The organism is Kitasatospora sp. NPDC002040 (assembly GCF_040296785.1).
Taxonomy (GTDB): Bacteria; Actinomycetota; Actinomycetes; order Streptomycetales; family Streptomycetaceae; genus Kitasatospora.
Genome location: NZ_JBEOXV010000004.1, coordinates 56,462 through 284,370 on the forward strand (window position 1 = coordinate 56,462; position 227,909 = coordinate 284,370).

Here is a 227,909-nt window from a genome sequence, read left to right on the forward strand (position 1 = left end):
CGAACGGGTCGCGGCCGAGGCCGGGCTGGCCTTCGCCGGGGTGCGGGACATCACGGCCTCCGGCGCCCGCACCCGGGTGGAGCGCTCGGTCGGCGCGGCCGTGCTGGACCAGGCCGCGGCGGTGCGCGCGCTCGGCCGGGCGGCCGCGCTGCGCACCCTGACGGTCGCCCTGGGCGGAAGGCTGCCGCTGCTGCTGGTGGTCGCGGCCGCCCCCTGGCTGGTCGCCCACGGCCGGTTGACCACCGGCCAACTGCTGGGCGTCGCCGCCTATCTGGTGCAGCAGCTCGAACCGGCCGTCCGCAGCCTGGCGGGCATGGTCGGCAGCTGGCTGCTGGAGCTCGCGGTGGTGCTGGACCGGCTGGCCGGCCTGCCCGGACCCGAAGCCGCAGCGCCGGCGGCCCGGGCGGCAACGTCCCCGACCCCGAAGCCCGAGGTGCGCGTCCAGGGCCTGCACCACACCCACGGCGCGGCCGCCGAGCCGCTGCTCACCGGCCTCGACCTGGTACTGGCCCCGGGCGAGCACCTCGCCGTGGTCGGCCCGAGCGGCGCGGGCAAGTCGACCCTCGCCGCCCTGCTGGCCGGGCTGCTGCCGCCCCAGCAGGGCACCGTGACGGTCGGCGGCACCGCCCCGCACACCCTGCCGGGCCCGGCCCGGGCGGAGCTGGTCGCCCTGCTGCCGCAGGAGGCGTACCTGTTCGCCGGGACGGTCGGGGAGAACCTGCGCTGGCTGCGCCCGGACGCCTCGGACGGGCAACTCGCCGACACCGCCGCCCTGCTGGGCGCCGGTGGACTGCTGGAGCGTCTCGGCGGCCCGGCCGCCGAGCTGCCCGACCCGGCCGCGCTCTCCGCCGGGGAGCGCCAACTGCTCGCCCTGGTCCGGACCTACCTCTCGCCCGCGCCCGTGGTGGTGCTGGACGAGGCGACCTGCCATCTGGACGCCGCGGCCGAGGCGGTGGCCGAGGCCGCGTTCGCCGAGCGTCCCGGCAGCCTGGTGGTGGTCGCGCACCGGATCGGTTCGGCGCTGCGGGCCGACCGGGTGCTGCTGCTGGAGGGGGGCCGGGGGCTGACCGCCCGTCACGGTGACCTGCAGGTGCTCTCGCCGCTCTACCGCGAGCTGGTCGGCCACTGGCTGGGCTCCGCCCTGCCGCACCCTGATGAGCCGGTAATCGTGCCCGGGCCGTGATCGTGCCGGAGGGTAGCTGTCCGATTCGGTGGATATGGTGACCCCCGTACCCCTTGTACCGCCGAAGTACCGACGAACCGCACCCTCGCACGGAGAAGAACGACATGTCCGAGACCCGTACCGAAACCACCCAGCACGACGGCACCGGGCCCGCCTCCGACACGGACCGGTCCGACAGCGCCGTGCACGGCCGGCACCGGGGCGACACCGCCCCCGACGACCGCCCCGACGCGGACCCGCACGGCCGCCACCGCCGCTAGAGCGGTACCGGCTGACGGTCCGCCGCCCACGGGCAGGGGTGGCGGACCGTCAGTGGGGCGGGCGTCAGCCCAGGGTGATGACCGTGCGCAGGGCCTCTCCGCTGCGCATCTGGGCGATCGCCTCGTTCACCTCGGCCAGGCCGACCCGGTGGGTGATCATGCCCGCCAGGTCCAGCCGCCCGGCCCGCCAGAGCTCGACCGCCCGGGCGGCCGTCCGCCGGACGTCGCCGCCGCCGTACATCGAGGGCAGCAGCCGCTTCTCGTTGAAGAACAGCTCGCCCATGCTGAACTGCACCAGGTCGTCCTGCGCGCCCGCGCCGATCACCACCACCGCGCCGCCGCGCCGGGCCGCGTCGTACGCCGCCCGCACGGTGGCCGCGCGGCCGACGGCCTCGAAGACGTAGTCGTAGCCACCCGCCTCCAGGCCCTTCGCCGCGCCCTTCAGGCCCTCGGGCGCGACGGCGTCGGTGGCGCCGAAGCCGAGTGCGCGCTCCCGGCGGGACTCGACCGGGTCGACCACGGTGATCCGGGCCGCGCCGCAGATCCGGGCGCCCTGGACGGCCGCGATGCCGACCCCGCCCGCACCGATCACGGCGACCGAACTGCCGGGCTCCACCCGGGCGGTGTTCACCGCCGCACCGAGGCCGGTGGTCACCCCGCAGCCGATCAGGGCGGCCAGCTCGTACGGCATGTCGGCGGGCACGGTGATCACGCTGTCGGCGGCCACCACCACCTCCTCGGCGAAGGTGCCGGTGCTGTAGAAGCCGAACACCTCGGTGTCCCCCTGCCGGAAACCGGCCGAGCCGAGCCGCCGCAGGCTGGTGACGCAGAGGTGGCCCTGTCCCCGGCGGCAGTGCGGGCAGGCGCCGCAGGGCGGCATCCAGCAGAGCACCACCCGGTCGCCGACCGCGACCCCGGTGACGCCCTCGCCGACCTCCACCACGTCGCCGGCACCCTCGTGGCCGGGGACGAACGGCGCGGGCTGCGGCAGCACACCGCTCATCGCGGACAGGTCGGAGTGGCAGAGGCTGGTGGCCCGCAGCCGGACCCGGACCTTCCCCGGGCCGAAGCCCACCGCCTCGACGTCGTCGCGGACCTCCAGCTCGTCCTGGCCGATCTGGTGCAGGATCGCTGCGCGCATGTGGCTTGCTCCCGGGTTTCGCCAGTGGTGGGGAGCAGCGTACAAAAGCCGCTCCGCGGACCGTCTTCTAGAACTGGTTCTAGAAACCTGACCAGATATACACCGTTCCCCGCCCGGCCGGAACCCCTCCTACCGTCCAGTAGGGTCCAGGAACCGACCCGCCCGCGCGACCCAGGAGCAGCATGATGACCGACGCCCGCCCGGCCCCCGGGGTGATCGAGGCCTTCGAGTCGGCGACCGGCTTCATGCCGGTGGACGAGGGCCTGGCGCTGTACGCCGCCGCGGCCTCGGCCGCCGCCGCCACCGGCCTGCCGCTGCTGGAGATCGGCACCTACTGCGGGCGCTCGGCGATCCTGCTGGCCGACGCGGCCCGGGCCGCCGGGACGGTCGCCCTGACGGTGGACCACCACCGCGGCTCGGAGGAGCAGCAGCCCGGCTGGGAGTACCACGACCCGGGGCTGGTCGACCCCGAGGTCGGGGTGATGGACACCCTGCCGACCTTCCGCCGCACCCTGTTCCGGGCCGGTCTGGAGGAGCACGTGGTCGCCCTGGTCGGCCGCTCGCCGCAGGTCGCCGCGGTCTGGGGCGGGAAGCTCGCGCTGGTCTTCATCGACGGCGGCCACACCGACGAGCACGCCACGGGTGACTACGAGGGCTGGGTCCCGCACCTGGCCGAGCAGGGCCTGCTGGTGATCCACGACGTCTTCCCCGATCCCGCCGACGGCGGCCAGGCCCCGTACCGGGTGTACCTGCGGGCCCTCGCCGAGGGCTTCGAGGAGCTCTCGGTCACCGGTTCGCTGCGGGTGCTGCGCCGCCGCTGACGCCACCGGCCGCCGGGCCGGCCCCGCCGACACCCGAAGATCACCATGGTCCTGCGGGCACCTTCCGCGATGCTCTAACGTCATGCCACATGTCGGTCCTACCGGGTGCCCACCGTTGGTGCGCCCGGAAACGGCCGGTACGGTGTCGCCGGACGACCGGACGACGCGAACCCAGGGCGCACCACAGACAGCGGGGGCGAGGCCAGGCATGACCGAGCAGGACAACACCGCGCCAGCGGTGTGGGACCCGACGGCGCGCAACGGCGCCGGCGGCTGGGTCCGCCCGGCGCCCGCCCAACAACCCCCGACTGCCCAGCAACCCCCCACCGCACTGGCTCCCTCCCCGCGGACCCCGCTCCCGCAGTCGGCCCGCGACGGGCAGCGGACCGAGGTGTTCCCGCTGGCCCCGCCGCAGGCGCCGCCCGCGCAGCAGTACCAGGCGCCGCCGCCCGGTGCGGTCGGCGACCACGGCCCGCCGCTCGGGGCCCGCCCGTACCTGCCGCCGCCAGGCGCCGCCGCCCCGCCCGCACCGCCGTTCGGCGGACCGCCCGCGCCCTCCTCCGGGTACGGCTACCCGCCGCCCCCGCCCGCCGGCTTCCCCGGCCCGCAGCAGGGCCCGTACCCGGGCCAGCAGCAGCCCCAGCCGCACCAGGGCCAGCAGCCGTACCAGGCCCAGCAGGGCCAGCAGCCGTACCAGGCCCAGCAGGGCCAGCAGGGCCAGCAGCAGCCGAGCCCGTTCCCCGCTGCCGCGCAGCCCGCCCCGGCGGAGCCGTTCCCGGTCTACCGGCAGCAGCCCCCGCAGCAGCCGTACCCCGAGTACGAGGAGCTCCCGCAGCAGGAGTCCCGCCGCCGGGCCCCGCTGCTGGTCGCGATCGGCGTGGTGCTGGTGGTGGTGGTCGGCGTCGGCGTGGCCTGGGCCGTCCGCAACAGCAACGAGCCGGCCGACCGGGCCGCGCCCAATCCGGCCGCCTCCTCCGGCGGCAGCGCCGCCCCGCAGCCCGCTCCGGCGGCGAGCGCCCCGGCCGCGACCCCGTCGGGCGCCTCGCCCTCGCCGTCCGCCGGTACCGAGAACGGCCCGAAGGCGGCCGCCCAGGCCAAGGCGCTGGACGAGCTGCTGACCCGGGGCGAGGGCGCCAAGGCGCCGATCGGCAACGCGGTGGCGAAGGTGAACAGCTGCCCCGGCAAGCCCGAGATCGCCAACGCGGTCGAGGTCTTCGACACCGGGGCGAGCCAGCGCGACCAGCTGGTGGCCGACCTCGCCAAGCTGGACTTCACCGACCTGCCCGCCGGCACCGAGGCGGTCGCGCTGCTGAAGACCGCGTGGCAGACCTCCGGCGACATCGACCGCGCGTACGCGGCCTGGGCCCGCACCGTCGGCACCCAGGGCTGCAGCAACGGCAGCGCCCCCGGCGGCGCCGACCTGAAGCGGGCCAACGAGCTCAACCCGCAGGCGACCCAGGCGAAGAAGGACTTCGTGGCGAAGTGGAACACGCTCGCCAACACCTTCGGCCTGACGCCCCGTACCTGGGACAGGATCTGAACCACCCGTGACCGGCACCACCGCTCAGCACCCCGCCCCGCGCCGCCCCGCCCTGCTCCGGCTGTCCGCCCTCGCCTGCGCCGTCCTGCCGCTCGGCGCGGCGGCCTGCGCGGGCCCGGCCTCCCCCGCCGGGGACACCGCGTACGCCGCGGCCAGCGCCCCGGCCGACGAGCTCCCGGTCATCCCCTCGTTCTGGCCGAGCGCCCCCGCCTCCCCGACCGCCTCCGCCCCGGCCCCGGCTGCGGGCTCCGCCCCGGCGTCGGCTCCGGCCGCCGGCTCCCTGACGGGCCGTACGGTGCTGCTGGACGCCGGGCACAACCCCGGCAACTCCAAGCACACCACCGAGATCAACCGCCAGGTGGACATCGGCAACAGCCGCAAGGAGTGCGACACCACCGGCACCGCGACCAACGCGAGCTACAGCGAGGCCGAGTACTCGCTCGACGTCTCCCGCCGGGCCCGGACCCTGCTCGAGGCGCGCGGCGCCAAGGTGGTGTTCACCCAGGACGGCAACCGCCCGTGGGGGCCCTGCATCGACGAGCGGGCCGGGATCGGGAACGAGAGCCGGGTGGACGCCGCGGTCTCCGTGCACGCGGACGGGGCGGCGGCCTCGGCCAGCGGCTTCCACGTGATCATGCCCGCCGCGGTGAAGGCCGGGAAGGCGGACACCGCCGCGATCGTCGCCCCGTCCCGCCGCCTCGGCCTGCTGCTGCGCGAGCAGTTCAAGGCCGCCACCGGCGAACCGTACGCCGACTACATCGGCGAACAGGGCCTGGACACCCGCAGCGACCTCGGCGGTCTCAACCTCTCCAAGGTGCCGAAGGTGTTCATCGAGTGCGGCAACATGCGAAACTCGGGCGATGCCAAGCGGATGACGGACCCTCAGTGGCGCCAGCTGGCCGCACAGGGGATCGCCGACGCGCTGACCGCCTACCTCACCACACCCGCCAACTGAAGCGGGGCCTTTCCCGGGTGTTTTGCCACGACACTCCCCGTTTCGGGAGCCCGCCGTGCACTCGGGAACGGCTTGGCCCTAGGCTTTTGCACCGTCCGAACCACACCGCCGTCCACGACACACACCGACGAGGGGAACGTTAGTGAATCTGCGCGCTCTCACCAGGGGAGACGCCGCCGTCGCAGGTGCGGCCGTCCTGCTGTTCATCTCTTCTTTCCTGCCGTACGTCTCGTTCGAGTACTGCAGCGGCCTCAAGGGCGTCTCCTGCGTCTCCAGCTCGCAGAGCGCCTGGTCCACGGCACTCTTCCCGGTGCTGCCCTCGGTCTACCTGCTGGGCATCATCGCCGCGGCCCTGATCCTGGTGCAGCGCTTCCAGGGCGAGGCCGCCTCCGGGCGCCAGGTGCTCGGCCTGCGGCTCGACCAGTGGGGCACCGCGCTCGCCGCGGCCGCGCTCTGGTCCGGCCTCTGGTCGCTGGCCGGCGGCGTCGACGCCAGTGGCTACGGCCACAGCTTCGGCGCCTACCTCGGCGTGCTGGCCCTGCTGGTGCTGACCGGTGCGGCCGCGGCCGGTCCGCTGGTGCCCGCGCTCCAGGCGCCGCTGCTGACCGACAAGCCCCCGGTCACCCAGGCCCCGTACTCCGGCGCCCCGATCGGCGGCTTCCAGCCCGCCGCCGGCCAGCCGGGCCAGCAGTACGGCTACCCGGCCGACCAGGGCCAGGGCCAGCCCCAGCCCGGCCAGGGCGGTCTGCCCGGCTACGCCACCCCGCCGGAGCAGCAGCACGGCTACGGCTACCCGACCCCGGGTCAGGTCGCCCAGCCCGCCCCGGTCCACCAGGAGCCGACCCAGGTGCAGCCCGCCGTCGCGGTGCCCGCCCCGGCCGCCCCGGCCGCGGACTTCGCGCCGTTCTGGTTCGCCGTCCCGGCGCCCCGTCAGCTCGCCCCGAAGGACAACCCGGTCGGCCCGCCGGTCGGCGAACTCGTGCCCGGCACCTGGTACCTGGCGGTGGAGCAGCGCGGCAACTCGCTGGTCGCCCAGCTCCAGGACGGCTCGCACGGCCTGCTGAACGACGCCTCCGGCATCCAGCGCGGCTGACCTCCAGTCAGGAGGGGGTGGCCCACCGCACGGTGCGGGTCACCCCGAGGGGCGCGGGGACCCGCGCGACCATCCGGTCGTGCGGGTCCCCGCGCCCCTCTGCGTTGTCCGACGCCGACGCCGAAACTGACGCCGACGCCGCCCCCGGCAGCGTCAGCAGCAGTCGCCGACGACCAGGCCGGCCGGGAGCTGGTCCCCGCCGAAGACCGAGACGGTCGCGTGGTCGCCGCCGAGCGCCGCCACCGCGAGCAGCAGTGCCCCGGCCGTCCAGGTGGTGCGCTCCTCCGGCCAGATCGCGTCGTCCTCGAAGACGTACCCGGTCCAGTAGGACCCGTCCTGGTGCCGCAGGTGCTGGATCCAGCGCAGGATCTCCACCGCGCGGTCCGACTGGCCCACCGCCCAGAGCGCGAGCGCCAGTTCGGCGCTCTCTCCGCCGGTCACCCAGGGCCGGTCACTGACGCAGCGCACGCCCAGGCCGGGCACCACGAAGCGGTCCCAGTCCTGCTCGATCCGGGCCACCGCCTCGGGGCCGCGCAGCGCGGTGCCGAGCACGGGGTAGTACCAGTCCATCGAGTAGCGGTCCTTGTCGAGGAACCGCTCGGGGTGGTGGGTGATCGCGTGCCGGAGCTTTCCGGCCGCCAACTCCCAGTCCGGCTGCGGTTCTTCGAGGTAGTCCGCGATGGCGAGCCCGCACCGGAGCGCGTGCAGGATGCTGGAGGAGCCGGTGAGCAGCGCCTCCTGCGGCGCGGTGCCGTCCTCGTCCTGCCGCCAGGCGATCGGCCCGCCGGGCAGCCGCAGCCCGACCGTGAAGTCCAGCGCGCGCCGGACGGCGGGCCAGATCCACTCCAGGAAGGCGTCGTCGCCGGCCGAGAGGTGGTGGTGCCAGACCCCGACCGCCAGGTAGGCGCAGAAGTTGGTCTCCTTGGCGCGGTTGGTCACCTCCCCGTCCACGTAGGCCGCGTACCAGGAGCCGTCGGCGTTCTGACGGCCCGCCAGCCAGCGGTACGCCGCCTCGGCGGCCGCGTGCTCGCCCGCCGTGTCCAGGGCCATCGCGGCCTCGGTGTGGTCCCACGGGTCCAGGTGGCCGCCGCCGAACCACGGGATGGCGCCGTCAGCCTGCTGGTCGGCCAGGATGGAGCGGACCGTGTCGGCGGCCTGACGGGCGTCGAGCACGCCGTCCAGCAGCAGCGCCTCGGGGATGGCGGCGGTCATGCGCCCGCCCGCCGGGGCTTGCTGGCGTACACCACGAAGCTCTTGCCGAGCACCGGGTTGAGCGCCTTCTCGGCCGCCTTGGTGATCTTCGAGATCACCGGGGTGCCGACGATGTCCCAGACCAGCAGCTGGTGGTAGGCCCGGACCGGCAGCGCCTTGTCGTTGTTGACGCCGACCGCGCACTTGATCCACCAGTACGGCGAGTGCAGCGCGTGCGCGTGGTGCTCGCCGTACGGCTCCAGGCCGGCCTCGCGGACCCGCTCGACCAGCTCGTCGCCCTTGTAGATCCGGATGTGGCCGCCCTCGACCTCGTGGTACTCGTCGGAGAGCGCCCAGCAGATCTTCTCCGGCAGGTAGCGCGGCACCGTGACGGCCAGCAGGCCGCCCGGCTTGAGCACCCGGACCATCTCGGCCAGCACGCCCTTGTCGTCGGGGATGTGCTCCATCACCTCGGAGATGATGATCTTGTCGAAGGTGTCGTCGTCGAACGGCAGGTTGAGCGCGTCGCCCTCCATCGCCACCGCCGAGGCGCCGGCCGGGGCCTCACCGGCCTGCTCCATGGCCGCGAACCACCTGCGCACCTCGGCGATCTCGTCGCCGTTCTGATCGAGGGCGACCACGTTCGCGCCGCGCCGGTAGGCCTCGAAAGCGTGCCTGCCCCCGCCGCAGCCCAGGTCGAGCACCCGGTCGCCGGGGGCGAGCGGGAAGCGGGAGAAATCGACGGTCAGCACTACGGGGCTCCCATTCGTTGGTACTCGGCGAAACAGTTGAACAGCCGTCAGGCGACGTAGCGCCAGCCGGCCCCGGCCCGGGCCCGCTGCCCGACACCGGTGGCGATCGCCGCCCGGTAGCGGTCGGCGGTGAGTTCGGCGGCCCGCTGCCAGGTGAAGTCGGCCAGCACCCGCTCGCGTCCGGCGGCGCCCAGCTCGGCCCGCAGCTCCGGGTCGTCCAGCAGCCGGCCGAGTGCCTCGGCCAGCGCCCCGGCGTCGCCCGGCGGCACCGCCAGGCAGGTCTCGCCGTCCGGCCCGGCCACCTCGGGGATCGCTCCGCCGGTGGTGGCCACCAGGGGCGTGGCGGTGGCCATCGCCTCGGCGGCGGGCAGCGAGAAGCCCTCGTAGAGCGAGGGGACGCAGGCCACCTCGGCGGAGCGGTACAGGTCGACCAGCTCCTGGTCGGTCAGCCCGGTGCGGAACTCGATCCACCGCTCCAGGCCGAACCGGCGGACCGCCTCGGCCACCGGGCCCTCCCCGCGCTGCGGCTTGCCGACCACCACCAGGTGGGCGTCGCGCTCGGTGCGCAGCTTGGCCAGCGCCTCGACCAGGAAGACCAGGCCCTTGAGCGGGACGTCCGCGCTGGAGGTGGTGACGATCCGTCCGGGCACCTGGGCGATCTCGGCGGACGGGGACCAGAGCCGGGTGTCGGCGCCGATCGGGACCACCGCGATGTTGCCGGACGGGGTGCCGAGCTGCTCGGCGATCTCGGTCTTCGAGCTGCCGGAGACGGTGATCACGTGGTCCAGCCGGGCGGCCACCCGGCGCTGCATCCGGGTGAAGGCGTACCAGCGGCGCTTGCCGAGCCGCTGCAGCCGGGTGCCGGCCGCCTCCAGCTCCAGCCGCCGGTCCACGGTGATCGGGTGGTGCACGGTGGTGACCAGCGGGAAGCCGTGCCTGGCCAGGCCGAGCAGGCCGTAGCCGAGGGTCTGGTTGTCGTGCACGACGTCGTAGCGGCCCTTGTGCGCGGCCAGGTACTGCCGGGCCCGGAGCGAGAAGGTGAGCGGCTCGGGGAAGCCGCCGGTGCGCATCCCGGCCACCTCCAGCAGGTCGACCAGGCCGCGGTACTCGCTCAGCGCCGGGGTGCGGAACGGGTCGTCGGCGCGGTACAGGTCGAGGCTGGGCAGCTCCACCAGCCGGACGCTGCCGGGGCCCTCGACCGGGTCGAGCACCGGGAAGGGCTGGGCCCCGACCACGTCCACGTGGTGCCCGAGCCTGGCCAGCTCGCGGGAGAGGTGGCGGACGTAGACGCCCTGACCCCCGCAGTACGGGTCGCCCCGGTAGGACAGCAGGGCGATCCGCAGCGGTCGCGGCGGCAGCGCGGTCATCCGGGGGCTCCTGTCCCCTACTCCCCGGGCCGCTCGGCGGCGGGAAAGTAGATCACGTTTCATGATGGTGGAGCTCGTCATTGGGCTGGTTGAACAATGAGAGACCTTGAAGATTACCGGCCTGCGACCGGGGGCGGCGGATCGGCCCCCTTGGCCTGCTACTGACGAGTACGTCAGTACCGGAGGCCTCCATTCTGACCCGTCGCCACGGCCCGTCCACCCGGCGTGCGCTGTGACATAGCTCTCGGACCGCACCGCTGCTGACGTGTCCTCACTCGGCCCCCCGTGGTTGAATCACCTGTCATCCGGTTACCACGCGCTCGCCCCGGGAGCCCCACTTGACCACCACCGCCGCCCCCGGGACCGGGCTCACCCCCCGGCAGGCCGAGCGCCGCCGCCGGATCCTGCGGGCCGCCACCGCGCTGGCCGCCCGGGGCGGCTACGAGGCGGTCCAGATGCGCGAGGTGGCGGAGACCGCCGAGGTGGCGCTCGGCACCCTGTACCGCTACTTCCCGTCCAAGGTGCACCTGCTGGTCGCGGTGATGCAGGAGCAGCTCCAGCAGCTGCACGAGCAGGTCCGCCGGCACCCGCCGGTGGGCGAGGACCCGGCCGGCCGGGTGGCCGAGACGCTGACCCAGGCCTTCCACGCGCTCCAGCGCGAACCGCGCCTCGCCGAGGCCATGGTCCGCGCGCTCTCCTTCGCCGACCGCTCGGTCGGCGCCGAGGTGGACGCCGTCTCCGCGGTCACCTCGGCGATCGTGCTGGACGCCGCTCAACTCGGCCCCACCCCCTCGCCCACCCAACAGGCTGCCCTCCGGGTGATCGGCCACACCTGGCACGCCACCCTGCTCGCCTGGCTCGGCGGCCGCGCCTCCCTCTCCGAGGTCCGCGCCGACCTCCACACCGCCGCCCGCCTGCTCACCCTCTGACCCCGGGTCAGCTCCGGCGCCCCACGTCAGGCCCGGTACCCCCTGGGCAGGACCACGGTCTTGGACTCCAGGTACTCGGCCAGGCCCTCGGGGCCGAACTCGCGGCCGATGCCGGACTGCTTGTAGCCGCCGAACGGACCGAGGAAGTCCAGGTTGAAGGTGTTCACCGCGTAGGTGCCGGTGCGGACCGCGCGGGCCACCTCGATACCGGCCTCGACGTCGCCGGTCCAGACGCTGCCGGAGAGGCCGAAGTCGGAGTCGTTGGCCAGCCGGACCGCCTCGTCCCGGTCCTGGTACGGGGTCAGGCAGACCACCGGGCCGAAGACCTCCTCGCGGGCGATCCGCATCCCGTTGTCCACAGCGCCGAACAGCGTCGGCTGCACGTACCAGCCGCGCTCCGGAGCGGCGGGCACGCCGCCGCCGGTGAGCAGCTCCGCGCCCTCGCCTGCGGCGATCGCGATGTAGTCCAGGCTGCGCTGCCGCTGACGGGCGGTCACCAGCGGGCCGACGGCGGTGGCGGGGTCGAGCGGGTCGCCGACCCGCAGCGCGCCGATCGCGGCGGTGAGGCGCTCGGCGATCTCGGCGTAGTGCGAGCGCGGGGCGAGGATCCGGGTCTGCGCGACGCAGGCCTGGCCGTTGTTCATGAAGGCGGCGGCCAGCAGGCCCCGGACGGTGCGGTCCAGGTCGGCGTCGGGGAGCACGATCGCGGCGGACTTGCCGCCCAGCTCCAGCGTGACCCGCTTGAGCGTGCGGGCCGCGCTCGCCATCACCTGGCGGCCCGCGTCGACCGACCCGGTGAAGGAGACCTTGTCCACGCCGGGGTGGCCGACCAGGTACGCACCGGTCTCCCGGCCGGCGGGCAGGATGCTGAGCACGCCCTCGGGCAGCCCGGCCTCGCGGACCACCTCGGCCAGCAGGTAGGCGTCCAGCGGGGTCTCCGGCGAGGGCTTGAGCACCACGGCGCAGCCGGACAGCAGGGCGGGCGCGAGCTTGGCGGCGGCGGCGAACTGCGGCACGTTCCACGGCACCACGGCCGCCACCACCCCGACGGGTTCGCGGCGGACCAGGATCGGGCCGAAGGCGCCGGCCCGCTGCTCCTCGAAGACGTACTCGGCGGCGGTCTTCAGGTACGCGTCCCAGATCGCCACCGGGCCGTGGGCCTGGGCGGCCAGGCTCCACGCGTACGGCGAGCCGTTCTGCGAGCTGATCAGCCGGGCGAGCCGTTCGGCCCGGGCGGCCAGGCCGTCCCTGATCCGGGTCACCACCGCGATCCGCTCGGCCAGCGGCAGCCGGGGCCAGGGGCCCTGGTCGAAGGCCCGGCGGGCGGCGGCCACCGCGCGGTCCACGTCCGCCTCGCCGGCGTGCGGCACCCGGCCGATGACCTGCTCGGTGTGCGGCGAGACCACCTCGATCACGGCCGGCCCGGCCGGGGCGGTCCAGGCACCCCCGATGAAGAGCTCGCCGTACTCCAGCACCTCGGTCATCACTGGCTCCTTCTGCCGCCACCGGAAAACTGGTACCAGTTCTAGTCCGTCGCGTCCCCCCGCGTCCACACCCGCGCCTGACGGGGAGCGGCCACGCCGCCGGTTAGAGTCGGACGGTCAAGCTCGTCCGGGGAACGCCCGTGCGACCCCGGTCACCGAAAGGCCTGCCGACCCTCATGCCCACCACCGCCCGCACGGGTGCCGCCGCGCTGGCCGCCGCCGCCCTGCTGATCGGCGCCGCCGGCCCCGCCCTCGCTGACACCACCCCTTCGCCCGCAGCCGCGCCCGCCGCGCTGTACGGCAAGGGCGACCCGACCTACGACGGCGTCTGGCGGCAGTCGCTGGCGCTGACCGCGCTCGGCTCCGCCAAGGTCGTCCCGGCCGCCTCGGCCGTGGCCTGGCTGACCGGGCAGCAGTGCGCCGACGGCGGCTGGCCCTCGTACCGGGCGGACGCCGCGACGGCCTGCGACCCCAAGACCGAGGACAGCAACGCCACCGCGATGGCGATCCAGGCGCTCACCCTGCTGGGCGGGCACCAGGACGCGGTCACCCGCGGCACCGCCTGGCTGAGGACCGTTCAGAACGCCGACGGCAGCTGGGCCTTCAACCCCGGCAACCCCGGTGACGCCAACTCCACCGGGCTGGCCGTGAACGCCCTGCTCGCCACCGGCACCGACCCGGTCGGCGTGGCCAAGGGCGGGAAGACGGCGTACGACGGCCTGGCACTGTTCCAGATCGGCTGCCTCGCCCCGGCCGCCGAGCGCGGCGCCTTCGCCTACCAGCCCGCCCCGGACGGCTCGCTCAAGGCCAACGACCTGGCCAGTGCGCAGGCCCTGCTGGCAGCGGCGGGCGGCAAGCTGCCGGTCACCAACACCAACCGGGTGGACGCCGCGCCCAAGCCGCTGGACTGCACCGTCAACACGCCCACCGTCGCGCGCGCCAACTCGGCCGAGGCGGCGGGCTCGTACCTCTACACCCAGCTGAGCGGCAACGGGCAGCACCTGCTCCAGACCACGCCCGGCGCGGCCGCCACCCCGGACTACACCGGTACCGCCTGGGCCGTGCTCGGCCTGGTCCAGTCCGGTCACCCGGTCCAGGCCGCCCCGGCCGCCGACTGGCTGGCCGACCACGGCTACGACTGGGCCGCCAAGGGCAAGAACGGCACCGACCCCGCCGCCGCCGCGCTGCTGCTGCTGACCGCCGAGGCCGCCCAGCTGGACCCGTACGACTTCGGCGGCACCAACGTGGTCCAGCTGCTGATCGACGCGGGCCCGGCCCCCGAGTCCGTCCCGGCCGCCGCGGCCTCGGCCTCCTCCCCCGCCCCGCACAACAGCGCGGCCGACGACGACAGCGGCTTCTCGCCGGTCTGGCTGGTCGGCATCGGCCTGCTGATCGGCATCGGCGGCGGCCTGCTGCTCAGCCTCCGCCGCAAGCGCGCCGCCGCGCAGCACCCCGGCTCCCCGTCCAGCGGTGGCACGGACAAGAGCGGCGGCACGGACAAGTCCGAGGGCGACGGGCAGAAGTGAGCTCCCCCCGTTCCCGGACGGCGGCGGCCCTGACACCGGTCGCCGCCGTCCTGGCGCTGCTGCTGCCGCTCCTGCTCGCCACCCCCGCCCAGGCCACCGGCTACCGCTACTGGTCGTTCTGGAAGTGGTCCGGCAGCGCCTGGGCGTACCAGCAGCAGGGCCCGGCGGTGTACGTCCCGCCGGACGGCGCCGTGGACGGCTGGCGGTTCGCGGTCAGCCCCGACGGCGGCCAGGACGCCGCCCGGCCCACCGCCGGCGGCGACTTCGCCGCGCTCTGCGCCGCCACCCCGGCCGAGCCCGGCCGGAAGCGGGTCGCCGTGGTGCTCGACTTCGGCACCCCCGCCGACGCCCCCGGCGGCGAGACCCCGCCCGCCGCCCGGACGGCCTGCGCGGCCGTGCCGACCGGGGCCAGCTCGGCCGAGGTGCTGGCCGCCGTCGCCCCGCCGCTGCGCTACGACACCAACGGCATCCTCTGCGCCATCGCGGGCTACCCCCGGACCGGCTGCGGCGACACCCTGGCCGCGGACAACTCCGGTGACGGGAAGGGCGGTTCGGGCCCGGCCATCGGCCTGCTGGCCGGCGGCGCGCTGATCGCCGTCCTCGCCGCCGCCGCGGTCCGGCAGGCCCGGCGCTGCCGCGACTCCTGAGGTGTCATCCGTGCCCACGCCCGTCCGCACCAGGCGGCCCCGCCCCGTCCGCTCGACCCGCTCGCCGATCGGCCCGCGCCACCTGCACCCCGGCGCGTGGTGGCTCTGGGCGATCGGGCTCGGCGCGGGCGCCTCCCGCACCACCAACCCGCTGCTGCTGCTCCTGATCGTGGCCGTCTCCGGCTACGTGGTCGCCGCCCGGCGCAGCACCGAGCCCTGGGCCCGCTCCTACACCGCCTTCCTCAAGCTGGCGCTGGCGGTGCTCGGCATCCGGCTGGTCTTCACGGTCTTCCTCGGCTCCGGCGTCGGCGGCACCCAGGTGCTCTTCACGCTGCCCCAACTCCCGCTGCCGGACTGGGCGCAGGGCGTCCGGATCGGCGGCGCGGTCACGCTGGAGGGGCTGCTCTACTCGCTCTACCAGAGCCTGCGGCTGGCCACCCTGCTGATCTGCGTCGGCGCCGCGAACGCGCTGGCCAACCCGGCCCGGCTGCTCCGCGCCCTGCCCGGCGCGCTCTACGAGGCCGGGGTGGCCGCCGTGGTCGCGCTCACCTTCACCCCCAACCTGGTCGCCGACGTGCAGCGGATCCGCGCCGCGCGCCGCCTGCGCGGCCGCTCCGACAAGGGCCTGCGCTCGCTGCTGAGCGTCGGCCTGCCGGTGCTGGAGTCGGCCCTCGAACGGTCCGTCGCGCTGGCCGCCACCATGGACAGCCGGGGCTTCGGCCGCACCGCCGCCGTCCCGCGCCGGCTCGCCCGCTCGATCGCCGCGCTCACCCTGCTCGGCCTGCTCGCCGTCTGCGTGGCCTGCTACGGCCTGCTCGGCGAGGGCACCGGCCTGTGGGCGCTGCCCGTCCTGCTCGCCGGGCTGGCCGCGGTCAGCGCCGGACTGCTGCTCGGCGGCAGACGTTCCGTCAGGACCCGCTACCGGCCCGATCCGTGGGCCTGGCGGGAGTGGCTGGTGGCGGGCTCGGGCCTGGCGGTGGCGGCGCTGCTGATCTGGCTCTCCGGCCGCGACCCGGGCGCCTTCAACCCCGCCGTGGTGCCGCCCGCCGTGCCCGAACTCCCGCTGCTGCCCGCGCTGGCCGTGCTGCTCGGGCTGCTCCCCGCCTTCGTCGCCCCCGCCCCGCCCGGCACCACTCCCTCCCCTTCAGCCCCGCCCCGTTCCGGAGCCCCCAAGTGATCGTGTTCGAGCAGGTATCGGTCCAGTACCACGACGCCGCCGCCCCCGTGCTCGGCGGCATCGACCTGACCGTCCCCGAGGGCGAACTCTGCCTGGTGGTCGGCCCGTCGGGGGTCGGCAAGTCCACCCTGCTGGGTGCCGTGAACGGCCTGGTGCCGCACTTCACCGGCGGCGTGCTGCACGGCCGGGTCACCGTCGGCGGCCGGGACACCCGTGCCCACCGGCCGCGCGAACTGGCCGACCTGGTCGGCACGGTGGGCCAGGACCCGGTGGCGCACTTCGTCACCGACAACGTCGAGGACGAACTCGCCTACGGCATGGAGTCGCTGGGCATCGCCCCGGAGGTGATGCGCCGCCGGGTGGAGGACACCCTGGACCTGCTCGGCCTGGCCGAGCTGCGCGACCGGGCCCTCTCCACCCTCTCCGGCGGCCAGCAGCAGCGGGTCGCGATCGGCTCGGTGCTCACCAGCCACCCCAAGGTGCTGGTGCTGGACGAGCCCACCTCCGCGCTCGACCCCGGCGCCGCCGAGGAGGTGCTCGCCGTCCTGCAGCGGCTGGTGCACGACCTGGGCACCACCGTCCTGATGACCGAGCACCGGCTGGAGCGGGTGGTGCAGTACGCCGACCAGGTGCTGCTGCTCACCCCGGACGCCCCGGCCCGGCTCGGCGACCCGGCCGAGCTGATGGCCGTCTCCCCGGTCCACCCTCCGGTGGTCGGACTCGGCCGCGCGGCCGGCTGGTCGCCGCTGCCGCTCTCGGTCCGGGACGCCCGCCGCAGGGCGGCCCCGCTGCGGGCCGCACTGGACGGCCGTACCCCGCCCGTGGTCCCCCCGGTCACCACCGAGCCGGTGGCCGACACCACCCGGCTGACGCTGCGGCGCGGCCCCAACCCGGTCCTGCGCGGGGTCGAACTCGCCCTCCGCCCCGGAGAGATCACCGCCCTGATGGGGCGCAACGGCGCCGGCAAGTCCACCCTGCTCGGTGCCCTGGCCGGTCTGCACACCCCCGACTCCGGCACCGTCCGGGTGGCCGGACTCACCCCGCACCGGGCCAGGCCCAAGGAGCTGATCCGCCAGGTCGGCCTGGTCCCGCAGGAGCCGCGCGACCTGCTGTACGCCGAGACGGTGGCCGCCGAGTGCGCCGGTGCCGACCACGACTCCGGTTCGGCGCCCGGCAGTTGCCGCGCCCTGGTGGCCCGGCTGCTGCCCGGCATCGACGACGCGCTGCACCCGCGGGACCTCTCCGAGGGCCAACGCCTCACCCTGGCCCTGGCGGTGGTGCTCACCGCCCGTCCCGCCGTGATCCTGCTGGACGAGCCGACCCGAGGCCTGGACTACGCCGCCAAGGCCCGACTGGTCACCGTGCTGCGCGAGTTGGCCGCCGAGGGCCACGCGGTCCTGCTGGCCACCCACGACGTCGAGCTGGCCGCCGAGCTCGCCCACCGCACCGTGATCCTGGCCGAGGGCGAGATCGTCGCCGACGGCCCGAGCGCCGAGGTGGTGGTCTCCTCGCCGGTGTTCGCCCCGCAGGTGGCCAAGGTGCTCGCCCCGCTGCCCTGGCTGACGGTCTCCCAGGTCCGCAACGCGCTCGGGCAGCCCGCGTGAGGCCGCTGAACCGCCCGGTGCCGCTGGGCCGCCGCTCGATCGCCCTGCTGCTGCTGATCACCGCGATCGGCGCGGTCGCCTTCGGCTGGCCGCTGCTCGCCGACCCGTCCTCGGCGCTGGCCGGCCACTCCACCGACGCACCGTGGCTGTTCGCGCTGCTGATGCCGCTGCTGCTCGGCGTGGTCATCGCCCAGATCTCCGAGGGCCGCTCCGACGGCGGGGGCGGCCTGGACGCCAAGTCGGTCGCCCTGCTCGGCGTGCTGGCCGCCGCCGGGGCGGCGCTGCGCCCGCTCGGCGCCGGGACGGCCGGCCTGGAGCCGATGTTCTTCCTGATGGTGCTCGCCGGGCGGGTGCTCGGCCCGGGCTTCGGCTTCGTGCTCGGCTCGGTCACCATGTTCGCCTCGGCCCTGCTGACCGGCGGGATCGGGCCCTGGCTGCCGTTCCAGATGCTCGGCATGGGCTGGGTCTGCCTCGGCGCCGCCCTGCTCCCCGGTCGCACCCGGCTGCGCGGCCGCCCCGAACTCCTGCTGCTGGCCGGCTACGGAGCCGTGGCCGCCGTGGCCTACGGCACCGTGATGAACCTTCAGTTCTGGCCCTACCTCGGGGTCGGCCTGCCCCCGGCACTCTCCTTCGACGCCAACGCCGGACTCGGCACCAACCTGGCGCACTTCCTGGCGTACTGCCTGGCCACCTCGCTCGGCTGGGACCTCCCCCGCGCCGTCCTGACCGCCGTGCTCTGCCTCACCGTCGGCGGCCCGATCCTGCGGGCCCTGCGCCGCTCTGTCCGCCGCGCCGCCTTCGACGCCCCGGTGGAGTTCAAGGACGCCTGACCCCCTGAGCAGGGGTCAGGCGTCCTCGCGCAGAAGCTCAGCCCTGCTTCGGGCCGGTCGACTGCACCACCTCGAACGACCACAGCGTGGAGCCGGAGGCGGCTGGCTTCGGCTGCTCCCCGCCCTCGGCGCTCGGCGGCCCCTGGCGGTGGGCGGCCTGCATCGGCCCCTCCATCCAGGCCTTGAAGTGCTCCTCGCTGGCCCACCGGGTGTACACCAGGTACTGCTCCGTACCCTCCACCGGCCGCAGCAGCTCGAACCACTCGAACCCGTCCGAGCCCTCGACCGACCCGGCCCGCGAGGCGAACCGCTCCTCCAGCGTCTCCCGCATCTCGGTGGGCACCGTCAGGACGTTGATCTTTACCACGCTAGCCATGTGACACCTCTTCACTCGATCACGTGCAAGCAGTCTCGTACATCCAACACCGCATGCAGCGCCGGGGCGGCCGGTGTCAGGCCGAGAGCACGGGGGCGGGGACGGCGGCCTCGCCCTCCTCGAGCCGCGGGCCGGAAGCGGCGGGCGGCGTGGGCGCGGCCGGCGAACGGCCCGTCAGCAGCCGCAGCACGATCCGGCCGAGCTTCTGCCCCGGCACCTCCACCAGCCGGTAGGCGAGGTGGCTGAGCAGGAACAGCACGGCCAGGAAGACGGCGACCTGGGCCACCTTCTCCGGCACCGTCGCGGCCGGCCGGACCCCGGTGAGGAGCCAGTGCATGGCGTTGACGACGGGGATGTGGATCAGGTAGATCGAGAAGCTGATCGCCCCCAGCCAGGTCAGCACCCGGGGGAAGCGGCGGTTGCGCAGCAGCATCGCCGCGCCGAAGACCGCCCAGACCGCGAGATAGGCGAAGGACCAGGCGTGCCAGCCGGCCGTCCAGGTCTGGTGCAGGGCCGCCCCGTGGTCGTACATGTAGCCGACCAGGAAACCCGCCACCACCACGAACCCGCAGCAGAGGGCCGCCTGCATCCGGTCGATCTGGCCGTGCTGGACGCGGTAGAGGACCGTGCCGGCGAACATGGTCGCGAAGATCATCATGGTCTCGAAGACGGCCGCCCCGGCATTGTTGAGCACCACTCCGAGACCGAGCACCGCCAGCAGCGCGGCACCGGTCCGGTTCAGCGCGGGGCTGCCGCTCAGGACGCACAGCAGGCCCATCGCGCCGATCACCGACACCGCCAGCACGAGGTTGCGCACCGACGTGTGGTCGGATCCGAACAGGCCCGTGGTGAACCCGCCCCCCAGGACCAGGGCGGCCGCGGCGAACCCGACCGCGATCGGGCCGCTGTGCCGGTGCTTGCCGAACGCGAACAGGGCGCTGACGAGGCAGTAGAAGACCATCTCGTAGCAGAGCGTCCACATCACGCCCATGGCGGACGGAATGCCCACGAAGTGGTTCAGCAGCAGGGCGTTGACGGGCAGTGAGAGCAGCGGATGGGCGTAGGTGTAGTCGCCGACCACGCTGTGGGCACGCGGCAGGACCAGCAGCGACACCACCAGGACCACGATGACCAGCGGGTGGATGCGGAAGAGCCGGCCCACCCAGAACGCCCGGACGTCACCGCGGCGCTCCAGCGAGGCCGGCACGATGTAGCCGCTCACCAGGAAGAACAGCATCACGCCGAAGATGCCCGGATCCAGGTGCTTGATCAGCGTCACGCCGCCGGGTATCCAGACGAACGGGAGGGCCAGGTGGTAGACCGCGACCGTCAGTGCCGCGAGTGCGCGCAGCGCGTCGAGCCAGCCGAGCCGTGCCGTGCCGGTCGTGGTCGATCGTCCGCGGGCCCGACGCGCCGACCGCTGTTCTATGAGATTCACCCGCTGGAGGCTACTACGGACCCCGAACGGCGGTTCAAGCCGCTCGGGGCCCATCGGTTCGGGCAGGTCAGAACGCCGAGGTGTAGGCCGCCAGGAACGGGGCCGAGACGGCCGTCCCACCGGGGTTGAAGCAGATCGGGTAGAGCCGCAGGGTGGTGCCGGTCCGGGTCCAGGGCATCGCCTGGCCGCACCAGCCGGGTCCGCTGCCGTAGGCCGTGACGTGGGCGGTGTCCTGGGCGAGGGCCACGCCGGGCATGGTGACGGTGAACGGGACCGAGCCGGCCAGGGTGTTGACGGCGCCGGTGGAGTTGAGGTTGGTGCCGGCCGGGACGCCGCCGTTGAACCAGAGGTGGCCGAAGTACTTCGGCGGGAAGGCCGGGCCGTGCACCGCCCGCTTGACCGAGTAGCTCAGCGTCCACTTGGTGTCGTACGGGGCGTTGGCCGCGTTGAAGCAGGTGACCACGACGGTCTGGCCGGTCGCGCCGGGCACCCAGTCGGCCACCTTGCAGCGGGCGCCCTGGCTCGCGTCGACGGCCGTCACCTGGATGTTGCCGGCCTGGGTCGAGAGCCCGAGGCCGGGCAGCCAGGCCTTCCAGATGCCGGTGGAGCCGTGGCTGACGGTGTTGACCGCACCGGCGGAGTTGTACTGGGCCAGCACCGCCCCGCTGATCGCCGAGTAGGTGTAGCCGTAGCTGCCCCCGGCCGGGGACGGGACGCCGCTGCTGGTGGTGTAGAGGACGGTGAACAGGGTGTTGGCGGGTGCGCCGGTGGGCTTGTAGCAGTTCACCGCGACGTCCTGTCCGGTGCCCGCCGTGGACCAGCCCTTGATCTGGCACCAGTTGCCGGTCCGGTCCACCGCCGTGGCGTGGGCGATGCCGCCCGGGCCGGCGATCAGCGGGAAGTGCACCAGGTACGAGCCGACCGCGAGCTGGTCGACCTTGACCGGGTTGGCGGCGGGCGAGGTCCAACTGCCCCACTGGCGCGTGGTGTCGGGGACGTAGCCGAGCGGCGGGGTCGGGTTGTCGAGGTAGGCGAAGCCCCAGCGGTCCGGTACGGCGGCATGCGCGGGCGCCGCCGTCGGTACGGCGGCGGCCAGCAGGGCGGCGAGCAGGGCCAGGATCAGCAGGACGGCGCGGCCGGGTCTGGCCGACGGTGCGAAGCTGCGGGCGTGCATGGGCGTACCCCCTGTGGGTGCGGACGGGTGTGCCGGTGCGGTGCGGCGAACGTCGAACGGCGCGCTCCCGGGACTCGGGGCGGCGGCGGTCCGAACCGGTCGAGGAGGGGCCCGACGGTGCGTCACATCGTAGGAGGGCACCCGCTGTTGGCCTAGACCTCTGGCATGACCCGGCAGGGTACTTGTCGGCCGATCACGGCACCGCCGCACCCGCCCCATCCGCCACCCGACCCCCGGCGGCCCCACCCGTACACCCCACCACTCGCCCGCTGCCCGCCCCGCCCGCCGGGCCCGCACCCGGCACTGTCCGGAACCGCCCTTGCCACCGCCGGAAAATCGCCCGCGCCCCGTCCGGGGCCCCGCCTAGGGTGACCGGATGAACGAGATAGTGGTGGTGACCGACCGGGCCGACTGGCGGGCCGGGTTCGAGGAGCGGGTACGGAGCGGGTACCGGGCGGCGGGGTGCTCGGAGCCGCTGACCGAGGCGCTGCTGGCGCAGGCGCTGAAGGGCGTCGAGGACTGGACGGTGGCCACCGACGGCACGGGGTGGATCGCGATCGGGCTGATCGACGACAACGGCAGGACCGTCGGCCGGATCCACGAGCTGACCGTGCCGGACGGGCTCGGGTGGGCCGAGCGCTGGTGCGCCGAACAGGGCGCGCAGCGGGTGTCGGTCCGCCTCGTCGACGGCCCGGGCCAGTTCGCGCACTACCCCGTCCGGGGGCAGAACCGGATCCGCACCGCCGCCGAGCGGCCCGAGCTGCCGGTCGGCCTGACCGTCCGCCGGCTCACCGAGCAGGAGTACCCCGCCTGGTACGAGGCGGAGCAGGCCGCGTACGTAGCGGACATCGTCCGGGCCGGGGCGCTGACGCCGGAGCAGGCCGGGGAGAAGTCCGACCAGGACTTCGCCCGGCTGCTCCCGCAGGGGTACCTGACGCCCGGTCACGCCTTCTACGCCATGGAGGCCGAGGGTGAGGTGATCGGCACCGGTTGGGTGAACCACGGCTTCCTGCCCGGCGTGACCTTCGGCTTCTCGCTGGAGGTGCACCCCCAGCACCGCGGCAAGGGCTACGGCCGGGCCGCGATGGCCGTCGGCGAGTGGGCCACCCGGCAGGGCGGCGACGAGGCGATGATGTTCAACGTCTTCGGCGGCAACGAGGTCGCGATGGGCCTGTACGACGCCACCGGCTTCGCGGTGCTGGAGGAGTTCCGCTCGATCGACCTGCCCTGACCCCGGAGGTCAGCCCGCGCCGCCGCCGTACACGTGGTCGACCGTCATCGTCATCAGCACCCGGCGGTCGGCCACCATCGCGGCCCGGTACTCGTCCCAGTCCGGGTGCTCCCCGGCCGCCAGCCGGTAGTACGCCACCAGGGCCTCGACCTCCGGGCCGTGCGGGTCGGTGCCGGGGCCGACCAGCGTCGCGGTGCCCTCGGCGGCGGCCCAGCGCCGGCCGTCGGGGCTGGTCACCTCCAGGGTGGCCCGGGGATCCCGCCGGAGGTTCGCCGTCTTGGCCCGGCCCTCGGTCATCGACACCTGGATCAACCCGGCCACCTGGTCGTGGAACGGCATCACCGGGGACAGCTGCGGACGGCCGTCCGCCTTGATGGTGGCGAGGAGGCCGAGGCGGCTCTCCTCCAGCAGCTCGTGCAGGTCGGACGTCGTGGTGGTCATGTCTGACGCCAAGTCACCACCGGGCACCCGTTATTCCCGGCACCGGACCGGCACCCGGCGGTCCGCCGGTACGTCTAGTACGTCCGCCCCTCGCCCTGCTGGAGGTGCTCGGGGCCGGTGCGGTCGGGCCTGCTGCCGCCCAGCTGGGCGCTGAGCCGGGTGAGCAGGTCGGCCAGCTCGCCGAACTGCTTCTCGTCGTAGTCGCCGATCAGTTGGGCGAGTTGGGCCCGGCGGGCGGCGACCAGGCGGACCGCGACCTCCGAGCCGGCCTCGGTGAGCCGCAGCGGCAGCCCGTTGCGGACCGCGAGCCCCCGGCTCTCCACCTCCCGGGCGGCCTCCTCGATCACCGCGATCGGGACGATCTTCTGTTCGGCCAGCTCGGCGGGTTCGGCCGAGCCGTGCCGGTCCATCTGCAGGATCAGCCAGCTGGAGGCCGGTCTGAGGTCGAGGCCGGCCTCGGCGGTGATCCGGCGGAACAGGTCGCGGCGGGCGTCCCTGGTGCCCAGCACCGAGAGCGCGCGGGCGATCTCGTCCAGCGAGGAGCGCTCCACCGGGTTGAGGCCGATCGACTCGCTGAGGTCGGGGGCGGTGACGGTGGAGCGGAGCTTCTCCTCGCGGAGGAACAGCGCCAGCACGAAGGCGACCAGGGCGATCGGCACCGCGTACAGGAACACCTGGGTGATCGACTCCGCGTACGCCTGGTAGATGCCGTCCTGGGCGGGGCCGGGCAGGGTGGAGATCACCCGGGGGTCCTGGGCGATGCCGGTCGGGTCGAAGCCGGGCGGGAGCTGGGCGTCCGCCAGGTCCTCGGCGAGCCGGCGGTTGAGGCCGCTGGCGAAGACGGTGCCGAAGATCGAGACGCCGAAGGAGGCGCCGATCGAGCGGAAGAAGGTGGCCCCCGCGGTGGCCACGCCGAGGTCCTCGTACCCGACCGAGTTCTGCACGATCAGCACCAGGACCTGCATCACCAGCCCGAGTCCGAGCCCGAAGACCAGGAAGTAGAGGCTCATCTCGGTGGTCGAGCTGTGCTCGGTGAGCCGGGACAGCAGCACCAGGCCGAGGGCGGTGACGGCGGTGCCCGCGATCGGGAAGATCCGGTAGTGGCCGGTCCGGGCGACGATCTGGCCGGAGCCGATCGAGGTGAACAGCATGCCGAGCACCATCGGCAGCATGTGGATGCCGGACATGGTGGGCGAGACCTGCATGACCACCTGGAGGAAGGTCGGCAGGTAGGTCAGCGCGCCGAACATCGCGAAGCCGACCACGAAGGAGATCACCGCGACCAGGCTGAAGGTCCGGGAGCGGAACAGCTTCAGCGGCAGCACGGGTTCGGCCGCCTTCCGCTCCACCGCGATGAAGAGGCCGAGCAGGACCACGCCCAGCACCCCGAGCCCGATGATCTGCCAGGAGAGCCAGGGCCAGGTGATGCTGCCCAGCGAGGTCATCAGGACCAGGCAGGTGGCGACCGAGGCGATCAGGAAGGTGCCCAGGTAGTCGATGGTGTGGTGGCGCTTGACCTCGCCGCTGTGCAGCACGGCGGCGATCACGACCAGCGCGACCGCGCCGATCGGCAGGTTGACGTAGAAGACCCAGCGCCAGCTGAGGTTGTCCACGAAGACACCGCCGAGCAGCGGCCCGAGCACGCTGGTGACCCCGAAGACCGCGCCGAACAGCCCCTGGTACTTGCCCCGCTCCCGGGGCGGCACCAGGTCGCCGACGATCGCCTGCGAGAGCACCATCAGACCGCCGCCGCCGAGGCCCTGGAGCGCCCGGAAGCAGATCAACTCGCCCATGTTCTGCGAGAGTCCGCAGAGCCCGGAGCCGACCAGGAAGATCACGATGGAGGCCTGGAACAGCCGCTTGCGGCCGTACATGTCGCCGAGCTTGCCCCAGAGCGGGGTGGCCGCCGTGGAGGCCAGCATGTACGAGGTGACCACCCAGGACAGGTGCTCCGCCCCGCCGAGGTCGCTGACGATGGTGGGCAGTGCGGTGGAGACGATGGTCTGGTCCAGCGCGGCCAGCAGCATCGCCAGCAGCAGGGCTCCGATCGGGACCCAGAGCCGGTGGACCGTCACCTCCGGGGGCTGCTGCTCCCGGACACCCTCCGGCGCGACCGCGTCCGCCATACCTGCTCCCTCGGTGAGGTGCTGACCAGAGCTGATGATCCTTCAGTCGCATCATAATGTCAGGAATGTCTGATTTGCCGTCACCCACTGCGCCATCCGTACCTCCCGGGGCCACCGACCCTTCACATCTCCGGTATCACCACCAACCCGGACAAGCCCCACCACACGCCTGTCCCCCCATCGGAACCTGCTGCATAATCAGGACCCATTCGCCACCATCAACGAGGAGGACCGGCCATGCCGGGAGCGCCCTGCCCCGTCTGCGGCACCGCCGGGGGCGCCGAAGGCTGCCCCGCCTGTTCCCTCTCGGACGCCACCGCGATCCTGCCTCCGCTGGACTCGCCCGAGCTGGTCCGGCCGTACGTGGCCGCCCCGGCGCCCGCCGATCCGTTCGCCACCCAGATCGCGCCTCCGTCCGGCGACGCCTTCGCCACCCAGCTGATGCCGCCGGTCCCGCCGTCCGGCCTGCCGCCGCACCCGCAGGGCCCGCCGCCGTACCCGCCGGCCGTGCCCAGCCTGCAGCTGATACCGACCCCGCCGCAGTGGACCCCCGAGCCCGCCCCGGCGAACGCCGCCGCGCCCACGCCCGACCTCGGCGTGTTCGGCTTCCGCACCGCCCCCGGCGAGCCGACCCCGGGGGGCCGGGCCGAGCGGCGGGTCCAGGAGCAGGTCTCGGCCGGACGCCGACGGACCGTCATCATCGCGGCCGGGATCGGCGTCGCCGCGATCGGCGCGGGCCTGGCCCTGGTGCTCTCCCCCTCCGACGAGAAGCCGGTCGACCACGACCAGGCGCTGCCGGCCCCGGTGGCCAGCTACCAGCCGACCGTGTCGCCCCCGGCCGCTGCGGTCGTCCAGTCGCCCAAGCCCTCCGAATCCCCCAGCCCCTCCCCCAGCCGCAGCAGCAGCAAGCCGAAGCCCAGCCCCTCGGCGGCGACGAGCGCACCTGCGGATCCGGCGCCCACCCCGACCACGGCCCAGCCGTCGCCGAGCCGGACCACCGCCGCGCCCGCCCCCACCGCCACCGGGCCCCGGGTCCTGCAGCGCGGCCTCCAGGGCGCCGACGTCAAGGACATGCAGACCCGCCTGACCGACGTGCTGTGGTGGAAGTACAACAGGTCCCTGGCCACCGGCGACTTCGACAGCAGGACCGAGAAGGCCGTCCGCGACTTCCAGGACTACATCGGCATCGCCAACCTCAGCGACCCGCCCGGCGTCTACGGCCCGACCACCCGGCAGGCCCTCGAGCGGCTGACCGACTGAGGCCCCGTGACCTCCCACGCCACCCGCCTCGCCGCCCACGCCCGGGTCTCCGCCGGCCTCGCCGGGTTGACCGACCGGCAGCTCTCCGCCCTGCTCGACGCGGCGACCCCGCTCGGCACCGGCATCGGCGGCGTGACCTCACGGCTGGAGGTCGACGGCACCGAGGTGTTCGTCAAGCGCGTCCCGCTCACCGAGCTGGAGCAGCGGCCCGAGCACCGGCGCTCCACCGCCAACCTGTTCGACCTGCCGGTGCACTACCAGTACGGCGTCGGCTCGGCCGGGTTCGGGGCCTGGCGGGAGCTGGCCGTGCACGAGCTGACCACCGGCTGGGTGCTCGACGGCGCGCAGCAGAACTTCCCGCTGCTGCACCACGCCCGGGTGCTGCCCGCCGACCCGCCGCCGGCCGAGGGGCTGGTCGGCTTCCTCGGCGGGATGGACGGCGCGGTCGCGTACTGGGGCGGCTCCCCGGCGATCCGGGCCCGGCTGACCGCGATCACCCGGGCCACCGCGGCCGTGGTGCTGTTCCTGGAGTACGTCCCGCACACCCTGGGCGACTGGCTGGCCGGGCAGGACGGCGCCGGGCACCCGTGGGCGGCCGGCCAACTGGCCGAGACCACGGCCTTCCTGCGGGCCAACGGCCTGGTCCACTTCGACGCGCACTTCCGCAACGTGCTGACCGACGGCCACCGGCTGTACTTCGCCGACTTCGGCCTCTCGCTCAGTGAGAGCTTCGAACTCACCGACGCGGAGCGGGAGTTCCTCGACCGGCACCGGGGCTACGACGCCGCGTACACGGTGGCCCACCTGCTCAACCACCACCTCCCGGAGGGCCTCGCGGCGGCCTGGGCCGCCGGGCAGCGCCCCGACGGCACCGCGCCGGAGCTGGCCGCCCTGCTCGACCGGCACGCCGGAACCGCCGCCCGGATGGGCGGGTTCCTCACCGCCCTGCGCGCCGACAAGTCCACCCGCTACCCGCTCGACTGAGCACCGGCCCGGTCCGGCCCGGCGAGCCGCTCCGGTCAGCCGGTGACCGCCTTGAACAGGCTGAAGCCCGCCATCACCAGCATGATCGCGGCCGCCACCCGGATGATCACCTTCATCGGCACGTACTGCAGCAGCTTCTGCCCGCCCAGGATCGCGATCCCGCTCACCGTGCAGAGCGCCAGCCAGGCACCGATGCCGACCGAGACCGGGTCGGCGTACTTGGCGGCCAGGTTGGCCGTCATGATCTGGGTGAGGTCGCCGAACTCGGCCACCGCGACCAGCAGGAAGCTGGAGCCGGCCACCTTCCAGAAGCTCGGCGAGGCGGGCTCCTTCGCCTCGTGGTCCTCCTCCTCCGCGCCCTTGGGCCAGAGCAGCATCACCGCCCCGGCCAGGAACAGCACCCCGGTGACGCCCTCGACCCAGCGCTGCGGGAGCAGCGAGAGCAGATGGCCGGCGGCCAGGGCGATCCCGACCTGGAGCGCGAAGGCGGCCGCGATGCCGGCGAAGACGTAGCTCGCGCGGTACTTGGTGCCGAGCACCAGACTGGCCAGTGCGGTCTTGTCGGGGAGTTCGGCCAGGAAGACGATGCCGAAGGTAATCGCGGCAATGGTCAGACTCATCGGAGAGAAAGCCCTTCATCGGGTCCGGGCTGCCCGGCCGATGATCACCCGTCAGGGGACGCTCCGGCCCGACAGCACTGGTAAATGATCACAGCACTGCGGCCGAAGGTCTCGCCAACACCCTCGATCGGACGGGTGTCCCGGGCACCGGGTCCACGAATGGACCAGTATGTCGACGCTCCGGTGGAGGGCTACTCCCCTTCAACAGCCACCAAGCCTACCTCGTGACCGCCCCGCGCCCGACCAGCTCCAGCACCACCACGACCGCCACCGACTCCACCAGCAGCAGCGCGACCAGCACGAACAGCTGCACCGCCCCGGCCTCCACCGGGCTCGCCCCGCCCAGCAGCATGCCGACGAACGCACCGGGCAGCGTGACCAGCCCCACCGTCCTGGTCTGGTCCAGGGCGGGCACCAGCGAGGTGGCGGCGGCGGTGCGGCAGATCTCCAGCCGGGCGTCCCGGGGCTCGAAGCCGAGCGCGAGCGCCGCCTCCACCTCGCCCCGGCGCTGGCCCAGCTCGTCCAGCGAGCGCCGTCCGGCCAGCGAGGTGGCGGTCAGCGCCCCGCCGATCAGGATGCCCGCGACCGGGATCACCGACAGCCCCTGCCGGGGCAGCAGGCCCGAGCCGAGCAGCAGCACCAGCACCGGCAGCACCCCGGCCCCGATCGGCAGCACCGCCCACCACCAGCCCGGCCCCGCGGTCATCCGCCGCCCGGCCGTGCGCACCGCCACCGTGAACATCAGCAGCACGAACAGCGCCGAGGTCCAGATCGAGCCGACCACCCAGGCGATCACCAGCGCGACCACCGCGAGCTGGGCGGCCGCCCGCAGCCCGGCCCGCAGCACCGCCCGGCCGTGCCCGAGCAGCCCCCGGCCGGCCACCGCCGCCCCGGCCGCCAGCAGCAGCCCGGTGGCGGCGTACAGCGGGACGCCGACCGGCAGCAGCTGCTGAGCGGCCATCAGATCCAGGTGGTGAACCACATCCGGTCCTGCCAGGACGACATCGGGATCACCTCCGCCGTGTACAGCGGGTAGAAGAACGCGAAGCAGCCGACGATCGCCAGCACGATCACGCCCGCGCCGACCGCGCCCCAGCGCCGCCGCTCCGCCGAGCACCCGGGCGGGCCGAGCATCGCCCCCAGCATCTGGGCCACCGCCAGGCAGAGGAACGGCAGCAGCACCACCATGTAGAACGAGAACGTGGTCCGGTCCAGGTAGCGGAACCACGGCAGGTAGATCCCGGCCACCGCCCAGAGCACCGCGCCCGAGCGCCAGTCCCGCCGGAAGAACCAGCGCCAGAGCACGTACAGCAGCGCGAAGCAGGCGGTCCACCAGAGCAGCGGCGTCCCGAGCGCGAGGATCTGCGAGGCGCAGCCGCCCGGGTCGGTGCAGCCCTGCTGCCCGGCCGGCACCTGCTGCCAGTACATGCTGACCGGGCGGCCCTGGACCAGCCAGCTCCAGGCGTCGGACTGGTAGGTGTGCGGGGTGGTGAGGCCGGTGTTGAAGTCGAACATCTGCGCCTGGTAGTGCCACCAGCTGCGCAGCGGCGCGGGCAGCCACCCCGGCCGGCCGTCGGCCCAGTGCCGCTCGTAGCCGCCGTCGGTGCCGAACCAGCCGGCCCAGGAGAGCGGGTAGACCAGCGCCGCGACGCCGACCAGGGAGAGGAAGGCGGGCAGCGCGTCCCGGCGCAGCATGCTCGGCCAGGGCCGGTACGCACCGGCCCAGCGGCGGCCCGCCTGGTCCCAGAGCACGGTGAGCAGGCCGAAGGCGGCCAGCACCGGCAGCCCGTTCCACTTGGTCGCGCAGGCCAGGCCGAGCAGCACCCCGGCCCCGAGCCGCCAGGGGCGGAGGCCGAGCCGGACCTGGTCACCGGCCCGGCCGCCCTCGGCCCGGGCGGCGGCCAGCAGCCCCCGGGCCCGGTCGCGGTCGACCAGCAGGCAGCCGAAGGCGGCCAGCACGAAGAACATCAGCACGCCGTCGAGCAGCCCGACCCGGCTCATCACCAGGTGCAGCCCGTCCACCGCCAGCAGCAGCGCGGCCACGCAGCCGAGCAGGGTGGAGCCGAACAGCCGGCGCCCGATCCGGGCCAGCATCAGCACCGTGGCGGTGCCGAGCAGCGCGACCATGAACCGCCAGCCGTACGGGTGCAGCCCGTACACCCACTCCCCCAGGGCGATGACCCACTTGCCCATCGGCGGGTGCGCGACGAACTCGGGCGCCGGAGTGAGCGGGACGACCTGCGGGACCGCCAGCACCTGCTCGTTGGCGCCGTCCGGCCAGACGCCCTCGTAGCCCTGGCGGAGCAGCGACCAGGCGTCCTTCGGGTAGTACGTCTCGTCGAACACGAAGGCGTTCGGGGACCCGAGGTGCCAGAACCGCAGCAGCCCCGCGAACACCGCGACCGCGAGCGGCCCGAGCCAGTCGGCCCGCCGGACCACCCACGGCCGGTCCCGCTGCTCCCGCTGCTTCCCGTGCTCCTCGACGACGGTCCCGCCCACCACCGTTTGCGCCATGACCTCGCCGATTCATCGCCTGACTGCCCGACAGCTTTGTCGCCTTTGCCGGGAATCCTAGCCTTGACGGTGGCTCAGGCCGGGATGATGTTGTGGTTCAGGTGGAACACGTTCTCCGGGTCGTAGGCGGACTTGACCGCGGCCAGCCGCCGGGCGTTGCCGGTGCCGAGCCCGGCCGCGACCCGCTCCTCGCCCTCGTCGCCGATGAAGTTGAGGTACACCGCGCCGATCGACCAGGGCTTCAGGTCGGCGCAGTTGTCGCGGGCCCACTGCCGGCCCCGGGCGTCGTCCGCCGGTTCGGTCCAGCACCCGTAGGGGTGCACCGCCCAGGGCGCGGCCCGCCAGGGCACCGGGTGGTCGCTGACCTTCCGGCTCACCGCGCCGCCCATCGGGAAGACCGCCTGCATCGAGGGCGAGGGGGTGATCAGGTCGGCCGACCTGGCGCAGAACAGCTCGACGGCCGGGTCGGGGAATCCGTCCAGGTACTCGGCGGACCAGTAGTTCCGCTCACCGGGCGGGTCGTCCAGCATGCACTGGAAGTCGGCGTACGGGAGCTCGGCGACCATGCCCCCGGTGTGGCCGTACCCCAGCATCGGCCCGAACACCGCCCGCGCCTCCGGCTCGGGGCCCGTGTGGGTGAGCAGCACGGCCGCCGCGAGCCGCCCGACCAGCTCGGGCGGGCAGAACTCCTCCGGCGGCCCGGTGAGGTAGACGAAGCCGCCGCCCACCTCGTCGGGGGCGGTGGCGATGAAGTCGACGTAGTGCCGCAGCACGGCCGGTGCGGCCTCCGGCGGCCAGAGCAGCATCGCCACCGTGACCTGCGGCACCGCGTGCAGCTCGAAGGTCAGCTCGGTGGCGACCCCGAAGTTCCCGCCGCCGCCGTGCAGGGCCCAGAACAGCTCGGGGTGCCGGTCCTCGTCGGCCGTCAGCTGCTCGCCGTCGGCCGTCACCAGCTCCACCCGGAGCAGGTTGTCGCAGGCCAGCCCGAACTTGCGCTCCAGCCAGCCGGAGCCGCCGCCCAGGGTGAGGCCGGCCACGCCGGTGCTGGAGTCGCGCCCGCCGGTGGTGCCGAGTCCGTACGGCTGGGCGGCCCGGTCCAGGTCGCTCATCACGGCGCCGCCGGCCACCCGGGCGGTGCCGGCCTCCGGGTCCACCACGACCGAGTTCATCCGCCGCAGGTCGACCACCAGGCCGTCGTTGACCGAGGCGCCCGAGACCGCGTGCCCCCCGGCCCGGACCGCGATCTCCAGGCCCTGCTCCCGCCCGAACGCGATCGCCGCCCGCACGTCCGCCGGGTTCGCGCACTGGGCGATCACCTGCGGATGACGGTCGATCATCGCGTTGAAGACCGTCCGCGCCTCGTCGTACTCACCGTCCCCCGGCGCGATGATCTCTCCGGCGAATCCGGCCCGCAGACCGGCCAGCAGCTTGGGGTGCAGTGCGGCAGCCATGGTGTTCCGCCCTTCTCCAGGGCCGCTCCGACGCGCTTCGCGCTCTACCGAGCGTAGACCCGGCCGCCAGTCGACGCACCCGCGTCGGCCGGCGGCCGGGTTCGGAGCAGGCTGCGGATCAGGCCGCGGTCCCCAGCGCGCGGACCGGCACCGCCGCCGGGACGGCCGGGCCCGCGTTGTCCTGAGCCGCCGTCAGGTGCGGCCGCAGGCGCAGCGCGAGGACGACGATCAGCACCGTGCAGGCCGCCATCGCGGCCAGGTAGACCGGCCAGGTGCCGGAGCCGACCAGCAGCACGCCGACGGCCGGGCCGACCGCGATGGCGATCTGCTTCACCAGCGCGTAGCCGGAGTTGTAGGTGCCGAGCAGCCGGGCCGGGGCCAGGTCGGCGACGATCGGGCCCAGCGTCGGGGCGAGCAGCGACTCGCCGACGCCGAACAGGGCGTAGACGGCCACGATCGCCACGGTGGCGGCCATCGCCTCCCCCCGGACCAGTCCGGCCAGCAGCGCCATCGTCCAGGCGCCGAGCCAGACCACGCCGGCGGCGGCCATCGCGGTGGTGCGGCGGCGGCGCTCGGTGAGCTTCACCATGAACATCTGCAGCACCACGATGGTCAGCGCGTTGGCGCCGATCGCCAGGCCCAGGGTGGAGGGCGCGGTGCCGACGGTGTCGGTGGCGAAGGCCGCGACGCCGGACTCGAACTGGCCGTAGCAGGTGAAGAAGATCAGCCCGGCGAGCAGGCAGAGCCGCAGCATCGCCTTGTCGGCGACCAGCGCCCGCAGGCCCTTCGGGCCGGTCGCGGCCACCAGGACGGGGGCGGCGGCCGGGATCCTGGCGGTGCCGGTGACGGCTGCCAGGCCGAGGAAGGTGAGCGCCTCGATGGTGAACAGCCGGGTCAGGCTGGCCGGGTCGGCGACGTCGACGATCTGGCCGCCGACCAGGGCGCCGATGCCCATCCCCAGGTTGATCAGGGTGAACTGGAGCGCGAACGCCCGGGACCTGGTGGCCTTGGTGGAGCAGCGCACGATCATCGTGGCCAGGGCCGGCTGACAGGTCGTCACACCGGCGCCGAACAGGAAGGAGGAGACCAGCAGCGCCGGGGTGCCGGTGGCGTGGCCGAAGGCGAACGCGCCGGTGGCGGCCAGCGCGGCGCCGATCAGCAGCACCGGGCGCGGCCCGTACCGGTCGATCCCCCGGCCGGTGAACGGCAGCACGGCGAGCGCGGCCAGCGCGAAGACGGTGAAGACCATCCCGGCGGCCAGCGAGCCCAGGCCGCGCACCTGGTCCACGTAGACGAACATGTACGGCATCGTGAAGCCGCTGCCGAACGCGCTGAGCGCGTTCCCGATCTGGACCCGGCGCAGCGGACCTCCCGCCCCGAGACGCCTGCCCTGCTGCTTCACCGTGCCGGCCACCGTGCACACCCTTTCGCTGGATACTTTTAAGCTCAGAAGATTTCAGAGCTAAACTCTAAGGATCGGAAGGCTTCGTTGTCAAAGCCTTAACACCTGCATCCGGGCGTGGGAGGATGGAGCCATGAGCACCCCCAGACCCGTGCCGCCGAACCCGGGTGAGCTGGCCATCGCCGAGCAGGTCGCCGTCTACCAGCGGGAATTCCCCCTGGTCGACCCCCAGGTGGAGACCATCGTGTCCACCATGTCCCGGGTCGCCCGCCGGATGGCCGTCGCCTACGGGCGGCAGCTCACCGTGCTGGGGATCACATCCGCCGAGTGGGAGGTGCTCAAGGCCCTGGTGGTCGCGGGCAGCCCCTACCAGCTGGGCCCCGGCGAGCTGGCCAAGCGGCTCGGGCTGACCCCGGCCGCGATGACGCACCGGATCGACCGGATGGTGGCCGAGGACCTGGTCACCCGGGAGCGGGACGAGACCAACCGGGTCCGGGTGATCATCGAGCTGACCGCCGGCGGCCGGGCCAAGTGGCTGGAGTCGATGCGGATGGCCGCGGTGTTCGAGGAGGAGCTGCTCCAGGACATCACCGCCGCCGAGCGGCCCGCGCTGTCCGAGATGCTCGGCCGGATGCTGCGCCGGATCGAGGAGAGCCAGCCCGACGCCCTCGGCCGCACCGACGACCTGGCCTGACGGACCGTCGGCCGACAACGGCAGAACGCCCCACCGGTGTCCGGTGGGGCGTTCCGTCGTTGCGTCACTTCAGGTGGTGCTCAGGGGTTGGATCAACCGACGCAGTTGCCGTTGTCGGTCCAGACGCCCCACTGACCGCTCAGCGAGGGGTCCTCGTTGGTGGTCCACCACTTGTTGGTGTAGTTGTGACCCTTCCAGGAGACCTTGGTCGGCGTGGCGTAGACCGCGCCGGCGCTCCAGGACGGACCGCAGATGGTGTTCGGCACCGACGGCGAGGCCGAGGCGGACGGGCTGGCCGAGGTGGACGGCGAGACCGAGGGCGACGGGGAGGCCGAGGTGCTCGGGCTCACCGACGGGGACGGGCTGGCCGAGTTGCTGGGCGACGGCGAGCTGGTCGGCGCGGCCGGGCAGTTGGCGGCGGAGCCGTTGGTGGCCGAGACCATCTTGTCGAACAGCGCGGTCTTGGTGCCCAGGTCGTAGAGCGAGAAGGCGAACGAGCCACCCAGACCGTTGCAGTGCGCGTAGTCGACCTTGGCCTGGATCGAACGGGCGTCCTCACCGGTCCAGAAGGTGGAGCCGTCGTAGAAGTACGTGGTCTTCGCGGTGTCGTCCCAGAAGGTCTTGGCCGGGTTGTCGACGAAGCCCGCGAGCTCCTTGTACATCTGGATGCCGGGCACGTTGCCGGACATCGCGGCACCGGCGGCGGGGCCGGTCGCGCTCTGGAACAGGCCGTTCACACCGTTGTTGGGAACGCCGGTCCAACCGCGGTAGTAGAACGGGATACCCATGTTGATCTTCTTGGCCGGGAAGCCGCCGGGGATGCCGTACTCGGCGTCACCCACGGTCCACGCCTTGATGGCCGCGTCGATCGAGTACTTGCCGGTGCCCGGCTTGACCGGGGTCATCGGGTCGTTCGGGCCGGAGTACAGCGGGGCCTGGTGGTTGGTCGGGCCCTTGGCGTCCCACGCACCGTGCATGTCGTAGGTCATGACATCGAGGAAGGTCAGGTACTGGCCGACCTTGTCCGTCTCGATGTTCTTGATCTTGTCCTGGCCGGCGCCGACCGCGGCCGCGAGGCCGTAGGTCTTGTTGTCGGCGACACCCTGGGCGTCGAGCTGGGTGCGGAACTCCTTGAGCAGGAGGGTGAAGTTCTGCTTGTCGTTCGGGCTCTCGTGGTTGCCCAGGTGACCGCCGCCGCCCGGGTACTCCCAGTCGATGTCGATGCCGTCGAAGATGCCCGCGGCCGAACCGGTGCCGCCGTAGCCCGCGTCCACCGGCAGGTTGCCCTTGATGAACATGTCGATGCAGGACGAGACCAGCTTCTTCCGCGAGGCGTCCGTGGCGGCCGCGTCGGAGAAGTACTTGGAGTAGGTCCAGCCACCGATGGAGAGCAGCACCTTGAGGTTCGGGTTCTTCGCCTTCAGCTTCTTCAGCTGGTTGAAGTTGCCCGCGATCGGCTGGCCCCAGACGTCCGCGACACCGTCGACCGCGGTGTTCGCGTCGAAGGTCTTCTGGTAGTCGGCGAACGCGTCGCCCGCGCCGTCACCCGCACTCGCGTTGTTCTCGTCCTGCGACGCGGCCTTGGTGGCCTCGAAACAGGAGAGGTTGGTCGGGTGGATGTTGGCGAAGGAGTAGATCATGTAGTCCAGGTTCTTGGCGACGCCGGTGTCCTGGATGGTCTTCGGGTAGTACGCGTTGCCGTAGATCGACCACTGGTCGAAGTAGGCGACCTTGATACCGCCACTGGTCGCCGGGGCGCCCGTGGTGTTGCCCGCCGCGGCCGAGGCGGTGGTGCCCGCGGTCAGCGTGAGCGCGGCACCGAGCGCCAGCGAGGCGGCCGTGCCGACCGCGAGCGCGGCCAGGCCCTTCGGACGCCGACGGGGCGTCGGCTCCAGGGAAACTCGAGTCATGTCGTGACCCTCCAGGTCGTGGGGGAACTGACGGACCGCTCGGGTCGGGTGCACGGGGTGGGGCCGCACAACCGCAGGGCACGTCAGTGGAGGTCGAGCAGCGGGGGATGCCGGACCGGCATCGGAGGTCTGGACCACCGATGCCGGCCGGGGGCTCCCTGCACCTGGCCATAAAAATGGACTAGACCAACTCCCCCGTCAAGACCCGGTATTGGACCTTGAGCCCCCCTTAAGGTTCGATCCACCCCTGACCAGCACAAAGCCGGTCCCGCGAATCGCGAGACCGGCTTCTGCACACGGTCACATCCGGTCGATCTCCGTCAGATCCAGGTCAATCTGGAACGGAACCCGACCCCGGGTCAGTACCTGAGCGCCGCACCCACCTTCGCGGTGACGGTGCCGTCGAGCTTGCGGTTGCTGGTGGCGGTGGCCTGGCCGGTGCCGCCCGCGGCGACCTCGGGGACGTTCAGCACGGCCACGTCCAGGATGCCGCCGGAGCTGTCCGCGAAGGTGATCTGGACCGTGTACTTGCCGGGCCCGGTCCCGTGGTTGGACACCGTGACCGGAACGCTCACCTTGCCGTCGCCGTCGGTCACCACGGTGCCGAGCGAGACGTCGCCCTTGGCGTCGGCGCCGCCCTTCACGCTGGCCAGCGCCGAGGAGGCGGCCGCCTCCGCCGACGCGGCGGCCGAGGAGGCCGCGGAGGCGAAGCTGTTCGCCGCGGAGGACAGCGCGGACGCCCCCGACTCCAGCGCCTTGGACGGCGATCCCCCGTCCGACGAACACCCCGTCAGCACCAGCCCGCCCGCGACCACCGCACCCACGACCAACCGACGCATCAGCGACCTCCACTCGTCAGGACCTGCCCTCACCCTTCGGCGGCCGCACCCCCGGGGCTACCGGGGCGCGGCATCCGGGTGACTACGATTGGCGGCATGGTGGTACGCAGCCTCGGCGAGCTCGAAGCCGAAATCATGGACCGGCTCTGGAGCTGGGGCCGCCCGGCCACCGTCCGGGAGGTGGTCGACGACCTCAACGCCAAACGGCCGGTCGCCTACACCACGGTGATGACGGTGGCCGGAATCCTGCACACCAAGGGCCTGCTGAACCGTCACAAATCGGGCCGCGCCTGGGTCTACGAACCGGCCCGCAGCCGCGACTCCTACACCGCCACGCTGATGCAGGAGGCGCTCGGCTCGACCTCCGACACCCCGGCCGCACTGGCCCACTTCGTCGAGCAGATCAGCACCGACGAGGTCGCCGCCCTGCGCCGGGCGCTGGCCGCGCTGGACCGGACCGACCCGGCGGGTACGTCCGGTACGTCTGACGGAACGGGCCGGCCGTGACCGCCGCCGCCCTGCTCGCGCTCTGGGCCGTGCTGACCGCCGCCGTGCTCCCGCCGCTGCTCGCCGGGGCCCGCTGGACCAGGCGGGCGCCGCTGCTCGGGGTGCTGACCTGGCACGCCCTCGGGCTGTCCGCCGCCGGCTCGGTCGCGCTCACGGTCCGTCAGCTGATCGACCCGGCCCCGCACCACCACGCGGGCCTGCTGCACCTGTGCGGCCTCTCCCCCGAGGCGGTGTCCGGCACTGCCCCCGCGGCCGCCGCGCTGGTGCTGCTCTACCCGGCGGCCCTGCTGCTGCACAGCCTGGCCACCGCCCGCCGGGGCCGCCGCCGGCACCGCGCCCTGCTCGACCTGGCCGCCCACCGGGGGCAGGTCCCGGGCGCGCTGCTGCTGGAGCACCCCACCCCCACCATCTACTGCCTGCCGGGGCGGCACTCCCGGATCGTGGTCAGCCGGGGCGCACTGACCGCGCTCACCCCACCGCAGCTGGCCGCCGCCCTGGCCCACGAGCGGGCCCACCTGACCGGGCGGCACCACCTGGCCACCTGCGCGGCCGAGGCACTGGCTCGCACCTTCGCGCCGCTCCCGCTCGGCCGGCTGGTCTCCGCCGAGGTCCGCACCCTGCTGGAGATGGCCGCCGACGACCGGGCGCTGCGCGCGCACGGCCCGCACGCACTGGCCGGTGCGATGGGCGTGGTCGCCACCGGCCTGGCGCCCGCCGCCGCCCTGACGGCGGGTCACCAGGCGCTGGCCCGGATCGAGCGGCTGGCCGACCACCGGCCCGCGCCGCGTCCGCTGCTGGTGCTCACCGCCACCGCCCCCGCCGCGCTGGCCGTACTGCCGCTGCTGCTGGTCTGCCTCCCACACCTGGCCTGACCGGGCAGGTGCCGAGCGGCTGGCCGACCACCGGCCCGCGCCACGTCCACTGCTGGTGCTCACCGCCACCGCCCCCGCCGCGCTGGCCGTACTGCCGCTGCTGCTGGTCTGCCTCCCACACCTGGCCTGACCGGGCAGGTGTCGCCCGCCCCCTCCCCGGGCAGGTCTCAGTCGGTCGGCTTCGGGGAGGGGCGATGGCGTTCGTCATGGCGGCGGTGCTGGTCCTGGCGGCGGTCGCCGTCTGGGTCGGCAACCGGCTGCACAGCTATCCGGGCGGCTGGGCCTGTGCCTTCGGCCGGTCGTACGCCGCCGAGCGGGCCGGGTTGGCGGCGGGCCGCCGCAGGGTCCGGGAGGTGGAGCAGCAGCGCGCGCAGGAACGTTCCGCCGCGGAGCAGGAGATCCGGGACGCCGAAGCCGAGTACCGCCGCCGGATCACCGAGCTGCAGAGCCGGGTGGCGGCACTGGAGGAGCCGGGCGCCGGGGCCGAGCTGGAGTCGCTCGGCGAGCTGGTGCTGCATCAGCACCTGGTCCGGTACCGGAGCGAGAACATCCCGCTGGCCCGGCTCCGGGTCGGGCTGGAGCTGGGGGCGGAGCTCCACCTGGTCCGGCTGACCCGGCCGAACGGGAAGGCCCGGCTGGTGGAGTTCAGCGGGCTCGACCCGGAGCCGGTGCACGGGTTCGTGGTCCGGCTGGAGGCCGCCGTGGCGGCGGAGGACGACTTCCAGCGGCACCGGCACGAACGGACCGTCAAGGCCCGGCGCGCGCTGGAGCTGGCCCGCTCCAACACCATCCCGCAGCAGACCGCCCGGGCGGACCGGGACCGGCTGCTGGAGCAGCAGCACGAGGACCGGGCGCTGCGGGCGGCCCGGGCCGAGCTGGCCGCCGCCCACGACCGCTGGCACACCACGACCGGGCACCGCCCGGCCTGAGGGCCCTTCAGGCCGGCACTTGCCCTGGCAGCTCTGCTCGTACTAATTTCCTTAGGAGATTAGTCGTCCAGTCCAGGAGCCTGCCTTGGCCGCCCGCCGCCTGACCGCACTCACCCTCACCGCGGGGGCCGCGCTGCTGCTCACCTCGACCCCCGCGCTGGCCGAGCCCAAGCCCTCGCTGGAGCAGGTGCAGCGGCAGGTCGACGACCTGTACGAGGAGGCCGAGGCCGACACCGAGCAGTACAACGGGCTGAACGAGAAGCAGGGGCAGCTCCAGGCCAGGGCGGGCACCCTGCAGCAGGAGGTGGCCACCCAGCAGGACCAGCTGAACCGGCTGCGCGAGACGCTCGGCGCGGTGGCCGCCGAGCAGTACCGCTCCAACGGCGTCGATCCCACCCTGCAGCTGATGCTGACCGCCGACGCCGACGGGTACCTGGAGGGGGCCGGCCTCCAGGACGTGGCGGCCGAGACCCAGGTGGAGACCCTGCGCCGGCTGGCGGCCCAGCAGCGGAAGCTCGACCAGCTCCGGGACGAGACCGCCGCCCAGCTGGCCGGACTGGACCAGGCCCGCCGGGCCGCCGCCGGGAAGAAGGAGGAGGTCCAGGCCAAGCTCGCCAAGGTGCAGTCGATCCTGAACGGCCTCAAGGCCGAGGACCGCGCCAAGGTGTCGGCCGGGACGGCCGGTGGCGGCGCCGCCGCCTCCCGCAGCAGCAGCGCCCGGATGCCGTACAGCGGCCCCGCCACCGGCCGGGTCAAGGACATCCTGACCTTCGCCTACGCCCAGCTCGGCAAGCCGTACGTCTACGGCGCGGCCGGCCCCAACTCGTTCGACTGCTCCGGCCTGACCCTGCGGGCCTTCGCCGCCGGCGGCATCTCGCTGCCCCGCACCTCGCAGGCCCAGTTCGGGGCCGGCAAGGCGATCGCCCGGGACCAGCTCCAGCCCGGCGACCTGGTCTTCTACTACAACGACCTGCACCACGTCGGCATCTACATCGGCAACGGCCAGCTGCTGCACGCCCCGCGCACCGGCAAGAACGTCGAGATCGTCCCCTACGACGTGATGCCCTACGCCGGCGCGATGCGCTACTGACCGGCCCGGGCCGGTCGGTGACGGCCCCGGCGGCCCCACCGGCCCCGGCCGGTCAGGAGAGGCCGACGCCCTCCTGCTCGTCGGCCGCCCTGGCCTCGCGGCGGCGGACCACGTCCTGACGGCGGGTCACCACGGCGGCCGCGCCGAGGGCGCTGGCGACGAAGGCCAGCGCGCCGAGGGCCGCGCCGTCGAAGCGGTGGGCGACCAGGTGGTCCAGCGAGTAGCGGCCCGCGCCGGCCACGCCGAGGGCGAGGCCGCAGGTGCCGAGCACGGCGGGGTACTCGTAGCCGCCGGAGACCGCGAAGAAGCCCGCCGGGGCGTGCACCGCGATCGCCCCGGCCATGGTGCCCGCGACGATTGAACCGGCCACCGGGGTGGCCAGTCCGGCCACCAGCAGGGCGCCGCCGCCCGCCTCGCCCAGGCCGGAGGCGATCGCGCTCTGCCGACCCGGCTCGAAGCCCATGTGCTCCATCGCCTTGGTCGTGCCCTCCAGGCCGCCGCCACCGAACCAGCCGAACAGCTTCTGCGAGCCGTGCGCGATCAGCACCCCGCCGACCGCCGCGCGCAGCGCGAGCAGCCCTAGGTCCTTGCGGTTCAGACAGGTCATGATGGGGCCTCAGCTCTCGGGGGGAACACCGGCTTCCCCATCCCACCCCAGACCCGGCGCGCCCTCGACCCGGGGCCGCCATCCGAGCGAAGGACCCCGATGCCGACCACCTACCACCTGCGCGGTGCCGCGATCACCGACGAGCCGTCGTTCTGGGCCGCGCTGGCCGACGCGCTGGATGCCCCGGACGGCTACTACGGCCGGAACCTGGACGCGCTGGCCGACTGCCTGCGCGGCGGCTACGGGCCCGAGGCGCCGTTCGGCCTGGTCTGGCACGACGCCGGGCGGGCCCGGACGGCCCTGGCCCGGCGCCTGCCCGGGACCGAGCAGCGCTACTTCGACGCGATCCTGGAGGTGCTCCGGGACGGCGGGGTCACCGTCACGCTCCGATAGCGGCGACGAACTCGCGGGCCCGCAGCTCGACCCCGCTCCAGCCGCCCGCCGCGACCACCGCCGGGGCCACCACCTCGCTGCCCGCGCAGACCGCCAGGGCGCCCGCCGCCAGGAACTCGGCCGCGTTCCCCGCGTTCACCCCGCCGGAGGCGACCAGCGGGACCGCGGGGTAGGGGCCGCGCAGGTCGCGGAAGTAGGACGCCCCGAAGGCCCGGGCCGGGAAGATCTTCACCGCCGCCGCACCGAGGTCGACCGCGGTGGCCACCTCACTCGGCGTCAGCGCGCCCATCACCACCGGCACCCCGCCCGCCGCCTCGGCCAGGCCGGGCCTGACCCCGGGGGTGACCAGGTACTGCGCCCCGGCCGCGACGCCGCGCCGGGCCTGCTCGGCGGTCAGCACGGTGCCGACGCCGACCCGGCAGCCGAGCCCGTCGGCGACCTCGGCGGCCCGCCGCAGGTGCTGCTCCACCCCGGGGGTGGTGTAGGTGAACTCGATCCAGCGGATGCCGCCGGCCACCAGCGCGGCGCACAGCTCCGCCGCGTCGGGGATCACCGGGGCGCGGACCACCGCGATCACCCGGTCCTGCTCCAGCCCGGTCAGTCCACCGCTCATCGCACTCCTCCGTCTGCCTGTCGTCGCAGCGCCCGTCCTGGGCGTGCACCGGTCGCCTTGCCGTCCTCGATCACGCCGACCCCGCCGACCCAGACCCAGGGGATGCCCTCGGCCTGCTGCCTGGGCTGCTCGAAGGTCGCGGTGTCCCGCACCTCGGCCGGGTCGAACAGCACCAGGTCGGCCACGTAGCCGTCCCGGACCAGGCCGCGCCGGGTCAGGCCGAGCCTGCGGGCCGGGCGGCCGGTCATCCTGGCCACCGTCTGCTCCAGCGTCAGCACGCCCAACTCCCGGGCGTAGTGGCCGAGATAGCGCGGGAAGGTGCCCCAGGCCCGGGGGTGCGGGCGGGCGCCGACCAGCAGGCCGTCGCTGCCCGCGCAGTGGGCGGGGTGGCGCATGATCTCCCGGACGTTCTGCTCGTGGCCGACGTGCTGGAGGATGCCGGTGGCCAGCTCGTCCCGGACCAGCAGCTCCAGGAAGGCGGCGGTGCCGGTGCTCCCCCAGCCGTCCGCGACCTGCTGCACCGTCAGGCCGACCGTGCCGGCCAGCTCGGGGTTGCGCACGCCGGAGATCTGCACCGTGTGCCAGTCGGCGACCACGCCGTGGCAGCCGTCGCTGCCGGTCTCCTCCACCGCGACCCGGATCGCCTCCCGGGCCGGGGGCTCCAGCAGCCGGGCCAGCGTGGCTTCCGGGCCGCCCTCGGTGGCCCAGGAGGGCAGCAGGGCGGCCAGCGTGGTCGATCCCGGCAGGTAGGGGTAGCTGTCCAGGGTGACGTCGACACCGTCGGCCAGGGCCCGGTCGACCAGGGCCAGGAACTCGCCCGCCCGGCCCTCGTTCACCCCGAAGTTCATGGTGGCGTGGGTGAGGTGGAGCGGGCAGCCGGTGCGCCGGGACAGCTCCAGCATCTCCCCGTACGCCTCCAGCGCGCCCGCCCCGTAGGAGCGGGTGTGCGGGCAGTGGTAGCCGCCCCGGGCCGCCACCACCGCGCAGAGCGCGGCCAGTTCGGCCGAGTCGGCGTACATGCCGGGGGTGTAGGTCAGGCCGGTGGACATCCCGACCGCGCCCTCGGACAGGCCCTGGTCGAGCAACTCCCGCATCCGGTCGAGCTGGTGCGCGGTCGGCGGGCGGTCGTCCCAGCCGAGCACCAGGGCGCGCAGGGTGCCGTGCGGGACCAGGTAGCAGGCGTTGGCGGCGAGCTGGGAGCGGTCCAGCCGGTCCAGGTACTCGCCGACGCCGCGCCAGTCCCAGTCGAAGCCGTCCGGGTCGCCGTTCCACCCCGCGAGCTGGCGGCGCAGACCGGCCAGCACCAGGTCGTCCACGGGGGCGTAGGAGAGGCCGTCCTGGCCGAGCACCTCGCAGGTGACGCCCTGGCTGATCTTGGCCAGGTGGTCCGGCTCGGTGAGCACGGCCAGGTCGGAGTGGGCGTGCATGTCGATGAAGCCGGGGGCGAGCACCAGCCCCTCGGCGTCGATCACCCGGTCGGCGGTGGCGGCGTCGGAGACGATCACCCCGTCCTCGACCGCGACATCGGCCCGGCGCCGGGCCGAGCCGGTGCCGTCGATCACCCAGGCGCCCTTGATCAGCAGATCGGCCGCCATCAGAAGTACGTCCGCACCAGGTCGACCACGCGCGGGACCTCGGCGTCGGCGGAGTCGAGCACCGGGAGCAGCGACCACTTGTCGAAGACCGTGCACGGGTGCGAGAGGCCGACCCGGACCACGTCCCCGACCTGCACCTGCGCCCCGCGGAGGAAGGCGTGCTGGTCGTTCAGTGCGGTGATCTCGCCGCCCACCGGGCCGTGCCCGCGCCGCAGCTGGGGCTCCGGCAGGCCTTCGTCGAAGGAGAGGTCGCGCTTGCCGCCGTCCAGCAGGGCGAGCCCGGACTCCGGCCGGGAGACCACCCGCAGCCAGCCGTGCAGCGCGGACCTGAAGCCCTGGCCGCCGCCCCGGGCCAGCGGGGAGATGCCCCGGTAGAAGCCGTCGTCGTGCGCGAGGTAGGCGCCCGAGCGGAGCACCACCGCGACCCGACCGCCGGCCAGCGGGCCGAGCTCCTCGACCACGGTGTCGAAGTAGGCGCTGCCGCCCGCCGTGATCCAGATCCGCTCGGCCGCCGGGTGGTAGAGCTCGGCCAACAGGCCGTGCAGGCGGCCGAGTTCGCGCAGGTACCCGGCCACCGCGGCGAGCGAGCCCGCGCTCGCGTCGTGCGCCAGCGCGCCTTCGTAGCCGCTCACCCCGACCAGCCGCAGCCCGTCGGCGGCGGCCACGGCCCGGGCCACCCCGACCGCCTCCTCGACCGTGCGGCAGCCCGTCCGGCCGCCCGCGGCGCCGAGCTCGACGCAGACGTCGACCGGGGCGGGGGCGCCGCGCAGCGCCTCGGCCATCAGCTCGACCGAGCGGACCGAGTCGACCCAGCAGGAGAACCGGAACTCCGGGTCGGCGGCCAGCTCCCCGGCGAGCCAGCGCAGGCCGGCCGGGTCGAGCAGCGCGTTGGCCAGGTGGATCCGGCGCAGGCCGAAAGCCCGGCCGACCCGGACCTGCGGCAGGTTGGCCAGCGTGATCGCGACCGCCCCCGCCGCCAGCTGGCGCTGCCACAGCACCGGGGCCATCGTGGTCTTGCCGTGCGGGGCCAGGCCGACGCCCGCCTTCGCGCAGTACTCCGCCATGGTGGCGAGGTTGTGGTCGACCGCCCCCGCGTCCAGCGTCACCAGCGGGGTGCCGAGGTCGTCCAGGGTCGGCGCCCCGGCCAGGTACTCGGCGACGGTCGACCCCCAGGCGCCGGCCGGGACGGCCTTGAAGCGCCAGTCGAGTCGCTCGTCGGCCAGTGCCGCCAGCCGTCCACGGTCCATCAGCTCCACCACGGCCCACCGTCCCTCGTTGCGCTATGCGCAACGGTCGTTGCGATATCTGCCGGGCCTGATCTAACATCAGGTCTGGACCAGGGTCAACGCGCCCCTCCCTATAACGCAGTGGAGAGGTCATGACGTGACACCCCCGCCCGCCGTCTGCCTCGGTGAGTCGATGGCCGTCCTGCTCCCCGAGAGCCCCGGGCCGCTGGAGCACGCCGAGGGGTTCCGCCGCAGCTTCGGCGGTGCCGAGTCCAACGTCGCCTGCGGGCTGGCCGCGCTCGGCGTCCCGGCCGCCTGGGTCAGCCGGGTGGGGGCCGACGGCTTCGGGCGCCACCTGGTCGAGCGGATCGCCGCGCACGGGGTGGACACCTCCGCCGTCACCGCCGACCCGGCCAGGCCGACCGGCCTGTACGTCAAGGAGACCGGCGCCGGCCTGGACCACCCGCACGACCTGGGCGCCGGGCGCACCCGGATGCACTACTACCGGCGCGGCTCGGCCGCCGCCGCGATGGGCCCCGAGCTGCTCGCGGACCCGGCCGCCGCCCCGCTGCTGGCCGCCGCCCCGCTGATCCACCTGACCGGCATCACCCCCGCGCTCTCGGACAGCTGCCACCGCCTGGTGCGCACCCTGCTCGGCGCGCCCGGACGCACCGTCAGCTTCGACCTGAACTGGCGCCCCGCGCTCTGGGCCGGGCGGGACCGACAGGCGCTGCGCTTCCTGATGAACGCGGCGACGATCGTGCTGCTCGGCGCCGACGAGGCCCGCGAGGTGCTCGGCACCGACGACCCGGCCGGGCTGCGCAAGCTGCTCCCCCGCCCCGGGGTGATCGTGCTCAAGGACGACGCGCACCGCTCCACCTCGATCGCGCCGGACGGCTCGACCGTGGCCGAGCCCGCCCTGCGGGTCGCGGTGGTGGAGCCGACCGGCGCGGGCGACGCCTTCGCCGCGGGCTACCTGGCCGGCACCCTTCGGGAGCTGCCGGAGCGTCAGCGGCTGCGGCTGGGCCACCTGTCCGCCGCCGCCGCGCTGACCGTCCGGGGCGATCTGGGCGTGCTGCCCCCGGCCGCCGTGATCGACGGCCTGCTGACCGCCGACGAGACGGCCTGGGCCGCGACCGAGGTGGATCCGGACGGCTTCCGGACGGCCCCGGCATGAGCGGCTCCACGGTGGCCCGGGCGATGCGCCTGCTGGCCGAGCTCGGCGAGGGCGAGCGCAGCCTGGAGCAGCTCGCGGCCGTGCTGGACGTGCACAAGAGCACCGCGCTGCGCCTGCTCCGGCCGATGGAGGAGGAGCGGATGGTGCAGCGCGACGCCGCCCACCGCTACCGGCTCGGGCCCCAGCTGTTCGCGCTGGCCGGCCGGGCGCTGGAGCAGCGCGGCGTCCGCGCCGTGGCCGCCCCGCACCTGCGCGAGCTGAACGCGGCCACCGGCCAGACCGTGCACCTGGCCGCCTACGAGGGCGGCGAGGTGGTCTACATCGACAAGTACGACTCCCGGCACCCCGTCCGGATGTACTCCCGGATCGGCCTGCGGGCAGCCCTGCACAGCGCGGCGGTCTCCAAGGTGCTGCTCGCCGACCTGCCGCCGACCGAACGCCGGCAGATCGCCGAGGGACTGGAGTACACCCCGTACACCGCGAACACCCTGACCACCCCGGCCGCGCTGCTGGCCGAGCTGGCCACCGTGGCGGCGCAGGGGTGGGCCCAGGACCACGCCGAGCACGAGTCGTTCATCAACTGCGTGGCCGCCCCGGTCCGGGACGCCACCGGCCGGGTGGTCGCGGCCGCCTCGGTCTCGGTCCCGGACGTGCTGCTGCCGTACGCCCAGGTGCTGGCGCTGCTGCCGCAGCTCCGGGCCACCACCGCCGCGATCTCCGCCGACTGCGGCTGGACCCCTTCAGGAACAGGACGAGAAGCATGAAGACCGAAGTGCGTACCGACGGTGCCCCCGCCCCCGCCTGGGTGTTCTCCCAGGGAGTCCGCAAGGGCCCGATCCTCCAGGTCTCCGGCCAGGGGCCGCAGGACCCGGCGACCGCCGAGTACCTGTTCCCGGGTGACGTGAAGGCGCAGACCCTGCGCACCCTGGAGAACGTGCAGGCGGTGCTGGAGGCGGGCGGCGCCACGGTCGAGGACGTGGTGATGTTCCGGGTCTACCTGACCAAGCGGGCGGACTTCGCGCTGATGAACGAGGTCTACGGCGAGTTCATCGACAAGCACGTGGGGAACGGCGTGAAGCCGTGCCGGACCACGATCTTCGTCGAGCTGCCGCACGAGGCGATGCTGGTGGAGATCGACGCCCAGGCCGTGATCGGCTGAACCGGCGTCAGCGGGGGCGCGGCGCCGTGAGCGTGCGCCCCCGCTGACGCATGCTGGGGGCCATGCACGACTTCGACCTGCCCAGCGCGTTCGTCACCCTGTTCGCCGTGGTCGGACCGCCCAAGATCCTGCTGGCCTTCGCCCGGCTGGCCCGCACCCGCTCGCACCGGGAACTGGTGCAGCTGACCCTGGTGGCCACCGGGCTGGCGGCCGTGGTCGGCGTCGCGGTGGAGTACTCGGCGGCCTTCCTCACCACGTTCTTCCACATCGACGACTGGTCGCTCCAGCTGGCCGGCGGGGTGATCTTCTTCATCTACGCCGTCGCGCTGGTGCTCGGTGTCCACCTCGGCGGCGGCGCCGAGGACGAGGACGAGCTGCCCAGCCCACTGCTGCAGGGCATCCGGGAACTGCTGCTCCCCTACATCGCCAGCCCGCTCGCGATGACCGCGCTGATGGTCGGCGCGCTGGAGCGGGAGGACTGGGGCTGGCGGAGCACGCTGGCCGGCGCCTACGTGGCGGTGGTCGCGATCAACTGCGTCTGCGTCCTGGTGCTCTCCCGCCCGCTGCGGCGCAGCCACCAGACGATGCTGGAGGTGATATCGCGGCTGCTCGGCCTGCTGCTCGCGGCGGTGGGCGTGGAGCTGTTCATCGCGGGGCTCGCCGAGCTGTCCGCCCAGGGCCTGTACTGACCCGGCGTCAGGGCAGCTGCACCGGCCGCCAGGGCACCGGGCTGGAGAGGATCATCGAGCTGGACGGCTGTCCGTAGCCGGCCAGCCGGTCGATCAGCTGCTCGAACTCGGCCATCCCGGCCACCGCCACCAGCAGCGCGCAGCAGGCCCCACCGGTGACCCGGTGCAGCTGGAGCACCTCCGGCCAGCGCGCCACCTCCGGGTCGCGCAGCACGCAGCGCGGGCCGTAGCACTGGATCTGCACCAGTGCGGTGACCTTCAGCCCGGCCCGGTCCAGGTCGACGTGCGCGTGGTAGCCGCTGATCACCCCGTCCGCCTCCAGCCGGCGGACCCGCTCGGCCACCGCCGGCGAGGAGAGCCTGACCCGGCGGGAGAGCTCGTTGTAGGAGAGCCTGGCATCGCCCTGCAGCTCGGCCAGCAGCAGTCGGTCGACGGCGTCCATGGCGGTCCTTTCCGTTCGGCAGGCCGGACCGGAAAAGACCTTCCGTCCGCAAGGCCGTCCGGCCGATCCCGCATTCGGCGCCCATTCAATCCGGACACCCGCCCGCCGCACAATGGGGGCCGCCCAACGGCGGGTGGCGAGCACAGGAGGAACCATGCCGGGTCAGCCCGAGGTCAGTACGCCCCATCTCAGCTTCGGCCCGGCCGACGAGCCCGAGGTCGGCACCCCCTACGCCAAGTACGTCCGCCTCGACGTGCTGCACAGCCTCCAGCACCCGCGCAGCAAGGTCGACGCCGAGCTGTCGTTCATCATCAGCACCCAGGTGATGGAGCTGCTGTTCGACCTGCTCCGGCACGACTGGACCACCGCGCAGCACGCGCTGCGCGAGGACGACCTGACGGCGGCGCTGGCCGCGCTGCGCCGGGGGCAGCACACCCAGGACGTGCTGGTCAGCTCCTGGGACCTGCTGGCCACCATGACCCCGCTGGAGTTCAACGCCTTCCGCCCGGTGCTCGGCGAGGCCAGCGGCTTCCAGTCCTCGGCCTTCCTGCGGCTGGAGTTCCTGCTCGGCAACAAGAGCGAGCGGCTGCTGACGATGTACCAGGGCGTGCCCGCCGTGCACGCCGAGCTGACCGCCGCGCTGCAGAGCCCGAGCCTGTACGACGAGACGCTGGCGTTGCTCGCCCGGCGCGGGCTCGACGTGGAGCCGGTCGGCGGTCCGGCCCGCTACCGGCCGACCGAGCGGGTTGAGGCGGCCTGGCGGCAGGTGTACACCGACCCGGCGCTGGCCGATCTGGCCCGGCTGGGCGAGTCCCTGCTGGACACCGCCGAGCGGGTCACCCGCTGGCGCCAGCGGCACTACTCCGCGGTGAAGCGCTCGATGGGCGCCAAGCCGGGCACCGGCGGCTCCAGCGGGCTGAGCTGGCTCAAGGAGTCGGCCGACCAGGATGTCTTCCCCGAGCTGTGGACTGTGAGGAACGCGCTGTGACCCCGACCCGCGAGGAGTGCGCCGCACTCGACGCCGTCGACCCGCTGGCCCCGTTCCGGGCCGAGTTCGTGCTGCCGGAGGGCCTGGTCTACCTGGACGGGAACTCGCTCGGCGTGCTCCCGGCCCGGACCTCGGCCCGGGTCCGCGAGCTGGTCGAGGTCGAGTGGGGCCAGCAGCTGATCCGCAGCTGGAACGAGGCGGGCTGGTTCGCCAAGCCGCACACCCTCGGCGCCCGGGTGGCCCCGCTGCTCGGTGCCGCGCCGGAGCAGGTGGTGGTCTGCGACACCACCTCGGTCAACCTGTTCAAGGTGCTGGCCGCCGCGCTCGGGCTGCGCCCCGGCCGGTCCACCGTGCTGGCCGAGCGGGCCGCCTTCCCGACCGACCTCTACATCGCCGAGGGCGTCACCGCGCTGGCCGGCGGCGGGGCCCGCAGCGTACTGCTGGACTCCGCCGACCAGTTGGACGGGCTGCTCGGCCCGGATACCGCCGCCGTGGTGCTCTCGCTGGTCGACTACCGCACCGGGGAGCTGCTCGACCTGCCCGCGATCACCCGGCAGGTGCAGGCGGCCGGTGCGCTGATGATCTGGGACGTCTGCCACGCGGTCGGCGCGCTGCCGATCGAGCTGGACGCCAACGGGGTGGACTTCGCGGTCGGCTGCACCTACAAGTACCTGAACGGCGGCCCCGGTTCGCCCGCCTTCCTGTACGTGGCGGAGCGTCACCTCGCGGCCGCCGCGCAGCCGCTGAGCGGCTGGTTCGGCCACGCGAAGCCGTTCGACTTCGAGCCGGGCTACCGGCCGGTCGAGGGCATCGGCCGGTTCCTCACCAGCTCGCCCTCGCTGCTCGGGCAGGCCGCGCTGGAGTCCAGCCTGGAGATCTGGGAGCAGGTCGACCTGGCGGCGGTGCGGGCCAAGAGCCTGGCGCTGACCGAGCTGTTCATCGGGCTGGTCGAGCCGCTGGCGAAGTACGGCGTCGAGGTGGCCACCCCGCGCGAGCAGGCCCGCCGCGGCAGCCAGGTCGCGCTCCGGCACCCGGACGGGTACCCGGTGGTCCAGGCGCTGATCGCCCGCGGCGTGGTCGGCGACTTCCGGGCGCCGGACCTGATGCGGTTCGGCTTCACGCCGCTCTACCTCTCGTACACCGATGTCTGGGACGCCGCGCGGCAGTTGGCCGAGGTGCTGGAGTCCGGGGAGTGGCGCGAGGAGCGGTTCGGGCGGCGCGGCGAGGTCACCTGAACGCGTTCGGCAGGACGGCCAGCCCGGTCGGGCGGCCGGGCGCGATCCGGTACCGCCCGGCCGACTCGACGATCCGGGCCGCGATCCGGTGCACGGCCAGCTCGTACTGCTCCGACGGCAGGCCGAACAGGCCGTGCCGGGCGTACTCGTCCCCGTAGCGCCGGTCGGCGTAGTCCAACTGGCGTGCGGTGTAGGGCAGCTCGCGGTGCAGCACCGGGTGGCCGAGGACCGGGACGAAGCCCCGGGACAGGTCGGTGCGGCGGGTGAAGGCGGCCCACTCCCGCCCGCACCTGGCGCTGCGGAAGTACTCCCGCGAGTACAGCGGGACGAACAGCTCGCACCGGGCCACCGCGCTGGGCTGGCGCATCGTCACGGCCAGGTCGGTCAACTGCCAGATCTCCTCGCCGAGGTCGTCGCAGAACCGGTCCACGGCCGGGTCCTCCCCGGGCTCGCGGGCGAGGTAGACGTAGCGCCGTCCGGCGGCCGGGTTGCGGGTGAACACCATCGCCCCGACCGGCTCGGCCTCCAGCCGGGTGCCCTCGTCGGCGCGCTCCACCAGTTCGGCGGCGAACTCCCGCAGGTCCAGCTCGGGCGGGCCGCCGAAGGTCCCGGACCGCAGCACCTCCTCGCAGACCGCCGCCAGCGAGCGGGCCGACTCCGGGCGGACCAGCGCCACCTGGGAGTACGCCACCTCGCCGAGGAAGCGCCGGCTGCGGCCGACCAGGTCGAGCAGCAGCACCTTCCGGTTCCCCGGCAGGCCGGTCACCAACTGGTCGACCTCCGAGGCCGGCACACCCGTCAGGTACACCAGCAGCAGGTCCGCCACCTCGTGCTCGGCCTGGTACAGCTCCTGCCGGAACGCGTCCGGGTCGTTCAGGTGCAGCGAGATGTGGTCCGGGTGCATCCCGACCAGGTCCGGATCGCCCAGGGCGGCCACCAGCCGGTGCAGTTGGGCCACCTCGGCCGGGTCCGGCCGGATCGCCAGCAGGATGGCGCGCGGCCCCGGCCGTCTCGCCCGCGCGGCCGGGGCCGGCTCCCGGACCCCGACGATCCCCAGCGCCGCCGGGCTGACCAGGGCGAACGGGCGGCGCTCGGCGGTGACCGGCGCGCCCTCGGTGTCGGTGGCGGCGATCGCGGCCAGCTCGTTCGGGACCAGCCCGGCCCGGGCGGCGATCTGCTCGCCGACCCGGATCAGCAGCGCGACCGCCTGGTGGGTGAGCGACCTGGGCAGCGTGTGCACCAGCAACTCCCGTACCCCAGGCCGGAAGTCGAACCGGTCGTGGTGGCCGGGGCGCTCCGCCAGCAGACCGCTCACCACCAGCTCGGCCAGGTGCTGCGGCCGGGGCCGGGCGAACGCCGCCCGCTGCAGCAGCCGGAGCACCGGCAGCGCCGGCGTGGTCAGCGCGGCCAGCCCCGCCAGCGTGTACGCCTCCCGCGAGGCCACCGCGCGGAACCGCCGCACCAGCTCCTCGGCGCCCAGTCCGGCCGGATCGGGGGCCGTCCGCTGCTCGCCCTGCGGCGGTCCGGCGCCGATCCGCACCGCTGCACCGACCACCTCGGTGCCGCCCGGACTGCCCACCAGGGCGGCCCAGTTGGCCAGCCACTCCGGGTCCGCCTCCAGCACCGGCAGCACCGGGCCCGCGCCGGGGCCGTGGTCCAGCGGCGCGAAGCCGTACCGCGAGTTGGCCGCCCCCGCCTCGGCCGAGCTCAGCACCCCGGGCCCGGCGGGAAGTGCGGTCAGCGGCCAGAGCCGTTCGGGCAGCGGCTGGACCACCGCCACCGGCCCGCGCCCGAGCAGCCCGCCCAGCGTCCGGTACCAGCGGTCCCCGGCCGGGCCCGGCCGCCACTGCGGGCCCATCGCGTCGCTGAGCAGCAGGGTCACGGTCCGGGGCCCCGGCTGGGCACCGCTCAGCACCCCGTCGGCGGTCAGCCGGGCCGAGGTGACCTGGCGGAACGCACCGGTCTGCCGCAGCAGCAGCGCGAGTTCACGGGCCAGCGGACGCCAGAGCGCCATGGTCGGCCCGCAGTCCAGCACCAGCCGCAGGCTGAGCCAGCGCTCGCTGCTCGGCCGCAGCACCGGGAGCCAGTGCACCCGGCCGGGGCCGCGCAGCGCCTCCGCCAGCCGGTGCGCGGTCGCGCCCTCGTCCAGCAGCACCCTTCTGGGGTCCGGGACATGGCGCTTGAGCGGGCGCAGCGCCCGTTGCAGGTCCAGCGGCCGGGCCAGCATCGGCGCGCTCGGGGTGGCCACCGTACCGGCGGCGGGGGCACCGTCGACCTGGTCGGCGGCGGGCAGGTGCAGTGGCAGCAGCGCTGCGCCGGGACCGGCCCCGGCCTCCGGCGGCAGCGCGTCCGCCCCGGGTGCGCCGGGGGCGGCCCGGCGGCCCGGCGGGTCACCGGCCGCAGGGCCGGGGGTGGAGCCGCTGCGGGCTGCCAGCCAGAGCAGCTCGGCCAGTTCCACCGGGTCCGGCTCGGGGCGGCCGAGGCCGGTGAGCAGGGCCGCGAAGCGGTCGAGGTCCCGCCGGGGCTCCCGCCCGCGCTCCTTCCCGGGTTCTCTCCGGGGTTCAGAACTCATCGTCGTCCCGGCCCCTGCTGAGGTACGGCATCACCCGGGCGGCCAGCGCCTCCCGGTCGGCCTGGTCGGCGAGTTCGGGGCGGGCGGTCAGGTAGATGGCGTTCAGCAGCTGGTCGGTGGCCAGCTCGCCCTCGGTCCTGCGGTCCAGGAAGACCTGGAGGATCTCGGCCACCAACGCGCGGTCGGCGCCGGGCAGATGGGAGTGGACGATCTCCTCCAGCTCACTGCCCTCGGGCCGCCGCAGCTCCAGCACCACGCAGCGGCGCAGGAACGCGGCCGGGAACTCCCGCTCGGCGTTGCTGGTCAGCACGGTGAACGGGAAGGCCCGGCAGCGCACCCGCCCGCCGCGCACCGGCGCCCGGCCGAGACCGTCCGCGGTGAGCACCTCGGCCACCGGCAACTGGGGTGCGGCCCGGACCAGTTCGTCGATCTCGTACTGGCCGTCCTCCAGCACGTGCAGCAGGTCGTTGGGCAGATCGAGGTCGCCCTTGTCGATCTCGTCGATCAGGAGCACCCGGGGCCGCTCGTACGGGAGCAGCGCGGTGCCCAGCGGGCCGAGCCGCAGGTGCTCCTCCAGGCCGGCCCCCGCGCCGTCGGGGCCGGCCTGGTTGGCGGCGTAGAGCCGGGACAGCGGGTCGTACTGGTAGAGGCCGTCGCGCAGCGCACTGCGGCTGGTGATGTTCCAGCGCAGCACCGGCCCGAGGCCCAACTCCCGTGCCACCGCGTACGGGAGGCTGGACTTGCCGCTGCCGGGCGGTCCGGTCACCAGCAGCGGGCGGCGCAGGTGGAGCGCGGCGTTGACCAGCTCGACCGTCTCGGGGGTGGGGCGGAAGGTGGCGGCCCGGTGGCCGGCCGAGGCGGCGCCCGGATCGGCGGCGGCCGCGGGGGTGGCCAGCGCGGGTGCGCCGTCGAAGGCGCGCCAGGGCGGCGGCGCGGGGAGGTCGGCCAGGCCGTCGTGGGGCTGCTCGGCGCCCCGGTAGATCCGCTGCAGCGGCATGTGCTGACTCTCCTGCTACTGACCCACGGTGGGGCGGGGCTGACGGGTGGTCGGGGCGACCGGGTACGGTCGGTGCGGGCTGGGCAGCAGCTGCGGGTCCTCCCAGAGCAGGACCAGGCCGGCCGCCCAGTGCCCGGCCGGGTCGCCGCTCTCCTCCGCCTGGTGGCGCAACTCCTTGATCCGGTGCGGAAGTTCTCCGGCCGGGGTGCCGGCCAGTTCCGCTGCCAGTCTGGCAGTGAAGCGGCTGCCCCGGCAGTTCACGCCGGGGTGGTGCCGCTCGCCGCAGCTCCACTCCGGCCAGATCACCGCGTGCGCCCCGGCGCTCAGCGCGGCGTCCAGCAGCGGCCCGTACGGTCGGCCCTTCGGCAGGCCGGGCAGCGCGGGCAGCTGCGGGCGCTCGACCGGGCTGAGCAGGTGGTAGAGCGCGGCGGCCGGGCCGGGCTCGGCGCAGTCCACCGGGTGGATGACGGTGCGTCGCTCGTGCTTGCGCAGCGCCCAGTTGAGCTCCAGCTTGCGCCGGTCGGCGGCGCTGTCCCGGCGCTGCCGGTCCACCACCACCACGGCGTGGTCAGCGCCGATCGGGCCGAACGAGCGCTTGCCGGTCCAGCCGTGCACCGGCACCGTGAGCAGCGTGCGCGGCAGGACGAACACGATCAGCTCCGCGCTGTCGGCCGCCAGCAGGCCGAGCTGGCGGTCGATCTCGGCCAGCACCTCGGACTGGAGCGCGGAGCGGCCCAGCGTGCGCAGCCGGGGCTGGCCGAGCTCCCCGCCGCGCACCGTGCTCACCCCGACGGTGAACTTCCCCCGCCCGGCGCCGCTGTGGCCGATCTCCACCAGGATCGGCCGCCACCGCTCCCCCGGCGCGGCCCCGGCGCCGACCGCGAGCCGCTCCAGCCGCTCCCGGTGCGCCGGGTCGGCGGCCGAGGCGGCGAGCAGCCCGGCGAACTCCCGGACCGGGTGGTGCGCGGTGCCGGGTGCGTCGGTGACCTCGGACAGCAGGTACCAGCAGGTCTCCCAGAGCGTGGCGGGCCGGGTCGGCGGGTCCAGCAGGCCCTGCGCGGCGGTGGCCGCCCGGTAGAGCTCCAGCGGGTCGGCCACGCCGCCGACGGCGGCCACCAGGGTGCGCAGCTCCCCCACCTCCTCGGCCGGGAGGGCGGCGCCGGGGATCAGCTCGGCCAGCTCGGGGACGTACCGGGCCAGCACGCTCGCGGGCAGCATCTGGCCGAGCCGGACGGCGGGGCGCAGCCTGCCGTCCGGGCCCGGCACCGGGGGGCGGTCGAGGGTGTCCTGGGCCGCCGTCACGATGCCGACCAGCTCGCCGGTCGCCGAGTCCACCACCGGGCCGCCGCTGAAGCCGGGCGACAGCGGCATGCCGTGGCTGTCGTGCTCCAGCTGCACCAGCTCGCCGCCGATCAGCATGCCGCCCCTGGTCGGCCGGATCTCGCTGCTCCGGCCGGCCTCGTGGTCGAGCGGGAAGCCGTGCGCGGTCAGGCCCGGGTAGGGCGGCCGGTCCCAGTGGTGCAGCGGGGCGAGCGGCGCGGGCCGGGCCACCCTGGCCGGTACCGGCTCGGCGAGTTCGAGCACCGCGACGTCACCGGTGCCGTCCCGGCCGTGCCGCCCGCTCGGCCAGGGGCCCCGGCGCAGCACGGTGGCCGTGAGCTCGGGGTGGTCGGGCCGGTTGACCAGCCGGACGGCGGCGGTGGCCCGGCCATGCACCACGTGGGCGCAGGTCAGCACCAGCCGGTCGGTGACCAGCACGCCCGCGCCGACGGTCGGTTCGGGGCCGCCAACGCCGATCCGGGCCAGCCAGTAGGGGTTCGCCATCGGGCCGGCCGGCTCAGGCCGAACGGCCGGGCGCCCAGCTGAGTCTGACGGTGAGATGGGCCTCGGCGGCGGTCCGCGCGATCAACGCCCCGGCCTCGGCGGTGAGTTTGACGCCGAACTCGATCTCCACCTCGTCCGGTTTCAGGCTGCCGTCCCGGAACACCGCGAGCGCGGATCCGGCCGCCGCCCTGACCCCGGCCAGCGCCTGCTCGAAGGTCTCGCCCGCGCGCTCGACCCCGGCCGCCGCAGCGCCCCGGCCGACCGGCTGCATCCCGTACCCGTCCGGGGCGGAGGACGGCTGCTGCCGCTCGACCCGGACCACCGCACCGTCGGCGGTCACGAACTCCGTGTACTCCGACAAGACTTCCCCCACGAGCGTTGGTCGGATCACCGTACGAACGTCTCGTGATCGTCGCACAGCCCGGCCCCGGGCGCACCGGTGCGGACCAAGCGTTTTCGCCACCGGGGTTGTTACTCGCCAGACATGAGCGATCGTCAGATTGTAGAGTTGCTGCTATGGGACCCTTGGAGCCGAGCAAGATCCAGACCATCGTCGGACTGATCGCCTTCGCACTCACCTTCGTGGTGCTCGGCCGCGTGCTGCTGCCCCGAATAGAACGGGTGCTGGCCGAGCGCCACGAGGCCACCGAGGGACGTCTCGAACACGCCGAGGAACTCCAGGCCGAGGCCCGCGAAACCTACGCCGAGTACCGCCGGGTGCTCAACGAGGCGCACCACGAGGCGGCCCGGATCCGCCAGGAGGCGGCCGAGGAGGGCGCCGCCCTGGTGGCGGCCGCCCGCGCGGAGGGGCTGCGCGAGCGGGAGGAGCTGCTCGCCGCCGGCCGCGCCACCCTCTCGGTCGACCGTGAGCTGGCCGCGCTCGAACTCCGGGCCGACGTCGGCATGCTGGCCGTCGAGCTGGCCGGCCGGGTGGTCGGCGAACCCCTCGGGGAGTTCGCCGACCGGCAGGACAGCGTCGAGCGGTTCTTCGCCGAGCACTGACCCCTCGGCCCTACCGCTGCCCTACCCGCCTGTCAGCGGTGCCGCCCATGTCGGCGCCGGGAGACCCAGAAGGCGGCCCCGCCCGCAGCGACCAGCCCGCCGGCCGCCAGGCCGAGCGGCGCCATCGTGCCGGACCCCGTGCCGGGCAGTTCCGATCCGCCCCCACTCGACGACGAGGCGGACCGGCTCGGCCCGGCACTGGACGTTTCCGGGGCGGGGGTGCTGCCGGTCGGCGCGGGCGTGCTCCCCGACGGGCTGGGGCTCGGCGTGGGAGTCGGCGTAGGCGTGGGTGTAGGGGTGGGAGTCGGGGTTGGGGTCGGCGTGGGCGTCGGAGTCGGCGTCGGCGTCGGCGTCGGTGTAGGGGTGGGAGTCGGCGTGGGCGTGGGGGTCGGCGTCGGAGTCGGCGTGGTGCACTCCGGCAGGTCCCCGTCGAACGGGTAGTTGTGCACCTCCGAGCCCGCACTGCCCAGCTGGACCAGGCTGCCGGCCAGGTAGACCCGGCCGTTGAAGCCCGGCGTGCTGATCATCGTGGTCCCGGCCGCCTGGGCGCCCATCATCGAGCCCTGGAACTGGGCGCCGCCCATGATGGTCGCGCTGGTGGAGTTCGGGAAGTTCCACATCAGCCGCGGGCGGAGATCGGTGAACGGGTCACCGGCCAGCCCGGTACCGGTGTTGGTGTTGATGATCGGCGTAGTGCCGAGCATGTTGATCACCACGGTCGCCCCGGCCGGGACACCCGTGATGGTCAGGTCGGCCGCGCTGGTCAACGAGCCGATGTTGCCGGGGACGTTGAAGATCTGCCGGGCACTGGTGCCGTCGCCGGTGAACGCGACCTGATTGCCGGTCACCTCCACGGTGCCGGTCGCCGCCGTGGTGGCCGCGCAGGTGGAGAGGCCGCTGATCTGCGCGGTCAGGCCGGCGTACTGGTTCTTGGCGTTGGAGTCCTGGATCGCCTGGCCGGTCGGGGTCACGTTCACGGTCCCGGTCAGCGTGCCGCCGTAGCGCAGGTTGCCGAAGGCCAGGTCGCCGGCGGTGTCGGCGATTCCGCCCACCTCGACGGTGTTGGTCGGCTGCACCAGGACGTTCCCGCCCACGGTCACGAAGTCGGTGCCGTCCGGGGGCACCACGCGTGAACCGACCCCGGCCACGCCCATGTTGAAGAGGCCGCCGCCGTCCTTGTTCACCGTCAGGTTGCCGAGCGTGACCACCTTCCCCTCGACCTCGGCGGCCCGGCCCTGGACCGAGTAGTTTCCGCCGACGAAGACGTTGATGGTGGCGTCCCGGCCGACCACGTTGCCGTTGTTCGGCGGGTTCCAGGTGCTCGGGCAGTCCGGTCCGCTGCACGGCCCGAGCGGCGGGGCGAGTGGGGCCGCGGTCACCAGGACGCTCAGCGCCGCCACCGGCAGCACCGCCGCGGCAGCCGCCAGGGCCACTCGTCGGCCCACGGGCGAGCGCTTCTGAACCGACTGCTCCGGAACGTGGCGCACGGTGGTCCTCTCCGTTCGGGTGCGATCCCGCCCGGGGAGGACGGCTTGACCGACCTATTAGATGCCCCGATTCGTCCCGATTCCATCCGCCACACCGGCGGGGCCGACCGAGTCCTCCGAACGGCCGTTCCGGACCGCCCACCCAGCCGTCCGACCTGCTCCATCCGGGTGTTAGCGTGCTCGGAGCCCACGCACTGGACGCACTCGGAGGAACCTCCCCCATGGCCAAGCTGCTCCTGAGCCTGCACGTACTGGCCTCGGTGCTGTTCATCGGACCGGTCGCCGTCGCGGTCAGCATGTTCCCCCGCCGGGCACAGGCCGCACTCGCGGCGGGCGACGGACAGCTCCAGGCCGCCGCCTCGGCCCGGCTGCTGCACCGGATCACCCAGGTCTACGCCCTGCTCGGTCTCGCGGTGCCGCTGCTCGGCATCGGCACCGCGCAGGTGATGGGCGTGATGGGCGACCCCTGGCTGATCACCTCGATCGTGCTCACCGCCGTCGCGGCCGCGCTGATGCTGCTCGTCGTGGTCCCCGGCCAGCAGGCCACCATCGACTCGCTGGACGCCCCGGACAACGCCGAGGAGCTGGCCCGGGCCGGCAAGGGCCTGCGGCTGCTGCCGATGACCGCCGGGGTGTTCAACCTGCTGTGGGCCGTGGTCGTGGTGCTGATGGTGGTCCGCCCGGGTTCGACCACCGGCGCCTGACCCGGCAGCTGATCCGGGGTCAGTGTCAGTCCTGGAGCCCGAACAGCCGGGCGCCGTTGTGGTGGCAGACCGCCCGCAGCCAGTCGTCGCCCAGCCCGAGACCGGCCAGTGCGTGCAGCTGGTGGAGGTACGGGTACGGGATGTTGGGGAAGTCGGAGCCGAGCAGCACCCGGTCCCCCAGCTCGGCCAGCCGGGGCAGCAGCTCCCGGGGGAACGGCGAGAGTTCCTCGGTGAAGTCGGTGAACGCCATGGTGGTGTCCAGCCGGACCTCCGGGTGGCGCTCGGCCAGACCGAGGAAGTCCGCGTACTCCGGCAGCCCCAGGTGGGCCACCACCAGCCGCAGCCGGGGGTGCCGCTCCAGCACCGCGCCGATCGGGCCCGGACCGGTGTGCTTGCCGGGGACCGGGCCCGACCCGCAGTGCGTCACCACCGGCACACCGGCCTCGGCCAGCTGCCCCCAGACCGGATCGAGCAGCGGGTCGGCCGGATCGTAACCCCCCACCTGGAGGTGGGACTTGAAGACCCGGGCGCCGGCATCGAGCGCCGTGGCCACGTACCGACCGGCGTCCGGCTCGGGAAAGAAGGTCGCGGTGTGCAGGCAGTCGGGCGTACGGGCGGCGAAGTCGGCGGCCCAGGCGTTCAGCCAGGCGGCCATCCCCGGCTTGTGCGGGTAGAGCATCGCGGTGAACGCCCGTACGCCGAACTCGCGGAGCCGGTCCAGCCGTTGCTGCTCCTCCTCGCGGTAGGAGATCGGCCACGGCCGGCCGGTCAGCGGGCCGGCCGCGTCGAAGTAGGCCCAGACCTTGGCCAGCACCCGCTCCGGCATGAAGTGGGTGTGCACGTCGACCAGGCCGGGAAGGCCCAACTCCTGCCAGAACGCCCGTACTTCCGCCGCCTCAGACACCCGGAACGGCCTCCGCCCGGGCCAGGACGGCAGCGGTGTCCACGCCGGTCGGCAGGGTGCCGAAGGCGCCGCCGTGGTCGCCGCCCAGCCGGGAGGCGCAGAACGCGTCGGCCACCGCCGGGTCGCCGTACCGGACCAGTAGCGAGCCCTGGAAGGCCAGCGCGATCTGCTCCACCACCCGGCGGGTGCGGTACTCGATCTCGGCGGTGTCACCGAGCTGCTTGCGCAGCCCGGCCACGGCGGCGTCGAGCCGGCGGTCGGCCCCGGCGGCGGCCTCCAGTTCGGTGAGCAGCGCCTCGACCGTCTCCGGACGGCGCGCCATCGCCCGCAGCGCGTCCAGCGCGGCGACGTTGCCCGAGCCCTCCCAGATCGAGACCAGCGGGGCCTCGCGGTAGAGCCGGGGCATCCCGGACTCCTCCACGTACCCGTTGCCGCCGAAGCACTCCAGTGCCTCGGCCGCGTGCATCGGGCCGCGCTTGCAGACCCAGTACTTGGCCGCCGCCAGCCCCAACCGCCGTACCAGCACCTCGTGCTGGTCACCGGCCAGCGCGAGGTCGGTGGCCTCGGCCAGCCGCAGCGCGACGGCGGTCGCGGCCTCCGACTCCACCACCAGGTCGGCCAGCACGTTGCGCATCAGCGGCTGGTCGACCAGCGCGGCGCCGAACGCCCGGCGGTGGGTGGTGTGGTGCAGGGCCCGGACGGCGCCGAGGCGCATGCCGGAGGCGGCGCCCAGGGTGCAGTCCAGCCGGGTCATGTTGACCATCTCGATGATGGTCGGCACGCCCCGGCCCTCCTCGCCGACCAGCCAGCCGACCGCCTCGTCGTACTCCAGCTCGGCCGAGGCGTTGGAGCGGTTGCCCAGCTTCTCCTTGAGCCGCTGGATCAGCAGCCGGTTCCGGCTGCCGTCCGGCAGCACCCGGGGCAGCACGAAGCAGCTCAGCCCGCCGGGTGCCTGGGCCAGCGTCAGGAACAGGTCGGACATCGGGGCCGAGGTGAACCACTTGTGGCCGGTGATCCGGTAGCTGCCGTCGGCGTGCGGAACGGCGGTGGTGGTGTTGGTGCGGACGTCCGAGCCGCCCTGCTTCTCGGTCATCGACATACCGGCGATCAGGCCGCGCTTGCCGTGCGGCTCGCGCAGGCCGAAGTCGTAGTCGGCCGAGGCGAGCAGCGGCTCGTACTGCTCGGCCAGCTCCGGGGTGGCCCGGAGCGCGGGCACCGAGGCGTACGTCATCGAGATCGGGCAGCTGTGCCCGGCCTCGACCTGGCCCCAGAGGTAGAACTTGGCCGCCCGGGCGGTGTGCGCGCCGGGGCGGGCGTCCCGCCAGGGGGCGGCGTGCAGGCCGTGGCCGACCGCGACCGTCATCAGCTCGTGCCAGGCGGGATGGAACTCCACCTCGTCGATCCGGTGCCCGTACCGGTCGTGGGTGCGCAGCACCGGCGGGTTCTCGTTCGCCAACCGGCCCCAGTCGGCGGCCTGTTCGGTGCCCGCCAGTCGGCCGAGCGCGTGCAGCTCGGGCTCCGCCCAGCCCGCGCCGGCCCGGTGCAGGGCGGCCAGCAGGGTCGGGTCGGCGGCCACGTCGTGGCCGTACAGGTCGGGCACCTGGTTGGTGACCTCATGCGTCGGCATTGTGCCCTCCAAGGGCGCGCTGGGTGAAAGCAACGAGGGTGGGGATCAGGTCCACGTCGTCCCGGCCTGCGGCGAGCGGGCCGACCAGGGCCTCGCCGATCGCGCCGACCAGGGCGGCTGCGGTCAACTGCGGTTCCTGGTGCGGGAGTCGGCCGTCGGTGACGGCCGGGCCGATCTGGGCGGCGATCAGGTCGCGGAAGGCCCGGCGGAAGACCAGCCGCTCGGCGTCCACCACCTGGTCGGCCGGTTCGGCCAGCAGGGCGTAGGCCAGCCGGGGCACCTTGAGCGCCCGGGCCGCGAAGGTCTCCACCACGGCGGCGACCCGCCCGTGCGGGCCCGCGCCGTCGGCCTCGGCCTTGGCCACCGCCAGCTCGACGGCGGCCACCTCACGGACCACCACCGTGCGGAACAGCTCGACGGACAGCTCGGCCTTGCCCGCGAAGTGCCGGTACATGCTGCCGGTGGCGATCCCGGCGCGCTCCGCCACGGCGGCCATCGAGCAGCCCGCGTAGCCGCGCTCGGCCAGCAGCTCCACGGCGGCGGCCAGCACCTGCTCGCGCTGGGCGTCCAGCCGGGCCTGCACGGCGGGGGTGCGTCGGTATGCCATGGCAAGAATTGAAGCACTGATTCACTGCTTCGACCAGAACCCCGGACCGGGAACGCCGAACCGGCCGCCCCCTGAGAAATGGGGACGGCCGGCGACAGGCAACCGGAGCGGCCGGACTACGGCTTGGGCAGGGCGCAGCCGGCCTTGGTCAGCTGGAGCGTGTTGCCGGTGCCGAAGCAGCCCGGGATCAGGTAGGTCTGCTGGGCGTAGTTGATGCCCTGGCGGACCGTCACCGTGCCGTTCTGGTCGACCTCGCAGGGGTTGTTGTCGGTGCAGCGCGCACCGTCCTCATTACCGGTGTTGTTCACCGCGACCACCTGTCCGGTGGCGACGTCCACCACGGGCGAGCCCGAGGTGCCGCCGATGGTGTTGCAGCTGGAGGTGTAGCGCATGGAGTCCTTCCAGGTCCACGCGCCCTCCTTCAGCCGATAGACGAAGGCGTCGGCGTTGCAGGAGTAGATCCGCTTCCAGTAGCCGGAGACCACCTTGATCGCGGTGCCCGCGACCGGGTGGGTGGCGGCGACGGTCAGCGGGTTGATGCCGTACGAGCTCTTGATCGCCGCGTAGGTGGTGTTGAGCTGGTAGATCGACACGTCGGTGTCGGTCATCGTGCCGTAGACCATCTTGTTGGCCCGCAGCGTGGCCACCTTGGTGCCCGCGGAGTTGAGCAGCGAGAAGGTCCGGCTGGAGCTGCGGTTGGTCAGCACCTGGCCGGCGGCCGGGAAGCCGGTCTCCAGGCAGTGCCCGTTGGAGAGAATCAGCGCCGGGTCGGTGGCCGCCGAGGCGGGCAGCCGGATCAGCGAACCGGAGCAGTTGCTGAGCGCGACCGTGCCCGCGAAGTCCACGGCGGCGACCGCGGTGGCCTGGGAGCTGGCGACGGGGGCCTTGGCGGCCAGTGCGGGAGTCGCGCCGGTCAGTGCGGTGACTCCGGCCAACAGGAGCGAACAGAACGCTCCGATGAGCGGCTTCTTCATGAGAACTGCCTCTCGGTGTGGGGGTGGCACCAAGCTGGCGTGCACATGACCGTTTGTCAATGCCCTCGCACTGCACCGGAGTTGGACCGTCAGGAACCGGACAGCTGCCAGCGCTGGTTGGCCCCGCCGAAGCAGGTCCAGAGCTGGGTCGGGGTGCCGTTGGCCGAGCTGTTGCCGGTCACGTCCAGGCACTTGCCGAGCGCGCGCAGCGTTCCGTCCGCGTTCGGCGTCCAGCTCTGCGCCGCACTGCCGTTGCAGTCCCAGAGCTGGACCTTGGTGCCGTCCGCACTGCTCGCGGCCGCCACGTCCAGGCACTTGCCGAGCGCGCGCAGGGAGCCGTCCGCACCGGGCGTCCAGGTCTGCGCGGCGGTGCCGTTGCAGTCGTAGAGCTGGACGGTGGTGCCGTTGGCGCTGCTCGCGCTCGCGACGTCCAGGCACTTGCCGCCCAGGCCGGTGACCCGGCCGCCACCGCCGCCGCTCTGGCCGCCGTTCCAGGTGAAGGTCGCCGAGGTCTTCGCCGGCAGCTGGTAACCGAAGCTCTGGCCGCCCCAGTTGACCCGCACGGTCTGGGCCGAGCCGCTGTCGTTGTAGGCGATCAGCGCCTTGGACCCGTCCGGGTTGCGCCAGGCCACGTTCGGCACGGCGGAGTTGGCGGTGGAGGCGATCCGGTACGCACCCGGGCGGACGAACTTCGTCAGGTGGCCCATGGTGTAGTACTCCACCGTGTAGTCCACCTGCCCGGCCCGGCTGCCGCCGTTCTGCACCGTGACCAGCCCGGTGCAGGTGCCGCAACCCCCGTAGTGCGGACCCATGTTCTGGTCCACCGCCAGGCTCCACTTGGTCACCGACTTCGCCCAGTTGCGGGTGTAGTCGATGATGTTGCGCATGTCCTCGCGCTGCTGGTCGGCGATCCAGGTGCCGCCCGAGTGCTCGGTACCGAAGGCGTCCACGCCCGGGTACTGGTCGTGCACGGCGGTCTGGGTCGCCACGTCGCCGCCGTAGCCGTGCCAGGCGATACCGCCGAAGTTGGGGTGGCTGCGGATCGCCGGATCGTCCACCACCGGGGCGCCGTAGCCCGCGTACTGGTCCCAGTTCCAGTCCAGCGCGAGCACCTTGCTGCTCAGACCGGCCGTCTGGAGGGCGGGCAGCAGGTTGGTCTTGGTGAAGTACGCCAGCCCCGCGCCGTTCCAGCTCATCGAGGGGTAACCGCCGCAGCAGGTCGGCTCGTTCTGCACGGTGATGTAGTCCACCGGCACGCCCTGGGCCTGGTAGGCCTGCACGTACTTGGCGAAGTACTGGGCGTAGGCCGGGTAGTACTCCGACTTCAGCCAGCCGCCGTTCAGGTTGCCGCTGTCCTTCATCCAGGCCGGGGCGGTCCACGGGCTGGCGATCGTGGTGAGGGCGGGGTTGAGCTGCTTGGCCTGCCTGGTCAGCGGCAGTACGTCCGCCAGGTCGTGCGCGATGGAGAAGTTCGCCAGGCCGGGGTCGGTCTGCCCGGCCGGGCGGTCGTCGTAGGTGTACCCGAACCGGGCCAGGTCGGAGGAGCCCATCGGGTTCCGGGTCAGCGAGAGGCCGATGCCCTCGGTGGGCGAGAACAGCTTGCGCATGGTGGCGTCCCGGGTGGCCGCCGAGAGCGCGCCGCTGCTGTTCAGCAGCCAGGCGGCGGTGTCGGTGAAGGACGCGCCGCCACCGGTGAACTGCTGGTAGCGGACGCCCTCGTCCACGGTGATCTGCTGACCGGAGCCGGTACCGGCCGCGAAGGCGACGGCCGCCTGGGGCTGGAGGCCGCGGGTGACGTGGCGGCCGCCGGCGTCGTCGGTGGTGGTGAGCCAGACCGAGACGGACTCGCCGGCGGCGGTGGCGGTGGGGGCGGCGGCCAGCAGGCCGGTGGCGGCCAGGGCCCCGGCGAGCAGGCCGGTGGCGGCGGGTGGGATTCGGAGCACGGTGAACTCCTTGTGAGGTGGGGGACGGCCGCCGATTCAACTCCTGGACGCTCGATGACGTCAAGGTCTGGACCATTCCGTGATTGTTCGTCAACTCATGAAGACAGACTGCCTCCCATGTCACGGCCATGATTCGACAGTTGACGACTGATCAGTAAGGAAACCTTCCAACCAAAGCCTTGACGCCCCCAGGTCGGCTCTAGTTGACTCCGTGCCACCCTTCCCGGAGAGCGCTCCCCCCACACAGCCCCCTGGAGAACCCCCATGCCACGTACCAGCTGGCGTCTGCCTGCCCTGGCCGCACTGCTCGCCCTGATCCCCACCGGACTGGCCACCGGCCAGGCCCACGCCGCCGCCAACCCCGGCCCCGGCTTCCCGGCCCACTACGCCGCCCCCTACGTGGAGACCTGGAACTCGCCGTCCGCGCTGGCCGACGCCCGGACCGCCACCGGCCTGAAGTACTTCACCCTGGCGTTCGTGATCAGCGACGGCAGCTGCAACGCCACCTTCAACGGCAACACCCCGATCAGCGACGGTGGTTGGCAGTCGGCGATCAACAGCCTGCGGGCGGCCGGCGGCGACGTGATCGCCTCCTTCGGCGGCGCGGCCGGGACCGAGCTCGGCCAGGCCTGTACCTCGGTCAGCGGCCTGAAGGCCCAGTACAAGCGGGTGGTCGACACCCTCAACCTGACGAAGATCGACCTCGACATCGAGGGCGGCTCGCTCAACGACACCGCCGCCAACGACCGCCGCAACCAGGCCCTCGCCCAGCTCCAGCAGGAGTACGCGGCAGCGGGCCGCAAGCTCGCCGTGCACTACACCCTGCCGGTCAACCCGACCGGCCTGGAGTCGAATTCGCTCAGCCTGCTGAACAACGCCAAGAGCCGCGGCCTGGACGTCGGCGTGGTCAACATCATGACCATGGACTACGGCCCCGCGATGGACATGGGCAAGGCCGCCACCGACGCCGCCACCGCCCTGCGCAGCCAGCTCGGCGGGATCTGGAACACCAAGACCGACCAGCAGCTCTGGGCGATGGAGGGCAACACCCCGATGATCGGGGTGAACGACACCCAGGCCGAGGTGTTCACCACCGCCAACGCCACCACCCTGACCAACTTCGCCGCCGCCAAGGGCATCCAGCTGCTCGCCTTCTGGGCGCTCGGCCGGGACAAGGCGTGCGCCAGCAACGGCACCCTCTCGGACTCCTGCAGCGGCACCCCGCAGAGCCCGTACCAGTTCGCCCGCACCTTCAACGCCCTGACCGGCAGCGGCACTTCGCCGCGTCCGACCGGCCGGATCACCGGCTACGGCGGCAAGTGCGTGGACATCGCGGCCGCGAGCAGCGCCAACGGCACCGCCGTCCAGCTCTACGACTGCAACGGCACCACCGCGCAGAACTGGACCGTGGCGGCGGACGGTTCGCTCCAGGCGCTCGGCAAGTGCCTGGACCTCACCAGCGCCGGCACGGCCAACGGCACCAAGCTCCAGCTCTGGGACTGCAACGGCACCGGCGCCCAGAAGTGGCAGGCCGGCAGCGGCTCCACCCTGGTCAACCCGGCCTCCGGCCGCTGCCTGGACGCCACCGGCCCCAGCTCCGCCAACGGCACCCGGCTGCAGATCTGGGACTGCTTCGCCGCCGCCAACCAGCAGTGGCTGCTGCCCTCCTGACACCCCGAAGGGACCTGACGTGATCCGCAGAGCTCTCGCCGGGGCCGCCGTCCTGGCCACCGCCCTCGGCCTGCTGCCCGCCGTCACCACCACCGCCGCACAGGCCGCACCCGCCGCCTTCGCCCACCCCGGAGTCCTGGTCGGCACCGGCCAGTTGGACTTCGTCCGGGCCAAGGTGAACGCCGGTGCCCAGCCCTGGAAGGCCGCCTACGACCAGATGCACGCGAGCAGGTACGCCTCGCTCACCCGCACCGCCAAGCCGCGCGCGGTGGTCGAGTGCGGCTCCTACTCCAACCCCAACTACGGCTGCACCGACGAGCGCGAGGACGCCATCGCGGCGTACACGCTGGCGCTGGAGTGGTACGTCACCCGGGACAGCCGGTACGCCGAGAAGGCGATCCAGCTGATGGACGCCTGGTCCGGCACCATCACCGACCACACCAACAGCAACGGCCCGCTGCAGACCGCCTGGGCCGGCTCGGTCTGGCCCCGGGCCGCCGAGATCATCCGCTACAGCTACGGCAACTGGCCCGCCGCCCGGGTCACCCGGTTCTCCACCATGCTGCGCAACGTCTACCTCCCCGAGGTGGTCAACGGCTCCCGCTCGAACGGGAACTGGGAGCTCAGCATGATCGAGGCCACCATCGGCATCGGCGTCTTCCTGAACGACCGCACCGTCTACGACAAGGCGGTCGCGCTGTTCCGCAACCGCGTCCCCGCCTACATCTACCTCGCCTCGGACGGCGCACTGCCCCGCACCGTCCCCGGCAGCGGCCTGGACACCCGGGACGAGATCGTCGGCTACTGGCAGGGCCAGTCCACCTTCGTCGACGGCCTGACCCAGGAGACCTGCCGCGACCTGACCCACACCGGCTACGGCCTCTCCGCCATCTCGCACGTCGCCGAGACCAGCCGGCTCCAGGGGCAGGACCTCTACCCCGAGGTCGCCGACCGGCTGCGGCACGCGCTCGGCTTCCAGTCCAAGTACCAGCTCGGCACCGCCGTCCCGTCCTGGCTCTGCGGCGGCACCCTGGAGCAGTCCCTCGGGCCGGTCACCGAGGTCGGCTTCAACGCCCTCGGCAACCGCCTCGGCTACGGCATGACCAACACCCAGCTGCTCACCGAGAAGCAGCGCCCGGCCGGCACCAACAACCTCTTCACCGCCTGGGAGACCCTGACCCACGCGGCCAACCCGGCCTGAGCCGGGCACCCGGCCCGAGGCCCGGGCATGCCGAGGGGCCCGGTACCGCCGTTGCGGCGGTACCGGGCCCCTCGGCCGTGCGTGCGGATCAGACCTTGAGGGTCTTGATCGCGGTGGGGGCGTGGCCGGGCTCGGTGGCCAGCTCCTCCCACTCGGTGACGTCGCTCATGTCGACGGTGCGGCTCATCGAGATGTTGGTGACGCGCTCCAGGATCGCCTCGACGACGACCGGGACCTGGAACTCGACGGCCAGCTTCTTGGCCTCCTCGAAGGCGGCGCCCAGCTCGTTCGGGTCGGTGACCCGGATCGCCTTGACGCCGAGGCCCTCGGCGACCTTGACGTGGTCGACACCGTAGACGCCGAGCTCCGGGGCGTTGATGTTCTCGAACTCCAGGTTGACCTGGAAGTTGATGTCCAGTCCGGACTGCGCCTGGCGGATCAGGCCCAGGTAGGCGTTGTTCACCAGGACGTGGACGTAGGGGATCTTGTGCTGGGCGGCGACCGCCAGCTCCTCGATCATGAACTGGAAGTCGTAGTCGCCGGAGAGCGCGACGACCGGGCTCTCCGGGTCGGCGGTGGCGACACCGATCGCGGCCGGGATGGTCCAGCCGAGCGGGCCGGCCTGGCCGCAGTTGATCCAGTGCCGCGGCTTGTAGACGTGCAGCATCTGCGCACCGGCGATCTGGGACAGACCGATGGTGGTGACGTAGCGGGTGTCCGGGCCGAAGGCCTTGTTCATCTCCTCGTACACGCGCTGCGGCTTTATCGGGATGTTGTCGAAGTGCGTGCGGCGCTGCAGGGTGGCCTTGCGCTCCTGGGCCGAGGCGGCCCAGGCACCGAAGTCGGGCAGCCGGCCCTCGGCCTTGAGCTCCTTGGCGACCTCGATGAAGAGCTCCAGCGCGGCCTTGGCGTCGGAGGCGATGCCGAAGTCCGGGGCGAAGATCTTGCCGATCTGGGTCGGCTCGATGTCGACGTGGACGAACTTGCGGCCCTTGGTGTACGCCTCCAGGTTGTACCCGGTGTGGCGGTTGGCCCAGCGGTTGCCGATGCCGAGGACGAAGTCCGACTCCAGGAAGGTCGCGTTGCCGTAGCGGTGCGAGGTCTGGACCCCGACCATGCCCGCGCTCAGCTCGTGGTCGTCCGGGATGGTGCCCCAGCCCATCAGGGTGGAGATGACCGGGACACCGGTCAGCTCGGCGAACTCGACCAGCAGGTCGGTCGCGTCCGCGTTGATGATGCCGCCGCCGGCGACGATCAGCGGGCGCTCGGACTCCAGCAGGAAGGTGAGGGCCTTCTCGATCTGGGCCCGGGTCGCGGCCGGCTTGTAGACCGGCAGCGGAGCGTAGGTCTCCGGGTCGAACTCGATCTCGGTCAGCTGGACGTCGATCGGCAGGTCGATCAGGACCGGGCCGGGACGGCCGGAGCGCATCAGGTGGAAGGCCTGCTGGAACACGCCGGGGACCTGGGCGGCCTCCAGGACGGTGGTCGCGGACTTCGTGACCGGCTTGGCGATCGAGGCGATGTCGACCGCCTGGAAGTCCTCCTTGTGCAGCTTGGAGACCGGCGCCTGGCCGGTGATGCACAGGATCGGGATCGAGTCGGCGATGGCCGAGTACAGGCCGGTGATCATGTCGGTGCCGGCCGGGCCGGAGGTACCGATGCAGACACCGATGTTCCCGGCCTTGGTCCGGGTGTAGCCCTCGGCCATGTGCGAGGCGCCCTCGACGTGGCGGGCCAGGGTGTGGCGGATGCCGCCCACCTGCTTGAGGGCCTTGTAGAAGGGGTTGATCGCGGCCCCGGGCACGCCGAAAGCGACGTCAACGCCCTCGCGCTTGAGGATCTCAACTGCCGCCGCGGCGGCTGTCATTCGAGGCATCGGCTTACTCCTGCGTCCGTCGGACTTCCACGATACGGAAGGATGATTCTGGGATACGAAATGAAAGGTAAGCCGCTTTCAACAAATCGTCAAGGCCGGTCCAGCGACTGGGCTCCGGGAACGACGAAGCCCCCCGGCGGCTGCCGGGGGGCTTCGGGTACGGGCGGGTCTCAGAGCGCGGCGGCCAGCCGGGTGCCCTGGTCGATCGCGCGCTTGGCGTCCAGTTCGGCGGCCACGTCGGCGCCGCCGATCAGGTGGACCGAGGCGCCGCCCGCCACCAGCTCGTCGTTCAGCTCGCGGCGCGGCTCCTGCCCGGCGCAGAGCACCACGGTGTCCACCGCCAGCACCCGGTCCTCTCCGTCCACGGTCAGGTGCAGGCCCTCGTCGTCGATCCGGCGGTAGCCCGCACCGGAGACGGTGACCACGCCCCGGTGGGCCAGCTCGGCCCGGTGGATCCAGCCGGTGGTCTTCCCCAGGCCCGCGCCGACCTTGCCGGGCTTGCGCTGGAGCAGGTGCACGGTGCGCGGCGGCCTCGGCCGCTCGGGGGTGCGCAGGCCGCCGGGCTCGCGGTGCTCGGTGTCGATGCCCCAGCTCGCGTAGAAGTCGCCGCCCTGGTCGGTCAGGTACTCGGCCACGTCGAAGCCGATCCCGCCCGCGCCGATGATCGCGACCCGCTCGCCGACCTGCACCCCGCCGCGCAGCACGTCCAGGTAGCCGACCACGCTCGGGTGGTCGACCCCGGGGATCGCCGGGACGCGCGGGGTGACGCCGGTGGCGAGCACCACCTCGTCGTAGCCGGCCGCGAGCAGATCGGCCGCGGTGGCGCCCGCACCGAGCCTCAACTCGACCTTGTGCTGCTCCAGTTGGTACCTGTAGTAGCGCAGGGTCTCGTCGAACTCCTGCTTGCCCGGCACCTGCCGGGCCACGTTCAGCTGGCCGCCGATCACCTCGGCGGCGTCGTACAGCGTCACCGCGTGCCCGCGCTCGGCCGCGGCCACCGCGAAGCCGAGGCCGGCCGGGCCGGCCCCGACCACGCCGATCCGCTTGCGGCGGCGGGTCGGGGCGAGCACCAGCTCGGTCTCGTGGCAGGCGCGCGGGTTGACCAGGCAGGAGGTGATCCGGCCGCTGAAGGTGTGGTCCAGGCAGGCCTGGTTGCAGCCGATGCAGGTGTTGATCGCCTCCGGCACCCCGGCCGAGGCCTTGGCCACGAACTCCGGGTCCGCCAGCAGCGGCCGGGCCAGCGAGACCAGGTCGGCGTGCCCGTCGGCGAGCAGCTGCTCGGCCAGCTCGGGGGTGTTGATCCGGTTGCTGGTCACCAGCGGCACCGAGACCTCGCCCATCAGCCGCTTGGTCACCCAGGCGTACGCGGCCCGCGGCACCGTGGTGGCGATGGTCGGGATCCGGGCCTCGTGCCAGCCGATGCCGGTGTTGATGATGGTGGCCCCGGCCGCCTCGACCGCCTTGGCCAGCGTGACGACCTCCGCCAGGGTCGAGCCGCCGGGGATCAGGTCGAGCATCGAGAGCCGGTAGATCAGGATGAAGTCGGGCCCGACCCGCTCGCGCACCCGGCGGACGATCTCGACCGGGAAGCGCATCCGGTTCTCGTACGAGCCGCCCCAGCCGTCCTCGCGCCGGTTGGTCGGCGCGGCGATGAACTCGTTGATCAGGTAGCCCTCGGACCCCATGATCTCCACGCCGTCGTAGCCCGCCGCCTTGGCCAGCCCGGCCGCCGCGGCGAAGTCCTCGATCGTCTGCTCGACCTCGGCACCGGTCAGCGCGCGCGGCGGGAAGGGGCTGATCGGCGCCTGGATCGCGCTCGGCGCGACCAGCTCGGCGTGGTAGGCGTACCGGCCGAAGTGCAGCAGCTGGAGCGCGATCTTCCCGCCCGCCGCGTGCACCGCCTCGGTGACCACCCGGTGCTCGGCCGCCTCCTCCTCAGTGGTCAGCTTGGCGCCGCCCTCCCACGGGCGGCCTGCCTCGTTCGGCGCGATGCCGCCGGTGACGATCAGGCCGACCCCGGCCCTGGTCCGGGTCGCGTAGAACTCGGCCATCCGCTCGAAGCCGTTCTCGGCCTCCTCCAGGCCGACGTGCATCGAGCCCATCAGCACCCGGTTCGGGAGCGTGGTGAAGCCGAGGTCGAGCGGGCGCAGAAGGTTCGGGTACGCGGTCATGGCGTCAAGGTAGGGCCCTCGGCACGCCTATGCAACTAGTTGCACATGACCTGTGCCCGTCGTCACAGCCGGCCGCCGCTCACCCCAATGGCCCGTTTGCCCGGGTACCGGAACTGGTGAGACTTCAACCGATGGGTAGCACGGTGGTACAGGGTGCACAGGGAATGGGGAGGGCCGTCCGGCGGGCGGCCCTCCCCTTCTGACGACCGGTCAGCCGAAGGGCGTCGTCGGCACCTCCCGCCTGACCACTCGACAACTGCCGCCCGGGCGCTGTGAAACAGTGGGGGCCATGCTTCTGCCCCGTGAGAAGGCCCACTTCGTCCTGGCCGACACTCCGCTGCTGCTGCTCGACGGCGCCCCGGTCCACGACGCACTCCCCCTGCTGCACGCCCCCGACGGGGAGATGCCGTCCTGCTCCGGCTGGTCGGTGGCGGCCCTGGCCACCATGTGCGTCGTGGACGGCCCCGGTGACGCGGGCTGCCTCATCCCCGGCCTCGCCGCCGCCGAGCCCGACCCCGCTGCGGCACTCGCCGCCCTGTCCGCCTGGTCCGGCGCGGTGGACCGGGCGGGCGGCGCGGTGGTGGTGTCGATGCAGGTCCTCCCGGCGAACCTCGCCCTGCTCGACTGGCCCGGCATCCTCACCGGCGGTATCGCCCGCGGCGGGTTCGTACCGGCGGCCGGACAGTAGCGGACCCGTTGCGATGAACACGACCGAATCGGCCGAAGCCGTCCTCGAGGATGCGGGCAACCTCCTGGTGGCGCCTTCGACGCCGCAGGGCACTGCCCTGATCGGGGACTTCTTCGGGTCCACCACCACACCGGAGGAGCTCGCCTCCGGCTCGCCGGACCTGACCGGGAGGACCGTCTACCTGGGCGGCGACACCTCAGGGTTGAACAGTCGCCAACTGGACGCGGCGGCCCGGGTGTTCGTCGTCCGCGAGCTGTCGCACAGCCACCGCGAGGAGGTCCGCCCGGGCTGGACGCCGATCGGCCTCGGCCGGGTTCCGGTCCGTGTGCACGGCGCCGGCGTGTACTACCCCCGCTTCTTCGATCCCGGCGCCGACCACTTCGGCCGGATCCGCGCGGAGCACACCTTCCAGTCCCTGACGGAATCCACCAAGCCCGGCACGGCCCATCGCAGCGGGATCTACCTGACGCCCGTCACGCGCAGCGGCGACGAACTGCACTTCCGCCTGCTCCGGTGCTCCACGAACCTCTCCGGGCCGACCGAGGGCTTCGGCCCGACCGACACCGAGATCGTCGAGGCCCTGAACCGCGAGGCCGCCACCGTCTTCCGGAATGGGGCGCCGCTGAACCACGTCCTCGCCCAGACCTACCACAACACCGCCGCCACCACCGGGCGCAAGCAGTCCAAGGCCAGGATCTCGGCCCATGCCGACAAGACCAAGGACATGCCTGCCAACGGCATCATGGCCTTCTGTACTTTCTACGACCGGCTCGACCGGCTCCAACCCCTGCCCGGGGACCCCTTCGACCACGGCCTGAAGGGCACCAGCGGCCTGACCAGACTCCACTTCCGGCTCAAGGAGCCGGCCCGAGCACCTCACGGAGCCGCGCTCCCGCAGCAGTTCACCGTGACGCTCCACCCAGGCTCGGTCTTCTTCATGCCGCTGTCGACCAACCGCCTGTACGCGCACGAGATCCGGCCGTCGGCGCTGGACGCCGAACTGCTCCCGACCCGGCTTGGCTACGTGGTGCGCTGTTCGAACGCCGAAGCCGTCCACCGGGACGGCCGCACCTTGCTCAGGACCGCCGGCGGCCTGGCCCCGCTCGAGCCGCCCACACCGGCCGGCCTGGACGACCTGCGCAGGCTGTACGCCGAGGAGAACAGGACGTCGTCCTTCATCGACTACGGCGACGCATTCCGCTTCAGCATGAACTCGGGAGACTACGTTGCCCCCCGGCCCTAGGAGCTCGGACGAAGTCCGCTCGTACGCCCTGCCGTTCGGAGCGGACCCCTTTGCGGAGCTCTCCGCGTCGGCCCGCCTGGACGCGGTGGGAAAGGGGCGGACGGGCGCCACCCTCACCCGGGTCGACCAGGCCGGCGGCGTCCCCCTCGTCCGCACCACCGGCCGGTACGACAGCCCCCCGCAGCGCTTCCGGGCGGTGCACGAGCGCCTGGCACAGCAGGTCCGGGAGCACGCGGCGGTTCCGGCCGACTTCAACAACGCGCTGATCGAGATCTACACCGACGCCTACACCACCATGGGCAGCCATTCCGACCAGGCCCTCGACCTGGCCGACGAATCGTTCATCGCCGTCTTCTCCTGCTACCGCGACCCCGAAGCGGGCCCGCCGCGCCGACTGGTCTTCGAGTCGAAGGAGTCCGCGGGCGAGGGGTTCGAGATCCCGCTCACCCACAACGGCGTGGTCGTGTTCTCGGTCGCGTCCAACCGGCGGCTCAGGCACAAGATCGTGGCGGACCGTCCCGCCCGGCCCTCGGAGCACCAGTGGCTGGGCGTGACGCTGCGGACCTCGAAGACCGTCATCCGGTTCCGCGACGAGCAGGCCCAGCTCCCGCAGGGTGCGCAGCTCAGGCCGGCCGACGAGGAGGAGCAGCAGGAGTTCTACCGCCTCCGGCGCCGCGAGAACACCGAGACCGACTTCACCTACCCGCCCCTGACGTACACCGTCAGCCCCGGCGACCTCATGCCGCCCGTCTGACCGCCGCTGCGTTGCTGTCGGTCTCTGATGTCAGAAGCCCCGGACCGGGAACGGTTCGGGGCTTCTGGGCAGTTCTCGTACTGTGGGCGCAGACGGTTTCGAACCGCCGACATCCGCCTTGTAAGGGCGGCGCTCTACCGCTGAGCTATGCGCCCCCGTCGTGGTGCGCCGGGGGTCCGGTGGCGTACGACGAGAGGTAAGAGTACCTGGTCCGGGGGGCGGTGCGCCGCAGGTATTCGGGGTGTGGGACCAAAGGGGGTGCCGGGATCGCGGGGTGATCGGCGAGAATGGGGCCGAGGCGTGCGGACCGGACTGGGAGCGTGGGTGTGAGGGTGGCCGGTGGCGGCGGCGGGCGGGGCGGCTGGTGGCGACGGGCCGATACCCAGCGGGCGGATGCCGTGGCGGCCAGGGATGCCGCGCAGCAGACGTTCTACGAGCTGGACACCACCCAGCGGGAGGTCGAGCTCGCGGTCGAGACGGTCCGGGCGGCCGAGGACGACCGGACGGCCCGTCAGGCGCTGGCCGACTTCCAGCAGCTCTCGGCCCGGGTGAACGAGGTCAGTGTCGAGTACCTGGCCGCGTTGGACGCGCACGACCTGGACGACCAGGAGCTGGACGCGGCGACCGCCGGCCAGGCCCGCCGGCAGCTGGAGCAGGCGAAGCAGAAGCTGACCGAGGTGCAGTCGGAGCTGACCGGGTTCCTGGCCCGGCTGCAGCCGCTGATCCAGCACGCCGAGGCCCAGTTGATCCGGGTCACCCCGGCGGTGGAGCGGGCGAAGCAGGCGCTGCTGGGCGCCACCACCGCGCTGGAGGCGGTCCGGACGGCCGGCCTGAAGGCGGATGACCTGGCGGCCCGACTTGCCGAGCTGGCACCGGAGTTGACCAGGCTGAACGAGGGCGCCGGCCGGCACGGCGTGGCGCCGACGCTGCAACGGGCCGAGGACGTGGCACTGCGCGCCGGGGCGATCCGGACGGCGGCCGAGCAGCGGCCGGAGAAGGCGCGGGAGATCGACCGCCGGGTGGGCAGCCTGCGGACCAGGATCCAGGCGCTGGAGACCAGGAGCACCAGCATCGAGCCCGCGCTGAGCGAGCTGCGCCGCCGGTTCAGCCTGGCCTGCTGGCAGGACCTGCAGCACGTGCCGGACCAGGCCGCCGAGGCGGTACGGGCGGCCCGGGCGAAGCTGACCGAGGCGGTCACGGCCCGGGACGAGCAGCGCTGGCCGGACGCGACCGGGGCGATCGGCACCGTACGGGCGCTGCTGGAGAGCGCCGACGGCGCGATCGCGGCGGTGCACGGGCGGCTGCAGCAGCTGAACGAGGTGGCGCACGACCCGCACAAGGAGATCGAGCGGGCCCGGTTCGCGCTCCGGGACGCCCAGCGGCTGGCGATGTCCGGGCGCCAGTCGCCGGACCCTCGGCACGCGGCTCCGCTGGACGCCGCGGTGGCCCGACTGGACCGGGCGGTGGCGGCGCTGGAGGAGGCCGGGCGGCATCCCGACTACTGGCACTTCCTGACCGAGCTGACAGCGGTGCGGGAGACCGCCGCCGAGGTGGTCGCGCTGATCCGGGGCAGCCACGCCTGATCCGCCGTGAAGTGACCGCGATCACATTACTGGCGGGTAACTTCCTTGTTAGAGTTGTCCCATGGCACGCAAGCGCGCCCTGAGCGCCACCACTTTCCGCCGCGGCATCAACTTCTGGCCGCCGTTCCTGTTCGCGGGCATCCGGGTCCTCGCGGTCTCGTCGGACTACCGCTCGGCGAAGGTGCGGCTACGGCTCAGGTGGTTCAACCGGAACTGGGTCGGCACCCACTTCGGCGGCTCGATCTTCGCGATGACCGACCCGTTCTGGATGCTGCTGGTGATGCAGAACCTCGGCCCGCGCTACGTGGTCTGGGACGCCGCCGCCGAGATCGAGTTCGTCGCCCCCGGGCGCGGCGACATCTTCGCCGAGTTCGTGCTGACCGAGGACCGGCTGACCGAGATCCGCGAGCTCACCGCGGAGGGCAAGAAGGCGCTGGTCTGGTTCCACACCGAGGTGCTGGCGGCGGACGGCTCGGTGGTCGCGCGGCTGCGCAAGCAGGTGTACATCCGGGAGAAGCGCAAGTCGGACTGACACTGGGTACGCTGCGGGCATGCCTCGCTACGACTTCCGCTGCCGCTCCTGCGGCGCCACGTTCGAACTCCGCCGCAACATGGCCCAGGCCAACGACCCGGCCGTCTGCCCCGAGGGGCACGCCGACACCGTCAAGCTGCTCTCCGCCGTCGCGGTGACCGGCGGCAGCGGCGGCAGCGCCCCGCAGCAGCCGTCGGGCGGCGGCTGCTGCGGGGGCGGGTGCTGCTCGTAACGGCATTCCGGCGGACCGGTCAGGCGGCTACGACGCCCCCGCGATCGGCGCCGCACCCGCGGCGGAGTCCCGGGCGTCACCGCCCCGGGCCCCGGCGGGGCCGGTCGCACTGACCGCGGCGAGGAACTGCCGGACGATCTCCTCGCCCGCCGCCACGCCGATCTGGGTCAGCGCGGTCACGCCGGGCGCGGTCCAGCCGGCGTCGGCGAGTTCGCCGTGGCCGGGGCGCCAGCCGTGGTCGGCGGCGAGCAGCAGGTCGGCGTCGAGCAGCGAGTCGCCGGCCGAGAGGACGGTGGCCGCGCCGACCCGGCGCTCGACCTCGGCCAGGGCCGAGCTCTTGCTGAGCGGGGTGGGCACGGCGTAGACCTTGCGGCCCTGGAGCGAGACCGACCAGCCGCGCTCGGCGCACCAGCCGGTGAGCTCCTCGATCCAGCCGGCCGGCAGCATCGCCCGCTCCACCACCAGGTAGGCGAACAGGTGGTCCGCGACCCGGCGCTTGTGGGTCCACTCCGGGTCGGCGGAGACCGCGAGGTGCTCGACCACCTCGGCCAGCGGCACACTGCCCGCGGACAGGCGGGACTTGACCTCGGCCTGCCAGTCCTTGTCCGGCACGCCGCCGACCAGCAGTTGCCCGCCGTTGGCGCAGATCGCGTACGGCGGCACCCAGCCGGGCGTCGGTCCTGGCAGGTTGACCCGCTCGTACTGGGCCCGGGTGCGGGTGGTGGCGGGGACGAAGACGGCCTGCTGGACCAGCTCGACCAGCAGCTCGGCGGCCTGCTCCGTCATGAAGGAGAGCGCCTTGCCGTCGTGCACCTCGACCGAGAGCAGCCGGGGGGCCAGCCGGTCGGGGACGTCCAGGGCCAGCGCCCGGTTGGAGTAGATCAGGGTCCGGTCCAGATCGCTGGCGACCAGGAACTGACGGTTCATCAGTGCTCCACCTTGACTGCCGTGCCGTCGGCGCCGGTCGCGCCCCGGCTGAAACGGGGGTGGATCAGCCCGACGCACGAGTACGGCAGGTCGTCCACCTCCTCGACCGGGACGCCGCGCTGGGCGGCGAGCAGCCGGACGTGGTCGAGGTCCGCGCCGGTGCCGCGCTTGGCGAGGATCCGCCAGGGCACCCGGCGCAGCAGCACCCGGGTGGTCTCGCCCACCCCGGGCTTGACCAGGTTGACGCTGTCGATGCCGTACTCGGTGCTGATCCGCTCCATCGCCGCCCAGCCGGCCCAGTCCGGGGTGCGGTCGGTGCCGGCCAGCGCGTCGGCGGCCGCGACCGCGTCGGCCTGCACGGCGGCGAAGCGTCCGGCGACGGCGTCGACGAAGCCGCGGGAGACGTCCGCCCCGGCCAGCTCGCGGTAGTACTTGGCGCCGTGGTAGTCGTTCGGGCCGATCAGGTCGGTACGCAGCACGGTGCGCGAAATCAGGCCGGAGACTGTCGAGTTGAGGCAGGCGGACGGGATCAGGAAGTCGTCCCTGGTGCCGAAGGTGCGGACGCAGCGGCCCGGGTCGGAGAGCACCGCGAGCTCGGGGTCGAACGGCATCCCCTGCAGCGCCTCGGCCAGCTCCCGGGTGATCGCGCCCTTCCCGGTCCAGCCGTCCACGAAGACCACCTGGCGGGCGTCGTGCTGCGCAGCCAGGTGGCGCAGCGCGACCGGGTCGATGCCCTTGCCCCGGATGATCGAGACGGCGTAGTGCGGGGTGTCCAGGCCGTACGCGAAGGCGAACCAGCGGCGCAGCAGGATCCCGACCGGGGTGCCCGCCCTGGCCAGCGAGGCGAAGACCAACTCATCGGCGGAGCCGAGGCGTTCGCGCCGGAGCGTCTCCGCGACGGTGCCGACGGCGAGGGCGATCCGGTCCACCGAGGCGGTCAGCGCCTGCTGGAACAGCTCCTGGTACTCGGGGCTGGGCTGGTACTCGACCGGCAGCGACTCGGCGTAGTGCGCGCCGCCGGACTGGACCGCCTCCTCGCGCTCCTCGGTGGGTGCCTCCAGCGCGACCTCGGAGAGGTCGGTGAGCAGCCAGCTCACGTCCTCGGCGGGGTAGGAGGAGAAGGCGGGGCCGTGCAGCGGGGCGGGAGTGCTCATCGGGCTCACAGACGGTAGCGGGCTCACAGGCGGCGCCGGGCTGTCCGCCGGCACCGGGCGTTCCAACGGCACCGGGCCGGCGGTCGGCAGGACGGCGAGCACCACCAGGTCGGTGACCTGGCGGAGTTGGCGCAGCAGTGCGCGCTCGCCCCGGTGCAGGGCGGGGGTGTCGGCGGGCTGGTCGACGACCAGCACGACGGCGTCGAAGCGGCGGCCGGCGTCGTTGCCGGGCGCGACGTTGTAGGCGTACCGCTCCCCGGGGCCGTCGGCCGGGTCGTCGTGGGCCGGGAAGGCCAGCCGGGTGCGGATCGCGTAGCCGGGGTGGTCGACGGCCAGCACCGGTGAGCGGGTGGTGGTGGAGAACCGGACCCGGTCCTCGCCGATCAGCCCGCCGAGCGCTCCGGCGATCCGCAGCGGCGCGTACATCAGCTCCTCGAAGCCGAGCACCAGCACGTTCGAGCGGCCGGCCAGGGCGGTGGCCAGCGGGGCGGCCAGCGCGGGCAGGGCGGCGTCGAGGCGGTCGGCGTGCGCGGTGGAGAAGCCGTGCCGGCCGCCTTCGGGCAGGCCGGCCGGCCAGGGCAGCTCGACCCGCTCGACCGGGGCCGCCGGGCCCTCGGGGAGGCTCTGGACGGGCGCGGCGGCGATCAGCTCGGCCGCCCGGTCCAGCACGTCGGCGGGCAGCTCCACGCCGCCGCTGGCGGTGGCCAGCAGGTCGACCCTGGCGCCGAGCCCGGCGGCTGCCTCGGTGAGCCGGGCCCGGTCGGCCGCGGTGCGGAGGTCGACCAGGGCGACCACCACGTAGTGGGCGCGCGGGTGGCGGGCGTGCAGGGCGCGGATGGTGTTCAGCACGGTGGTGCCGGTGGAGAACTCGTCGTCCACCAGGACCAGCGGCCCGTCCCCCGCCAGGAAGGCCGGGTCGGTCGGGAGCAGCAGGTGCGAGGTGGCGTGCGAGTGCTCCTCCTCGAAGCCGCCGACCGGGGCGACGCCCGCGACCGGCCGCCGGGTGGAGTGCAGGTAGGGCGCGCCGAGGCCGTCGGCGACGCTGTGGCCGAGCGCGGTGGCGGTCTCGGCGTACCCGAGCACCACGGCCCGCCCGGCGTCGGGACCGAGCAGCTCACGGACCCGCTGCCCCAGCTCGACCCCGGCGGCGTGCACCACGGCGGGGCGCTGCGGCACGTGCTTGCCGAGCACCTGCGAGACCAGCAGGTGGGCCCGCTTCTTGTTCTCCCGCAGGGCGAGCCCGATCAGCTCCGGCAGTTCGGGCGAGCCGGTGAGCCGGATACCGAGCCGCTCGGTGACCCATGCGCCGGACCACGTCCCTGATACGTCCTGAACTGCCAAGACTCCTGCTTCCTTCATTTTCGAACTGGTGAACAGACCCTGTCGACGGTAACCCGGATCGTCAGGGGCAGAGGCAGGCGCCGAGCAGCTCGGCGAAGCTGACCTCCTCGCGGGCCACCCCGAACACCTCGGCGCGCAGCATGATCCGCTCGGCCCAGGCCCGGTGCGGCTTCGCCTCGTTCATCTTGTTGGTGTACGCCGAGCGCAGCACCCCGCCGCCGCCCTCGTGCTGCTGCAGGATGTCGCGGGCGTCGGAGTACTCCTCGTGGGTGACCACGGAGAGCGCGTGCACCGCCGGGACGTGGCTGGGGTGGATGCAGGTCTTGCCCAACAGGCCGTTGGCGCGGTCGAGTTCGATCTCGCGGATCAGCCCGTCCAGGTCGTGCTCGATCAGCCGCTGGCGCAGTCCCTCGGCCGGCGGGTGCGCCTCGGCGAACGGGGTCCGGCGCAGCTGGGGCTTGAACATCCGCTCCTGGACCGGGAAGTACTCCCAGACCGGCCCGGTCACGGTGTACCCGGTGCCGTCGGCCCGGCCGAGCACGTTCACCACGTCGCCGATCACCCCGGCCACCAGCGCCACGTCGTAGGCGGTCAGGTCGGGCGAGCGGCGCAGCCCGTACGCGGAGCACAGGTCGGTCACCCCGAGCCGGACGGCGAGCACCCGGTCGCGGTACTTCTCCAGCAGCCGGGCGATGCCGAAGAGCTGCTCGCGCCGCGTCTCCAGGTGGGCCAGCTCGGGCGACTCCAGCACCGGCATCGCGAACAGCCGGTGGCCGGCCGCGGCCTCGGCGGCGGTCAGCGCCTCCAGGAACGGGCCGCCGCTCTCCTCGGTGAACTTCGGCAGCACGTAGCCGGTGAGCAGGGTGACGGCCGGGCCGAGCCGGTCGGTGAGGGCGGTGATCTGCTCGGGCGCGCGGACCCGGACGAACAGCAGCGGGAGGTCGTCCCCGGGGCCGGCCGCGTGCAGCGCGGTGAGCTGGGCGACCAGGTTGTCCTCGGCGGCCGGAACCTCGTGGTCGGCTATCGCGTCCTCCAGGCAGAGGACCATCGAGATCACGCCGCGGGCGGCCTGCTTGCGGATGTCGGCCACCAGGGTGGTCCGGGTGGCGGGGCTGTAGAGGGTGGCGCCGAGGGCGGTGGAGAGCACCTCGGCGGGGCTGTCGCGGTGGAACTCACCCGGCTGTTCGAGGAAGAGCCGGCTGCGGTCCGCTGCAGCGAGATGGCCGAAGTGGCGCATGGTGCTCTCCCGGGAGGTCGGAGTGGGCTGTCTCTGGATAGACGGACGGGCCGTCCCGATGGTTCGCGGGACGGCTCGACGGGGTAGGAAGGACCTTCGGGGTCGGGTGAGTTGGTGACCGACGCCGCAGGCGGCCCATCGTACGGTCGATTTCGGCCACTCCGAACACCTGAAACATCGATTTCTCGGAAGATTACCGTCCACGTCACAAAGCACAGGTCGGCTGTCCACCCCCGGTGGACCTGCGGCGGAGGAACGGTGCAGACCCTGCGCAGGCGGGCGGCCCCGGTCACCGCGTTGTCCGGAGTGGTCGGGAACCGGCAGGATGGTCCGCTATGACGCACGTGATGGCCAAGGGCGCCAACATCTCACTGTCGGCCACCGCCGTCCGTGCCGTGCTGCGCTGGACGGCCGCGGCGGGCGGACCGGACGTGGACGTCTCGGCGCTGCTGCTCGGCCCCGACGGCAAGGTCCGCACGGACGCCGACTTCGTCTTCTACAACCAGCCCCGGCACCCGTCCGGCCTGGTCAGGCACCTGCGCAAGCAGCGCAGCGGCAGCGAGGTCGCCGACATCATCGAGGTCGAGCTCGCCCAGCTCCCGCCGGACGTGGACCGGGTGGTGCTGGCCGGCTCGGCCGAGGGCGGCGCGTTCCCCGAGGTGGCCGACCTGCGGGTGGTCCTGCACGACGGTGCGGCCGCGAACGGGGTCGCACCGATCGCCGAGTTCTCCTGCGCCGACGCGGGCCCGGTCACCGCCCTGCTGGTGGCCGAGCTCTACCGCCGCAGCGGCGGCTGGAAGTTCCGCGCGATCGGCCAGGGCTACGCGGACGGCCTGGGCGCGCTGGCCACCGACTACGGCATCACGGTCGAGGACGAGGCGGCCCCCGAGCCCCCGGTGCCGCCGACCGTGGTCCCGATCGTGCCGGCCACCCCGGAGCCGGAGAGCTACGCGCTGACCCCGGCCGCGCCCCGCCCCATCCCGCCCCCGCCGTCCTACCAGCCGCAGCACGCGCCCCAGCCGCAGACCGCCCCCGGGTACGGCTACCCGCCGCAGCCGCCGGCCCACCGGGCCCCGGCCGCGCAGCCGCCGTTCGTGCTGCCGCCGCAGGGCCCGCAGTTCCAGCCGCGCTGAGGCCGCGCTGAGCCCGCGGGCCGGCCCTACTCCGGCGTGCTCGCCTTGTAGCCGCGCTGCCACTGCATCCCGAAGCCGTACAGCCGGTCCAGGTCGGACTGGAACCCGTGCACGTACCGGACCTCCCGACGGACCGTCAACTGCCCGTCCCCGGTGTTCTCGATCAGCACCACCGCACACGAACGGGCGGTCGCGGCCCGCTGGTCCAGCTTGATCTCCAGCCGGGGCCCGGTCTGCGGCACGATGGTCACGGTGGCGTGCGTGCGGTCGAAGGCCGGGGTGTCGTCGTAGATGTAGACGAAGATCAGCAGCCGCCGGAACTGGTCCTTCTTCTCCAGGTTGATGTACATCGTCTCGCCGGACGGCGCCCCGTAGACGTCGTCCCCGCTGAGCTTGATGTACGGCGGGCGCTGCAGGTCGCCGAAGTACTTGCCCAGCGGCTGCACCACCCCCCGGGTGCCGTCGGCGAGTTCGTACATGCAGGCCAGGTCGAGGTCGACGTTCACCTGCGGACGGGCGTAGCTGTCCGGCTCCATCGGCCGCAGGATGCGCGGGCTGAGCAGCCGCTTGAGCGAGGCCCCCGGGGCCGCCGACTCGGCGGTGCGGGTGGTCCAGTGCAGGTTGACGTACAGGTACCCGGTGGTGGCCGCCGGGCCGGTCAGGGCGTGCTGCGGCTGGGACTTGGTCAGGGTGATCTTGTACTCGGTGCCCGTGTCGAAGCCGTCGCGATCCTTGCGCAGGTAATCCCAGATGGAGACCATTCGCTTCCCTCCCCAGATCGGCCAGCCCACCGTACCCGACCACTACCCAACCGGGGGTCGGAGTCACCGTCAGATACCGGGCGTGTCACGCTGGCAGATGGATAGTCACCTCCCGTAGCATGCACGCCTCCTGGACGCGATATCGTCTAGCCGCACATGTGTACCTGCCGTCACGTACGGGTACGCTCGGACCTCCTGCCGCGGCGCCGTCGACGCGCCGCCCGGTCCGACGCACCCGCCGCTGCCCCGAACTGCGGAAAGCCGAGGCCCACGCCGCGATGAACCTCACCTCCATACAGCTGGTCTGGGCCGTAGTAGGTGGCTCAGCCCTGTTGTTCACCGCCCTGCTGGTGGCCGCCCTGCGGTTCAAGAACAGCAAGGTCGAATCCAGCGAAGACTCCTGGGAGCGCAGCGAGGAGCGCCGCCGCCGCAAGGAGCTGGTGTACGGGATCTCCTCGTACGTCCTGCTGTTCTGCTGTGCGGGCGTCGCCGCCGCCCTCTCGTTCCACGGCCTGGTGGGCTTCGGTACGGAGAACCTCGGCCTCTCCGGCGGCTGGGAGTACCTGGTCCCGTTCGGCCTCGACGGCGCCGCGATGTTCTGCTCGGTGCTCGCCGTCCGCGAGGCCAGCCACGGTGACGCCGCCCTCGGCTCCCGGCTGCTGGTCTGGGTCTTCGCGGTCGCCTCGGCCTGGTTCAACTGGGTCCACGCGCCGCGCGGCGGCGGCCACGCCGGCGCCCCGCAGTTCTTCTCCGGGATGTCCATCTCGGCCGCGATCCTGTTCGACCGGGCGCTGAAGCAGACCCGCAAGGCCGCGCTGCGCGAGCAGGGCCTGGTGCCCCGCCCGCTGCCGCAGATCCGGATCGTCCGCTGGATGCGCGCCCCGCGCGAGACCTACGCGGCCTGGTCGCTGATGCTGTTGGAGAACGTCCGCAGCCTGGACGAGGCGGTCGACGAGGTGCGCGAGGAGCGCCAGTCCAAGATGGACGCCAAGGTGCGGGCCCGCAGCGCCGACCGCCGCGAGCGGGCCGAGCTGAAGGCGATCTCCCGCTCCAGCGGCGGCGTCCTCGGCCGCCACCGCGGCGGCCGCCAGGTGCCGGCCCTGACCGCGGGCTCCGGCGACAGCCAGTCCGCTGCGGAGCCTGCGCTAGCGGATGACGACCCGATGGCCAAGGTCGGCCCCTCCGCCCTGGAGCCGGCCGCGCTGACCGCCGGCCGCCGGCCCCGCGCCGCCGTCGGCGGCGGCTCCACGATCGACCTGACGGTCGACGACGACACCCAGGCGATGCCCAAGCTGGACTCGCTGGACACCCTGGAGCGCAAGCTCAGGGCGATCGAGCAGCGCCTCGGCTGAGGCCAGCGCCCGGTACGCGGAAGGGCCCCCGACCTGGTCAGGTCGGGGGCCCTTCCGCTGTTCTGACCCGGGGTCAGCTGCTGCCCTCCAGGGCCTGCTCACGCTTGTTGCGCAGCACTGAGGAGAGGAAGGCGGCGGCGATGAAGCCGACCCCCACCAGCCCGGTGACCAGCTCCGGCACGTGGTACTCGATCCCGACCAGCAGGATCACCGCCAGCACGCCGATCGCGTAGTGGGCGCCGTGCTCCAGGTAGACGTAGTCGTCCAGGGTGCCCTTGCGGACCAGGTAGACGGTCAGCGAGCGGATGTACATCGCGCCGATGCCCAGGCCCAGCATGATCATGAAGATGTTCTGGGTGATCGCGAACGCGCCGACCACGCCGTCGAACGAGAACGAGGCGTCGAGGACTTCGAGGTAGAGGAACAGGAAGAAGGCCGCCCGGCCACCGACCTGGATCAGGGACTTGCCCTCCTTCTCGGCCTCCTCCTCGGCCTCCGCGTCCTCCTCCAGGCGGTGCTCGAAGACGCTGGAGAGGCCGTTCACGGCGAGGTAGGTGGCCAGGCCGAGCAGACCGGCCAGCAGCACCGTCTCGGCGTTGTCACCGGCGAACAGGTTGGCCGCCACCGCGATCGTCACCAGCGCGATCACCGAGGAGAACGCGTCCAGCTTGCCGACCTTCTCCAGCGGGCGCTCCAGCCAGGAGAGCCAGTTGAAGTCCTTCTCCTCCAGGATGAAGTCCAGGAAGATCATCAGCAGGAAGATGCCGCCGAAGGCCGCGATCGCCGGGTTGGCCAGCTCGAGGTACTCGCCGTAGGTGTGGCCGGCGTACTCCTTGCCCTCGTTGAGCGCCAGGTCGATCACGGTGCCCGGGCCCAGATGCGCCGTCAGGCCGACCACCAGCAGCGGGAAGAGCAGCCGCATGCCGAAGACGGCGATCAGGATGCCGACGGTCAGGAAGATCTTCTGCCAGTACGGGTTCATCCGCTTCAACACGGTGGCGTTGACCACCGCGTTGTCGAAGGAGAGCGAGATCTCCAGGATCGAGAGGATCAGCACGACACTGAAGCCCTCCCACCCCCAGAACAGGCCGGCGGCGATCAGGCCGACGGCGGTGATGCCGAAGGACCAGCCGAATGTACGGAGTACCACGGGAGTTGTTTACCTTTCGGGTGACAGGACGGTCGCGCGGGGTGCGGGACTACTGGACGTTGACGCCGAAGTCGAGGGCGATCCCGCGCAGGCCGGAGGCGTAGCCCTGGCCGACGGCGCGGAACTTCCACTCGCCCTGGTAGCGGTAGAGCTCACCGAAGATCATCGCGGTCTCGGTGGAGGCGTCCTCGGAGAGGTCGTAGCGGGCGATCTCCTGACCGTCCGCCAGGTTCACCACCCGGATGTAGGCGTTGGCGACCTGGCCGAAGTTCTGCAGCCGGGTCTCGGCGTCGTAGATCGAGACCGCGAAGACCACCTTGTCGATGGTGGCGGGCACCAGTTCGAGGTTGACCACCACGGTCTCGTCGTCGCCGTCGCCGTCGCCGGTCAGGTTGTCGCCCTGGTGCTCGACCGAGCCCTCCGGGCTGCGCAGGTTGTTGTAGAACACGAAGTGGTTGTCGTCCGGCACCCGGCCGCCGCTGCACAGCAGTGCGCTGGCGTCCAGGTCGAAGGCCGCCCCCGTGGTGGAGCGGGCGTCCCAGCCGAGGCCGATCTGGACCTGCGTCAGATTCGGCGCGGCCTTGGTCAGCGAGACGTTGCCGCCCTTGGCGAGCGTGACGCTCATGATGCTTCCTCCAGCTCCCCCCGTCGCCGGGGCTCCGTGCCGCGGTCGGCCCACCCCGGGCGATCGAACCACCCAGGTGTACGCCCCCGTGGCGCTGTGCGGGCCCTTACCGGCCCGCTGAACTTGCTGAACTCACCCGGCCCGCGCCGGGTGAACGGCGAAGGCCGGGGCCGACCGGAGCGCGTACGCTCCGGTCGGCCCCGGCCTCAAGCCTATGCACGGGGCACTCGGGTCAGACACTGACCCCGAAGTCCTGGGCGATCCCGCGCAGGCCGGAGGCGTAGCCCTGGCCGATGGCGCGGAACTTCCACTCCTCGCCGTTGCGGTACAGCTCGCCGAAGACCATCGCGGTCTCGGTGGAGGCGTCCTCGGAGAGGTCGTAGCGGGCGATCTCGGCGCCGCCGGCCTGGTTCACCACCCGGATGAACGCGTTCCGGACCTGGCCGAAGTTCTGCTGCCGGTTCTCGGCGTCGTAGATCGACACCGGGAAGGTGATCCGCAGCACATCGGCGGGCACGGCGGCCAGGTTGACCTTGATCTGCTCGTCGTCGCCCTCGCCCTCACCGGTGGTGTTGTCACCGGTGTGCTCGACCGAGCCGTCCGCGCTCTTCAGGTTGTTGAAGAAGACGAAGTTCCCGTCCGAACCGACCTTGCCCTCGGCGTTCAGGAGCAGCGCACTGGCGTCCAGGTCGAAGTCCGAGCCGGTGGTGGTCCGGACGTCCCAGCCGAGGCCGATGATGACGGCGGTCAGGCCGGGGGCCTCCTTGGTCAGGGAGACGTTGCCGCCCTTGCTGAGGCTGACACCCACTTGGTCCTCCAAAAGCGCTGATGGTGTTTCACTCTGCCCAACGGCCCGATCGTAGTGCCGGGTTCCCCGCCGCGGGCAGTGACCCGGCCCGGTCGGCCGTGCGAATCTCCACCGGAGCGCGCCAAGGGCCCCCGGCGGGTCGCCAGGGGCCCTGAGGGTGGATCAGAGCGCGTCGACGGCGGCCAGGTAGGCCTGCTCGTCCCGGGCGTCCGGGAGGCCGTTGACGATCGACCAGCGGACCACGCCGGCCTTGTCGATCACGAAGGTGCCGCGCACCGCGCAGCCCTTCTCCTCCTCGAACACGCCGTACGCCTTGGAGACCTCGCCGTGCGGCCAGAAGTCGGAGAGCAGCGGGTAGTCCAGGCCCTCCTGCTCGGCGAAGACCCGGAGGGTGAACGGCGAGTCGTTGGAGACCGCGAGCACCTGCACCGAGTCGTTCTGCAGGCGGGGCAGCTCCTTCTGGATCGCGCAGACCTCGCCGGTGCAGACACCGGTGAACGCGAACGGGTAGAAGACCAGGACGACGTTCTTCTCGCCCCGGAAGTCGGAGAGCTTGACCAGCTCGCCGTGCTGGTTCTTCAGCTCGAAGTCCGGAGCCTCGGTGCCAACCTCGATAGCCATGCTGGTCCCTTCCGCAGAAACGGCGCGGCCCTGGGCGCCGCGCGACTCACGCATCCTTGCATCCGATCGGGGGCGTTCCGCCGTACGAGTGAGGGCAGTTCCCCGATCCGCCCCGGATTTCGCCCTGGGTGAACAGAGTCCCCGGCGGCACCTACAGACCGCCGGGGCAAACGAACGGGCCCCGCTGGAGAAAACTCCAGCGGGGCCCGAACCGAGATCCTCCGAGGTCAGCGCTTGCCGGTCTTCGCCGACTTCGGGGTGGCCAGTCGGGTGCCGGCCCAGTCCTTGGCGAGGGCCACCGAGCTGGTCTGGGAGAGGCCTGCGGTCTTGGCGGCGTCGGCGATCTCGTGCGCCTCCACGTGCCCGTCCCGGCCGGTCTTGGGCGTCAGGAGCCAGACCAGGCCGCCCTCCGCCAGGTACTCCAGGGCGTCGACGAGGGCATCGGTCAGATCCCCGTCCTCCTCGCGGTGCCACAGCAGGACGGCGTCGGCGACGTCGTCGTAGTCCTCGTCGACGAGTTCAGTACCGGTGATCTCCTCGATGCCCTCGCGGAGATCCTGGTCAGTGTCTTCGTCGTACCCGAGCTCCTGGACGATCTGGCCCGGCTCGAAGCCGAGACGGTGCGCCGGGTTGGACTTGTCCGCGGGGTCCGCGGTCGCGCTCACGGGAATAACCTCCAGTATTCGGATCGGCATCAATGCCGAGGTGGTGGCCGTAGTCCACACGGGACCGGCGGTTCGCGCAAGTACCCGCTCCCCGATCCCACCCAAAGGTTGACGCCTGGGACGGGGACACGCCCGGGCGACGTGTCAGGAATCACACCGATTTGCCCTTTTCTGTACGGACCCTTGATGCTTCGGGGCGACAGGGGTGCGAGTCGCCAAAGTGACCGAGATACGAACGGCATTCGGGCTACGCGCCCGGGCGGGCGTAAAGTCTCCTGTTGGCCCTCGTCCCGGATGTCCGCCATCGGACCCCCGGGAAGCCTGGAAGAGATTTCAGGTACAAGGTCGGTCACCTCTTCGTACCACCTGATGGCACGCAGCGGGCAAAGGCGCCCGGAGCACCATCCGATCGGCCCGCCCACCAGGCGGAATGGTTACCCATCGGTAGATATGACGGATCTCCGAGTTGCGGTACACGATGGAGGCGGCGCGACACACCTCAGTTTCGACCGACAGTGAAGGAACAGCGTGGCTTCCGGAGCAGATCGCAACCCGATCATCATTGGCGGCCTTCCGAGTCAGGTCCCGGACTTCGATCCCGAGGAGACCGCGGAATGGCTCGAGTCGCTTGACGCGGCCATCGACGAGCGGGGCCGCGAGCGCGCCCGCTACCTGATGCTCCGTCTGATCGAGCGCGCCCGCGAGAAGCGTGTCGCCGTGCCCGAGATGCGCAGCACGGACTACGTCAACACCATCGCGACCAAGGACGAGCCGTTCTTCCCCGGCAACGAGGAGATCGAGCGCAAGGTCCTGAACGCGACCCGCTGGAACGCGGCCGTGATGGTCTCCCGGGCCCAGCGCCCGGGCATCGGAGTCGGTGGCCACATCGCCACCTTCGCCTCCTCCGCGTCGCTCTACGACGTGGGCTTCAACTACTTCTTCCGGGGCAAGGACGCGGACGGCGAGTCCGGCGACCAGATCTTCTTCCAGGGTCACGCCTCCCCCGGCATCTACGCCCGGGCGTTCCTGCTGGACCGACTGAGCGAGACCCAGCTCGACGCGTTCCGCCAGGAGAAGTCCAAGGCGCCGTACGGCCTGTCCAGCTACCCGCACCCGCGGCTGATGCCGGACTTCTGGGAGTTCCCCACCGTCTCGATGGGCCTCGGCCCGCTCGGTGCGATCTACCAGGCCCGGATGAACCGCTACCTGGAGCACCGGGGCATCAAGGACACCTCGTCCTCGCACGTCTACGCCTTCCTCGGCGACGGCGAGATGGACGAGCCCGAGTCGCTCGGCCAGCTCTCGCTGGCCGCCCGTGAGGGCCTGGACAACCTGACCTTCGTGGTGAACTGCAACCTGCAGCGCCTCGACGGCCCGGTCCGCGGCAACGGCAAGATCATCCAGGAGCTGGAGTCGCAGTTCCGCGGCGCCGGCTGGAACGTGATCAAGCTGATCTGGGACCGCAGCTGGGACCCGCTGCTGGCGCAGGACCGCGACGGCGTGCTGGTGAACAAGCTGAACACCACGGTGGACGGCCAGTTCCAGACCTACGCGACCGAGACCGGCGGCTACATCCGCGACCACTTCTTCGGTGGCGACCTGCGGCTGCGCCAGATGGTCGAGAACATGTCCGACCAGCAGATCCAGCACCTGGGTCGCGGCGGCCACGACCACGCCAAGGTCTACGCGGCGTACAAGGCGGCCCGCGAGCACAAGGGCCAGCCGACCGTGATCCTGGCCCAGACCGTCAAGGGCTGGACCCTCGGCCCGAACTTCGAGGGCCGCAACGCGACCCACCAGATGAAGAAGCTGACGGTCGAGGACCTCAAGCGCTTCCGCGACCGGCTGCACCTGCCGATCACGGACAAGCAGCTGGACGAGGGCTACCCGCCCTACTACCACCCGGGCAAGGACTCGGAGGAGATCCAGTACATGCACGACCGCCGGCGCGAGCTCGGCGGTTACGTGCCGACCCGCAAGGTGCGGCCGCGCAAGCTGGAGCTCCCCGGCGACGACGCCTACAAGGCGGTCAAGAAGGGCTCGGGCAACCAGACCATCGCCACCACGATGGCCTTCGTCCGCGTCCTGAAGGACCTGATGCGGGACAAGGAGATCGGCAAGCGCTTCGTGCCGATCGCCCCCGACGAGTACCGCACCTTCGGCATGGACTCGCTCTTCCCGTCTGCCAAGATCTACAACCCGCTCGGCCAGACCTACGAGTCGGTCGACCGCGATCTGCTGCTGGCGTACAAGGAGTCCCCGACCGGTCAGATGCTGCACGACGGCATCTCGGAGGCGGGCTGCACCGCCTCGCTGATCGCCGCGGGCTCCTCGTACGCGACGCACGGCGAGCCGCTGATCCCGGTCTACGTCTTCTACTCGATGTTCGGGTTCCAGCGCACGGGTGACCAGTTCTGGCAGATGGCCGACCAGCTGGCCCGCGGTTTCGTGATGGGTGCCACGGCGGGCCGCACCACGCTGACCGGTGAGGGTCTGCAGCACGCGGACGGCCACTCGCACCTGCTCGCCTCGACCAACCCCGGCGTCGTCGCGTACGACCCGGCGTACGGCTTCGAGATCGCGCACATCATGCAGGACGGCATCCGGCGGATGTACGGCTCCTCGGCGGAGTTCCCGCACGGCGAGGACGTCTTCTACTACATCACCCTCTACAACGAGCCCTACAAGATGCCGGCCGAGCCGGAGAACGTCGACGTCGACGGCATCCTCAAGGGCATCCACAGGTACGCCCCCGCCACGGCGGGCCAGATCCCGGCCCAGATCCTCGCCTCGGGCGTGGCGGTGCCGTGGGCGCTGGAGGCCCAGCAGATCCTGGCCGAGCAGTGGAACGTCAAGGCCGACGTCTGGTCCGCGACCTCCTGGAACGAGCTCCGCCGCGACGCGGTGGAGGTCGAGGAGTTCAACCTGCTGCACCCGGAGGAGCCGCAGCGCGTCCCGTACGTCACCAGCAAGCTGTCCGGCTCGGAGGGCCCGTTCGTCGCGGTCTCCGACTGGATGCGTGCGGTGCCGGACCAGATCTCGCGCTGGGTGCCCGGCCAGTACCAGTCGCTCGGTGCCGACGGGTTCGGCTTCGCCGACACCCGTGGTGCGGCGCGCCGCTTCTTCCACATCGACGCGCAGTCGATCGTGCTGGGCGTGCTGACCGAGCTGGCCAAGCAGGGCAAGGTCGACCGCTCCGCGCTCAAGGACGCGATCGACCGCTACCGCCTGCTGGACGTGGCGGCGGCCGACCCGGGCTCCGCCGGCGGCGAGGCCTGATCAGCACCACCGCTCGAACCGAAGGGCCGTCCCGGTGGGGCGGCCCTTCGGCCTTGCCGGAGCGGGTCCTTGGGCCCTTCCGGGCGGCCGGGGGCGGGCAGAGACTGGATCTGTCCGTCACCGAGGTATCCGTCGAAGGGCGACCACCCATGCAGAACGAGATCATCGCCAAGGCCCGCTTCCTGCTGACCGAGCTGCACCTGTCCCCGGAGCACACCGTCGCCCGGCTGAAGGACTACTACCCCGGCGTCGGGCTGACCGAGCGGATCCGGCACGTCAACGAGGCCCGCGACCTGATCGAGGGGACCTCGATCGTGGCCCGGCCCGCGCCGTCCGACATGCAGCAGGCCCGCTCCTTCGCCTGGGCCAACGAACATCACGGGGCCACCGTCTGACGGCGCGTCGACGCGCCGTGCCACGGGTGGCAGCGGGACCATGACGGGTGCCCGTCGCCATTGCGCTCTTCACCCAGGACCTCCGCCTGCACGACAACCCCGTGCTGCACGCCGCGCTCGCCTCCGCCGAGGAGGTGGTGCCGCTGTTCGTGCTCGACGACGGTGTGGCCGCCACCGGCTTCGCGGTTCCCAACCGGGCCGCCTTCCTCGCCGACTGCCTGCGCGACCTGGACGCCGGGCTGCGCTCGCGCGGCGGGCGGCTGGTGCTCCGGCAGGGTGAGGTGGTGGCCGAGACCGCTCGCCTGGCCGCCGAGGCCGGTGCCGTCACGGTCCATGTCGCGGCCGGCGTCAGCGCGTTCGCGCAGCGGCGGGAGGCCCGGCTGCGGGAGGCCCTCGGGGCCCGGCTGGTGGTGCACGAGGCCGTCCTGACGGCCGTGGCGCCCGGCGCCGTGACCCCGGCGGGCAAGGACCACTACGCGGTCTTCACGCCCTATCTGCGGGCCTGGCAGCGGACCGAGCGGCGCAGGCCGCTGGCCGCGCCCCGGCGGGTGCCGGTGCCGGACGGGGTCGAGGGCCTGCCGGTGCCCGAGGTCCGGCCCGACTCCCCCGAGCTGCCCCCGGGCGGCGAACAGGCCGGACGGGCCCGCTGGAAGCGCTGGCGCACCGCGCCGGGCGATCGGGACGCGCTCGCGCTGGACGGGACCTCGCACCTCTCCCCGTACCTGCACTTCGGCTGCCTGTCGGCGACCGAGCTGGCCGCCGGGACGGCCGACGAGGACTTCGTCCGGCAGCTGGTCTGGCGGGACTTCCACCACCAGGTGCTGGCCGCCCGGCCCTCGGTGGCACTGCAGGACTACCGGCCGCGCGACGACCGCTGGCACCGGGACCCGGCCGAACTCGAGGCCTGGCAGCACGGCCTGACGGGCTATCCGGTGGTCGACGCCGGGATGCGGCAGCTGGCCGCCCAGGGCTGGATGCACAACCGGGCCCGGCTGATCACGGCGAGCTTCCTGGCCAAGACGCTCTACCACGACTGGCGGGAGGGGGCCGCGCACTTCCTCTCGCTGCTGGTCGACGGCGACGTGGCCAACAACCAGCTCAACTGGCAGTGGGTGGCCGGCACCGGCACCGACACCCGTCCGAACCGGGTGCTCAACCCGCTCACCCAGGCCAAGCGGTTCGACCCGGACGGCGACTACGTCCGCCGCTGGGTGCCGGAGCTGGTCGGGATCCCCGGCGGTGCCGTGCACCGGCCGTGGCTGCTGGAGCAGTGGCCGGACCAGGACTACCCGGCCCCGCTGGTGGAGCTGACGGCGGACCGGTTCGGCCTGGGGCGCCCCCGGTAGGAACGGCTCGGGGGCACCGGTCCGCCGACCGGTGCCCCCGAGGTGACGCCTGCTCAGATGTGCACGGCCGGACCGGCGTCCGTCGCACCCCTCTTGGTGAGCAGGCCGAGCAGGGCGGCCGCGAAGGCGACGGCGGCGGCGACCGCGAAGGCCAGCGACATGCCGCTGACGAAGGACTCGTGCACGGCGTTCGCCATGCCCTGCACCACCTGCTCGGGGGTGCCGGCCGGAGCGGGCGGGGCGATGCCGAGCTGGGCGGCCTGGTCGAGGCCGGCCTGCTGGGCCGGGTCGACCGGCGGGAGGCCCGCGCCGGCCCAGTTGCCGGGCAGCACGTCGGTCACCTTGGCGGCCATCACCGCGCCGAGCACGGCGGTGCCGAGACTGCCGCCGACCTGCATCGCGGCCTGCTGCAGACCGCCGGCCACGCCGGACAGCTCCAGCGGGGCGTTGCCGACGATCACCTCGGTGGCGCCGACCATGACCGGACTGATGCCCAAGCCCATCAGGACGAACCAGAGCGACATCACGCCGGTGCCGGAGTCGGTGGTCAGGGTGGACATCCCGTACATCGCCACGGTGGTGAGCACCATGCCGACCACGATCGGGATCCGCGGGCCGACCTTGCCGATCGCGGCGCCGGCCGCCGGGGCACCGACGATCATCATGCCGGTCATCGGCAGCAGGTGGACGCCCGCCTGGACGGGCGTCATGGCGTGCACGTTCTGCAGGTAGAAGGTGACGAAGAAGATCGCGCCGAAGAAGGCGAACGCCATCAGCACCATCAGCAGCGCGCCCGCCGAGAGCGGGACCGAGCGGAACAGGCTGAGCGGGATCAGCGGCTCCTTGGCCCTGGTCTGCCAGAGCGCGAACAGCACCAGCGCGAGCACCGCGCCGCCGAGGAAGAGCAGCGTGCTGGTGTCGCCCCATCCCCAGGTCGGGGCCTTGATGATGCCCCAGACCAGCGCGAACATGGCGACCGAGAGCAGCACGATGCCGGGGATGTCGAAGGACTTGGCGGCGTTCTCGGCCCGGACGTCGCGCAGGATCCAGATCCCGAGCAGGACGGCGGCGATGCCGACCGGGATGTTGATGAAGAAGACCGACTGCCAGCTCACGTGCTCGACCAGCAGGCCGCCGACGATCGGACCGGCCGCGGTGGAGGCGCCGATCACGCCGGCCCAGATGCCGATCGCCATGTTGAGCTTCTCGACCGGGAAGGCACCGCGCAGCAGGCCGAGCGCGGCGGGCTGGAGCAGCGCGCCGAACAGGCCCTGGAGCACCCGGAAGGCGATCACCAGCTGGATGTTGCCCGCGAAGCCGATCGCGGCCGAGGTGGCGGCGAAGCCGGCCGCGCCGACCAGGAAGGTGGACTTGTGGCCGAACCGGTCACCGATCTTGCCCGCGGTGATCAGGAAGACCGCGAGCGCCAGCAGGTAGCCGCTGGTCACCCACTGGATGTCGGCGGGCGAGGCGCCCAGATCGGACTGGATCACCGGGTTGGCGATCGCCACCACGGTGCCGTCCAGGGCGACCATCATCACGCCGACGGCCACCGTGAGCAGGGTCAGCCAGGGGTGCCCCTGGAACCGTGCGAGACCGGTGGGCGGTGCGCTGCGCTGCGGCGGCACGGCCGCCTTGGCGGTCTTGGTTAGGGGCTGGCTCATCTGACGGACCCTCCGGGGCAGTGACAGGCATGGCGGTGGCGCCCCGGCCCACCCGTCCCCACGAGTCGTCCGGCCTGACGGGCGCCACTGCGCAGTGAGATTATGACAGTCGCTGACATTAGGCAAACACTGCCTTGTGCCATCGACTGACTTCTGCCAAGGTCTGCCATTTGTCAGCGCGCTATCGTTATCAGCACCGCCCGCCCTGTCCCGGAAGGCCCACCTCATGGCCGCGCAGCCCGTCCCGTCCGCCGAACCGGCCACCTGCCGGGTGCTCGGCCTGCGCGAGCGGAAGAAGCAGCGCACCAGGGACGCCCTGGTCTCGGCCGCCCACCGGCTCTTCCTCAACCAGGGGTACGGACGGACCACCGTCGACGAGATCGCCGCCGCGGTCGACGTCTCGCAGCGCACCTTCTTCCGGTACTTCTCCAACAAGGAGGAGGTCGCGCTCGCGGTACTGGCCGACGCCGAGGACTACTTCGTCGCCACCCTGCGCGAGCGGCCAGCCTCGGAGAACCCCCTTCAGGCACTGCGGAGTTCGATCGTGCTGGCCTGGCGGGACCTGTCCGCCACCGGGACCTCCGACACCGGGATCACCGCCGCGCTCGAACTGATCCAGCTGATCGAGGAGACCCCCACCCTGCTCGCCGCCCACCTCCGCCGGATCACCGAGCAGGAGCGCCTGATCGCCGAGCTGATCGCCCGCCGGGAGGGCCTCGACCCGGCGGTCGACCTGCGGCCGCGGGTGCTCGCCGCCGTCTTCGGCGGGGTGCTGCGCAGCGCCCACCTGGCCTGGAGCAGCGGCCACTCCGCGCCCGGCCCGGAGGGCATGATCGCCGTCATCGAGTCCCACTTCGACCAGCTCGGCCCGGCCCTCGCCGCCGACTGGCGCTGAGCCCTCGGCCGTCCGCAGCCGGGGGCCTCATACCTGGGTGCTACCCGGGAAACCGGTCTGCGGTACGACGGCGGCGGAGGCGGCTGCCCCTAGGCTGGGCCGGGATGAAGCGTCAACTCCCCACCCCTGTCAGAGCCGCCGCACGCTGGAGCGGTGACCAGCTCACCGACCTCGGCCGGGCGCTGCTCACCCCCGTCGAGGGCCGGGCCCCGCTGCTGTTCGGGGCCGAGCGCGCCTGGGTGCGCTGGCTGCCGTACCTGCTGGCGTTCGCGGCCACCGCGACGCTGCTGCCGACCGGCACCGTGGTGCTGGCGCACGACTACGGCCTCGCGGTCGCGGTCGCCGGTGCGCTCGCCCTGGTCCAGTCCGTCCCGCTGCTGGTGGCGGTCACCCGCCCGCTGATCGCCTGGTGGGTGATGACCGCCGGGGTGGTGCTCGGCGCGGCCCTGACCGCGAACACGCCGACCGGCGCCGGGCCCTGGCCCTGGCCGGTGCCGACGCTGCTCGCGTACGTGTTCCTGATGCCGGCGCTGGCCCTGCGGGAGCGCGGGCGGACGCTGCTGGCGGTCTGGCTGGTGACGCTGTTCGGCAGCATCGCCGCCTCCGACCTGCACCAGGCCAGGGCCGGGGAGAGCGCCGCCGTGGTGGTGGCGCTCTCCGGCACGGTGCTGCTGCTGGGCTGGAGCGTGCGCGGCCGGGGCCAGGCGCAGAAGCTGCTGGCCGAGCAGGAGCAGATCAGCGAGGCCGAACGCGAGCGCAGCACCCTGCTGGAGGAGCGGGCCAGGATCGCCAGGGAGCTGCACGACGTGGTCGCCCACCACATGTCGGTGATCACCGTGCAGGCGGACAGCGCGCCGTACCGGATCACCGGTCTGCCGCCGGAGGCGGTCGAGGAGTTCGGCACCATCGCGGCGGCCGCCCGGAGCTCGCTGAGCGAGATGCGGCGGCTGCTCGGGGTGCTGCGCAGCGAGGGCGCGGCGGCCGACCGGGCGCCGCAGCCGGGGCTGGAGCAGCTCGGACGGCTGGTGGAGACGGTCGGCCGGGCCGGGGTGCAGGCGGAGCTGACGGTCACCCCCGAGGTGGCCGGGCTGGGCGAACTGCCGCAGGCGGTCGGCCTGTCGGTGTACCGGATCGTCCAGGAGGCGCTGGCGAACGTGGTCCGGCACGCACCGGGCGCCCGGGCCGAGGTCAGGCTGACGGCGGTCGGACGGACACTGCTGGTGCGGGTGGAGAACTCCCCCGGCGGCCGTCCCGGGGTGGAGGGGGCCGAGGGCACCGGGCACGGCCTGGTGGGAATGCGCGAGCGCGTCCGCCTGCTGTCCGGCAGGCTGGAGACCGGCGCCACGCCCGCGGGCGGCTTCCTGGTCGCCGCCGAACTGCCCGTCAACAGCGTTGGAGAGAGCCCCCGATGACCATCCGCGTAATCATCGTCGACGACCAGGCGATGGTCCGGGCCGGGTTCGCCGCGCTGCTCAACGCACAGACCGACATCGACGTGGTCGGTGACGCCCCGGACGGGAAGCAGGCGCTGGAGGTCAGCGGGCGGACCCACCCGGACGTGGTGCTGATGGACGTCCGGATGCCCGAGATGGACGGCCTGGAGGCGGCCCGCCGGCTGCTCGACCCGCCGCTCGGGGTGGTGCACCGGCCCAAGGTGCTGATGCTGACCACCTTCGACGTGGACGACTACGTGTACGAGGCGCTGCGGGCCGGAGCCAGCGGCTTCCTGCTCAAGGACGCGCCGCCGGCCGACCTGATCGCCGCCGTCCGGGTGGTGGCCGCCGGGGACGCGCTGCTGGCCCCCTCGGTGACCCGCCGGCTGATCGAGGACTTCGCCCGCAACCGCCCGGCCCCGCGCCGCGATCCCCGGCTGCAGCTCAACGGCCTGACGCCGCGTGAGACCGAGGTGCTGGAGCTGATCGCCAAGGGCCTCTCCAACCAGCAGATCGCCGAGCGGCTGGTGGTGGCCGAGCAGACCGTGAAGACCCACATCGGCCGCATCCTGGCCAAGCTCGACCTGCGCGACCGGGCCCAGGCGGTAGTCCTGGCGTATGAGTCCGGCCTGGTGACGCCGGGCCAGTAGTACTCCGGTACGACCCTCTGGTTGGCCCCGCGGTGTGACGATCGCGGGGCCTTCCGCTTCGTACCTTCCTCTCCGTCAGCAGCGGTACGACGGAAGGGTTGGAGCGGATGCGAGCGCGATTCAGGCGGGCACTGGCCGGAGGGCTCCTGGCGGTCCTGGCGGTCGGCGGGGCCGGCGGCTGGGCGGCCGGGGAGGGACAGCAGGCCGTCACCGGGCCGCCGCCCGGGAGCACGGCCTGGGTGGCCGACACCACTCTCGGGGTCCGGCTGCCCGAGCCCGGGAAGGCCGGGGCGGCCGAGGTGGCGGAGTTCTTCGCCGGGCTGCCGCTCGCCCAGCAGCGGGCGCTGGCGGTCCGGCACCCGCTGGTGGTGGGGAACCTGGACGGCACGCCGTTCCCGCTGCGGTACTTCGCCAACTCGCTGGCGCTGCGCGAGGAGCGCGACCGGGAGCTGGCGGTCGCCGCCGACCCCGCCCTCCCCGAGCGGGACCGGGCCGCCGCCCGGGCCAGGGCCGAGCGGTACGCCGCGCTGAGCGGCCGTCAGCTGCTGGCCTTCGACCCGCGCGGCCGGGGCCAGCTGGCCGAGGTGTTCGGCGACCTGGCCATGGCCGAGCGGACGGCGGTGATCGTCCCCGGCGCCGACATCGACCTGATGACCGCCGACCGGGCCTCGTCCCCCTTCGGCACCCCCACCGGGATGGCGAAGGCGCTCCGGGCCCAGGCCGGCGAGCGGCTGGCGGTGGTCGCCTGGACCGGCTACACCACCCCGGTCAAGGTCGGCCTGGACGCCGCCACCGCCCGGCTGGCCCGGGCCGGGGCCGACCGGCTGAGCCGCTTCCTGGACGGCCTGGCACCCACCACCGGACCGGTCACCGTGCTCTGCCACAGCTACGGCACCGTCGTCTGCTCGCTCGCCGGCCTCGGCCCCGGGCAGGCCGCCGGCCTGGTCGCGATCGGCTCGCCGGGCATGGACGTGGACCGCGCCGCCGACCTGCGGATCCCGGTCTGGGTGGCCCAGCGCAACGACGAGGACTGGATCGACCAAGTCCCCAACGTCTCCTTCCTCGGCCTCGGCCACGGCGCCGACCCCGACGATCCGGCCTTCGGCGCCCGGCTGGTCTCCTCCGCCGAATCCCACGGCCACAGCGGCTACTTCGCCCCCGGCACCACCTCCCTGGCCAACTTCGCCGCGATCTCCCTCGGCGAGCCCGACCGGGTGGCCTACGCCCCCGTCCGCTGACACCCCCTCAGGAGCCCGCCCCATGAAGCCCCTCGCCACCCTCCGCCGCAGCGCCGCCACCGTCGACGCCCGCACCCCCGCCACCCGCGACCGCGCCCTGGACGGCCTGCGCGCCATCGCCCTGCTCTCGGTCCCGATCGGCCACTGGCTGCTCGGCGGCTTCACCACCTCCCCGGACGGCGTGCTGCACAACGCCAGCCCGCTCGCCTCGCTCAGCTTCTTCGCCCCGCTCAGCTGGGTGCTCCAGCTGCTCGGGGTGTTCTTCCTGGTCGGCGGCTACTCCTCGGCCAAGTCGCTGGCCCGCTCGCAGCAGCGCGGCGCGAGCACCGTCGACTGGCTCAGGCAGCGCACCGTCCGGCTGCTCCGCCCGGTGCTGGGCGTGGCGGCGGTCTGGGCGCTGCTGACCCCGCTGCTCAACCTGCTCGGCGTGCCCGAGGGCACCGTCAGGACCGGCACCGTGCTGGTGGTGCAGCCGCTCTGGTACATCGGGATCTACCTGGTGCTGACCGCGCTCACCCCGTGGTGCCTGCGGATCGGCCGCCGGCTCGGCGGCTGGGCGGCGGCCCCGCTGCTGGCCGCCGTCGCGGTGGTGGACGCGCTGCGGTACGGCCCGTGGGCCGACTCGGTGCCGTCCTGGCTGGCGCTGGTGAACCTGCTGCCCGGCTGGATGTTCGCCTACCAGCTCGGCATCTCCTGGGCCCAGGGCACGCTGCGCAAGGCGGGTGCGAAGCTGCTGCTGCTCGGCGGGGCCGCGCTGTTCGCCGTGCTGCTGACGGTGTTCCACTACCCGGCCAGCATGGTCGGCGTGCCCGGGGTGGCCAGGACCAACTCGCACCCGCCGTCGCTGCTGGTGCTGGCGCTGGCCTCGGTGCAGTGCGGCGCGGCGATGCTGCTGCACGGGCGGATCGGCCGGGCGCTGCGGCGGCCGCTGCTCTGGCTGCCGGTCGTGGTGGTCAACCTCTCCGCGATGACGATCTTCTGCTGGCACCAGACCGCGATGTTCTCGGTCGGCGCCCTCGGCAGCGCGCTCGGCGCCGTCCCCGGCCTGACCACCGCGCCGGACTCGATCGGCTGGGTGCTGGCCCGGCTGGCCTGGCTGCCGGTGTTCGGCCTGGTGCTCACCCTGATCGGCCGGTACGCCCGCCGGTTCGACGCCCCGTGGAAGCTGGCCTCCGGCTGGAAGGCGCTGCTCGGCGCGGGTGCCGGCCTGTTCGCGGCGTACGCGCTCGGGGTGGTCTGAGATGTTCCTACCGTCCTACCGCCTAGGCTGGGCCGCATGGTGACGTTCGATCAGTTCCTGGCCATGGGCCTGGCCCTCCCCCGGGCCACCGAGCGGCCGACCTGGGAGACCACGGTCACCCTGCGGGTCGGCGAGAAGATCTTCGCGATGGGGACGCCCGGTTCGGGCAGCGTCACCGTCAAGGCGAGCCGGGCGGACCAGGCCGAGCTGCTGGCCGCCGAGCCCGAGGTGTTCTCCTCGGCGCCGTACGTCGGGCGGCACGGCTGGGTGCTGGTCCAGCTGGCCGGCGTCGACCCGGAGGAGCTGCGCGACCTGCTCGCCGAGGCCTGGCGGAGCGTCGCCCCGAAGCGGCTGGTCAGGGAGTCCGACCCGGCCGGACCCACTTCCGGAACCATGTGAGCCATCCCACAGTTTAGCCAGGCACACCCCGCGTTCCGAGCCCATACGCTGGACGAATTGGCGGCGGTGGTACCCCCACGCAGGCCCGAAGGATGGTGACCATTTGCCGCACCAGGACGCGCGCTCCGTACAGCGCCGCAGGCGGATCAAGCGGGTGCTGATAGGCGTCTTCGCCACGACCGTGGTGCTGGTCGACACCGGCGCCGCCGCCGCGCAGGCCGCCGTCGGCAACGAACAGCTCGCCATCACCACGCCCCCGGCCGGCAGCACCCAGTGGGTCGCCGACCACTCCCTCGGCCGGCTGCTGCCCGACCCGGCGACCGCCGACGCCCGCAGCGTGGCCGCCTTCTTCGCCTCGCTCACCGCCGCCCAGGCGGACCGCCTGGCCACCGACTACCCCCTGGTGGTCGGCAACCTGGACGGCGCCCCGCTCCCGCTCCGCTACCGGGCCAACCGGCTGGCGATCGCCGCCGAACGCGACCGGGCCAGGGCCCGCGCGGCCGACCTCCAGCTGGACGCCGACACCCGCGCCCGGGCCGAGGCCCGGGCCAACGACAGCGAGCACCTGCTCGCCCCCGAGCGGCAGATCCTGGCCTTCGACCCGCGCGGCCGGGGCCTGGTCAGCGAGGTCTACGGCGATCTGGCGCAGGCTCGGCGGGTGGCCGTGCTGGTGCCGGGCTCGGACGCCGACCTGGGCCACTTCGACCAGGCCGTCGACCCGCTCCGCTCCCCCGCCGGGATGGGCCGCGCCCTGTACGCCGAGGAGCAGCGGAAGGCGGCCGGCACCCCCGTCGCCGTGATCGCCTGGACCGGCTACGTCACGCCCGTCGGCCTCGGCCCCGACGCGGTCACCGACCGCCTCGCCCAGGCCGCCGCACCCCGGCTCGGACGGCTGCTGGACGGACTCTCCGTCACCACCGACCCCGCCGCACCGCCCGCGCTGTTCTGCCACTCGTACGGGACGGTGGTCTGCGGCACCGCGGCCCCCGCCATCCACGACTCCGCCCCCACCGACCTGGTGGTCTTCGGCAGCCCCGGGATGGGCGTCGCGGACGTCGCCGACCTCGGCACCGGCGTCCGGGTCTGGGCCACCCGCAACCCCACCGACTGGATCGGCAACGTCCCCTACCTGGAGGTCGGCGGCCTCGGCCACGGCGCCGACCCCACCGCCGCCGCGTTCGGCGCCACCAGGCTCTCCGCCGCCGGTGCCGAGGGCCACACCGGCTACCTCGCCGAGGGCACCGACAGCCTGCACAACTTCGCCGACATCGCCCTCGGCGACTACACCGACGTGGTCAGGCCGGTCCGGAGCTGACAGTGGGCCCCCGTACGGTGGGCCCATGACGGTCATTCAGGAAGGGCTGTACCTGCTGCGCAACGTCGGCAGCGGGCTGCTGCTGGAGGTCGCGGGCGGCAAGCAGCGCAGCGGGGCGAAGGTCCGGCAGGGCCCGGCCGACGGTACGGCCGGGCAGCTCTGGCGGATCACCGCCGCCCACCCCGGCGGCGGCCTCTACCACCTGGAGAGCTCCGGCAGCGGCAAGCGCCTGGACGTCACCGGCGCCCGCACCGACAACGGCGTCCCGCTCCAGCTCTGGGGCCCGAACGGCTTCGGCGCCCAGGAGTGGCTGCTGGAGCGGCACGTCGACGCACCCGACACCTTCAACCTGGTCAGCTTCGTCAGCGGCCTCACCCTGGAGATCGCCGCCGACGGCACCGCCCAGCAGTGGGAGGACCGGGACGACCCGGCCCAGTGGTGGCGGCTGGAACCCGTCCGGTGACCGGGGCGCCGCCCGCGCGGCGGCGCCCCGGCCCTGGCGGTCGCCCTACTCGCGCCCGGCCGAGGTGAAGCTCATGTCGGCGTAGCGGTTGCCGGTGACCTGGGCGGCGATGCCGTCCAGGGTGGTGAGCTCGGCGGGGGTGAGCAGGAGGCTGGCCGCGGCGGTGTTCTCGGCCAGGCGGGTGCGCTTGCGGGTGCCGGGGATCGGGACCACGGTGAGGCCGTGCACCTCGGCGCGCTGGTGCACCCAGGCGAGCGCGACCTGGGCGGCGGTGACACCGCGGTCGGCGGCCACCTTCTGGATCGGGGCGACCAGGGCCGCGTTGGCGGCGGCGTTCGCCCCGCTGAACTGCGGGTGGTGGCGCCGGTAGTCGTCCTCCGTCAGCTGCTCGGCGGCGGCGAACGAGCCGGTCAGGAAGCCCCGCCCGAGCGGGGAGTACGGCACGAAGGTGACGCCCAGTTCGGCGGCGGCCGGGACGGCGGTGCGCTCCACGTCCCGGGAGAACAGCGACCACTCGGACTGCAGCGCCGCGATCGGGTGCACCTCGTGCGCCTCGCGCAGCTCGTCACCGGTCACCTCGGAGAGGCCCAGCGCCTTGACCTTGCCCGCCTGCACCAGCTCGGCCATCGCGCCGACCGACTCGGCCAGCGGGACGGCGGGGTCGCGCCGGTGCATGTAGTAGAGGTCGATCACGTCGACGCCCAGCCGCTTGAGCGAGGCGTCCACGGCGGTGCGGATGTAGGCCGGGTCGTTGCGGACGGCCCGGTGGCGCGGGTCGTCCGCACGGCGCTCGATGGCGAACTTGGTGGCCAGCACCACCTGGTCGCGGTTGGCCCGGACGAACGGGCCGATCAGCTCCTCGTTGGCGCCGGAGCCGTAGATGTCCGCGGTGTCGAACAGGGTGACGCCCGCCTCCAGCGCGGCGTCCAGGGTGGCCAGGGCCTCGGCGGTGTCGGTCGGGCCGTAGAACTCGGACATGCCCATGCAGCCGAGGCCCTGGGTGCCGATCAGCCGGCCGCTGCTACCGAGGTTGACGGTGGGGAGACGCATTCGCTGTTCCTGCCTTCGAGACTCTGGATGGATTCGAGGGATTCGAGGGTTTCGCCGTACAGGTCGATCTTGTAGTCGAGGACCGCGATGGTCGCGTGCAGGTCCGCCAGCTTCAGCCGGACCTCCTCCCGGTGCTCGACCAGCAGGTCCCGGCGGTCCGCCAGGGTGTGCTCGCCCGCCCGGACCAGCTCCACGTAGCGGAGCATGTCCGCGACCGGCATCCCGGTCAGCCGCAGCCGGCCCAGGAACTCCAGCCGCCGTACGTCCGCGTCGCTGTACCGGCGCTGCCCCGAGTGCGAGCGGTTGACCGGATCGAGCAGGCCGATCCGCTCGTACCAGCGCAGCGTGTGCGCGCTCAGCCCCGTCCCGGCGACCATCTCGCCGATGGTGTGCCGGGCCGAGCGGTCGGCGGTCTCGACCTCGGCGCCGTCGTAGGCGCCGCAGTTGAGCAGGTTCGGTGCGGACGTGGTCACGGTGTTACCCCCGGTGGAAGTGACGTTCACGAAGCTACTGAGTTGGAGCGCACTCTAGGCAAGCCCGGCACTCCGGCGCGACCGGGTGAGTCGTTAGAGTCGGGGCATGCAGAGCTTGCGGATGATCGAGGACTGGCCGGTGCCCACTGCGGCGGCCGCTGTGGTGCGGGGCAGTGACGGGGCGGTGCTGGGTGCGGCCGGGCCGCAGGACCAGCTGTTCCCGCTGGCGTCGGTGACCAAGCTGCTCACCGCGTACGCGGTGCTGGTCGCGGTGGAGGAGGGCGTCTTCGAGCTCGACGACCCGGCCGGTCCCGAGGGGTCGACGGTCCGTCACCTGCTGGCGCACACCTCCGGGCTGGCCTTCGACGAGCACCGGGTGATGGCCCCGCCCGGCGATCGGCGGCTGTACTCCAACGCCGGGTTCGACGTGCTGGCGGACGCCCTCACCAAGGCGTCCGGGATCAACTTCGCCGAGTACGCCGCCGAGGCGGTCTTCACCCCGCTCGGCATGGCCTCGACCCTGATCAACACCGCCCACCGCGCACCCGCCGGGGCGGGCGGCCTCTCCACCGCCGCCGACCTGGCCCGGTTCGCCGCCGAGCTGCAGGCGCCCCGGCTGCTCGACCCCTCCACCGTGCACGCCGCCACCCGCGAGGTGGCCTGGCCCGGCCTGAGCGGCGTCCTGCCCGGCTTCGGGCACCGCCGGCCCAACGACTGGGGCCTCGGCTTCGAGATCCGCAGCGACAAGTCCCCGCACTGGACCGGCACCCACAGCTCGCCCGCCACCTTCGGCCACTTCGGCCAGTCCGGCACCTTCCTCTGGGTCGACCCGGCCGCCGGCGTCGCCTGCATCGCCCTCACCGACCGCGACTTCGGCCCCTGGGCCGCGGAGGTCTGGCCGGTCCTCACCGACGCGGTGCTCACCGAGCTCGGCTAGCGGGTCGGCACTCCCGAGCTTGCACCACCAGGGGCCCGGGGAACGGCGGCGCCGACCTCGGGAGCGTTCGACGTGCGGACCGGGTCAGGCACTTTCGCCGTTCCCGGGCTCAGCCGTAGGCGACCGGCGAGTGCATCTCCCAGAGCAGCAGCTCGACGCCGTCCGCCCCCGCCGTGGGGTCGGCGAAGGCGTCGCCGGTGGCCCGGACGCTGTCGCCGGGCTCCATCGAGCGGCCGCCGCCCTGCGGGCCCGGGACGGTGCGGTAGCCGAGCGAACCCTCCGTCAGGTGCACGTAGCGGTACGGGGCTTCGGGCAGTTCCGGCAGCGGCTCCCAGGGGCCGGCCGTGACCAGCCAGAGCGCGGCGTCGCTGCGCCGCAGCCGCAGGGCCTCCGACCCGGCGTCCCGCTCCAGCCCGGAGGCGAGCAGGGTCAGCCCGTCCGCCGCCCGGTCGACCCGCCGCAGGCCGTAGGCCGGGGCGGCGTCGAAGACGTCCGGCTGGAGCCACATCTGCACGAACCGGACCGGCTCGGTCGCGCCGCCGACGTTGCGCTCCGTATGGGTGATCCCGGAGCCGGCGCTCTGCCACTGCACCATGCCGGGGCGGACCACCCCGGCGTGGCCGGAGCCGTCCCGGTGGGCCAGGGCGCCGGACAGCACCCAGGTGAGGATCTCGGTGTCCCGGTGCCGGTGCTCGTCGTAGCCGGCCCCGGGCGCCAGCGTCTCCTCGTTGACCGCCAGCAGGGCGCCGAAGTGGACGTTCCTCGGGTCGTAGTGCCCGGAGAAGGAGAAGGCGTGCCGGGTCTCGATGCCCGGATCGGGGGTCGAGAGATAGCGTTCGGGGGCCCGGCGCAGGTCGGCGCGGGGGCGGGTGGCGGCATCGGTCACGGTGCCACCGTAGTACCGGTGCGGTGCGAGTCCGGGGAGCCTGTGTGACATGGGCCACCGGGTCGATCGGCGGGGGCGGGTACGAGGCGTGCCGTGCGTGAGGCAGTCTTGTCCCTGTGCCATCCGCTTCAGCGAGTTCCGACAAGAAGTCCGCGGCCGAGCAGACCGCCCCGTCCGCCGAGCAGCCGAAGCCCCGACGGGGCGGCCGGCTGACCGCGCAGGAGCGGAAGCTCGCCACCGAACGGGCCGAGCTGAGGGCTGCCACCCTCAAGCGGCTGGAGAAGTCCTCGGGGAAGCTGGCCACCGCCGCGATCGCGCGGATGGACGACCAGTTGGGCTGGTACCGGCGGATGCCGCCGGAGCACCGGTCCTGGATCGGCCTGGTCGCCCAGGCCGGTATCGCCGCGTTCACCGAGTGGTACCGGCACCCGGACGCGCCGCAGGCGATCTCCACCGACGTCTTCGGCACCGCCCCGCGCGAGCTGACCAGGGCCATCACGCTCCGTCAGACCGTCGAGCTGATCCGCACCACGATCGAGGTGATGGAGGAGGCGATCGAGGAGGTCGCCGCGCCCGGCGACGAGGCGGGCATGCGGGAGTCGGTGCTGGTCTACGCCCGGGAGATCGCCTTCGCCACCGCACAGGTGTACGCCCAGGCGGCCGAGGCGCGCGGCGCCTGGGACGCCCGGCTGGAGGCGCTGGTGGTCAACTCCCTGCTCTCCGGCGACGCGGACGAAGGCGTGCTGTCCCGCGCGGCCGCGCTCGGCTGGGGCCAGCCGAGCCAGGTCCGGGTGGTGATGGGCAGTGCCCCGGACGGCGACAGCGAGCTGGTGGTGGAGGCGATCCGACGGGCCGCCAGATACGCCAAGCTGCACGTGCTGACCGGGGTGCTGGGCAAGCGGCTGGTGGTGGTGGTCGGCGGTGACAAGGAGCCGGTGCACGCCGCCCGGGCGCTGATCGGGCAGTTCGCGCCCGGCCCGGTGGTGGTCGGCCCGACGGTCGGCGACCTGCTCTCGGCCACCCGCTCCGCGCACGCGGCGGCAGCCGGGCTGAAGGCCTGCGCGGCCTGGCCGGACGCTCCGCGCCCGGTGCTGGCGGACGACCTGCTGCCCGAGCGGGCGCTGGCCGGGGACCAGGCGGCCCGGCAGCAGTTGGTGGAGGAGATCTACACACCGCTGGACGAGGCCGGGTCGGCACTGCTGGAGACGTTGAGTGTCTATCTGGAACAGGCCTCCTCACTGGAGGGCGCCGCCCGGATGCTCTTCGTCCACCCAAACACCGTGCGCTACCGGCTTCGACGTGTGACCGATGTCACCGGCTATGCTCCCTCCGACGTGCGTTCGGCCTTCACACTGCGGATCGCACTGGCCCTGGGCCGACTCGGATCGGCCGCCAACCATGGCTGACACGCTGTAGGGATTCCACAATCCGGCGTGCTTTTCTTCGTTACCGTCGCCTACCCGCCCCCGGGTGCCTGGCGAGAGAGGGTTGAACCGTGCTCGTAATCGTCGCCCCTGGACAGGGTGCCCAGACCCCCGGATTCCTCAACCCCTGGCTTGAGCTGGACGGCGCTGCCGACCGGCTGCGGGCCTGGTCCGACGTGGCCGGGCTGGATCTGGTCCGGTTCGGCACCGAGGGCTCGGAGGAGGAGATCAAGGACACCGCCGTCGCCCAGCCGCTGCTGGTCGCCGCGGGCCTGCTCACCGCCACCGAGCTGTTCGGTGCCCCGACCGGCGGCCCGTTCGGCGCGGTCGCCGGGCACAGCGTCGGTGAGATCACCGCCGCCGCGCTGGCCGGGGTGCTGAGCGTGGAGGACGCGCTCGCCTTCGTCCGCGAGCGCAGCCTGGCGATGGCCGACGCCGCCGCCGTCACCGCGACCGGGATGGCCGCCCTGCTGGGCGGCGACCCGGAGACCGTCGCCGCGAAACTGGCCGAGCACGGCCTGACCGCGGCCAACAACAACGGCGGCGGCCAGCTGGTCGCGGCCGGCACCCTGGACCAGCTGGCGGCCCTGAAGGCCGACCCGCCGGCGGGCTCGCGGGTGATCCCGCTGAAGGTGGCCGGTGCGTTCCACACCGAGCACATGGCCCCCGGCGTGGAGCGGCTGGCCAAGCTGGCCCCGACCCTGACGGTGCATGACCCGAAGGTGCCGTACCTGTCCAACAAGGACGGTGAGGTCGTACAGTCTGGTACCGAAGTGCTGGACCGCCTGGTCTCCCAGGTGTCCAACCCGGTCCGCTGGGACCTCTGCATGGAAACCCTGCAGCAGCTCGGTGCCACCGCCGTCATCGAGCTCTCCCCGGCCGGTACCCTCACCAACCTGGTCAAGCGCAACGTCAAGGGTGTCGCGACGCTGGCCCTCAAGACCCCGGCCGACCTCGACAAGGCGCGTGCGCTGATCGAGGAGCACGGCGGGCAGGAGCAGGACGCATGACATCACCTCAGATCCAGCCGTCCACCGGTGCCGCGTTCTCGCGCATCCACGGCGTCGGCGGCTACCGCCCGGTGCGGGTGATCCCCAACTCCGAGGTCCTGAACTGGATCGACTCCTCGGACGAGTGGATCCGCTCCCGCAGCGGGATCACCGAGCGCCGCTGGGCCGGCCCGGAGGAGAGCGTCGCCGAGATGTCGGTGCAGGCCGCCGGCAAGGCCATCGCGATGGCCGGGATCAGCCCGGAGCAGATCGGCGGCGTGATCGTGGCCACCGTCTCCCACCTCAAGCAGACCCCGGCGATCGCCACCGAGATCGCCGAGCGGCTCGGCTGCGGCACCGCGCCCGCCTTCGACATCTCGGCCGCCTGTGCCGGCTTCGGCTACGGCCTGAGCCTGGCCGACGGCATGGTGCGCGGCGGCAGCGCCGGGTACGTGCTGGTGATCGGCGTCGAGCGGCTCAGCGACCTGACCGACACCTCGGACCGTTCGACCGCTTTCATCTTCGGTGACGGCGCGGGCGCCGCCATCGTCGGTCCGTCCGACACTCCCGGCATCGGCAAGGTGATCTGGGGTTCGGACGGTTCGCAGAAGGACGTCATCTCGCAGACCCAGGCCTGGGACACCGCGTTCGCCAAGCAGGACGCGGTCAACGGGACGGGCGAGGAGATCAAGTGGCCCGCCCTGCGGATGGAGGGCCAGTCGGTCTTCCGCTGGGCGGTCTGGGAGATGGCCAAGGTGGCCCAGCAGGCGCTGGACGCCGCCGGGATCACCGCCGACCAGCTCGGCGCCTTCATCCCGCACCAGGCCAACATGCGCATCACCGACGCCATGATCAAGGCCCTCAAGCTGCCGGCCACCGTGCCGGTCGCCCGCGACATCGCCGAGACCGGCAACACCTCCGCGGCCTCCATCCCGCTGGCCATGGAGCGCATGCTGGAGAGCGGGGAGGCCCGCAGCGGCGACCTCGCGCTGATCATCGGCTTCGGGGCGGGTCTGGTCTACGCCGCAGCAGTCGTTACTCTCCCCTAGGCGCCCACGCACCGTCAGGTCGCCTACATCCGAATACCTGCGAACGTCCGCCGGGCGGTCGCTGTCAACACCGAATGAGGAGCAGCCAGTATGGCTACCAAGGACGAGGTTCTGTCCGGTCTCGCCGAGATCGTCAACGAGATCGCCGGCATCCCGGCCGAGGACGTCGAGCTCGACAAGTCCTTCACCGATGACCTCGACGTCGACTCGCTCTCCATGGTCGAGGTCGTCGTGGCCGCCGAGGAGCGCTTCGACGTGAAGATCCCGGACGACGAGGTCAAGAACCTCAAGACCGTCGGCGACGCCGTGGACTACATCCTCGCGAACGCCGCCGCCTGACCCACGGTCGGTTTCACCACTGACCGCCCGGGCGGCCGGGGTACCCACCCCGGCCGCCCGGTCACCCCACCCCGGCACCGCCGCCACCTGCCACACGTGAGAGAAGAAGAAACCAGTGACCGCTGAAAACCGCACCGTGGTCGTCACGGGTATCGGCGCCTTCACGCCGCTGGGCGGCACCGCCGCCTCGTTCTGGGAGGGCCTGATGGAAGGCCGTTCCGGTGTGGCAGTGCTGACCGAGGAGTGGGCCGCCGACCTCCCCGTCCGGATCGCGGCGCGCACCGCCGTCGAGCCGGGCGAGATCCTGCCCCGCCCGCTGGCCCGCAAGCTGGACCGCTCGGCGCAGTTCGCGCTGATCGCGGCCCGCGAGGCCTGGGCCGACGCGGGCTACGAGACCCCCGCCACCGACGAGTCCTCCAAGCTCGCCCCCGAGCGGCTGGGCGCGGTCATCGCCTCCGGCATCGGCGGCGTGACCACCCTGCTCGACCAGTACGACGTGCTGAAGGACAAGGGCGTCCGCAAGGTCTCCCCGCACACCGTCCCGATGCTGATGCCGAACTCCCCGGCGGCCAACGTCGGCCTGGAGGTCGGCGCCCGCGCCGGCGTGCACACCCCCGTCTCCGCCTGTGCCTCCGGCGCCGAGGCGATCGGCTACGCGATCGAGATGATCCGTACCGGCCGCGCCGACGTCGTGGTGGCCGGCGGCACCGAGGCGGCGATCCACCCGCTGCCCATCGTCGCCTTCGCCAACATGATGGCGATGTCGAAGAACAACGAGAACCCGCAGCAGGCCTCCCGTCCGTACGACAAGGCCCGGGACGGCTTCGTGCTCGGCGAGGGCGCCGGCGTCGTGGTGCTGGAGTCGGCCGACCACGCCGCGGCCCGCGGCGCCCGGGTCTACTGCGAGGCGGTCGGCCAGGGTCTCTCCTCCGACGCCCACCACATCGCCCAGCCCGAGCCGACCGGCTCCGGCGTGGCCCGCGCGATCGCCCAGCTGTTCGAGCAGAACGACCTCGACAAGGCCGACATCGTGCACGTCAACGCGCACGCCACCTCGACCCCGCAGGGTGACGTCGCCGAGCTCAAGGCGCTCCGCAAGGAGCTCGGCGAGCACCTCGACCACGTCGCCGTCTCGGCCACCAAGTCGATGACGGGCCACCTGCTCGGCGGCGCCGGCGGCATCGAGACCGTCGCCACCGTGCTGGCCCTGCACCACCGGCTGGCCCCGCCGACCATCAACCTGGACGACGCCGACCCCGAGGTCGACGCCGACATCGTGGTGGGCGAGCCGCGCAAGCTCCCCGAGGGCCGGATCGCCGCGCTGAACAACTCGTTCGGCTTCGGCGGCCACAACGTGGTGCTGGCCTTCCGCAGCCTCTGACCGTCGGTCATACCGGAAGCCCGGTGCACGGATCCGTCCGTGCACCGGGCTTCCGGCGTTCTGCGGCCGTGCTGCCGTGCTCCTGGCCCGGTCAGACCACCTGGTGCAGCCAGCGCACCGGGGCGCCCTCGCCCGCGTAGCGGAACGGCTCCAACTCGTCGTCCCAAGGCTTGCCGAGCAGCCTGGCCAGGTCGGCCTCCAGGTCGGTGCCCTCGTTCCTGGCCCGGAGCAGGACGGCGCGCAGCCGGTCCTCGGGGATCAGGATGTCGCCGTGGATGCCGGTGACGGCGTGGAAGATGCCGAGCGCGGGGGTGGAGCTGTAGCGCTCGCCCTCGGTGCTCGTGGTCGGCTCGCTGGTGACCTCGAAGCGGATCAACTGCCAGCCGCGCAGGGCGGATGCCAGCCGCGAGGCGATGCCGGGCTCCCCCTGCCAGGAGAGCTCCGCCCGCCAGTGGCCGGGCGCGGCGGGCTGACGGATCCAGTCGAGACTGATCCGTGCGCCGAGCACGCCTGCCACCGCCCACTCGACGTGCTGGCACAGCGCGCGGGGCGCGGAGTGGATGTACAGGACTCCACGTGTCGTCACCGGGACCTCCAGGCTGTGGACGAGGGTCGCCTTCCCCAGCTGCCTCGTGCCCGTCGCCGGTCTGCGCCGTCTCCGTCGTGCTCTGTCGTTACTGGTTGGTGCTGCTGTCTTTCCGGTACTCGTCTTTCCGGTCCTGCCCCCGCCGCGCTCAACTTATTCGACATATAGGTAATTAAGTTGAGCAAAACGGACAGCTTTCACCCCATGCTAGCCCGATCCACCCCGAGGTCTACCCCTCGTCAGGATCTCTCCCCCGAACGGCCCCATCCTGGTCGGTCCCACCGTAGCGCCCTGCGCACAGGGCCGTATGACGGTCCGTCGGATCGGGGCCGCACGCCGCCGCGCACGCGCCCGTACCCAAACCGCCCCCGCCGGAAGGGCGGGGGCGGCGGGGCGGCGGTCGCCGTGTGCTCAGTGGGTGAGGCGGACCACCATCTTGCCGGTGTTGGCACCGCCGAGCAGGCCGATGAAGGCCTCGGCGGTGTTCTCCACGCCGTCCACCACGGTCTCGTCGTAGCGCAGTTCGCCGCTGCTCAGCCAGCCCGCCATCTCCTGGACGAACTGCCCCTGGAGCGCGGCGTGGTCGTTGACCAGCATGCCCTGCAGGCGGAGCCGCTTGCCGATCGCCAGCGCCAGGTTGCGCGGACCGGCCGGGGCGGTGGTGTCGTTGTACTGCGCGATGGCGCCGCACAGGGTGACCCGGCCGTGCACGTTGAGCGCACCGATCGCGGCCTCCAGGTGGTCACCGCCGACGTTGTCGAAGTAGACGTCGATGCCGTCCGGGGCGGCGGCCGCGAGCTGCTCGCGGACCGGGGCGTCCTTGTAGTTGAAGGCCGCGTCGAAGCCATAGCCGTCCACCAGGGTGGCCACCTTCTGCGCCGAACCGGCCGAGCCGACCACGCGCTTGGCACCCTTGAGCCTGGCGATCTGGCCGACCAGCGAACCGACCGCGCCGGCCGCGCCGGAGACGAAGACGGTGTCGCCCTCCTGGAAGCCCGCCACCTCCAGCAGGCCCGCGTACGCGGTCATGCCCGGCATCCCGAGCACGCCCAGGTAGTAGGAGAGCGGGGCGAGTTGGGCGTCCACCTTGACCGCGTGCTTGGCGTCGAAGGTGGCGTACTCGCGCCAGCCGAGCCCGTGCAGCACCGCGTCGCCGACCTCGAAGCCCTCGGCCTCGGAGGCGACCACGTAGCCGACCGCGCCGCCGTCCATGACCCGGTCGAGCTGGAACGGCGGGACGTACGACTTCACGTCGTTCATCCGGCCGCGCATGTAGGGGTCGACCGAGAGGTACTCGTTGCGGACCAGGATCTGCCCCGGGCCGGGCTGCCGGACCGGCGCCTCGACCAGCGCGAAGTCGGCGGGCTTCGGCCAACCGTCGGGACGGGCGGCCAGCTGCCACTCGCGGCCGGTGGTGGGGGTTGCCTGCTCTGCCATGGCTGTACTCCTCGTCGCGCTGAGCCACCTGAAAGGTTGACCTACTGAAGCAATCGTGGGCATGAAAGGTTCACCTTGTCAAATATTCAGTTAGACTGGATGCATGGAGACCAAGCCCGCCCAGGACGCCGCTGCGCCCACCGATGCCATCACCCGCGAGGTCGTGGACCTGATGGCCGGTCTGGTCGCGCTCTTCCACCGCGAGTACGAGGAGGCCGCCGCCGCCCGATCGCTCACCGGTGCCCAGGCCAAGGTGCTCGCCCTGCTGCGGCGCGGCCCGATGCCGATGCGCCACATCGCCCAGACCCTGAGCTGCGAGCCGTCCAACATCACCGGCATCGTCGACCGCCTGGAGGGCCGCGGCTTCGTCACCCGCGAGGCCGACCCGCAGGACCGCCGGGTCAAGCTGGTCGCCGCCACCGACTCCGGCGGCGCCGCCTCCGAGGAGCTCCGCGAGTCGCTCAACTTCGCCCGCGAGCCGCTCGCCGCCCTGAACGAGGAGGAGCGCACCCAGCTGCGCGACCTGCTCAGCCGGATCCTGCGGCACGCCGGGCCGGACGACGCGGGGGCCTGAGCACCCGGGGTTCCGGCCGCGGAGCTCCGACCGCGCGGCACCCGGGCACGCCTCCTTCACAGGGGGGCGACTGATCCTGCACGGACGTTCCTTGTTAGATTGCGCTTTCGTGTAACCGACCGACCCGCCGGACCGTCTAAATAACGAGGGCCCAGCAGAGCCCCCGCAGACCGACGGAATCCGCCGAGCGGCCGCAGCAGAGAGCGCCTGACACCATCATGAGCGACCCGAAGATCCGGCCTGCCTCCCGTCGGAAGCGGCTGGCCAAGTTCGCCGGTGCGACGGCAGCTGTCCTGGTACTGGCCACCGCAGGCACCGGGGCGTGGTTCTACCACCGCCTCGACGGCAACATCACCACCTTCGACGCCGGCGGCATCGCCACCAGCCGGCCCCCGGTGCCCACCCCCGCCAAGGTCGGCGGCGGCCTGCCGGTCAACGTCCTGCTGCTCGGCTCGGACACCCGCAACGACGGCAACGGCGACCTCGGCGGCGGCGACGAGGGCGTCGGGCACTCCGACACCGCGATCGTGCTGCACGTCTACGGCGACCGCCGGCACGCCGTCGCGGTCTCGATACCCCGCGACACCCTGGTCACCGTCCCGGCCTGCAAGCTGGCCGACGGCCGGTGGACCACCCCGCGCACCAACCAGATGTTCAACTCCGCCTTCACCGTGGGCGAGTTCGAGCAGGGCAACCCCGCCTGCTCGCAGAACACGGTCGAGAACCTCACCGGTCTGCGGATCGACCACACCATCGTGGTCGACTTCAAGGGCTTCGCCGCGATGACCGAGGCGGTCAAGGGCGTCGACGTCTGCGTGCCCAACGCCGTCGACTCCTACGGCATACACCTGGAGAAGGGCCGGCAGACCCTGGCCGGGCAGCTCGCGCTGGACTACGTCCGGGCCAGGCACGGCTTCGGCGACGGCTCCGACATCGGGCGGATCAAGCGCCAGCAGGCCTTCCTCTCCTCGCTCATCAAGAAGGTGCAGGACCAGGGCTTCAACCTGACCACCCTGCTCCCGCTCGCCGACGCCGCGAGCAAGTCGCTGACCGTCGACCCCGGGCTCGGCACACCGATGAAGCTGGTCGACTTCGCCCAGTCGCTGCAGGACATCAAGCTCGCCGACATCGAGTTCGTCACCGTCCCCTGGCGCTACCAGGGCGACCGGGTGGCCCTGGTCCACCCCGACGTCGACCGGCTCTGGGACCTGCTCCGCCAGGACCGCACCCTCGACGGCCAGTCGACCGGCCAGGTGACCGCGGCCCCCTCGGAGACCCCCTCGATCCCCGCCGTCACCACCCCCGTGGTGCTGCTGAACGCCACCCGCACCGCGGACCTGGCCACCCGCACCGGCGAGACCCTCAAGGCCCAGGGCTACACCGACATCACCGTCGGCCCCACCCCCACCAGCACCCGCCGCACCACGCTGATCACCTTCCCCAAGGCCCAGCTCGACGCGGCCGAGGCGCTGGCCCGCTTCTTCCCCACCGCCGAACTCGTCCCCGGCTCCGCCGCCACCGGACTCACCGTCACCCTCGGCCGCGACCTCGCCCCCGCCACCCCGGCCGGCACCACCACCCCGACCCCTTCGGGCACCGGCGTCCCCACCGGCATCGCCGAGAACACCCGCACGGCCGACTCCGACCTCTGCTCCAACCTGACGTTCGGTTAGCCGGGCCGCCGGCGCCGCCCGACGGGTGAAGGTCCGGTGCGAAGCACCCCGGTTCCCCCGCGCCGCAGGGCATGAATCACACTTGGGGTGGCGGAACATCTCCGCACGGGGGGCCGGTTCCTTCCGGAACCGGTCGAACAACTTGCGGGGGAATCGTGTCGACATCGACACTCACTACGGTCTCGAGCGCCTCCATACCGGAGACCGCCACGGACACCACCGGCCGCCGGAGATTCGGCGGCCGACGCCCGGAGCCGGCGCTGCTCCGCTTCGCGGCCGTCCTGCTGGCACTGCCGCCGCTCGCCCACCTGGTCTCGGCGGATCTGCTCACCTTCCTCGTCCTCTGGGTCGCGGCAGCCGCGCTGATCCGGTCCCGCGCCACCGCGTTCGACCGCCTGATGATCTCCGGTACCGCGCTGATCGGCTGGACCTGCGCACTCGGGATCCTGGCCAGCCGCTGGCCCTGGGGCCTGCACCCGGTGGCGCTCGCCGAAGCCACCGCCGTCCTGCTGATCGCGATCCGGGCGGTCCACCGGCCCGAACCCACCGCATCCAGGCCGTCGTTCGGCACCGCGGTCCGCCGACTGGTCCCCGTCCGGGACCACCCGCTGCTGCTGACCGGTGGGCTGACCGTCGCCTTCTTCCTCTACCCGCTGCTGCGCCTCACCGACGTCGGCCGGATCGCCACCGTGATCCCGGCCGAGGACCTCGGGCGGCACGCGGCGCTCTACGACACCCTGCTGCGCATCGGCGGGCTCGCCTCCCTGCACCAGGGCGACGCGGCCACCTCCCTGCAGACCGGCATGGCCACGTACCCGCAGGGCAGCCACCTGACGCTGGCCACCGTCACCACCTTCCTGACCGGTGGGACCGTGCCGAGCGGCTCGATCGCCGAACTCGCCCTGTTCGCACTGCTCAACAGCCTGGTCACGGCCGGGCTCGGGGTGGCCGTCCTCTGGGCCGTGCACCGGGCCGCCGGCCCCGCCCTGCGCGGCTGGCGCAGCCTCGTGCTGCTCCTTCCGACCGCCGCCCTGCTGCTCGTCCTCGAACTCCCGCAGATGCAGGTCCGCGGCTTCCTCAGCGAGATCTTCGCGCTCGGCCTGCTCGCCGTCCTGGTCGGGCTGGCGATCCGGCCGCTCTCCCGCACCCGCGAACAGATCGTCGTACTCGGTGCCCTGACCGTCGGCATCTCCTTCGGCCACTACCTGCTGCTGCCGGCCGCCGGGATCGTGGTGCTCGCCTGGACCGCCGTGCACCGGCGCACCTGGCGCGCCCACTGGGTCCTGCTGCTGCTGACCGGTGCCGCGACCGGGGCCCTCGCCCTCTTCCCGGTGTACGCCAACCTCGCCCAGGCCGGTGAGGCCGAGGTGCTGACCTACCCGGGCGCGATCGTCCCGGTCGGCCGCAACCTGCTGTTCCCACTGGTGGCCGTCGCCCTCTGCGGGCTGCTGTCCAAGGGCTCCCGGGCCAACCGTCCGCGCCGGATCGCCCTGCTCTCGGGCAGCGCGACCGCGGCGCTCGCGTTCGTCGTGATGGAGTACCAGCTCAAGAGCACCGGCGGCACCTCGTACTTCTACGAGAAGCTGCTGCACCAGCTCCTGGTGGTCGGCCTGATCTGCTTCGCCGCCGCACTGCTGCCGCTGCTCGGCCGCCGCCCGGTCGCCGGGGAGCACCGCGGTGCCGGTCCCTCTCGTCCCGCTCTGCTGCGGCTGCGGTCCGGCGCGACCGTCCTGGTCGCCACCGGCTGCGCGGTGTTCGCCGTGCTCAGCAGCGGCCAGCCCGGCCGCGGCGCCGAAGGGGGCTGGGCCACCAGCGCCGGCCGGGGGCTGCTCCGCAACGACTACGACCGGACCGACATCGCGCAGCGGATCGCCGCGATCGAGGCCGCCCGGCCCGACCACGACCAGCTCCTCACCATCTCGCTGGCCGGTTCCCGCGCCTACTCCGAGCCCAACGACTGGGGCTCCGCCCAGGACAACCTCTGGTTGAGCGTGCTGGGCCAGGACCAGGGCCGCACCTGGAAGGCCTGGGCCTGGGGCCTCTACCCCCGCACTCCCAAGGAGATCGTCGAGTACGCGGCCGCCTCCCCCCAGCCCGTCCGCTTCTTCCTCGACGACCCCGAGCTCCTCGCCAAGGTCAAGGAGCTCGCGGCCGGGCGCCCGGACCCGCGCCTGGAGCTCTACCTGATCAAGCCGGCCGGCCCCGGCAAGCGCGTCGCCGAGCAGGTGGCCGTGCGCTGACGGACCGTCGCCCTCGCCCCCTCTGGTGCGGTCAGACCGGGTCGGGCAGGCCGGTGACGAGGACGGTCACGCGGGTGCCCGGGGGGAGTTGGCGGTTGAGGGCCGCGTGATGGACGGCGTGCAGGGTCTTGGCGACGTAGCGGCGTTCCAGGACCAGGCCGTGGCGGTGCTCGAACTCGGCGGCGAAGGCGGTGAGTTCGGGGGTGATCCGGCCGTAGCCGCCGCCGTGGTGGGTGTGGGTGATCCGCCAGTTGTCGAACGGGTGGGCGTAGGTGGCCCGGTGGAGGTCGGCGACCTCGCGTTCCAGGTAGCCCTCGCCGCGCAGGACGGCCACGCCGAGGGCCCGGGCGCCGGGCGGGAGGCCGGCGGCGAGGCCGGCCAGGGTGCCGCCGGTGCCGACCGGGCAGACCAGCAGGTCGGCCGGGCCGAGGTCGGGGATCTCGGCGGGGACGGTCGCGGCGCCTCGGACGGCGAGCGGGTTGGAGCCGCCCTCGGGGAGGACCAGCCAGCCGGGGGCCGGGGGCCGCTGTTCGGTCAGCAGGGCCCGGTACGCGGAGCGGGCCACGAACCGCAGCTCCATCCCGCACGCCTCCGCCGCCCGCAGCGACCAGTTGCGCGGGGCGGCGGCCAGTTCGTCACCGCGCACCACCCCGATGCTCGGCAGCCCGAGCGCCTGCGCGGCCGCCGCCACCGCCCGCAGGTGGGTGGAGTACGCCCCGCCGTAGGTCAGCAGCCCCAGCGCGCCGACGGCCACCGCGTGCTCCAGGTTCGGCGCGAGCTTGCGCCACTTGTTGCCGGGGACGGTGGGGTGAGCCAAGTCGTCCCGCTTCAGCCGCAGTTCCACCCCGGCCCGGGCGAAGTCGGGGTCGTCCAGCACCTGCAACGGGGTCGGGAGATCGGCGGGGAGCAGCACGCAGGACAGGATACGAGCCAAGGACACGACCCTCTCGCGGAGCTCACCGTCACCTGCCCTGGGAAGACGTTCGTGTCGCCAATATGCAGGCTTTGGGTAATTTGAGGCCTGCCCGAAAAGTCCCTTCTCGGGCCTTAAACCCGAAATGCGGTTACTGCTCAAGCGTCTAGGCGTCTACAGTTCATGCCGTTTTGCCCCGAAAGCTCCTGTCCGGTTCGAAAAGGTCCCGCGTTGTCCGACGGGTCGAGACAGGGGCAGATGCGAGCCAGCCACCCTGAACAGGTGCTACTGCCACAGAGCAAAGACACCCGCGCACGGTGAGGCCGCTCGCGGTCTCCCCGATGCTGCTCAACTGGGTGGACGATCTCGGCCGGATCGTGCTGCTCGGCCCACTGGTACGCAGCCGCCAGGCTGAGCTCGGCCGACTCGGGCGGGAGTGCCAGCTGCTGATCCTGGGTGCGGCCACGCTGATGCCGCTGCCGCACATCCTCTTCGCATTTTTCGCCCTGCGGCTGGCCACCACCGCCGCGGTCTCCCCGATGCACGAGGCCGGCGTCCTACTCGGCGGCACCTTCCTCGCCAAGGGGCGCCTGGGGGCCCGACTGCTGGCCGCCGGGGCCATCATTGACCGGCCGCTCTGATCGCCCTCGGGTAGGGCCGGGCCGGGGCTGGCTGACGGTTTGTCATGGCGGCGGCGCCCAGCGGCTCACGCGGGTGTCAACACTGCCCCCACCAACCCGCACCCCGCCGCAGGTCAGCTGGGCAGCAGCGGCTTTGTGTTGCACCCGTCCCCCTCCAGATCAGTTGAATGCGACCCCAGACAAGCCACTTCCTTGCTGGTCGGAGGGGTATCTCCGTCTTCATGCCCGGCCGCTGGGCCGACTATTGGCCGGTGGATCCGGATTCAGGGACCGGCCGGCACTTCGCGAACGTGGAAGGAACCGCAGAGAACGAACCCCGCGGGCCGACCGTCGTCAAGCAGGACAAACCGGTGAAACTGATACCGCAAATGCTCTGGAACTTCGACAAGCTCATCGATCTCGGAGTTCTCGTCCACCTCGTTGATCGACAAATGGCCGTACGAGGAGCGGGTCTTCATGCCAGCCACATTGCCGAAGGCAACCTCGGTGACCGTACTCTCACCCTCCACTCGACTGCTGCGAAAAATTAGCATTCGATGTGATATCTGGTAGGACCAGAGCCACATGCGAGTTGAAAATCGAGGAAACTTCTGATTCGTTGTCATATTGAAGTCCGATTGTTTTCAGCCACTGAATGGATTCTTTGTCGGCTTACCGTCCTCGTAGAAGGTAACGCGGTTCTGGACCTCCGGGGGCGCTGCTTTGATCATGGCGAGCTCCCAGGCGGTGAACTCCACACCGACAGGGGGGCTGGACGCTCCCTCGGCCGGCTTGGCGTACTCGATAGCGTTCTTGCTCCCGATGCCGTCGAGGTTGAAGTGGATCTCGGTGGTGCTCTTGGGATCGAGCACCTGCCGCACTACCTCGGTCCAGTTGCGGTCCCCCCAGTCGTTCCAATGGGGGGCACCGGTCATGTCGGCGAAGTCCGCGAGGGCCCATTCATCCGTGTCGGTCGAGGTCTTACCCAAGGAGACCTTGGTGAAGCAGGAGTCGCCGGTGTTGTGGACCAGCACCGGGGCGGAGCCCGCCAGTACGTAGTAGGTGTGCAGGTCTGCGACGGTGAGGTTGCGCATGCCCGCCTCGCCCGGCACCGGGGTCACGGCGGCGATGCGGACCCGGTCGCCGGAGGAGGTTGCCAGCGAGTGACCCACCGGCAGGTGGCCAGCCGGTGTCCACGTGCCGGTGGTGGCATCCCAGAACGGGTGATTGGCAGTGGTGTGAACGGTTTGGAAGGTGCCATCGGCGAGCTGGACCTGAACGTCGGTCAGATCCTTGTCGTGGTTGAGCCAGGTAGCGGTGACCTCATGGCCGCCGCCGTGCTCGGCGGTCGACGGGTCGGCGGCCTCAACCTGGTCACCCACCTGAATATCGGAGATCGGCTTGAGCGAGCCGTCGGCCATCAGGACCAGGGTGTCGCCCGAGAAGCTGCAGCCTGCGAACTTTCCGCTGGTGTTGAAGCCCGGGATCTTTCCGCCCCCGTAGGCCAAGGCACCACCGACCACGGCATTGAGAGCCAGAGCCTGGACGTCGGTGCAGTCATTGGCGCACTGTCCGGCTGCGCCTGCGAGCGCACCGACCATCACCATGCAGCCGGCGCCGCCGCTCTCGGGACACAGCGCCGCACCGATCAGGGAGACGGCCATCGAGGCCACGAAGCCCTTTGAGGCGTCCCAGAGCTCCGAGAGGGTGACGTCGCCGAGAAGGGCCCACCGGGCGCGCACCATCAGGGGGCCGTAGGTGTGGCCGTTCGGGTCATTCCAGTGCTTGGGGTCGTTCGCGATGAAGTGCGCGAGGTCCTTCTTGAAGACCTCGAGGCGCTCCTTCGGGATCTTGTTGAGGATCTCGGTCGCGACCGGGTCCGGCTGCGCGGTGGGAGTGCCGGAGCTGGCGGCCGGGGTGCTCGGAGGGGGCGGCGTCCCCGTCGGGCAGGGGATGTCGCTGCCGTTGCCGCCGCAGGCCAGCCGTAGGCCGGTCGGGTCGCTGTGGGTAGCCGGGTTGCTGGCGGCGTAGGTGTAGCCGTTCTGCTGCTGCGGGTCGGACTCCAGGATCGGGTCGAGGCTGATGAACCTTCCGAGGCGGGTGTCGTACTGACGGGCGCCGACGGTGGTGAGTTCGGCCTTGGTGCTCAGTGGTTTGTCGAGGAAGCCATTCTTGTCCAGCCAGGACGTGCCGGGGGCGGCGCCGCGCGGGGCGCCGTACGGGGTGTACTGCTTCCAGGCCGGGTTCTTGCCGTTCGCGTCGAGGCTGACCGCGCCGGTGCCGTGCAGGTCGGTGAGGACGAAGCTGGCTGCCGTGTTCGTGACCACGGCCTGGCCACCGCCGGGCAATGGGTAGCTGCGGGTGTTGCCCTTGGCGGTGGTGTTGGTGTCGAGGGTGATCTGCTGGTTGGGCAGGAAGACGGTGATAGTGCCGGGGTCGAGGCGCTCCGCCACGTTGCCGTCGGCGTCGTAGTAGTAGGTGGTGGTGTTGCCGTTGGCACCGGCGGCCCGGAGCTTGCCCTGCTTGTCCCAGGTGAGGGTCTGCTGGCCGGCCGTGGTGGGGCGCGAGGTGGTGGCGCCGAGGCTGTTGTAGCAGTAGGTACCGGTGCTGGTGCTGCCGCCGCTGGTACCGGTGCTGGCCAGGGTGTGGGGGCCGGTGGTGGTGGGGCAGCCGGCGGCGCTGCCGCCGTAGGTGTGGGTGGTGGTGGTGTCGGCGGAGACGCCGTTCAGGGCGTGCTCCACCTTGGTCTTCGGCTGGCCGAGGGCGTCGAAGGTCCAGCTGGTCCAATACGCGCTGCCAGCGACTCCGTCGGTGACCGTGGTGGCGACGTTCTGCGGAGTCGGGACGGTGTTGCAGGCGGTGGCCGGGCCGGAACTGGTCCAGGCCTGGGTCAACCGCGCCAGAGTGTCGTAGCCAAAGCACTGGGTCTCGGTGACGGTCCCGTTGCGGACGCTGCTCTGCGCGGTGAGATTGCCGGACGCGTCGTAGCTGTACGCGGTGTTGTCGTACGGCGTGGTGGAGACCGCGGTGTTGCTGACCTTCTGATAGCTCAGTGCCCCGGTGTTGGGGTCGTAGCCGTAGTTGACGGTAGCCGGGGAGGCGGCCGGCCCGAGACCGGTCGCGGCGACCTGGCCGAGCGCGGTGTAGGTGACGCTCTGGGTATAGCCGGTGGTGCTGCTTCCGAGCGAGTACAGCTTGTCGAGGCCGTGGTAGCCGGCATAGCCGGTGTTGAGGATCTCCGTGGCCATGCCGCCGGCAGCAGGGATCAGCGTGCCCTTGGGCAAGCCGGCTGTGGCGGTGTAGGAGTGCCGGTAGAGGTACTTACCGGCGAGTGCGTGGGTGCCGGGGACGGTGAACTCTTCACCGAGCGAGGAGCCCCACGTGTTGAAGCCCTGCGCCTGGGTGACGAAGGTGCCGACAGGGGTGTCGGAGGTGACGGTGGTGAGCCGGCCCTTGGGGTTGGTCATACCGGGGACGGCGTTGTTGCTGTTGTCGTAGACCCAGGTGGCGACCGGGGTGGCGGTGGTCTGGCCGGAGACCGGGACGTCGTACCGGGCGGTCCGCCGACTCAGCGCGTCATAGGCGAAAGACGAGGTGTTCCCGGTGGAGTCGCTGACCTGCAGCAGATTTCCGACCGCATCGTAGACACTTGGCGAGCCGGCGGGCGTCGACCCGGAGTCGGGATCGGCGCTGGTGATCAGCTGTCCGAGAAAGTCGTAGCCACTGGTCCAGGTGGCGCCGAGGGCATCAATGCTCTGGTACGGGCGGCCCAGCCGATCGAAGGTGTGTCTCGTGGCCTGGGTGGTGCCGCCGGTCACGCTCACGGTGGTGAAGCCGCCGGTAATCTGGGTGCTGACGGTGGGTGAGGTCGCGTACTGGTCCAGTTCGGTGGCGCGGCCGAGCGCGTCGGTGACGGTCGCGGAGGCGGCCGTGCCGGTGGGCGGCACGGTGATGGTGCGGTCGCCGAGGTACTGACTGTACGCCGTGCGCTTGACCACCTGTTGGGAGAGCGAGGTGACCACGGTGGGCCGACCAAGGCCGTCGTACGCGGTCTTGGTCAGTTGGTCGACATTGGCTTCGCCACCGCTGGGGGCGACCAGGTCGCTACCCGGGTTGGCGCTCTTGTCCCAGTAGTTGGTGAAAGTCTTGTAGGTCCAACCGTGCGAGTCGTAGTAGGTGTCGTTGATGATCCGGCCGTCAGCGGTGGTGACGGCCTGGTTCTGGGTCTGCCGGACCCGCAGCAGAGAGTCGAGCAGCGTGCTGGCGGTCGAGTAGCCGGAAGAGTCGTTCAGCACCTTGGTGGTGACCACCACCGGCGCGTTGGTGCCGGTCGCAGGGAAGGCGTAGCTGAACAACTCGTTGGCCGGGCCGCTGGTCGGCCGGTTGTAGCGCCACACCGCGATGGTGCGGCCCAAGCCGTCCGCCTTGGCAGTGGTGACGATGCCGTTGATGTCGGTGGACGTCAGCGCGAGGCCGCGAGCCGGATCGAGAGTGGTGATCTGACTCTGGCCGACCACGTTGGTGACCGTCAGCCCGGTGGTGGTGAGGTAAGGCGTCCGGGTGTAGCTGCTGACGCTCCGGTGTCCGGCGGCGTCGTAGATCGCGCTGGGCTTGCCGAACGAGTCGGTGACCGTGCTGCCCTTGGTCTGGTAGGTGAATGCGCCGCCGCTGTACCCGGTTGCCACCTGGATCACCGACGAATCGCCCTTGGTGGGGACGGCCTGGGGCCAGGTCGGGTTGGCGGGCTGGGGCCAGGTGGTGGCCATCATGTCGTTGTCGTAGAAGGTACGCGTGGCCGAGGTGACGTCGGTCGACCTGTTGAGGCCGGTCGGCGCAGTCAGCTGGTTCATCTGTGCCGGGGTCGGCGCGGAGGCGCCGGCCGGGTTGGCACCGGCGCAGGGTCTGGCGTCGGTCTCGCTCTCGGCGGGTAGGCCGGTCAGATTGATCGCAGTGTTGGCCGGGGCGTACGTGGCGCGGGAGCAGGTCTCCTGCGAGCTGGCGGTACCAGCCAGGGACAGGTCACCGTGGTTGTAGGTGTACAACGGCAGACCGAAGGTCGGCGAGGTAGTGGTGGTGTCGTAGCTGGTGTCGGTCTCGGTGGTGCGCCAGGTCGTCGGGGTGGTCGAGGTGACGGCCTGTCGGGCCCAGGTCTCTACCTTGCCGGTGGCATTGGCGGTCAGCGGGGGAAGCCCGGTGCGGGTGCGGGTCGCGGTCGGGGCGGAGATCCAGTACGAGTTGATGCTGGAGTGGTCGACGACGGGGTTGCCGTCGTAGGTGTAGGCGGCGGACTCGAGGACGATGCCGGCGAGCTGGTCACTGTCAGGGTGTGAACCGCCCTGGGAGTCCGTCAGGCTGACCGAACGCGTTGAGGTCGGGGACAGCCAGTCGCCGTCCATGCCCCGGTAGAACCAGGATTCCGCCAGTGTGACCGGGTCGGCGCCCTGGCCGGTGCGGGTCTGCACGTCGCCGTAGCCGCGCCACTGGCCCCAGGTGCGGTACTTGGCCTGTACCACCTCGTTGTCGTCGTAGTGCCAGGCGCCGCCGTTCTTGTAGGTGTAGCCGGTGAACAGGCCGGCCGAGCCACCGGAGGGGTCGGACTGCGAGACGGACTCCACCACGTACTTGTTAAACCAGTCCGTGTACGGCGAGGTGAGGAACTTCGGCGTCCAGTTGACGGGAAAGCAGGACGACGTGTTCGTCGATGCGTTGAGGGTCTGGATGCTGGTCGGGGTGCAGGGGTCGACCAGTTTGTACTTGACGCCGATCACGCTGCCGGTCTCGGTGGTGATCGTGTTCATCCGGTAGCGGTTCATCGGGCCGAGCCCGGATCCGTTGCCGGTGGTGAAGTTGACCCGGTTGGCCATCATCGCGCCGGTGAAGGTCACCGGCGGCAGCGGCACTTCTGGGCCGCCCGCCGAGGTGTCCTTGCCGGTGCGGGTGATGGAGTCCAGCCACAGCGTGGAGGTGTTGTACGTGCCAGTGGTCGGGATGGAGTGCGACAGTGCCCAGGAGTCGACCGGGGCGTCGGTGGTGCCGTTCCACTGCGTGGTGGTGATGCCGGCCAGGCGGACGGTGGAGAAGAATGACGGCGAGGTGCTGGAGCAGGTGGCGCCCTGTGCGCAGACGAGATCAAACGGTACGTCCGGCCAGTTGGCGGCGTTGGTGGAGTTGAACGGTTGGCAGGTGCCGATGACGCAGCGGTCGCCGGTGGCGAAGGAGACCTTGTCCGCGACGGTGCCATAGGCGTTACCGTCGGTGAAGCCGTAGTCGATGTGGTCGAGGTGGCTGTCGCGGATGTAGGGCGTCATGGTGGCACCGTTGTTGCGACCGTAGTAGTTGACGTCCTGCTTGTACCAGTAGGACATCGCGTTGCCGTGCAGGTCCTTGACGTAGTCCAGGTGCCAGCGGTAGGCCATTGTGCACATGGCGTTGGCAAACGTCGCGTTGTAGCAGGGGTCGCCCGGGTTCGCGGAGTACACCGGCTCGTAGTCCACCGACTTGGTGGCCGCCTTGCCCGACGACCAGCCCGGCAGCTGGTTGCGGCCGAAGCTAAACACCGTGCCGGAGCGGTCGGTCACCGTCCAGTAGTCGGTGTTGTAGGTGCCGCTGCCGTTGTTGCTGTTGGTGACACGGGTGATCACCTGGCCGCTGTCGCCAGTCGGCTTCCAGGTGCTCTTGGCAGAGTCCCAGATCAGCGAGCTGGAGGAGCCGTTGAGCGACAGGGTGAGCAACGGGCCGTTGTAGCACATGTCGCCAGTCGCCTTGCCAGCCGGCTGGGCGATTCCCTCCGGGGAACTGGCGCAGGAAACGAAGGTCTGCTCGATGTAGGAGTCCGCCATCGACCAGCCCTCGCCGACCCACGAGGCCTGCGCCTGACTGGAGGCGGTCCTGCCGTCCACGCTGCCGGAGTCGTAGCCGAACTGGATCTTCGGAGTGAGGTCGGAGGCGGCCGGAGGCAGCGAGATCGGGTAGCTGTAGGTGAAGGAGCCGGAGGAACTGCCGGAGCTCCAGGTGCCGGACGGGCTGAGCTGGGTGGCACCGAAGCTGCCGCCGTCACCGCCACCCTCACCGGACGAGGGGCTGGACGTAGCGGCGATCAGCACGGTCCCGGCGGAGAGCGCGGCGGGCGCGGAGGTCTTGGCGGTGGGCAAGTCGGCGATGGAGAGCGGGACGACCGCGGACAGCGACTTGGCGGCGCTGTCGTTGACGGTCTCCAGCGGAGTCTGGGTGAGGCAGCCCGGCGCCTTCGGAGTGGTGAGCGCGCATGCGGGCATCGCGACCAGGCGCAGCCGGGAGGCATAGTCGCCGCCGTAGGCCTGGGCGAAGGAGCCGTAGTCAACGCCGATCCGGGCCTTGCCGTGGCCGGTGCCGACGGGAGTTACCTTGGCTACCACGCCGCTGATGCCGACCGAGCGGGCGGTATTGCGGTCCAGGACCTCGACATCGGCCGAGGACGGGCCGTCGTAGCCACCGCCCTGGCCTTCCGGCACCGCCTCGGCCCAGACCGGGCTGCCGGCCGACGGACGACTTGTGGCGTTGCCCAGAGCCGTCCGACCACTGCCAGCGGCAGGGAAAGTGGTGGCGGTCGCCTTGTAAGAGCGGGCCGGTGTCGGACGCTGGACCGGTTTGACCGGCGCGGAGGTCACCTTCACCGGGCGGCCGAGGTCGGCCTGCGGCGGCTGCGGGCTGAACAGCGGAGCGGCCTGCACGGAGGCGGCGACCGCGAGTTGGGCGATCAGTGTGACCGGCAGCAGCAGTGTGACGCGATCGCGTAGCGAACGAACTGAGCCGGACAGGCGGTGCCTCTGCATCGGTTCTCCCCCAAGCCGTACCGAACTGCCGCCGCGACTGCGGACGCGCATGTCGGCCCATCCCCGTCGGCGGCGTGCCGACAATGGCCAGGCCGGACCCTACGGTGCGAGTGCGATCTTGCCCAGCCCCGAACGGTGAGCGGCGTGGGCGGTTTGCCCAGGGAGATGACGTAATGAGAATGGGTTTTGCCAAAACTTTTCCAGTCGGCCTCTTCGCGAGAGCCGATGAGTGCGCCCACAACTGCGCTTGCTCCGGGAACAACTGATGGTCCATGAACAAGAAAGATCAGGATGAGCCGACGCGGATCGGACGGCGACAGTTGCTGGGCACAGGGGGCAAAACAAGGTGCTGCTGTCGCGCAGCGTCAGATCTTCGTGATAGTCACCCCTCATGGCCACCCGGAATTTCGGGTGGCGTGAACCGCGAGAGCGAAACAGGGAAAATGCGAATAAGAGGATGTTTCGGCTTGCCCATTGGCGGTGCGGCCGGGTTGCTAGCGGGTGTGGTCACGGCGACCGCGCTGTCGGGCGCTCCGACGCTCGCATCGGCTCAGTCTGTGCCCAATGGTGCTGCGGTGTCCGCTGGTTCGGCCACGGTCCTGACGGAGCAGCAGGCCTCTGTGCAGGCGAAGGCCGCTGGGAAGCCGGTGGTGGCCACGGCGCTGACGACGGAGACGTCGCAGACCGCGGTGAACCCGAACGGAACCCTGACACTCACTCAGTCCGCCGTGCCGGTGCGAACGTTCCGTGACGGGGCGTGGACGGGCCTCGATGCCACACTGAGGGTGAACCCGGACGGCACTTTGTCGCCTGCGGTGACGCCGAGCAGTGTGGTGCTGTCCGGCGGCGGCACTGGTCCGCTGGCCGCGCTGCACAACGCTGGCCAGGGCCTGACCCTGACCCTGCCGGCCGCGCTGCCTAAGCCACAGATCAGCGGCAATAGCGCCCTGTACCCGGAGGTACTGCCCGGTGTAGATCTGACGGTGACGGTCCGTGAGAGCGGTGCGATCAGCGACGTGTTCACCGTGAAGAACAAGCAAGCCGCGCACGACCCTCGCCTGGCGGACCTGCTGAGCACCAAGGCCGTCACCACAGCGGGGCTGAAGACCGAGGCGGACGCGGACGGAAACATCGCCGTCACCGACCAGCACGGCCGTCCTGTCTACACCTCCCCTGCCCCGATCGCCTGGGACTCCACTCCACTGGCGGACGCCGCCAAACCAGCCGCCGCAGAGAACCTCTCTGCCCTGCAACCCAAGTCGGCGACCGCCGCACCCGGCCGGGCTGCGAACCAGGCCAAGCTCAAGCCCACGGTCAAGCCCGGTGCGATCAATCTCGCCGTGCCCACCGAGCTGCTCGACGCCGCCGCCACCGTCTACCCGGTGTTCCTGGATCCGACGTACTCCCCGAACTGGGGTAGCAACGCGTACTCCAGCCCGTCCTCCGCGTACCCGAACACCAAGTACTGGAACAACACGGTCGACCCGACCGCCGGGATCACCCAGATCGGCAACAGCGGCATCGGTGAGGCACTAAGCCTGTTCAACTTCCCGATCGACCGCAACCTACTCAGCGGTGCCACCATCTTCGGCGCCTACTTCGGCATCACCGAAACCCGCACCTGGGCCTGCCTGACGAACGGGCACAACCAGTCCGTCGACCTCTACGCACCCACCCCGACCCTCGACAGCACCAACGCGTCCTGGAACTACTGGTCCACCAACCTCGGCGGCATCGCCGCCGGCCCCACCCGCTTCGCCTACGGCTACAGCGGCTGCGCCGCCCAACCTATCCCCGCCTTCAACGTGACCGGTGCGGTCAACAACGCCCTCAACGCCGGCAAGTGGACTCAGACCATCGCACTGCGCGCCGACGACCACTCCGACAACTACGCGTTCAAGGAGTTCCAGGCCAGCACTGCCAACCTCACCATTACCTACGACAAGACCCCCAACACCCCCACCGGCCTCTACACCTCCCCGGCCACCAACTGCGCCGACACCATCCTCGGCGACACCTCGGTGACCCTCTACGCCCCGGTCTCCACCCCCACCAGCAGCTCACTCACCACCACATTCAGCCTCTACAAGACCGCCGACGCGAGCCACATCAACCAGCTCACGCCGGCCAACGGCATCAACTCCAACGCCTACACCGGAGCCTCCGGGCAACCGGCGGTGATGCCGGTGCCGGAGGCACTGTTCAAGGCGGTGTCGGGTGGGGCGGCGATGTCCTTCACCTGGCAGGCGATCACCTCCGACGGCACGCTGAACTCCACCTGGTCGGCGCAGTGCAGCTTCACCTGGGATCCGACCCGCCCGGGCAAGCCACAGGTGACCGTCAACGCCAGTCCTCCGAACGGAAGTTCGAGCTGTCCAACGGTTGGTCAGAGCGGCCCGCTGCCACAGGTCGGCACGGTGTGCTCGTTCAAGCTGGCACCGCCGACCGGATCGTCCGCGCTCTCCGGCTATCTGTACCAGCTGAACCAGAACCCGGCGATCACCATCTCCACCACCGGCAGCACAGTCATCAACGTCCGGCTCGAGCATCTCGTCAACACCCTCACAGTGACAGCGCTTTCGGCTGGCAGCAACCTCGGTGATCCGGAGACTGTGTGGTTCAACGGATCGGCGATCAACCCACCTGCCAAGGACGGTGACCTCACCAATGACGGCACTCCCGACCTGGTAGTCCCCGGCGGATCGGGCACCTTGCCGTCCGGCCTGTGGCTCTCGCCGGGCCAGCCCGGCGGAGGGGTAGCGGCAAGCGCCACCAACATCGGCCTGAACGGTCTGGCGTTCAACACCGCTGGCACCTCTGCCGACTGGAACGGTGCGCAGACCATCACCGGCAACTTCTGCGGCAACGGTGCACAGGACGTCCTGGCCTACTTCCCCGACCCGGCAAACGCCAACACCGGCGGTGGTTCGATCACCTGCAACGACGGCAGCACCAACCCCCTGCGCACCACACTCGGCAACACCAACGCACCGCTGCGGATCCCCAAGTCCTCCCTGATCGCCGCCGACCGAAGCCCGGCGGCACGGGTGGCCAACGCCGGTAACACCAGCAACAAGTCCACCGGTCATCCCGACTTGCTCGCCATCTCCGGTAGCCAGCTGGCCCTGCACTGGTCCACCACCCCCAACGGCTACACCAACACCGACCCGGACTGGGGCGGCATCTGCATCTCCGGTGGCACCTGCACGGTGCTCACCGGCCTCAACACCCCTGACGGCAGCCAGAACTGGAACGAGTGGACACCGGTTACCACCCAACTGGCCAATGGCACGGCGATGTTCCTGTGGAAGCCGAGCACCGGCGCCCTGAAACTGTGGACTGGCCTCAAGCTCTCCACCGACGGCACCACCCTCACCACCGCCGGCAAGTACACCCTCGCCGGTTCCGGTTGGAACACCGGCCGCACCCTGCAGCTACGCGCCGCCGACATCAACGGCACCGGCATCCCCGGCCTGTGGGTCACCGACCGCGCCACCGGCCAGACCACGGCCTACCAGCCAGCCGCCCTCGCCGACACTCCGGCAGCCGCCGGCCAGGTGACCTCGGTCAACACCCCCAGCCGCTCCTGGGACTTCCAGGACATCGGCGCCAACGCTACTGGCAGTCCGCTGGCCTCCACCGCTGACACCGTCGCAGGCTCCGCCATGACCGGTACCACCGGCGTCCGATGGGGCAACAGCGGTCCGTTCACTCCGAATGCGGCGCTGAATGAGGGCTCAGGCCCCGCCACTGCCGGTGCGCTCCAGACCGCCGGTCCAGCCGTCAACCTCAGCGGACAGTTCAGCGTCTCGGTATGGACCAAGCCTGCCGACTGGGGCGTCACGCTCTCTCAGGACGGCAACCATTCCTCCGGGTTCCTCCTGTATCCGGACGGTGCCACGGGTCAGTGGTACTTCTGCCTGGCCACCGGTGACACCATCGCCTGGTCGTACGACTGTGCCAGCGGCGGCAGCGTCAAGCTCGGCGCCTGGACCAATATCGTCGGCACCTACAACGCGGCCAGCGGCCTGATGACGATCTACGTCAACGGGGTGGAGGTAGGCCGATACCAGCACGGCGCGGTTGACTCGAGCCAGTTCCGCCAGCCGCTCACTGTGGGCAACTACATCTACAACAACGGGCGGTCCAGCCCGTACAAGGGTGCGGTCGCCCGAATTCGCACCTGGGACTCTGCGCTCAGCCCACTCGCCGTCGCAGGACTCGGGACCGACCCGAACACCACCCTGTTCGCCCCCGACGGCACGCTCTACCCGAGCGGATCGGTATGGACCCACGGCACCAACACGCTGTCCTTCGACCGGGGCAGGATGACCGTCTCGGTGGCCGGCACCCCGCTCTACCAGGTCGGCAACACCAGTTACCCGAACGCGGTGATGACCTTTCAGGCTGACGGCAACCTGGTCTGCTACCCAACCGCTGCAGACGCCAAAACTCGCACCAACGCACTGTGGGCCACCGTCACAGCAGGCAACCCAGGGGCTGCACTGCTGATGCAGGCAGACGGCAACCTGGTGCTCTACGCCGCCGACGGCACCCCGAAGTGGTGGTCCGCCACCTCATTCGCCGGCTCCGACCAGTGGCCGCTGAGCAGCTCAGCCGGTGGTGGTGACACGGCAGCAACAAATCCGGCGACCCGTCTCGGCGGCGCCAGTTGGGGCACCGACCACCGGGGCACCGTCAACGCGGCAGCCGTGTTCGACGGCGCCGATGACCAGTTCCGTACCAACGCCGCCGCCGTGGACACCCGCGGCAGCTACACCGTGGCGGCATGGGTCAAGCTGAACAACACCAACTGGTACCAGACCTTCGTCACTCAGAACGGGGGCCAGCGCGGCGCCTTCTATCTCCAGTACTCGTATGCCTACGGCAGTTGGGCATTCGTCGCCCCGGACCGGGACTACCTCGACACAGGCACCTACTACGCCGCCTCCTCGCCCACCGCGCCGGCGCTGAACACCTGGACCCACCTGGTCGGCACCTACGACGCGACCTCCCACACCATGTCCCTGTACGTCAACGGCACTCTGGTCGGCACAGCGAACAATCCGACGCCCTGGAACGCCACCGGCCCCGTCACCATCGGAGCCGCCAGCACCAGCCAGTACCCGCCCGACAGCTTCGTCAACGGCAGCATCAGCGACGTCCGGATTCTCCCGGCCGCACTCAACGCCACGCAGGTCGCAGCGATGTACAGCTCCTGATTGGCCGTCTTTTCACCTTGGAGGGCTCGCTGGCATCTGGCGGGCCCTCCAAGCGTATGGAGTCACCTGGTTCGTTCGGTCCCCAGCATCCAGAGCACCAGCTCAGGACGGCTCCTCGTCACCATGGCGTTCCCATCCGAGTGAAATCCAGCGCGGCAGCCCGCGCTTCCGGTGGGTTCTCCTCTACAGTTCCTCTGAGAACTGGAGATATTTCCGCAGGTCAGGGCCGGTTAATCTGATGATCTGCCAGATTGGCCGAAGGTGGGGCGGGTGGGACTCGAACCCACGACCAAGGGATTATGAGTCCCCTGCTCTAACCGGCTGAGCTACCGCCCCGGTTCGCCGTGCCTCCAGCCGAGGGGCCTGAGCAGCAGCAGACGGCCCATCAGGCCGTCATCCGCAGCATAGCCGGTCGGTCCGTCATGGTGCTCGCCGGGGGCGCATCCGGGTAGGCAGGCCGTGCGCTCCCCGTCCGGGTGAGCCGGTGTGGCCCTGAGCTGGGCGCCGTCGAAGACTGGAGACCGGTGTTCCGGTCGCAAGGGGCGGTGGTGGCGGTGCGCAGCAGGTGGGCGGCAGGCGTGGTGATACTCGGGCTGGCGGCGGGGTGCGGGTCGAGCGCGGGAGCCGGGGTCGGGGCCGGGAGCACTCCGAGCAGTACCCCCAGCACCGCAGCCACCAGTGCCAGTGCCGGCGCCAGCGCCAGCGCGGCGGCGTCCGCGCACGGGTGGAGCAAGGACCGGATCAAGGCCGCCGTCGCCAAGCACGCGGGCACCACCCGCACCGCCAAGCCGACGCCGCTGAACGCCCTGGTCGGCGCGGTTTTCACGCACAACTCCGACGGCGACCACTTCTGCACCGCCAGCGTGGTCGACAGCGCCGGGCAGAACCTGATCGTGACGGCGGCGCACTGCGTCTACGACCCGGTGGCCGGCCAGCGCAGCGACCTGGTCTTCGTGCCCGGCTACCGGGACGGGGAGACGCCCAGCGGGGTGTGGCCGCTGGCCTCGATCACGGTCGACCAGAGCTGGCGGGACAGCGGCAACCAGGACATGGACGTGGCCTTCGCGGTCGTGAAGCCGCAGAACGGGCAGCAGGTCCAGCAGGTGCTCGGCGCCAACCGGCTGGGCGTCAACAAGGGCTACCAGCTGCCGGTGAAGGTGACGGGCTATCCGAGCAGCGGCGAGGTGCCGATCACCTGCGGCAACCGGACCACCGAGCAGAGCCCGACCCAGCTCCGGATCGACTGCCCGGACTACACCGGCGGCACCAGCGGCAGCCCCTGGGTCACCGACTTCGACCCGGACACCAAGACCGGCACGGTGGTCGGGGTGATCGGCGGCTACCAGGAGGGCGGGGACACCCCCGACACCTCCTACAGCAGCTACTTCGGCGACCAGGTGCAGTCGCTGTACGACCGCGCGACCGGCTGAGGACAGCAGGGCCGCAGGACCGGCAGGGCGGGGCTGGCGCTGCGGCGGCCCCGACTGGTAGATCTTGCTGCCAGGCACTCCCGGCAGCTGAGGACGGACCGCATGGCACGCGTACGGTGGCAGGGCCTCGTCCTGGCCCGGGCCCTGGCTCTGGGCCTCGCCCTCGGCGCGGCCGGGTGCGGGCAGTCGGGTGCCGGACCTGCGGACACCGGGCCGGCAGACGGTACGCCCTCCGCCAGGACCGCCCCGGCGAGCCCGGTCGGCGACCGGATCGGGACGCTCTTCGTCGGCCGCGAGGGCGGCCCCCGGGCCTGTACCGCGAGCGTGGTGGACAGCCCCCGGCGGAACCTGCTGGTGACCGCGGCACACTGCGTGCAGAGCGCGTCGTTCGGGCGGCTGGACGATCTCGTGTTCGCCCCCGGCTACCGCAACGGGAAGCTCCCGTACGGGAGTTGGCCGGTCCAGCAGGTGCTGGTCGACCAGGGCTGGAGCGAACGGGAGGACCCCGAGCACGATGTGGCGTTCCTCACCGTGGCGCCGGTCGGCGGCCGGGAGATCGCGGACGTGCTGGGCGGCTTCCGGCTCGGTACGGACCTGGGGTTCGGGCTGCCGGTGTCGGTGACCGGGTACCCGAATGAGGCCGAGGAGCCGATCACCTGCAGCAACCTGACCTCCCGGCAGAGCACCACCCAGGAGCGGTTCGACTGCCACGGCTACACCAACGGCACCAGCGGCAGCCCCTGGGTGACCGGGGCCGGCGAGGTGGTCGGGGTGATCGGCGGCTACCAGGAGGGCGGGGACACCGAGCGGACCTCGTACAGCATCACCTTCGACCAGCGGGTCAGTGAGCTCTACCGCCGCGCCACCGCCTGAACCCCGCACACGGGCGGGCCGGCCGGGCAGCCCGGGAAAGCGTCCGGAAAACACGAAGGCCCTTCGGCGATCCGAAGGGCCCTCGCTCTACGCAACTCACCTCAACTACCGGTGAAGCTCCCCCAATTGGACTCGAACCAATAACCTGCCGATTAACAGTCGGCTGCTCTGCCAATTGAGCTATGGGGGAATGCACAGTTCGGGAAGAGCCGAGGCACTTCCCCGCTCCCCCAATTGGACTCGAACCAATAACCTGCCGATTAACAGTCGGCTGCTCTGCCAATTGAGCTATGGGGGACCGAGCTTCCGCCGCCGTCCGGACTGGTCGTCCGGGCTTCGGCGCTCGCTGCGGGTCATACATTAGCGCACTCAGGGGGGTGGTCCGCCAATCGCTTTCACCCGGGGCGCTCCGGCAGCCGGCCAGGCGGTCGGCCCGGCGCGGTCCGCCCCGCCTCTCCGGCGCGCCCGGCGGGCGACCGGGGCGCTCGGCGGGGATGCTGGAGCCTGGCGGGCCCGGGTGCCTCGGGCCCGCCCACCGCCGGGCGGTTCGCCGCCGGGCCGGACGGGTAGGGCAACGCGGCAGGGTCCGCAAGGAAGGGTGGAGACCGAGCATGTGGAAGCTGACGTTCGTCGTGGGGGTCGGGGTCGGTTACGTCCTGGGCGCCAAGGCCGGCCGCAAGCGCTACGAGCAGATCGCCGGGGCGGCCCGGCAGGTGGCACAGAATCCGAAGGTGCAGGACGTGGCGGGCAAGGCCAGGCAGCAGGCCGGAGCCGTGGCCGGGAAGGCGGCCGGCGCGGTCGCGGGCAAGGTCGGCGACCGGCTGCCGAACGCGCTCACCGACCGGGTCCCGTACTTCAGCGCCAAGGGCGCCGAGGACGACAGCTGGGGTACGTACCGTCCGTAGGGCCGGTCGTCGACAAGCCCCGGGGGCGCCGTTCCGGGCACCGAGTGGGCAACACTTCGCCCGGTCGGCTCCGTCCGGGCTCCCGGCTGAGGCATGATCTCGACATGGCCATCGTTGCGGGCATCGACAGCTCCACCACTCGCACCCGGATCGTCGCGTGCGACGCCGACACCGGCGCCGTGCTGCGGGACGGTCGGGCACCGCATCCCGTCCCCGAGGGCACCGACCCCCGGGCCACCGAGACCGACCCCCAGCTGTGGCTGCACTCGCTCGGCGAGGCGGCCACCGGCGGCCTGCTGGAGGGTGTCCGGGCGATCGGGGTGTCCGCCCAGCAGCACGGGCTGATCGGGCTGGACGCGGGCGGTGTGCTGGTCCGCCCGGCACTGCTGTGGAACGACCCGAGGTCGGCCGGGGCCGCCGCGCAGCTGATCGACGCGCTGGGCGGCCCCGAGCCGTGGGTGCGGGCGATCGGCTCCGTCCCGGCGCCGACGTACACGGTGGCGAAGCTGCGCTGGCTGGCGGAGTTCGAGCCCGCCTCGGCCAAGCGGATCGCCGAGGTGCTGCTGCCGCACGACTGGCTGGTCTGGCAGCTGCTCGGCCACCCCAAGCGCCGCACCACCGACCGGGGCGACGCCTCCGGCACCGGCTACTGGTCGCCCGTGACCGGCGAGTACCGACAGGACCTGATCGAGCTGGCCCTCGGGCACCAGCTCCAGGTGCCGGACGTGCTCGGCCCGGCCGAGCCCGCCGGACACACGCCCGAGGGCCTGCTGATCTCGGCCGGCACCGGCGACAACATGGCCGCCGCGCTCGGCCTCGGGCTCGGCCCCGGCGACGCGGTGGTCTCGCTCGGCGGCAACGGCACCATCTTCGCTGTGCACGACCAGGCCGTGGTGGACGTCACCGGCGCGATCTCCTCGTTCGCCGACGCCACCGGCCGCCACCTGCCGATGGTCGGGACCCTGAACGCCGCCCAGGTACTCCGCTCGATGGCCGCCCTGCTCGGCACCGACCTGGCCGGGCTGAGCGACCTGGCCCTGCAGTCCTCCCCCGGCGCGTACGGGCTGGTGCTGCTGCCCTACCTGGACGGCGAGCGCACCCCCAAGCTCCCGCAGGCCGCCGGCACGCTGACCGGCCTCCGGGCCGAGTCGATGACGCCGCAGCACCTGGCCAGGGCCGCCGTGGAGGGCATGCTCTGCAACGTCGCGGACGCGCTGGACGTGCTGCGCGACAACGGGGTGACGGTGCGTCGGATCTTCCTGCTCGGCGCGGTCGGGCGGCTGCCCGCCGTCCGGGACGCCGCCCCGCTGATCTTCGGCCTGCCCGTGGTGATACCGCCCGCCGGGGACCACGCCGCCCGCGGCGCCGCCCGCCAGGCCGCCTGGGCACTGGCCGGGACGCCCGAACCGCCGCACTGGGAGCTGCCGGAGGCGGTCACCCTGGTGGCCGAGAAGGACCACGACCTGGCGGTGGGCAACTCGGTGCGCCAGCAGTACGGGACGGTCCGCGACCAGGTGCATCCCGAACTGACGGAGGATCAGTCCAGGTAGGCCCGGAGCTGGTCGGTGAAGGAGTGCGCGCGCAGCCGGCTCAGGGTCTTGGCCTCGATCTGCCGGATCCGCTCCCGGGTGACGCCGAACAGGTGGCCGATCTCCTCCAGCGTGCGCGGGTGTCCGTCGTCCAAGCCGTAACGGAGCTGGACGACTTGGCGCTCGCGTTCGCCGAGGGTGGCCAGTACCGCGTCCAGGTGTTCGCGGAGCAGCAGGAAGGCGGCGGTCTCCACCGGTGAGGCGGCGTCGGCGTCCTCGATCAGGTCGCCGAGCGCCACCTCGTCCTCCTCGCCGACCGGGGTGTGCAGCGAGACCGGCTCCTGGGCCAGCCGGAGCACCTCCAGCACCCTGGTCTCCGACAGCTCCAGCACCGCCCCGACCTCGGCCGGGCTCGGTTCGGCGCCGCGCTCCTGGAGCAGCGTCCGCTGCACCCGGATCACCCGGTTGATCAGCTCGACCACGTGCACCGGCACCCGGATCGTCCTGGCCTGGTCCGCCAGGGCCCGGCTCATCGCCTGCCGGATCCACCAGGTCGCGTAGGTGGAGAACTTGTAGCCGCGCGCGTAGTCGAACTTCTCCACCGCGCGGATCAGCCCGACATTGCCCTCCTGGACCAGGTCGAGCAGGGTCAGCCCGCGCCCGACGTAGCGTTTGGCGACCGAGACCACCAGCCGGAGGTTGGCCTCGATCAGTCGGCGCTTGGCCCGGCGGCCGAGCAGCACCAGGTGCTCCAACTCCCGCTGCAGCAGCTCGTCCTGGCCCTCCCGGGCGAGCGCCTGCTCGGCGAACAGGCCCGCCTCGATCTGCCGGGCCAGCTCCACCTCCTCGACCGCGGTGAGCAGTCTGATCCGGCCGATCTCGCGCAGGTACTGCCGGAGCAGGTCGGCGGCCGGCCCGGCCGCCTCGTCCAGGGACGGCGCCGGACCGTCCTCCCGGGCGGACGGGCCGGACCGGGCAGGTGGGCCGGACTGGGCGGGTGGGCCGGACTGCGCAGGAACTCGTGCGATCGCGGGTCCGTCGGTGAACTCCTCCTCCACGGCGGCCGGTTGCACTGCGGAAGGTTCCACGGGCATCCCTCTCTCGGCCGACGCGCGGCTCGTGGGGGAACCGCGCCACAAGAGAGGGGATACCCACCCCCGCCCATTCGGCACCCTCCGGGGCGGGCGGGCACTCGCCGGGCGGGCGTGCGTTGACATGCGTGCCGCACCAGGTATCTTGTGGTGCATGGTACCTGGCGAAGCAAGCTCGGAAGCTGTGGACGGGCCGGTCGCGAGCCAGCTGCGCCGGGGCGTCCTGGAGTACTGCGTGCTCGCGCTGCTCCGGGACGGCCCGCGCTACGGGGTGGAGCTGCTGCAGGAGTTGGCCGCCGTCCAGGTGATGGCGACCAGCCAGGGCACCATCTACCCGCTGCTGTCCCGGCTCCGCCGGACCGGCCTCGCCGACACGTACCTGCAGGAATCGGCCAGCGGACCCTCCCGCAGGTACTACGTCCTCACCGAGGCCGGCCGGCTCGCACTGGACGAGTTCACCGGGCTGTGGCCCGGTTTCCGCACCGCCGTCGACCACTTCCTCAGCCCTGGAGGGCAGCCGTGAACCACCGCGACGACCACCCCCTGGTCCACACCTACCTCGACACCGTCGCCCGGCTCACCGCCGCCCTGTCCGAGCCCGCCCGGCGCGACCTGCTCGCCGACCTGCGCGAGCACATCGAGCTGGCCCTGGCACCGGCCGGCCCGGCGGCGGACGAGGGGACGGTGCGTCAGGCCCTGGCGCAGCTCGGGCAGCCCGAGGCGGTCGCGGACGCCGCGCTGGCCGAGGAGGGGCTCTCCCGGCCCGCGCCGGAGCGCCCGTACCGGACGGCGGTGACGCTCGCGCTGCTGGTGCTGTCCTGGCCGCTGGCGCTGGTCCCGGCGGTCGGGGGTGCGCTGGCGCTGATCGTCGCGGCGGTGGCGCTGGTCCGGGTGTGGCGGTCGGCCCGGTGGGCCCGGCAGGAGAAGCGCCGGGCCACCCTGCTGCTGCTCGCGCCGATCCTGGCCGTCCCCGCCTTCGCCGGGGCGCTCTCGCTCGCCACCCACGGGCTGACGCCGGTCGGGCTGCTCGCCGCGCTGGCGCTCGGGCTGTGCCTGCCGGTGGCGGGGGCGCTGCGGCTGCGCAGCGCAGCGGTCTGACGGCTCCCACCAGGGGGAAGCCGGGCCTCAGAGCCCGGCGGAGCCGTGGGTACGGAGGCCCTGGGCGTACTGCTGCAGGGCCCAGAGCTCGCCCTGGACGGCGGCGAGCTCCTCCGGGGTGCCGCGGTTGCCGAGGCGCTGGAGCTGGCCCCGGACCTCGGCGATCCGGCGGTCGACGGCCTGGAGCCGGAGCTTGACCAGGAACTCGCCCGCGTAGACCACGTCGGGGGCCCGCCGGGTGCGGATCGGCTCCACGGTCAACTCGGTGACCAGGGAACGGACCTGGTCGTCGGGGCAGGCCTCGCGGACGGTCGAGGTGAAGTCCGGCAGGGTGGCCCCGTACGCGGCGCCGCCGGTCTGTCGGATCGCCCGGCGGACGGCGGTGTACGGCGGGGTGGGGAACTCCTCGTCGCCGTAGTTGTCGAAGGCGGGGCTGACCAGGTCGGGGTGCTGGAGCGCGAGCTTGAGCAGCTCGCGCTCGACGAACTGGGCCGGGTCCTTGGGGTCGAGCCGGAACAGCGGGCGCACCGTCGCGGTCGGCTCGGGCGGGCCGGGGCGGCGCAGCTGCTGGCGCTGCTGCGGCGGGTTGTCCCGCTGCCAGCGGGCGAGTTGGGAGATCCGGCGGACCACGAACTGCTCGTCCAGGATGCCGAGCAGACCGGCCAGCTGGACGGCGTACTCGTGCTGGATCGAGCGGTCCTTGATCTTGGTGATGATCTTCGACGCCTCCTCCAGCGCCGCCGCCCGGCCCTCGGCGGTGTCCACCCGGTGCCGCTCGACCGCCGAGCGGAGCGCGAACTCGAACAGCGGGACCGGGTTCGCGATCAGCTCGCGGACCGCGTCGTCACCCTTGGCCAGCCGCAGCTCGCACGGGTCCATTCCGCCCGGGGTGATCGCGATCGAGGTGCGGGCGGCGAACTTCTGGTCGTCCTCGAAGGCGCGCAGGGCGGCCTTCTGACCGGCGGCGTCGCCGTCGAAGGTGAAGACCGTCTCGCCCCGGTACTGCGAGGTGTCCATCAGCAGCCGTCGGATGATCTTGATGTGGTCCTCGCCGAACGAGGTGCCGCAGGTGGCCACCGCGCTGGTGACGCCCGCGAGGTGACAGGCCATCACATCGGTGTAGCCCTCGACCACCACGGCCCGGCCGGACTTGGCGATCTCCTTCTTCGCCAGGTCGAGGCCGTACAGCACGTTGGACTTCTTGTAGATCGGCGTCTCGGGGGTGTTCAGGTACTTCGGCCCGTTGTCGTCCTCGCGCAGCCGGCGGGCGCCGAAGCCGATCACCTCGCCGGTGGTGTCCCGGATCGGCCAGACCAGCCGGCCCCGGAAGCGGTCGATCAGGCCGCCGCGCTGGCCCTGCGAGGCCAGGCCGCCGAGCAGGATCTCCTTGTCCGAGAAGCCCTTGCCGCGCAGGTAGCGGACCAGGTGCTCCCAGCCCACCGGGGCGTAGCCGACCCCGAAGTGCTTGGCGGCGTCGGCGTCGAAGCCGCGCTCGGCCAGGAACGTCCGGCCGATCTCGGCCTCTGGGGTCTCCAGCTGCTCCTGGTACCAGTCGGCGGCGACCTTGTGCGCCTCGACCAGCCTGGTCCGCTCGCCCTTCTGGTGCCGGGGCGAGTAGCCGCCCTCCTCGTACCGGAGCGTGATGCCCGCCTGCGAGGCCATCCGCTCGACCGCCTCGGCGAACGAGAAGTGCTCGATCTTCATCAGGAACGTGATCGAGTCGCCGCTCTCGCCGCAGCCGAAGCAGTGGAAGACGCCCTTGCTCGGGTGCACGTAGAAGGAGGCGGACTTCTCGTCGTGGAACGGGCAGACGCCCTTGAGCTGGACCCCGCCGCCGTTGGTCAGCTGGACGTAGTCGTTGACGACAGCATCGATCGGCAGCGCGTTCCGCACCGCCTGTACATCTTCATCCCTGATCCGCCCGGCCATCCCGGAAGTCTACGGCCCCGGGGTGACCAAGCGGCCGTGCAGGGCGAGCGCGGAGGCGTCGGTGAGGGTGGCGATCTGGTCGATCACCGCGCGCAGCGCGCCCCGGTCGTCCTCGGCCTCCTCGTACAGCGCGGCGAACACCGGGTCGAGCCCGTACGGAGCGGTCCGGGTCAGCGTCTCGGCCAGCTCGGCGATCACGATCCGCTGGCGGGATCGGAGCTGGGCCTGCTCGTCCCGCTGCATCACGTACCGGACCGCGACGGCCTTGAGCACCGCGCACTCGATCCGCACCCCGGCCGGAACGACCAGCTCGGCCGCGTACCTGGTCAGCGGGCCCGGGCCGTAGCGGGCCCGGGTGGCCTGCTCGGCGGCCAGGCAGAACCGGCCGATCAGCTTGCTGGTCAGGTCCTTCAGCCCGGCCCGGGCCCGGGCCGAGCCGTCGTACTCGCGCGGCCACCACTCCTCGGCCTGGAGCCGGTCGAGCGCCGCGCCGAACTCCTCCGGACCGGCCTCGGCGTACCGGTCGGCGATCTTGAACAGCTCGGCCCGCTCCTCGGCGGAGCGCAGCGCGGCCAGCTCGATGTGGCCGGCCTGGATGCCGTCCTCGACGTCGTGGGTGGAGTACGCCACATCGTCGGACCAGTCCATCACGGTGGCCTCGAAGCACTTCCGGTCGGCGGGCGCACCGGTGCGCAGCCAGCGGAAGACCGGCAGGTCGTCGCCGTAGACGCCGTACTTGGTCGAGGCCGGGTCGGTCGGGTGCGCGCCGCGCGGCCACGGGTACTTGGTGGCGGCGTCGAGGGCGGCCCGGGTCAGGTTCAGCCCGACGCTGCGGCCGGGCCACGGGGCGAGCCGGGCCGGCTCCTCGTCGAACGGGGCGAAGCGCTTGGGCTCCAGCCGGGTCAGGATGCGGAGCGACTGGGCGTTCCCCTCGAAGCCGCCGCAGGACTCGGCGGCCTGGTCGAGCGCCTCCTCGCCGGTGTGGCCGAACGGCGGGTGGCCGATGTCGTGGGCCAGGCAGCCGGTCTCCACCAGGTCCGGGTCGCAGCCCAGCGCGGCGCCCAACTCCCGGCCCACCTGGGCGCATTCGAGCGAGTGGGTGAGGCGGGTGCGGGGGAAGTCACTGCGCATCGGGGCGACCACCTGGGTGGTGCCGGCCAGTCGGCGGAGCGCGGCGGAGTGCAGCACGCGGGCGCGGTCACGCTGGAACGCCGTCCGGCCGGGCCGCTTGTCGGGCTCGGGCACCCAGCGGGCTTCGGCGGCGGGGTCGTACGTGGTGTCGTTCATATACGAGCACCGTACGCCGGAGTGGTGACATTGCCGAGGAGGTTGGGGGTGCAGGTCAGCGAACAGTGCCCGACCATTCACACCGTGGCGACGCTCCCGGGGGCGGCTTCGCGGGTCCTCCTGGTCGTCGTCGCATAGCGCGCGAGGACCAGGTCGACCATCAGCGGGTGGGCGCCGAGCGGGGCGGCCGTGATCCAGTCGCCGGCCGAGGCGGCCAGGCGGGCGAAGTCGCCCGGGGCGGTGAAGTAGGAGGCGACGGCGATCCGGCGGTGCCCCTCGGCGGTGAGGCGGGCCACCGTCTCGGCCACCGAGGGGCCGCCGGTGACCGAGCCGGGGCGGACCGGGACGCCGAGGCGGGCGGCCAGCAGGGCGGCCTGGGTCTCGGTGTCCACGGCGGCCTCGGGGTCGCGGGAGCCCGCGGCGGCGAGCACGACGGCGTCGCCGTCCGGGCCCCAGCCGGCTTCGAGCAGGCGGGTGTGCAGCAGCTCGGTGAGCAGCGGGTCGGGCCCCAGCGGGGGCGCGACGGTGCCGGTGACCTGGGGGGCGGCGGCCAGCAGGGCGGGCAGGTCGACCTTGACGTGGTAGCCCCGGCTGAGCAGCAGCGGGACCAGCACGGCCGGGCCGCTCAGGCCGTCCAGCACCTCGAGCAGCAGCGGGGTGTTCAGGCCCAGGTGGGCGAGCCGGACGTCGAGTTCGGGCCGGGCGGCGGCCAGCAGCGCGAGCAGGTGGTGCACCTCGGCCAGGGTCTGCGGGTCGCGGGAGCCGTGGGCGACCAGCACCAGGGCCGGGCGGCGGCGGGCGTGCAGCACCCGGAGCGGGGCGGCGGGGCCTCGGGTCGGGATCGTCGTCATGCGGACCAGCCTGCCGACCGGCTGTTTCCGCCCCGTTGCCCGACCGTCAACGTTGATGAACCCGACCTCACAGCTGCCGGTGCCGTCCGAGAGGCCCGTGACCAGCAGCCGTAACCGGGGAGCCGCCGACCGGAAACAGCGCCGTTGCAGGCTGGCGCCCATGAGCGAGACAGCCACCGACACCCACTGCCCCTACTGCGCCCTGCAGTGCGGGATGGGCCTGCGCCGCACCGGGGGCCCGGTGCCGGTCGAGGTGGTGGAACGGCCCGGCTTCCCGGTCAATCTGGGCGCGCTGTGCGGCAAGGGGTCGAACGCCGCCGCGGTGCTCGCCCCGGGCGCCCGGCTGACCGAGCCGCTGGTGCGGGTGGACGGCGAGCTGCGCCCGGCGGGCTGGGACGAGGCGCTGGACCGGATCGCCGCCGAGCTGTCCGCCACCGCCGCCGCCCACGGCCGGGACGCCGTGGGCGTGTTCGGCGGTGGTGGACTGACCAACGAGAAGGCGTACCTGCTGGGCAAGTTCGCCCGGGTGGTGCTCCGCACCTCGGCCATCGACTACAACGGCCGGTTCTGCATGTCCTCGGCGGCCGCCGCGGGCATCCGGGCCTTCGGGCTGGACCGGGGCCTGCCGTTCCCGGTCGAGGACATCCCGAAGGCCGGCTGCGTCATCCTGGTCGGCGGGAACCCGGCCGAGACGATGCCGCCGTTCGTCCGCTACCTGCGCGAACTCCAGGACAACGGCGGCACGTTGATCGTGGTGGACCCGCGCCGGACCAGGACCGCCGAGCTGGCCGACCTGCACCTGGCGCCGCGCCCCGGCACCGATCTGGCGCTCGCCCTCGGCCTGCTGCACCTGGCGGTCGCGGACGGTCGCACCGACGAGGCGTTCATCGCCGCCCGCACCACCGGCTGGACCGCGACCCGGGCGGCCGCGATGGCGCACTGGCCCGAGCACGTGGAGTCGGTCACCGGCGTTCCGCTGCCCCAACTCCGGCAGGCCGCCGGGATGTTCTGCGACGCGGAGACCGCGATGGTGCTCACCGCGCGCGGCCCCGAACAGCAGGCCAAGGGCACCGACACGGTGAGCGCCTGGATCAACCTCTGCCTGGCCACCGGCAACATGGGCCGCCCGTACGCGGGTTACGGCTGCCTGACCGGGCAGGGCAACGGCCAGGGCGGCCGCGAGCACGGCCAGAAGGCCGACCAGCTGCCCGGCTACCGGAAGTTGGACGATCCGGCGGCCCGCGCGCACGTCGCGGCGGTCTGGGGCGTCGACCCCGACTCGCTGCCCGGCCCCGGGCGGAGCGCGTACGAGCTGCTGGACTCACTCGGCACCGATGTCAGGGCGCTGCTGCTGATGGGCTCCAACCCGGTGGTCTCGGCGCCGGATTCGTCCCATGTCACCGCGCGGCTGCGGTCGCTGGACTTCCTCGCCGTCAGCGACGTGGTGCTCTCCGAGACGGCCGCCCTGGCGGACGTGGTGCTGCCGGCCGCCCAGTGGGCCGAGGAGACCGGCACCATGACCAACCTGGAGGGCCGGGTCATCCTGCGCCGCAAGGCCGTCGACGCCCCGGCCGGGGTGCGCAGCGACCTGGAGCTGCTGCACGGGCTGGCCGGGCGGCTGGGCCACGGCGAGGGCTTCGACACCGACGCCGAGAAGGTGTTCGAGGAGCTGCGCCGCGCCTCGGCCGGCGGCCCGGCCGACTACGCGGGCATCAGCTACCGGCGGATCGCCGAGCAGGACGGGGTGTTCTGGCCCTGCCCGGACGGCGACCACCCGGGGACACCCCGGCTGTTCCTGGACCGCTTCGCCACCCCGGACGGCCGGGCCAGGTTCACCCCGGTCCAGCACCGCCCGGCGGCCGAGGAGCCGGACGCCGAGTACCCGGTCCGGCTGACCACGGGCCGGGTGCTGGCCCAGTACCAGTCCGGCGCCCAGACCCGTCGGGTCGAGGCCCTGAACGCCGCCGCCCCGGGCGCGTTCGTCGAGCTGCATCCGCAGCTCGCCGGGCGGCTCGGAGTGGCGGAGGGGGACCGGGTCGCGGTGGTGAGCCGGCGCGGACGGACCGTCACCCCCGCCCGGCTGACCACCGCGATCCGTCCCGACACCGTCTTCATGCCGTTCCACTGGCCCGGCGAGGCCAATGCCAACCTGCACACCAACCCGGCCCTGGACCCGGTCTCCCGGATGCCGGAGTTCAAGGTCTGCGCGGTCCGGCTGGAAGCGGTCTGACGACGGCTCAGACCACGGTCAGCACGATCTTGCCCCGGGTCCGCCCGCTGTCCAGCAGCTCGTGCGCCTTGGCGGCCAGCTCCAGCGGCAGGACCGAGTCCAGCACCGGCCGCAGCTGCCCGGCGCCGACCAGGGCCACCAGCTCGCGCAGCCCGGCCTGGTCGGCCTCGACCGCCATGAAGGCGGCCCGCTTGCCCTGCGGGCGGGCCAGGTCGGCCAGGTACGCCTCGGCCGGGGAGGCGAGCGAGACCAGGATGCCGCCCGCGCGGAGGGCCGCCAGCGAGCGGGGGCCGTACTCGCCGCCGATGGTGTCGACCACCACGTCGACCGGGTCGACCGCGGTCTCGAAGTCGACCGCGGTGTAGTCGATCAGCTCGTCCGCACCGAGGCCGCGCAGGAAGTCGTGCTTGGCCGCCCGGGCGGTGCCGATCACGTACGCGCCGCGCGCCTTGGCGATCTGCACCGCGAGGTGGCCGACCCCGCCGGCGGCGGCGTGCACCAGCACCCGCTGCCCGGGCCGCACGTCGGCGGTGTCGACCAGGGCCTGCCAGGCCGTCATCCCGGTCAGCGCGAGCGCGGCGGCCTCGGTGTGGTCGAGCCCGGCGGGCTTGCGGACCAGGTGCCGGGCGGGCGAGGTGACGTACTCGGCGTAGGTGCCGGCGGCCAGCGGGTGGCGCGGCATGCCGAACACCTCGTCGCCGACGGCCAGCGTGGTCACCCCGATGCCGATCGCCTCGACCACGCCGGAGACGTCCCAGCCGAGCCGGGTCACCCGGCCGGTGAGCCCGCCGCTGGCCCGGTGCCACGCGTCGGTCGGGTTGACCCCGGCCGCGTGCACCCGGACCAGCACCTCGGCCACGCCCGGCTCGGGGCGCTCCACCTCGACCACCTGCAGGACCTCGGGGCCGCCAAAACCGTCCTGGCCGATCGCACGCATCGTCATCTCCCTGCCGTTCCACACGTCCTGCGACCCGTGCGGCCGCTCGACCACAAGATTTCCGGATCGGTCCGCAGCGGACGAGTGGCAAGAATGCCGAGATGTGCAAGGATCTTGCCATGCATCGCGTCGTGGTCCTGGCCCTCGAAGGCGTCTACCCCTTCGAACTGAGCATCCCGAACCGGATCTTCGGCACCGCTGAGGGCCCGGACGGCGAGCCGCTGTACGAGGTGGTCACCTGCAGTCTGGACGGCGGCCCGGTCGGCACCGGTGCCGACTTCAGCGTGCACGTGCCGTACGGCCCCGAGGCGCTGCGGACCGCCGACACCGTGGTGATCCCGCCGTTCGCCTGCGGCCCGGACGAGCTCCGGGACTGGCTGCCGGACGACCTGGCGGCGGCGCTCGCCCTGCTGCCGCCGACGGCGCGGATCGTCTCGATCTGCACCGCCTCGTACGTGCTCGCCGCCGCCGGCCTGCTGGACGGGCGCCGGGCCACCACGCACTGGACCGAGGCCGCGCACTTCCAGCGGACCTTCCCGCAGGTCGAGGTGGACGCCGACGTGCTGTTCATCGACGACGGCCAGGTGCTGACGGCGGCCGGGGTCGGCGCCGGGGTCGACCTCTGCCTGCACCTGGTCCGGCGCGACCACGGCAGCGAGACCGCCAACCGGGTGGCCCGGCTCTGCGTGGTGCCGCCGTGGCGCGAGGGCGGGCAGGCCCAGTACATCGAGCGCCCGCTGCCCGCGCCCGCCGCCGCGAGCACCGCCGCCACCCGGGCCTGGGCCCTGGAGCAGCTGCACCGCCCGCTCCCGCTGGCCGAGCTGGCCGGGCACGCCCGGATGAGCGTGCGCACCTTCTGCCGCCGGTTCGGCGAGGAGGTCGGCCTGCCGCCGGGCCAGTGGCTCACCCAGCACCGGGTGGACCGGGCCCGCCGCCTGCTGGAGACCACCGACCTGCCGGTGGACCAGGTCGCCGCCGAGTCGGGCTTCGGCACCGCCGTCTCGCTGCGCCAGCACCTGACCGGCACCGTCGGGGTCTCCCCCACCGCCTACCGGACCGCGTTCCGGGCCCGTACGGCCGCCTGACGCCGGTGTTGTCCGCGGACAACACCGGCCCGGGGAACGGGCGAACAGAACGGACAATCAGGTGGATTTACCATATTCCGCTCGTGTCGCCCATTCTGACGGCGCCTCAGGGGTTAACTCCCCCCATGAGCGTGCACAGTACGTCCGACGACCGGGACAAGGTCGTCACCAGGCTCCACCCGCAGCTCCGGCGTGAGCTGACCATCCGGGCCGCGACCGTCGGCGTCGCCGTCCAGGACGCCGTCACCGAGGGCATCCTGGCGTGGCGTCAGGCCGCCGGTCCGCTGACCACCGTCGACACCGCCCGCGGTGCCTCCTTCTCCACCTACGTCCCCTCCGAGCTGTACCGGAACTTCCGCGCGGAGTGCTCCGAGCGCGGCATCCAGTACACCCAGGGCCTCGCCCAGTCGATCCGGCTCTGGCTCGACCGCAACCCGCTCCCCCAGCGCCACCGGGCCGGCGCGGGCCCGCGCCGGATCGCGCTGGGCAACCAGAAGGGCGGGGTGGGCAAGACCGCGCTGTCGGCCGGCATCGCCGCCGCCCTGGCCGAGAGCGGCTTCCGGGTCTGCCTGGTCGACTTCGACCCGCAGGGCCACCTGACCCGGCAGCTCGGCCACGCGCACGTCCCGATCAAGGGCCCCAGCCTCACCAAGGCCATGGTCGGGGAGGGCGGCGGGCACGACCTGCGCGAGATCCTGATCCGGATCGAGGGCCCCGGGCTGGCCGACCGGCTGCACCTGCTGCCCGCCTGCACCGACGGCTTCCTGCTCGACGCGAAGCTCGTCACCTCCCGCGAGGTCCGGGTCAAGGAGACCGCGCTGGAGCGGGCCCTGGCCCAGCTGGAGGCCGACTACGACTTCGTCGTGGTCGACTGCCCGCCCAGCCTCGGCTACGCCATGGACACCGCGCTGTACTACGTCCGGACCAGGGAGGGCGGGGACGGCTCCGGCATCATCATCCCGGTCCAGGCGGAGGACTCCTCCGCCGACGCGTACGAGCTGCTCCGCGAGCAGATCGACTCACTCTGCGACGACCTGGACGTGGAGATCGCCGACCTCGGCTTCATCGTCAACCTCTTCGACTCCCGCAAGGGCTTCGTGGTCAAGTCCGCGCTGGAGGGCTGGGAGTCGATCGGCACGCCGCCGGTGCTAGCCGTCGTCCCGGACCTCAAGGACCAGCGCGAGGCGGTCCGGATGAAGCTCTCGCTGCTCACCCACGCGCCCGACAGCGAGCAGGCCGAGCTGATGCGCACCATCGCCAGGAGGATTGCCCCGTGACCAGAGCAGCCGACCGCCTCGGCACCGGCGCCTTCGGCGGCCTCGCGCCGCACACCCCGCGCGGCCCCCGCAGCGAGCGGGGCCGGGCGAAGGCCGTCACCGAGGGCCAGATCCCCGCGTACGAGCTGCGCCGGCTCGACCTGGCCGCCGTGGTGCCGGCCGCCACCAACCCCCGGCTCGACTTCGGCAGCCACGAGACCCAGCTCGCCCTCGGGCACAGCCTGGCCAAGCGCCAGCTCACCGCCTGCGTGGCGGTCACCCGGGAGGCGTACCTGCGGCTGTGGCCGCAGGCCGCCGCGCAGCTGGGCTCCGCCGGGTTCGTCATCCTCAACGGCGAGCGGCGCTACCGGGCCGCGCTGCTGGTGGGGCTGGCGCAGCTCGACTTCGTGGTCCGGGACGACCTGGCGGCCACCCGCGCGGACTTCATCGACCACCTGCTGCTGGAGAACGAGGACCGCGAGGGCTTCAACGTCATCGAGCGGGCCCGGGGCGTCAAGCACCTGCTGGACGAGTGCGAGGGCAACGCCGCCGAGGTGGCCCGCCGCCGGGGCCGGGACCGCTCCTGGGTCGGCAACCAGATCGCCCTGCTCACCCTCCCCGAGGAGATCCAGCTGATGCTGATCGACGGGCGGATGGCCGAGCGGTACGCCCGCCGGCTGGCCCGGGCGGTCAAGGAGGACGCCTCCCTGACCGCCCGTGACCTGCTGGAGCTGGAGGCCCGGATCCGGGGCGGCGAGAAGGCGAAGCGCGAGCAGGAGCGCGCCCTGCTGGGCGTCGCCATGGAACGGATGTTGTCCGCGGACAACACAGCCCGCCCGGCGGCTCCGGTGTTGTCCGCGGACAGCACCGGAGCCGCCGAGGGCGGCGTCCTGCCCCGGCAGGCCGGCGGCGGGCCGACGGCCGCCGAACTGGTGGCGGCGCTCGGCGCCACCCCGGCCGAGCAGGCGGCGACCCTGCGCCAGGGCCTGGCGCCCCGGGCGTTCAGCGACCTGCTCGACGCCCTCTGCGCCCTGGTCTGAGCCGGTCCCGGCCGAACTCGGCCCCGCTGCACGGCTGTTGGATCGGCCGGGCGGCGGAGGCCGGGCCCGGGGGTGGTCAGGCCTGCGAGCGGCGGCGACGCGAGGCGACGACAGCGCCTGCACCCAGCAGCACGGCCGCACCACCGGCGACGGCGAGCTGCCCCAGCGGGGCGGTCGGGCCGGTGGCGGCCAGCGCGCCGGCCGTGACCTGGCCGTCCGTCGTGGCGGCCGGGGCCGGGGTGGCCGTCGTACCGGTGGTGACCGAGACGGGGGCCACGGTGGTACCCGTGGACTTGCCCTGGGCAGCCTCGGCCGCGGCCTTCGCGGCGGCCTCGTCCTTGGCGCGGGCCACGTACTGCCCCTCCTCCAGGAACTTGCGGACGTCCTCGATGCTGCCGGCCATCGCCGCGTTGGCGGCCTTCCGCACCTCGGGGCCGCCGCGCGACATGATCTGGCTGAGCAGGATCCGGGCGTCGTGCTCGGCGGCGTTCTTGATGCCCACCTTGAGGAACTGCTCGACGTCCGCAGCCGTACCCGCGAGCGCCTTCTGCGCCCCCTCGCGGACGGTCGATCCGGTGTTCGGGTCGTCGATGATCCGCTGCAGCTCGGCCCGGTTCTCGTCCTCCGCCCGCGCGACGAACTGACCGACCTTCAGGAACTCCCGCACGTCCTCGATCGTGCCGGACATCGCGGCGTTGGCCGCCTTCCGCACCGCCGGGCCGCCGCGCGACATGATCTGGCTGAGCAGGACCCGGTCGTCGCTCTCGGCGGCGTTCTTGATACCCACCTTGAGGAACCGCTCGACGTCCGCAGCCGTACCCGCGAGCGCCTTCTGCGCCCCCTCCCGCACGCCCGGACCGGTGCTCGGGTCGTCGATGATCCGCTGCAGCTCGGCCCGGTTCTCGTCCTCCGCCCGCGCGACGAACTGACCGACCTTCAGGAAGGCGCGGAACAGCTCGAGATCGTTCGACTCGAAGGCGGTGACGCCGGCCTTGTGCACGGCCGGACCGCCGGAGGACATGATGCGCACGATCGCGACCTGCGCGTCGTCCTGGCGGATCTTGTCCAGCTCCGACGCGAGGAACCGCGCCCGGTCCGCCGGGGTACCGGCGAGCACCTCGGCCACCCGCCCGCGGAGGAAGTTGCTCGGCTCCGTGAGCAGGTAGTCGTTGGGGTAGACGAGCACCCGCTCGATCCTCTCCCGGTTCTCCTGGTCCGCCTTGGCCTCGGCCGGATCGGTCTGCTCCTGCCCGACCGGCGTGCTGTCGGCGAACGCCGGAGTGGCGCCCATCGCGACGGGTGCGGCGGCGGTGGCAAGGAGAACGGCTGCGGCAATCGAACGACGGATCTTCAACGGTCCCCCGGGGTCTGAACACGGATGCGCCCCACCACGCCGGAACGGCGGTGGGCCGAATGATCGTACAGTGACGAAACCTCGCTGCCGAACACACATTCGCCACATCCGGGCACCCGCCCGTCAGTGCCGGTCGAGGGCCGCGCTGCTCCAGGGTGTGCTCCTCCTCGACGAATCCCGACGGACCGCATGCTGTCCGCTCCCGAGGCTCCTCCGGCGGGGCTCACAGCCCCCGCCCTCACCGTTTGAGGTCGAAGTTCCGCCGGTGAAACAGCGCGGCCGCCACCGGGTAACACCCTCGGATCAAGCTCGTCGGCATGACAGCAAGCGATGACCGAGTGGTCGTGGTCGGCGGCGGGATGGCCGGTCACCGGCTGGCCCAGCAGCTCGCCCGGCCCGGCGGCCGCGAGGTGCTGCTGCTCGCCGAGGAGGAGCACCGCCCGTACAACCGGGTGCTGCTCGCCGAGGTGCTGGCCGGACGGTACGCGCCGGAGGTCGCCGAGCTGGCCGAGCTGCCGGCCGCGGTCGAACGGCGCCGGGCCCGGGTGGTGCGGATCGACCGCGAGCAGCGGCGGGTGCTGTGCGACGACGGCTCGGAACTCGGCTACGGCGACCTGGTACTGGCCACCGGGAGCAACCCGCTGCTGCCCCCGCTGCGCGGCCTGTTCGACGACTCGCTGGCCGGCCGCGAGCGGCACGAGCTGCCGGCCGGCGTCTTCGCCTTCCGCACCATGGCGGACTGCGCCGACATCGACGCCCGGCTGCCGGTGGTCCGGCAGGCGGTCGTGGTCGGCGGCGGACTGCTCGGGGTGAGCGCCGCCCGGGCGCTGGCCGCCCGCGGCCTCCCGGTGGTGCTGGCCCACCAGGGCGAGCACCTGATGGAGCGCCACCTCGACCCGGAGGCGGCCGAGCTGCTCCGGGCCCACCTGACCGAGCTGGGCGTCGAGGTGCACACCGAGTGCCGGGTCCGCTCGGTGCTCACCGCCGACCGCGCCGTCACCGGGGTCGAACTCGCCGACGGCTTCCGGCTGGACGCCGAGCTGCTGGTCATCGCGGTCGGCGTCCGCCCCAGGACCGGGCTGGCCCAGGCCGCCGGACTGGCCGTCCGCCGGGGCGTGCTGGTCGACGACCGGCTCCGCACCGAGGACCCGCACGTCTTCGCGCTGGGCGACTGCGCCGAGCACGACGGCACCGTCTACGGCCTGGCGGGCCCCGCCTTCGAGCAGGCCGACGCACTGGCCCAGGTGCTCACCGGCCGTCCTGCGGCCTACCGCGGCAGCCGGCTGCTCACCCGCCTCACCCTGGCCGCCGCGCCCGGCCGGGGCCCGCTGGACATCGCCGCCTTCGGCGTCACCGAACCGAGCCCCGAGGACCGGGTGGTGCGCCTCGCGGACGCCGCCCGGGGCAGCTACCGCAAGGTGATCGTCCGCACCGACCCGGCCGGCGGCGACCGCCTGGTCGGCGGCGTCCTGCTCGGCGACCTCGACACCGTCGGCGGTCTCGCGCACACCTGGGAGGGCGACGAGGCCCTTCTGACCCATCCGCTCCACCTGCTCACCACCCGGAGCACAACCCCCGGAGGGCCGTCCCGATGACCACCACCACCAAGCCCACCGTCGTCCTGGTCGGCTACGGCATGGTCGGCCACCGCTTCCTGGAAGCCCTGGCCGACACCGGCGCCGCCGACCGCTTCCGCGTCGTCGTGCTCGCCGAGGAGCCCCGCCCGGCCTACGACCGGGTCGGGCTGACCTCGTACTTCGCCGGGAGGACCCCGGAGGACCTGCTGCTCGGCGAGCCCGGCTTCCTGGACGCGCACGGCTTCGAGCTGCACCTGGACTCCCCGGTCACCGAGATCGACCGGGCCGGACGGACCGTCACCACCGCCGCCGGGCACACCGTGGCGTACGACACCCTGGTGCTGGCCACCGGCTCGTACCCCTTCGTCCCGCCGGTCGAGGGCCGGGAGGCGGACGGCTGCTTCGTCTACCGCACCATCGAGGACCTGCACGCCATCGAGGCGTACGCGGCCAACGCCAAGGTCGGCGCGGTGGTCGGCGGCGGGCTGCTCGGGCTGGAGGCGGCCGGTGCGCTCAAGGGCCTCGGCCTGGAGACCCACGTGGTCGAGTTCGCCCCGCGCCTGATGCCGGTCCAGGTGGACGACGGCGGCGGCGAGGCGCTGCGGCGCACCATCGAGGACATGGGCGTGGTGGTGCACACGGGGGTCGGCACCAAGACCATCGTGGTCACCGACGGCGCCGCCAGCGGGATGACCTTCACCAACGGCGAGCAGATCGAGACCGACCTGGTGGTCTTCTCCGCCGGGGTCCGCCCGCGCGACCAGCTGGCCCGGGACTGCGGCCTGACGGTCGGTGAGCGCGGCGGCATCGCGGTCAACGCACTCTGCCGGACCTCCGACGAGGCCGTCTACGCGATCGGCGAGTGCGCCCTGGCGGTCGACGGCCGGGTCTACGGCCTGGTCGCCCCCGGCTACGAGATGGCCACCACGGTGGCGCAGCAGCTCGCCGGGCAGACCGCCAAGGAGTTCACCGGGGCCGACCTCTCCACCAAGCTCAAGCTGCTCGGCGTGGACGTGGCCAGCTTCGGCGACGCCTTCGCCACCACCCCGGGCGCGCTCGACGTGGTCTACTCCGACTCCCGCTCCGGCATCTACAAGAAGCTGGTGGTCACCCCCGAGGGCGCCCTGCTCGGCGGCATCCTGATCGGCGACGCCGAGGCGTACTCCTCGCTCCGCCCGCTGGCCGGCACCGGCACCCCGCTGCCCGTCCCGGCCGAGTCCCTGGTGCTGCCCGCCGGGCTGGGCGCACCGGTCTCGCTCGGCAGCTCGGCCCTGCCCGACGACGCGGTGGTCTGCAACTGCCACAACGTCACCAAGGGCGCCGTCCGGGCCGCGGTGACGGACCACCAGTGCACCACGGTGCCCGAGGTGAAGAAGTGCACCAAGGCGGGCACCGGCTGCGGCTCCTGCCTGAAGCTGCTCTCCACCCTGGTCACCGACGAGCTGGAGGCGAGCGGCGTCGAGGTCGACAAGGGCCTCTGCCCCTGCTTCGCGCACACCCGGGCCGAGCTGTACGAGATCGTCCGGGTGAAGCGGATCGCGACCCACCGCCGACTGCTCGCCGAGCACGGCCGGCTGGCGGGCGAGGGCTGCGAGGTCTGCAAGCCCACCGTCGGCTCGATCATCGCCTCGCTGGCCCCCGAGCTGGCCGCCTCCGGGCACATCCTGGACGGCGAGCAGGCCGCGCTCCAGGACACCAACGACCACTTCCTGGCCAACCTCCAGCGCAACGGCTCCTATTCGGTCGTCCCGCGCATCCCCGGCGGCGAGATCACCCCCGAGAAGCTGATCGTGATCGGCGAGGTGGCCCGCGACTTCGGGCTCTACACCAAGATCACCGGCGGCCAGCGGATCGACCTGTTCGGCGCCGCCGTGGACCAGCTGCCGCTGATCTGGGCCCGGCTGGTGGCGGCCGGCTTCGAGTCGGGACACGCGTACGGAAAGTCCCTGCGCACCGTCAAGTCCTGTGTCGGGTCCACCTGGTGCCGCTACGGCGTGCAGGACTCGGTGGCGATGGCGATCCACCTGGAGCTGCGCTACCGGGGCCTGCGCTCGCCGCACAAGCTCAAGTCGGCGGTCTCCGGCTGCGCCCGCGAGTGCGCCGAGGCCCGGGGCAAGGACTTCGGCGTGATCGCCACCTCGAACGGCTGGAACCTGTACGTCGGCGGCAACGGCGGTGCCACCCCCCGGCACGCCGACCTGCTGGCCCAGGACCTCACCGACGAGGAACTGATCCGGCTGATCGACCGCTTCCTGATGTTCTACATCCGCACCGCCGACCGGCTGGAGCGCACCTCCGCCTGGCTGGAGCGGATCGACGGCGGCCTGGAGCACGTCCGGCAGGTGGTGGTCGAGGACTCGCTCGGCCTGGCCGCCGACCTGGAGGCGCTGATGGCCCGTCACGTCACCGACTACCAGGACGAGTGGGCCGCCACCCTGGCCGACCAGGACCGGCTGCAGCGCTTCGTCTCCTTCGTCAACGCCCCCGGCGTGCCGGACCCGAGCATCCGCTTCACCCCCGAGCGCGACCAGGTCAAGCCCGACCTCGGCGTGCTCACCACCGCCGAGGACCTGCTCGCCACCCTCTCCGCCGACCTCCTGGAGATCCGATGACCACCGTCACCGCCACCGCCCGGGTCGAACTGCAGACCACCGAGGGCTGGGTCCCGGTCTGCGACCGCACCCGCCTCACCCCGGGCCGGGGAGTCGCCGTCCTGCTCCCGGACGGCAGCCAGGCCGCCGTCTTCACCGACCGGCAGGGCCGGATCTACTCGGTCGCCAACCGGGACCCGTTCACCGGCGCGTACGTGCTCTCCCGGGGCCTGCTCGGCTCCACCCCCGAGGGCCGGGTCTACGTCGCCTCCCCGCTGCTCAAGCAGCGGTTCGACCTCGACACCGGCCAGTGCCTGGACGACCCGGCGGTCACCATCGCCGTGCACGCCGCCCGGGTGGCCTGACCAGACCCCGGTGGCCGCGGACAACGCCCTGATCCGCGGCCACCGGCCCGGCCGTCACGGCCGGGCGAGCTCCGCCAGCACCGCTGCCGCCACCCCGCGCTGACCGGCGGCGTTGGGGTGCACCGGGGACAGGCCCGGGGCGGGCTGCGGTGGTTCGATCCACCGGGTGTCCACGGGGGCGCACATGTCGCGGCCCGCCGCGACGGTGTCCACGAACCGGGCGCCGGCCGCCTGCGCCCGGCGCTTCAGCTCCGCGTTCAACTCCTCGAACTTCCCCACCAGGTACCGCAGGTCACCCGCCGCGACGCTGAAGCCGAAGGCCTTGGTGCAGCCCGCCGGATCGACCGGGAGCAGCGCCGGGTAGCCGACCACGAGGACCCGGGCCGCCGGGGCCCGCCGCTTCGTCTCGGCCAGCACCGCGCCGACCCGCTCCCCCGCGGTGGCGATCCGCCCGGTCACCTCGTCCGTGCCGTCCTTCGCCGCGAAGACCGACCGGCAGTCCGTCCGGGTCAGCCCGGCCATCGCGCAGCGCGACAGCACCTCCAGGAAGCCGACGTCGTTGCCCCCGATGCCGACCGTCACCAGCCTGGTGCCGGTGGAGAGGGCGTCCAGCTGCGGCGGGTTCGAGCCGCCGGTCACCCGCTGGGCCGCCGTCAGGTCGGCCGTGGTGGCCGAGCTGCAGCTGGCGTCGGTGAACCCGGTGACCTTCAGCTCCTCGGCCACCAGCGCCGGGTAGTTGACCGTCGACCGGTGGCACCCGGCGGGGGTGCCGGCCTCCGGCGCGATCCCCAGCCCCGAGGTGTACGAGTCCCCCAGGGCCACGTACGGACCGGCCGCCGGGGGCGTCACCACCGCCGGGGCGGCGGCCGGGCCGGCCGGGGCCGGCGAAGGCGTCCCGGTGCAGCCCGCGAGCAGCGCGAGACCCAGCAGGCCGGTCACGGCCCACCGGGTCGGTGCGGGGCCCGGCACTACTCGGCGCCGCGCTCGTGCTCGGCCAGGAACTCCTCGAACCGGCGGCCCAGCTCGTCCGCCGACGGCAGGTCGCTGCTCTCCGCGAGCAGGCTCTCCCGGCCCTCGGCCCCGGCCACCGCGTCGTACTGGCTCTCCATGCCCCGGATGGCCGAGCCGAGCTCGCCGTCGCCCTGGGCCAGCTGCTCCTCGATGTCGGCGTACACCTCGCCGATCCGGTCCCGCAGCTCGGTGCCCGGGAGCACCAGGCCGCTGGCGGACTGCACCGCCTCCAGGATCAGCACGGCGGCGGCGGGGTAGGGCGAGCGGGCCACGTAGTGCGGCACGTGCACCGCGAAGCCCAGCACGTCGTGGCCGGACTCGGCGAGCCGGTACTCCAGCAGGGCCTGGGCGCTGCCCGGCACCTGGGCCTGGTCGAACCACTTCGGGTAGTCGGCCGCCAGGTCGAGCCGGGTGCCGTGCGGGGTGAGCCCGACCGGACGGGTGTGCGGGACGCCCATCGGGATGCCGTGGAAGTCGATCGCCAGCCGCACCTCGAAGCGGTCCACCAGCTCCCGTACGGCGGTCGCGAACAGCTCCCACTCGGTGTCCGGCTCCGGGCCCGTGATCAGCAGGAACGGCGTACCGACCGAGTCCCGGACCAGCTGCAGCAGGATCTCCGGCGGGTCGTACGACGTCCAGCGCTCGCGGTCGAAGGTCATCGCGGGGCGCCGGGCCCGGTAGTCCACCAGGCGGTCGTGGTCGAACCGGGCGACCACCTGCGGCGAGCCGTGCTCCAGCAGGTGGGAGACCACCTGGCCGCCCGCCTCGCCCGCGTCCATGAAGCCCTCGAAGTGGTACAGCAGCACCAGCCCGGCGGCGTCCGCCCCGGCCTCGGCCCGCGCTGCGAGCAGCGCGTCCACGCCCTGCTGCTCCAGCCGGTACAGCTCCTTGGCATCACGCACCGCGCACCCAACCCCGTCCGTCTAGTCGTTCGTGTCGTCGCTCAGTCCAGCACGCCCGGCACCGTCGGAATTCCCACTCTGCCGGGCCGCTGGTGTCCGCGCGTGGCGAACGTCCGAGAATCATCGCACCCCGGTACGAAACCGCAGGTGAGGGCCCTGTCGGCGGGCGTGCGACCCGGGCGGGGGCGCGCGGCCGGAGACCGGCTTCCACGGATGACGCGCCGTGAAGTGACGCATAGCCTCCGGGCGGGTATCGTCCTCTCGCTGCCTCGCATCGCCGCGTCGTCGTCACGTCGTTCGTCACGCCGTCGTCCCGACCCGGCCCGGTGCGGTCAGCCCCCCACATCGCACCTTGCCTTCACTTGGCCGCCTGTTTCTCTTCGCGCTCTCTTACCTTCTTCGGCCATCTCGCGGACGCATACTGTCCCCTCGCTCATCCCTCGCCGGACCGGCCCCGTGGTTCCGTGTCCGTTCCGGCAACGCGCTGCCCGTTCCCGGGCTGTCGCCGACCCTCCGTACCGCCGGGCGTCTCCGGCGTACGCGCAGGTCGGAGCAGTCGTCGGGGCCGGGGCGAAAAAGTCCCCTGCCCGAGCGCCGCCCCACGGTGCCAGGGCTCCTACGACTTCCGAAGGACCGAAGGTTCCGTGCCCGTACCCGTCACCCTCATCGGCCGCTCCGTGCGGCTGGAGCCTCTCGCCGAGCACCACGCCGAGGCACTCGCCGAAGCAGGCGCCGAGGACCGTACGACCTACGCCTTCACCCCCGTCCCGCACGGCCTCGAAGCCGCCCGGGACTACATCGGGCGGGCGCTCGCCGACCAGGCCGCCGGCCGGTCGCTGCCGTTCGCCACGGTGGCGGTGGCGGACAACCGGGTGGTGGGCTCCACCCGGTTCCTCGAACTCGACTACTGGCAGGGCCCGGTGGTCTGGCCGCCGGTCCCCGGCGTGCCGTACGGCGACCCGGCGGCGGCCGTGCCGGACGCGGCCGAGATCGGCGCCACCTGGCTGTCCGCCCGGGCCCAGGGCACCGGGATCAACACCGAGGCCAAGCTGCTGATGCTCCGGTACGCCTTCGACCACTGGGGCGTGCGGCGGATCTCGCTCCGGGCCGACGCCCGCAACCTGCGCTCGCGGTCGGCGATCGAGCGGCTCGGCGCCACCTCCGAGGGCGTCCGCCGGGCCCACTCGCGCGGCCTGGACGGGGTGGTCCGCTCGACCGCCTTCTACTCGATCCTGGACGAGGAGTGGCCCGCCGTCCGCGACATCGTGGAGCTGCGGATCGCCGCCGCCACCTCGCCGAGCGCACCGGACCGGGCCCTCTCCCAGGAGTGCCTCAGACACGGCGCGCCCCTGATCACCGCGTAGGGCCGGACCTGGTCCGGCGGCGGGCCAGCTCCCGGGTCTCCACCGGGAGTTCGGCCACGTCGACCAGCTTCGGCAGCAGCTCCGGCTCGGTGGTCAGGGCCCGGAAGGTCTCCGCGACCGTCAGGTCGTGGGCCGGGCGGTACTCGACCGTGACCCGGTCCCCGGCCCTGATCACGCCGGGCTCCAGCACCCGCAGGTAGGCGCCGGGCAGCGCCCGCTGGGTGAAGCGCTTCACCCAGCGCTGCTCCTCCAGCCAGTCGGCGAAGGTGGAGCAGGGCACCCGGGGCACCGACACCTCCAGCAGCACCTGGTCCCCGACCCGCCAGCGCTCCCCGATCAGCGCGTCGTCGACCTGGACGCCGCGGGTGGTCAGGTTCTCGCCGAAGCAGCCGTCGGCCAGCTCCCGGCCGAGCTCCTGCTCCCACCCGTCCAGTGCCTCCCGGGCGTACGCGTACACCGCCTGCTCGTCGCCGCCGTGGTTGACGCCGTCGAACACCGCGTCCCCGGCCAGGCCGGAGCCGACCGTCCCGCCGGGCGCCCGGACCTCCACCGGGCGATCGGTCGGCCGCTTGTCGATTCCGGTCTGCCCGGCCTCCGGCTTGGCCGGGTTGGGGCGCGGGTGGGCGAGGTTGACGGAGCGTAGATGTCCCATGGTGCGCAGCGTACGACCGCCGCTCGCCCACCCGCAGCCCGATTACCGCTCCGGTCCACCGCTCCCGGCCGACCCGGTCCGGGCCCAGCCGGGCAGCGGTTCGGTGGCGGCCAGCCAGGCGGCCGGGATGCCGGCGCTGCCGGTCCGGGCGGCGACGATGCCGCCGACGATCGCGGCCGTGGTGTCCACGTCCCCGCCGGCCGAGACGGTCTCCCAGAGCGCGGCCTCGAAGTCGGCCGGGTTCCGGGCCGCCGCCCAGAGCGCGAACGGGACGGTGTCGGCGGCGCTGGTCCGGCTGCCGTTGCCGAGCACCTGCGCCGCGGTGCGGTGGTCCGGCTCGCCGAGCAGCTCGATCGCCTCGCCGATCCCCGCGTGCACCGCCCCGGGCGGGGTCAGCCGCCGAACGGCCGTCAGGAACGCGGCGGGGTCGGTGCGTTCGGTCCTGGCCCGGACCGCGTACGCGGCCGCCACCGCGACGGCGACCGCCCCGGCCACGCCCTGCGGGTGGGTGTGCGTGATCACGGCACTGACCGTGGCGGGCCCGACCACGGCGGCCGGGTCGGCGGCGAAGGCCGCCCCGAGCGGGGCCACCCGCATCGCGGCGCCGTTGCCGAACGAGCCCTGCCCGTCGAAGAGTCCGGCCGCCAGCGCCCGGGCGTCCCCGCCCTCGCGGATCAGCCGGAGCAGCCGGTTGGCCGCCGGGCCGTAGCCCCGGTCGAAGTCGTGCCGCTCGGCGAAGGACCGGGTCAGCTCAGCCTGGTCGAGCGCCCCGCGCCCGGTCCAGCAGGCGTACACGGAGCAGGCCATCTCGGTGTCGTCGGTCCACGGCCATGGTGCGGGCGGGAGTTGACGGTGGATCAGGGCCGGCCGGTTGGCCGGGACGAAGAACTGGGCGCCGAAGGCGTCCCCGACAGAGAGGCCCAGCAGGGCCTGGTAGGAGGGAGTCATTGCCCCCGATCCTGCCAGGCCCGCAGGTCAGCGGTCGAGGAATTCCCGGACGGCCGTGACGAAGCCGGTCGAGTCGCCGACCCAGGGGAAGTGGCCGGTGCCGGGGACGACCGCGGTCTCGGAGTTGGCCAGGGCGGCGGCGGTCTCGGCGGCCCGGGCCGGGGTGGGGCCGCCGTCGTACTGGGCGGCCAGGACCAGGACGGGGGCGGTGAAGGCGGCCAGTGCCGCACGGGTGGCGGCCGGGTCGAAGGCGCCGTCGGTACCGAAGATCTGGGCGGCCCCGTCGTTGCGCTGGCCCTCCTCCAGGGCGGCGTGCGCCTGTTCGGCCGCACCCCAGCGGCCGTAGATCACCGGGGCGATGGCCTCGAAGTCGAAGACGCCCTGAAGGGTGGCCTCCAGCGCGGCCAGGGCGGCCGGCTGCCAGGGCCGGTCGGCCAGCAGTGCGGCGGCCTCGGCCCGGTCCTCGGGGGTGAACGAGATGCCCAGCGCCCGGGTGCTCGGGGTGGCCAGGACCAGCCTGGAGACCCGGCCGGGGTGGCGGGCGGCGTACTGGAGGGCCAGGTTGGCCCCGGCGGAGTGGGCGAGCAGGTCGAAGGTCTCAAGGCCGAGGTGGGCCCGGAGACCTTCGACGTCCTCCACCTGCCGGTCGCACCGGTAGCTCAACTGGTCGGACGGGACGCCGGAGGAGCCGGTGCCGCGCAGGTCGAGCCGGACCAGGGTGCGGTGGGCGTCGAGCCCGCCGAGGTCACCGAGGTACTCGGAGGCCCGCATCGGCCCGCCGGGCAGGCAGACCAGCGGCGCACCGCGCCCGAATCGCCGGTAGCTCAACTCGGTGCCGTCGGGAGCGGAGAAGGTAGGCATGTGCAGATCATCTCCGCCCCGGCCGCCCGGGACAACCGGGCGTCGCGCCGGTTCAGCGGTCCAGGAACTCCCGGACGGCCGCGACGAAGGCGGCCGGTTCGCCGACCCAGGGGAAGTGCCCGATCGCGGGCAGCACCGCGGCACCGCCCTTCGGGAAGGCCTCGGCGATCCGCGCCGCGAGGGCCGGGTTCGGGCTGCCGTCGTACTCGCCCGCCAGCACCAGGACCGGCGCGGTCAGCGCGGCCAGCGCGGCCCGGGTGGCGGCGGGGTCGAAGGCGCCGTCCGCGTAGTAGGGGGCGAGGAGTTCGGGGTGGGCCTGGGTGGCGCGGTCGGCCACGTGCTGCCGTTCGGCCGCGCCCCAGCGGCCGTAGATCAGCGGGGCGAAGGCCTCGAAGTCGAAGACGCCCTGCCGGGTGGCCTCCAGCGCGGCGAGCGCGGCCGGGTGCCACGGCTGACCGGCCGTCAGCGCGGCGGCCCCGGCCCGGTCGGCCGGCCCCTCCGCCAGCCCCAGCGAACCCGCCGCGGGCGTGACCAGCACCAGCCGGGCCACCCGGTCCGGGTACCGGGCCGCGTACAGCACCGCGAGGTCGGCGGCGGCGGAGTGGGCGAGCAGGTCGAAGGTCTCCATGCCGAGGTGGGCCCGGAGTGCCTCGACGTCCTCCACCTGCCGGTCGCACCGGTAGCTCGACCGGTCGGACGGGACCCCGGAGGACCCGGTGCCGCGGAGATCGAGCCGGACCAGGGTGCGGTGGGCGTCGAGCCCGCCGAGGTCGCCGAAGTACGCGGAGGCCCGCATCGGCCCCCCGGGCAGGCAGACCAGCGGCGCACCGCTGCCGCTCGGGTGGTAGGCGAGTGAGGTTCCGTCAGGGGCGGAGAGAGTGGGCATGCCCCGATCCTCTCCGTCCCCGCCCGTTCGGGCAAAGCGGTTTGAGCGGTGGTCAGACGCCCTCGGCCGCTGCGGCCTCCGCCGCGCTGGCCAGCTGCTGGAGCGCGGCCAGGTGGCCGGAGAGTGCGGCCCGACCGGCCCGACTGGCGGCCAGCCAGGTGCGCGGGCGCTTGCCCACGTACCCCTTCTTGACCTTGACGTACCCGAGCTCGTCCAGCACGGCGGCGGTCTTGCTGAGCACCGAGTCGGAGACCTGGCAGTAGTCCCGGACGGCGGAGAACTCCGCCTCCTGACAGCCCGACAGGAAGGCCAGCACCGTCAGCCGGGTGGGGTGGTGCAGGTTCGGGTCCAGGCCGGTCACCGGCCGCCCTCCGGGTAGGCGCGCAGGATCTGCCGGTTGATCCGCCGCGCGGCCAGCCAGAACACCCCGCCCGCCGCACCGCCCGCGACCAGGCCGACCAGCAGCAGCGGCAGCCCGGCCCACCAGCCGAGCGCGCCGAGGCCGAACTCGATCGAGGCCACCACCAGCACGGTGGCCAGGGCCAGCCGCCAGACGCCCGGCATCGGGCGCTTGGCCACCCCGCCGGCCCGGCTCGCCGCCCCGGCCAGGGCGCCGATGAGCGGTCCTGCCATCGCGTAGCCGATGATCAGCAGCCACTCCAGGTCGAACTGGAGCGCCGCCCCGATCACCAGCCCCTGCGCCAGGAACACGGCCCCGATCCCGGGCCCGTACCAGTCCGGCATCGGCACCGGCCGCTCGGCGGCGGCCTGCGCGCGGCCCGCCAGTGCGAGCGCTTCGGCGGGTGTGAGTGATTCGTCCATGGAGTCCCCCCTGGGATCGGCAAGTGCTTCCATGGTGGCATCTACTTTCCTGTTTGGAAAGTAGTTTCTCAGCACCGGTCGTCGATCTCCGCGAAGGTGTCGTAGTGGTCCGGGGTCCAGTACTGCTCCCCCGCCGCCCCGGTGACGACCCGTCGGGCGCCCCGGGTCGGCGAGCCCGGGGTGACCACGGTGTACTCGTGGTAGTAGCCGCCGCTCTTCATCCGGGGCAGCCGCCCCTCCCGGTTCTCGAACACGATCCCGTCCGAGCGGTAGGGGTACGGGCCGCCCTTGGCGATCAGCGCGAGGGTGTCCCTGGCCTGGACCGGGAGCCCGGTCCGGCAGACGTCGGCGTACGCGGTGCTGGTCGGCACCCAGCCGCTCGGCGCGGCGGTGGTCGGACCGGCCGCGGCCCGCCCTCCCGAGGAACAGCCGGCCAGCGCGAGCAGCAGCAGGACGACGGGCAGGCAGCGGTGCTTCATCCGCCCAGCTTGCCGGGCGGACCGGGCGCCGGGCCCGCAAAACGCCGCCGGGGCCGGTACGGACGCCATTGTCCGTACCGGCCCCGGCTGCTCACGCACGGCGGCTCTCCTGCGCCGAGCTCCGCCGTACGCCCCCTCGACGTTGGTCGGGTCCGAGGGGGAATGCGGTCAGCGACCTGACCGCGCTGATTCGTGTCAGCGCGAGTCGCTTCCCGCGGTCTCGAGGGCGGCGCGGCCTGCCTCCAGGCGCGCCACCGGGATCCGGAAGGGGGAGCAGGACACGTAGTCCAGGCCCACCTCGTGGAAGAAGTGCACCGAGTCCGGGTCACCGCCGTGCTCGCCGCAGACGCCGAGCTTGAGGTCCGGACGGGTGGCCCGGCCGGCCTCGACGGCGGACTTGACCAGCGCGCCGACACCGTCCCGGTCGATGGTCTCGAACGGGCTGACGCCGAAGATGCCCTTCTCCAGGTAGGCCGTGAAGAACGAGGCCTCCACGTCGTCCCGGGAGAAGCCCCAGACGGTCTGGGTCAGGTCGTTGGTGCCGAACGAGAAGAACTCGGCGGCCTCGGCGATCTGACCGGCGGTCAGGGCGGCCCGGGGCAGCTCGATCATCGTGCCCAGCTTGATGTCCAGCGACACCCCGGTGGAGGAGGCGACCTCGGCCAGCACCCGCTCGCACTCGTCCCGGACCAGCTCCAGCTCCTGCACGGTGCCGACCAGCGGGATCATCACCTCGGGGCGCGGGTCGCCGCCGGCCAGCTTGCGCTCGGCCGCGGCCTCCGCGATCGCCCGCACCTGCATCCCGAACAGGCCGGGGATGACCAGGCCGAGCCGGACGCCGCGCAGACCCAGCATCGGGTTCTGCTCGTGCAGCTTGTGCACCGCCTGGAGCAGCCGCAGGTCGTTCTCGTTCGGGTCCTTGCGGGCCTCGGCGAGGGCGACTCGGACCGACAGCTCGGTGATGTCCGGGAGGAACTCGTGCAGCGGCGGGTCGAGCAGGCGCACCGTCACCGGGAGCCCGTCCATCGACTGGAACAGCTCCAGGAAGTCGCCCTTCTGCAGCGGCATCAGGGTGGAGAGCGCCAGCTCCCGGTCCTTGTCGTTGTCCGCCAGGATCAGGTGCTCGACCTCCTTGCGGCGCTCCTCACCGAGGAACATGTGCTCGGTGCGGCACAGGCCGATGCCCTGGGCGCCGTAGCGGCGGGCGCGGTTGGCGTCGTCGGCGTTGTCGGCGTTGGCGCGCACCGCGAGCCGGCGGCGGACGTCGGCGTGCGCCATCAGGCGGTGCACGGCCTGGACCAGACCGCCCTGGACGTCGGCGCCGGCGTGCAGGGTGCCCTCGAAGTACTCGACCACCGGGGACGGCAGCACCGGTACCTCGCCGAGGTAGACCTTGCCGTTGGCGCCGTCGATCGAGACCAGGTCGCCCTCCTCGATCACCAGGCCGTCGGAGGTGGTCATCCGGCGGCGCTTGGTGTCGACCTCGAGCTCCTCGGCACCGCAGACACAGGTCTTGCCCATGCCGCGGGCCACCACGGCCGCGTGCGAGGTCTTGCCGCCGCGCGAGGTGAGGATGCCCTCGGCCGCGATCATGCCCTCGAGGTCGTCCGGGTTGGTCTCCCGGCGGACCAGGATCACCTTCTCGCCGGAGCGGGACCACTTGACGGCGGTGTAGGAGTCGAAGACCACCTTGCCGACCGCCGCGCCGGGCGAGGCCGCGATGCCCCAGGAGATCTGCTTGGACTCGGCGTTCGGGGCGAACCGCGGGAACATCAGCTGGGAGAGCTGACCACCCGTCACCCGGTGCAGCGCCTCGTCCAGGTCGATCAGGCCCTGGTCGACCAGCTGGACCGCGATCCGGAACGCGGCGGCGGCGGTGCGCTTGCCGATCCGGGTCTGCAGCATCCAGAGCTTGCCGCGCTCGATGGTGAACTCGATGTCGCACAGGTCGCGGTAGTGCAGTTCGAGCTTCTGCATGATCGCCATCAGCTCGTCGTACGACTTCTTGTCGAGCTGCTCCAGGTCGGCCAGCTGGAGGGTGTTGCGGATGCCCGCCACCACGTCCTCGCCCTGGGCGTTGGAGAGGTAGTCGCCGTAGACGCCGACCGCACCGGTGGAGGGGTCGCGGGTGAACGCGACACCGGTGCCGGAGTCCTCGCCGAGGTTGCCGAAGACCATCGAGCAGATGTTGACCGCCGTGCCCAGGTCGTTCGGGATCCGCTCCTGCCGGCGGTAGAGCCGGGCCCGGTCGCCGTTCCAGGAGTGGAAGACGGCGTGGACCGCGAGATCCATCTGCTCGCGCGGCTCCTGCGGGAAGTCGCGCCCGGTCTCCCGGAGCACGATCCCCTTGAAGGTCTCGACCAGCGCCTTGAGGTCGTCCGCGGTGAGGTCGAGGTCGTCCTCGGTGCCCTTGGCCCGCTTGGCCTCGTCGAGCGCCTCCTCGAACAGCTCGCCGTCCACGCCCAGCACGGTCTTGCCGAACATCTGGACCAGGCGGCGGTAGGAGTCCCAGGCGAAGCGCTCGTTGCCGGACTGCGCGGCCAGGCCGAGCACCGAGGTGTCGGAGAGGCCGATGTTCAGCACCGTGTCCATCATGCCGGGCATGGAGAACTTGGCCCCGGAGCGGACCGAGACGAGCAGCGGGTCGTCGGCCTGGCCGAGCTGCTTGCCCATCTCGGCCTCGAGCGACTCCAGGTGGCTGCTGATCTCCTGGTGCAGCGAGGAGGGCTCGCTGCCGGTCTCCAGGAAGACCTTGCAGGCCTCGGTGGTGATGGTGAATCCCGGAGGGACGGGGAGACCCAGGTTGGTCATCTCGGCGAGGTTCGCACCCTTCCCGCCGAGAAGGTCCTTGAGGTCCTTGTTTCCTTCAGTGAAGGAGTAAACAAACTTCTGCTGGGACGGCACGGGTCTGTCTCCTCGCACGGGGTTGCCCTGACGCCGGAGAACATACCCATTTCGAAGGCGCTGTCGCGCCCCCATCAGGCCGTACAAGCCTGGGAGCGGCGGCGGACCCAACAGATCGAATGCCCGCACAGGCGTTCACCTCTGTTGCTGAAATCGTCCGGCTGACGCTAGCAATGCTTCAAGTATTGAAGACAACGAAACCCGAAGATCACATGAACCGGACGGAGAGTAGCGGCAGATCGCCTGCCATGTTGCCCCGGTTTGATTTCCTGCAGCCAGTCGGGCGGTTCGGCCCCGGGGCCCTTCGGGAAGCGTTCCACCCCTCCGGGCCCGGCCCGACCCACCTGACTGGCCGTCAGTAGCCACGGTATGTGGCCAGCGTCACGGGCGCATCTCAGCCGACGGGCGTACTCCGTTCGGAGACTTCGTCACCTTGTGTCGACTCGCGGACGCCTTCCGTCACCGGAATCTGCCACAAAGGAGCCCCCTTGGCCAGGTTGTCCAAGAGGGGTCGGCCGGGGCGGCCTGTGCGCCTTTGCGGCCTACTTGGCCACTTCGTAGTGCTCAGCCGCCGGAGGTGTCCGATTCGGCGTCATCGGTGGGGCGGGCACAGTCGTACGGATCGTCCAACCAGCCCTCGGGCAGTACCACCCGGTTGTTGCCACTGGTCCGGCCGCGCGGACCGTCCGCGCTCTCCGGCCAGAGCTGGGTCTGCTCGACCTGGGCCAGGGTCCCGCTGAGTTCGGCCAGTGAACTCGACATCGCCAGCTTCACCCGGAGCTCGGAGCCGACCGAGAAGCCCTTGGTGTACCAGGCGACGTGCTTGCGGAAGTCCACCACGCCGCGCGCCTCGTCCCCCATCCACTCGCCCAGCAGCTCGGCGTGGCGCACCATCGCCCGGGCCACATCCGCGAAGGCCGGCCGGGCGTAGTCGACCTCGCCCTCGAAGATCTGCACCAGGTCCTTGAACAGCCACGGCCGCCCCAGGCAACCCCGGCCGACCACCACCCCGTCGCAGCCGGTCTCGCGCATCATCCGGATCGCGTCCTCGGCGGCCCAGATGTCGCCGTTGCCGAGCACCGGCACGTGCGCCGGAACGGACTCGCGCAGGCGCGCGATCGCCGACCAGTCGGCGGTGCCGCCGTAGTGCTGGGCGGCCGTGCGGCCGTGCAGCGCGATCGCCGAGACGCCCTCCTCGGCGCCGATCCGCCCGGCGTCCAGGTAGGTCAGGTGCTCGTCGTTGATGCCCTTGCGCATCTTCATGGTGACCGGCAGGTCACCCGCGTTGGCCACCGCCTCGCGCAGGATCTCGCGCAGCAGGTTCCGCTTGTACGGCAGCGCCGAGCCGCCGCCCTTGCGGGTCACCTTGGGCACCGGGCAGCCGAAGTTGAGGTCGATGTGGTCGGCCAGGCCCTCGTCCGCGATCATCCGGGCGGCCTTGCCGACCGTGACCGGGTCGATCCCGTACAGCTGGATCGAGCGCGGCTTCTCGCTCGGGTCGAAGTGGATCAGCTGCATGGTCTTGGCGTTCCGCTCCACCAGTGCCCTGGTGGTGATCATCTCGCTCACGTACAGGCCCTTGCCGCCGCTCTGCTCGCGGCACAGGGTGCGGAACGGCGCGTTGGTGATCCCGGCCATCGGTGCCAGCACCACGGGCGGCCAGACCTGGAGCGGACCGATGTTCAACGGCGAGAACTCGGACGTCTGGGCAACGGAGGCGGTCGTCATGGCGCGGCAGGTCCTCGGTGGTCGGCGGACGGACTCTTCATTGTCCCCCACCCGGCGGAACGCCGGGATCGTGCGCGGCCTCCAGCCGGAGCAGCAGCTCCCGGCTCTCCTCGTCCCTCGGCGTGTAGGTGACCAGCCGGGTGCTGGGGCGGGGGCCGAGCCAGAGGCTGGTGTACTCGAAGCCGATCAGCCCGGCGCCGGGGACCAGGAACCGCTTGACCCCGTTGCCCGGCTCGGCCACCTCGTGCCGCTGCCAGATCTCCTCGAACTCCGGCGAGGCGGTGCGCAGCCGGTGCAGCAGGGTCTTCCAGGCCGGCTCGGCCCCGTGGTCCGCCATCACGGCCCGGAACCGGGCGACCATCCCCTGCCGGTCCGTCTCCCGGTCCACCAGCCGCCGGCCGAAGGTGCCGCCGGTGAAGGCCAGCCACATCAGGTTCCGGTCCTCGTACGGCAGCTCCTCCAGGTCGCCGGCCAGCCAGGTGTAGGCGTGGTTGAAGGCCAGCACGTCGTACCTGCTGTTGAGCACCGCGGCCGGGTACGGCGTCATCCGGTCCAGCAGCAGCCGGACCGCCGGGGTGACGGTGGGGCAGTCCGCCCGGGCCACCGGGTCCTCGGCGCCCGCCAGCACGAACAGGTGGGACCGCTCGGTCGGGTCCAGCTGCAGCGCGCGGGCGACCGCGTCCAGCACCTGGGCCGAGACCTGGATGTCGCGCCCCTGCTCCAACCACGTGTACCAGGTCACCCCGACCGCCGAGAGCTGGGCCACCTCCTCCCGGCGCAGCCCCGGGGTCCGGCGCCGGCCGACGGCGGGCAGGCCGACCTGTTCGGGAGAGATCCGTTCGCGGCGGCTGCGCAGGAAGGCGGCCAGCTGGGTGCGGCGGGTGGCAGTGGTCAGCATGGGTACCAGGATGCCGTTCCCCTTGTCCTGTTGCCAGGTGGTGCTGATACCCGGATAAACACTGTCTGGTACCAGGCTGCGGCCGACGGCAGGGTGGTCGACGTGACCCACCTGCTGACACGCCCCCGCCTCGCCCCGCCCCGCTCCGCGCGCTCCGCCGCCGGACTCTCCACCGCCGGACTCGCCACCGTCCTGCTCGGGGCCTTCCTCCCCTCCCTCGACTTCTTCATCGTCAACGTCGCCCTCCCGACCATCGGGCACGACCTCGCCGCCGGGCCCGCCGTGCTGGAGCTGATCGCCGCCGGGTACGGCATCACCTTCGCCGTCCTGCTGGTGCTCGGCGGCCGGCTGGGCGACGCGGTCGGCCGCCGCCGGCTCTTCCTGTACGGCGCCGCCGCCTTCGCCCTCACCTCGCTGGTCTGCGGCCTGGCCCCGAACGCCTGGAGCCTGGTGGCGGGGCGGGCCGCGCAGGGCGCGGCCGCCGCGCTGCTGATCCCCCAGGTGCTCGCCACCATCACCGCCGCCACCGACGGCCACCGACGGGCCCGGGCACTGAGTGTGTACGGGGCCGTGGGCGGGCTCGCGGTGGTGATCGGACAGGTGCTCGGCGGGATGCTGGTCGCGGCCGACCTGTTCGGCACCGGCTGGCGCTCTGTCTTCCTGCTGAACGTCCCGTTCGCCCTGCTGGCCGTCCTGCTGGCGCTCCGTCACGTCCCCGAGAACCGGGCCGAGCGCGCCACCGGCGTCGACCTGCCCGGCACCGCGCTGCTGACGGCCGGCCTGCTCTCGCTCTTCGTCCCGCTGATGGAGGGCCGGGCGCTCGGGTGGCCGGTGTGGTGCTGGGCGCTGCTGGCCGCCTTCCCGTTCCTCGCGTCGGCCTTCGTCCTGGTCGAGCTGCGCACCGAGCGGGCCGGGGCGGTGCCGCTGCTCCCCTTCTCCCTGCTCCGGCTGCCGGAGATGCGGCGCGGCCTGGGGATCGCGCTCCCCTACTTCGCGGGGTTCGGCGGCTTCATGTTCGTGATCGCCGTGCTGCTCCAGCAGGGCCTGGAGCTGGGGCCGGTGACGGCGGGTCTGGCGCTGGTCCCGATGGCGGTCGGCTACTTCTGCGCCTCCCTGTCCGGGCCCCGGTTGATCGGCCGGTTCGGCAGCCGCGTGATCACCGTCGGCGCGGTGGTCCAGGCCGTCGGCCTCACCACCCTCGCCGGCACCGCCCTGACCGCCGGCCTCACCCCGGTCCTGATGATCCCCGGCGTGGCCCTGGCCGGTATCGGCCAGGGCCTGATCGGGACCCCGCTGTTCCGGGTCGTCCTCTCCCGCGTCCCCGCCGCCCGCGCGGGCGTCGGCAGCGGCGTCCTCGCCACCACCCAGCAGTCCAGCCTCGCCCTGGGCGTCGCCACCCTCGGCACCCTCTACCTAACCCTGGCCCCGTCGCTCGGCTACGCCCGGGCCCTCGCGGTGGTGCTGGCGCTGCAGGTCGGCGGCTCGGCGGCGGTGCTGCTGCTCAGCCTGCGGCTGCCCCGCTCGGTGGCGTGAGCGGGGCGGCCGTCAGGGTGCGGGCGTCGGGGTGCCGTTCGGGTGCCGTCAGAGAGCGGCGACCTGGACGGTCTTGCTCACGGCCTTCTCCCACTGCGGCGTGTTGCTGAACGAGGCGCGCCAGAAGCCCGCCCCGGTCTTCGCCACGGTGGCCGAGAACGCGTAGCCCTGCCCGTTCCAGGTGGCCGACGGCGCGGTGGCCACGGTGCTCCAACCGCCCTTGCCGGTGGCGGAGTACTGGATGTCGACGGCGATGGTGCCGGGCGTCATGTGGCCGTCGAAGGCCATCCTGCCGGTGACCTCGACGCTCGCGGCGTCGGTACGGGTCGCGGCGAACTCCTGGAACGCGGCCGGCTGCACCACGGTGATCTCGCTGCTCGCGCTGGACCCGGCCAGGAAGACGTCGTCGCTCGACCAGCCGGAGCTGATCGTGTAGTTGTTCCAGAGCGGGGCGGTGGCGGGGAAACGCACGGTGCCGTTGGCGTCGGTGGTCAACTGGACGTAGTCCGGGAAGGAGTTGGAGCCGAGCCGCTTCCCGGCCAGCGGCTGCCAGCCGGTCGGCGACTTCCACAGCAGCGTGGAGTCGGTCGACTCGACCACCCCCTTGAACGGGACCTTCCGGGTGCTCGGTGTCTGCACCACCTTGGTCGGGGTCTGCTTGATGGTGATCGGGAACTCGCGCGACCGGGACTGGCTGTAGAAGATGTGGCCGGGGTCGTACTCGAAGGACGCCACGATGGAGTTCTGGTAGATGTCGGTGACCGGAAGCGTCGCGGTGAACCCGCCGTCCACCCCGGTCGTGACCTCGGCGTACTCCATCCGGGAGTTGACCGCGACGGTCAGCCCGCCCATCGGCGTGACGACGCCCGAGCCGGGCCACTGGCCCATCAGGTGGCCGCTGATGGTGACCGACCGGTGGTCGTAGTCGACCGTCGTCCGGTCGACCTTGGCGTCCTTGAGGTTGGTCTGCACCGAGTAGTAGAAGTAGCCGACCCCGGTGGCGGTCAGCGTGTCCCCGCCCGCGTCGGTGGCGGTGACGTCGATCCGGTAGCTGCCCAGGGCCGGCAACTGGATCCGTCCGACGTTGCTCCAGGTCCCGTCCTCGGCGGTGCCGGAGGTCAGCTCGAACCGGGTCAGGGTGGTGGAGACCTCGGAGTCGGCCATCGAGTAGAGGCTGACCCGGATGTCCTTCACCGCGCTCGGAGCGGTCAGCCCCAGCACCAGCTTGCCGTTGTTGGACCAGTCGTTGTGCGCCTCCCGGACGGTCACGCCCGGGCCGGACTCCGCCTGTGCGGCGGTCGTACCGGACAGCAGCAGACCACCCGTCAGCAGTACCGCGGTCAAACCCGTCGCCGTACGACGAAATGCCATGAACTCTCTCCCCCTGTCGATCGACTGACCCTCCGTCTGATCGTGATCAGCAGGCGGACGTTATCAACGCCCCCGTCGCCGCTCAAACGGATTTTCGATCACCCGCACGGAGCGTGAGCAGGGTGATCTCGCTCGGGGCGAAGACCCGGAACGGCGGGCCCCAGAAGCCGGTGCCCCGGCTGGTGTAGAGCCGGGTCCGCTCCCCGTGGCGGCTCAGGCCGTGCACCACCGGCTGGTCGAGCCGGACCAGGAAGTTGAACGGCCAGATCTGCCCGCCGTGGGTGTGTCCGGAGATCTGCAGGTCGATGCCGGCCGCGGCGGCCTGCGGGACGAACTTGGGCTGGTGGGCGACCAGCAGGACCGGGTGCTGCCGGTCCGCCCCCGCCAGCGCGCCGAGCAGGTTCGCCCGGTGCCCGGTCAGGCCGGAGGACTCCGCGGTCACGTCGTCCACCCCCGCGAGGACGAGGCTGTCGCCGCCGCGCTCCACCAGGACGTGGCGGTTGTGCAGCGCTTCCCAGCCCAGCTCCGCCATCCGGTCCAGCCAGCCCTGGGCCTCCGAGGAGTACTCGTGGTTCCCGGTCACGTAGACCTTGGCCAGTCGGGCCCGGACCTTCCCCAACGGGGCGGACTGCTCCCGGCGTTGGGCCGGCGTGCCGTCGGCGATGTCCCCGGCGTGCACCACCACGTCCGGGTCCAGGGCGTTGACCGCCTCGGTGACCCGGGCCGACCAGGCCGCCCGGTCGATCGGTCCGTAGTGGGTGTCGGCCAGCACCACGACCCGGGTCCCGTCGAGGCCCGCACCGAGCCGGGGGAGGTGGACGTCCAGCCGCCTGACCCGGGGCACCCGCATGGCCTCGTGGTGGCCCCAGGCCAGCAGCCCGGCGGACAGCCCGGCGACCACCCCCGCCACCGCCCTGGCCCGGCCGGTGCCGCCGAGGTCGAGGCCGGCCGCGACCAGGTTCACCAGGCCGCCCAGGACGGACCAGGTGAACAGCACCCAGATCACCCCCAGGCCGGTGTCCGCCACCCGGGCCGCCCGGTCGGACCGTCGCGGCCCGTGGCCCGCGACCATCAGGAACGGGAAGGAGACCAGCCAGCCGGCGAACAGGACCGTGCCGACCGCGGACACCGGGAACGGCCAGTGGGTGCCGGAACCGAACAGCGTCCACCACGGCGGGAGCCAGAGCGCGAGCAGGACCAGCAGCACCACGGCCAAGCGCCGGAGCGGGGAGCGCCGGGCCCGCCGCCCGTTGCCGTCCGGTCGGGGGGCCGGCTCCGACCGGATGGATTCGCTGTCCGTCACCGCATCGCTCCTCAGGTTCGCCGACCCGTCAATCATGCGGTACCCGGGGGCAGTCGGGGTCGGCGGGCCCCGACCCTGTGAGCCGGGGTCACAGGATGATTCGCTGTCTGGCTGGCCCGGGGCGGGCGGCCCAGGCTGGAGCCTCCGTGTACGTGACAGCGAGAGCAGTGAGGGCCCATGACCACCGTCTCCGAGGCACCACCCGCGACCTTCGACCGGCTCCGGTACGCGGGGGTGTTCGTGCTGCTGTTCCTGTTCGGCACCGAGACCTTCCTGATCTCGCCGCTGCTGCCGACCATCGCCGAGTCGATCGCGGTGAGCGAGTCGGCCGCGGCGGCGAGCGTGACGGCGTACGTGCTGGTGTACGCGGTGTTCGCGCCGTTCCTGGGGCTGTTGAGCGACCGGTTCGGGCGGCGGCGGGCGCTGGTGGCGGGGACGGTGCTGTTCGTGCTGTCGAACGCCGGGGCCGCGCTGTCGACCGACCTGACCACGCTGGTGCTGTCGCGGGGGCTGGCCGGGCTGGCGGCCGCGGCGGCCGGACCGGCCATCTGGGCGCACATCGCCGAGACCGCGCCAGACGCGGTGCGGGGGCGGGCGCTGGGGCTGGGGATGGCGCTGTTCTCGACCGGGCAGGTGCTCGGGGTCCCGCTGGGCGGGCTGCTGGCGGGTGCGGCGGGATGGCGGTCGGCGTTCTGGGCGCTGACGGCCGGAACCGCGCTGGCCGTACCGCTGCTGCTGCGTCAGGTACCGGCGCAGGACGGCACGAAGAGCGGCGGGGGCGGCTCGGTCGGCGCGCTGCTGGCCGGCTGGCGGGACCCGGCGCTGCGGCGGGCACTGCTGGTGAACACCGCGTTCAACGCGGCCAACCTCGGCGCGTTCACCTTCCTCGGCGCGGTGCTGGTGCAGCGGTTCGACCTGTCGGTGGAGGCGCTCGGCCTGGTCGGCATCCTGGTCGGTGCGGGCAGCATCGCCGGTTCGCTGCTCGGCGGCCGGCTCGGTGACCGGGCCAGGGCGGCCGGTCGGCACAACCTGCCGCTGCTGCCCGTGTGGGGCGTGCTGCTGGCGGCGGGGATCGCGCTGACGGTGCAGGGCCCGGGCCTGGTGGTGGCGTTGGCGGGCGTGGTGGTCTGGTTCGTCGCCAGCGGCGGGTTCGTGACGGACCAGCAGACGCTGGCCGGGACGGTCGCACCGGAGCTGCGGGCCACCTCCAGCGCCTGGCTGACCTCCACGATGTACGCGGGGACCGGGCTGGGCGCGTGGGCGGTCGGTTCGTTCGGCGACGTCTCGGACGGGACCCTGGCGGTCGGTACCGTGCTGGCGCTGGTCGCGGCGCTCGGCGGGCTGCTGGTCAGTGTCACGCTGCGCCGTCCGCAGACCGACTGAACCGCCGTGACGCCGAAGGGCCCCGCGCCGGTGCGCGGGGCCCTTCGGCGTACGGGGGCTCAGCCCGCCTGCCGGTCCGGGACCGAGCGCAGCGGGTGCTCGGCCAGCGAGGTCATCCGGGCCCGGTCCTCGGCACCGGCCGGGGTGAAGAGCAGCACCAGCGCCGAGGGGTCGTCCACCGGGTGGAAGGACGACAGGGTGAGCCGGACCGGGCCGATCCCGGCCGGCTCCACCACCACGGCGCGGGCGGTGAGTTCGGCCACCGAGTGGCAGCCCCACCAGTGCCGCAGCTCCGGCGCGTCCTGGTCCAGGTGCCGGTAGACCTCGCCGGTGCGCGGGTCGGCGAGGGCAGGTCCGGCCTGGGCCCGGAAGTGCTGGAAGACGTTCATCGCGAGCGGCTCCCAGTCGTGCAGCACGCCCCGCAGCCGCCGGTCGGCGGCCATCAGCCACATCAGGTTGCGCCGGTCGGCCGGCACCGCCTCGGGCGGACCCCAGAGGGCGGCCCAGGCGGCGTTCCAGCCGAGCAGGTCGAAGTGCCGGTCGAGCAGCACCGCCGGGCTCAACGGCCAGGAGTCCAGCACCGGTTGGACGGCGGCCCGGAGGCCGCCGTCGGCCGGGGCGGCCGGCTCGTGGTAGCCGGCCAGCCGCATCGCGTGCCGCAGCCCGGCGGCGTCCAGCTGCAGCGCCCGGGTGACCGCCTCCAGCACCTGGCGGGAGGCGGTCACCCGGCCCTGTTCGAGCCAGGTGTACCAGGCCAGTCCGACCCCGGAGAGCGAGGCCACCTCCTCCCGTCGCAGGCCCGGGGTCCGGCGCCGGGCAGTGGATCTCAGGCCGACGTCGGCCGGCTTGAGCTGCTCGCGGTGGGCACGGAGGAAGGCTCCGAGTTCCTGGCTTACGAGGGGAGTTGACATGCTGGGTGCTCCTCGGGCGGATGGTTGTTCCGTCGTGCTTCAGCCTAGAGCGGCTTGAGCTGCCACAGGCGGACGGGCATGTGGCTCACCCAGCCGAGTTCGTCCTGGCGCTGCCGCGCCGTCTCGCCGATCGCCCGGAAGAAGGTGGCGCGCAGCTCCGGTGGCACCAGTCGGCTGTAGTAGTCGCCGAAGGTGGCGGCGTGGAAGTGCTCGTACTGGGCGGCGTCCTCGACGTTGACGACCGCGTCCCGCTCCAGGTACGAGTCCACCGTGAAGTACCGGGCCAGCAGTTCGCCGAGCTCGTCCGCCGGCCGGGTCCTGGTGCCGATCGGCAGCACCTCGCCGCGCTCGAACACCCCCGGCACGTCGGCCGGTTCGACCCCGGTGGCGATCAGGGCGGAGCGGACCAGCTCGTCCTCGCCACCGAGCCCGAAGGCGTCCCGGGCCGGGTGGTAGGTGGTCAGCAGGAAGGTGCCGCCGGGGGCGAGCCGCTCGGCCACCCAGGAGAAGATCCGGTCCTCCACGGGGTACAGCCAGTGCAGCACCGAGGTCATGGTGACCAGGTCGGCCGTCAGCGGCAGTTGCTGCGGGTCGGTCAGGTCGGCCCGGTGCAGCTCGGTCCGGCCCCCGAAGCGGGCCAGCCGTTCGGTGGCCTCGGCGATCCGGTGCTCGGAGCGCTCCAGACCGATCGCCAGCCGTAGCGACGGGTGCCGGTCCAGGGCGGTCTCCAGCAGCTGGCCGATGCCGCTGCCGAGGTCGACCAAGGTCTCTGGGGTGCCGGTCACCTGGTCCAGCACCCAGTCCCGGTCCAGGACTTGGCGCAGCCGACTGGCGTCGGCGTAGCCGGCCAGGGTGTCGGCCTGGATCTCAACGTCGGACGCGGTGGTCACTGCTGGGCCTCCTCGGCGGGGGTGTCGATGAGCTGGAGCAGCCGCTCACGGGCGGCGCTCTGGTCGTAGCGGTGGAAGATGTTGATCCGGTTGCGGGCCAGATCGCCCCGGTGGACGTACTCGTAGAGGTCCTGCCGCTGGCCGAAGCCGTCGCCGGTGAGCTCCCAGGCCAGCCGGAACAGGCGGGACTTGTGCTCGGCGTCGATCTCCTTGCCGCGCATGTAGCGGTCCAGCTGCGGGCGCAGCCGGGGGTTGGCCAGGTCGCCCGCGGTGGGCTGCATCAGCAGCCCGGAGGCGCCGATCTTCCGGACGATCTCGACCGCGCTGCCCGCCACTTCGGCCGACCAGACCCGGCTGGCGGCGGTGTCGCCCGGGGCCAGCAGCCCGCTGTCGGTGACCTTGGCCCGGGCCTCGGCGGCGTCCAGGAAGTACTCGGTGAGCTCGGCGTACCCGGCCAGCCGCCCCAGGTCCTCCTGGACGTTGCGGAAGCCGTCCACCCCGATCGACTCGGCCACCAGGGTCGCGGTGGCCAGCAGCGTGCGCAGCCGTTCCCGGTAGCGGACGTGTCCGATGTACGCGCTCCAGGCGTTGATCCGGCCGAGGCCGGTCCGGGCCAACTGGCCGTCCCGGAGCAGGAAGACCCGGTCCCAGGGGACCAGGACGTCGTCGAAGAACAGCATCGCGTCCTGCTCGTCGAACCGGGCGCCGAGCGGGTGGGCGTGGCCCCACGGGGCGCTGCCGAGCGGTTCCCGGCAGAGGGTGAGCAGGCCGGGGGTGTTCAGCGGCAGGGCGAACCAGACCACGAACTGCTCGGCGCTGCGCTGGGTGAACGAGGCCGAGAGGTAGACCAGCACCTCCTGGGCCAGCGGGGCCAGCGTGGTGAGCTGCTTGGCGCCGCGCACCACGATGCCGTGCTCGTTCTCCTCCAGCACCCGCAGGGCCAGGTCGGGGTCCTCGACCGGGTCGGCCGAGCGGTCGATCTGGGGGTCGCCGAGGGCGTGCGAGAGCACCAGGTCGTTGCTCGACACATGGCGGTACCAGGCCTCCGCGTTGGCGCCGAACCTGGCGTCGCTGCGGCCCAGTTGATGCCGGAAGTCGTACACCCCGAGGGCGATCGAGGCCATGAAGGCGGGTGAGCGGCCGTGCTGGCCGAGTGCCTCGGCGTGCCAGAACTCGGCGCTGCGGCGCTGCAGCCTGAGGTCCTCCAGGGTGCGCGGCGGCTGGAAGGCGCGGGCGATCCGCTGCCCGGTGTCCGGGTCCTGCCAGGTGAGCAGGTCCCGGTGCTCGGGGTCGTGCTGGAGGTCGAGCAGCCGGGCCAGCTCCTGGGCGGCGGGCCGGAAGGCCGGGTGGTCGGCGGGGTTGTCGACCCGCTTGCCGTCGAGGTAGAGCTCGCGGCCGTCGTCGAGCTCGTCCAGGTACCGCTCGCCCGTGAGCAGGCCCCGTCCGAGGGCGGGCGTGTCGAGCAGGGTCATGCGCTGGCTCCTGTCGGGGTCATGGCGTGGTGGTCGGCCAACTCGCGGTAGTGGCCGTCGTGGTAGAGCAGCGGTGCGCCCGGGCGGCCGTCGGCGGCGGCCACCTCGCCGATCAGCAGGGCGTGGTCGCCGGCCGGGAGGACGGCCTGGAGTCGGCAGTCGAACCAGGCCAGGCAGTGGTCCAGGACGGGGGTGCCGGTGGCCTCGGGGTGCATCGGGACGGTGGTGAACATCCCGAGTGCGCGGCCCGCGCCGGGAGTGGCGAAGCGGCGGCCGACCGCCTCCTGGCCGGCGGCCAGCACCGAGACCGCGTACCGGCCGCCGGAGCGGACGGCGGCGGCCAGCGGGCTGTGCCGGGCCACCGCGACGCTGATCAGCGGCGGGTCGAGGGAGAGGGTGGCGAAGGAGGAGACGGTCTTGGCGAACACCTCGTCACCGTCCCGGGCGGTGAGCACCGCGACACCGGTGGTCCAGTGCCGGGCGGCGGCCCGGACGGCGTCGGGATCGGCCGGCACGGCGGCCGGCGGCGGGAACTGACGGGGGCTCACCGCAGCCCCACCCGGTAGGCGCGCAGCCACTCGTCGACCTGCACCAGGTGGTCCAGCCCGCCGACCGGGTTGGGGGCGGTCCGGGGGCTGGGCAGTGGCTTACCCTCGCTCAGCAGCCGTCGCACCAGGGCGCGGTCGACCAGGTCGAAGACCGGGGCCGACGGGTCGGCCAGCAGCGCGTGCGCCCGCTCGGTGAGCACCTCGGTGTACCGGACGGCCGGGGTGGAGGGGTAGCCGCTCTTCGGCCGGTCGGCCACCTCGGCGGGCAGCAGGTCCCGGACGGCGTCCCGGAGCAGGCCCTTGGAGCGGCCGCCGGGCGTCTTGAGCGCCCAGGGCACGTTCCACAGGTACTCGACCAGGCGGTGGTCGCAGAACGGCACCCGGACCTCCAGGCCGACCGACATCGAGACCCGGTCCACCCGGTCCAGCAGCGGCGGCAGCCACCGGGTCAGCGCCAGGTGGAACACCTCCCGGGTGCGCGCGTCGGCCGCCGACTCCCCGGCCAGGACCGGAACTTCGGCGATCGAGCGGCGGTACGCCTCGGCGGTGTACTCCTCGGGGCGCACCTCGGCGGCGACCTCGGGGCGCAGCAGCGCGGCCGGGGTGGTCCGCCCGTGCAGCCAGGGGAAGGTGCCGGAGGCCAGCGCCGCCGGGTCGTGGAAGTAGGGGTAGCCGCCGAAGATCTCGTCGGCCGCCTCGCCGGAGAGGGCGACGGTGGAGCGGTGCCGCACCTCGCGGAAGAGCAGGTGCAGCGAGGCGTCCATCTCGCCCCAGCCGGGCCGGTCGCGGGCCCGCAGCACCGCGTCCCGGGCCAGCAGCAGGTCGTCGTCGGGGATCAGGACGGAGGTGTGCAGGGTGCCGATGTGCTCGGCGGCGGCCTGCACGTACGGCGCGTCCACGGTGGTGCGCCAGGCGTCCGGGGTGCGGTCGGCGCTGCCGGGGAAGTCGACCGAGAAGCTGGTGATCTTGCCCTGGCCGTTCCGCTCCCGGGCGATCGCCGCCAGGGCGGTGATCGCGCTGGAGTCCACCCCGCCGGAGAGCAGCGTGCACAGCGGTACGTCACTCAGCAGCTGGCGCTCGACCGCGTCGGCGAGCAGCTCCCGGACGTGCGCCCGGGTCGCCTCCGGCGAGTCGGTGTGCACGGCCGACTCCAGCCGCCAGTACCGGACTTCGGTGGTGGCGCCCCGGGTGACCCGGACCAGGTGGCCGGGGCGGACCTCGTTCAGCCCCCGGAAGAGCCCGTGTCCGGCGGTCGGGGCGGCGGGCAGCGCGAACAGCTCGGCCACCCCCGTCGGATCGAGTTCGGCCGGGAACAGCGGGTTGGCCAGCAGTGCCTTGGGCTCGGAGCCGAACAGCACCCCGCTGCGGTGCGGGTGCCAGTACAGCGGCTTGATGCCCAGGTGGTCCCGGACCAGCAGCAGTTCCTCACTGCGGGTGTCCCAAATGGCGTAGGCGAAGATGCCGTTGAAGTGCTCCGGGGCGGCGGCGCCCCACTGCAAGTGCGAGCGGAGCAGCACCTCGGTGTCGGAGTCGGTCCGGAAGACGTGCCCGTACCCCTCCAGCTCCCGCCGCAGCTCGCGGTGGTTGTACAGCTCGCCGTTGTAGCAGAGGACGGCCTGCGGGTGCTCCGCGTCGGCCTGCGGCTGCACTCCGCCGTCCAGGTCGATCACCGAGAGCCTGCGGTGGCCGAGCGCCAGGTGGCGGGAGAGCCAGACGCCCTCGGCGTCCGGGCCCCGGCAGGCCAGGGTGGCGGTCATCTCCCGTACCGTGCGCCCCTGGTGGCGCAGGTCGGTGTCCCAGTCGAGCCAGCCGGTCACGCCGCACATCACGCCTCCCGGCGGGGGTCGGAGTCGGTGGGGGCCGAGGCCTCCCAGCGGCAGCCGTGCCCGGTCGGGCCGCTGCGCAGCCGGTACTCGGGGCGGAAGCCCTTGGCCCGGATGTTGGAGGAGGTGGCCTCGGTGCAGTAGGTGCACGGCGAGGCCAGGGTGAGCCGGACGCCGCTGCGGCGGGCCTTTTCGCGGTAGTCCCAGATCGCGCAGTGGGTGATGGTGAGCGCGGCCCGCTCGGCGGTCGGCTGCACCTCGTCATCTAACTCGTAGTCGGATCCGTACAGTTCGGCCTGCCGGGCGATCCGGTGGATCGGGTCGGCGGCGCCCCGGCCGTGGTCCGGCTCCACCTCGCGGTGCACCTCGGCGTTGGAGGCGGCCCAGTCGGCCAGCGCGGGCTCGCCGTACCGGGCGACCAGGAAGCGCTCCATCAGCGCCTGCCCTCGGAAGAACACCCGCTGCCACTCCCCCGAGCCGGCCGTCGCCTCGTCCGGCAGGTCGGCGAAGACCGCGGACTGGAGCGCGAACCAGTCGGTCAGGTGGACGCCGTCCCCGCGCGAGACCAGGTAGCGGGTCAGCCCGGCCTCGGCCTCGTGCAGCCGCTGGCGCCAGAGCGCGGACCGCTCGGCCTCCGGCATGGCGCGGTACGGCGATCTCGGCTGCTCGGCCCAGCGGCCGGGGGCGGGGCCGGGCTGGGGAAGGACGGCGGTGGCCGGTGCGGGCGGCGCGGGCGCCGTGGCACCCTCGGGCACATCGCTCAACGGACTGCTCCCTTCGGCGGATCCTGGCGTGTGCCCCCACGCTAGGAACCGGGCCACCTGACGAAGTAGCCCCGAACGGACCCGAACGGGGCGACCATCGGAGCATCCGACTGATCCGAAGGTCGCCCCTCCGCCGCCCGCTCGGCCCGCGCCGCCAGACCGACCGGCCCCCCGACGCTCAGCCCGCCAGGCCGTGCCGGTGCGCGTACAGCGCGGCCCGCAGGCGGTCGGACTGGCCGATCTTCCGCATCGCCTGGGTGAGGTGCTTCTTCACCGTCGCCTCGGCCAGCGCCAGCTCCCGGCCGATCTCCGCGTTGCTCAGCCCCCGGGCCAGCTGGGCCAGCACGTCCCGCTCCCGGCCCGTCAACCCGACCTGCTGGAGCGCCGGTTCGGCCGCCTGCCCGGCCAGGCTGGCGGGGTGCACCCGGGCCGACGGCGGCGCGGGCAGGAACACCGAGCCGCCCGCCGCGGCCAGCTGCACCGCGCCGATGATCCGGTCCTCCGGCAGGTCGATCGGGAAGCAGCCGCTGGCCCCCGCCAGCAGGATCCGGCTCGCCTCGGTGGTGGACTCGGCCCGCCGCAGCAGCAGCACCCGCGCCTCCGGCGCACCGTCGGGCCCGCGCAGCGCGGCCACCGCCGCGAGGTCGTCGCCGAGCGAGGCGCCCCGGCCGAGCAGGATGACGTCGGGCCGGGTCCGGCGGACGGCCGCGACCGCCCCGGCCGGGTCGCCCGTGCTGCCGACCACGGCCAGGCCCGGCACGGTGGCCAGTACCGAGCGCAGCCCCGCGCTGGCCACCGGGTGCCGCTCCATCACGAACACCCGGGTGACCTCGGCCAGTTCGTCGCGGGCACCGCACACGGGGTGCCCGCAGTCGCACCGGCCGGCCGGGTGCGGGTCGGCGGCGGCCCGGCGGGCGGCCGGGTCGGTGAGCAGCTGGTGGCCGGCGATCAGGTCGAGCGGGTTGTCGATCTCGGCCTGCAGGGCCTCGACCGGAACGGCCGGGCCGATCCCGAGATGGGCGTGGCGGCGGACGGCGGCCCGGTGGCCGCGGCCGCCGGACTGGGTGCTCCGGCTGGTCAGGGCCGTCATCACGCACCGTCCCGGTTCGGGGCGGGCGAGTTGGCGACGGTCGACTGTGCAGGGTCAGGCATGGCGGTTCCCTCGGATGTGGCGGGCCGCGCCCCGGGGGCACGGCACTGCGGCGGGCGCGGTGCGACGGCCGCGAGCCGTGGGGGACGGGCGGCGGGCCGGACGGGCCTGATGCGGGAGGGCGCTGCCGAGAGGGTGGCTTGGCGGTCAGCGCAGGGATGCGCGGGGACACAGCTCGTCGAAACACCGTCGGTGCCACGAGCCGCCGATCCCGACCAGGGTGAAGTCGGTCCGCCGGATTGCCATACCGGCACCCTAGGACCGGGCCCGTAGCAGGTCAAGGACGGGACGGCGGCCCGGCAGACGGTGCAGCGTGCTGCCGGGGTGCTCCGGTCCTATGACCAGCGGTATCCGCATGAACTGCTGACTGGCTGTCAACCGCACTGATCCGCAACCTTCGTGACACCGGCCCGGAGCCGGCGGCCGAACGCCTCTGCGCGGCCCACCCCACCTCGCCCTCCCCCGGAAGGAAGTCCGCCATGCCCGCCGACCCGCCCCCGACCCCGCCGAGCGGGGTGCGCGGATGACCGGGTTCCTGCTGCGCCGGGCCCTGCTGGCGGTGCCGACCCTGCTGGGCGTGACGGTCGTGGTGTTCGCCACCGTGGCCCTGGTACCGGGCGATCCGCTGACCGCCTTCCTCGGCCCCGGCGCCCCGCCCGAGGCCCGGCTGGAGCTGTCCGAACGGCTCGGCCTGGACCGGCCGTTGCCGCTGCGCTACCTGGGCTGGCTGGGCCACGCGCTGCACGGCGACCTGGGGGTGTCGATCTCCGCCCAGCGGCCGGTGCAGGAGCTGGTGGGTGCGGCGGTCGGCCAGACCCTGCTGCTGACCGGGGCGGCCTTCCTGCTGGTGCTGGTCGGCGGCGTCCTGCTCGGCGCCGTCGGCGCGCTGCGGCCGTACAGCCCGCTGGGCCGGGTCTGCGACGCGCTGAGCACGCTGGCGGTGTCCGCGCCGCAGTACTCGGTGGCCCTGCTGCTGATCGCGGTGTTCGCGGTCCGGCTGCGCTGGCTGCCGGCCGGCGGGACGCACGACGTGTTCGGCACCGGCGGCCCGGGCGATCTGCTGCTGCACCTGCTGCTGCCCGCCGCGGCCGCCGCGCTGGTCCCGCTCGGGCTGACCGCCAAGGTGTTCCGGGCCGCCCTCGCGGCGGTGCTGGCGGGCGAGTTGGCCGACAGCCTGCGGGCGCGCGGGTTGAGCCGGACGGCGGTGCTGCGGCACTGCGTGCACAACGCCTCGCCCGCCCTGCTCACCATCGGCGGCCTGCAACTGGCCTACCTGCTGGAGGGCGTGGTGTTCGTGGAGACGCTGTTCGCCTGGCCGGGGATCGGCCGGCTGCTGTTCGACGCCCTGTCGGCCCGCGACCTGCCGCTGGTGCAGGGCGGGGTGCTGCTGGTGGCGGTCGCGTTCGTCGGGATCAACCTGCTGGTGGACGCGGCGCACGCGGCCGTCGACCCCCGGGTGCGGAGCCGGGCATGAAACGGACCGCCCGTCAGGACCCGTTCCTGCTGCTCGCCCTGGGCACCGCGCTGCTGCTGGCGCTGGTCGCCCTCGCCGCGCCCCTGATCGCCCCGTACGACCCGGCGGCGGGCTCGCTGGAAGCCCGGCTGCTCGACCCCGGCACCGCCGGGCACCTGCTCGGCACCGACGGCCAGGGCCGGGACGTGCTGAGCCGGCTGATCTGGGCGGCCCGCGCCTCCCTGCTCGGCGGACTGGCGCCGGTCGCCGTCGCCACCGTCGCGGGCACCCTGCTCGGGATCGCGGCCGGTCTGGGCGGACGGGTCACGGAGCAGGCGCTGCTGCGGTCGCTGGACGTGCTGTACGCCTTCCCCGGCGTGCTGCTGGCGATCGCGGTGGCCACCGTGCTTCGGCCCGGCCTGGGCGCGACCGTGCTGGCGCTGTCGGTGGTGCTCACCCCGGCGGTGGCCCGGGTGGCGTTCACCGAGGTCCGGCGGATCCGCACGGCCGAGTACCTGGAGGCGGCCCGGGTGAGCGGCGCGGGGGCGGTCGAGCTGGCAGTGCGTCAGGTGGTGCCGGTGGTGGCACCGGTGGTGCTGGTGTACGCGGCCTCGCTGGTCGGCCTGGCCGTGGTGTACGCCGCCGGGCTGTCCTTCCTCGGCCTCGGGGTGGCCCCGCCGACCGCCGAGTGGGGCGCGATGCTCGACGAGCTGCGGCCCGCGCTGCTCACCCGGCCCTGGGTGGCGGTCCAGCCCGCCCTGGTGATCCTGCTGGTCTCGGTGCTCTTCAACACCCTCGGCGAACGCCTGCGCCGCCGCCTCGGCGACAGCGGCGCCCAGCTGCCGGAGGCGACCCGATGACGAACGATCAGGTGCTGACCGTCACCGACCTCGCGGTCGAGTACCCGGGCGGGGTCCGGGCGGTCGCCGGGGTCTCGTTCGAGGTCCGGGCCGGCGAGGCGCTGGTGCTGCTCGGCGAGTCCGGCAGCGGCAAGACCACGGTCGCCCGCACCGTGATCGGCCTGCCCGGTCGCGGGGCCCGCGTCACCGGCAGCGTCCGGCTGGGCGGGGCCGGCGGAACGGAGCTGCGCGGGCTGACCGGACGCGAGTGGTCCGCGGTGCGGGGCAGCCGGATCGGCTACGTCCCGCAGGACCCGACCGCCACCCTGGACCCGCTGCGCCGGATCGGCCCCCAGCTCGCCGAGGTGCTGCGCCGGCACGGCCGCGCCGACGGGCGGCGCGCGGCCCGGGCCGCCGTACCCGCGCTGCTGGAGCTGGCCGGGATCGCCGAGCCCGACCGGGTCGCCCGGAGCTACCCGCACGAGCTGTCCGGCGGGCTCCGGCAGCGGGCCGCGATCGCCATCGCGGTCTGCTGCGGGCCCGAGCTGCTGATCGCCGACGAACCCACCACCGCACTGGACGCCCTGGTGCGCGGCCGCATCCTCGACCTGTTCGACGAACTCCGCCGGGAGTGCGGCATCGCCCTCCTGCTGGTCACCCACGACCTGGCGGCGGCCCGCCGGATCGGCGGCACGGTCGCGGTCCTGCACGACGGCCTCGTGGTCGAGTCGGGCCCGGCCGCACTCCTGGCCGCCGAACCACCGGGGGCCTGGGAGACCGCGACGCCGGCCGCTGGAGCGTTCGACGTACGCAGCGGGTCAGCCACGTTCCTTCCCGAGCCCCTGGACCGCCGATGACCACCGCCGAACCGCTGCTCACCCTCGACGCGGTCCGCAAGGACTTCGGCGCCCGCACCGCCCTGGCCGGCGTCAGCCTCCGGGTGGCACCGGGCGAGACGGTCGGCCTGGTCGGCGAGTCCGGCAGCGGGAAGTCCACCCTGGCCCGGCTCGCGCTCGGGCTGCTCGCACCCGACGCCGGCACCGTCCGCTTCGCCGGCCACGACCCGTACCGCCTGCGCGGCCGACCGGCCCGGACGGTCCGGGCCCGGCTCCAGTTCGTGCCGCAGCACCCCCGCGGCTCGCTCAACCCGGCCCTGCGCGCGGGCGAGGCGGTCGCCACCGCCCTGCGGCTGCACGGCACTCCGCGCCGCGACCGCCCCGCCCTGGTCGCCGACCTGTTCGAACAGGTCGGCCTGAAGCCGGAGTTGGTGCAGCGCTACCCGCGCGAGCTGTCCGGCGGACAGCTCCAGCGGGTGGCCGTGGCCCGGGCCCTGGCCACCGGCCCCGACCTGGTGGTCTGCGACGAACCGACCTCGGCCCTGGACCGCGGTGTGCAGGCCCGGCTGCTCGACCTGCTCACCGGTCTGCAGGAACGGACCGGTCTGGCCTACCTGTTCATCTCGCACGACCTGGCCGTGGTCCGCCGGCTCGCCCACCGGGTGCTGGTGCTGCGCAACGGCCTGGTGGTCGAGCAGGGCCCGGCCGCCGAGCTCTGGTCCTCGCCCTCCCATCCGTACACCCGCGCCCTGCTGGACGCCGCCACCGGCGGCTCCCGCGCTTCCGACCCGATCACATCCTGAGGAAAGCACCATGACGCACCGTCACCCGCTCGCCCGTACCCGCTCCAGAGCCGCCGCCCTGGCGGCCGCCACCGTGCTCCTCACCGCTGCGGGCTGCGCCTCCACCCCGACCACCGGACCGGGCGCGGACTCCGGCGGTGCGGGCCGGGGCGGCACCCTGGTGATCGGCGCCACCGGCAAGCTGCCCAACCCGGACACCGTGATCGGCGGGGCCGGCTTCGAGGGCAAGCGGCTGGTCAGCTTCCAGATCTACGAGGGCCTGACCCGCTACGACCTGTCGACCACCGACAAGCCGCCGGCCGTCACCGGCGCACTGGCCGAGTCCTGGCAGGTCGCCCCGGACGCGAAGACCTGGACCTTCACCCTGCGCAAGGGCGTCACCTTCCAGGACGGCACCCCGTTCGACGCGGACGCGGTGCTGTTCAACCTGGACCGCTACCTGAAGAAGGGCAGCGAGAACTACACGGACGCGCTCGGCGCCGCCGCCAAGGAGTACGCGGGCGGCATCACCGGGTACCGCAAGCTGGACCAGGACCACGTCGAGCTGGTCACCAAGGACCCGAACGGCCACTTCCCGGAGGACCTGGCGCACGTCCTGATCGCCAGCCCGACCGCCGTGCAGAAGACCGGCTCGGCCAAGTTCGCCCAACACCCGGTCGGCACCGGACCGTTCGCGTTCTCCTCGTACACCGAGGGGCAGCAGATCGAGCTGGTCGCCAACAAGAGCTACTGGCGCGGCGCCCCCAAGCTGGACAAGCTGGTGGTCAAGCCGCTGCCGGACGCCGCCGCCCGCACCGCCGCACTCCGCTCGGGCGGGGTGAACTGGATCGAGTACCCGAACCCGGACGACATCGAGAGCCTGAAGGCCGACGGCGTCAAGATCGCCACCAACAGCTACGACCACCTCTGGTACTGGATCCTGGACACCACCAAGGCGCCGTGGAGCGACCCCCGGGTGCGCCGGGCCGCCAACTTCGCGATCAACCGCGAGGCGATCGCCGACAAGCTGCTGCACGGCACCGCCGACCCGGCCTACCAGGCCGCACCGCGCGCCACCGGTGCGTACGACAAGGCCGGCGACGCGTACTCCTACGACCCGGCCAAGGCCAAGCAGCTGCTCGCCGAGGCCGGACTCTCCGGCGGGTTCTCCACCTCGGTCACGGTGCCCACCGGCGGCTCGGGCAACCTGGTGCCGGTGCCGATCGCCGAGGCGATCCAGCGCGACCTGGCGGCCGTCGGCATCAAGGTCGAACTGCGCACCACCGACTGGTCCACCCTGATCGGCGCCGAGGCCAAGGGCAAGGTGGCGCTCGACTCGGACGCCATCGCCCAGTCCACCACCCTGTTCCAGTCCGAGGCGCTGCTGCCGCTCTTCATCGGCACCGACAGCCCGTTCTGGACCGGCCACTACAGCAACCCGAAGGTGGACGAGCTGCTGAAGTCGGCCGGCGCCTCGCCCGACCAGGCCAAGCGGCAGGCGGACTACCGGCAGGCGCTCTCGCTGGTGACCCAGGACGCGCCGTGGCTGTTCGTGGTCAACGACCGCAACCCCCGGGCGCTGTCGCCGAAGGTGCAGGGCCTGGTCCAGCCGCAGTCCTGGTTCCTCGACCTGACCACCGTCTCGGTCCGGCCGTGACCGCCGCAAAAAGGAAGGCCGTCCGATGACCGCCTCGCACATCCCCGAGCCGCCCAAGTGGGGCATCACGCTGCCGCTGCCCGGCCTGACCATCGACCGGCACCGGTTCATCGTGGAGCGCCTGCCCGACCTCGGCTACACCGACGTCTGGAGCGCCGAGGGCGGCGGCACCGACGCCTTCACCCCGCTGGCCGCCACCGCCGCCTGGTCGCCGAGCCTGCGGATCGGCACCGGCATCGTCCCGGTGCACACCCGGGGCCCGGCGGTGCTGGCCCAGACCGCCGCCACGCTGGCCCAACTGGCCCCAGGAAGGCTGCTGCTGGGGATCGGCGCGTCCGTCCCGGCGCATGTCACCGACATCAACGGCATCCCGTTCGACGAGCCGTTCAAGCGGACCAGGGACGTGCTGCGGTTCGTCACCCGGGCACTGCGCGGCGAGCACATCGCCGGGGACTTCGACACCTTCTCGATCACCGGGTACCGGCTGCCGCACCCGCCCGTGGAGCCGGTCAAGGTGATCCTCGGCGCGCTCCGCCCCGGCATGCTGCGGCTCGGCTTCAACGAGGGCGACGGGGCGATCACCAACCTGCTGTTCCCCGAGGACGTGCCCAAGGTGCTGGACGCGGTCGGCCCGCAGCCGCCCGGCAAGGAGCTGGTGGTCAAGGTCTTCGTCTGCCCGACCGAGGACACCGACTACGCCCACCGCGCCACCCGTCCCTTCCTGGCCTGGATCCTCAACCGGGAGCCGTACCGGAAGTTCCACGAGTGGCTCGGCCACGGCGAGTTGCTCGCCGAGGCGCACGAGCGCTGGGCGGCCGGCGACCCGGAGGGCTCGCAGCAGGCGCTGCCCGACGAGGTGGTGGACGGCCTGTTCATCTCCGGCTCCCCCGAGGAGTGCCGGGAGCGGATCATGCAGTACCACCGCCCGGGGGTCACCACCATCCAGCTGTACGTGTCGCTGCCGCCCGAGGTCTTCGTCAGCCGGGCCCGGCTGCTGGACACCCTGGCCCGGCTCGGCCCGGCCGCGGGCTGAGGGAGCGCGATGGAACTCGAACTGCGCGGCGGCGTCCGCGCCGCCCCCGTCACCGGCCGGACGCCCAGGGAGCGGCAGGCGCTGCGGTTCGCCCCGGACCCGAGGGACCGCACGGCCGATCCGGCCCATGTCACCAGGACCGCCCGGGAGAACGAGGAGGACGGGCTCGACAGCGCCCTGGTGGTGCAGTCGAGTTCCTGGCCCGACCCGTGGCTGGTGGGCGCCTGGGCACTGGCGGCCACCAGCCGGCTCCGGATCGCCGTGGCCCACCGGGTCGGCACCACCGCCCCGACCGTCGCGGCCCGCCAACTGGCCACCCTGGACCGGCTCTCCGGCGGCCGGGCGGCGGCCCATGTGATCGTCGGCTCCAGCGACCTGGACGTGGCCAGGGACGGCGACCGCCTCGGCAAACCGGACCGGTACCGCCGGGCCGACGAGTACCTGGCCCTGCTCCGCCGGTCACTGACGGAGGACCAGGAGTTCGACCACAGCGGCGAGTTCTACCAGGTCCAGGGCGCCCGGGCCGGGCTACGGCCGGAGCCCGGCGGCGAGCTGATCTCCTTCGGCGGCTCCTCCCCCGCCGGGTTGCAGCTGGCCGCCCGGCACGCCGAGGTGTACGCCGTCCCCTCGCTCCCGCTGCCCGACACCCGGCGGCGGATCGGCGAAGTACGGGCCGCCGCAGCCGAGTTCGGGCGGAGCCTGCGGATCTGGCGGCACCTCACCCTGGTGCTCGCCGACACCGACGAGGCCGCCCGGGAGCGGGTCAAGGAGCTGCGCCGGGACGCCCTGCGGCTCACCTCCGGCCCGGACGGCCACCGGTTCGCCGAGGCGGTGGCGCTGGACCGCGACCGCGAGCGCGGCCGGGTGCCGGACCAGCAGGCGGCCGACCAGGTGACCGCGTACGTCCGCCGCTCGTTCGCCGCCGCGTACGCCGGCTCCCCGGCCACCGTGGCCGACCGGATCGGTGCACTGCACTCGGCGGGGGTGGACATCGTCCAGCTCGACCTCGCCGTGGAGACGGACCGGGACCGGGAGCTGCGCAGGGAGCTGGTCTCCCGGCTGCGCACCGGCACCCACCGGCACGGCTGGTAGCCCGACCCGACCCGACCGACCTTCCAGGGAGAACCCCATGACCGGCTACGCCGCCGACGGGCAGATCGTGATCAGCGGCTCGATCGCCACCGACCACCTGATGACCTTCCCCGGCCTGATCTCCGACCAGTTGCTGCCCGACCAGCTCGCCGAGGTCTCGCTCTCGTTCCTGGTGGACGGGCTGGAGATCCGGCGCGGCGGGGTCGGCGCCAACATCGCCCTCGGCCTGGGCCGGCTCGGCCTGCGGCCGCTGCTGGTCGGGGCGGCCGGGGCCGACCACGGGGAGTACGACGACTGGCTGCGCGCCAACGGCGTGGACACCCGGGGCGTGCTCACCGTCCCGGACCGGTACACCGCCCGCTTCCTGTGCACCACCGACCGGGCGCAGAACCAGATCGCCTCGTTCTACCCGGGTGCGATGAGCCTGGCCGCCGGGATCGCCCTGCCCGAGGTGCTCGACCGCACCGGCCCCGCCCGGCTGGTGCTGATCGGGCCCGACGACCCGGCGGCCATGCTGCGCCGGACCGCCGAGTCCCGGGCGGCGGGCATCCCGTTCGCCGCCGACCCCTCGCAGCAGCTGGCCCGGCTGACCGGCGACCAGGTCCGCACCCTGGTCGACGGCGCGCGGTGGCTGTTCAGCAACGCGTACGAGCGCAGCCTGCTGCTGGAGCGGACCGGGCTGACCGGGGCCGAGCTGCTGGCGCGGGTCGGCACCTGGTTCACCACCCTGGGGGCGGACGGCGTGCTGATCGAGCGTCAGGGCGAGCCGCCGGTCGAGGTCCGCCCGCCGGCCGAGCTGCGCCGGGCCGACCCGACCGGCGTCGGCGACGCGTTCCGGGCCGGGGTGCTGGCCGGCGAGGTCTGGGGCCTGCCGCTGCCGGTCTCGGCCCGGGTCGGCTGCCTGCTGGCCACCCTGGTGCTGGAGTCGGTCGGCACTCAGGAGTACGGGTACGAGCCGGCCGCGTTCCTCACCCGCCTCGCAGGGGCGTACGGCGGGGAGACCGCCGACCTGGTGCGGCCGCACCTGGGTGCGGCCTGACCGAAAACCGGAGGCCGGGGGTGGGTGGCGGATGACAGCATGGCGGGATGAACGACGCCGTGCACCCTTCCGCCACCCGTACCCGTGAGGACCTGGCCGCCCTGGTCGCGGCCGGCGCGCGGCCCAAGTACCTGATGTTCTGGGGCCACCGACCGGAGCGGGACGGCGGGGTCGGGCCCGGTTCGCTGAGCCAGTGGTGGCCGTCCGCCTTCACCGTGGACGGGGTGCGGTACGCCACCGCCGAGCACTGGATGATGGCGGGCAAGGCCCGGCTGTTCGGCGACGCGCAGTCGCTGGAGCGGATCCTGGCCGCCCGTACCCCGGCCGAGGCGAAGAACCTCGGGCGGCTGGTCCGCGGCTTCGACGACGCGCGCTGGTCGGCCGCCCGGTTCGACCTGGTGGTGGCGGGAAACCTGGCCAAGTTCGGCCAGGACCCTTCGCTGCGCGCCTACTTGGTGGGCACCGCGCAGCGGGTGCTGGTGGAGGCCAGCCCGCTGGACCGGGTCTGGGGCATCGGGCTGGCCGCCGATGACGCGCGGGCGCTCCGCCCGGCCGACTGGCGCGGCCTCAACCTGCTCGGCTTCGCCCTGATGGCGGCCCGGGAGCAGCTGGCCGCCGGCGCCTGAGCCGCCGCTGCTGCCCCCTGCAGCGGCTACCCCGGGTGGCGCTCCCGGAACGCCGCGGCCTTGGCCCGGTTGCCGCAGCCCGCCATCTCGCACCAGCGGCGCACGCCCCGGCGGGAGCGGTCCACGTAGAGCCGGGTGCAGGGCTCGGAGGCGCACTCCCGGATCGGCGCGCCGAGCGGCAGCGCGAACAGCTCCTGGGCCGACCGCGCCACCGTGGCCAGGACCGCCGCCGCACTGCCGGTGCGGCGCAGGGTGCCGTCGGGGCGCAGGTCGAGGCCGAGCACGGGGCCGTCCGCCAACCGGTTCAGCAGCCTGCGGTCGGCCGTGGGGTAGGGCTCCCCCGCCACCGCCGCCAGGCCCAGCCGGTAGACCGCCTCGCGGAGCCGGTGCGCCTGCTCCAGCTCCTCCGGGCCCGCCTGGACCGGCTGGTCGACCAGCCCGGCGGCGGCCGTCCAGGCACCCAGGTCGGCCGGCTCCCGGAGCAGGTCACGGGCGAGGGTACGGCGCCGCTGCACCGTACCGACCAGATCGAGGGCGGGGTCACCGCCGACAAAGACGAACTCCATCGCCCCAGCATAGCCAACTAACCCCTCAGACCGGTTGCACCGGTGATCGCCACCCCCTAGGCTGTGGGTAACCACTTAGCGCGGTTACCAGTCGACGAAGCCTGGCATTCCACCAAGTGACCCCACCAGTAAGGGAGTCGAGAATGGCGATCAAGGTAGCGATCAACGGATTCGGTCGGATCGGCCGGGGCTTCGTCCGAGCCGCCCTGCAGCAGGGCGCGGACCTGGAGATCGTCGCGGTGAACGACCTGACCGACGCGGCCACCCTGGCCCACCTGCTCTCCTACGACAGCACCATGGGCCGGCTGGAGCGCGAGGTCGAGGTCGACGGCGACGCCATCGTGGTGAACGGCCGCCGGGTGAAGGTGCTCGCCGAGCGCGACCCGGCCCGACTGCCCTGGGGCGAGCTGGGCGTGGACGTGGTGGTCGAGTCGACCGGCGTCTTCACCGACGCCGTCCGGGCCCGGGCCCACCTGGACGCCGGCGCCCGCAAGGTGCTGATCTCGGCACCGGCCTCGAACGAGGACATCACCCTCGCGTACGGCGTCAACCACGACCGGTACGACGCCGACGTGCACCACATCGTGTCGAACGCCTCCTGCACCACCAACTGCCTCGCCCCGCTGGCCAAGGTGCTGGACGACGGGCTGGGCATCGAGAGCGGTCTGATGACCACGGTGCACGCCTACACCCAGGACCAGAACCTCCAGGACGGCCCGCACAAGGACCTGCGCCGGGCCCGGGCCGCCGCCACCAACATCGTGCCCACCTCCACCGGCGCCGCCAAGGCGATCGGCCTGGTGCTGCCGCAGCTGAACGGCAAGCTGGCCGGCTCCTCGCTCCGCGTCCCGGTCCCGGTCGGCTCGATCACCGACCTGACCGCCCACGTCACCCGCCCGACCACCGTCGAGGAGGTGAACGCGCTGTTCGCGAAGGCCGCCGCCGAGGGCCCGCTGGCCGGCGTACTGCGCTACTCCGAGGCCCCGCTGGTCTCCAGCGACATCGTCGGCGACCCGCACTCCTGCATCTTCGACGCCGGGCTGACCACCGTCGGCGGCAACGGACGGCACGTCAAGATCTTCGGCTGGTACGACAACGAGTCGGGCTTCTCGCACCGCGTGGTGGACGTGGTCCGCCTGCTCGGCGCCTGACCCCCCGGGTCCCGGAAAACGCCCCGACTCACCGCCGTAACACAACTGCCGTATCAGCGGGCCAGGATGGCCGCAGGGACGATCCGGCAGACTCAGGACGGTGCGATGACGGTGCGCGATCTCGACCCCGGGACGACGGAGGACGTCCAGGCCCTGCGGACGGAGCTGGACGAACTGCTGCGGGCCCGCCGCTACGCGGCGCAGCGGGAACACCGGCTCACCGAGGCGGTGCAGTCCGGGACCACCGATCCCGAACTGCACCGCCAACTGGCGCAGATCCGCACCCTGCGGGACGGACTCGGCTCCCGCCACCTGGAGTTGAGCGAGCGTCTACTGGCCCTGGAGGACCACCGCCGGGAGCAGGACGCCGTACCCGCCCAGCGCCGCCGCCCGACCGGCGCCCGGTTCGGCGGGGCGTACGAGGAGAGCCCCGCTCCCCAGCCCGCTCCCGCGGTGGCCGCCGCTCCGATGCGCGGCGCCCGGTTCGCCGGGGTCACGGTGCCCGAACCCGAGCCGCAGGCACCCGACCCCGCCCCGCAGCAACCGCAGCCGCAGGCCCCCGAACCGCGCAGCGCAGCGGAGTTGGCCGCCCTGGCGGCCCGGATCACCGCGCTGCACCGGCGCGGCTCCGCCCAGGAGTCCGCCGCCGTCACGGCGCAGGCCGCCGTGGTGCTGGCCCCCGGGGACGTGGCCCGGCTGATCGCCCTGCTGCGGACCGAGGGCCCGCCCGGCGCGGCCGGCTACCTGGCCCGGGCGGTGGCCCACGGCGCCGCCGGGCCGGCCGCCGCCACCCTGGCCGAGCTGCGCCGGGGCGGCCTGGCCGAGGAGGCGGCCGCCCTGTTCCACGCGCTCTGGGGCTACCCGGCCACCGAACTCCCGGCCCTGTTGGCCGCCTTGGAGCAGGTCGGGCTCTCCGCCGACGGCCTCACCCTGCTCTGGGAGTGGGGCTCGGCCCCGCCCGCCGAGCTGGCCGCCCTGGCCGGCTGCCTGCGCGCCGCCGGACGGGCCGAGGACGCGCACCGGCTGCTGCACCAGGCGGCCGGCCGCCGCCCCGGCGAACTCGCCGCCACCGCACTCCAGTTGGACCTCCAGCTGGCCGACGCGCTGAGCCAACGGGTGGCCCGGCTGCGCTCCCCCTCGGACCTGGCCCAGTACGCGGCCGGGCTGACCGCCTCGCCCGCGCACTACCAGTCGCTGCTGGCGGCCGTCGGCGCCCAGGACGAGATCCGGGCCCGCGCCGCCCTCGCCGCCCTGCGCACCGCGGGCCTGCCGATCCGCTGAGCCGGGCAGCACGAAGGCCCCCGACCGGGCAGGTCGGGGGCCTTCGGAGGAAGAACCTGTCAGCAGCCGATCAGGCGCGCGCCCAGGTAGGACTTCACCTGGTCGAGCGAGACCCGCTCCTGCGCCATGGTGTCACGCTCGCGGATGGTGACCGCGTTGTCCTCGAGGGTGTCGAAGTCGACCGTGACGCAGAACGGCGTGCCGATCTCGTCCTGCCGGCGGTAGCGCTTGCCGATCGCGCCCGCGTCGTCGAACTCGACGTTCCACGCGGTGCGCAGGTCGGCGGCCAGGCCGCGCGCCTTCGGCGAGAGGTCGGCGTTGCGCGACAGCGGCAGCACCGCGACCTTCACCGGGGCGAGCCGGGGGTCGAGCCGCATGCCGACCCGCTTCTCCATGACGCCCTTGGCGTTCGGCGCCTCGTCCTCGAAGTAGGCGTCGATCAGGAAGGCCAGCATGGCGCGGTTCAGACCGGCTGCGGGCTCGATGACGTACGGGTAGTACCGCTCGCCGGACTCCTGGTCGAAGTACTTCAGGTCCTGGCCGCTGGCCTCGCTGTGCACGGTGAGGTCGTAGTCGGTGCGGTTGGCCAGGCCCTCCAGCTCGGAGAACTCGCTGCCGCCGAAGTTGAAGCGGTACTCGATGTCCACGGTGCGCTTGGCGTAGTGGGAGAGCTTCTCCTTCGGGTGCTCGAAGAAGCGCATGTTCTCGGTCCGCAGGCCGAGGCCGACGTACCAGTCCCAGCGCTGCTGGAGCCAGTACTCGTGCCACTGCTCGTCCTCGCCCGGCTTGACGAAGAACTCCATCTCCATCTGCTCGAACTCGCGGGTGCGGAAGATGAAGTTGCCGGGGGTGATCTCGTTCCGGAAGCTCTTGCCGACCTGGGCGATGCCGAACGGCGGCTTCTTGCGCGAAGTCGTCTGCACCGCCTTGAAGTTGGTGAAGATGCCCTGCGCGGTCTCCGGGCGCAGGTAGGCCAGGCCGGACGCGTCCTCGGTGACACCGAGGTGCGTCTTCAGCATGCCCGAGAACTCCTTGGGCGCGGTGAAGCCGCCCTTGTTGCCGCAGTTCGGACAGTTGACGTCGGCCAGGCCGTTGGCCGGGACGCGGCCGTGCTTGGCCTCGTACGCCTCCTCCAGGTGGTCCGCCCGGAACCGCTTGTGGCAGGAGAGGCACTCGGTCAGCGGGTCGTTGAAGGTCGCGACGTGACCGGAGGCCTCCCAGACCTCACGGGCCAGGATCACCGACGAGTCGAGCCCGACGACGTCCTCCCGAGCGGTGACCATCGAACGCCACCACTGGCGCTTGATGTTCTCCTTGAGCTCGACGCCCAGCGGCCCGTAGTCCCAGGCGGCACGGGTGCCGCCGTAGATCTCGCTGCAGGGGTAGACGAAGCCACGGCGCTTGCTCAGGCTGACGATCGTGTCGATCTTGTCGGCGGCCACAGTGCTCTCTTCAGTACGACGTCCCGGCAGGACGGCACGGTCAAGGCGCGGCTGGTTGCACGCACCCGAATACCTCCAGAGGTTACCGGGATCGGGGTGGGGGGTTCACATCGGTATTCGTCCGCCTGCCGGTGTGTCGAACCGACGATCGGCTTGTTCGATGGTCGATCGAGTTGACAATCATTTCCAGTTAAGTTGAGAATGGTTGTCATGATGTTGCGACGCGTCCCCACCTCCATAGCCCTGACCGCCACCGCCGTCGTCGGCGCCCTCGCCCTCTCCGCCTGCGGCGGTTCGAGCAGCGCCAAGGACGGCTCCGGCAAGCTGGACGTGGTCGCGTCGTTCTATCCGATGCAGTTCCTCGCCGAGCAGATCGGCGGCGAGCACGTGAAGGTGACCGACCTCACCGCGGCCGGCGCCGAGCCGCACGACCTGGAGCTGACCGCCAAGCAGGTCGCCAAGGTCAAGGGCGCCGACCTGGTGGTCTACCTCAAGGGCCTGCAGCCCACCGTGGACAAGGCCGTCGCGCAGACCGACGCCAAGCACGTGGTGGACGCCACCGCCGCCTCCCCGCTGGTCGACCACCACCTGGCCGAGGGGCACTCCGAGGGCGACGGCCACGAGCACGAGGACGCCGCCGGCGACCCGCACCTCTGGCTCGACCCGAACCGCTACGCCGCCGTCGCCAAGGGCGTCGGCTCCGAGCTGGCCAAGGCCGACCCGGCGCACGCCGCCGACTACCAGAAGAACACCGACCGGATGGTGGCCGACCTGGCCGCGCTGGACCAGGAGTTCAAGGCCGGCCTGCAGGACGCCAAGGGCAAGTCCTTCGTCACCAGCCACGCCGCCTTCGGCTACCTCGCCGACGCCTTCGGCATCAACCAGATCGCCATCAACGGCGTCGACCCCGACGCCGAGCCCACCCCGGCCCGCCTGGCCGAGATCCAGAAGGCGGCCAAGGAGCACGGCGTCACCACGATCTTCTTCGAGACCCTGGTCAGCCCCAAGCTCGCCGAGACGGTCGCCAAGGACCTCGGTCTGAAGACCGCCGTCCTGGACCCGCTGGAGGGCGTCAAGGACCAGGCGAAGGACAACTACTTCTCGGTCATGCGGCAGAACCTGGCCAACCTCAAGACCGCCTTCGGCACCACCGGCTGACGGGACATCGGACACTCATGAGCTCTGTCATACCCAAGGCCCCTGCGGTCGGAGGAGCGCGGCACCCCCGTGAGGCGGGTGCCGCGCCCGCGGCCGTCTGCCTCTGCGACGCCGTCGCCTCGCTCGGCGGCCGGCCCGTGCTGCGCGGCGTGGACCTCAAGGTCCAGCCGGGCGAGGTGGTCGCGCTGCTCGGGGCCAACGGCTCCGGCAAGTCCACCACCGTGAAGTCGGTGATCGGCGCCGTCCCGCTGGAGCGGGGCGGCCTGGAGCTGTTCGGCACCCCCTTCGCCAGGTTCCGCGCCTGGCACCGGATCGGCTACGTGCCGCAGCGCACCACCGCCGCCAGCGGGGTGCCCGCCACCGTCCGCGAGGTGGTCTCCACCGGCCGGCTGCCGCAGCACGGGCTGTTCCCGTTCCGCCGCAAGGACAGGGCTGCGGTCGACCGGGCCCTGACCCAGGTCGGCATGCTGGACCGGGCCGAGGACGGGGTGGCCGGGCTCTCCGGCGGCCAGCACCAGCGGGTGCTGATCGCCCGCGCCCTGGTCGGCGCGCCCGAACTGCTGATCATGGACGAGCCGATGGCCGGGGTCGACGTGGCCAGCCAGCAGGTGCTCGCCGACACCCTCCGGGACGAGGTCGGCCGCGGCACCGCCGTCCTGCTGGTGCTGCACGAACTCGGCCCGCTGGAGCCGCTGATCGACCGCACCGTGGTGCTCCGCGACGGCTGCGTCGCGTACGACGGCCCGCCGATCCCGAGCACCGGCCAGTACGCCCTGCCGGGCCACGACCACGTGCACCCCCACGGCGACGACCACCTGACGACCCCTGGACTGCTGTCATGACCGAGATGCTCAGCTACGACTTCATGCAGCGGGCGCTGATCGCCGCCGTGCTGGTCGGCATCACCGCGCCCGCCGTCGGCATCTACCTGGTGCAGCGCCGGCAGGCGCTGATGGGCGACGGCATGGGCCATGTCGCGCTCACCGGTGTCGGCCTCGGCTTCTTCTTCCAGACCAGCCCGGTCTGGATGGCCGTGCTGGTCTGCGTGCTCGGCGCGGTGGTGATGGAGCTGGTCCGCTCGCGCGGCAACCAGCGCGGCGACATCGCGCTGGCGATGCTCTTCTACGGCGGCATGGCCTGCGGGAAGATGCTGGTCAGCATGAGCGCCCAGGCGGGCAACGGCAGCCTGGAGAGCTACCTGTGGGGCTCGATCCTCACCGTCGCCCCGAGCGACCTGCTCACCATCACCGTGCTCGCCGCCGTGGTCATCGCAGTCACCATCGGCCTGCGCCGCCAGCTCTTCGCGATCTGCCAGGACGAGGAGTTCGCCAAGGTCACCGGTCTGCCGGTGCGCTTCCTCAACCTGCTGCTCGCCGTGATGGCCGCGGTCACCGTCACGGTGGCCATGCGGGTGGTCGGCCTGCTGCTGGTCAGCGCCCTGATGGTGGTTCCGGTGGTGGCCGCCCAGCAGCTCACCCGCTCGTTCGCGATGACCCAGGCCGCCTCGATCGGGCTCGGCATCACGGTCGCGGTGGCCGGCGTGACCGGCTCGTACCAGGCCGACCTGCCGTCGGGGCCGACCATCGTGCTGCTGGCCATCGTGGTCTTCGCGGTGCTCAGTGCGATCGCCGCGCCACTGGCCCGGCGGCGGCACCGGCACCGGCCCGCGGTCGACCACGGGCCCGAGGTGTGCGAGGTCCGGCTGCCCGATCAGCAGCGGGGCGCGGACGATTCGGTCACCAGTCGGGGGCTGGCACAATGAGGTGCCAGACCACCCCACGACCAGGAGGACCCACGGTGACCACCGCAGGCCCGTCGCGTGCCCGATCGACCAGGCAGCGTGCCGCCGTCTCGGCGGCCCTGGACGAGATCGAGGACTTCCGCAGTGCGCAGGAGCTGCACGACCTGCTCAAGCACCGCGGCGACTCGGTCGGCCTGACCACCGTCTACCGCACCCTGCAGTCGCTGGCCGACGCCGGTGAGGTGGACGTGCTGCGCACCTCCGACGGCGAGGCGGTCTACCGCCGTTGCAGCAGTGGGCACCACCACCACCTGGTCTGCCGCAGCTGCGGCTCCACCGTCGAGGTCGAGGGCCCGGCGGTCGAGCGCTGGGCCAACGCGGTCGCGGCCGAGCACGGCTACAGCGACATCGCGCACACCCTGGAGATCTTCGGCACCTGCGCGGAGTGCGCCAAGAAGGCCTGAACACCGGACACGTCCGAGGGCCCGTACGCAACCGCGTACGGGCCCTCGGACGTGTCCGGGCTCAGCGCTGGGCCGGGACCTCGACCTCGTTCGGGATCGCCCCGCCGAAGCGGCGGTCGCGCATCGCGAACTGCTCGCAGGCGCGCCACAGGTCGCGGCGGTCGAAGTCCGGCCAGAGCACGTCCTGGAACACGAACTCGGCGTAGGCGCTCTGCCAGAGCAGGAAGTTGGAGGTCCGCTGCTCCCCGCTGGGGCGCAGGAAGAGGTCCACGTCCGGCATGTCGGGGTGGTACAGGTACTTGCTGATGGTCTTCTCGTTGACCTTGCCCGGGTCGAGCTTCCCGCTCGCCACGTCGCGGGCGATCGCCGCCATGGCGTCGGCGATCTCGGCCCGGCCGCCGTAGTTGACGCACATGTAGAGGGTGACGGCGTCGTTGCCCTTGGTCTGCTCCTCGGCGACCTGGAGCTCCTGCACCACGCTCTTCCAGAGCTTGGGCATCCGCCCGGCCCAGCGGATCCGGACGCCCATCGCGTCCATCTCGTCGCGGCGGCGGCGGATCACGTCCCGGTTGAAGTTCATCAGGAACTTCACCTCCTCCGGGGACCGCTTCCAGTTCTCGGTGGAGAAGGCGTACAGCGACACGTTCTTGACGCCCAGCTCGATCGCGCCCTTGAGCACGTCCAGCACCACCGACTCGCCGATCTTGTGGCCCTCGGTGCGGGGCAGCCCGCGCTCCTTGGCCCAGCGGCCGTTGCCGTCCATCACGATCGCCACGTGCTCCGGCACCAGCTCACCCGGGAGCTTCGGCGGCAGGGCGCCACTCGGGTGCGGGGTCGGCGGGAGGTAGTCCCGCTGCTTGCTGCCGAAGAGCCGTCGCGCTGCCATGCTCACTTCTCCACGTATCTCATCGAGCGGATACCCCGCTCCAGGTGCCACTGCAGGTAGGCCGCGACCAGGCCGCTGCCCTCCCGCCAGTACCGGGACTCACATCCGTCCGCCGTCCGCCAGTCCCCTGACAGCAGCGCACCGAGCAGTACCAGTGTCTCAGGGGAGGGTACGGCACAGCCAGGCACGCGGCAGTCGCCGCAGAGCACCCCGCCCGCCTGCAGCGAGAAGAACCGGTTCGGACCGGGCAGCCCGCACTTCGCGCAGTCGGTGAAGCTGGCGCCGTAGCCGTTGACCGCCAGCGAGCGGAGCAGGAACGCGTCCAGCACCAGGTGCGACTGGTGCGTGCCCGCGGCCAGCGTCCGCAGGCCGCCGACCAGCAGCAGGTACTGCTGGACGGCCGGCTCGCCCTCGTTCTCCGCGAACCGCTCGGCGGTCTCCAGCATCGCGGTGCCCGCGGTGTAGCGGCCGTAGTCGGTGACGATGGTGCCGCCGTACGGCGCGATCGTCTCCACCTGCGTACAGAGCGGCAGACCCCGCCCGAACAGCTCCGAGCCCCGGCTGAAGAACTGCACGTCCACGTGCGAGAACGGCTCCAGCCGTGCCCCGAACTTCGACTTCGTCTTACGGATGCCCCGGGCCACCGCCCGCACCTTGCCGTGCTGACGGGTCAACAGGGTGATGATCCGGTCGGCCTCGCCCAACTTCTGGGTGCGCAGCACCACGCCGTCGTCCCGGAACAGACTCATGCCCCCATTGTCCCGTACGCCACCGACACCCCACGCCGGACCGACGACGAGCACCCCGCAAGCCCACACCCCAAGCCCCACCGCACGCCGGCCCGCAGCCCCTACCCGCCTGCCCCCGAAAGCCCGCCGCAGGCGAAACCGCACAGCCGCAAGCCCGCACCCGGTCATGTGGGGGGACCAGTGGGTGCGGGTGCGGCGGGTCCGGAGGGGGGAGTCGGACCCGGCTCAGTGGGGGGCGCTGGTGGCTGCCTCCAGGAGTTCGTCGACGCGGCTGCCGGGGAGCTTGAGGCAGCGGCCGACGGCGGCGAGGGCGGCACGCTCCTGCGGGAGGTACCGGCCGTCGGCCAGGGCGATCCAGGCGCCTTGGAGCACCAGCCGCTCCCGGCCCTGCTGGGCCAGGTGGGGGGCCAACGGCTCGATGGCGGCGTGCAGTTCGACGGTCAGCCCGTTGCCGGGCCCGGTCAGGTCGAGCGGTGCTTCGCCGCCGACCCCGGAGAGGGCGGCCAGTGCGGCCAGCACCTGGGCCTCCCCGCAGTCCTCGAACCCGGCCTCGCGGATCACGCCGCAGGCCGCGTCCCGGGCCGGACGGCTGCCGGTGCCACCGGCCGCGAGCAGGGCGAGCGCGACGGTGTACTGGGCGTCCCGCAGCATCGCGGACAGCCGGACGGAGGTGAGCTGGTCAAGGGTCTCGACGCCGTAGCGGCGGTGGCAGGAGGTGCACTGCACGCAGCCGACCACCGGGCCGAGCGGCAGCACCGGAGTGCCGAGCAACCGCAGCCACCGCCGGCCGTGCTGCCGACGGTAGTTGCGGTCCCCGCCACAGCCCGGACAGAAGAAATCACCGAGGACATCAGTCCGCCAGCGAGGGCGGACACCCCACAACCCTGTCACGGCGCCACTCCCCAGACATGGCAGGCGGCCTGCACAACAATGGGCAGGTCACGCGACCGGACTCCGCGGTCGTCCCACCGACCCCGGTTCCGGTGGATAGATGCTGCCATGGTTACGCACGGGTGTCAGCACCCCGAACGGGTAAAAATGTGTCGCAGAACACATTCCCAGGAATGCCTCAGGGAGCCGCCGTCGGTGCGACGGCGACTCCCTGAGGGAGGGTCAGGCGCGCTGCGCCCGGTTGACGGCGCTGACCACGGCCTTCAGCGAGGCCAGCACGGTGTTGCCGTCGATGCCGACGCCCCACAGCACCTGGCCGTCGACCGCGCACTCGACGTACGCGGCGGCCTGGGCGTCGCCGCCCTCGCTCAGCGCGTGCTCGGCGTAGTCCAGCACCCGTACGTCCACGCCGATCTGGGCCAGCGCGTTGACGAAGGCGGAGACCGGGCCGTTGCCGGTGCCGTTCAGGGTGACCGGCTGCCCGTCCACCACGGCCTCGGTGGACAGCACGTCCCGGCCGTCCTCGGTGGTCAGGCTGCGCGAGCCGCTCAGCGCGATCCGGCCCCACGGGTTGGCCGGGGTGGGCAGGTACTCGTCCTGGAAGACGCTCCAGATCTCGGCCGGGGTGACCTCGCCGCCCTCGGCGTCGGTCTTGGCCTGGATGATCCGGGAGAACTCGATCTGCTGACGGCGCGGCAGGTCCAGCTTGTGGTCGTTCTTCAGCACGTAGGCGATGCCGCCCTTGCCGGACTGGCTGTTGACCCGGATGACCGCCTCGTAGGAGCGGCCGACGTCCTTCGGGTCGATCGGCAGGTACGGGACACCCCAGGTGTAGGTGCCGACCGGCACGCCGGCCGCCTTGGCGTCGGCCTCCAGCGCGTCGAAGCCCTTCTTGATCGCGTCCTGGTGCGAGCCGGAGAAGGAGGTGTACACCAGGTCGCCGGCGTAGGGGTGGCGCTCGGCCACCGGCATCTGGAAGCAGTACTCGGCGGTGCGGCGGATCTCGTCGATGTCGGAGAAGTCGATCATCGGGTCGACGCCCTGCGAGAACAGGTTCATCCCCACGTTGACCAGGTCCAGGTTGCCGGTCCGCTCGCCCTGCCCGAACAGGCAGCCCTCGACCCGGTCCGCCCCGGCCATGATGGCCAGCTCGGCCGAGGCCACGCCGGTGCCGCGGTCGTTGTGCGGGTGGGTGGACAGCGCGATGAACTCGCGCCGGCTCAGGTTCCGCGACATCCACTCGATCTTGTCGGCGTAGACGTTCGGGGTGGAGCGCTCGACCGTGGTCGGCAGGTTCAGGATGATCTCGCGGCCCTCGCCGGGCTGCCAGACGTCCATCACCGCCTCACAGACCTCCAGGGCGAAGTCCAGCTCGGTGTCGATGAAGATCTCGGGCGAGTACTCGTAGCCGAAGACGGTGTCGTCCCGCAGGATCTTCTCGGCGTACTCCATCACCAGGCGGGTGCCGTCCACGGCGATCGCCTTGATGTCGTCCTTGCTGCCCTTGAAGACCACCCGGCGGAACAGCGGCGAGGTGGCGTTGTACAGGTGGACGGTGGCGCGCGGAGCGCCGACCAGGGACTCGACGGTGCGCTCGATCAGGTCCTCGCGGGCCTGGGTCAGCACCGAGATGGTGACGTCCTCGGGGATCGCGCCCTCGTTGATCAGCGAGCGGACGAACTCGAAGTCGGTGGCACCGGAGGACGGGAAGCCGACCTCGATCTCCTTGTAGCCCAGCTTGACCAGCAGGTCGAACATCTTCCGCTTGCGGGCCGGCGACATCGGGTCGATCAGCGCCTGGTTGCCGTCCCGCAGGTCGGTGGACAGCCAGCGCGGCGCCTGGGTGATCACCTTGCTCGGCCAGGTGCGGTCCGGCAGGTCCACGGAGCCGAAGGGTACGTAGCGCTGGAACGGCATCCCGGACGGCTTCTGCGGCGTGGCCGCGGCGGTGATCGGGGTGGGACGGTCGTTGAACGCGCGAGCGATGGCGGACTGCTCAGTCATGGGGGGACTCTCGGCTTCCGAACTCGGTATGCGGGCTGGTCGGGGTGAATGACACCCGACTCGGCCGACTACTGCCCCGCATCGGTGCGGGTGCAGCACAGTCCCCCGCGGCGAGGGAGCCGGCCTTCAGTGGTCTACAGGCCCTCGCCGCGGCAGCTAAGAAGAAGCAGCCCGTAACGCATGATGTGTCCCAGCGTAACCCAGCCCCATCCGTCCCCGAAGTGAGCCGGGCCACCATTCCACCCAGTGAGACAGGGTCGAACTGACAGATCGTCAGTTCATCCGACCGGAAACCCCTCGGACTCCGCACCGCATTTTCACCGAAACGGGCAGCGCGACGACGTCGGTGCGTAGCACACTGGCAACCATGCGTATCCAGGTGACCCGGACCGGCGGGCTGGCCGGCCGCCCTCTCCGAGCCGAGCTGGACACCGCCGAGCGGACCGACGCGCCCCATGTGCACGCGCTGGCCAGGGAGGCGGTGGCCGGCGGGCTGCGCGCGCCCTCCTACGGCGTGCCGGACGGCTTCCACTACGAGATCACCGTCGACGGGCGGACGGTGCACTGCGCCGACCCGCGGCTGACCGACTCCCAGCACGAGCTGGTCGCACTGGTGCTGCAGGACGGCGTGGCGCTGCACCCGCAGCAGTAGTCCGCTTCCGGATAATCCAAAACTTGCCGCACTTTTGTAGACTGCGGGCATGACCTCACGAACTGTTATGGATCTGTCCGGCCTGCTCGCCCACACCAGCCACGTGCTGTCGACCCGGATGTCGGCCGCCTTCGCCGAGAGCGGCCTGGAGATCACCCCGCGCGGCTTCTGCGTGCTGCTGCACGCCCTGGAGGAGGAGCGGACCCAGATCCAGCTGGCCGAGATCGCCGACCTGGACAAGACCACCATGGTGGTCACCGTCGACGAGCTGGAGCGACTGGGCCTGGCCGAGCGCCGCCCGTCCAGCACCGACCGGCGGGCCCGGATCATCTCGGTCACCCCCGACGGCGCGGAGGCGGTGGCCCAGGGCGTGAAGATCGTCGACCGGGTGCACCAGGACGTGCTGGACGCACTGCCGGGCGAGGACGGGGCCGCCCTGCTGCGCGCCCTGACCACCCTTCAGGAGGGGCACCTGGCCACCCCCGTCGAGAGCGACCGCCCGGTCCGCCGGGCCCGTCGGGCGCGGTAGGTCCAAGAGAGATAGTCCCGTACGGGATTATCTGATAACGTTCCACTCGCAGCCACCGAACGGGAGGGACCCCATGACGACGCACGCCCAACCCACTGACCGCAGGCGCTGGTTGGCGCTCGCCGTGCTCTGCGCCGGGATGTTGATGATCATTCTGGACGGCAGCATCGTCACGGTGGCCCTGCCGGCCATCCAGCAGGACCTGGCCTTCACCCCCGCGAACCTGACCTGGACGGTGAACGCCTACCTGATCGCCTTCGGCGGTCTGCTGCTGCTGGCCGGACGGCTCGGCGACCTGATCGGCCGCCGCCGGATGTTCGTCGCCGGGCTGGCGGTCTTCACCGCGGCCTCGCTGCTCTGCGGGGTGGCGGGCAGTCAGGAGCTGCTGATCGGGGCCCGGTTCCTCCAGGGCGTCGGCGGGGCGATGGCCTCGGCGGTCAGCCTCGGCATGATCGTCACCCTCTTCCCCGAGCCCGCCGAGCGCGGCAAGGCGTTCGGCGCCGTCAGCTTCGTCGGCGCGGCCGGGGCCTCGGTCGGGCAGGTGCTCGGCGGTGTGCTGACCGAGGCGGTCAGCTGGCACTGGATCTTCTTCATCAACCTGCCGATCGGCCTGCTCGCCGTCGTCATGGCGCTGCGGGTGCTGGAGTCCGACCGCGGCCTCGGCCTCGCCTCCGGGGTCGACCTGCTCGGCACCGCCCTGGTCACCGCCGGACTGATGCTCGGGGTGTACGCCATCGTCGGCACCGGCGAGCACGGCTGGGGATCGGCCCGCACCCTCGGGCTCGGACTGCTCGCCGCGCTGCTGCTCACCGGCTTCCTGCTCCGCCAGCGCCGGGCCGCCACTCCGCTGCTCCCGCTGCGGATGTTCCGCTCCCGGAACGTCTCCGGCGCCAACCTGGTGCAGGTCCTGATGGTCTCGGCCCTGTTCGGCTTCCAGGTGCTGATGGCGCTCTACCTGCAGAACGTGCTCGGCTACGGCGCCGCCGCCACCGGCCTGGCGATGCTCCCGGCTGCCCTCACCATCGGCACCGTCTCGCTCCTGCTCTCGGCCCGGCTGAACGCCCGGTTCGGCGAACGGAACGTCCTGCTGGCCGGGTTGGTGCTGCTGATCGGTGCGCTCGGGCTGCTCACCCGACTGCCGGTGGAGGCCTCGTACGCCGTCCACCTGCTGCCCACGATGATCCTGGCCGGCGGCTTCGGCCTGGCCATCTCGGCCCTCACCTCGCTCGGCATGTCCGGCGCCGGCCCCACCGACGCCGGGGTGGCCTCGGGCCTGTTCAACACCACCCAGCAGGTCGGCGGCGCCCTCGGGGTGGCGGTCCTCTCCACCCTGGCCGGCAGCCGCGCCGAGTCGCTGCTGGCCGACGGTCAGGCCGGCCCGGCCGCCCTCACCGGTGGCTTCCAGCTCGCCTTCGGCGTCGGGGCCGGCCTGCTGGTGGTCGCCCTGGTCCTGACCGCCACCGTGCTCCGCCCGGCCCCCGCCGCCACCGAGAGCAACACCGCCGCCCCGGTCCTGGTCTGACCGGGACCGCGCTCAGCGACCCTTGGCCTCGAACCGGCGGGCGTCCCGCCCACGCGGCCCGGCCTGCTCGAACAGGGACTGGCCGATCACCGCCTCCGGCAGCCCGAACAGCCGGCAGAGCTGCCGGAGCAACTCCGCACCGCCGACCCGACTCCCTTCCGGAGTCGGGTCGTTGCGGATTCCACCGAGTGCCGCACCGAGCTCCGGCCGACCGACCAGGGCAGCGATCCGGGCGCAGTACCCGTCCCAGTCCGCCCGATCTGCGGCCCGCTCGGCCGGGTCCGCCGGCGGGGTCCAGTCGGCGGCCCAGCCGAGCTGCTCGACCTTGCCGTTCCCGAGCGTGAGCGTGGCGCAGGCCGCCTGGTCGGACTCCCGCAGCAGCCAGACCGGTTCCTTCAGCTCCCAGGCCAGGTCCCAGCCGGGGCTCTCCATCCGCCGGGCGGTGATCCGGCCGAAGCGGTACTTCGGCCGGTCGAACAGGACCCCAGTGCCCCGGTCGCCCTCGGGCAGCAGGTAGCCGCCCAGCTTGCCGGTGGCGAGGGCGGCCAGCACCCGGTCGGTGGGTGCGGCGGTGACGGCGGCGTACGTGCGCACGGTGTGACTCTTCCTGAACGTGTCGGTCAGTCGGCGGAGTTGAAGCTGGAGGCCGGGTAGCGGAGTGCCTCCGGGACCGCCGCGTCGATGGCCCGGACGGCCGGGCCGATGCCCTGGAAGACATCGGGCAGGACGGGCATCCAGCAGTTGCCGCGACCGAACACCAGCCGGCCCGGCCCCTGGATCTCGACGCCCACCACGTCGGCGAACGGGAGGTGGTGCACGGAGCCGTCCGAGTGGCTGGACCACAGGCCCTCACCGGTCACCACCAGCCGGGTCCTGCGGGCGGCGGACCAGCGCAGCCGGTCCTTCAGCGAGGGCCGGAACACCTGTCCCCCGCGCGGCAGTTCGGCCTGGGCGGTGCAGGAGCCCTGCGGCAGCTCGGAGCCGTCCGCCTGGCGCAGCCCGACCTCGACCTCGTGCGGGACCACCAGCAGCGCCGAGCGCAGCGCGGTGGCGAAGGCGGCCCTGGCCCGGTCCGGGGTGACGGCACGCATCGCGTCCAGCCGCTCCGGCGCCTCCCGGTACTGGCCACCGAGCAGCAACTCCCCTGCAGCCTCGCCGAGTTCGTAGACCACCGAGCGCGGGTCCTCGAACACCTCGCGGGCCGCCTCCACCTCCTCGGCGAGCTCCTCGGCCGTGACGCCCTCGGTGGCGAGCCGGACCGCCTCCTGCCAGAGCAGCTCGGCCACCCGCTGCTCCTGCCCGGGACGGGCGTCCAGGCAGAGCACCCGCTCGCCCCGGCCCGGGCCGGAGTACACGGTGTCGCCGCCGACGTCGTAGGAGAGGCCGTGCTGATGGCGGACCACCTCGGTCAGCCGGTGCCGCAGCACGTTGACCGCGAGGTGCATGGCGTCGTCGTCGAGGTCGCACAGCAGGGCCAGCCCGGGGCCGGGCACCTCGGCCTGCTGCCAGACCGGGCCCGGCTGCAGCACCGGCGACTGCCCGCTGCGGTCCGGCCGGTCACCGGCGGGCAGCGGCAGTCGGAGGCCGGCCGGGGGCGGGCCGGTCAGCACCAGCACCGCGTTGCCGGCGTGGAAGCGGCGCGCTGCCGTCTCCCGGACCGCCTCCAGCGGGATCCGGTCGGGGCCGGGCCCCGGGAACGAGGCCAGGCCGGGGCCCTCGATGCCGTAGCGGATCGAGAGCAGCTCGGCGGTGGTCGGGTCGGTGACCGAGCTGTTCTCGGCGGCCAGCACCCCGGCCTCCTGCTCGATCCGCTCCATCGGCAGCGCACCGAGCGCCTCGCAGACCTTGGCCAGGAACTCGACCAGCTGCTCCGGGCGCCCGGTCGCGGTGAACTGGGTCAGGCCGAGGTCGACCGAGGCGTTGTGGTCGTGGTGCAGCCTGGGCAGCGTGCTCATCGCCAGGTGCTCGATCAGGTGGGTGACGCCCAGGGTGCGGAAGGTCTCGTCCCGGACCCCGCTGCCGAACATCAGTACGGCTTCGAGCGGGCCGGGCGCCTCCGCCCACAGGACGGGGACGCCGTCGATCTGGTCACGATGCATTGCGGAATCATATGCTCCGGTTCTGCACCCTCCCCATGGGCCCGGCAGCGGGCTAGCCGAACCGGCCGTTGACGTAGTCCGAGGTCCGCTGGTCGACCGGGGAGCCGAACATCGCGTCGGTGGGGCCGTGCTCCACGATGCCGCCCGGGGTGCCCTGCTCCGCCAGGAAGAACGCGCACTGGTCCGAGACCCGCTGGGCCTGCTGCATGTTGTGGGTCACGATCACGATGGTGACCTCCTCCACCAGCTCGCGGATGGTCTGCTCGATCCGCCGGGTGGAGGTCGGGTCGAGGGCCGAGCAGGGCTCGTCCATCAGCAGCACCTTGGGGCGGACGGCGAGCGAGCGGGCGATGCAGAGCCGCTGCTGCTGGCCGCCGGACAGGGCGCCGCCGGGCTGCCGGAGCCGGTCCTGCACCTCCTTCCAGAGCCCGGCCTTGGTCAGGCACTCCTCAACCAGGCGGTCCTTCTCGGCCCGCGAGGCGCGGATGCCGGTGAGCTTGAGGCCGGCCAGCACGTTGTCGTAGATGGACATCGCCGGGAAGGGGTTGGGCTTCTGGAAGACCATGCCGATGTCCCGCCGGGCGGAGGTGAGCCGCCGCTCGGGGGCGTAGATGTCGGCACCGTCCAGCAGCACCTCCCCCGCCAGCGCCGCGCTCGGGATCAGCTCGTGCATCCGGTTGAGGATGCGCAGGAAGGTCGACTTCCCGCAGCCCGAGGGGCCGATCAGCGCGGTGACCCGGCCGGCCGGCATCAGCAGCGAGACCTGCTCCAGCACCTTGCGGTCGCCGAACCAGGCCGAGATCGCGCGGGCGTCCAGCGTCCCCGCCGAGCTCTGCCGGACGGTGGGCAGGACGGCCGTGGTGTCGAGGCTCACGGGACGGCCCCTTTCGTGGTGACGGGTGATCAGCAGACTGTCGGTCAGATCAGGTTGGGCAGCAGGCGGGCGACCTGGTCGGCGACCGCGAGGCCGAGGGCGCTCAGGACGGGGACGCCGACGATCCAGCTCTGGTGCCGCCCCCAGCGGGACCAGGCCAGCGCCAGCGCGACGGCGGCCAGCAGCAGCGCCTCGCCCCAGAGCACCAGCGGCACCCAGGCGGCGTCCTCGGTGCCGAGCGCCTTCTCGGCGGCGGGCAGCGCGGCCGCGGTGAGCGGCCGGGCGTTGGACTCCTGGACCTCACTGGTCAGGTCGGCGTCGACCAGCAGCAGGCCGGACGGGGCGTAGAGCGGCCCGGTCGCGGTGACCAGCACCACCCGGCCCGCGCCCTTGGCGACCGCGGGCGGCACCGGGTCGCCGGCCTTGCGGACGGTCACGACCCGGAAGGTGTGCGCGCCCTGACCGGTGGTGATGCGGAAGGTCTCCCCCGTCCGCAGCTGGCCGATGCTGCCGAACGGGCCGCCGAAGCCGGCCTGCCGGCCCAGCAGCACGCTGGTCCCGGCCTGGCCCGGCATCGCGGTGTCGCGCCGGTGTCCCGGCCCGGCCGCCAGCACCTCGCCGGTGCTGCCCTCCCGGACCACCTCGCGCAGGCCGAGCTGCGGGATCTCCAGCAGCGCGACCGGGGTGCCGAGCAGGACCGGCTTGCCGTTGCTGTCCAACTGCCCGATCGGTGCGGTGCCCTGGGCCAGCGTCAGCCGCAGCTCGGCGTAGCCGGTCTGGTGGTCCCGCAGGTGGCGCAGCCCGCCGAGCGGGCCGAAGTCGAAGAGCAGCCCGAGCAGCAGCCCGGCCAGGATGGCCAGGGCGGCACCGGCCAACTGCGGCCCGTCCGGCCGGAGTCGGCGCACCGGGGCGGCCACCGGACCTGCGGGCGGCAGCGGCGGCCCGGGGCGGGGCCCGACCGGGGTCTCGACCATGACGGCGGTCATTCGGCAGCCTCCTCGGCCCGGGCCCGGTGGGCCCGGACCCGGCGGACGTACGGCACGGTCAGCCAGGCGGCCAGCAGCAGCCCGGCGGTGGCGGCGATCCAGGCGTACAGCGGCAGGCCGGAGTCGGCGGCCGAGGCGGCCGCAGCGGTCTTGGCCCGGCCGGACGCCTGCGGCGGCACCGGATCGGCGGCGGCGGCCTGGTGCAGCATGCCCGCGGGCGCCACCGAGGCGGTGGTCCAGGTGGTCGGGTCGGTGAAGGTGAGGACGGCGGTGAAGTCCTTCACCGAGGCCGGCTTGACCTTGTGGCGGCAGCTGGCCGTGATGGTGTAGTCGCCCTTGAGCGGGCCCGAACCGGCCTGGGTGGCCACCACCTTGAGGGTGTTGGCCAGCGGCAGGACGAAACCGCCGTTGGGTGCGGCCCGGTAGACCGAGGCGGCCACCGTCCCGGTCAGCGGGGCGCCCTCGGCCGGGAATCCGGCGCCGGTGATCCGCACCGTCAGGTAGTTGGCCGGGTCGGGGCAGGGGCCGGAGCTGAGCAGGTCGATCGCGTCGTCGTCGTGGCCCTTCGGGTAGTCGAAGGACAGCGTGCCGACCGGTTCAGCGGCGGACGCCGGTGGAGCGTACGGGAGTTGGCACAGCACCAGGGCGACGAGCAGCGCGGCGGCGGCGACCGGGGCGGCCGGCACCGGCGGCTTGGCGGCCCCGCCGGGCAGCGGGCGGCGGCGGCGACGGGCCAGCCACCAGCGGCCGACCAGCAGCAGGACCACCAGCAGGACCGCCAGCGTGGTCCAGGGGATCAGCGCGAAGCGGTGCTTGGAGACGTCGCTGACCAGCTTCGGGTCCTTGTCCCCGGCCACCGGCAGCGGGTCGATGGTGATCCCGGCGGTGCCCCACAGGGTCGGGTAGACCCCGGAGACGTCGAAGCGGTAGTTGACCGCGTTGCCGGGCAGCAGCTCCTGCAGGTCGGCGGGGGCGTTGCCGGTGGCGATCGAGCCGAACACGTTGGTGATCCGGACCGCCTGCTTGCCGCCGAGCCGGACGTTGCCGGTGTTGCGGACGGTGTAGCTGACCGTGGTCCGGCCGGTGTCCAGCGGGTTGGCGCTGGGGTGGTAGACCGCCTTGGCGTTCTCGACCTTGAGCTCGGCCTTCAGGTCGCCGGAGACCCGGATGTTCACCCGGGAGCCGACCCGCTGGTCGACCGTGACCGCGTTGCCCTTGGCGTCCTTGCTCTCGGCCCGGACCGCGACCACGATGCCGGCCGCGTGGTCGCCGGGCGCGGCGTTCGCCGGGATGGCCAGGGTGAACGGGACGATCTGGCGGCTGCGTCCGGGCAGGGTGAGCGAGTCGACCGCGGTGCGGATCCAACTACCGGCCCGGGTCGAGGGCTTGCCGTCGGGCAGCACGTCGTAGCCGCCGCTGTCGGTATTGAAGGCGTCGGCGGGGTAGAGCCGCACGGTGAGCGGCTGCTCGCTGTAGTTCCAGACCGCGACATGGTCCTTGACCAGGGCGCCGGGCGTGGCCGCGTAGGAGAAGGTGCCCCGGCTGTCCGGCTCGGTGGCGCTCGACGGCTGGATGCCGAAGGTCTGCGCGGCGGGCGGCGTCTGGCCGGCCGCCGGCGCGGCCGGCGGATCGTCCGCGTACGCGGACCCGGCCGTCGGCAGCAGGGCGACGGCCGCCAGGCAGAAGACTAGGAACCATCGGCGCATCGGCGGCGTCATCCTCGCTTGCTGGTACGGAAGTTGGGGACCGGCGGCCGGTCCGTCCGCGGTACGACGCAGTGTCGCGCGGACGGACCGACCGCCGGGTGAAGGGCGGACCTGGCCCCGGTGAACTACCGGTGTCAGATCGCCGTCAGGGTGAGCAGGCCCTGGTACGTCCCGGCCAGCGTGGAGGTCGGGGCGAGCAGGGTGAGGTCGGCGCCGAGCTTGGCGGTGCCGAGGCCGGTCGCGGTGGCCAGGGTCCGGGAGGACTTCAGGCCGAAGACGCCGCTGTCGGCGGCCGCGACGGCGTTCGCCGGCGTGATCTGGCCACCGAGGTTGATCTTGAGGCCGTCACCCTTGGAGACCAGGTTCGGGGCCCAGCCGAGGTTCTGCGCGTTGATCTGGTTGGTGCCCGAGGTGAACTGGTCCACCCGGCCGCTGACCGACCAGCCCGGCGCACCCGCGCGGGTGTCCGTGACGGTGACGGTCTGGATCGCACCGGTGGTGGAGTACAGGGTGCTGTCGCTGTTCAGGGTGAGCGGCGGCAGGGTGACGTTGGTGCCCGCCACGCTGATCACCAGGGCGCCGGGGGCGACCGTGGTGGTGATGGTCTCGAACACCGGCGACGGCGGCAGCGGGTCGCCCGGGTTCGGGACGACCACCGGCGGGGTGACGGTGAACGGCACGGCCGGCGAGGTCGAGGCCGCGAAGTCGGCCGGGACGGCCGGGACGAAGGTGGCGGTCAGCACGTGGTCGCCCTCGGCCAGGTTGGCCACGGTGAGCTGGGCGGTGCCCGCGTCCGCCGACAGGGTGCGCAGCAGCGTGCCGTTGTCGCGGAACTCGACCGCACCGGGGGTGGTCGCCGGGGTCACGGTGGCGCTCAGCGTCACCGGGGTGTTCTTGGCGGCCGAGCCGGCCGGGCTGACGGCCAGCGCGGTGGTGGTCGCGGCGGCGCCCTTCGGGCTGATGGTGTAGCTGACCGCCGAGGAGGTCGAGCCCAGGAACGAGGCCGAGGTCGAGGTGAAGACCGCGGACAGGTTGTGCGCGCCCTGGGTCAGGGTGTTGACGGTGAGCGAGGCCTGACCGGCGTTCACGGCGACCGGGGCGCCGAGCGGGGTGGCGCCGTCCAGGAACTGGACCGTGCCGGGCGCGGCCGGGGTGACCGCAGCGGACAGCGTGACGTTGCTGCCGAGGACGGCGGAGCCGTTCGGCGTGACGGTCAGCGCGGTGGTGGTCGCGGTCGCGGCCGGGGTGGTGTCCACCGTGGTGTAGCTGGTGGGCGTGTTGAAGTTGATCGCGCCGACGAAGTCACCGAAGTAGGTGGTGCCGAGCTTGGCCCGGCAGCGCAGCCGGAACTCGTACTTGCCGGAGAGGGCGGAGAAGCCGTTCTTCTGCGCGAAGCCGCGCATGGTGTCGCTCAGCGGCACGGTCAGGTGCCCCTGGGCGTCGGCCGGGAAGTTGGACTGGGCCTGGTTCGTGGTGACACCGAAGCCGTCGGCCGGGAAGCCCGCGCCGAAGACCAGGGCCTGCAGGTTGGTGCCGCCCGGGCAGGCCGCGGAGCTGACGACGCTGATCAGTTCCTCGTCGGTGCCGGAGGCCGGGTTGACGGTCAGGGTGCCGATGGTCGGCGTGACCTCGGCGGCGTGGGCGGCGGTGCCGGCCATGGTGATGCTGCCGGCGGCCAGGAGGGTGGCGGCGCCGATCGCGACGGTGCGCGGGATACGGATGCTCACGGTTCTGGTGTGCCTTTCAGGCAGGGAGATGCGGAGAGTTGAGGGAGGGTCAGTTACCGGAGTTGCGGGAGGTGTCACCGCAGCTGTCGTTCACGCCGAAGCCGTACTGCTTGACGATGTCGGCGCGCGAGCAGATCTTGGAGGTCTTGCTGACGAAGACGTCGCTCCACGGGCTGACGCCGACCTTGCTGGTCGGGATGACGTTGTAGACGTCACGGGTGGCGGCGGCACCGGTGTTCAGGAGCAGCGAGGGAACGCCGTTGATGTTGCCGAGCTGGGCGGCACCCCGGATGTCGGGGATGGTGCTGGCGCTCTGCGCGATGTACTGGGCGATCGAGAACGGCACCAGCGACTTGCTGTCGAGCACGCGGCCGTCGTGCTCCTCGATCTTCTTGCCGCCCTTGGTGTCGGTGACACAGGGGTAGCGGTTGGCGCTGAGGTCGCCCTCGGTGATGCCGACCACGGTCAGCCAGAACGAGCGGGTGCCGGAGCCGGCCTGCGGCAGCAGCGGGCGGACGTCCCAGTTCGGGGCGGTGCCGACGAAGCCGGGGTCGCAGGTGTAGAGCGCGTGCAGGTCGGCGGTGGAGAGGTCGAGCGGCAGCACGCTGCCCGCGCCGACCGCGTAGGTGACCGCGTCGACCGCGAACGGCACGTAGGTCAGGCCGGGGGTGGAGGCCGCCACGTTCAGGCTGGACGAACGGGCGAAGTCCAGGCAGCCGTTGCCCTTGTTCAGCTCGTTCAGCAGGGTGGTGCGGCCCGCGCCGGAGCCGTTGGCGCGGGTGACCGCCTGGCAGGCCGCCGACGCCTTGGTGGCGATGGTGGGGGTGCCGAGCGCGTTGTAGGAGGCGATCAGCTTCTCGCCGCTGGGGCTGGTGATCGCGTCGGCCATGGCGTTCATGACGCCCTGGGTGGTGTCGGAGCCGACACCCGCGAGCTGACGGTAGGTCGGGGCACCGGTCGGGTCCGCCTGGGCGGTCCCGGAGCCGGCCACCACCAGGCCGAGGCCGGCGGCGACGGTCACACACTTGGCGAAGTTGCTCTTGGTGAGACTCTTCACTGTTCTTTTCCCTTTTTCGGACAGCTCTCAGGCACGGCCGGAGGGATCTCCGGCCGCGTGGCGCACATGCGTTGGCGTGGTACGGGTGGTGATGGTCTGTGGGCCCCGCCGGGCACCCGGGCCGGTCAGGCCCGGGTGCGCCGGTTGCGGAGCAGTCGTGGCAGCAGGAGTCCGGCGGCACCGGCCAGCAGCCCGGCGACCAGGACGCCGAGCAGCAGGTACCGGACGCTGCCGACCTCGGTCTCCGCCGTCCTGGCGACCGGGGCGGTGGTGCCGGGTGCGAGCACCACGGGGGTGTGCACCGGGGTCGGGCTCGGGGCGGGCGGGGCGGCGGGTGCGTTGTCCACCGGCGGTACTGCCTTCGGGCCGGCCGGCGGGGCCGGGAGCGCCGGGGCCTCGTCGGCGGGGGGCAGGTCGATCCGGGAGCTCGGGCCGGAGCTGCCCGCCTTCTCGGGCACTCCCGCCTGCTTCTCCACCACGTCGGCGACCAGCTTGAGTTGGGTCCGCATCCGGTCCGGCAGCGGTGCGTACCCGGCCGGCAGCTGCCCCAGCGCCACGCCGTGCTCCTGGCCGCTGGTGGCGGCGTAGCGGAGCAGGTCGGCGTACGACTTGCCGGCGGAGGTGGTGAGCGCGGACGGGACGGTGGCGGCGAAGGTGGTGACGGTCAGCGGGTAGCCGTCGGTGACCGGCACCCCGGGCGGGATGACCGCGACCCGGAGCGGGTCGGCCGGCATCGTCGCGTTGGCCATGGTGAGCAGCGCCTGCTCGGTCGGGGCGACGAACTGGCCCGCGCCGTTGCGCAGTCTGGCGGTGCTCAGCCCGTACCGCGCGGCCTGCGCGGTGGTGGCCAGCGCCATCATCGAGCGCAGGCCCTGGGCCTGCGGCGCGTCCTTCTTCATGGCCGGCGGGATGCTGTCCGCGCCCCAGGCCGACTTGCCGGTGGTCTCGCCGCGGGAGGCGAACCTGGCCGCGTCACCCATCGAGGCGACGTAGGGGTGCGACTCCATGTTGCACCACTCCGGGCGGCCCACCTCGGCGTCGAACTGCTGGCAGTAGGCGTCCTGCTTGGGGTAGTTGGAGCGCGGGTAGGTGGTGCCCAGCTTGGTGAAGGACAGGTTGATCCGGTCCTTCCACTTCGGGTGCACCTCACCCTTCAGGAAGGCCGCCGCCTCCGGGTCGCCGAGCAGCCAGGTCCAGACCAGGAACGAGGCGTCGCTCGATCCCATCGGCAGCAGCAGATCCGGTACCCGGGCCCCGAAGAAGTCCTTGAACTGGGGGTTGATCTCCAGAAACTCCGGGTCGCTGAGCAGGTCCAGCGGGTTGCCCTCGGGGATGTTCGGGTCACCGGGGTTGGCCGCGTACTGGTAGCTCTGGGTCAGCAGTTTGGCCACCAGACGGGGGGTCAGCTGCATGTCCTGCATGCGCTGGCCCTCCCGCTTGCGGACGTCCTCGGGGGCCCGGATCGAGGACTGGCTCTCGATGTCGAAGGCGATGGTCAGCCCGGACAGCGCGATCGGGGCGTAGACCGGGGTGCGTCCCGGGGTCTGCTCGGCCGGGTCGAGCAGCAGGCCGAGGAAGTCCAGGCCCGGGTTGTCGCCCAGCAGCCGCTCCCGGGCGTTGTCGTCGCTGCCCGGGGTGTAGTTGAAGATCCCGCCGGCCTGCCGGCACAGCACCGGCTGCCAGCGCGCCATCGCCTCGGCGATCAACTCGCTTCCCTCGGTGGGGATTTCGGCACTGCCGATCGGGCAGGAGACGCCGACCCGCTCGAACTCGAGCGGAACCACCATCCGCTTGGCCCAGTTGGTGGTGGAGAGCGGGGTGGACTGCAGCCGCCCGGAGCCACCGGTCGGCACCTTGCCGTCCACGTCGATCTGGCCGCGCGGCACGATCACCAGCCAGCACTTGCGCAGCACTGCGTCGGGGTCGGGGTCGGTGGTCTGACCGCAGCCCAGCCCGGGGGCCTCCATCCCGGTCTGCATCTCGAAGAAGATCTGCCCGGTGCCGTCGGCCCGGGTGGGCGCGAACGGGACCTCGTTGGTGGTCTGCGCGTTGAAGAACCGGTTGGTGTCCCCGCTGTCCGTCTCCCCGGAGACCGAGCGGAACGGGGCGTAGACGTTCACGTTCGGCGTGGTCTGCTTGATCGGCTCGGCCGGATCGACCAGCGCGCCGAAGTTGAGCTGCCGACCGGCCACGTAGTCACCGGTCGCGATCCGGGTGTCCCCCTTGGTGGCGCCGTACTGGCACTGCTCCCGGTCCGGGCCGGTGTCCGCATCGCCCCAGCACTGCATGATCTGCAGGTAGTCGCGGCCGAACGACATCGGGCTGGGCCAGGTCTGCTTGCCGCCCTTCCAGGTGATCTCGACCACCTGGTTCACCAGGTGACCGGTCTGCGGGACGGTCACCTCCAGGCCGGTGAACTCACCGGTGCCCTTGACCGTGACCGGCTTGGGGTCGGTGGTGGCCGGGCCGGCCTTCAGGGCCCGGACGCCGCTCCCGCTCCTGGCCGGACTGGCCGCCTTGGCCGTCGGCTTGACCGCCCCGGTGCCGGGCACCTGGGCCGGCCGGGAGGCCTGGACGTCGATCCCCACCGGCGCACCGGCGATCGGGTCGACCGGGATTTCGGGCCGGGCCTGGTCGCCTGCGGCCACCGGCACCGGCGTGTCCCCCGGTCCGGCCGAGAGGGCCGCTCCGGCCGAGGTGGCGAGCAGCAGGACGAGCACCCCTGCCGTGCGCAGCGCCCGCCGGGCCCCACTGTTGACGGTCCGCCGGCTCACAGCTCCCCCTCCCGCCTGCGGGCCGCGCGGCCCGCTACCACCGGCGGCAGCACGATGACCGCACCGAGCAGCAGCCCGGCGATCACCATCAGCGAGTACCGCAGCCCGCTGCCCGCCGAGGCGGCCACCTGGACCTCACCGGCGCTCACGTTCTGCCCGCCGCCACCGCCCGCGCCGCCGCCACCGCCGGCCAGCGCCGGGTCGTCCGAACCCGCGGTTCCACCGGTGCCGTTGGCACCTGCGCCACCGGCCGCCGCAGTGCCCCCGGCCGCCGCGCCGCCGTCGGTGCCCGCGGTCCCGGCCCCGGCCCCGCCGGTCCCGGCCGCGCCGCCGGTGCCCGAGCCGCCGGTGGAGCCGCCGGCACCGGCGCCGCCGGTCCCCGACGTACCCCCGCCGGTCGACCCGCACTGACCGGTCGCGCCCTTCTTGTCGCACTCGTCCGGCTTGGGGGCGCTCGCCACGTACGGGTTGGTGCCGCCCGGGCCGAAGGTCGGGTTGGTGCACTTGCTCGGGTCGAAGGCCCGGTTCTCACTGCCCGGGATCTTGGCCAGCTGCTTGAAGCCCGAGGTGACCAGCTGCGGGGTGAGCGGCGAGTACCCGTTGTCGCCCACCTTCTTCTGCCCCTCGCACAGGAAGTAGTAGCCGAAGGCGCTCAGGGTCTTGCCCTTGTCCGCCTTGAACGCCTTGGTCTCGGCGGTGTGCACCACCATGTAGCTGTAGCTGGAGAGCGGGTAGGCGGCGGGCGCCGTGCTGGCGTACACCTGCTCCAGGTTCTGCGTCAGGTCCTCGTTGATCGCGGCGTTGACCAGGGCGACCGCGACGTTCTGCCCGGTCGGCCCGACGTAGTAGCCGGCGTCGTTGAGCACCTTGGCGACCGGGAACTTGGCCTCCTTGGCGTACGAGTACTCGACGTAGGTGATCGCGCCGTTGTTGCCCTCGTTGGCCACCGAGGAGGCGACCTGGATCGAGCTGCCCAGCGCCTTCCAGGTGGAGCCCTTGAGCAGCGGGTAGAACGAGGTCATCCCGCACGGCGTGCCGCGCGGCGAGCGGCGGCAGTAGTCGTCCCAGACCGCGGTCTGACGCTTGCTCATCCAGGTGGTGAACTGCGCGGTGGTACCGGAGCCGTCCGAGCGGACCACCGGCTGGACCTCGACGTGCGGCAGGTCGAGCGCGGGGTTGTCGGCCTTCACCACCGGGTCGTCCCAGAACTTGACCACCCCGGTGAACAGCTTGGCGATCGCGTCGCCGGAGAGCCGCAGGTTGGTGACCCGCTTGCCGCCGATCTTCAGGTTGTACATGAACGAGGTGCCGCCCGCGACGATCGGCAGGTAGGCCGAGGGGAACGGCGGCGGTGCGTCGTACTGGCCGCCGTCGGTGAGGCCGTAGGGGATCTCGGTGACCGCGAAGTCGGTGGCGTCGTTCTTGAACTGGTTCCGGCCGAACGAGGAGCCCTGCGGGTCGAAGTCGACGGTCATGCCGTACTGGCGGACGTTCTTCACCCAGCCGTCCACCGCGTTGTAGCTCCAGGTGGAGCCCGCGCCGCTGATCCGGATGTAGGACTCCGCCACCGCCCGGGAGGCGGTGCCGAACAGCAGCGAGGTGGCCAGCACCGCGATCGCGGTGAGCAGGGTGAGGGTGCGGGTGATCACGGGCGCCTTCCGGGCGGAGGGTACGACGGGCTGGGTCATCCGGACCAGGTCGGCCGCGGACTGCCGGGTCCGCTGGTCGCGCTGACGCCGGCTCAGCTCCCCCGGGCCCCGGCCGCCGAGGGTCCGGGCCACCACGAAGAGCAGCAGCACCAGGCCGAGCAGCAGCGCCGCCGCGCCGAAGGCCCGGGCGGCCTGGAGCTCGGACGGGAACTTGATCAGGGTGAAGGCCATCAGCGGCAGCGAGGTCTGCGGGTCGTGGGTCGGGTCGAGGTTGAGGTTCTTGGTGTAGCCGGAGCAGAGCAGCACCGGCGAGGTCTCGCCGATCCCGCGGGCGGCGCCCAGGATCACCGCGGTGGCCAGACCGGACCTGGCGCTCGGCAGGGTCACCGTCCAGACCGTCCGCCAGCGTCCGGCGCCGAGCGCGTAGGACGCCTCCTTGAGCGAGGAGGGCACCAGTCGGAGCACCACGTCGGCGGCCCGGATCAGGATCGGCAGCATCATCACCGAGAGCGCCACCCCGGCGGCCAGGCCGGACCGGGGCAGGCCCAGGGTGAGCACCATCACCGCGTAGATGAACAGGCCGGCCAGGATCGACGGCAGTGCCGTCATCGCCTCCACCAGGGTGCGCACCAGCCGGCTGAACCGGCCGGGCACCTCGCTCAGGAAGACCGCGCAGCTGATCCCGACCGGGATGGTGATGCCCAGGGAGATGGTGATCTGCACCAGCGTGCCGGTCACCGCGTGCAGCGCACCGCCCTGGTCCAGCGGGTCGGTCGGCCCGGCGTCGGCCAGGTCCTGGAGGTAGAAGTTGCTGTGCGAGAGGGCCGACCAGCCCTTCATGAAGACGTAGCAGAGCACCCAGACCAGCACTCCGAGCAGCACCGCGGCCAGGCTGTGCACCACGGCGGAGGCGAGCCGGTCCCGGACCGTCAGCCCGCCCTCGTCCCGGGAGACCAGCAGCGCGTACAGGCCGAGGAAGCAGAACCAGGCGCAGACCACGAAGCCGATCCCGCCGCTGAACGGGGTGAGCCGCTGGAACAGCAGCGCGGAGGTCGCCACCGCGCCGGCCAGGCTGCCCCAGAACGCGTAGTGGTCGGACGCGCGGCGGGCGTTGATCCGGCGGCGGCGCTGCGGGGCGGGCGCGTCCGGGCGGGTGACCACGGTGGTGCGGGGCGGTGCGGTGGTGGTCATGAGCTGGCCCCCGAGCGGCTGCGGGCGACCACGGCGGCCGCGGCGAAGTTGACCGCGAGGGTCAGCACGAACAGGGCGAGTCCGGCCGCCATCAGTGCGGAGACCGAGAAGTCGGTCGAGTCGCCGTAGCGCAGCGCGATCAGCGGGGCGACCGCGCTGCCGCCGCTCTGCAGCACGTGCGGCTGGATGTCGAAGTTCATCGAGAGGATCAGGTAGACCGTGATGGTCTCGCCCAGCGCACGGCCCAGGCCGAGCATGGTGCCGCCGATGATCCCGCCCCGGCCGAACGGCAGCACCACCGAGCGGATCATGCCCCAGCGGGTGGAGCCGAGCGCGTACGCGCCCTCCCGCTCACCGGCCGGTGCCTGGTCGAACACCTCGCGCATGATCGAGCACATGATCGGCGTGATCATGAAGCCCACCACCACGCCGGCCATCAGGCTCGACGCCGTGTAGACCAGCGGCGGCGTCAGCGGGTTGGTCGGGTCGGCCCCGTTCACCTTGAAGAGCGGGAACCACCCGAAGTAGTCGGAGAGCCACCGGGCCACGCCGGTGAGCTGGTACTGCAGCAGCTTGAAGCCCCAGACGCCGTAGACCACGCTGGGCACGGCGGCCATCAGGTCGACCATGCTGACCAGCGTCCGGCGCAGCTGCCGGGGCGCGTACTCGCTGATGTAGAGCGCGCTGGCCAGCGCCAGCGGCACCGCCAGCACCACCGCGATCCCGCCGATCAACACGGTGCCGATCAGCACCGCCGCGATGCCGAACTGGCCCCGGCCGCCGTCCGGGTTCCAGGTCTCGGTGGTGAGGAAGGAGAGCCCGGCGGTGGAGAGCGCGTCGGTGGCCCGGACGGCCAGGTAGCCGCCCACCCCGAGCATCACCACCAGCACGAACGCACCGCTGCCCTTGGCCCAGGCCAGGAACACCCGGTCCGCCAGACCGGGGTTGACGGTGAGTGCCCTCGGGGAGTCGGTCCCAGGCTCGACCGGAAGGGTGTCCGTACTCATCCGACACCTCCACGGGCGGCGTCGGCCGCACTCCGTGCACCTGCCAGAAAACGGGCGAGGTTGTACTGGCACTCGCGCTGCCGCCGGTAGCCGCGGGCCGAGTGGGCGACCGGCTGACCGTCCAACTCAAGCCGCCAGAGCCAGAGTTGCCCCTGGTCCATGGAGCAGATGGTGGACCTGCCCTGGTCCATCCGGTGCTGGAACTCCTCGATCGCCGCCCGGCAGGAGGCAGCGTCCCGGAACGTCTCCTGACTCTGACCCAGGTGCCGGTTGTTGGCGCCGAGCAGTCGCCAGACCGTACCGCCCGACGCGAGGTCGGGGCGGGACGGTCTGCTGACGATCAGAAATCTGGGGTGTCCCATGCCGGTGCTCGCCCTTCCGCAGCGCTGCTTGGCCGGAAGAGACCGTCTCGGCTCAGAAACACCGCCCAGGTGCGGCCGGGTGAACGCCGGACACGGGACGGCTTAACGAACGGTGCGCGGCTTCTCCACCGATCACACACCACACGTACGAATCTGACGAAGTGTCAGCGGATCAGGCGGTTCGCCCCACCTCCAGCGCGACCACCAGGGGCCGGTCGGCCGCACTGCGGCCTGCCTCCACCGTGTACGTACCCGGCCGGGTGACCCAGCCCGTTCCGACTGCCCAGGTCTGCGCGGCCCGCTCGGCGACCGTCACCCGGGCCGTGGCGCACTCGCCCGGGGCGGCCTCGACCACGGCGAAACCGGCCAGCTGGCGGTCCGGCCGGCTCCGGTCCACCCCGTCGGTGGCCAGGTAGACCTGCACCACCTCACGGCCCGTCCTGGCCCCGGTGTTGCGGACCCGGACGCAGACCTCGGCCAGCACGCCCGGTTGCTCGCCGCGCCGCGCCTCCAGCCCCTCGTACGCCCACTCGGTGTAGCCCTGCCCGGCGCCGAACCAGTACGCGGGCTGCGCCCCGGCCCGGCGCTGCCAGGCCCGGTAGCCGATGAACAGGCCCTCGTCGTAGGCGAGTCGGCCCTCCGTCGGCTCGACCCCCCAGACCGGCACGTCCGCCTCCGCGGCCGGCCAGGTGGTGGGCAGCCGCCCGCCCGGCTCGGCCCGGCCGAGCAGCACGTCCGCCAGCGCCGCCCCGGCCTCCTGGCCGGGGAACCAGGCCAGCAGCACCGCCGCCGCCCGCTCCCGCCACGGCATCAGCACCGGAGCGCCCGCGTTGACCACCACCACGGTGCGCGGATTCACCTCCAGCACCCGGGCCACCAGCTCGTCCTGCCGCCCGGGCAGCCGCAGTGCCGCCCGGTCGACGCCCTCGCTCTCCACCTCCTCGGTGGTGCCGACCACCACCACCGCGACCTCGGCGGCCCGTGCCGCCGCCACCGCCTGCTCGATCAACTCGTCGGCGGAGGAGGTAGGTTCGGCGTGGCCGAGGGTGAAGGAGACCAGCCCGAAGGCGGAGAAGCCGCCCGTCTCCGGCAGCGTGCAGGTCAGCCGGACCTCGGCCGGGCCGGTCAGCGCGACCGGGAACCGCCGCTCCGGCGGGTTCAGGAAGGCCGCCGCCGGGTCCTCGCCCTCCGGCAGCAGCAGGCCGTCGAAGAGCAGCTCGCCGTCCAGCTCCAGCCGGTAGTGCCCGACCCCGCGCACCGACAGCTGGTGCTCCCCGGCGGCGGCCGGCAGCACCTCGGTGGTCAGCGCCACCCGGCGGAGCTCCCCGAACGGGACCCCGCCCGGCAGCGTGCCCAGCCAGCGCACACTGCCGTCGGCGGTGGCCGCCGTACCCAGCACCTCGCCATCCGCACCGAGCAGTTCGGCCCGCCCGGGGAAGCCGGCCGGGGGCACGAAGGTGCGCGGGTCGGCACCGACCGCGTAGGTCAGCCCGACCTGCCCGCCGAGCGCGTCCCGCAGGCCGTCCAGCGGGGAGACCACCCGGGTCGGGAAGACCTGGGCGCTGCCGCCGCCACCGATCCTGGCCTCGGCCGCCGCCGCACCGATCAGCGCCACGGTGCCGGCCGCCGCCGGGCCGGCCACGGCCAGCGGCAGCACGCCGCCCTCGTTCCGCAGCAGCACGAAGGAGCGCGCCGCCACCTCCCGGGCGAGCGCCTCGCCGTCGATCTCGGCCGGCAGCTGCTCGGCCGGCACCGCCGCCGGGGCACCCGCCAGCAGGCCCACCCGGGCCGCCAGCCGCAGCACCCGGCGGGCCAGTCCGTCCACCGTGTGCTCGGGCACCAGGCCCTCCTGGACCGCCTTCACCAGGTGCTCGCCGTACACCGTGGCCGGGCCCGGCATCGCCACGTCCAACCCGCCCAGCGCGGCCCGCACGGTGTCCCTGGCGCCGGTCCAGTCCGAGACCAGCACGCCGTCGAAGCCCCACTCCTCCCGCAGCACCCGGTGGTTGAGCTCCTGGTGCTCGGTCATGCTCACCCCGTTGACCGCGTTGTACGCGGCCATCAGGCCCCAGGGGGAGGCCTTCCGCACGATCGTCTCGAACGGTGCCAGGTAGAGCTCGCGCAGGGTGCGCTCGTCCACCGCCACGTCCACGGTGTAGCGGTCGGTCTCCGAGTCGTTGCCGACGAAGTGCTTGGGCGTGGTGGCCACTCCCCCGTCCTGCATCCCGGAGACCAGCGCCGCGCCGATCTCCCCGGTCAGCAGCGGGTCCTCCGCGTAGCACTCGAAGTGCCGCCCGCCGCGCGGGCTGCGGTGCAGGTTCACGGTCGGCGCCAGCACCACGTGGGCACCCTTGCGGCGGGCCTCCTGGGCCAGCAACCGCCCGGCCCGGCGGACCAGTTCGAGGTCCCAGGTGGCGGCCAGCGCGGTCGGCGAGGGGATCGCGACGGACGGGTCGTCGGGCGTCCAGTGCTCGCCCCGCACCCCGGCCGGCCCGTCCGACATCACCAGCCGGCCGAGGCCGATCGCGTCGTTCGCGGGCAGCGACCACATGTCGGCGCCGGCCAGCAGCGCCACCTTGGCGGTCAGGTCGAGTCGGACCAGTGCGGCCTCGACGGCGGCTTCCCTGGCGTGTTCGGTCATCAGCTTCTCCCGGTCGTCCATCGTGGTCATCGTGGTCAGATCCAGCCGTCGAGCGAGGCCATGAAGCCCTCGAAGTCGTCCCGGTGGATGGTGTGTCCGGCGCCCGGCACGGTGCGCACCTCGAAGCCCCGCGCGCGCAGCAGCCCGGCCTCCTCCGGGCCCACCAGCATGCTGGGGTCGGCGAGTTGGACCAGTGAGGGCACCGCGGGTGCCTCCGGCAGGCCCGCGTACCCGTGGTGCGAGGCGAGCGACCTGGCGCTGTCCGGGTCCCAGGCGGCCAGGGTGGCCAGCTCGACCTCGACGTCGGCCCGCTCCCAGCGCGGGTTCATCGCCGTGATCTGCTCCGCGGTCGCCCGGGCGGCGAAGCCGACGAACAGCTCCGGGTCGATCCCCGGCCGGTCGAACAGCCAGGCCGGGTCGGAGAAGACCGCCCGCTGCGGGCGCAGCCGCTCCACCGCCCAGCGGAGCGAGAGGCCGCCCAGCGAGTGCCCGACGGCCAGTTCGGCCCCGGTCGGCAGAGTGGCCACCAGGTCGTCCGCGTACTGCGCGGGGCCGTACCGCTCGGCCGGGGTCGCCCCGGTGCCGCGCGGGCTGGCGCCGTGGCCGCGCAGGTCCACCGCGATCACCCGGTAGCCCCGCTCGGCCAGCGCGGGGCCGACCCGGCGCCAGGTCCGGTGGTCGGACATGATGCCGTGCACCAGCAGCGCCACGCGGTCGCCGGTTCCCCACTCCTGGGTGTTCAACTTCACTGTCTTAGTACCTTTCTGACGGTGGATCACCGGACGCCCTTGATCGGGCGGACGGCGAGGGCGCCGAGCAGTGCGAGCACGGCGCCGAGGACGAACAGCGGGGTGTAGCCGCCGAGGCCGACCACGGCGGAGGCCACGAACGGGGCCAGGATCTGCGGTCCCGCGTTGGCGATGTTCAGCACGCCCATGTCGCGGGCGGCGTCCTCCGCCCTGGGCAGCACCATGGTGACCAGCGCCGTGTCGACCGCCATGAAGCAGCCGAAGGCCAGGCCGTTGACGGCGGCGAAGACCAGCATCCCGGCCCAGGTCGGGCTGAACACCGGGATCAGCAGGGCGAGTCCGGAGAGGGCGGCCGAGAGGCCGACGAACAGCTTGCGGCGGTCCAGCCGGTCCGAGAGCACGCCGCCGACCACGGTGGAGAGCGCCATGGTGACCGCCGAGACGGGGGTCAGGATCGCGACCGCCTCGCTCGGCTCCAGCCCGGCCGGCAGCGCGATGTGGTCCTGCAGGATGTAGAGCTGGTAGCCGACCACCGCGAAGTAGCCGAGCACCAGCAGCCAGCGGCCGATGAACGCCCAGCGGAAGTCCGGCTCGCGCAGCACCCCGAGGAACGCGGCGGCCTGCTCGCGCAGCGGGGCGGGCGCCTTGGCGGGCATCCGCTGCTCCCGGGCCCCGGCGGTGAACACCGCGGCGGCCACCGCGACCAGGGCGCCGAGCACCAGGTAGCCGGTCCGGTAGTGGTCGGAGAAGGCCGAGGCGGTCACCACCCCGACCGTGGAGCCGACCGGCAGCCCGAGCCCGACGGCCGCCGAGGCGGCGCCGCGCCGCTGCGGCGGCACCCGGTCCGGGACCACCGAGGTGAGCGCGGACTGGTAGAAGTTCATCACCGCCTGGCCCAGGCACCAGGCGATCGCGACCAGCAGCACGGTGTCCGCGCCGCCGAGCAGGGCCATCGCGGCGACGGCGGCGAGACCACCGCCGAGGATCCACGGGTTGCGCCGCCCGGAGCGGTCCGAGAGCGCACCCGCGAACGGGTTGAAGAAGGTGGCGAAGATCGCCGCGACCCCGCCGACCAGGCCGAGGTTGGCCACCTTGTGGGCGGGATCGATGTGTTCGACCTGGAGCGGCAGCAGCACGCTGCCGACGCCGAGGTAGAGCGCGTACATCGCGGCGTTGCCGGTGAAGAGCAGGGGCAGCAGGCCGCGGGTGGTCCGCCCGGGGGCGGGGTCGGGTCCGGCGTCCGTACGGGTGGGGGAAAGGGCCATGGTGCCCTCCAGGGGACTCGGAGTGTCGCATCGGAAGGTTACACGTGTAACGCTTACTCGTGTAAGCAGCCATGTAACCGGTCCTTCCGGGCCCCGGCCAGCCCCCGGGCATGAAAAGATTCGAACCGTTATGAGCAGCCCCCCACCCGCCGCCACCCCGCCCACCAGCGCCGACGTCGCGCGCCTCGCCGGGGTGTCCCGCGCCACCGTGTCCTTCGTGCTCAACGACACCGCCGGAGGCCGGGTCAGCGAACAGACCCGGCAGCGGGTCAGGGCCGCCGCCACCGAGCTCGGCTACGTCCCGCACGCCGCCGCCCGCTCGCTCCGCGCGGGCCGCACCGGCGTGGTCCTGCTGGTCGGCTCCTCGGCCCCGATCGGCCCGCTCTTCAGCCGCTTCTACCGCGAGCTGCAGAGCGCCCTGCGCCGGCACGGCTACACCAGCGTGCTGTACGGGCCCAGCCCGGGCGAGGGCGACGAACCGGCCCGCGCCTGGGCCGAGTTGAGGCCGGCCGCAGTGCTCTGCCTGGAGCCGGTGCTGACCCCCGCCGGGGTCGAGCTGCTGCACCGCTCCGGCACCCGGGCCGTCTTCACCCTCGGCACCGCGCCGGTCGCCGGGGCGCACGCCCTGA

The 227,909-nt window shown here is 72.8% G+C and carries 195 protein-coding genes and 4 tRNA genes (2 of these 199 running past the window's edge); 97 read left to right on the top strand and 102 right to left on the bottom strand.

All coding sequences use genetic code 11. The features are described 5' to 3' along the window. On the top strand, nt 1–1,183 hold the 3' portion of the coding sequence (locus tag ABT118_RS13385) for an ATP-binding cassette domain-containing protein (RefSeq protein ID WP_350667592.1). 572 nt of this gene lie to the left of the window's left edge; 1,183 of the gene's 1,755 nt are visible here — the last part of the coding sequence; its start codon lies beyond the left edge, outside the window; its stop codon occupies nt 1,181–1,183. Nucleotides 1,184–1,287: 104 nt separating this feature from the next. Further along, entirely contained in the window at nt 1,288–1,443 is a 156-nt protein-coding gene (locus tag ABT118_RS13390) for a hypothetical protein (RefSeq protein ID WP_350667597.1), read from the top strand. Between the two features lie 64 nt (nt 1,444–1,507). Here ABT118_RS13390 and ABT118_RS13395 read toward each other — a convergent pair whose 3' ends face one another. Continuing rightward, nucleotides 1,508–2,584: a Zn-dependent alcohol dehydrogenase gene (locus ABT118_RS13395; RefSeq protein ID WP_350667600.1), complete on the bottom strand. Its 1,077-nt coding sequence runs from the start codon at nt 2,582–2,584 to the stop codon at nt 1,508–1,510. Between the two features lie 185 nt (nt 2,585–2,769). Here ABT118_RS13395 and ABT118_RS13400 point away from each other — a divergent pair, with 185 nt between their 5' ends. The 4 genes from ABT118_RS13400 (at nt 2,770) to ABT118_RS13415 (ending at nt 6,993) form a co-directional block, all read left to right on the top strand. After that, nucleotides 2,770–3,405 (top strand): class I SAM-dependent methyltransferase, encoded by a 636-nt coding sequence (locus tag ABT118_RS13400; protein WP_350668559.1) that lies wholly within the window; start codon nt 2,770–2,772, stop codon nt 3,403–3,405. A 208-nt stretch (nt 3,406–3,613) separates the two neighbouring features. Beyond that, on the top strand, nt 3,614–4,945 hold the full coding sequence (locus ABT118_RS13405; protein ID WP_350667604.1) for a hypothetical protein: 1,332 nt from the start codon (nt 3,614–3,616) through the stop codon (nt 4,943–4,945). 7 nt (nt 4,946–4,952) lie between these two features. Further along, nucleotides 4,953–5,900, top strand: coding sequence for an N-acetylmuramoyl-L-alanine amidase (locus ABT118_RS13410; RefSeq protein WP_350667611.1), 948 nt, complete (start codon nt 4,953–4,955; stop codon nt 5,898–5,900). 142 nt (nt 5,901–6,042) lie between these two features. Next, on the top strand, nt 6,043–6,993 hold the full coding sequence (locus ABT118_RS13415) for a hypothetical protein (RefSeq protein WP_350667613.1): 951 nt from the start codon (nt 6,043–6,045) through the stop codon (nt 6,991–6,993). Nucleotides 6,994–7,146: 153 nt separating this feature from the next. Here ABT118_RS13415 and ABT118_RS13420 read toward each other — a convergent pair whose 3' ends face one another. From ABT118_RS13420 to ABT118_RS13430, 3 genes are read right to left on the bottom strand one after another with little or no spacing between them, the layout of a single operon-like run. Further along, nucleotides 7,147–8,205: a prenyltransferase gene (locus tag ABT118_RS13420; RefSeq protein WP_350667618.1), complete on the bottom strand. Its 1,059-nt coding sequence runs from the start codon at nt 8,203–8,205 to the stop codon at nt 7,147–7,149. Next, nucleotides 8,202–8,936 (bottom strand): class I SAM-dependent methyltransferase, encoded by a 735-nt coding sequence (locus ABT118_RS13425; protein WP_350667624.1) that lies wholly within the window; start codon nt 8,934–8,936, stop codon nt 8,202–8,204. Before ABT118_RS13425 ends, ABT118_RS13420 begins: the two co-directional genes overlap by 4 nt. Nucleotides 8,937–8,983: 47 nt before the next feature. Then, entirely contained in the window at nt 8,984–10,303 is a 1,320-nt protein-coding gene (locus ABT118_RS13430; RefSeq protein ID WP_350667630.1) for a glycosyltransferase family 4 protein, read from the bottom strand. Between the two features lie 338 nt (nt 10,304–10,641). On the opposite strand from ABT118_RS13430, the gene ABT118_RS13435 reads away from it, so the two are divergent. Continuing rightward, nucleotides 10,642–11,232 carry a TetR family transcriptional regulator gene (locus ABT118_RS13435; protein WP_350667635.1) on the top strand — a complete coding sequence of 197 codons (591 nt, stop codon included), beginning with the start codon at nt 10,642–10,644 and terminating at the stop codon, nt 11,230–11,232. A gap of 26 nt (nt 11,233–11,258) precedes the next feature. Here ABT118_RS13435 and ABT118_RS13440 read toward each other — a convergent pair whose 3' ends face one another. After that, nucleotides 11,259–12,716: an aldehyde dehydrogenase gene (locus ABT118_RS13440; protein ID WP_350667639.1), complete on the bottom strand. Its 1,458-nt coding sequence runs from the start codon at nt 12,714–12,716 to the stop codon at nt 11,259–11,261. 176 nt (nt 12,717–12,892) lie between these two features. Between ABT118_RS13440 and ABT118_RS13445 the strand changes: the two genes are divergently transcribed. Genes ABT118_RS13445 through ABT118_RS13465 form a run of 5 tightly spaced genes read left to right on the top strand, consistent with a single transcriptional unit; the run spans nt 12,893 to nt 18,500 of the window. Next, nucleotides 12,893–14,242, top strand: a complete 1,350-nt coding sequence (locus ABT118_RS13445) for an SCO2321 family membrane protein (protein WP_350667642.1) — start codon at nt 12,893–12,895, stop codon at nt 14,240–14,242. Further along, nucleotides 14,239–14,889, top strand: coding sequence for an SCO2322 family protein (locus tag ABT118_RS13450; RefSeq protein ID WP_350667646.1), 651 nt, complete (start codon nt 14,239–14,241; stop codon nt 14,887–14,889). Before ABT118_RS13445 ends, ABT118_RS13450 begins: the two co-directional genes overlap by 4 nt. 1 nt (nt 14,890) lies before the next feature. Then, nucleotides 14,891–16,066, top strand: a complete 1,176-nt coding sequence (locus ABT118_RS13455) for an energy-coupling factor transporter transmembrane component T (protein ID WP_502884539.1) — start codon at nt 14,891–14,893, stop codon at nt 16,064–16,066. Continuing rightward, nucleotides 16,063–17,670, top strand: a complete 1,608-nt coding sequence (locus ABT118_RS13460; protein ID WP_350667653.1) for an ABC transporter ATP-binding protein — start codon at nt 16,063–16,065, stop codon at nt 17,668–17,670. Before ABT118_RS13455 ends, ABT118_RS13460 begins: the two co-directional genes overlap by 4 nt. Further along, on the top strand, nt 17,622–18,500 hold the full coding sequence (locus tag ABT118_RS13465) for an ECF transporter S component (RefSeq protein ID WP_502884553.1): 879 nt from the start codon (nt 17,622–17,624) through the stop codon (nt 18,498–18,500). The genes ABT118_RS13460 and ABT118_RS13465 overlap by 49 nt, the downstream gene beginning before the upstream one ends. A 37-nt stretch (nt 18,501–18,537) precedes the next feature. Here ABT118_RS13465 and ABT118_RS13470 read toward each other — a convergent pair whose 3' ends face one another. From ABT118_RS13470 to ABT118_RS13480, 3 genes are all read right to left on the bottom strand, one after another. After that, the gene (locus tag ABT118_RS13470; protein WP_350667668.1) at nt 18,538–18,876 is read right to left on the bottom strand and encodes an antibiotic biosynthesis monooxygenase family protein; all 339 of its coding nucleotides are present in this window, start codon (nt 18,874–18,876) and stop codon (nt 18,538–18,540) included. A gap of 76 nt (nt 18,877–18,952) precedes the next feature. Further along, on the bottom strand, nt 18,953–20,314 hold the full coding sequence (locus ABT118_RS13475; RefSeq protein WP_350667671.1) for an acyltransferase family protein: 1,362 nt from the start codon (nt 20,312–20,314) through the stop codon (nt 18,953–18,955). A 67-nt stretch (nt 20,315–20,381) separates the two neighbouring features. After that, nucleotides 20,382–21,488 carry a hypothetical protein gene (locus ABT118_RS13480; protein ID WP_350667674.1) on the bottom strand — a complete coding sequence of 369 codons (1,107 nt, stop codon included), beginning with the start codon at nt 21,486–21,488 and terminating at the stop codon, nt 20,382–20,384. A gap of 376 nt (nt 21,489–21,864) precedes the next feature. Between ABT118_RS13480 and ABT118_RS13485 the strand changes: the two genes are divergently transcribed. Further along, complete coding sequence (locus tag ABT118_RS13485; protein WP_350667680.1) at nt 21,865–22,719, top strand: GNAT family N-acetyltransferase; 855 nt, start codon at nt 21,865–21,867, stop codon at nt 22,717–22,719. 9 nt (nt 22,720–22,728) lie between these two features. On the opposite strand, the gene ABT118_RS13490 is transcribed toward ABT118_RS13485, so the two are convergent. Then, nucleotides 22,729–23,160: a PPOX class F420-dependent oxidoreductase gene (locus tag ABT118_RS13490; RefSeq protein WP_350667684.1), complete on the bottom strand. Its 432-nt coding sequence runs from the start codon at nt 23,158–23,160 to the stop codon at nt 22,729–22,731. Nucleotides 23,161–23,234: 74 nt separating this feature from the next. Further along, nucleotides 23,235–25,286 (bottom strand): MDR family MFS transporter, encoded by a 2,052-nt coding sequence (locus ABT118_RS13495; protein ID WP_502884540.1) that lies wholly within the window; start codon nt 25,284–25,286, stop codon nt 23,235–23,237. Nucleotides 25,287–25,523: 237 nt separating this feature from the next. On the opposite strand from ABT118_RS13495, the gene ABT118_RS13500 reads away from it, so the two are divergent. Then, nucleotides 25,524–26,546, top strand: a complete 1,023-nt coding sequence (locus ABT118_RS13500; protein ID WP_350667689.1) for a peptidoglycan-binding domain-containing protein — start codon at nt 25,524–25,526, stop codon at nt 26,544–26,546. 6 nt (nt 26,547–26,552) lie between these two features. Further along, entirely contained in the window at nt 26,553–27,530 is a 978-nt protein-coding gene (locus ABT118_RS13505; protein ID WP_350667693.1) for a BUD32 family EKC/KEOPS complex subunit, read from the top strand. A gap of 35 nt (nt 27,531–27,565) precedes the next feature. Here the strand turns inward: ABT118_RS13505 and ABT118_RS13510 are convergent, their stop codons facing one another. The 5 genes from ABT118_RS13510 to ABT118_RS13530 form a co-directional block, all read right to left on the bottom strand. Further along, nucleotides 27,566–28,150 (bottom strand): TMEM165/GDT1 family protein, encoded by a 585-nt coding sequence (locus ABT118_RS13510; RefSeq protein ID WP_350667700.1) that lies wholly within the window; start codon nt 28,148–28,150, stop codon nt 27,566–27,568. A gap of 217 nt (nt 28,151–28,367) precedes the next feature. After that, entirely contained in the window at nt 28,368–29,111 is a 744-nt protein-coding gene (locus ABT118_RS13515) for an ABC transporter permease (RefSeq protein WP_350667708.1), read from the bottom strand. After that, nucleotides 29,111–30,664, bottom strand: a complete 1,554-nt coding sequence (locus ABT118_RS13520; RefSeq protein ID WP_350667715.1) for a dolichyl-phosphate-mannose--protein mannosyltransferase — start codon at nt 30,662–30,664, stop codon at nt 29,111–29,113. The genes ABT118_RS13515 and ABT118_RS13520 overlap by 1 nt, the downstream gene beginning before the upstream one ends. Nucleotides 30,665–30,738: 74 nt before the next feature. Further along, nucleotides 30,739–32,115: an FAD-binding oxidoreductase gene (locus ABT118_RS13525; RefSeq protein ID WP_350667723.1), complete on the bottom strand. Its 1,377-nt coding sequence runs from the start codon at nt 32,113–32,115 to the stop codon at nt 30,739–30,741. A gap of 118 nt (nt 32,116–32,233) precedes the next feature. Then, the gene (locus tag ABT118_RS13530) at nt 32,234–33,529 is read right to left on the bottom strand and encodes an MFS transporter (protein WP_350667729.1); all 1,296 of its coding nucleotides are present in this window, start codon (nt 33,527–33,529) and stop codon (nt 32,234–32,236) included. Nucleotides 33,530–33,650: 121 nt separating this feature from the next. Here ABT118_RS13530 and ABT118_RS13535 point away from each other — a divergent pair, with 121 nt between their 5' ends. After that, the gene (locus ABT118_RS13535; protein WP_350667734.1) at nt 33,651–34,211 is read left to right on the top strand and encodes a MarR family winged helix-turn-helix transcriptional regulator; all 561 of its coding nucleotides are present in this window, start codon (nt 33,651–33,653) and stop codon (nt 34,209–34,211) included. Between the two features lie 92 nt (nt 34,212–34,303). Here the strand turns inward: ABT118_RS13535 and ABT118_RS13540 are convergent, their stop codons facing one another. Next, complete coding sequence (locus tag ABT118_RS13540; protein WP_350667740.1) at nt 34,304–36,121, bottom strand: glycosyl hydrolase family 18 protein; 1,818 nt, start codon at nt 36,119–36,121, stop codon at nt 34,304–34,306. 359 nt (nt 36,122–36,480) lie between these two features. Then, nucleotides 36,481–36,960 (bottom strand): hypothetical protein, encoded by a 480-nt coding sequence (locus ABT118_RS13545; RefSeq protein WP_350667745.1) that lies wholly within the window; start codon nt 36,958–36,960, stop codon nt 36,481–36,483. A gap of 96 nt (nt 36,961–37,056) precedes the next feature. Between ABT118_RS13545 and ABT118_RS13550 the strand changes: the two genes are divergently transcribed. The 4 genes from ABT118_RS13550 (at nt 37,057) to ABT118_RS13565 (ending at nt 40,358) form a co-directional block, all read left to right on the top strand. Then, the gene (locus ABT118_RS13550; protein ID WP_350667750.1) at nt 37,057–37,467 is read left to right on the top strand and encodes a BlaI/MecI/CopY family transcriptional regulator; all 411 of its coding nucleotides are present in this window, start codon (nt 37,057–37,059) and stop codon (nt 37,465–37,467) included. Further along, on the top strand, nt 37,464–38,339 hold the full coding sequence (locus ABT118_RS13555; RefSeq protein ID WP_350667753.1) for a M56 family metallopeptidase: 876 nt from the start codon (nt 37,464–37,466) through the stop codon (nt 38,337–38,339). Before ABT118_RS13550 ends, ABT118_RS13555 begins: the two co-directional genes overlap by 4 nt. A 194-nt stretch (nt 38,340–38,533) precedes the next feature. Continuing rightward, nucleotides 38,534–39,268 carry a hypothetical protein gene (locus ABT118_RS13560; protein ID WP_350667757.1) on the top strand — a complete coding sequence of 245 codons (735 nt, stop codon included), beginning with the start codon at nt 38,534–38,536 and terminating at the stop codon, nt 39,266–39,268. A gap of 85 nt (nt 39,269–39,353) precedes the next feature. Beyond that, nucleotides 39,354–40,358, top strand: coding sequence for a C40 family peptidase (locus ABT118_RS13565; RefSeq protein WP_350667762.1), 1,005 nt, complete (start codon nt 39,354–39,356; stop codon nt 40,356–40,358). Nucleotides 40,359–40,410: 52 nt separating this feature from the next. Here the strand turns inward: ABT118_RS13565 and ABT118_RS13570 are convergent, their stop codons facing one another. Then, nucleotides 40,411–40,965, bottom strand: coding sequence for a DoxX family protein (locus ABT118_RS13570; RefSeq protein ID WP_350667766.1), 555 nt, complete (start codon nt 40,963–40,965; stop codon nt 40,411–40,413). 99 nt (nt 40,966–41,064) lie between these two features. Here ABT118_RS13570 and ABT118_RS13575 point away from each other — a divergent pair, with 99 nt between their 5' ends. Next, a complete protein-coding gene (locus ABT118_RS13575; RefSeq protein WP_350667772.1) occupies nt 41,065–41,358 on the top strand; it encodes a barstar family protein in 294 nt (97 codons plus the stop codon). On the opposite strand, the gene ABT118_RS13580 is transcribed toward ABT118_RS13575, so the two are convergent. Genes ABT118_RS13580 through ABT118_RS13590 form a run of 3 tightly spaced genes read right to left on the bottom strand, consistent with a single transcriptional unit; the run spans nt 41,345 to nt 44,813 of the window. Continuing rightward, a complete protein-coding gene (locus ABT118_RS13580; RefSeq protein WP_350667776.1) occupies nt 41,345–41,971 on the bottom strand; it encodes a bifunctional 4-hydroxy-2-oxoglutarate aldolase/2-dehydro-3-deoxy-phosphogluconate aldolase in 627 nt (208 codons plus the stop codon). The genes ABT118_RS13575 and ABT118_RS13580 overlap by 14 nt on opposite strands. Further along, nucleotides 41,968–43,566 (bottom strand): N-acyl-D-amino-acid deacylase family protein, encoded by a 1,599-nt coding sequence (locus ABT118_RS13585; protein ID WP_350667781.1) that lies wholly within the window; start codon nt 43,564–43,566, stop codon nt 41,968–41,970. Before ABT118_RS13585 ends, ABT118_RS13580 begins: the two co-directional genes overlap by 4 nt. Continuing rightward, on the bottom strand, nt 43,566–44,813 hold the full coding sequence (locus ABT118_RS13590; RefSeq protein ID WP_350667786.1) for an alanine racemase: 1,248 nt from the start codon (nt 44,811–44,813) through the stop codon (nt 43,566–43,568). Before ABT118_RS13590 ends, ABT118_RS13585 begins: the two co-directional genes overlap by 1 nt. A 136-nt stretch (nt 44,814–44,949) precedes the next feature. Between ABT118_RS13590 and ABT118_RS13595 the strand changes: the two genes are divergently transcribed. The 4 genes from ABT118_RS13595 (at nt 44,950) to ABT118_RS13610 (ending at nt 47,817) form a co-directional block, all read left to right on the top strand. Continuing rightward, nucleotides 44,950–45,969 carry a sugar kinase gene (locus ABT118_RS13595; RefSeq protein WP_350667790.1) on the top strand — a complete coding sequence of 340 codons (1,020 nt, stop codon included), beginning with the start codon at nt 44,950–44,952 and terminating at the stop codon, nt 45,967–45,969. Beyond that, the gene (locus ABT118_RS13600; protein WP_350667796.1) at nt 45,966–46,733 is read left to right on the top strand and encodes an IclR family transcriptional regulator; all 768 of its coding nucleotides are present in this window, start codon (nt 45,966–45,968) and stop codon (nt 46,731–46,733) included. The genes ABT118_RS13595 and ABT118_RS13600 overlap by 4 nt, the downstream gene beginning before the upstream one ends. After that, a complete protein-coding gene (locus ABT118_RS13605; protein ID WP_350667801.1) occupies nt 46,730–47,128 on the top strand; it encodes a RidA family protein in 399 nt (132 codons plus the stop codon). The genes ABT118_RS13600 and ABT118_RS13605 overlap by 4 nt, the downstream gene beginning before the upstream one ends. 62 nt (nt 47,129–47,190) lie before the next feature. Beyond that, the gene (locus ABT118_RS13610) at nt 47,191–47,817 is read left to right on the top strand and encodes a MarC family protein (RefSeq protein ID WP_350667806.1); all 627 of its coding nucleotides are present in this window, start codon (nt 47,191–47,193) and stop codon (nt 47,815–47,817) included. A 7-nt stretch (nt 47,818–47,824) separates the two neighbouring features. Here the strand turns inward: ABT118_RS13610 and ABT118_RS13615 are convergent, their stop codons facing one another. Further along, nucleotides 47,825–48,259, bottom strand: coding sequence for an Lrp/AsnC family transcriptional regulator (locus ABT118_RS13615; RefSeq protein WP_350667810.1), 435 nt, complete (start codon nt 48,257–48,259; stop codon nt 47,825–47,827). A gap of 154 nt (nt 48,260–48,413) precedes the next feature. Here ABT118_RS13615 and ABT118_RS13620 point away from each other — a divergent pair, with 154 nt between their 5' ends. Both ABT118_RS13620 and kynU read left to right on the top strand, forming a co-directional pair. Beyond that, nucleotides 48,414–49,247: a tryptophan 2,3-dioxygenase gene (locus ABT118_RS13620; RefSeq protein WP_350667815.1), complete on the top strand. Its 834-nt coding sequence runs from the start codon at nt 48,414–48,416 to the stop codon at nt 49,245–49,247. Beyond that, on the top strand, nt 49,244–50,482 hold the full coding sequence (kynU, locus tag ABT118_RS13625) for a kynureninase (protein WP_350667820.1): 1,239 nt from the start codon (nt 49,244–49,246) through the stop codon (nt 50,480–50,482). Before ABT118_RS13620 ends, kynU begins: the two co-directional genes overlap by 4 nt. Here the strand turns inward: kynU and ABT118_RS13630 are convergent. The 4 genes from ABT118_RS13630 to ABT118_RS13645 are packed head-to-tail and all read right to left on the bottom strand — an operon-like array spanning nt 50,475 to nt 56,236. Next, a complete protein-coding gene (locus ABT118_RS13630; RefSeq protein WP_350667827.1) occupies nt 50,475–53,054 on the bottom strand; it encodes an SAV_2336 N-terminal domain-related protein in 2,580 nt (859 codons plus the stop codon). The two genes, kynU and ABT118_RS13630, sit on opposite strands and share 8 nt — an antisense overlap. Further along, on the bottom strand, nt 53,044–54,051 hold the full coding sequence (locus ABT118_RS13635) for an AAA family ATPase (protein WP_350667832.1): 1,008 nt from the start codon (nt 54,049–54,051) through the stop codon (nt 53,044–53,046). The genes ABT118_RS13630 and ABT118_RS13635 overlap by 11 nt, the downstream gene beginning before the upstream one ends. A gap of 15 nt (nt 54,052–54,066) precedes the next feature. After that, entirely contained in the window at nt 54,067–55,875 is a 1,809-nt protein-coding gene (locus ABT118_RS13640; RefSeq protein ID WP_350667838.1) for a VMAP-C domain-containing protein, read from the bottom strand. Between the two features lie 13 nt (nt 55,876–55,888). Next, complete coding sequence (locus ABT118_RS13645; protein ID WP_350667842.1) at nt 55,889–56,236, bottom strand: CU044_2847 family protein; 348 nt, start codon at nt 56,234–56,236, stop codon at nt 55,889–55,891. Between the two features lie 155 nt (nt 56,237–56,391). On the opposite strand from ABT118_RS13645, the gene ABT118_RS13650 reads away from it, so the two are divergent. Next, on the top strand, nt 56,392–56,877 hold the full coding sequence (locus ABT118_RS13650) for a F0F1 ATP synthase subunit B family protein (RefSeq protein WP_350667846.1): 486 nt from the start codon (nt 56,392–56,394) through the stop codon (nt 56,875–56,877). A 32-nt stretch (nt 56,878–56,909) separates the two neighbouring features. Here ABT118_RS13650 and ABT118_RS13655 read toward each other — a convergent pair whose 3' ends face one another. Next, nucleotides 56,910–58,322, bottom strand: coding sequence for a choice-of-anchor A family protein (locus tag ABT118_RS13655; RefSeq protein WP_350667850.1), 1,413 nt, complete (start codon nt 58,320–58,322; stop codon nt 56,910–56,912). A gap of 263 nt (nt 58,323–58,585) precedes the next feature. Between ABT118_RS13655 and ABT118_RS13660 the strand changes: the two genes are divergently transcribed. After that, nucleotides 58,586–59,068 (top strand): DUF2269 family protein, encoded by a 483-nt coding sequence (locus tag ABT118_RS13660; RefSeq protein ID WP_350667856.1) that lies wholly within the window; start codon nt 58,586–58,588, stop codon nt 59,066–59,068. A gap of 25 nt (nt 59,069–59,093) precedes the next feature. Here ABT118_RS13660 and ABT118_RS13665 read toward each other — a convergent pair whose 3' ends face one another. The 5 genes from ABT118_RS13665 to ABT118_RS13685 form a co-directional block, all read right to left on the bottom strand. Further along, complete coding sequence (locus tag ABT118_RS13665; protein ID WP_350667862.1) at nt 59,094–59,972, bottom strand: amidohydrolase family protein; 879 nt, start codon at nt 59,970–59,972, stop codon at nt 59,094–59,096. Further along, nucleotides 59,965–61,599 carry an acyl-CoA dehydrogenase family protein gene (locus tag ABT118_RS13670; protein ID WP_350667870.1) on the bottom strand — a complete coding sequence of 545 codons (1,635 nt, stop codon included), beginning with the start codon at nt 61,597–61,599 and terminating at the stop codon, nt 59,965–59,967. The genes ABT118_RS13665 and ABT118_RS13670 overlap by 8 nt, the downstream gene beginning before the upstream one ends. Further along, nucleotides 61,586–62,206 carry a TetR/AcrR family transcriptional regulator gene (locus ABT118_RS13675; protein WP_350667880.1) on the bottom strand — a complete coding sequence of 207 codons (621 nt, stop codon included), beginning with the start codon at nt 62,204–62,206 and terminating at the stop codon, nt 61,586–61,588. The genes ABT118_RS13670 and ABT118_RS13675 overlap by 14 nt, the downstream gene beginning before the upstream one ends. 116 nt (nt 62,207–62,322) lie before the next feature. Further along, on the bottom strand, nt 62,323–63,180 hold the full coding sequence (locus ABT118_RS13680; RefSeq protein ID WP_350667887.1) for a trypsin-like serine peptidase: 858 nt from the start codon (nt 63,178–63,180) through the stop codon (nt 62,323–62,325). 89 nt (nt 63,181–63,269) lie between these two features. Further along, the gene (locus ABT118_RS13685; RefSeq protein WP_350667890.1) at nt 63,270–65,123 is read right to left on the bottom strand and encodes a ricin-type beta-trefoil lectin domain protein; all 1,854 of its coding nucleotides are present in this window, start codon (nt 65,121–65,123) and stop codon (nt 63,270–63,272) included. A 264-nt stretch (nt 65,124–65,387) separates the two neighbouring features. Between ABT118_RS13685 and ABT118_RS13690 the strand changes: the two genes are divergently transcribed. Beyond that, nucleotides 65,388–66,794, top strand: coding sequence for an RICIN domain-containing protein (locus tag ABT118_RS13690; protein WP_350667896.1), 1,407 nt, complete (start codon nt 65,388–65,390; stop codon nt 66,792–66,794). A gap of 19 nt (nt 66,795–66,813) precedes the next feature. Then, nucleotides 66,814–67,995, top strand: a complete 1,182-nt coding sequence (locus ABT118_RS13695) for an alginate lyase family protein (protein WP_502884541.1) — start codon at nt 66,814–66,816, stop codon at nt 67,993–67,995. A gap of 88 nt (nt 67,996–68,083) precedes the next feature. Here ABT118_RS13695 and gcl read toward each other — a convergent pair whose 3' ends face one another. Next, nucleotides 68,084–69,871, bottom strand: coding sequence for a glyoxylate carboligase (gene gcl, locus ABT118_RS13700; protein ID WP_350667902.1), 1,788 nt, complete (start codon nt 69,869–69,871; stop codon nt 68,084–68,086). Between the two features lie 170 nt (nt 69,872–70,041). Next, a complete protein-coding gene (locus ABT118_RS13705) occupies nt 70,042–72,042 on the bottom strand; it encodes an oxidoreductase (protein ID WP_350667908.1) in 2,001 nt (666 codons plus the stop codon). Between the two features lie 289 nt (nt 72,043–72,331). Between ABT118_RS13705 and ABT118_RS13710 the strand changes: the two genes are divergently transcribed. Genes ABT118_RS13710 through ABT118_RS13720 form a run of 3 tightly spaced genes read left to right on the top strand, consistent with a single transcriptional unit; the run spans nt 72,332 to nt 74,727 of the window. Beyond that, complete coding sequence (locus tag ABT118_RS13710) at nt 72,332–72,730, top strand: hypothetical protein (protein ID WP_350667910.1); 399 nt, start codon at nt 72,332–72,334, stop codon at nt 72,728–72,730. Between the two features lie 13 nt (nt 72,731–72,743). Further along, nucleotides 72,744–73,973 (top strand): hypothetical protein, encoded by a 1,230-nt coding sequence (locus tag ABT118_RS13715; protein ID WP_350667913.1) that lies wholly within the window; start codon nt 72,744–72,746, stop codon nt 73,971–73,973. Continuing rightward, the gene (locus tag ABT118_RS13720) at nt 73,957–74,727 is read left to right on the top strand and encodes an alpha-ketoglutarate-dependent dioxygenase AlkB (protein ID WP_350667918.1); all 771 of its coding nucleotides are present in this window, start codon (nt 73,957–73,959) and stop codon (nt 74,725–74,727) included. The genes ABT118_RS13715 and ABT118_RS13720 overlap by 17 nt, the downstream gene beginning before the upstream one ends. Nucleotides 74,728–74,810: 83 nt before the next feature. On the opposite strand, the gene ABT118_RS13725 is transcribed toward ABT118_RS13720, so the two are convergent. Next, a tRNA-Val gene (locus ABT118_RS13725) sits at nt 74,811–74,882 on the bottom strand. A 171-nt stretch (nt 74,883–75,053) separates the two neighbouring features. Here ABT118_RS13725 and ABT118_RS13730 point away from each other — a divergent pair. The 3 genes from ABT118_RS13730 to ABT118_RS13740 all read left to right on the top strand — a co-directional run bounded on the left by ABT118_RS13730 (nt 75,054) and on the right by ABT118_RS13740 (nt 77,074). Further along, entirely contained in the window at nt 75,054–76,310 is a 1,257-nt protein-coding gene (locus ABT118_RS13730; protein ID WP_350667922.1) for a hypothetical protein, read from the top strand. Nucleotides 76,311–76,371: 61 nt separating this feature from the next. After that, a complete protein-coding gene (locus tag ABT118_RS13735) occupies nt 76,372–76,842 on the top strand; it encodes a DUF4442 domain-containing protein (protein ID WP_350667927.1) in 471 nt (156 codons plus the stop codon). A 19-nt stretch (nt 76,843–76,861) separates the two neighbouring features. Continuing rightward, entirely contained in the window at nt 76,862–77,074 is a 213-nt protein-coding gene (locus ABT118_RS13740) for an FmdB family zinc ribbon protein (protein WP_350667932.1), read from the top strand. Between the two features lie 27 nt (nt 77,075–77,101). Here the strand turns inward: ABT118_RS13740 and ABT118_RS13745 are convergent, their stop codons facing one another. From ABT118_RS13745 to ABT118_RS13755, 3 genes are read right to left on the bottom strand one after another with little or no spacing between them, the layout of a single operon-like run. Further along, nucleotides 77,102–78,001 carry an HAD family hydrolase gene (locus ABT118_RS13745; RefSeq protein ID WP_350667935.1) on the bottom strand — a complete coding sequence of 300 codons (900 nt, stop codon included), beginning with the start codon at nt 77,999–78,001 and terminating at the stop codon, nt 77,102–77,104. After that, nucleotides 78,001–80,514 (bottom strand): phosphoribosyltransferase, encoded by a 2,514-nt coding sequence (locus ABT118_RS13750; protein ID WP_502884542.1) that lies wholly within the window; start codon nt 80,512–80,514, stop codon nt 78,001–78,003. The genes ABT118_RS13745 and ABT118_RS13750 overlap by 1 nt, the downstream gene beginning before the upstream one ends. A 43-nt stretch (nt 80,515–80,557) precedes the next feature. Continuing rightward, a complete protein-coding gene (locus tag ABT118_RS13755) occupies nt 80,558–81,733 on the bottom strand; it encodes an HpcH/HpaI aldolase/citrate lyase family protein (protein WP_350667943.1) in 1,176 nt (391 codons plus the stop codon). 335 nt (nt 81,734–82,068) lie between these two features. On the opposite strand from ABT118_RS13755, the gene ABT118_RS13760 reads away from it, so the two are divergent. Beyond that, nucleotides 82,069–82,866 (top strand): TerD family protein, encoded by a 798-nt coding sequence (locus ABT118_RS13760; RefSeq protein WP_350667948.1) that lies wholly within the window; start codon nt 82,069–82,071, stop codon nt 82,864–82,866. A gap of 26 nt (nt 82,867–82,892) precedes the next feature. Here ABT118_RS13760 and ABT118_RS13765 read toward each other — a convergent pair whose 3' ends face one another. Continuing rightward, complete coding sequence (locus ABT118_RS13765; RefSeq protein WP_350667952.1) at nt 82,893–83,627, bottom strand: TerD family protein; 735 nt, start codon at nt 83,625–83,627, stop codon at nt 82,893–82,895. 278 nt (nt 83,628–83,905) lie between these two features. Here ABT118_RS13765 and ABT118_RS13770 point away from each other — a divergent pair, with 278 nt between their 5' ends. Further along, nucleotides 83,906–84,979, top strand: coding sequence for a DUF2637 domain-containing protein (locus tag ABT118_RS13770; protein ID WP_350667956.1), 1,074 nt, complete (start codon nt 83,906–83,908; stop codon nt 84,977–84,979). Nucleotides 84,980–85,052: 73 nt separating this feature from the next. Here the strand turns inward: ABT118_RS13770 and ABT118_RS13775 are convergent, their stop codons facing one another. The 5 genes from ABT118_RS13775 to ABT118_RS13795 all read right to left on the bottom strand — a co-directional run bounded on the left by ABT118_RS13775 (nt 85,053) and on the right by ABT118_RS13795 (nt 88,848). Further along, a complete protein-coding gene (locus ABT118_RS13775) occupies nt 85,053–86,129 on the bottom strand; it encodes a DUF475 domain-containing protein (protein ID WP_350667959.1) in 1,077 nt (358 codons plus the stop codon). 49 nt (nt 86,130–86,178) lie between these two features. Then, nucleotides 86,179–86,754, bottom strand: coding sequence for a TerD family protein (locus ABT118_RS13780; protein ID WP_350667963.1), 576 nt, complete (start codon nt 86,752–86,754; stop codon nt 86,179–86,181). A gap of 232 nt (nt 86,755–86,986) precedes the next feature. Next, complete coding sequence (locus ABT118_RS13785; protein WP_350667966.1) at nt 86,987–87,562, bottom strand: TerD family protein; 576 nt, start codon at nt 87,560–87,562, stop codon at nt 86,987–86,989. 162 nt (nt 87,563–87,724) lie between these two features. Next, nucleotides 87,725–88,183, bottom strand: coding sequence for a peroxiredoxin (locus ABT118_RS13790; protein WP_350667969.1), 459 nt, complete (start codon nt 88,181–88,183; stop codon nt 87,725–87,727). A gap of 227 nt (nt 88,184–88,410) precedes the next feature. Continuing rightward, nucleotides 88,411–88,848, bottom strand: coding sequence for a DUF3052 domain-containing protein (locus tag ABT118_RS13795; RefSeq protein ID WP_184920065.1), 438 nt, complete (start codon nt 88,846–88,848; stop codon nt 88,411–88,413). Between the two features lie 528 nt (nt 88,849–89,376). On the opposite strand from ABT118_RS13795, the gene aceE reads away from it, so the two are divergent. The 3 genes from aceE (at nt 89,377) to ABT118_RS13810 (ending at nt 93,868) form a co-directional block, all read left to right on the top strand. Beyond that, nucleotides 89,377–92,127 carry a pyruvate dehydrogenase (acetyl-transferring), homodimeric type gene (aceE, locus tag ABT118_RS13800; RefSeq protein ID WP_350667978.1) on the top strand — a complete coding sequence of 917 codons (2,751 nt, stop codon included), beginning with the start codon at nt 89,377–89,379 and terminating at the stop codon, nt 92,125–92,127. Between the two features lie 149 nt (nt 92,128–92,276). Further along, nucleotides 92,277–92,522, top strand: coding sequence for a hypothetical protein (locus ABT118_RS13805; RefSeq protein WP_350667982.1), 246 nt, complete (start codon nt 92,277–92,279; stop codon nt 92,520–92,522). A 47-nt stretch (nt 92,523–92,569) separates the two neighbouring features. Continuing rightward, nucleotides 92,570–93,868 carry a cryptochrome/photolyase family protein gene (locus ABT118_RS13810; RefSeq protein ID WP_350667990.1) on the top strand — a complete coding sequence of 433 codons (1,299 nt, stop codon included), beginning with the start codon at nt 92,570–92,572 and terminating at the stop codon, nt 93,866–93,868. A 53-nt stretch (nt 93,869–93,921) separates the two neighbouring features. On the opposite strand, the gene ABT118_RS13815 is transcribed toward ABT118_RS13810, so the two are convergent. Beyond that, nucleotides 93,922–95,532 (bottom strand): MFS transporter, encoded by a 1,611-nt coding sequence (locus ABT118_RS13815; RefSeq protein WP_350667995.1) that lies wholly within the window; start codon nt 95,530–95,532, stop codon nt 93,922–93,924. Nucleotides 95,533–95,758: 226 nt separating this feature from the next. Between ABT118_RS13815 and ABT118_RS13820 the strand changes: the two genes are divergently transcribed. The 8 genes from ABT118_RS13820 to ABT118_RS13855 all read left to right on the top strand — a co-directional run bounded on the left by ABT118_RS13820 (nt 95,759) and on the right by ABT118_RS13855 (nt 103,165). After that, nucleotides 95,759–96,427 carry a TetR family transcriptional regulator gene (locus tag ABT118_RS13820; protein WP_350668000.1) on the top strand — a complete coding sequence of 223 codons (669 nt, stop codon included), beginning with the start codon at nt 95,759–95,761 and terminating at the stop codon, nt 96,425–96,427. A gap of 104 nt (nt 96,428–96,531) precedes the next feature. Further along, nucleotides 96,532–97,839, top strand: a complete 1,308-nt coding sequence (locus tag ABT118_RS13825) for a sensor histidine kinase (RefSeq protein ID WP_350668006.1) — start codon at nt 96,532–96,534, stop codon at nt 97,837–97,839. Next, complete coding sequence (locus ABT118_RS13830; RefSeq protein WP_350668012.1) at nt 97,836–98,510, top strand: response regulator; 675 nt, start codon at nt 97,836–97,838, stop codon at nt 98,508–98,510. The genes ABT118_RS13825 and ABT118_RS13830 overlap by 4 nt, the downstream gene beginning before the upstream one ends. Nucleotides 98,511–98,617: 107 nt before the next feature. After that, the gene (locus ABT118_RS13835) at nt 98,618–99,748 is read left to right on the top strand and encodes an alpha/beta hydrolase (protein WP_350668018.1); all 1,131 of its coding nucleotides are present in this window, start codon (nt 98,618–98,620) and stop codon (nt 99,746–99,748) included. 22 nt (nt 99,749–99,770) lie between these two features. Next, nucleotides 99,771–100,988: an acyltransferase family protein gene (locus ABT118_RS13840; protein ID WP_350668023.1), complete on the top strand. Its 1,218-nt coding sequence runs from the start codon at nt 99,771–99,773 to the stop codon at nt 100,986–100,988. A gap of 36 nt (nt 100,989–101,024) precedes the next feature. Beyond that, entirely contained in the window at nt 101,025–101,387 is a 363-nt protein-coding gene (locus tag ABT118_RS13845) for an MmcQ/YjbR family DNA-binding protein (RefSeq protein ID WP_350668027.1), read from the top strand. Between the two features lie 103 nt (nt 101,388–101,490). Further along, nucleotides 101,491–102,702: an alpha/beta hydrolase gene (locus ABT118_RS13850; RefSeq protein WP_350668032.1), complete on the top strand. Its 1,212-nt coding sequence runs from the start codon at nt 101,491–101,493 to the stop codon at nt 102,700–102,702. Between the two features lie 25 nt (nt 102,703–102,727). Continuing rightward, nucleotides 102,728–103,165 carry an RICIN domain-containing protein gene (locus tag ABT118_RS13855; RefSeq protein WP_350668036.1) on the top strand — a complete coding sequence of 146 codons (438 nt, stop codon included), beginning with the start codon at nt 102,728–102,730 and terminating at the stop codon, nt 103,163–103,165. A 45-nt stretch (nt 103,166–103,210) separates the two neighbouring features. On the opposite strand, the gene ABT118_RS13860 is transcribed toward ABT118_RS13855, so the two are convergent. After that, nucleotides 103,211–104,215, bottom strand: a complete 1,005-nt coding sequence (locus ABT118_RS13860) for an aldo/keto reductase (protein ID WP_350668044.1) — start codon at nt 104,213–104,215, stop codon at nt 103,211–103,213. Further along, nucleotides 104,173–104,688: a MerR family transcriptional regulator gene (locus tag ABT118_RS13865; protein WP_502884543.1), complete on the bottom strand. Its 516-nt coding sequence runs from the start codon at nt 104,686–104,688 to the stop codon at nt 104,173–104,175. Before ABT118_RS13865 ends, ABT118_RS13860 begins: the two co-directional genes overlap by 43 nt. A 106-nt stretch (nt 104,689–104,794) precedes the next feature. On the opposite strand from ABT118_RS13865, the gene ABT118_RS13870 reads away from it, so the two are divergent. After that, entirely contained in the window at nt 104,795–105,625 is an 831-nt protein-coding gene (locus ABT118_RS13870; RefSeq protein WP_350668048.1) for a serine hydrolase domain-containing protein, read from the top strand. A 109-nt stretch (nt 105,626–105,734) separates the two neighbouring features. Here ABT118_RS13870 and ABT118_RS13875 read toward each other — a convergent pair whose 3' ends face one another. Then, on the bottom strand, nt 105,735–106,511 hold the full coding sequence (locus ABT118_RS13875; RefSeq protein ID WP_350668054.1) for a pirin family protein: 777 nt from the start codon (nt 106,509–106,511) through the stop codon (nt 105,735–105,737). A gap of 209 nt (nt 106,512–106,720) precedes the next feature. On the opposite strand from ABT118_RS13875, the gene ABT118_RS13880 reads away from it, so the two are divergent. The 5 genes from ABT118_RS13880 (at nt 106,721) to fabF (ending at nt 111,693) form a co-directional block, all read left to right on the top strand. Next, nucleotides 106,721–107,917: a PucR family transcriptional regulator gene (locus ABT118_RS13880; RefSeq protein ID WP_350668567.1), complete on the top strand. Its 1,197-nt coding sequence runs from the start codon at nt 106,721–106,723 to the stop codon at nt 107,915–107,917. Nucleotides 107,918–108,006: 89 nt separating this feature from the next. Further along, the gene (locus ABT118_RS13885) at nt 108,007–108,945 is read left to right on the top strand and encodes an ACP S-malonyltransferase (RefSeq protein ID WP_350668062.1); all 939 of its coding nucleotides are present in this window, start codon (nt 108,007–108,009) and stop codon (nt 108,943–108,945) included. Next, nucleotides 108,942–109,973 carry a beta-ketoacyl-ACP synthase III gene (locus ABT118_RS13890; RefSeq protein WP_350668070.1) on the top strand — a complete coding sequence of 344 codons (1,032 nt, stop codon included), beginning with the start codon at nt 108,942–108,944 and terminating at the stop codon, nt 109,971–109,973. The genes ABT118_RS13885 and ABT118_RS13890 overlap by 4 nt, the downstream gene beginning before the upstream one ends. Nucleotides 109,974–110,063: 90 nt before the next feature. Next, entirely contained in the window at nt 110,064–110,312 is a 249-nt protein-coding gene (locus tag ABT118_RS13895; RefSeq protein ID WP_350668078.1) for an acyl carrier protein, read from the top strand. A 115-nt stretch (nt 110,313–110,427) separates the two neighbouring features. Next, entirely contained in the window at nt 110,428–111,693 is a 1,266-nt protein-coding gene (gene fabF, locus ABT118_RS13900) for a beta-ketoacyl-ACP synthase II (RefSeq protein ID WP_350668084.1), read from the top strand. Nucleotides 111,694–111,784: 91 nt separating this feature from the next. On the opposite strand, the gene ABT118_RS13905 is transcribed toward fabF, so the two are convergent. Both ABT118_RS13905 and ABT118_RS13910 read right to left on the bottom strand, forming a co-directional pair. Beyond that, complete coding sequence (locus ABT118_RS13905) at nt 111,785–112,279, bottom strand: DUF3145 domain-containing protein (protein ID WP_350668088.1); 495 nt, start codon at nt 112,277–112,279, stop codon at nt 111,785–111,787. A 411-nt stretch (nt 112,280–112,690) separates the two neighbouring features. After that, complete coding sequence (locus ABT118_RS13910) at nt 112,691–113,716, bottom strand: NADP-dependent oxidoreductase (RefSeq protein WP_350668091.1); 1,026 nt, start codon at nt 113,714–113,716, stop codon at nt 112,691–112,693. A 103-nt stretch (nt 113,717–113,819) separates the two neighbouring features. On the opposite strand from ABT118_RS13910, the gene ABT118_RS13915 reads away from it, so the two are divergent. From ABT118_RS13915 to ABT118_RS13925, 3 genes are all read left to right on the top strand, one after another. Beyond that, nucleotides 113,820–114,290: a MarR family winged helix-turn-helix transcriptional regulator gene (locus ABT118_RS13915; RefSeq protein WP_350668096.1), complete on the top strand. Its 471-nt coding sequence runs from the start codon at nt 113,820–113,822 to the stop codon at nt 114,288–114,290. Nucleotides 114,291–114,508: 218 nt separating this feature from the next. Beyond that, nucleotides 114,509–115,963 (top strand): LCP family protein, encoded by a 1,455-nt coding sequence (locus ABT118_RS13920; RefSeq protein WP_350668103.1) that lies wholly within the window; start codon nt 114,509–114,511, stop codon nt 115,961–115,963. Nucleotides 115,964–116,118: 155 nt separating this feature from the next. Continuing rightward, nucleotides 116,119–118,203 (top strand): hypothetical protein, encoded by a 2,085-nt coding sequence (locus tag ABT118_RS13925; RefSeq protein WP_350668106.1) that lies wholly within the window; start codon nt 116,119–116,121, stop codon nt 118,201–118,203. A 31-nt stretch (nt 118,204–118,234) separates the two neighbouring features. Here ABT118_RS13925 and ABT118_RS13930 read toward each other — a convergent pair whose 3' ends face one another. Further along, nucleotides 118,235–119,137: a 1-aminocyclopropane-1-carboxylate deaminase/D-cysteine desulfhydrase gene (locus ABT118_RS13930; RefSeq protein ID WP_350668109.1), complete on the bottom strand. Its 903-nt coding sequence runs from the start codon at nt 119,135–119,137 to the stop codon at nt 118,235–118,237. 296 nt (nt 119,138–119,433) lie between these two features. On the opposite strand from ABT118_RS13930, the gene ABT118_RS13935 reads away from it, so the two are divergent. Together ABT118_RS13935 and ABT118_RS13940 are read left to right on the top strand one after the other, a co-directional pair. Beyond that, entirely contained in the window at nt 119,434–119,757 is a 324-nt protein-coding gene (locus ABT118_RS13935) for a hypothetical protein (RefSeq protein ID WP_350668113.1), read from the top strand. A 221-nt stretch (nt 119,758–119,978) separates the two neighbouring features. After that, nucleotides 119,979–120,287, top strand: a complete 309-nt coding sequence (locus ABT118_RS13940; protein WP_350668116.1) for a hypothetical protein — start codon at nt 119,979–119,981, stop codon at nt 120,285–120,287. A gap of 93 nt (nt 120,288–120,380) precedes the next feature. On the opposite strand, the gene ABT118_RS13945 is transcribed toward ABT118_RS13940, so the two are convergent. Continuing rightward, nucleotides 120,381–127,547 (bottom strand): polymorphic toxin-type HINT domain-containing protein, encoded by a 7,167-nt coding sequence (locus ABT118_RS13945; RefSeq protein ID WP_350668122.1) that lies wholly within the window; start codon nt 127,545–127,547, stop codon nt 120,381–120,383. 416 nt (nt 127,548–127,963) lie between these two features. Here ABT118_RS13945 and ABT118_RS13950 point away from each other — a divergent pair, with 416 nt between their 5' ends. After that, entirely contained in the window at nt 127,964–132,769 is a 4,806-nt protein-coding gene (locus tag ABT118_RS13950; protein WP_350668128.1) for a LamG-like jellyroll fold domain-containing protein, read from the top strand. Nucleotides 132,770–133,031: 262 nt separating this feature from the next. Here ABT118_RS13950 and ABT118_RS13955 read toward each other — a convergent pair. Beyond that, a tRNA-Ile gene (locus ABT118_RS13955) sits at nt 133,032–133,105 on the bottom strand. Between the two features lie 188 nt (nt 133,106–133,293). Here ABT118_RS13955 and ABT118_RS13960 point away from each other — a divergent pair. Both ABT118_RS13960 and ABT118_RS13965 read left to right on the top strand, forming a co-directional pair. Further along, nucleotides 133,294–134,199, top strand: coding sequence for a trypsin-like serine peptidase (locus ABT118_RS13960; RefSeq protein ID WP_350668134.1), 906 nt, complete (start codon nt 133,294–133,296; stop codon nt 134,197–134,199). A gap of 102 nt (nt 134,200–134,301) precedes the next feature. Next, complete coding sequence (locus ABT118_RS13965; protein WP_350668140.1) at nt 134,302–135,072, top strand: trypsin-like serine peptidase; 771 nt, start codon at nt 134,302–134,304, stop codon at nt 135,070–135,072. A gap of 117 nt (nt 135,073–135,189) precedes the next feature. On the opposite strand, the gene ABT118_RS13970 is transcribed toward ABT118_RS13965, so the two are convergent. Both ABT118_RS13970 and ABT118_RS13975 read right to left on the bottom strand, forming a co-directional pair. Next, nucleotides 135,190–135,262: transfer RNA gene (locus tag ABT118_RS13970), tRNA-Asn, on the bottom strand. A 35-nt stretch (nt 135,263–135,297) separates the two neighbouring features. Continuing rightward, nucleotides 135,298–135,370: transfer RNA gene (locus tag ABT118_RS13975), tRNA-Asn, on the bottom strand. Nucleotides 135,371–135,683: 313 nt separating this feature from the next. Between ABT118_RS13975 and ABT118_RS13980 the strand changes: the two genes are divergently transcribed. Both ABT118_RS13980 and ABT118_RS13985 read left to right on the top strand, forming a co-directional pair. Then, a complete protein-coding gene (locus ABT118_RS13980; RefSeq protein ID WP_350668141.1) occupies nt 135,684–135,977 on the top strand; it encodes a hypothetical protein in 294 nt (97 codons plus the stop codon). Between the two features lie 104 nt (nt 135,978–136,081). Then, the gene (locus tag ABT118_RS13985; RefSeq protein ID WP_350668145.1) at nt 136,082–137,527 is read left to right on the top strand and encodes an FGGY family carbohydrate kinase; all 1,446 of its coding nucleotides are present in this window, start codon (nt 136,082–136,084) and stop codon (nt 137,525–137,527) included. On the opposite strand, the gene ABT118_RS13990 is transcribed toward ABT118_RS13985, so the two are convergent. Beyond that, nucleotides 137,515–138,600 carry an RNA polymerase sigma factor gene (locus tag ABT118_RS13990; RefSeq protein WP_502884544.1) on the bottom strand — a complete coding sequence of 362 codons (1,086 nt, stop codon included), beginning with the start codon at nt 138,598–138,600 and terminating at the stop codon, nt 137,515–137,517. The genes ABT118_RS13985 and ABT118_RS13990 overlap by 13 nt on opposite strands. A gap of 151 nt (nt 138,601–138,751) precedes the next feature. Here ABT118_RS13990 and ABT118_RS13995 point away from each other — a divergent pair, with 151 nt between their 5' ends. Both ABT118_RS13995 and ABT118_RS14000 read left to right on the top strand, forming a co-directional pair. Continuing rightward, complete coding sequence (locus tag ABT118_RS13995; RefSeq protein WP_350668152.1) at nt 138,752–139,120, top strand: PadR family transcriptional regulator; 369 nt, start codon at nt 138,752–138,754, stop codon at nt 139,118–139,120. Next, nucleotides 139,117–139,695 (top strand): HAAS signaling domain-containing protein, encoded by a 579-nt coding sequence (locus ABT118_RS14000; protein ID WP_350668156.1) that lies wholly within the window; start codon nt 139,117–139,119, stop codon nt 139,693–139,695. Before ABT118_RS13995 ends, ABT118_RS14000 begins: the two co-directional genes overlap by 4 nt. Nucleotides 139,696–139,722: 27 nt before the next feature. On the opposite strand, the gene dnaG is transcribed toward ABT118_RS14000, so the two are convergent. From dnaG to ABT118_RS14015, 3 genes are all read right to left on the bottom strand, one after another. Next, nucleotides 139,723–141,624: a DNA primase gene (gene dnaG / locus ABT118_RS14005; RefSeq protein WP_350668161.1), complete on the bottom strand. Its 1,902-nt coding sequence runs from the start codon at nt 141,622–141,624 to the stop codon at nt 139,723–139,725. 9 nt (nt 141,625–141,633) lie between these two features. Then, entirely contained in the window at nt 141,634–142,911 is a 1,278-nt protein-coding gene (locus tag ABT118_RS14010) for a deoxyguanosinetriphosphate triphosphohydrolase (RefSeq protein ID WP_350668167.1), read from the bottom strand. A gap of 77 nt (nt 142,912–142,988) precedes the next feature. Next, a complete protein-coding gene (locus ABT118_RS14015; protein WP_350668172.1) occupies nt 142,989–143,762 on the bottom strand; it encodes a sirohydrochlorin chelatase in 774 nt (257 codons plus the stop codon). A gap of 160 nt (nt 143,763–143,922) precedes the next feature. Between ABT118_RS14015 and ABT118_RS14020 the strand changes: the two genes are divergently transcribed. Further along, nucleotides 143,923–145,992 carry a molybdopterin oxidoreductase family protein gene (locus ABT118_RS14020; RefSeq protein ID WP_350668176.1) on the top strand — a complete coding sequence of 690 codons (2,070 nt, stop codon included), beginning with the start codon at nt 143,923–143,925 and terminating at the stop codon, nt 145,990–145,992. Nucleotides 145,993–145,999: 7 nt separating this feature from the next. Here the strand turns inward: ABT118_RS14020 and ABT118_RS14025 are convergent, their stop codons facing one another. Continuing rightward, on the bottom strand, nt 146,000–146,929 hold the full coding sequence (locus ABT118_RS14025) for an NADP-dependent oxidoreductase (protein ID WP_350668181.1): 930 nt from the start codon (nt 146,927–146,929) through the stop codon (nt 146,000–146,002). A 119-nt stretch (nt 146,930–147,048) separates the two neighbouring features. On the opposite strand from ABT118_RS14025, the gene ABT118_RS14030 reads away from it, so the two are divergent. From ABT118_RS14030 to ABT118_RS14040, 3 genes are all read left to right on the top strand, one after another. Beyond that, on the top strand, nt 147,049–148,014 hold the full coding sequence (locus ABT118_RS14030; protein WP_350668187.1) for a GlxA family transcriptional regulator: 966 nt from the start codon (nt 147,049–147,051) through the stop codon (nt 148,012–148,014). A gap of 125 nt (nt 148,015–148,139) precedes the next feature. Then, the gene (locus ABT118_RS14035) at nt 148,140–149,291 is read left to right on the top strand and encodes a ParA family protein (protein ID WP_350668197.1); all 1,152 of its coding nucleotides are present in this window, start codon (nt 148,140–148,142) and stop codon (nt 149,289–149,291) included. Beyond that, nucleotides 149,288–150,310 carry a ParB/RepB/Spo0J family partition protein gene (locus ABT118_RS14040; protein ID WP_350668203.1) on the top strand — a complete coding sequence of 341 codons (1,023 nt, stop codon included), beginning with the start codon at nt 149,288–149,290 and terminating at the stop codon, nt 150,308–150,310. The genes ABT118_RS14035 and ABT118_RS14040 overlap by 4 nt, the downstream gene beginning before the upstream one ends. A gap of 76 nt (nt 150,311–150,386) precedes the next feature. On the opposite strand, the gene ABT118_RS14045 is transcribed toward ABT118_RS14040, so the two are convergent. Continuing rightward, entirely contained in the window at nt 150,387–151,664 is a 1,278-nt protein-coding gene (locus ABT118_RS14045; protein ID WP_350668208.1) for an ALF repeat-containing protein, read from the bottom strand. A gap of 317 nt (nt 151,665–151,981) precedes the next feature. Here ABT118_RS14045 and ABT118_RS14050 point away from each other — a divergent pair, with 317 nt between their 5' ends. Genes ABT118_RS14050 through nirD form a run of 3 tightly spaced genes read left to right on the top strand, consistent with a single transcriptional unit; the run spans nt 151,982 to nt 156,197 of the window. Continuing rightward, nucleotides 151,982–153,259 carry an NAD(P)/FAD-dependent oxidoreductase gene (locus tag ABT118_RS14050; protein ID WP_350668213.1) on the top strand — a complete coding sequence of 426 codons (1,278 nt, stop codon included), beginning with the start codon at nt 151,982–151,984 and terminating at the stop codon, nt 153,257–153,259. Continuing rightward, nucleotides 153,256–155,853, top strand: coding sequence for a nitrite reductase large subunit NirB (gene nirB, locus ABT118_RS14055; RefSeq protein ID WP_350668218.1), 2,598 nt, complete (start codon nt 153,256–153,258; stop codon nt 155,851–155,853). Before ABT118_RS14050 ends, nirB begins: the two co-directional genes overlap by 4 nt. Continuing rightward, nucleotides 155,850–156,197 carry a nitrite reductase small subunit NirD gene (gene nirD, locus ABT118_RS14060; protein ID WP_350668223.1) on the top strand — a complete coding sequence of 116 codons (348 nt, stop codon included), beginning with the start codon at nt 155,850–155,852 and terminating at the stop codon, nt 156,195–156,197. Before nirB ends, nirD begins: the two co-directional genes overlap by 4 nt. Nucleotides 156,198–156,251: 54 nt before the next feature. Here nirD and ABT118_RS14065 read toward each other — a convergent pair whose 3' ends face one another. Both ABT118_RS14065 and ABT118_RS14070 read right to left on the bottom strand, forming a co-directional pair. Further along, nucleotides 156,252–157,136 (bottom strand): SGNH/GDSL hydrolase family protein, encoded by an 885-nt coding sequence (locus tag ABT118_RS14065; protein WP_350668228.1) that lies wholly within the window; start codon nt 157,134–157,136, stop codon nt 156,252–156,254. 29 nt (nt 157,137–157,165) lie between these two features. Further along, nucleotides 157,166–158,110, bottom strand: a complete 945-nt coding sequence (locus tag ABT118_RS14070) for a PAC2 family protein (RefSeq protein WP_350668231.1) — start codon at nt 158,108–158,110, stop codon at nt 157,166–157,168. A 644-nt stretch (nt 158,111–158,754) separates the two neighbouring features. Between ABT118_RS14070 and ABT118_RS14075 the strand changes: the two genes are divergently transcribed. Next, nucleotides 158,755–159,474: a GNAT family N-acetyltransferase gene (locus ABT118_RS14075; protein WP_350668234.1), complete on the top strand. Its 720-nt coding sequence runs from the start codon at nt 158,755–158,757 to the stop codon at nt 159,472–159,474. Here ABT118_RS14075 and ABT118_RS14080 read toward each other — a convergent pair. From ABT118_RS14080 to ABT118_RS14125, 10 genes are all read right to left on the bottom strand, one after another. Further along, nucleotides 159,464–160,126: an MOSC domain-containing protein gene (locus ABT118_RS14080; protein WP_350668239.1), complete on the bottom strand. Its 663-nt coding sequence runs from the start codon at nt 160,124–160,126 to the stop codon at nt 159,464–159,466. The genes ABT118_RS14075 and ABT118_RS14080 overlap by 11 nt on opposite strands. Nucleotides 160,127–160,168: 42 nt before the next feature. Then, nucleotides 160,169–161,074 carry an ADP-ribosylglycohydrolase family protein gene (locus tag ABT118_RS14085; RefSeq protein WP_350668246.1) on the bottom strand — a complete coding sequence of 302 codons (906 nt, stop codon included), beginning with the start codon at nt 161,072–161,074 and terminating at the stop codon, nt 160,169–160,171. Nucleotides 161,075–161,101: 27 nt separating this feature from the next. After that, a complete protein-coding gene (locus ABT118_RS14090; RefSeq protein ID WP_350668251.1) occupies nt 161,102–161,935 on the bottom strand; it encodes an alpha/beta fold hydrolase in 834 nt (277 codons plus the stop codon). Between the two features lie 52 nt (nt 161,936–161,987). After that, nucleotides 161,988–162,821: an alpha/beta fold hydrolase gene (locus ABT118_RS14095; protein ID WP_350668255.1), complete on the bottom strand. Its 834-nt coding sequence runs from the start codon at nt 162,819–162,821 to the stop codon at nt 161,988–161,990. 52 nt (nt 162,822–162,873) lie between these two features. Continuing rightward, nucleotides 162,874–163,182 carry a transcriptional regulator gene (locus tag ABT118_RS14100; protein WP_350668258.1) on the bottom strand — a complete coding sequence of 103 codons (309 nt, stop codon included), beginning with the start codon at nt 163,180–163,182 and terminating at the stop codon, nt 162,874–162,876. Beyond that, nucleotides 163,179–163,643 carry a hypothetical protein gene (locus tag ABT118_RS14105; RefSeq protein WP_350668261.1) on the bottom strand — a complete coding sequence of 155 codons (465 nt, stop codon included), beginning with the start codon at nt 163,641–163,643 and terminating at the stop codon, nt 163,179–163,181. Before ABT118_RS14105 ends, ABT118_RS14100 begins: the two co-directional genes overlap by 4 nt. A 68-nt stretch (nt 163,644–163,711) precedes the next feature. Next, nucleotides 163,712–164,122, bottom strand: a complete 411-nt coding sequence (locus ABT118_RS14110; protein WP_350668267.1) for a guanyl-specific ribonuclease — start codon at nt 164,120–164,122, stop codon at nt 163,712–163,714. A 195-nt stretch (nt 164,123–164,317) separates the two neighbouring features. Beyond that, entirely contained in the window at nt 164,318–167,101 is a 2,784-nt protein-coding gene (ppdK, locus tag ABT118_RS14115) for a pyruvate, phosphate dikinase (RefSeq protein WP_350668273.1), read from the bottom strand. A gap of 489 nt (nt 167,102–167,590) precedes the next feature. Then, nucleotides 167,591–168,754, bottom strand: coding sequence for a tRNA dihydrouridine synthase DusB (gene dusB / locus ABT118_RS14120; protein WP_350668281.1), 1,164 nt, complete (start codon nt 168,752–168,754; stop codon nt 167,591–167,593). A 37-nt stretch (nt 168,755–168,791) separates the two neighbouring features. Then, nucleotides 168,792–169,652, bottom strand: a complete 861-nt coding sequence (locus ABT118_RS14125) for a helix-turn-helix transcriptional regulator (protein WP_350668285.1) — start codon at nt 169,650–169,652, stop codon at nt 168,792–168,794. A gap of 102 nt (nt 169,653–169,754) precedes the next feature. Here ABT118_RS14125 and ABT118_RS14130 point away from each other — a divergent pair, with 102 nt between their 5' ends. After that, entirely contained in the window at nt 169,755–171,185 is a 1,431-nt protein-coding gene (locus ABT118_RS14130; protein ID WP_502884545.1) for an MFS transporter, read from the top strand. Between the two features lie 48 nt (nt 171,186–171,233). Here the strand turns inward: ABT118_RS14130 and ABT118_RS14135 are convergent, their stop codons facing one another. Together ABT118_RS14135 and ABT118_RS14140 are read right to left on the bottom strand one after the other, a co-directional pair. Then, the gene (locus ABT118_RS14135; RefSeq protein ID WP_350668289.1) at nt 171,234–172,529 is read right to left on the bottom strand and encodes a hypothetical protein; all 1,296 of its coding nucleotides are present in this window, start codon (nt 172,527–172,529) and stop codon (nt 171,234–171,236) included. A gap of 109 nt (nt 172,530–172,638) precedes the next feature. Then, nucleotides 172,639–173,859: a metallophosphoesterase gene (locus tag ABT118_RS14140; protein WP_502884546.1), complete on the bottom strand. Its 1,221-nt coding sequence runs from the start codon at nt 173,857–173,859 to the stop codon at nt 172,639–172,641. 177 nt (nt 173,860–174,036) lie between these two features. Between ABT118_RS14140 and ABT118_RS14145 the strand changes: the two genes are divergently transcribed. Beyond that, nucleotides 174,037–175,242, top strand: a complete 1,206-nt coding sequence (locus ABT118_RS14145; RefSeq protein ID WP_350668295.1) for an MFS transporter — start codon at nt 174,037–174,039, stop codon at nt 175,240–175,242. 59 nt (nt 175,243–175,301) lie between these two features. Here the strand turns inward: ABT118_RS14145 and ABT118_RS14150 are convergent, their stop codons facing one another. The 7 genes from ABT118_RS14150 to ABT118_RS14180 form a co-directional block, all read right to left on the bottom strand. Next, entirely contained in the window at nt 175,302–176,153 is an 852-nt protein-coding gene (locus ABT118_RS14150; protein WP_350668299.1) for a helix-turn-helix domain-containing protein, read from the bottom strand. A 44-nt stretch (nt 176,154–176,197) separates the two neighbouring features. Beyond that, on the bottom strand, nt 176,198–177,043 hold the full coding sequence (locus tag ABT118_RS14155; protein ID WP_350668306.1) for a class I SAM-dependent methyltransferase: 846 nt from the start codon (nt 177,041–177,043) through the stop codon (nt 176,198–176,200). Then, on the bottom strand, nt 177,040–178,515 hold the full coding sequence (locus tag ABT118_RS14160; RefSeq protein WP_350668311.1) for a 4-hydroxyphenylacetate 3-hydroxylase family protein: 1,476 nt from the start codon (nt 178,513–178,515) through the stop codon (nt 177,040–177,042). Before ABT118_RS14160 ends, ABT118_RS14155 begins: the two co-directional genes overlap by 4 nt. Continuing rightward, nucleotides 178,512–179,063: a flavin reductase family protein gene (locus ABT118_RS14165; RefSeq protein ID WP_350668315.1), complete on the bottom strand. Its 552-nt coding sequence runs from the start codon at nt 179,061–179,063 to the stop codon at nt 178,512–178,514. The genes ABT118_RS14160 and ABT118_RS14165 overlap by 4 nt, the downstream gene beginning before the upstream one ends. Further along, entirely contained in the window at nt 179,060–180,889 is a 1,830-nt protein-coding gene (gene asnB, locus ABT118_RS14170) for an asparagine synthase (glutamine-hydrolyzing) (protein ID WP_350668321.1), read from the bottom strand. The genes ABT118_RS14165 and asnB overlap by 4 nt, the downstream gene beginning before the upstream one ends. After that, nucleotides 180,889–181,650, bottom strand: coding sequence for a hypothetical protein (locus ABT118_RS14175; RefSeq protein WP_350668322.1), 762 nt, complete (start codon nt 181,648–181,650; stop codon nt 180,889–180,891). The genes asnB and ABT118_RS14175 overlap by 1 nt, the downstream gene beginning before the upstream one ends. 178 nt (nt 181,651–181,828) lie before the next feature. Next, a complete protein-coding gene (locus ABT118_RS14180) occupies nt 181,829–182,740 on the bottom strand; it encodes a LuxR C-terminal-related transcriptional regulator (protein ID WP_350668323.1) in 912 nt (303 codons plus the stop codon). Between the two features lie 583 nt (nt 182,741–183,323). Between ABT118_RS14180 and ABT118_RS14185 the strand changes: the two genes are divergently transcribed. Genes ABT118_RS14185 through ybiA form a run of 9 tightly spaced genes read left to right on the top strand, consistent with a single transcriptional unit; the run spans nt 183,324 to nt 192,157 of the window. Then, entirely contained in the window at nt 183,324–184,274 is a 951-nt protein-coding gene (locus ABT118_RS14185) for an ABC transporter permease (RefSeq protein WP_350668324.1), read from the top strand. Next, nucleotides 184,271–185,113 carry an ABC transporter permease gene (locus ABT118_RS14190; protein WP_350668325.1) on the top strand — a complete coding sequence of 281 codons (843 nt, stop codon included), beginning with the start codon at nt 184,271–184,273 and terminating at the stop codon, nt 185,111–185,113. The genes ABT118_RS14185 and ABT118_RS14190 overlap by 4 nt, the downstream gene beginning before the upstream one ends. After that, entirely contained in the window at nt 185,110–185,949 is an 840-nt protein-coding gene (locus ABT118_RS14195; protein ID WP_350668326.1) for an ABC transporter ATP-binding protein, read from the top strand. The genes ABT118_RS14190 and ABT118_RS14195 overlap by 4 nt, the downstream gene beginning before the upstream one ends. After that, nucleotides 185,946–186,731, top strand: coding sequence for an ABC transporter ATP-binding protein (locus ABT118_RS14200; protein WP_350668327.1), 786 nt, complete (start codon nt 185,946–185,948; stop codon nt 186,729–186,731). The genes ABT118_RS14195 and ABT118_RS14200 overlap by 4 nt, the downstream gene beginning before the upstream one ends. Nucleotides 186,732–186,741: 10 nt before the next feature. Next, nucleotides 186,742–188,367 carry an ABC transporter substrate-binding protein gene (locus ABT118_RS14205; protein ID WP_350668328.1) on the top strand — a complete coding sequence of 542 codons (1,626 nt, stop codon included), beginning with the start codon at nt 186,742–186,744 and terminating at the stop codon, nt 188,365–188,367. Between the two features lie 25 nt (nt 188,368–188,392). Beyond that, on the top strand, nt 188,393–189,400 hold the full coding sequence (locus ABT118_RS14210) for an LLM class F420-dependent oxidoreductase (RefSeq protein WP_350668329.1): 1,008 nt from the start codon (nt 188,393–188,395) through the stop codon (nt 189,398–189,400). A 9-nt stretch (nt 189,401–189,409) separates the two neighbouring features. Then, nucleotides 189,410–190,492, top strand: coding sequence for an LLM class flavin-dependent oxidoreductase (locus tag ABT118_RS14215; RefSeq protein ID WP_350668330.1), 1,083 nt, complete (start codon nt 189,410–189,412; stop codon nt 190,490–190,492). A gap of 37 nt (nt 190,493–190,529) precedes the next feature. Next, on the top strand, nt 190,530–191,531 hold the full coding sequence (locus tag ABT118_RS14220; RefSeq protein WP_350668331.1) for a PfkB family carbohydrate kinase: 1,002 nt from the start codon (nt 190,530–190,532) through the stop codon (nt 191,529–191,531). A 47-nt stretch (nt 191,532–191,578) separates the two neighbouring features. Then, the gene (gene ybiA, locus ABT118_RS14225; RefSeq protein ID WP_350668333.1) at nt 191,579–192,157 is read left to right on the top strand and encodes a riboflavin biosynthesis intermediates N-glycosidase; all 579 of its coding nucleotides are present in this window, start codon (nt 191,579–191,581) and stop codon (nt 192,155–192,157) included. Nucleotides 192,158–192,183: 26 nt separating this feature from the next. Here the strand turns inward: ybiA and ABT118_RS14230 are convergent, their stop codons facing one another. Beyond that, a complete protein-coding gene (locus tag ABT118_RS14230) occupies nt 192,184–192,723 on the bottom strand; it encodes a CGNR zinc finger domain-containing protein (protein ID WP_350668335.1) in 540 nt (179 codons plus the stop codon). 143 nt (nt 192,724–192,866) lie between these two features. Between ABT118_RS14230 and gap the strand changes: the two genes are divergently transcribed. Then, nucleotides 192,867–193,874: a type I glyceraldehyde-3-phosphate dehydrogenase gene (gap, locus tag ABT118_RS14235; protein ID WP_350668336.1), complete on the top strand. Its 1,008-nt coding sequence runs from the start codon at nt 192,867–192,869 to the stop codon at nt 193,872–193,874. A gap of 105 nt (nt 193,875–193,979) precedes the next feature. After that, complete coding sequence (locus ABT118_RS14240) at nt 193,980–195,155, top strand: hypothetical protein (RefSeq protein WP_350668337.1); 1,176 nt, start codon at nt 193,980–193,982, stop codon at nt 195,153–195,155. A gap of 59 nt (nt 195,156–195,214) precedes the next feature. Here the strand turns inward: ABT118_RS14240 and ABT118_RS14245 are convergent, their stop codons facing one another. Beyond that, on the bottom strand, nt 195,215–196,597 hold the full coding sequence (locus ABT118_RS14245; RefSeq protein WP_350668338.1) for a glycine--tRNA ligase: 1,383 nt from the start codon (nt 196,595–196,597) through the stop codon (nt 195,215–195,217). A 210-nt stretch (nt 196,598–196,807) separates the two neighbouring features. Between ABT118_RS14245 and ABT118_RS14250 the strand changes: the two genes are divergently transcribed. From ABT118_RS14250 to ABT118_RS14265, 4 genes are read left to right on the top strand one after another with little or no spacing between them, the layout of a single operon-like run. After that, complete coding sequence (locus tag ABT118_RS14250) at nt 196,808–197,755, top strand: metal ABC transporter substrate-binding protein (protein ID WP_350668339.1); 948 nt, start codon at nt 196,808–196,810, stop codon at nt 197,753–197,755. 17 nt (nt 197,756–197,772) lie between these two features. Continuing rightward, a complete protein-coding gene (locus tag ABT118_RS14255) occupies nt 197,773–198,597 on the top strand; it encodes a metal ABC transporter ATP-binding protein (RefSeq protein ID WP_350668340.1) in 825 nt (274 codons plus the stop codon). Then, nucleotides 198,594–199,517: a metal ABC transporter permease gene (locus tag ABT118_RS14260; RefSeq protein ID WP_502884547.1), complete on the top strand. Its 924-nt coding sequence runs from the start codon at nt 198,594–198,596 to the stop codon at nt 199,515–199,517. The genes ABT118_RS14255 and ABT118_RS14260 overlap by 4 nt, the downstream gene beginning before the upstream one ends. A 35-nt stretch (nt 199,518–199,552) precedes the next feature. Continuing rightward, complete coding sequence (locus tag ABT118_RS14265; RefSeq protein WP_350668341.1) at nt 199,553–199,960, top strand: Fur family transcriptional regulator; 408 nt, start codon at nt 199,553–199,555, stop codon at nt 199,958–199,960. A 61-nt stretch (nt 199,961–200,021) separates the two neighbouring features. Here the strand turns inward: ABT118_RS14265 and ABT118_RS14270 are convergent, their stop codons facing one another. From ABT118_RS14270 to leuA, 4 genes are all read right to left on the bottom strand, one after another. Continuing rightward, complete coding sequence (locus ABT118_RS14270; RefSeq protein WP_350668342.1) at nt 200,022–200,846, bottom strand: isoprenyl transferase; 825 nt, start codon at nt 200,844–200,846, stop codon at nt 200,022–200,024. A 2-nt stretch (nt 200,847–200,848) separates the two neighbouring features. Then, complete coding sequence (recO, locus tag ABT118_RS14275) at nt 200,849–201,595, bottom strand: DNA repair protein RecO (protein WP_350668343.1); 747 nt, start codon at nt 201,593–201,595, stop codon at nt 200,849–200,851. Between the two features lie 225 nt (nt 201,596–201,820). Further along, a complete protein-coding gene (locus tag ABT118_RS14280; protein ID WP_350668344.1) occupies nt 201,821–202,366 on the bottom strand; it encodes a TerB family tellurite resistance protein in 546 nt (181 codons plus the stop codon). Between the two features lie 342 nt (nt 202,367–202,708). Beyond that, complete coding sequence (gene leuA / locus ABT118_RS14285; RefSeq protein WP_350668345.1) at nt 202,709–204,490, bottom strand: 2-isopropylmalate synthase; 1,782 nt, start codon at nt 204,488–204,490, stop codon at nt 202,709–202,711. Between the two features lie 367 nt (nt 204,491–204,857). Here leuA and ABT118_RS14290 point away from each other — a divergent pair, with 367 nt between their 5' ends. From ABT118_RS14290 to ABT118_RS14300, 3 genes are all read left to right on the top strand, one after another. Next, nucleotides 204,858–205,142: a protealysin inhibitor emfourin gene (locus tag ABT118_RS14290; RefSeq protein ID WP_350668346.1), complete on the top strand. Its 285-nt coding sequence runs from the start codon at nt 204,858–204,860 to the stop codon at nt 205,140–205,142. Nucleotides 205,143–205,191: 49 nt separating this feature from the next. Beyond that, complete coding sequence (locus ABT118_RS14295) at nt 205,192–205,671, top strand: MarR family winged helix-turn-helix transcriptional regulator (RefSeq protein WP_350668347.1); 480 nt, start codon at nt 205,192–205,194, stop codon at nt 205,669–205,671. 73 nt (nt 205,672–205,744) lie between these two features. After that, nucleotides 205,745–207,193 carry an MFS transporter gene (locus ABT118_RS14300; protein ID WP_350668348.1) on the top strand — a complete coding sequence of 483 codons (1,449 nt, stop codon included), beginning with the start codon at nt 205,745–205,747 and terminating at the stop codon, nt 207,191–207,193. A 12-nt stretch (nt 207,194–207,205) separates the two neighbouring features. Here the strand turns inward: ABT118_RS14300 and ABT118_RS14305 are convergent, their stop codons facing one another. The 14 genes from ABT118_RS14305 to ABT118_RS14370 all read right to left on the bottom strand — a co-directional run bounded on the left by ABT118_RS14305 (nt 207,206) and on the right by ABT118_RS14370 (nt 227,280). After that, nucleotides 207,206–207,787, bottom strand: coding sequence for a hypothetical protein (locus ABT118_RS14305; RefSeq protein ID WP_350668349.1), 582 nt, complete (start codon nt 207,785–207,787; stop codon nt 207,206–207,208). A 26-nt stretch (nt 207,788–207,813) separates the two neighbouring features. Then, nucleotides 207,814–209,292, bottom strand: a complete 1,479-nt coding sequence (locus tag ABT118_RS14310; RefSeq protein ID WP_350668350.1) for an insulinase family protein — start codon at nt 209,290–209,292, stop codon at nt 207,814–207,816. A 52-nt stretch (nt 209,293–209,344) separates the two neighbouring features. Next, entirely contained in the window at nt 209,345–210,166 is an 822-nt protein-coding gene (locus ABT118_RS14315; protein WP_502884548.1) for a phosphate ABC transporter ATP-binding protein, read from the bottom strand. Nucleotides 210,167–210,210: 44 nt separating this feature from the next. Next, a complete protein-coding gene (locus ABT118_RS14320; RefSeq protein ID WP_350668351.1) occupies nt 210,211–211,152 on the bottom strand; it encodes a sortase in 942 nt (313 codons plus the stop codon). Beyond that, the gene (locus ABT118_RS14325; protein ID WP_350668352.1) at nt 211,149–212,858 is read right to left on the bottom strand and encodes a hypothetical protein; all 1,710 of its coding nucleotides are present in this window, start codon (nt 212,856–212,858) and stop codon (nt 211,149–211,151) included. The genes ABT118_RS14320 and ABT118_RS14325 overlap by 4 nt, the downstream gene beginning before the upstream one ends. A gap of 134 nt (nt 212,859–212,992) precedes the next feature. Beyond that, nucleotides 212,993–214,585 carry an Ig-like domain-containing protein gene (locus ABT118_RS14330; protein ID WP_350668353.1) on the bottom strand — a complete coding sequence of 531 codons (1,593 nt, stop codon included), beginning with the start codon at nt 214,583–214,585 and terminating at the stop codon, nt 212,993–212,995. Nucleotides 214,586–214,634: 49 nt separating this feature from the next. Further along, the gene (locus ABT118_RS14335; RefSeq protein WP_350668355.1) at nt 214,635–215,642 is read right to left on the bottom strand and encodes a hypothetical protein; all 1,008 of its coding nucleotides are present in this window, start codon (nt 215,640–215,642) and stop codon (nt 214,635–214,637) included. A gap of 125 nt (nt 215,643–215,767) precedes the next feature. Beyond that, nucleotides 215,768–218,416 (bottom strand): hypothetical protein, encoded by a 2,649-nt coding sequence (locus ABT118_RS14340; RefSeq protein ID WP_350668356.1) that lies wholly within the window; start codon nt 218,414–218,416, stop codon nt 215,768–215,770. Then, nucleotides 218,413–221,256, bottom strand: a complete 2,844-nt coding sequence (gene pstA / locus ABT118_RS14345; protein WP_350668358.1) for a phosphate ABC transporter permease PstA — start codon at nt 221,254–221,256, stop codon at nt 218,413–218,415. The genes ABT118_RS14340 and pstA overlap by 4 nt, the downstream gene beginning before the upstream one ends. Then, the gene (gene pstC / locus ABT118_RS14350; protein WP_350668359.1) at nt 221,253–222,263 is read right to left on the bottom strand and encodes a phosphate ABC transporter permease subunit PstC; all 1,011 of its coding nucleotides are present in this window, start codon (nt 222,261–222,263) and stop codon (nt 221,253–221,255) included. Before pstC ends, pstA begins: the two co-directional genes overlap by 4 nt. Further along, nucleotides 222,260–222,625 carry a YegP family protein gene (locus ABT118_RS14355; protein ID WP_350668360.1) on the bottom strand — a complete coding sequence of 122 codons (366 nt, stop codon included), beginning with the start codon at nt 222,623–222,625 and terminating at the stop codon, nt 222,260–222,262. Before ABT118_RS14355 ends, pstC begins: the two co-directional genes overlap by 4 nt. Before the next feature lie 172 nt (nt 222,626–222,797). Next, entirely contained in the window at nt 222,798–225,296 is a 2,499-nt protein-coding gene (locus tag ABT118_RS14360) for a beta-glucosidase H (RefSeq protein ID WP_350668361.1), read from the bottom strand. Nucleotides 225,297–225,301: 5 nt separating this feature from the next. Continuing rightward, nucleotides 225,302–226,015: an alpha/beta fold hydrolase gene (locus ABT118_RS14365; RefSeq protein ID WP_350668362.1), complete on the bottom strand. Its 714-nt coding sequence runs from the start codon at nt 226,013–226,015 to the stop codon at nt 225,302–225,304. Between the two features lie 26 nt (nt 226,016–226,041). Then, nucleotides 226,042–227,280 (bottom strand): MFS transporter, encoded by a 1,239-nt coding sequence (locus tag ABT118_RS14370; RefSeq protein WP_350668363.1) that lies wholly within the window; start codon nt 227,278–227,280, stop codon nt 226,042–226,044. A 130-nt stretch (nt 227,281–227,410) separates the two neighbouring features. Here ABT118_RS14370 and ABT118_RS14375 point away from each other — a divergent pair, with 130 nt between their 5' ends. Continuing rightward, nucleotides 227,411–227,909 carry the start of a LacI family DNA-binding transcriptional regulator gene (locus ABT118_RS14375; protein ID WP_350668366.1) on the top strand. It continues 515 nt past the right edge of the window, so only the first 499 of its 1,014 coding nucleotides appear in the window; it begins with the start codon at nt 227,411–227,413; its stop codon lies beyond the right edge, outside the window.

Bases quoted from the DNA above. Each gene is read 5' to 3' on its own strand.
- ABT118_RS13390 (WP_350667597.1), top strand. From the start codon at position 1,288: ATGTCCGAGACCCGTACCGAAACCACCCAGCACGACGGCACCGGGCCC.
- ABT118_RS13395 (WP_350667600.1), bottom strand. From the start codon at position 2,584: ATGCGCGCAGCGATCCTGCACCAGATCGGCCAGGACGAGCTGGAGGTC.
- ABT118_RS13400 (WP_350668559.1), top strand. From the start codon at position 2,770: ATGACCGACGCCCGCCCGGCCCCCGGGGTGATCGAGGCCTTCGAGTCG.
- ABT118_RS13405 (WP_350667604.1), top strand. From the start codon at position 3,614: ATGACCGAGCAGGACAACACCGCGCCAGCGGTGTGGGACCCGACGGCG.
- ABT118_RS13420 (WP_350667618.1), bottom strand. From the start codon at position 8,205: ATGACCGCCGCCATCCCCGAGGCGCTGCTGCTGGACGGCGTGCTCGAC.
- ABT118_RS13430 (WP_350667630.1), bottom strand. From the start codon at position 10,303: ATGACCGCGCTGCCGCCGCGACCGCTGCGGATCGCCCTGCTGTCCTAC.
- ABT118_RS13440 (WP_350667639.1), bottom strand. From the start codon at position 12,716: ATGACCGAGGTGCTGGAGTACGGCGAGCTCTTCATCGGGGGTGCCTGG.
- ABT118_RS13445 (WP_350667642.1), top strand. From the start codon at position 12,893: ATGCCCACCACCGCCCGCACGGGTGCCGCCGCGCTGGCCGCCGCCGCC.
- ABT118_RS13470 (WP_350667668.1), bottom strand. From the start codon at position 18,876: ATGGCTAGCGTGGTAAAGATCAACGTCCTGACGGTGCCCACCGAGATG.
- ABT118_RS13480 (WP_350667674.1), bottom strand. From the start codon at position 21,488: ATGCACGCCCGCAGCTTCGCACCGTCGGCCAGACCCGGCCGCGCCGTC.
- ABT118_RS13485 (WP_350667680.1), top strand. From the start codon at position 21,865: ATGAACGAGATAGTGGTGGTGACCGACCGGGCCGACTGGCGGGCCGGG.
- ABT118_RS13490 (WP_350667684.1), bottom strand. From the start codon at position 23,160: ATGACCACCACGACGTCCGACCTGCACGAGCTGCTGGAGGAGAGCCGC.
- ABT118_RS13495 (WP_502884540.1), bottom strand. From the start codon at position 25,286: ATGGCGGACGCGGTCGCGCCGGAGGGTGTCCGGGAGCAGCAGCCCCCG.
- ABT118_RS13500 (WP_350667689.1), top strand. From the start codon at position 25,524: ATGCCGGGAGCGCCCTGCCCCGTCTGCGGCACCGCCGGGGGCGCCGAA.
- ABT118_RS13510 (WP_350667700.1), bottom strand. From the start codon at position 28,150: ATGAGTCTGACCATTGCCGCGATTACCTTCGGCATCGTCTTCCTGGCC.
- ABT118_RS13515 (WP_350667708.1), bottom strand. From the start codon at position 29,111: ATGGCCGCTCAGCAGCTGCTGCCGGTCGGCGTCCCGCTGTACGCCGCC.
- ABT118_RS13520 (WP_350667715.1), bottom strand. From the start codon at position 30,664: ATGGCGCAAACGGTGGTGGGCGGGACCGTCGTCGAGGAGCACGGGAAG.
- ABT118_RS13525 (WP_350667723.1), bottom strand. From the start codon at position 32,115: ATGGCTGCCGCACTGCACCCCAAGCTGCTGGCCGGTCTGCGGGCCGGA.
- ABT118_RS13535 (WP_350667734.1), top strand. From the start codon at position 33,651: ATGAGCACCCCCAGACCCGTGCCGCCGAACCCGGGTGAGCTGGCCATC.
- ABT118_RS13540 (WP_350667740.1), bottom strand. From the start codon at position 36,121: ATGACTCGAGTTTCCCTGGAGCCGACGCCCCGTCGGCGTCCGAAGGGC.
- ABT118_RS13545 (WP_350667745.1), bottom strand. From the start codon at position 36,960: ATGCGTCGGTTGGTCGTGGGTGCGGTGGTCGCGGGCGGGCTGGTGCTG.
- ABT118_RS13550 (WP_350667750.1), top strand. From the start codon at position 37,057: ATGGTGGTACGCAGCCTCGGCGAGCTCGAAGCCGAAATCATGGACCGG.
- ABT118_RS13560 (WP_350667757.1), top strand. From the start codon at position 38,534: ATGGCGTTCGTCATGGCGGCGGTGCTGGTCCTGGCGGCGGTCGCCGTC.
- ABT118_RS13570 (WP_350667766.1), bottom strand. From the start codon at position 40,965: ATGACCTGTCTGAACCGCAAGGACCTAGGGCTGCTCGCGCTGCGCGCG.
- ABT118_RS13575 (WP_350667772.1), top strand. From the start codon at position 41,065: ATGCCGACCACCTACCACCTGCGCGGTGCCGCGATCACCGACGAGCCG.
- ABT118_RS13580 (WP_350667776.1), bottom strand. From the start codon at position 41,971: ATGAGCGGTGGACTGACCGGGCTGGAGCAGGACCGGGTGATCGCGGTG.
- ABT118_RS13585 (WP_350667781.1), bottom strand. From the start codon at position 43,566: ATGGCGGCCGATCTGCTGATCAAGGGCGCCTGGGTGATCGACGGCACC.
- ABT118_RS13590 (WP_350667786.1), bottom strand. From the start codon at position 44,813: ATGGACCGTGGACGGCTGGCGGCACTGGCCGACGAGCGACTCGACTGG.
- ABT118_RS13600 (WP_350667796.1), top strand. From the start codon at position 45,966: ATGAGCGGCTCCACGGTGGCCCGGGCGATGCGCCTGCTGGCCGAGCTC.
- ABT118_RS13605 (WP_350667801.1), top strand. From the start codon at position 46,730: ATGAAGACCGAAGTGCGTACCGACGGTGCCCCCGCCCCCGCCTGGGTG.
- ABT118_RS13610 (WP_350667806.1), top strand. From the start codon at position 47,191: ATGCACGACTTCGACCTGCCCAGCGCGTTCGTCACCCTGTTCGCCGTG.
- ABT118_RS13615 (WP_350667810.1), bottom strand. From the start codon at position 48,259: ATGGACGCCGTCGACCGACTGCTGCTGGCCGAGCTGCAGGGCGATGCC.
- ABT118_RS13620 (WP_350667815.1), top strand. From the start codon at position 48,414: ATGCCGGGTCAGCCCGAGGTCAGTACGCCCCATCTCAGCTTCGGCCCG.
- ABT118_RS13630 (WP_350667827.1), bottom strand. From the start codon at position 53,054: ATGAGTTCTGAACCCCGGAGAGAACCCGGGAAGGAGCGCGGGCGGGAG.
- ABT118_RS13635 (WP_350667832.1), bottom strand. From the start codon at position 54,051: ATGCCGCTGCAGCGGATCTACCGGGGCGCCGAGCAGCCCCACGACGGC.
- ABT118_RS13640 (WP_350667838.1), bottom strand. From the start codon at position 55,875: ATGGCGAACCCCTACTGGCTGGCCCGGATCGGCGTTGGCGGCCCCGAA.
- ABT118_RS13650 (WP_350667846.1), top strand. From the start codon at position 56,392: ATGGGACCCTTGGAGCCGAGCAAGATCCAGACCATCGTCGGACTGATC.
- ABT118_RS13660 (WP_350667856.1), top strand. From the start codon at position 58,586: ATGGCCAAGCTGCTCCTGAGCCTGCACGTACTGGCCTCGGTGCTGTTC.
- ABT118_RS13670 (WP_350667870.1), bottom strand. From the start codon at position 61,599: ATGCCGACGCATGAGGTCACCAACCAGGTGCCCGACCTGTACGGCCAC.
- ABT118_RS13675 (WP_350667880.1), bottom strand. From the start codon at position 62,206: ATGGCATACCGACGCACCCCCGCCGTGCAGGCCCGGCTGGACGCCCAG.
- ABT118_RS13680 (WP_350667887.1), bottom strand. From the start codon at position 63,180: ATGAAGAAGCCGCTCATCGGAGCGTTCTGTTCGCTCCTGTTGGCCGGA.
- ABT118_RS13690 (WP_350667896.1), top strand. From the start codon at position 65,388: ATGCCACGTACCAGCTGGCGTCTGCCTGCCCTGGCCGCACTGCTCGCC.
- gcl (WP_350667902.1), bottom strand. From the start codon at position 69,871: ATGCCTCGAATGACAGCCGCCGCGGCGGCAGTTGAGATCCTCAAGCGC.
- ABT118_RS13705 (WP_350667908.1), bottom strand. From the start codon at position 72,042: ATGACCGCGTACCCGAACCTTCTGCGCCCGCTCGACCTCGGCTTCACC.
- ABT118_RS13710 (WP_350667910.1), top strand. From the start codon at position 72,332: ATGCTTCTGCCCCGTGAGAAGGCCCACTTCGTCCTGGCCGACACTCCG.
- ABT118_RS13715 (WP_350667913.1), top strand. From the start codon at position 72,744: ATGAACACGACCGAATCGGCCGAAGCCGTCCTCGAGGATGCGGGCAAC.
- ABT118_RS13735 (WP_350667927.1), top strand. From the start codon at position 76,372: ATGGCACGCAAGCGCGCCCTGAGCGCCACCACTTTCCGCCGCGGCATC.
- ABT118_RS13740 (WP_350667932.1), top strand. From the start codon at position 76,862: ATGCCTCGCTACGACTTCCGCTGCCGCTCCTGCGGCGCCACGTTCGAA.
- ABT118_RS13745 (WP_350667935.1), bottom strand. From the start codon at position 78,001: ATGAACCGTCAGTTCCTGGTCGCCAGCGATCTGGACCGGACCCTGATC.
- ABT118_RS13750 (WP_502884542.1), bottom strand. From the start codon at position 80,514: ATGAAGGAAGCAGGAGTCTTGGCAGTTCAGGACGTATCAGGGACGTGG.
- ABT118_RS13755 (WP_350667943.1), bottom strand. From the start codon at position 81,733: ATGCGCCACTTCGGCCATCTCGCTGCAGCGGACCGCAGCCGGCTCTTC.
- ABT118_RS13760 (WP_350667948.1), top strand. From the start codon at position 82,069: ATGACGCACGTGATGGCCAAGGGCGCCAACATCTCACTGTCGGCCACC.
- ABT118_RS13765 (WP_350667952.1), bottom strand. From the start codon at position 83,627: ATGGTCTCCATCTGGGATTACCTGCGCAAGGATCGCGACGGCTTCGAC.
- ABT118_RS13770 (WP_350667956.1), top strand. From the start codon at position 83,906: ATGAACCTCACCTCCATACAGCTGGTCTGGGCCGTAGTAGGTGGCTCA.
- ABT118_RS13780 (WP_350667963.1), bottom strand. From the start codon at position 86,754: ATGAGCGTCACGCTCGCCAAGGGCGGCAACGTCTCGCTGACCAAGGCC.
- ABT118_RS13790 (WP_350667969.1), bottom strand. From the start codon at position 88,183: ATGGCTATCGAGGTTGGCACCGAGGCTCCGGACTTCGAGCTGAAGAAC.
- ABT118_RS13805 (WP_350667982.1), top strand. From the start codon at position 92,277: ATGCAGAACGAGATCATCGCCAAGGCCCGCTTCCTGCTGACCGAGCTG.
- ABT118_RS13815 (WP_350667995.1), bottom strand. From the start codon at position 95,532: ATGAGCCAGCCCCTAACCAAGACCGCCAAGGCGGCCGTGCCGCCGCAG.
- ABT118_RS13820 (WP_350668000.1), top strand. From the start codon at position 95,759: ATGGCCGCGCAGCCCGTCCCGTCCGCCGAACCGGCCACCTGCCGGGTG.
- ABT118_RS13825 (WP_350668006.1), top strand. From the start codon at position 96,532: ATGAAGCGTCAACTCCCCACCCCTGTCAGAGCCGCCGCACGCTGGAGC.
- ABT118_RS13830 (WP_350668012.1), top strand. From the start codon at position 97,836: ATGACCATCCGCGTAATCATCGTCGACGACCAGGCGATGGTCCGGGCC.
- ABT118_RS13835 (WP_350668018.1), top strand. From the start codon at position 98,618: ATGCGAGCGCGATTCAGGCGGGCACTGGCCGGAGGGCTCCTGGCGGTC.
- ABT118_RS13840 (WP_350668023.1), top strand. From the start codon at position 99,771: ATGAAGCCCCTCGCCACCCTCCGCCGCAGCGCCGCCACCGTCGACGCC.
- ABT118_RS13845 (WP_350668027.1), top strand. From the start codon at position 101,025: ATGGTGACGTTCGATCAGTTCCTGGCCATGGGCCTGGCCCTCCCCCGG.
- ABT118_RS13855 (WP_350668036.1), top strand. From the start codon at position 102,728: ATGACGGTCATTCAGGAAGGGCTGTACCTGCTGCGCAACGTCGGCAGC.
- ABT118_RS13860 (WP_350668044.1), bottom strand. From the start codon at position 104,215: ATGCGTCTCCCCACCGTCAACCTCGGTAGCAGCGGCCGGCTGATCGGC.
- ABT118_RS13870 (WP_350668048.1), top strand. From the start codon at position 104,795: ATGCAGAGCTTGCGGATGATCGAGGACTGGCCGGTGCCCACTGCGGCG.
- ABT118_RS13890 (WP_350668070.1), top strand. From the start codon at position 108,942: ATGACATCACCTCAGATCCAGCCGTCCACCGGTGCCGCGTTCTCGCGC.
- ABT118_RS13895 (WP_350668078.1), top strand. From the start codon at position 110,064: ATGGCTACCAAGGACGAGGTTCTGTCCGGTCTCGCCGAGATCGTCAAC.
- ABT118_RS13910 (WP_350668091.1), bottom strand. From the start codon at position 113,716: ATGGCAGAGCAGGCAACCCCCACCACCGGCCGCGAGTGGCAGCTGGCC.
- ABT118_RS13915 (WP_350668096.1), top strand. From the start codon at position 113,820: ATGGAGACCAAGCCCGCCCAGGACGCCGCTGCGCCCACCGATGCCATC.
- ABT118_RS13920 (WP_350668103.1), top strand. From the start codon at position 114,509: ATGAGCGACCCGAAGATCCGGCCTGCCTCCCGTCGGAAGCGGCTGGCC.
- ABT118_RS13940 (WP_350668116.1), top strand. From the start codon at position 119,979: ATGCCCGGCCGCTGGGCCGACTATTGGCCGGTGGATCCGGATTCAGGG.
- ABT118_RS13945 (WP_350668122.1), bottom strand. From the start codon at position 127,547: ATGCAGAGGCACCGCCTGTCCGGCTCAGTTCGTTCGCTACGCGATCGC.
- ABT118_RS13965 (WP_350668140.1), top strand. From the start codon at position 134,302: ATGGCACGCGTACGGTGGCAGGGCCTCGTCCTGGCCCGGGCCCTGGCT.
- ABT118_RS13980 (WP_350668141.1), top strand. From the start codon at position 135,684: ATGTGGAAGCTGACGTTCGTCGTGGGGGTCGGGGTCGGTTACGTCCTG.
- ABT118_RS13985 (WP_350668145.1), top strand. From the start codon at position 136,082: ATGGCCATCGTTGCGGGCATCGACAGCTCCACCACTCGCACCCGGATC.
- ABT118_RS13990 (WP_502884544.1), bottom strand. From the start codon at position 138,600: ATGCCCGTGGAACCTTCCGCAGTGCAACCGGCCGCCGTGGAGGAGGAG.
- ABT118_RS13995 (WP_350668152.1), top strand. From the start codon at position 138,752: ATGGTACCTGGCGAAGCAAGCTCGGAAGCTGTGGACGGGCCGGTCGCG.
- dnaG (WP_350668161.1), bottom strand. From the start codon at position 141,624: ATGGCCGGGCGGATCAGGGATGAAGATGTACAGGCGGTGCGGAACGCG.
- ABT118_RS14010 (WP_350668167.1), bottom strand. From the start codon at position 142,911: ATGAACGACACCACGTACGACCCCGCCGCCGAAGCCCGCTGGGTGCCC.
- ABT118_RS14015 (WP_350668172.1), bottom strand. From the start codon at position 143,762: ATGACGACGATCCCGACCCGAGGCCCCGCCGCCCCGCTCCGGGTGCTG.
- ABT118_RS14020 (WP_350668176.1), top strand. From the start codon at position 143,923: ATGAGCGAGACAGCCACCGACACCCACTGCCCCTACTGCGCCCTGCAG.
- ABT118_RS14025 (WP_350668181.1), bottom strand. From the start codon at position 146,929: ATGCGTGCGATCGGCCAGGACGGTTTTGGCGGCCCCGAGGTCCTGCAG.
- ABT118_RS14030 (WP_350668187.1), top strand. From the start codon at position 147,049: ATGCATCGCGTCGTGGTCCTGGCCCTCGAAGGCGTCTACCCCTTCGAA.
- ABT118_RS14035 (WP_350668197.1), top strand. From the start codon at position 148,140: ATGAGCGTGCACAGTACGTCCGACGACCGGGACAAGGTCGTCACCAGG.
- ABT118_RS14050 (WP_350668213.1), top strand. From the start codon at position 151,982: ATGACAGCAAGCGATGACCGAGTGGTCGTGGTCGGCGGCGGGATGGCC.
- nirB (WP_350668218.1), top strand. From the start codon at position 153,256: ATGACCACCACCACCAAGCCCACCGTCGTCCTGGTCGGCTACGGCATG.
- nirD (WP_350668223.1), top strand. From the start codon at position 155,850: ATGACCACCGTCACCGCCACCGCCCGGGTCGAACTGCAGACCACCGAG.
- ABT118_RS14080 (WP_350668239.1), bottom strand. From the start codon at position 160,126: ATGGGACATCTACGCTCCGTCAACCTCGCCCACCCGCGCCCCAACCCG.
- ABT118_RS14085 (WP_350668246.1), bottom strand. From the start codon at position 161,074: ATGACTCCCTCCTACCAGGCCCTGCTGGGCCTCTCTGTCGGGGACGCC.
- ABT118_RS14090 (WP_350668251.1), bottom strand. From the start codon at position 161,935: ATGCCTACCTTCTCCGCTCCCGACGGCACCGAGTTGAGCTACCGGCGA.
- ABT118_RS14095 (WP_350668255.1), bottom strand. From the start codon at position 162,821: ATGCCCACTCTCTCCGCCCCTGACGGAACCTCACTCGCCTACCACCCG.
- ABT118_RS14105 (WP_350668261.1), bottom strand. From the start codon at position 163,643: ATGGACGAATCACTCACACCCGCCGAAGCGCTCGCACTGGCGGGCCGC.
- ABT118_RS14110 (WP_350668267.1), bottom strand. From the start codon at position 164,122: ATGAAGCACCGCTGCCTGCCCGTCGTCCTGCTGCTGCTCGCGCTGGCC.
- ppdK (WP_350668273.1), bottom strand. From the start codon at position 167,101: ATGGGGGCGCGACAGCGCCTTCGAAATGGGTATGTTCTCCGGCGTCAG.
- dusB (WP_350668281.1), bottom strand. From the start codon at position 168,754: ATGACGACCGCCTCCGTTGCCCAGACGTCCGAGTTCTCGCCGTTGAAC.
- ABT118_RS14125 (WP_350668285.1), bottom strand. From the start codon at position 169,652: ATGCTGACCACTGCCACCCGCCGCACCCAGCTGGCCGCCTTCCTGCGC.
- ABT118_RS14145 (WP_350668295.1), top strand. From the start codon at position 174,037: ATGACCACCGTCTCCGAGGCACCACCCGCGACCTTCGACCGGCTCCGG.
- ABT118_RS14150 (WP_350668299.1), bottom strand. From the start codon at position 176,153: ATGTCAACTCCCCTCGTAAGCCAGGAACTCGGAGCCTTCCTCCGTGCC.
- ABT118_RS14160 (WP_350668311.1), bottom strand. From the start codon at position 178,515: ATGACCCTGCTCGACACGCCCGCCCTCGGACGGGGCCTGCTCACGGGC.
- asnB (WP_350668321.1), bottom strand. From the start codon at position 180,889: ATGTGCGGCGTGACCGGCTGGCTCGACTGGGACACCGACCTGCGCCAC.
- ABT118_RS14180 (WP_350668323.1), bottom strand. From the start codon at position 182,740: ATGACGGCCCTGACCAGCCGGAGCACCCAGTCCGGCGGCCGCGGCCAC.
- ABT118_RS14185 (WP_350668324.1), top strand. From the start codon at position 183,324: ATGACCGGGTTCCTGCTGCGCCGGGCCCTGCTGGCGGTGCCGACCCTG.
- ABT118_RS14190 (WP_350668325.1), top strand. From the start codon at position 184,271: ATGAAACGGACCGCCCGTCAGGACCCGTTCCTGCTGCTCGCCCTGGGC.
- ABT118_RS14195 (WP_350668326.1), top strand. From the start codon at position 185,110: ATGACGAACGATCAGGTGCTGACCGTCACCGACCTCGCGGTCGAGTAC.
- ABT118_RS14200 (WP_350668327.1), top strand. From the start codon at position 185,946: ATGACCACCGCCGAACCGCTGCTCACCCTCGACGCGGTCCGCAAGGAC.
- ABT118_RS14205 (WP_350668328.1), top strand. From the start codon at position 186,742: ATGACGCACCGTCACCCGCTCGCCCGTACCCGCTCCAGAGCCGCCGCC.
- ABT118_RS14210 (WP_350668329.1), top strand. From the start codon at position 188,393: ATGACCGCCTCGCACATCCCCGAGCCGCCCAAGTGGGGCATCACGCTG.
- ABT118_RS14215 (WP_350668330.1), top strand. From the start codon at position 189,410: ATGGAACTCGAACTGCGCGGCGGCGTCCGCGCCGCCCCCGTCACCGGC.
- ABT118_RS14220 (WP_350668331.1), top strand. From the start codon at position 190,530: ATGACCGGCTACGCCGCCGACGGGCAGATCGTGATCAGCGGCTCGATC.
- ybiA (WP_350668333.1), top strand. From the start codon at position 191,579: ATGAACGACGCCGTGCACCCTTCCGCCACCCGTACCCGTGAGGACCTG.
- ABT118_RS14230 (WP_350668335.1), bottom strand. From the start codon at position 192,723: ATGGAGTTCGTCTTTGTCGGCGGTGACCCCGCCCTCGATCTGGTCGGT.
- gap (WP_350668336.1), top strand. From the start codon at position 192,867: ATGGCGATCAAGGTAGCGATCAACGGATTCGGTCGGATCGGCCGGGGC.
- ABT118_RS14240 (WP_350668337.1), top strand. From the start codon at position 193,980: ATGACGGTGCGCGATCTCGACCCCGGGACGACGGAGGACGTCCAGGCC.
- ABT118_RS14250 (WP_350668339.1), top strand. From the start codon at position 196,808: ATGATGTTGCGACGCGTCCCCACCTCCATAGCCCTGACCGCCACCGCC.
- ABT118_RS14255 (WP_350668340.1), top strand. From the start codon at position 197,773: ATGAGCTCTGTCATACCCAAGGCCCCTGCGGTCGGAGGAGCGCGGCAC.
- ABT118_RS14260 (WP_502884547.1), top strand. From the start codon at position 198,594: ATGACCGAGATGCTCAGCTACGACTTCATGCAGCGGGCGCTGATCGCC.
- ABT118_RS14270 (WP_350668342.1), bottom strand. From the start codon at position 200,846: ATGGCAGCGCGACGGCTCTTCGGCAGCAAGCAGCGGGACTACCTCCCG.
- recO (WP_350668343.1), bottom strand. From the start codon at position 201,595: ATGAGTCTGTTCCGGGACGACGGCGTGGTGCTGCGCACCCAGAAGTTG.
- leuA (WP_350668345.1), bottom strand. From the start codon at position 204,490: ATGACTGAGCAGTCCGCCATCGCTCGCGCGTTCAACGACCGTCCCACC.
- ABT118_RS14290 (WP_350668346.1), top strand. From the start codon at position 204,858: ATGCGTATCCAGGTGACCCGGACCGGCGGGCTGGCCGGCCGCCCTCTC.
- ABT118_RS14295 (WP_350668347.1), top strand. From the start codon at position 205,192: ATGACCTCACGAACTGTTATGGATCTGTCCGGCCTGCTCGCCCACACC.
- ABT118_RS14300 (WP_350668348.1), top strand. From the start codon at position 205,745: ATGACGACGCACGCCCAACCCACTGACCGCAGGCGCTGGTTGGCGCTC.
- ABT118_RS14310 (WP_350668350.1), bottom strand. From the start codon at position 209,292: ATGCATCGTGACCAGATCGACGGCGTCCCCGTCCTGTGGGCGGAGGCG.
- ABT118_RS14320 (WP_350668351.1), bottom strand. From the start codon at position 211,152: ATGACCGCCGTCATGGTCGAGACCCCGGTCGGGCCCCGCCCCGGGCCG.
- ABT118_RS14325 (WP_350668352.1), bottom strand. From the start codon at position 212,858: ATGCGCCGATGGTTCCTAGTCTTCTGCCTGGCGGCCGTCGCCCTGCTG.
- pstA (WP_350668358.1), bottom strand. From the start codon at position 221,256: ATGACCACCACCGCACCGCCCCGCACCACCGTGGTCACCCGCCCGGAC.
- pstC (WP_350668359.1), bottom strand. From the start codon at position 222,263: ATGAGTACGGACACCCTTCCGGTCGAGCCTGGGACCGACTCCCCGAGG.
- ABT118_RS14355 (WP_350668360.1), bottom strand. From the start codon at position 222,625: ATGGGACACCCCAGATTTCTGATCGTCAGCAGACCGTCCCGCCCCGAC.
- ABT118_RS14360 (WP_350668361.1), bottom strand. From the start codon at position 225,296: ATGACCACGATGGACGACCGGGAGAAGCTGATGACCGAACACGCCAGG.
- ABT118_RS14370 (WP_350668363.1), bottom strand. From the start codon at position 227,280: ATGGCCCTTTCCCCCACCCGTACGGACGCCGGACCCGACCCCGCCCCC.